The 230,686-nt window shown below is 41.2% G+C and carries 202 protein-coding genes, 1 tRNA gene, 2 riboswitches and 2 other annotated features (1 of these 207 cut by a window edge); of the genes, 48 read left to right on the plus strand and 155 right to left on the minus strand.

The window, feature by feature from the left end; translation table 11 throughout:
- Window positions 1-390 precede the first annotated feature (390 nt).
- Genes IGI88_RS00005 through recQ form a run of 3 tightly spaced genes read right to left on the minus strand, consistent with a single transcriptional unit; the run spans window position 391 to window position 3,431 of the window.
- Window positions 391-1,131, minus strand: coding sequence for a MurR/RpiR family transcriptional regulator (locus tag IGI88_RS00005; RefSeq protein ID WP_429960069.1), 741 nt, complete (start codon window positions 1,129-1,131; stop codon window positions 391-393).
- A gap of 57 nt (window positions 1,132-1,188) precedes the next feature.
- A complete protein-coding gene (locus tag IGI88_RS00010) occupies window positions 1,189-1,608 on the minus strand; it encodes a GNAT family N-acetyltransferase (RefSeq protein WP_005236549.1) in 420 nt (139 codons plus the stop codon).
- Between the two features lie 56 nt (window positions 1,609-1,664).
- The gene (recQ, locus tag IGI88_RS00015) at window positions 1,665-3,431 is read right to left on the minus strand and encodes a DNA helicase RecQ (RefSeq protein ID WP_429960070.1); all 1,767 of its coding nucleotides are present in this window, start codon (window positions 3,429-3,431) and stop codon (window positions 1,665-1,667) included.
- Between the two features lie 118 nt (window positions 3,432-3,549).
- Here recQ and IGI88_RS00020 point away from each other — a divergent pair, with 118 nt between their 5' ends.
- Window positions 3,550-4,665: an NAD(P)/FAD-dependent oxidoreductase gene (locus IGI88_RS00020; protein ID WP_429960071.1), complete on the plus strand. Its 1,116-nt coding sequence runs from the start codon at window positions 3,550-3,552 to the stop codon at window positions 4,663-4,665.
- A 93-nt stretch (window positions 4,666-4,758) separates the two neighbouring features.
- Here IGI88_RS00020 and IGI88_RS00025 read toward each other — a convergent pair whose 3' ends face one another.
- On the minus strand, window positions 4,759-5,769 hold the full coding sequence (locus IGI88_RS00025) for a plasmid pRiA4b ORF-3 family protein (protein WP_008381564.1): 1,011 nt from the start codon (window positions 5,767-5,769) through the stop codon (window positions 4,759-4,761).
- 65 nt (window positions 5,770-5,834) lie between these two features.
- Window positions 5,835-7,379, minus strand: a complete 1,545-nt coding sequence (locus IGI88_RS00030) for a zinc ABC transporter substrate-binding protein AdcA (protein WP_008381566.1) — start codon at window positions 7,377-7,379, stop codon at window positions 5,835-5,837.
- A gap of 323 nt (window positions 7,380-7,702) precedes the next feature.
- Window positions 7,703-7,802, plus strand: a riboswitch (TPP riboswitch).
- A 94-nt stretch (window positions 7,803-7,896) separates the two neighbouring features.
- Here IGI88_RS00030 and IGI88_RS00035 point away from each other — a divergent pair.
- From IGI88_RS00035 to IGI88_RS00050, 4 genes are read left to right on the plus strand one after another with little or no spacing between them, the layout of a single operon-like run.
- Window positions 7,897-8,520: a YkoF family thiamine/hydroxymethylpyrimidine-binding protein gene (locus tag IGI88_RS00035; RefSeq protein WP_005236559.1), complete on the plus strand. Its 624-nt coding sequence runs from the start codon at window positions 7,897-7,899 to the stop codon at window positions 8,518-8,520.
- A complete protein-coding gene (locus IGI88_RS00040; RefSeq protein WP_005236560.1) occupies window positions 8,513-9,115 on the plus strand; it encodes an ECF transporter S component in 603 nt (200 codons plus the stop codon). The genes IGI88_RS00035 and IGI88_RS00040 overlap by 8 nt, the downstream gene beginning before the upstream one ends.
- Window positions 9,112-10,524 (plus strand): ABC transporter ATP-binding protein, encoded by a 1,413-nt coding sequence (locus IGI88_RS00045; protein WP_429960072.1) that lies wholly within the window; start codon window positions 9,112-9,114, stop codon window positions 10,522-10,524. The genes IGI88_RS00040 and IGI88_RS00045 overlap by 4 nt, the downstream gene beginning before the upstream one ends.
- A complete protein-coding gene (locus IGI88_RS00050; RefSeq protein ID WP_052533188.1) occupies window positions 10,451-11,131 on the plus strand; it encodes an energy-coupling factor transporter transmembrane component T family protein in 681 nt (226 codons plus the stop codon). The genes IGI88_RS00045 and IGI88_RS00050 overlap by 74 nt, the downstream gene beginning before the upstream one ends.
- A gap of 62 nt (window positions 11,132-11,193) precedes the next feature.
- On the opposite strand, the gene IGI88_RS00055 is transcribed toward IGI88_RS00050, so the two are convergent.
- Window positions 11,194-11,712 carry a signal peptidase I gene (locus tag IGI88_RS00055; protein ID WP_016613282.1) on the minus strand — a complete coding sequence of 173 codons (519 nt, stop codon included), beginning with the start codon at window positions 11,710-11,712 and terminating at the stop codon, window positions 11,194-11,196.
- A 178-nt stretch (window positions 11,713-11,890) separates the two neighbouring features.
- Here IGI88_RS00055 and IGI88_RS00060 point away from each other — a divergent pair, with 178 nt between their 5' ends.
- Both IGI88_RS00060 and proS read left to right on the plus strand, forming a co-directional pair.
- The gene (locus IGI88_RS00060) at window positions 11,891-13,732 is read left to right on the plus strand and encodes a hypothetical protein (protein WP_429960073.1); all 1,842 of its coding nucleotides are present in this window, start codon (window positions 11,891-11,893) and stop codon (window positions 13,730-13,732) included.
- A gap of 96 nt (window positions 13,733-13,828) precedes the next feature.
- Window positions 13,829-14,033, plus strand: a binding site (T-box leader).
- A gap of 41 nt (window positions 14,034-14,074) precedes the next feature.
- Window positions 14,075-15,508 (plus strand): proline--tRNA ligase, encoded by a 1,434-nt coding sequence (gene proS / locus IGI88_RS00065; RefSeq protein WP_005236573.1) that lies wholly within the window; start codon window positions 14,075-14,077, stop codon window positions 15,506-15,508.
- 47 nt (window positions 15,509-15,555) lie between these two features.
- On the opposite strand, the gene IGI88_RS00070 is transcribed toward proS, so the two are convergent.
- The 6 genes from IGI88_RS00070 to IGI88_RS00095 form a co-directional block, all read right to left on the minus strand.
- The gene (locus tag IGI88_RS00070) at window positions 15,556-16,560 is read right to left on the minus strand and encodes a lipoate--protein ligase (protein ID WP_005236575.1); all 1,005 of its coding nucleotides are present in this window, start codon (window positions 16,558-16,560) and stop codon (window positions 15,556-15,558) included.
- Between the two features lie 18 nt (window positions 16,561-16,578).
- Entirely contained in the window at window positions 16,579-17,319 is a 741-nt protein-coding gene (locus IGI88_RS00075) for an MBL fold metallo-hydrolase (protein WP_429960074.1), read from the minus strand.
- A gap of 207 nt (window positions 17,320-17,526) precedes the next feature.
- Window positions 17,527-18,312, minus strand: a complete 786-nt coding sequence (locus IGI88_RS00080; RefSeq protein WP_242693811.1) for a DUF975 family protein — start codon at window positions 18,310-18,312, stop codon at window positions 17,527-17,529.
- A gap of 9 nt (window positions 18,313-18,321) precedes the next feature.
- Window positions 18,322-19,404, minus strand: a complete 1,083-nt coding sequence (locus IGI88_RS00085) for a M42 family metallopeptidase (protein WP_005236602.1) — start codon at window positions 19,402-19,404, stop codon at window positions 18,322-18,324.
- Between the two features lie 135 nt (window positions 19,405-19,539).
- Window positions 19,540-21,594, minus strand: coding sequence for an FtsX-like permease family protein (locus IGI88_RS00090; RefSeq protein WP_429960075.1), 2,055 nt, complete (start codon window positions 21,592-21,594; stop codon window positions 19,540-19,542).
- Window positions 21,584-22,348, minus strand: coding sequence for an ABC transporter ATP-binding protein (locus IGI88_RS00095; protein ID WP_005236606.1), 765 nt, complete (start codon window positions 22,346-22,348; stop codon window positions 21,584-21,586). The genes IGI88_RS00090 and IGI88_RS00095 overlap by 11 nt, the downstream gene beginning before the upstream one ends.
- Window positions 22,349-22,634: 286 nt before the next feature.
- Between IGI88_RS00095 and nrdD the strand changes: the two genes are divergently transcribed.
- Together nrdD and nrdG are read left to right on the plus strand one after the other, a co-directional pair.
- Window positions 22,635-24,830 (plus strand): anaerobic ribonucleoside-triphosphate reductase, encoded by a 2,196-nt coding sequence (nrdD, locus tag IGI88_RS00100; RefSeq protein ID WP_005236607.1) that lies wholly within the window; start codon window positions 22,635-22,637, stop codon window positions 24,828-24,830.
- A gap of 80 nt (window positions 24,831-24,910) precedes the next feature.
- Window positions 24,911-25,507 (plus strand): anaerobic ribonucleoside-triphosphate reductase activating protein, encoded by a 597-nt coding sequence (gene nrdG, locus IGI88_RS00105; RefSeq protein ID WP_005236608.1) that lies wholly within the window; start codon window positions 24,911-24,913, stop codon window positions 25,505-25,507.
- A gap of 134 nt (window positions 25,508-25,641) precedes the next feature.
- On the opposite strand, the gene IGI88_RS00110 is transcribed toward nrdG, so the two are convergent.
- From IGI88_RS00110 to dnaX, 13 genes are all read right to left on the minus strand, one after another.
- Window positions 25,642-26,298 (minus strand): DNA alkylation repair protein, encoded by a 657-nt coding sequence (locus IGI88_RS00110; RefSeq protein WP_005236609.1) that lies wholly within the window; start codon window positions 26,296-26,298, stop codon window positions 25,642-25,644.
- Between the two features lie 20 nt (window positions 26,299-26,318).
- The gene (dinB, locus tag IGI88_RS00115; RefSeq protein WP_005236610.1) at window positions 26,319-27,443 is read right to left on the minus strand and encodes a DNA polymerase IV; all 1,125 of its coding nucleotides are present in this window, start codon (window positions 27,441-27,443) and stop codon (window positions 26,319-26,321) included.
- A 150-nt stretch (window positions 27,444-27,593) separates the two neighbouring features.
- On the minus strand, window positions 27,594-27,935 hold the full coding sequence (locus IGI88_RS00120; protein ID WP_005229830.1) for a P-II family nitrogen regulator: 342 nt from the start codon (window positions 27,933-27,935) through the stop codon (window positions 27,594-27,596).
- Between the two features lie 16 nt (window positions 27,936-27,951).
- A complete protein-coding gene (locus IGI88_RS00125; RefSeq protein WP_005236611.1) occupies window positions 27,952-29,169 on the minus strand; it encodes an ammonium transporter in 1,218 nt (405 codons plus the stop codon).
- A 172-nt stretch (window positions 29,170-29,341) separates the two neighbouring features.
- Window positions 29,342-30,202 carry a 16S rRNA (cytidine(1402)-2'-O)-methyltransferase gene (rsmI, locus tag IGI88_RS00130; RefSeq protein WP_005236618.1) on the minus strand — a complete coding sequence of 287 codons (861 nt, stop codon included), beginning with the start codon at window positions 30,200-30,202 and terminating at the stop codon, window positions 29,342-29,344.
- Between the two features lie 74 nt (window positions 30,203-30,276).
- A complete protein-coding gene (locus IGI88_RS00135) occupies window positions 30,277-30,624 on the minus strand; it encodes a DNA replication initiation control protein YabA (protein WP_077452675.1) in 348 nt (115 codons plus the stop codon).
- A 19-nt stretch (window positions 30,625-30,643) separates the two neighbouring features.
- Window positions 30,644-31,444, minus strand: coding sequence for a PSP1 domain-containing protein (locus IGI88_RS00140; RefSeq protein WP_005236620.1), 801 nt, complete (start codon window positions 31,442-31,444; stop codon window positions 30,644-30,646).
- Between the two features lie 29 nt (window positions 31,445-31,473).
- Complete coding sequence (gene holB / locus IGI88_RS00145) at window positions 31,474-32,406, minus strand: DNA polymerase III subunit delta' (RefSeq protein WP_005236622.1); 933 nt, start codon at window positions 32,404-32,406, stop codon at window positions 31,474-31,476.
- 14 nt (window positions 32,407-32,420) lie between these two features.
- Window positions 32,421-32,750 carry a cyclic-di-AMP receptor gene (locus tag IGI88_RS00150; RefSeq protein ID WP_005229817.1) on the minus strand — a complete coding sequence of 110 codons (330 nt, stop codon included), beginning with the start codon at window positions 32,748-32,750 and terminating at the stop codon, window positions 32,421-32,423.
- Window positions 32,751-32,782: 32 nt separating this feature from the next.
- A complete protein-coding gene (gene tmk / locus IGI88_RS00155; RefSeq protein ID WP_005229815.1) occupies window positions 32,783-33,430 on the minus strand; it encodes a dTMP kinase in 648 nt (215 codons plus the stop codon).
- Window positions 33,431-33,450: 20 nt separating this feature from the next.
- Complete coding sequence (gene recR, locus IGI88_RS00160) at window positions 33,451-34,047, minus strand: recombination mediator RecR (RefSeq protein WP_005229813.1); 597 nt, start codon at window positions 34,045-34,047, stop codon at window positions 33,451-33,453.
- Between the two features lie 14 nt (window positions 34,048-34,061).
- Complete coding sequence (locus IGI88_RS00165) at window positions 34,062-34,376, minus strand: YbaB/EbfC family nucleoid-associated protein (protein WP_005236633.1); 315 nt, start codon at window positions 34,374-34,376, stop codon at window positions 34,062-34,064.
- Between the two features lie 20 nt (window positions 34,377-34,396).
- Window positions 34,397-36,118: a DNA polymerase III subunit gamma/tau gene (gene dnaX / locus IGI88_RS00170; protein WP_429960076.1), complete on the minus strand. Its 1,722-nt coding sequence runs from the start codon at window positions 36,116-36,118 to the stop codon at window positions 34,397-34,399.
- 283 nt (window positions 36,119-36,401) lie between these two features.
- Here dnaX and IGI88_RS00175 point away from each other — a divergent pair, with 283 nt between their 5' ends.
- The 5 genes from IGI88_RS00175 (at window position 36,402) to IGI88_RS00195 (ending at window position 41,678) form a co-directional block, all read left to right on the plus strand.
- Window positions 36,402-37,628 carry an SPFH domain-containing protein gene (locus IGI88_RS00175; protein ID WP_429960077.1) on the plus strand — a complete coding sequence of 409 codons (1,227 nt, stop codon included), beginning with the start codon at window positions 36,402-36,404 and terminating at the stop codon, window positions 37,626-37,628.
- A gap of 16 nt (window positions 37,629-37,644) precedes the next feature.
- On the plus strand, window positions 37,645-38,766 hold the full coding sequence (locus IGI88_RS00180; protein WP_008381609.1) for a hypothetical protein: 1,122 nt from the start codon (window positions 37,645-37,647) through the stop codon (window positions 38,764-38,766).
- Complete coding sequence (locus tag IGI88_RS00185) at window positions 38,763-39,584, plus strand: TPM domain-containing protein (protein ID WP_005236637.1); 822 nt, start codon at window positions 38,763-38,765, stop codon at window positions 39,582-39,584. Before IGI88_RS00180 ends, IGI88_RS00185 begins: the two co-directional genes overlap by 4 nt.
- Window positions 39,585-39,740: 156 nt before the next feature.
- Window positions 39,741-41,231, plus strand: a complete 1,491-nt coding sequence (locus tag IGI88_RS00190) for an ATP-binding cassette domain-containing protein (RefSeq protein ID WP_429960078.1) — start codon at window positions 39,741-39,743, stop codon at window positions 41,229-41,231.
- A 9-nt stretch (window positions 41,232-41,240) separates the two neighbouring features.
- Window positions 41,241-41,678 (plus strand): helix-turn-helix domain-containing protein, encoded by a 438-nt coding sequence (locus tag IGI88_RS00195; protein WP_005236643.1) that lies wholly within the window; start codon window positions 41,241-41,243, stop codon window positions 41,676-41,678.
- A gap of 95 nt (window positions 41,679-41,773) precedes the next feature.
- Here IGI88_RS00195 and IGI88_RS00200 read toward each other — a convergent pair whose 3' ends face one another.
- The gene (locus IGI88_RS00200; RefSeq protein ID WP_005236650.1) at window positions 41,774-42,742 is read right to left on the minus strand and encodes a pyridoxal-phosphate dependent enzyme; all 969 of its coding nucleotides are present in this window, start codon (window positions 42,740-42,742) and stop codon (window positions 41,774-41,776) included.
- Window positions 42,743-42,952: 210 nt separating this feature from the next.
- On the opposite strand from IGI88_RS00200, the gene IGI88_RS00205 reads away from it, so the two are divergent.
- Both IGI88_RS00205 and IGI88_RS00210 read left to right on the plus strand, forming a co-directional pair.
- Window positions 42,953-43,972 carry a branched-chain amino acid aminotransferase gene (locus IGI88_RS00205; protein ID WP_008381617.1) on the plus strand — a complete coding sequence of 340 codons (1,020 nt, stop codon included), beginning with the start codon at window positions 42,953-42,955 and terminating at the stop codon, window positions 43,970-43,972.
- Window positions 43,973-44,121: 149 nt separating this feature from the next.
- Window positions 44,122-44,295 (plus strand): hypothetical protein, encoded by a 174-nt coding sequence (locus IGI88_RS00210; RefSeq protein WP_005236653.1) that lies wholly within the window; start codon window positions 44,122-44,124, stop codon window positions 44,293-44,295.
- Between the two features lie 119 nt (window positions 44,296-44,414).
- On the opposite strand, the gene rplL is transcribed toward IGI88_RS00210, so the two are convergent.
- The 4 genes from rplL to rplK all read right to left on the minus strand — a co-directional run bounded on the left by rplL (window position 44,415) and on the right by rplK (window position 46,815).
- On the minus strand, window positions 44,415-44,786 hold the full coding sequence (gene rplL, locus IGI88_RS00215) for a 50S ribosomal protein L7/L12 (protein WP_003127081.1): 372 nt from the start codon (window positions 44,784-44,786) through the stop codon (window positions 44,415-44,417).
- 60 nt (window positions 44,787-44,846) lie between these two features.
- Window positions 44,847-45,347: a 50S ribosomal protein L10 gene (rplJ, locus tag IGI88_RS00220; protein WP_005236672.1), complete on the minus strand. Its 501-nt coding sequence runs from the start codon at window positions 45,345-45,347 to the stop codon at window positions 44,847-44,849.
- Between the two features lie 65 nt (window positions 45,348-45,412).
- Window positions 45,413-45,539, minus strand: a sequence feature (ribosomal protein L10 leader region).
- Window positions 45,540-45,602: 63 nt separating this feature from the next.
- The gene (gene rplA / locus IGI88_RS00225; RefSeq protein WP_005229790.1) at window positions 45,603-46,292 is read right to left on the minus strand and encodes a 50S ribosomal protein L1; all 690 of its coding nucleotides are present in this window, start codon (window positions 46,290-46,292) and stop codon (window positions 45,603-45,605) included.
- A gap of 100 nt (window positions 46,293-46,392) precedes the next feature.
- Entirely contained in the window at window positions 46,393-46,815 is a 423-nt protein-coding gene (gene rplK / locus IGI88_RS00230) for a 50S ribosomal protein L11 (protein WP_005229787.1), read from the minus strand.
- A gap of 318 nt (window positions 46,816-47,133) precedes the next feature.
- Here rplK and sdaAB point away from each other — a divergent pair, with 318 nt between their 5' ends.
- Window positions 47,134-47,799, plus strand: a complete 666-nt coding sequence (gene sdaAB / locus IGI88_RS00235; RefSeq protein WP_429960079.1) for an L-serine ammonia-lyase, iron-sulfur-dependent subunit beta — start codon at window positions 47,134-47,136, stop codon at window positions 47,797-47,799.
- Between the two features lie 13 nt (window positions 47,800-47,812).
- Complete coding sequence (gene sdaAA / locus IGI88_RS00240; protein WP_008381622.1) at window positions 47,813-48,685, plus strand: L-serine ammonia-lyase, iron-sulfur-dependent, subunit alpha; 873 nt, start codon at window positions 47,813-47,815, stop codon at window positions 48,683-48,685.
- Window positions 48,686-48,839: 154 nt separating this feature from the next.
- Here sdaAA and IGI88_RS00245 read toward each other — a convergent pair whose 3' ends face one another.
- From IGI88_RS00245 to rpmG, 4 genes are all read right to left on the minus strand, one after another.
- Window positions 48,840-50,330 (minus strand): DUF1576 domain-containing protein, encoded by a 1,491-nt coding sequence (locus tag IGI88_RS00245; protein WP_429960080.1) that lies wholly within the window; start codon window positions 50,328-50,330, stop codon window positions 48,840-48,842.
- Between the two features lie 128 nt (window positions 50,331-50,458).
- On the minus strand, window positions 50,459-51,001 hold the full coding sequence (nusG, locus tag IGI88_RS00250) for a transcription termination/antitermination protein NusG (RefSeq protein ID WP_005229769.1): 543 nt from the start codon (window positions 50,999-51,001) through the stop codon (window positions 50,459-50,461).
- A gap of 119 nt (window positions 51,002-51,120) precedes the next feature.
- A complete protein-coding gene (gene secE, locus IGI88_RS00255; RefSeq protein ID WP_005229766.1) occupies window positions 51,121-51,291 on the minus strand; it encodes a preprotein translocase subunit SecE in 171 nt (56 codons plus the stop codon).
- Between the two features lie 12 nt (window positions 51,292-51,303).
- The gene (gene rpmG / locus IGI88_RS00260) at window positions 51,304-51,456 is read right to left on the minus strand and encodes a 50S ribosomal protein L33 (protein WP_005229764.1); all 153 of its coding nucleotides are present in this window, start codon (window positions 51,454-51,456) and stop codon (window positions 51,304-51,306) included.
- A 155-nt stretch (window positions 51,457-51,611) separates the two neighbouring features.
- Between rpmG and cbpA the strand changes: the two genes are divergently transcribed.
- Window positions 51,612-52,250: a cyclic di-AMP binding protein CbpA gene (gene cbpA / locus IGI88_RS00265; RefSeq protein ID WP_008379786.1), complete on the plus strand. Its 639-nt coding sequence runs from the start codon at window positions 51,612-51,614 to the stop codon at window positions 52,248-52,250.
- A gap of 83 nt (window positions 52,251-52,333) precedes the next feature.
- Here cbpA and IGI88_RS00270 read toward each other — a convergent pair whose 3' ends face one another.
- The gene (locus IGI88_RS00270; RefSeq protein WP_008379785.1) at window positions 52,334-52,843 is read right to left on the minus strand and encodes a QueT transporter family protein; all 510 of its coding nucleotides are present in this window, start codon (window positions 52,841-52,843) and stop codon (window positions 52,334-52,336) included.
- Window positions 52,844-53,471: 628 nt separating this feature from the next.
- Window positions 53,472-54,170 (minus strand): Ig domain-containing protein, encoded by a 699-nt coding sequence (locus IGI88_RS00275; RefSeq protein WP_005236686.1) that lies wholly within the window; start codon window positions 54,168-54,170, stop codon window positions 53,472-53,474.
- Window positions 54,171-54,537: 367 nt separating this feature from the next.
- On the opposite strand from IGI88_RS00275, the gene IGI88_RS00280 reads away from it, so the two are divergent.
- Window positions 54,538-55,065 (plus strand): FUSC family protein, encoded by a 528-nt coding sequence (locus tag IGI88_RS00280; RefSeq protein WP_016621330.1) that lies wholly within the window; start codon window positions 54,538-54,540, stop codon window positions 55,063-55,065.
- Between the two features lie 58 nt (window positions 55,066-55,123).
- Here the strand turns inward: IGI88_RS00280 and bsh are convergent, their stop codons facing one another.
- The gene (gene bsh / locus IGI88_RS00285; protein WP_005236690.1) at window positions 55,124-56,098 is read right to left on the minus strand and encodes a choloylglycine hydrolase; all 975 of its coding nucleotides are present in this window, start codon (window positions 56,096-56,098) and stop codon (window positions 55,124-55,126) included.
- A 656-nt stretch (window positions 56,099-56,754) separates the two neighbouring features.
- On the opposite strand from bsh, the gene IGI88_RS00290 reads away from it, so the two are divergent.
- Window positions 56,755-57,726, plus strand: a complete 972-nt coding sequence (locus tag IGI88_RS00290) for a diacylglycerol/lipid kinase family protein (RefSeq protein ID WP_429960081.1) — start codon at window positions 56,755-56,757, stop codon at window positions 57,724-57,726.
- 52 nt (window positions 57,727-57,778) lie between these two features.
- Here the strand turns inward: IGI88_RS00290 and IGI88_RS00295 are convergent, their stop codons facing one another.
- From IGI88_RS00295 to IGI88_RS00305, 3 genes are read right to left on the minus strand one after another with little or no spacing between them, the layout of a single operon-like run.
- Window positions 57,779-58,951 carry an ABC transporter permease gene (locus IGI88_RS00295; RefSeq protein WP_194188019.1) on the minus strand — a complete coding sequence of 391 codons (1,173 nt, stop codon included), beginning with the start codon at window positions 58,949-58,951 and terminating at the stop codon, window positions 57,779-57,781.
- The gene (locus IGI88_RS00300) at window positions 58,938-60,083 is read right to left on the minus strand and encodes an ABC transporter permease (protein ID WP_034878640.1); all 1,146 of its coding nucleotides are present in this window, start codon (window positions 60,081-60,083) and stop codon (window positions 58,938-58,940) included. The genes IGI88_RS00295 and IGI88_RS00300 overlap by 14 nt, the downstream gene beginning before the upstream one ends.
- A 13-nt stretch (window positions 60,084-60,096) precedes the next feature.
- Window positions 60,097-61,029 carry an ABC transporter ATP-binding protein gene (locus IGI88_RS00305; RefSeq protein WP_005236700.1) on the minus strand — a complete coding sequence of 311 codons (933 nt, stop codon included), beginning with the start codon at window positions 61,027-61,029 and terminating at the stop codon, window positions 60,097-60,099.
- An 86-nt stretch (window positions 61,030-61,115) separates the two neighbouring features.
- Between IGI88_RS00305 and IGI88_RS00310 the strand changes: the two genes are divergently transcribed.
- Together IGI88_RS00310 and IGI88_RS00315 are read left to right on the plus strand one after the other, a co-directional pair.
- The gene (locus tag IGI88_RS00310) at window positions 61,116-62,225 is read left to right on the plus strand and encodes a sensor histidine kinase (RefSeq protein ID WP_005236702.1); all 1,110 of its coding nucleotides are present in this window, start codon (window positions 61,116-61,118) and stop codon (window positions 62,223-62,225) included.
- The gene (locus tag IGI88_RS00315; protein WP_008379771.1) at window positions 62,222-62,845 is read left to right on the plus strand and encodes a response regulator transcription factor; all 624 of its coding nucleotides are present in this window, start codon (window positions 62,222-62,224) and stop codon (window positions 62,843-62,845) included. The genes IGI88_RS00310 and IGI88_RS00315 overlap by 4 nt, the downstream gene beginning before the upstream one ends.
- 99 nt (window positions 62,846-62,944) lie before the next feature.
- On the opposite strand, the gene IGI88_RS00320 is transcribed toward IGI88_RS00315, so the two are convergent.
- From IGI88_RS00320 to IGI88_RS00340, 5 genes are all read right to left on the minus strand, one after another.
- Entirely contained in the window at window positions 62,945-63,172 is a 228-nt protein-coding gene (locus IGI88_RS00320) for a hypothetical protein (protein ID WP_005236708.1), read from the minus strand.
- 96 nt (window positions 63,173-63,268) lie between these two features.
- Window positions 63,269-65,929, minus strand: coding sequence for an SF1B family DNA helicase RecD2 (gene recD2, locus IGI88_RS00325; protein WP_061053976.1), 2,661 nt, complete (start codon window positions 65,927-65,929; stop codon window positions 63,269-63,271).
- Between the two features lie 20 nt (window positions 65,930-65,949).
- A complete protein-coding gene (locus tag IGI88_RS00330; RefSeq protein ID WP_016621323.1) occupies window positions 65,950-66,603 on the minus strand; it encodes a histidine phosphatase family protein in 654 nt (217 codons plus the stop codon).
- A gap of 17 nt (window positions 66,604-66,620) precedes the next feature.
- The gene (gene trmL, locus IGI88_RS00335; protein ID WP_008379765.1) at window positions 66,621-67,124 is read right to left on the minus strand and encodes a tRNA (uridine(34)/cytosine(34)/5-carboxymethylaminomethyluridine(34)-2'-O)-methyltransferase TrmL; all 504 of its coding nucleotides are present in this window, start codon (window positions 67,122-67,124) and stop codon (window positions 66,621-66,623) included.
- A gap of 353 nt (window positions 67,125-67,477) precedes the next feature.
- A complete protein-coding gene (locus tag IGI88_RS00340) occupies window positions 67,478-68,320 on the minus strand; it encodes a methyltransferase domain-containing protein (RefSeq protein WP_016613256.1) in 843 nt (280 codons plus the stop codon).
- Window positions 68,321-68,422: 102 nt separating this feature from the next.
- Between IGI88_RS00340 and IGI88_RS00345 the strand changes: the two genes are divergently transcribed.
- Window positions 68,423-69,064: a copper homeostasis protein CutC gene (locus IGI88_RS00345; RefSeq protein WP_086332246.1), complete on the plus strand. Its 642-nt coding sequence runs from the start codon at window positions 68,423-68,425 to the stop codon at window positions 69,062-69,064.
- 75 nt (window positions 69,065-69,139) lie between these two features.
- On the opposite strand, the gene IGI88_RS00350 is transcribed toward IGI88_RS00345, so the two are convergent.
- On the minus strand, window positions 69,140-70,921 hold the full coding sequence (locus IGI88_RS00350) for an ABC transporter ATP-binding protein (RefSeq protein WP_429960082.1): 1,782 nt from the start codon (window positions 70,919-70,921) through the stop codon (window positions 69,140-69,142).
- A complete protein-coding gene (locus IGI88_RS00355) occupies window positions 70,908-72,659 on the minus strand; it encodes an ABC transporter ATP-binding protein (RefSeq protein WP_429960083.1) in 1,752 nt (583 codons plus the stop codon). The genes IGI88_RS00350 and IGI88_RS00355 overlap by 14 nt, the downstream gene beginning before the upstream one ends.
- A 144-nt stretch (window positions 72,660-72,803) precedes the next feature.
- Between IGI88_RS00355 and IGI88_RS00360 the strand changes: the two genes are divergently transcribed.
- Window positions 72,804-73,640, plus strand: coding sequence for an AraC family transcriptional regulator (locus IGI88_RS00360; RefSeq protein ID WP_005236722.1), 837 nt, complete (start codon window positions 72,804-72,806; stop codon window positions 73,638-73,640).
- Window positions 73,641-73,699: 59 nt separating this feature from the next.
- Here the strand turns inward: IGI88_RS00360 and mgtE are convergent, their stop codons facing one another.
- The 4 genes from mgtE to IGI88_RS00380 are packed head-to-tail and all read right to left on the minus strand — an operon-like array spanning window position 73,700 to window position 77,457.
- A complete protein-coding gene (mgtE, locus tag IGI88_RS00365; protein WP_005229714.1) occupies window positions 73,700-75,064 on the minus strand; it encodes a magnesium transporter in 1,365 nt (454 codons plus the stop codon).
- Window positions 75,065-75,081: 17 nt separating this feature from the next.
- Complete coding sequence (locus IGI88_RS00370; protein WP_429960084.1) at window positions 75,082-75,981, minus strand: RluA family pseudouridine synthase; 900 nt, start codon at window positions 75,979-75,981, stop codon at window positions 75,082-75,084.
- Window positions 75,982-75,985: 4 nt separating this feature from the next.
- A complete protein-coding gene (locus IGI88_RS00375; protein ID WP_301280263.1) occupies window positions 75,986-76,783 on the minus strand; it encodes an NAD kinase in 798 nt (265 codons plus the stop codon).
- 5 nt (window positions 76,784-76,788) lie between these two features.
- Complete coding sequence (locus IGI88_RS00380) at window positions 76,789-77,457, minus strand: GTP pyrophosphokinase (protein ID WP_005236729.1); 669 nt, start codon at window positions 77,455-77,457, stop codon at window positions 76,789-76,791.
- Window positions 77,458-77,653: 196 nt separating this feature from the next.
- Here IGI88_RS00380 and IGI88_RS00385 point away from each other — a divergent pair, with 196 nt between their 5' ends.
- Together IGI88_RS00385 and IGI88_RS00390 are read left to right on the plus strand one after the other, a co-directional pair.
- Window positions 77,654-78,232: a CYTH domain-containing protein gene (locus tag IGI88_RS00385; RefSeq protein WP_429960085.1), complete on the plus strand. Its 579-nt coding sequence runs from the start codon at window positions 77,654-77,656 to the stop codon at window positions 78,230-78,232.
- Window positions 78,233-78,337: 105 nt separating this feature from the next.
- Entirely contained in the window at window positions 78,338-78,994 is a 657-nt protein-coding gene (locus IGI88_RS00390; protein WP_008379746.1) for a DsbA family protein, read from the plus strand.
- 135 nt (window positions 78,995-79,129) lie between these two features.
- Here the strand turns inward: IGI88_RS00390 and pepF are convergent, their stop codons facing one another.
- The 5 genes from pepF to IGI88_RS00415 all read right to left on the minus strand — a co-directional run bounded on the left by pepF (window position 79,130) and on the right by IGI88_RS00415 (window position 85,751).
- Window positions 79,130-80,947, minus strand: a complete 1,818-nt coding sequence (gene pepF / locus IGI88_RS00395) for an oligoendopeptidase F (RefSeq protein ID WP_400450048.1) — start codon at window positions 80,945-80,947, stop codon at window positions 79,130-79,132.
- Window positions 80,948-81,007: 60 nt separating this feature from the next.
- Window positions 81,008-82,006, minus strand: a complete 999-nt coding sequence (locus tag IGI88_RS00400) for a competence protein CoiA (RefSeq protein WP_429960086.1) — start codon at window positions 82,004-82,006, stop codon at window positions 81,008-81,010.
- A 101-nt stretch (window positions 82,007-82,107) separates the two neighbouring features.
- Window positions 82,108-82,758, minus strand: coding sequence for an adaptor protein MecA (locus IGI88_RS00405; protein ID WP_400450045.1), 651 nt, complete (start codon window positions 82,756-82,758; stop codon window positions 82,108-82,110).
- 152 nt (window positions 82,759-82,910) lie between these two features.
- Complete coding sequence (gene spxA, locus IGI88_RS00410; protein ID WP_003127030.1) at window positions 82,911-83,309, minus strand: transcriptional regulator SpxA; 399 nt, start codon at window positions 83,307-83,309, stop codon at window positions 82,911-82,913.
- 705 nt (window positions 83,310-84,014) lie between these two features.
- On the minus strand, window positions 84,015-85,751 hold the full coding sequence (locus tag IGI88_RS00415) for an ABC transporter ATP-binding protein (protein WP_429960087.1): 1,737 nt from the start codon (window positions 85,749-85,751) through the stop codon (window positions 84,015-84,017).
- A gap of 244 nt (window positions 85,752-85,995) precedes the next feature.
- On the opposite strand from IGI88_RS00415, the gene IGI88_RS00420 reads away from it, so the two are divergent.
- Window positions 85,996-86,730 carry an HAD family hydrolase gene (locus IGI88_RS00420; RefSeq protein WP_429960088.1) on the plus strand — a complete coding sequence of 245 codons (735 nt, stop codon included), beginning with the start codon at window positions 85,996-85,998 and terminating at the stop codon, window positions 86,728-86,730.
- A gap of 46 nt (window positions 86,731-86,776) precedes the next feature.
- Here IGI88_RS00420 and IGI88_RS00425 read toward each other — a convergent pair whose 3' ends face one another.
- Genes IGI88_RS00425 through IGI88_RS00435 form a run of 3 tightly spaced genes read right to left on the minus strand, consistent with a single transcriptional unit; the run spans window position 86,777 to window position 94,210 of the window.
- Window positions 86,777-89,941, minus strand: coding sequence for an SNF2 helicase associated domain-containing protein (locus tag IGI88_RS00425; protein WP_429960089.1), 3,165 nt, complete (start codon window positions 89,939-89,941; stop codon window positions 86,777-86,779).
- Between the two features lie 16 nt (window positions 89,942-89,957).
- Window positions 89,958-93,086 (minus strand): AAA family ATPase, encoded by a 3,129-nt coding sequence (locus IGI88_RS00430; RefSeq protein ID WP_429960090.1) that lies wholly within the window; start codon window positions 93,084-93,086, stop codon window positions 89,958-89,960.
- A gap of 2 nt (window positions 93,087-93,088) precedes the next feature.
- Window positions 93,089-94,210 (minus strand): exonuclease SbcCD subunit D, encoded by a 1,122-nt coding sequence (locus IGI88_RS00435; protein WP_005236763.1) that lies wholly within the window; start codon window positions 94,208-94,210, stop codon window positions 93,089-93,091.
- A 254-nt stretch (window positions 94,211-94,464) separates the two neighbouring features.
- Here IGI88_RS00435 and anmK point away from each other — a divergent pair, with 254 nt between their 5' ends.
- The 3 genes from anmK (at window position 94,465) to IGI88_RS00450 (ending at window position 98,152) form a co-directional block, all read left to right on the plus strand.
- Window positions 94,465-95,625, plus strand: a complete 1,161-nt coding sequence (anmK, locus tag IGI88_RS00440) for an anhydro-N-acetylmuramic acid kinase AnmK (RefSeq protein ID WP_144330973.1) — start codon at window positions 94,465-94,467, stop codon at window positions 95,623-95,625.
- 21 nt (window positions 95,626-95,646) lie between these two features.
- Window positions 95,647-96,942 (plus strand): PTS sugar transporter subunit IIC, encoded by a 1,296-nt coding sequence (locus IGI88_RS00445; RefSeq protein ID WP_429969514.1) that lies wholly within the window; start codon window positions 95,647-95,649, stop codon window positions 96,940-96,942.
- Window positions 96,943-97,060: 118 nt separating this feature from the next.
- On the plus strand, window positions 97,061-98,152 hold the full coding sequence (locus IGI88_RS00450; RefSeq protein ID WP_087664321.1) for a DUF871 domain-containing protein: 1,092 nt from the start codon (window positions 97,061-97,063) through the stop codon (window positions 98,150-98,152).
- 53 nt (window positions 98,153-98,205) lie between these two features.
- Here the strand turns inward: IGI88_RS00450 and IGI88_RS00455 are convergent, their stop codons facing one another.
- Entirely contained in the window at window positions 98,206-98,841 is a 636-nt protein-coding gene (locus IGI88_RS00455) for a lysophospholipid acyltransferase family protein (protein ID WP_005229679.1), read from the minus strand.
- Between the two features lie 137 nt (window positions 98,842-98,978).
- On the opposite strand from IGI88_RS00455, the gene IGI88_RS00460 reads away from it, so the two are divergent.
- Both IGI88_RS00460 and IGI88_RS00465 read left to right on the plus strand, forming a co-directional pair.
- The gene (locus tag IGI88_RS00460) at window positions 98,979-99,713 is read left to right on the plus strand and encodes a tRNA1(Val) (adenine(37)-N6)-methyltransferase (RefSeq protein ID WP_005236774.1); all 735 of its coding nucleotides are present in this window, start codon (window positions 98,979-98,981) and stop codon (window positions 99,711-99,713) included.
- Window positions 99,703-99,981: a GIY-YIG nuclease family protein gene (locus tag IGI88_RS00465; protein ID WP_005236776.1), complete on the plus strand. Its 279-nt coding sequence runs from the start codon at window positions 99,703-99,705 to the stop codon at window positions 99,979-99,981. The genes IGI88_RS00460 and IGI88_RS00465 overlap by 11 nt, the downstream gene beginning before the upstream one ends.
- Before the next feature lie 83 nt (window positions 99,982-100,064).
- Here IGI88_RS00465 and IGI88_RS00470 read toward each other — a convergent pair whose 3' ends face one another.
- Window positions 100,065-100,757: a hypothetical protein gene (locus tag IGI88_RS00470; protein WP_429960091.1), complete on the minus strand. Its 693-nt coding sequence runs from the start codon at window positions 100,755-100,757 to the stop codon at window positions 100,065-100,067.
- Window positions 100,758-100,988: 231 nt separating this feature from the next.
- Window positions 100,989-101,061, plus strand: a riboswitch (Fluoride riboswitch).
- 94 nt (window positions 101,062-101,155) lie between these two features.
- On the opposite strand from IGI88_RS00470, the gene IGI88_RS00475 reads away from it, so the two are divergent.
- A complete protein-coding gene (locus IGI88_RS00475; protein WP_086299712.1) occupies window positions 101,156-102,367 on the plus strand; it encodes a chloride channel protein in 1,212 nt (403 codons plus the stop codon).
- Between the two features lie 62 nt (window positions 102,368-102,429).
- On the opposite strand, the gene efp is transcribed toward IGI88_RS00475, so the two are convergent.
- From efp to parE, 18 genes are all read right to left on the minus strand, one after another.
- Entirely contained in the window at window positions 102,430-102,990 is a 561-nt protein-coding gene (efp, locus tag IGI88_RS00480) for an elongation factor P (RefSeq protein ID WP_005229668.1), read from the minus strand.
- 74 nt (window positions 102,991-103,064) lie between these two features.
- On the minus strand, window positions 103,065-104,003 hold the full coding sequence (locus IGI88_RS00485) for a cation diffusion facilitator family transporter (RefSeq protein WP_034872243.1): 939 nt from the start codon (window positions 104,001-104,003) through the stop codon (window positions 103,065-103,067).
- Window positions 104,004-104,106: 103 nt separating this feature from the next.
- Window positions 104,107-104,676: a DUF2179 domain-containing protein gene (locus tag IGI88_RS00490; protein WP_005236782.1), complete on the minus strand. Its 570-nt coding sequence runs from the start codon at window positions 104,674-104,676 to the stop codon at window positions 104,107-104,109.
- Window positions 104,677-105,038: 362 nt separating this feature from the next.
- Window positions 105,039-108,038, minus strand: coding sequence for a WxL domain-containing protein (locus IGI88_RS00495; RefSeq protein ID WP_429960092.1), 3,000 nt, complete (start codon window positions 108,036-108,038; stop codon window positions 105,039-105,041).
- Window positions 108,039-108,447: 409 nt separating this feature from the next.
- A complete protein-coding gene (locus IGI88_RS00500) occupies window positions 108,448-109,209 on the minus strand; it encodes a hypothetical protein (RefSeq protein ID WP_400450025.1) in 762 nt (253 codons plus the stop codon).
- Window positions 109,210-109,290: 81 nt separating this feature from the next.
- Window positions 109,291-111,744 carry a glycogen/starch/alpha-glucan phosphorylase gene (locus IGI88_RS00505; protein ID WP_087664323.1) on the minus strand — a complete coding sequence of 818 codons (2,454 nt, stop codon included), beginning with the start codon at window positions 111,742-111,744 and terminating at the stop codon, window positions 109,291-109,293.
- 117 nt (window positions 111,745-111,861) lie between these two features.
- Window positions 111,862-113,295 carry a glycogen synthase GlgA gene (gene glgA / locus IGI88_RS00510; protein WP_429960093.1) on the minus strand — a complete coding sequence of 478 codons (1,434 nt, stop codon included), beginning with the start codon at window positions 113,293-113,295 and terminating at the stop codon, window positions 111,862-111,864.
- On the minus strand, window positions 113,292-114,443 hold the full coding sequence (glgD, locus tag IGI88_RS00515) for a glucose-1-phosphate adenylyltransferase subunit GlgD (protein ID WP_016613233.1): 1,152 nt from the start codon (window positions 114,441-114,443) through the stop codon (window positions 113,292-113,294). Before glgD ends, glgA begins: the two co-directional genes overlap by 4 nt.
- Window positions 114,433-115,575 carry a glucose-1-phosphate adenylyltransferase gene (locus IGI88_RS00520; RefSeq protein WP_016613232.1) on the minus strand — a complete coding sequence of 381 codons (1,143 nt, stop codon included), beginning with the start codon at window positions 115,573-115,575 and terminating at the stop codon, window positions 114,433-114,435. The genes glgD and IGI88_RS00520 overlap by 11 nt, the downstream gene beginning before the upstream one ends.
- Before the next feature lie 42 nt (window positions 115,576-115,617).
- Window positions 115,618-117,552, minus strand: coding sequence for a 1,4-alpha-glucan branching protein GlgB (glgB, locus tag IGI88_RS00525; protein WP_429960094.1), 1,935 nt, complete (start codon window positions 117,550-117,552; stop codon window positions 115,618-115,620).
- 174 nt (window positions 117,553-117,726) lie between these two features.
- Entirely contained in the window at window positions 117,727-118,134 is a 408-nt protein-coding gene (locus IGI88_RS00530; protein WP_008379690.1) for a hypothetical protein, read from the minus strand.
- Window positions 118,135-118,228: 94 nt separating this feature from the next.
- Window positions 118,229-118,675 (minus strand): hypothetical protein, encoded by a 447-nt coding sequence (locus IGI88_RS00535; RefSeq protein ID WP_005236794.1) that lies wholly within the window; start codon window positions 118,673-118,675, stop codon window positions 118,229-118,231.
- Between the two features lie 197 nt (window positions 118,676-118,872).
- A complete protein-coding gene (locus IGI88_RS00540; protein ID WP_196044361.1) occupies window positions 118,873-119,682 on the minus strand; it encodes a DUF1803 domain-containing protein in 810 nt (269 codons plus the stop codon).
- An 88-nt stretch (window positions 119,683-119,770) separates the two neighbouring features.
- Window positions 119,771-120,700: a manganese-dependent inorganic pyrophosphatase gene (locus IGI88_RS00545; RefSeq protein WP_005236800.1), complete on the minus strand. Its 930-nt coding sequence runs from the start codon at window positions 120,698-120,700 to the stop codon at window positions 119,771-119,773.
- 94 nt (window positions 120,701-120,794) lie between these two features.
- Window positions 120,795-121,550 carry a pyruvate formate-lyase-activating protein gene (pflA, locus tag IGI88_RS00550; protein WP_005229643.1) on the minus strand — a complete coding sequence of 252 codons (756 nt, stop codon included), beginning with the start codon at window positions 121,548-121,550 and terminating at the stop codon, window positions 120,795-120,797.
- A 104-nt stretch (window positions 121,551-121,654) separates the two neighbouring features.
- A complete protein-coding gene (pflB, locus tag IGI88_RS00555) occupies window positions 121,655-123,883 on the minus strand; it encodes a formate C-acetyltransferase (protein ID WP_008379680.1) in 2,229 nt (742 codons plus the stop codon).
- 270 nt (window positions 123,884-124,153) lie between these two features.
- Window positions 124,154-126,616: a DNA topoisomerase IV subunit A gene (gene parC / locus IGI88_RS00560; RefSeq protein WP_005236805.1), complete on the minus strand. Its 2,463-nt coding sequence runs from the start codon at window positions 126,614-126,616 to the stop codon at window positions 124,154-124,156.
- Window positions 126,617-126,627: 11 nt separating this feature from the next.
- Window positions 126,628-128,655, minus strand: coding sequence for a DNA topoisomerase IV subunit B (parE, locus tag IGI88_RS00565; protein WP_034872209.1), 2,028 nt, complete (start codon window positions 128,653-128,655; stop codon window positions 126,628-126,630).
- Window positions 128,656-128,939: 284 nt separating this feature from the next.
- Here parE and plsY point away from each other — a divergent pair, with 284 nt between their 5' ends.
- Window positions 128,940-129,578 carry a glycerol-3-phosphate 1-O-acyltransferase PlsY gene (plsY, locus tag IGI88_RS00570; RefSeq protein ID WP_008379676.1) on the plus strand — a complete coding sequence of 213 codons (639 nt, stop codon included), beginning with the start codon at window positions 128,940-128,942 and terminating at the stop codon, window positions 129,576-129,578.
- A gap of 52 nt (window positions 129,579-129,630) precedes the next feature.
- Here the strand turns inward: plsY and IGI88_RS00575 are convergent, their stop codons facing one another.
- The 15 genes from IGI88_RS00575 to IGI88_RS00645 form a co-directional block, all read right to left on the minus strand.
- Window positions 129,631-130,506 carry an aldose 1-epimerase family protein gene (locus IGI88_RS00575; RefSeq protein ID WP_008379674.1) on the minus strand — a complete coding sequence of 292 codons (876 nt, stop codon included), beginning with the start codon at window positions 130,504-130,506 and terminating at the stop codon, window positions 129,631-129,633.
- A gap of 11 nt (window positions 130,507-130,517) precedes the next feature.
- Window positions 130,518-131,309, minus strand: coding sequence for a GTP-sensing pleiotropic transcriptional regulator CodY (gene codY, locus IGI88_RS00580; RefSeq protein ID WP_005236817.1), 792 nt, complete (start codon window positions 131,307-131,309; stop codon window positions 130,518-130,520).
- A gap of 13 nt (window positions 131,310-131,322) precedes the next feature.
- Window positions 131,323-132,720 (minus strand): ATP-dependent protease ATPase subunit HslU, encoded by a 1,398-nt coding sequence (gene hslU / locus IGI88_RS00585; RefSeq protein ID WP_005236820.1) that lies wholly within the window; start codon window positions 132,718-132,720, stop codon window positions 131,323-131,325.
- A gap of 14 nt (window positions 132,721-132,734) precedes the next feature.
- Window positions 132,735-133,277 carry an ATP-dependent protease subunit HslV gene (gene hslV / locus IGI88_RS00590; RefSeq protein ID WP_005229630.1) on the minus strand — a complete coding sequence of 181 codons (543 nt, stop codon included), beginning with the start codon at window positions 133,275-133,277 and terminating at the stop codon, window positions 132,735-132,737.
- Between the two features lie 22 nt (window positions 133,278-133,299).
- A complete protein-coding gene (gene xerC, locus IGI88_RS00595; protein ID WP_005236822.1) occupies window positions 133,300-134,238 on the minus strand; it encodes a tyrosine recombinase XerC in 939 nt (312 codons plus the stop codon).
- 196 nt (window positions 134,239-134,434) lie between these two features.
- Complete coding sequence (locus IGI88_RS00600; protein WP_005236824.1) at window positions 134,435-135,871, minus strand: flotillin family protein; 1,437 nt, start codon at window positions 135,869-135,871, stop codon at window positions 134,435-134,437.
- A 13-nt stretch (window positions 135,872-135,884) separates the two neighbouring features.
- On the minus strand, window positions 135,885-136,310 hold the full coding sequence (locus tag IGI88_RS00605) for a hypothetical protein (RefSeq protein WP_005236826.1): 426 nt from the start codon (window positions 136,308-136,310) through the stop codon (window positions 135,885-135,887).
- Between the two features lie 119 nt (window positions 136,311-136,429).
- Complete coding sequence (gene trmFO, locus IGI88_RS00610; protein WP_429960095.1) at window positions 136,430-137,731, minus strand: FADH(2)-oxidizing methylenetetrahydrofolate--tRNA-(uracil(54)-C(5))-methyltransferase TrmFO; 1,302 nt, start codon at window positions 137,729-137,731, stop codon at window positions 136,430-136,432.
- Window positions 137,732-137,883: 152 nt separating this feature from the next.
- Complete coding sequence (topA, locus tag IGI88_RS00615; RefSeq protein WP_008379664.1) at window positions 137,884-139,962, minus strand: type I DNA topoisomerase; 2,079 nt, start codon at window positions 139,960-139,962, stop codon at window positions 137,884-137,886.
- 142 nt (window positions 139,963-140,104) lie between these two features.
- Window positions 140,105-140,983, minus strand: a complete 879-nt coding sequence (gene dprA / locus IGI88_RS00620; RefSeq protein WP_016621296.1) for a DNA-processing protein DprA — start codon at window positions 140,981-140,983, stop codon at window positions 140,105-140,107.
- 68 nt (window positions 140,984-141,051) lie between these two features.
- Complete coding sequence (locus IGI88_RS00625; protein WP_005236834.1) at window positions 141,052-141,816, minus strand: ribonuclease HII; 765 nt, start codon at window positions 141,814-141,816, stop codon at window positions 141,052-141,054.
- Window positions 141,800-142,666: a ribosome biogenesis GTPase YlqF gene (gene ylqF, locus IGI88_RS00630; RefSeq protein WP_005229614.1), complete on the minus strand. Its 867-nt coding sequence runs from the start codon at window positions 142,664-142,666 to the stop codon at window positions 141,800-141,802. The genes IGI88_RS00625 and ylqF overlap by 17 nt, the downstream gene beginning before the upstream one ends.
- 423 nt (window positions 142,667-143,089) lie before the next feature.
- Window positions 143,090-143,995: a class C sortase gene (locus IGI88_RS00635; RefSeq protein WP_016613220.1), complete on the minus strand. Its 906-nt coding sequence runs from the start codon at window positions 143,993-143,995 to the stop codon at window positions 143,090-143,092.
- Window positions 143,996-144,017: 22 nt separating this feature from the next.
- Entirely contained in the window at window positions 144,018-145,889 is a 1,872-nt protein-coding gene (locus tag IGI88_RS00640) for a SpaH/EbpB family LPXTG-anchored major pilin (protein WP_429960096.1), read from the minus strand.
- Window positions 145,890-145,942: 53 nt separating this feature from the next.
- Window positions 145,943-149,518, minus strand: a complete 3,576-nt coding sequence (locus IGI88_RS00645; RefSeq protein WP_429960097.1) for a SpaA isopeptide-forming pilin-related protein — start codon at window positions 149,516-149,518, stop codon at window positions 145,943-145,945.
- 343 nt (window positions 149,519-149,861) lie between these two features.
- Here IGI88_RS00645 and IGI88_RS00650 point away from each other — a divergent pair, with 343 nt between their 5' ends.
- Window positions 149,862-151,355, plus strand: a complete 1,494-nt coding sequence (locus IGI88_RS00650) for a helix-turn-helix domain-containing protein (protein WP_086372724.1) — start codon at window positions 149,862-149,864, stop codon at window positions 151,353-151,355.
- A 133-nt stretch (window positions 151,356-151,488) separates the two neighbouring features.
- Here IGI88_RS00650 and lepB read toward each other — a convergent pair whose 3' ends face one another.
- From lepB to IGI88_RS00685, 7 genes are all read right to left on the minus strand, one after another.
- Window positions 151,489-152,037 (minus strand): signal peptidase I, encoded by a 549-nt coding sequence (gene lepB / locus IGI88_RS00655; RefSeq protein ID WP_008379649.1) that lies wholly within the window; start codon window positions 152,035-152,037, stop codon window positions 151,489-151,491.
- A gap of 32 nt (window positions 152,038-152,069) precedes the next feature.
- A complete protein-coding gene (locus IGI88_RS00660) occupies window positions 152,070-153,500 on the minus strand; it encodes a S41 family peptidase (RefSeq protein ID WP_086299603.1) in 1,431 nt (476 codons plus the stop codon).
- Between the two features lie 76 nt (window positions 153,501-153,576).
- The gene (locus tag IGI88_RS00665) at window positions 153,577-153,798 is read right to left on the minus strand and encodes a YozE family protein (RefSeq protein WP_005236867.1); all 222 of its coding nucleotides are present in this window, start codon (window positions 153,796-153,798) and stop codon (window positions 153,577-153,579) included.
- The gene (gene msrA / locus IGI88_RS00670; protein ID WP_429960098.1) at window positions 153,791-154,312 is read right to left on the minus strand and encodes a peptide-methionine (S)-S-oxide reductase MsrA; all 522 of its coding nucleotides are present in this window, start codon (window positions 154,310-154,312) and stop codon (window positions 153,791-153,793) included. The genes IGI88_RS00665 and msrA overlap by 8 nt, the downstream gene beginning before the upstream one ends.
- Complete coding sequence (locus IGI88_RS00675; protein WP_005236869.1) at window positions 154,312-154,962, minus strand: YpmS family protein; 651 nt, start codon at window positions 154,960-154,962, stop codon at window positions 154,312-154,314. The genes msrA and IGI88_RS00675 overlap by 1 nt, the downstream gene beginning before the upstream one ends.
- Window positions 154,959-155,945 carry an SGNH/GDSL hydrolase family protein gene (locus IGI88_RS00680; RefSeq protein ID WP_086317054.1) on the minus strand — a complete coding sequence of 329 codons (987 nt, stop codon included), beginning with the start codon at window positions 155,943-155,945 and terminating at the stop codon, window positions 154,959-154,961. Before IGI88_RS00680 ends, IGI88_RS00675 begins: the two co-directional genes overlap by 4 nt.
- A gap of 214 nt (window positions 155,946-156,159) precedes the next feature.
- Window positions 156,160-157,002, minus strand: coding sequence for a DegV family protein (locus tag IGI88_RS00685; protein ID WP_429960835.1), 843 nt, complete (start codon window positions 157,000-157,002; stop codon window positions 156,160-156,162).
- A gap of 126 nt (window positions 157,003-157,128) precedes the next feature.
- On the opposite strand from IGI88_RS00685, the gene trhA reads away from it, so the two are divergent.
- Window positions 157,129-157,782 (plus strand): PAQR family membrane homeostasis protein TrhA, encoded by a 654-nt coding sequence (gene trhA / locus IGI88_RS00690; protein ID WP_005236874.1) that lies wholly within the window; start codon window positions 157,129-157,131, stop codon window positions 157,780-157,782.
- Window positions 157,783-157,845: 63 nt separating this feature from the next.
- Here trhA and IGI88_RS00695 read toward each other — a convergent pair whose 3' ends face one another.
- From IGI88_RS00695 to IGI88_RS00760, 14 genes are all read right to left on the minus strand, one after another.
- A complete protein-coding gene (locus IGI88_RS00695; RefSeq protein ID WP_086299606.1) occupies window positions 157,846-158,334 on the minus strand; it encodes a dihydrofolate reductase in 489 nt (162 codons plus the stop codon).
- A gap of 5 nt (window positions 158,335-158,339) precedes the next feature.
- Complete coding sequence (locus IGI88_RS00700) at window positions 158,340-159,086, minus strand: hypothetical protein (protein ID WP_008379634.1); 747 nt, start codon at window positions 159,084-159,086, stop codon at window positions 158,340-158,342.
- 43 nt (window positions 159,087-159,129) lie between these two features.
- Window positions 159,130-160,077, minus strand: coding sequence for a thymidylate synthase (locus tag IGI88_RS00705; RefSeq protein ID WP_005236877.1), 948 nt, complete (start codon window positions 160,075-160,077; stop codon window positions 159,130-159,132).
- A 16-nt stretch (window positions 160,078-160,093) separates the two neighbouring features.
- The gene (locus tag IGI88_RS00710; protein ID WP_086332222.1) at window positions 160,094-162,001 is read right to left on the minus strand and encodes an ABC-F family ATP-binding cassette domain-containing protein; all 1,908 of its coding nucleotides are present in this window, start codon (window positions 161,999-162,001) and stop codon (window positions 160,094-160,096) included.
- 204 nt (window positions 162,002-162,205) lie between these two features.
- A complete protein-coding gene (locus IGI88_RS00715) occupies window positions 162,206-164,242 on the minus strand; it encodes a cation:proton antiporter (protein ID WP_086317044.1) in 2,037 nt (678 codons plus the stop codon).
- 3 nt (window positions 164,243-164,245) lie between these two features.
- On the minus strand, window positions 164,246-164,527 hold the full coding sequence (locus tag IGI88_RS00720) for a hypothetical protein (protein WP_008379625.1): 282 nt from the start codon (window positions 164,525-164,527) through the stop codon (window positions 164,246-164,248).
- Window positions 164,528-164,717: 190 nt separating this feature from the next.
- Complete coding sequence (locus IGI88_RS00725) at window positions 164,718-166,838, minus strand: peptidoglycan D,D-transpeptidase FtsI family protein (RefSeq protein WP_429960099.1); 2,121 nt, start codon at window positions 166,836-166,838, stop codon at window positions 164,718-164,720.
- A 311-nt stretch (window positions 166,839-167,149) separates the two neighbouring features.
- The gene (locus tag IGI88_RS00730) at window positions 167,150-168,178 is read right to left on the minus strand and encodes an LCP family protein (RefSeq protein ID WP_034872205.1); all 1,029 of its coding nucleotides are present in this window, start codon (window positions 168,176-168,178) and stop codon (window positions 167,150-167,152) included.
- A gap of 173 nt (window positions 168,179-168,351) precedes the next feature.
- Window positions 168,352-169,161, minus strand: a complete 810-nt coding sequence (locus tag IGI88_RS00735; RefSeq protein ID WP_086299611.1) for an ABC transporter permease — start codon at window positions 169,159-169,161, stop codon at window positions 168,352-168,354.
- A 45-nt stretch (window positions 169,162-169,206) separates the two neighbouring features.
- A complete protein-coding gene (locus tag IGI88_RS00740; RefSeq protein WP_086317042.1) occupies window positions 169,207-170,262 on the minus strand; it encodes an ABC transporter ATP-binding protein in 1,056 nt (351 codons plus the stop codon).
- 167 nt (window positions 170,263-170,429) lie between these two features.
- The gene (gene tagD, locus IGI88_RS00745) at window positions 170,430-170,831 is read right to left on the minus strand and encodes a glycerol-3-phosphate cytidylyltransferase (RefSeq protein WP_086317041.1); all 402 of its coding nucleotides are present in this window, start codon (window positions 170,829-170,831) and stop codon (window positions 170,430-170,432) included.
- A 109-nt stretch (window positions 170,832-170,940) separates the two neighbouring features.
- Entirely contained in the window at window positions 170,941-171,141 is a 201-nt protein-coding gene (locus tag IGI88_RS00750; protein ID WP_005229578.1) for a cold-shock protein, read from the minus strand.
- A gap of 144 nt (window positions 171,142-171,285) precedes the next feature.
- Window positions 171,286-171,891: a superoxide dismutase gene (locus tag IGI88_RS00755; protein ID WP_005229576.1), complete on the minus strand. Its 606-nt coding sequence runs from the start codon at window positions 171,889-171,891 to the stop codon at window positions 171,286-171,288.
- Between the two features lie 76 nt (window positions 171,892-171,967).
- Window positions 171,968-172,411 (minus strand): GtrA family protein, encoded by a 444-nt coding sequence (locus tag IGI88_RS00760; protein WP_034872204.1) that lies wholly within the window; start codon window positions 172,409-172,411, stop codon window positions 171,968-171,970.
- A gap of 132 nt (window positions 172,412-172,543) precedes the next feature.
- Between IGI88_RS00760 and IGI88_RS00765 the strand changes: the two genes are divergently transcribed.
- Entirely contained in the window at window positions 172,544-173,353 is an 810-nt protein-coding gene (locus IGI88_RS00765) for a DUF1189 domain-containing protein (protein WP_005236906.1), read from the plus strand.
- A 26-nt stretch (window positions 173,354-173,379) separates the two neighbouring features.
- Window positions 173,380-174,375: a phosphoglycerate dehydrogenase gene (locus IGI88_RS00770; RefSeq protein WP_016613204.1), complete on the plus strand. Its 996-nt coding sequence runs from the start codon at window positions 173,380-173,382 to the stop codon at window positions 174,373-174,375.
- A 64-nt stretch (window positions 174,376-174,439) separates the two neighbouring features.
- Here IGI88_RS00770 and IGI88_RS00775 read toward each other — a convergent pair whose 3' ends face one another.
- The 20 genes from IGI88_RS00775 to IGI88_RS00870 all read right to left on the minus strand — a co-directional run bounded on the left by IGI88_RS00775 (window position 174,440) and on the right by IGI88_RS00870 (window position 202,889).
- Window positions 174,440-175,384: a glycosyltransferase family 2 protein gene (locus IGI88_RS00775; RefSeq protein WP_176273488.1), complete on the minus strand. Its 945-nt coding sequence runs from the start codon at window positions 175,382-175,384 to the stop codon at window positions 174,440-174,442.
- Window positions 175,385-175,441: 57 nt separating this feature from the next.
- Window positions 175,442-175,741: a HesB/YadR/YfhF family protein gene (locus tag IGI88_RS00780; RefSeq protein WP_008379609.1), complete on the minus strand. Its 300-nt coding sequence runs from the start codon at window positions 175,739-175,741 to the stop codon at window positions 175,442-175,444.
- Window positions 175,742-175,752: 11 nt separating this feature from the next.
- Complete coding sequence (locus IGI88_RS00785; protein WP_005229566.1) at window positions 175,753-176,418, minus strand: potassium channel family protein; 666 nt, start codon at window positions 176,416-176,418, stop codon at window positions 175,753-175,755.
- 87 nt (window positions 176,419-176,505) lie between these two features.
- On the minus strand, window positions 176,506-177,135 hold the full coding sequence (locus tag IGI88_RS00790; RefSeq protein ID WP_005236913.1) for a response regulator transcription factor: 630 nt from the start codon (window positions 177,133-177,135) through the stop codon (window positions 176,506-176,508).
- A 3-nt stretch (window positions 177,136-177,138) separates the two neighbouring features.
- Window positions 177,139-178,206, minus strand: coding sequence for a sensor histidine kinase (locus IGI88_RS00795; RefSeq protein WP_008379604.1), 1,068 nt, complete (start codon window positions 178,204-178,206; stop codon window positions 177,139-177,141).
- Entirely contained in the window at window positions 178,203-178,934 is a 732-nt protein-coding gene (gene liaF / locus IGI88_RS00800) for a cell wall-active antibiotics response protein LiaF (protein ID WP_010749367.1), read from the minus strand. The genes IGI88_RS00795 and liaF overlap by 4 nt, the downstream gene beginning before the upstream one ends.
- A 152-nt stretch (window positions 178,935-179,086) precedes the next feature.
- Window positions 179,087-179,566: a transcription elongation factor GreA gene (gene greA / locus IGI88_RS00805; RefSeq protein ID WP_005229556.1), complete on the minus strand. Its 480-nt coding sequence runs from the start codon at window positions 179,564-179,566 to the stop codon at window positions 179,087-179,089.
- 115 nt (window positions 179,567-179,681) lie between these two features.
- Window positions 179,682-181,025, minus strand: a complete 1,344-nt coding sequence (mltG, locus tag IGI88_RS00810; protein ID WP_429960100.1) for an endolytic transglycosylase MltG — start codon at window positions 181,023-181,025, stop codon at window positions 179,682-179,684.
- Between the two features lie 114 nt (window positions 181,026-181,139).
- Window positions 181,140-183,851, minus strand: coding sequence for a GW dipeptide domain-containing protein (locus IGI88_RS00815; protein ID WP_429960101.1), 2,712 nt, complete (start codon window positions 183,849-183,851; stop codon window positions 181,140-181,142).
- A gap of 15 nt (window positions 183,852-183,866) precedes the next feature.
- Window positions 183,867-184,709: a DUF6270 domain-containing protein gene (locus IGI88_RS00820; RefSeq protein ID WP_429960102.1), complete on the minus strand. Its 843-nt coding sequence runs from the start codon at window positions 184,707-184,709 to the stop codon at window positions 183,867-183,869.
- 149 nt (window positions 184,710-184,858) lie between these two features.
- Window positions 184,859-187,885, minus strand: coding sequence for a CDP-glycerol glycerophosphotransferase family protein (locus tag IGI88_RS00825; RefSeq protein ID WP_144330986.1), 3,027 nt, complete (start codon window positions 187,883-187,885; stop codon window positions 184,859-184,861).
- A gap of 90 nt (window positions 187,886-187,975) precedes the next feature.
- The gene (locus tag IGI88_RS00830) at window positions 187,976-191,461 is read right to left on the minus strand and encodes a bifunctional glycosyltransferase/CDP-glycerol:glycerophosphate glycerophosphotransferase (protein WP_429960103.1); all 3,486 of its coding nucleotides are present in this window, start codon (window positions 191,459-191,461) and stop codon (window positions 187,976-187,978) included.
- A 9-nt stretch (window positions 191,462-191,470) separates the two neighbouring features.
- The gene (locus IGI88_RS00835; RefSeq protein ID WP_144330988.1) at window positions 191,471-192,679 is read right to left on the minus strand and encodes a CDP-glycerol glycerophosphotransferase family protein; all 1,209 of its coding nucleotides are present in this window, start codon (window positions 192,677-192,679) and stop codon (window positions 191,471-191,473) included.
- Entirely contained in the window at window positions 192,660-193,406 is a 747-nt protein-coding gene (locus IGI88_RS00840) for a WecB/TagA/CpsF family glycosyltransferase (protein ID WP_185953784.1), read from the minus strand. The genes IGI88_RS00835 and IGI88_RS00840 overlap by 20 nt, the downstream gene beginning before the upstream one ends.
- The gene (locus tag IGI88_RS00845; RefSeq protein WP_429960104.1) at window positions 193,396-194,550 is read right to left on the minus strand and encodes a CDP-glycerol glycerophosphotransferase family protein; all 1,155 of its coding nucleotides are present in this window, start codon (window positions 194,548-194,550) and stop codon (window positions 193,396-193,398) included. Before IGI88_RS00845 ends, IGI88_RS00840 begins: the two co-directional genes overlap by 11 nt.
- Window positions 194,551-194,695: 145 nt before the next feature.
- Complete coding sequence (locus IGI88_RS00850; RefSeq protein ID WP_429960105.1) at window positions 194,696-196,420, minus strand: hypothetical protein; 1,725 nt, start codon at window positions 196,418-196,420, stop codon at window positions 194,696-194,698.
- A 577-nt stretch (window positions 196,421-196,997) separates the two neighbouring features.
- Window positions 196,998-198,296 (minus strand): asparagine--tRNA ligase, encoded by a 1,299-nt coding sequence (gene asnS, locus IGI88_RS00855; protein ID WP_005236932.1) that lies wholly within the window; start codon window positions 198,294-198,296, stop codon window positions 196,998-197,000.
- 43 nt (window positions 198,297-198,339) lie between these two features.
- On the minus strand, window positions 198,340-199,533 hold the full coding sequence (locus IGI88_RS00860) for a pyridoxal phosphate-dependent aminotransferase (RefSeq protein WP_086317033.1): 1,194 nt from the start codon (window positions 199,531-199,533) through the stop codon (window positions 198,340-198,342).
- Window positions 199,534-199,583: 50 nt separating this feature from the next.
- Window positions 199,584-200,084, minus strand: a complete 501-nt coding sequence (locus tag IGI88_RS00865) for a DUF5590 domain-containing protein (protein WP_429960106.1) — start codon at window positions 200,082-200,084, stop codon at window positions 199,584-199,586.
- A 48-nt stretch (window positions 200,085-200,132) separates the two neighbouring features.
- Entirely contained in the window at window positions 200,133-202,889 is a 2,757-nt protein-coding gene (locus IGI88_RS00870) for a helicase C-terminal domain-containing protein (protein WP_429960107.1), read from the minus strand.
- A gap of 212 nt (window positions 202,890-203,101) precedes the next feature.
- On the opposite strand from IGI88_RS00870, the gene IGI88_RS00875 reads away from it, so the two are divergent.
- The gene (locus IGI88_RS00875; RefSeq protein WP_429960108.1) at window positions 203,102-203,872 is read left to right on the plus strand and encodes an SDR family oxidoreductase; all 771 of its coding nucleotides are present in this window, start codon (window positions 203,102-203,104) and stop codon (window positions 203,870-203,872) included.
- 98 nt (window positions 203,873-203,970) lie between these two features.
- Here the strand turns inward: IGI88_RS00875 and IGI88_RS00880 are convergent, their stop codons facing one another.
- From IGI88_RS00880 to IGI88_RS00900, 5 genes are all read right to left on the minus strand, one after another.
- Window positions 203,971-204,603, minus strand: coding sequence for a YfbR-like 5'-deoxynucleotidase (locus tag IGI88_RS00880; protein WP_429960109.1), 633 nt, complete (start codon window positions 204,601-204,603; stop codon window positions 203,971-203,973).
- 106 nt (window positions 204,604-204,709) lie between these two features.
- Complete coding sequence (locus tag IGI88_RS00885; RefSeq protein ID WP_003126918.1) at window positions 204,710-204,910, minus strand: cold-shock protein; 201 nt, start codon at window positions 204,908-204,910, stop codon at window positions 204,710-204,712.
- A 278-nt stretch (window positions 204,911-205,188) separates the two neighbouring features.
- Window positions 205,189-206,313: a hypothetical protein gene (locus IGI88_RS00890; RefSeq protein ID WP_005236938.1), complete on the minus strand. Its 1,125-nt coding sequence runs from the start codon at window positions 206,311-206,313 to the stop codon at window positions 205,189-205,191.
- Between the two features lie 83 nt (window positions 206,314-206,396).
- Window positions 206,397-207,116, minus strand: coding sequence for a ThuA domain-containing protein (locus IGI88_RS00895; protein WP_429960110.1), 720 nt, complete (start codon window positions 207,114-207,116; stop codon window positions 206,397-206,399).
- 96 nt (window positions 207,117-207,212) lie between these two features.
- Complete coding sequence (locus IGI88_RS00900; protein ID WP_429960111.1) at window positions 207,213-208,145, minus strand: haloacid dehalogenase-like hydrolase; 933 nt, start codon at window positions 208,143-208,145, stop codon at window positions 207,213-207,215.
- 69 nt (window positions 208,146-208,214) lie between these two features.
- On the opposite strand from IGI88_RS00900, the gene IGI88_RS00905 reads away from it, so the two are divergent.
- Window positions 208,215-208,286: transfer RNA gene (locus tag IGI88_RS00905), tRNA-Arg, on the plus strand.
- Between the two features lie 77 nt (window positions 208,287-208,363).
- On the opposite strand, the gene IGI88_RS00910 is transcribed toward IGI88_RS00905, so the two are convergent.
- From IGI88_RS00910 to sfsA, 11 genes are all read right to left on the minus strand, one after another.
- Window positions 208,364-209,545, minus strand: coding sequence for a GNAT family N-acetyltransferase (locus tag IGI88_RS00910; RefSeq protein WP_429960112.1), 1,182 nt, complete (start codon window positions 209,543-209,545; stop codon window positions 208,364-208,366).
- A gap of 60 nt (window positions 209,546-209,605) precedes the next feature.
- The gene (locus IGI88_RS00915; RefSeq protein ID WP_008381141.1) at window positions 209,606-210,019 is read right to left on the minus strand and encodes a DUF3284 domain-containing protein; all 414 of its coding nucleotides are present in this window, start codon (window positions 210,017-210,019) and stop codon (window positions 209,606-209,608) included.
- Window positions 210,006-210,200, minus strand: a complete 195-nt coding sequence (locus IGI88_RS00920; protein ID WP_005236946.1) for a hypothetical protein — start codon at window positions 210,198-210,200, stop codon at window positions 210,006-210,008. The genes IGI88_RS00915 and IGI88_RS00920 overlap by 14 nt, the downstream gene beginning before the upstream one ends.
- 12 nt (window positions 210,201-210,212) lie before the next feature.
- Window positions 210,213-210,434 carry a hypothetical protein gene (locus IGI88_RS00925; protein WP_005236947.1) on the minus strand — a complete coding sequence of 74 codons (222 nt, stop codon included), beginning with the start codon at window positions 210,432-210,434 and terminating at the stop codon, window positions 210,213-210,215.
- Window positions 210,435-210,493: 59 nt separating this feature from the next.
- Entirely contained in the window at window positions 210,494-211,891 is a 1,398-nt protein-coding gene (locus tag IGI88_RS00930) for a PTS sugar transporter subunit IIC (protein ID WP_429969515.1), read from the minus strand.
- A gap of 81 nt (window positions 211,892-211,972) precedes the next feature.
- Window positions 211,973-212,290 (minus strand): PTS lactose/cellobiose transporter subunit IIA, encoded by a 318-nt coding sequence (locus IGI88_RS00935; protein WP_005236949.1) that lies wholly within the window; start codon window positions 212,288-212,290, stop codon window positions 211,973-211,975.
- A gap of 38 nt (window positions 212,291-212,328) precedes the next feature.
- Window positions 212,329-212,646, minus strand: a complete 318-nt coding sequence (locus tag IGI88_RS00940) for a PTS sugar transporter subunit IIB (protein WP_005229471.1) — start codon at window positions 212,644-212,646, stop codon at window positions 212,329-212,331.
- A 134-nt stretch (window positions 212,647-212,780) separates the two neighbouring features.
- The gene (locus IGI88_RS00945; RefSeq protein WP_301389321.1) at window positions 212,781-215,495 is read right to left on the minus strand and encodes a sigma 54-interacting transcriptional regulator; all 2,715 of its coding nucleotides are present in this window, start codon (window positions 215,493-215,495) and stop codon (window positions 212,781-212,783) included.
- Between the two features lie 66 nt (window positions 215,496-215,561).
- Window positions 215,562-216,836 carry a DEAD/DEAH box helicase gene (locus tag IGI88_RS00950; protein ID WP_008381137.1) on the minus strand — a complete coding sequence of 425 codons (1,275 nt, stop codon included), beginning with the start codon at window positions 216,834-216,836 and terminating at the stop codon, window positions 215,562-215,564.
- Between the two features lie 14 nt (window positions 216,837-216,850).
- On the minus strand, window positions 216,851-217,852 hold the full coding sequence (locus IGI88_RS00955; protein WP_061053924.1) for a Gfo/Idh/MocA family protein: 1,002 nt from the start codon (window positions 217,850-217,852) through the stop codon (window positions 216,851-216,853).
- An 18-nt stretch (window positions 217,853-217,870) separates the two neighbouring features.
- Complete coding sequence (gene sfsA, locus IGI88_RS00960; protein ID WP_005236955.1) at window positions 217,871-218,596, minus strand: DNA/RNA nuclease SfsA; 726 nt, start codon at window positions 218,594-218,596, stop codon at window positions 217,871-217,873.
- 182 nt (window positions 218,597-218,778) lie between these two features.
- Between sfsA and IGI88_RS00965 the strand changes: the two genes are divergently transcribed.
- The 3 genes from IGI88_RS00965 to IGI88_RS00975 all read left to right on the plus strand — a co-directional run bounded on the left by IGI88_RS00965 (window position 218,779) and on the right by IGI88_RS00975 (window position 221,078).
- Window positions 218,779-219,123, plus strand: coding sequence for a DUF4828 domain-containing protein (locus IGI88_RS00965; RefSeq protein ID WP_008381130.1), 345 nt, complete (start codon window positions 218,779-218,781; stop codon window positions 219,121-219,123).
- Between the two features lie 214 nt (window positions 219,124-219,337).
- On the plus strand, window positions 219,338-219,502 hold the full coding sequence (locus IGI88_RS00970) for a hypothetical protein (protein ID WP_008381128.1): 165 nt from the start codon (window positions 219,338-219,340) through the stop codon (window positions 219,500-219,502).
- A 241-nt stretch (window positions 219,503-219,743) separates the two neighbouring features.
- On the plus strand, window positions 219,744-221,078 hold the full coding sequence (locus IGI88_RS00975; RefSeq protein WP_016621251.1) for a serine hydrolase: 1,335 nt from the start codon (window positions 219,744-219,746) through the stop codon (window positions 221,076-221,078).
- Window positions 221,079-221,135: 57 nt separating this feature from the next.
- On the opposite strand, the gene IGI88_RS00980 is transcribed toward IGI88_RS00975, so the two are convergent.
- Complete coding sequence (locus IGI88_RS00980) at window positions 221,136-221,648, minus strand: GyrI-like domain-containing protein (RefSeq protein ID WP_086317016.1); 513 nt, start codon at window positions 221,646-221,648, stop codon at window positions 221,136-221,138.
- Window positions 221,649-221,772: 124 nt separating this feature from the next.
- On the opposite strand from IGI88_RS00980, the gene IGI88_RS00985 reads away from it, so the two are divergent.
- Window positions 221,773-222,972, plus strand: coding sequence for a YdcF family protein (locus tag IGI88_RS00985; protein ID WP_016621250.1), 1,200 nt, complete (start codon window positions 221,773-221,775; stop codon window positions 222,970-222,972).
- 48 nt (window positions 222,973-223,020) lie between these two features.
- Here IGI88_RS00985 and IGI88_RS00990 read toward each other — a convergent pair whose 3' ends face one another.
- Complete coding sequence (locus tag IGI88_RS00990) at window positions 223,021-223,530, minus strand: HD domain-containing protein (RefSeq protein ID WP_005236965.1); 510 nt, start codon at window positions 223,528-223,530, stop codon at window positions 223,021-223,023.
- Window positions 223,531-223,654: 124 nt separating this feature from the next.
- The gene (locus IGI88_RS00995; RefSeq protein WP_429960113.1) at window positions 223,655-224,416 is read right to left on the minus strand and encodes a TrmH family RNA methyltransferase; all 762 of its coding nucleotides are present in this window, start codon (window positions 224,414-224,416) and stop codon (window positions 223,655-223,657) included.
- A 95-nt stretch (window positions 224,417-224,511) separates the two neighbouring features.
- Here IGI88_RS00995 and IGI88_RS01000 point away from each other — a divergent pair, with 95 nt between their 5' ends.
- The 3 genes from IGI88_RS01000 (at window position 224,512) to IGI88_RS01010 (ending at window position 226,892) form a co-directional block, all read left to right on the plus strand.
- Window positions 224,512-224,790 (plus strand): acylphosphatase, encoded by a 279-nt coding sequence (locus tag IGI88_RS01000; RefSeq protein WP_005236969.1) that lies wholly within the window; start codon window positions 224,512-224,514, stop codon window positions 224,788-224,790.
- A gap of 124 nt (window positions 224,791-224,914) precedes the next feature.
- Window positions 224,915-225,841: a membrane protein insertase YidC gene (gene yidC, locus IGI88_RS01005; RefSeq protein WP_086299625.1), complete on the plus strand. Its 927-nt coding sequence runs from the start codon at window positions 224,915-224,917 to the stop codon at window positions 225,839-225,841.
- A gap of 109 nt (window positions 225,842-225,950) precedes the next feature.
- Window positions 225,951-226,892, plus strand: a complete 942-nt coding sequence (locus IGI88_RS01010) for an AEC family transporter (RefSeq protein ID WP_034872197.1) — start codon at window positions 225,951-225,953, stop codon at window positions 226,890-226,892.
- 284 nt (window positions 226,893-227,176) lie between these two features.
- Here the strand turns inward: IGI88_RS01010 and IGI88_RS01015 are convergent, their stop codons facing one another.
- Window positions 227,177-230,686, minus strand: the 3' portion of a protein-coding gene (locus IGI88_RS01015; RefSeq protein ID WP_301389315.1) for a PolC-type DNA polymerase III. 840 nt of this gene lie beyond the right edge of the window; the window shows 3,510 of its 4,350 coding nt (coding positions 841-4,350); the start codon falls outside the window, past its right edge; its stop codon occupies window positions 227,177-227,179.

Raw genomic sequence — 230,686 nt, forward strand, 5'->3', positions numbered from 1 at the left:
ATGGTTTTCAAACATGTCATACTAATTATATCGATGTTCTACTTAGAATAAAATTCACGATATTCCTCGATCGATGAATATCCTGCATGAAGTTAAAAAAAACATACGTTTCATTCATATGTTATTGTTGCAACTATTTTAGAAACTTGCCATCTCCCTTTTATACAACAAAAAGCTCAATGATCTTAGATTACGTTATTCCTTTAATCCTCGACACCTTGAATCGACGCTTCATGTCAGGCGTCCCTCTCATTTTCTATCAACAAGACTGAACCGTAATTAGCTTGCTAAAATGCAAAAAAACAAACAGGTCCAAAAGTCATCAAAAGAAAAGTCTCTTGATCCATTAAACCTGTTTGTTTTTTTCATTTATTTAAGGAAAAATGTAGCTTATTCCCCTGCGGACAAAGAAAACTGACGAACCGTCTCCGACAACGCTTCGACTAAGAAAAGGCAAGGAATTTGCGTCGTCAAATCTTCATACTTGTTGATGCGTTTCACATCAACTGAATAGTCTAAGACATAATCGGACATTCGCCCCAGTGTGCTGTTGGCGTCACTGGTGATTGCTACAGTGGTGAAGTCAGGATTATTACGAAAGCCATTGACCACTTCAATGATCTCGGTGGTCGTTCCGGTGATTGAAAGGACCACGATCATATTGTCTGACGTATGCTTCAGCTTCGCAAAGATTGGATAGGTATTATCCACCAAAGCATAACTGTTAAATCCGATCGTGGCAAAACGGCGGGCAGCATATTCACACATTGAACCTGACGCACCGATGCCATAAAAAATAATATTCTCACATTCCAGCATTCGTTCAGCGATTCGCCGGATTTTTCCTTCGATGTCTCGCGGGAAGCGTTCCGGATCCAAAACGGTCATACTGCTAAAAAAACTGACAGCATCTAACTCAGGTGCTTTGAACTGGGTACGAAATTCTGTAAAGCTCTCATACCCTAATTTACGGATAAAGCGCATAACAGAAGAAGATGAGGTGTGGGATTCAAGCGCGATCTCACGGACCCGCATATAGGGAATCTTATCACTTTGGCTCGACATATAATGATAAATCGCACGATCGGTCTCTGATAACTCATTGAAATCGATTTTTCCAAAAAAAGACATAGTAAACGCTCCTATTTTCTCATTCTCCTATCAATGTACCACAAGCTAGCAAAAACATCACAACTGTTTGATAAGAAATAATTCCATCGGCTGTTCAAATCCAGGACTTGTCAAAAGTAACCCACCGGCATCTTGGTAACCAAGGTTGCGATAGAAATGCTGTGCCTGCTCGTCGACTTGCGTGGAAGTCAAACAAAGAGCATGGCCGGCTGCTTTTTGCTGTTGTTCCCAATAAGTAACCAACCGTTTCCCAAGTCCCTTGCCTTGATGCGCTTCTGCGATCACTAACATGGTACAAAAAGGAATCGTGTCCCAGAAAAAATTGTAGCGCAGTAACCCTACTGGCTGTTCGTCTGCAACTATCACATAAGCAGTTTTTTCCATTATCTTTTTGGCGAAGACTTCCTTTGGTAAGTGAGTATCCAAAGAAAACCAAAACGCTTGATCTGCAGCTATTGCCGGTCGAATCGTAATCACTGATTTTTCGTCCCTTCCTGCTGTTTTTTGTCTTATCGTAGAGAAAATGGTCTTTTTTAATCACTTTCCGTCTTTTCGTATTCAGAAAGCAATGCTAAAAAGGCATCGCCATACTTATCCAATTTGTTTTGGCCAACCCCTTTGATCTGTAAAAAATCGATCGGCGTTTTTGGCTGAACTTCCGCCAATTCTCGCAGTGTTTTATCAGAAAAAACGACATACGGCGGCAAATTTTGTTCTTGTGCGAGATTCAATCGTAAGGTGCGCAGTTGATCGAACAGTTCATCATCAACCACTAACTGTTTGACTTTGGTTTGTTTTCTATAAACTTTTGCTTTTCCAAGCAACACATCAATCCCCACATTGGTCACACTTAACAAAGGGTATTGCCCTTCAGACGGCAAAAGATACCCTGATGCTGTTAAATAATCGATCAGCTGATTGACTTCCTTTTGGGACCAATCTTTCATTAATCCATAAGTTGGTAACTTTTCAAAGCCCCACTGTTTGACTTTTTGGTCGCCAGAGCCCGTTAGCACTTTCCCCACCAAGGCTTTCCCGAAGCGTTCGCCCATTCGTTTCACACATGACAACACTTTTTGTGTATCCACTGTGATATCCACTTGTTCTCTTTCATCAAGGCAATTGCTGCAACGACCGCAATCGGGTCCATCTTCTCCAAAATAACGCAAAATATAGCGCTGTAAGCACAGTTGGGTATGTCCGTATTGGCTCATCTCCCGCAATTTCAAGTATTCGTTTTGGCGATAAAGAATATCTGATTCGGATTGATCGATAAAAAATTGCTGAATCTGCATGTCTTGTGGAGCATAAAGTAAGATCGCATCACTGGGTTCGCCGTCTCGTCCGGCACGCCCGGCTTCCTGATAATAAGACTCCAAATTTCCAGGTATCTGGGCATGGATCACGAAACGGACATTGCTTTTGTTGATTCCCATCCCGAATGCATTGGTCGCTACCATCACTTGCAGGCGGTCATAAAGAAATTCTTCTTGGAAAAATGAGCGCTCTTCTTCTGAAAGTCCGCCATGGTAATACCCGACGGACACGCGTTCATGTTTCAACAGGTGATAGATCCGTTCCACTTCCTTGCGGGTACTGGCGTAAATGATACCTGATTGTCCTTGGTTCATTTTCAAATACGTTGTGATGTAGGTATCTTTTTGATCCTTGACGACTTGAAAAGCCAAATTTTCCCGAGCAAACCCGGTTTTGACTTGATTTTCTGCCGGAATTGAAAGTAAGTTTTCGATGTCTTCGGCAACTTTGGGTGTAGCTGTCGCGGTAAGGGCAACGATCGTTGGCTTCTGCTCCCAGTTTTCGATCGTTTCGGCGAGTCGCAGATAGCTCGGGCGAAAATCATGTCCCCATTGGGAAATACAGTGGGCTTCATCAACGGCCAATAAAGCGATCGGCATCTTCCGCAATGAGTAGCGGAAAGATTCTGAGTCTAAGCGTTCTGGCGAAACATACAGCAGTTTGATTCGCCCTTGGCGTGCTTCTTGCAAGCGTTGATTGATCTGTGCTCCTGTCAAGGAAGAATTGATATACGCTGCTGGGATCCCCATATCAACGAGGCTATCTACTTGGTCTTTCATTAATGAAATCAAAGGGGAGATGACCAAGGTCACTCCATCCAGCAAGAGCGCTGGCAATTGATAACAAATGGATTTCCCTCCACCTGTGGGCATGATTCCCAAAACATTTTGTTGTGTTAAAATAGATTGAATAATCGTTTCTTGACCTTCACGAAACTGTGAATAGCCAAAATGTTCTTTTAAGACTGTTTGAATAGTTTGCATAATACCCTCTTTTCCATTTCCTTATTATACGCAATTAAGTACGCAAAGAAAACGGCATTAAGAGAACTTTCGCTTTTTATTCGCTTTTCAATGAAATCAAACAAAGGAGTCTTCTACTATGAAAAAAGTTATGATTATCGGCGGTGGGATCATCGGTTTGACCCTCGCCAATTATCTTGATAAAACCAAATTTGACGTGACTGTCATTGATTCCCTCATCGGTCAAGCAACATCTGCCAGCGCTGGCATCATTTCCCCTTGGCTATCCAAACGCCGCAATAAAAAATGGTACCAGTTAGCACAAGAGGGAGCCGCTTTCTTCCCGAAATTGGTACGGGATTTTGCTTTAGATGAATCCATCTATGCCCCATGTGGCACTTTGGTAGTGCGACCAGAAAACGCGCTTCAAGAACTGGCAGAATTAGCTGAAAATCGACGTAAGGCGGCACCAGGAATCGGCGAAATCGACTTACTGACGGGCTCACAAACCAAAGAGGTATTGCCATTACTAAAAGAAATGCCCTCTTTACGAATCACAGGCGGTGGCCGCTTAGATGGTCAGGCTTATCTTGCCCACTTAAAAGCAAACGCTCAGCAGCAGCAAGTGACTTTTATTGAAGAAAAAGCTGAGATCGTCAGAAACGGCCACCATTGGCAAATCAAAACCAAGGATCACTTTCTTGAGACCGAGATTCTTTGCCTGACAGCTGGACCGGGATTACTAGACTTGTTATCACCTTTAGGGTATCAGGTTGATATCCGTCCGCAAAAAGGCCAGTTGCTCTCTTTTGCCACCAACCTGCCGACAAACAGTTGGCCGGTCGCCATGCTAGAAGGCGAAGGCGACTTGATTCCCTTCTCTAATGGTCAAATTTTATTAGGCGCTACTCATGAAAATGATGCTGGTTGGGATTTGACACCTACTGAAGCAGCTCAACAGCAATTGATGACAGGAATCGGTGCTTTTCTTGAAGACCCCGAAGCACTCTTTGCTGCCCCAATGACTATGCGAGTCGGCACACGCGCTTATACCTCTGATTTTGCGCCTTTCTTTGGGGAAGTGCCTGATGAAACGAATTTGTTCGCCGCCAGCGGGCTAGGTTCTTCCGGTTTAACGACGGGACCTTACATCGGTTATCTTCTAGCAAATCGGATCAATGAGGTACATGCGCAACCAACAGACTTCTCGTCCTACACCAAACCGATGACAGAGTATATCAAAAAGCGCCTTTGATAGGAAACCACTAAAAAACCACCAGAACCGTTACGGCCTGGTGGTTGTGCTGTTTGATTCTTGTAAAATTACGGACAATTTCCTAACTACTAGTTAAACATATTCTCCTGTTTCCCAATAATCGAGTAAAACTTCATTGATGATCTCACGATCCAGTGGTTCACGGATATCATCATCAAAGGCATCTTCGATCGGGACATCGCCCACAGCTTTGATACAAACCGGGACGACCGGATTCGGATGATCCTCTGCTGTCAACACTTTTTCAATCTTGATCTTATGTGTCCAATCTGCCCCCATATCATAAATATAGGTCATGGACTTACAATACTGAAAATCTTGGTCAATAGCGGACGCATCCGTTGGAACGGAATTGCCTAAGCCGATCGATTTCGAGCCGGCAATAAACAAATACAAATGTTGATTCATCCACTCAAAGGCAATCTGGATCAAAATATGTAGCTGTTCATAGGTCAGCCCTGCAGGAATAATCAAACGACGCCAAATTGGCGGACGGTATCCTTCTAAATCAATACGGACCTGATAGGCGACCGGCGTATCTGCTGCGTCATCAAAGGCCGTATGTTTTGTTGGAAATGGGACGATTTTTGGCGAGATTGCAGCAATCCGTGGGTCATCAACGGGCAATAGATCATGTTCTTCGGGATCGGTGTCTTTAATCATTGCTAACATCGCTTCTTTCTTTTCAGCTGACCAAAACTGTGGTTTGGACATCCGAGCGAAAAAGATAGGTTGTTTTTCAGCCAATACAAAGGCAATTTCTAGGTATTGCGATTTGGTAATATGCTTTTCTTTATACATGCAGTAATAAAAGTCTTCAATGGCTGTTTTGGCAAACGGAAGAAAATTTAGACTGTACGGTACTTCTTGAGGCAGCATTTCAGTATATACCCATTCAACAAAGACTTTGTCTTTTAGTTTGGTCATGCCGCCATCTGTTTCCGCGCAAAAGATCAAGTAAAAAACAGGATCTAAGTAATGCTCAAGATCGTCGTCACTAACCACACTGGGTCCGCCATACAAATCAACGTGATCCATCATCCGGTCAATCACTTTCGCTAATTTCTTCAATGTTTTTTCCAAAAAAATCTCGCTCCTTCCTATCAAGTTTACTTTGACGAAAAGAGCGAGGATTGTCAATCTTTTTTTTAATGGGAGAGCATTTCCTGTGCAATTTCTAATCCGCTCATCCCCGTTGGGTAATAGGTCGGCCAATGCTCCATTTCCTCTAGTAACGCTTCATGACTCTCGTTGCCAAAGTAGATATGGAAATGATGTGAAGCACCTGGTGCGATCATATGGTCGCTAAATTGGATATATTTGAACGCCGCATCTTCATCGGTGCTTTCAAATAAGAAGCGTACGCCACGATTACCAGCAGAGTAGTTCAAAACCTCTTTGCCAGTATACACATACTTAGCTTCTTTCTCTGTACCATCATCAAAAATAAATGTCATTGTATTGTCTGTGATCTTGATCTGAGCAACATCCGTTTGATACCCTGTCGTATAATACTCTTTGTATTCGTCAGCCGTCATTTTCTTGTCCATTTTTGCTTTATAATCAAACACTTGATCCAATGTTCCGTCTTGTAAAAATGGGTAAACGGATTGCCAGTCTCCTGCCCAGTCAGATAAAGGACGGTCTTGTACATCGGCATCCTCAAAGTAGCCGTTATAAACTGTTTTTTCTTTTTCGGCTTCAGCCATTTCTTTGTCATTTGCTACATCGGTGGTTTTTCTCAAGGCATCGCGGTTTTGCTCCATAATTGAAATGTAGTCTTCCCCGTTATCCATCTGCTCTTGGGTCAAGCCTTCTAATGGATTCAAAACAGCCAGTTCGACTCCTGCTTCTGACGCTAACGTCCGGGCAATGCTGTCTTTGGCATTTTCTTCAAAATAGATCGTCTGAATGCCTGTTTCTTGAACGAACTCTTTTAGTTCTGCGATCCGTGAAGCGGAAGGCTCTTCACTTGGTGAAAGACCGGAGATCGGAACTTGGGTCAATCCGTATTCTAAAGCTAAATAACCAAAAGCGGCGTGCTGCGTTACAAAATGATTTTGCGCCGGATTGCTAAATGCTTCTTCATACGATTCATGAAGATCTTGTAACTGTGCTAAATAATTTGCAGCATTTTCAGCAAAGGCTGTCGCTTTCGCTGGATAAGCCTCACTCAGCTGGTCACGGATCGCCTCTACTTGTTTCATGGCTAAGCTTGGGGCTAACCAGACATGGGGATCTAATTCATGAGAATGACCATCATCGCCGTGGTCATGATCGTGATCGTGGTCGTGGTCATCGTCACCGGGCAACAGGACCATTCCTTCTGTGGCTTTAACCACTGTCACATCCCCGTCATTTAACGTGGCTTCAATCGAAGGAACCCACATTTCCATGTTCTCATTGTTGTAGACGAAAACATCCGCATCTTGGATCTTTGCCATATCTTTTGCAGAAGGTTCATAATCGTGGGAATCAGTGCCTGCGGGCATCAATAATTCAACCTCCCCTTCATCCCCTACAACTTGACGAGCAAAATCATACATCGGATAAAACGTAGCCATGACCTGGATTTGTTCATTATCAGAAGCAGCGTTGCCTGATTGTTCAGTTGCATCAGAGCCTCCTTGTCCACAGGCCGCCAAAGCTAGGGCTACTGTTGATAACATCGTTATTTTAAAAAACTTCTTCATTTTCAAAATACACTCCTTTTTATTTTTCCATATTTCCTTTTCCTCGGCAAAACACTGATAAATCAATTACGATTTACAAAAACAAAACGTAACGTTTACGTTTTACCATCGGTTTTCTACTTTACACAACTATTTACTCCTTGTCAACAGCTTTTCAAGATGTTTTTTTATATGTAAAAACTTTCATATGTACCACTGCTGATATCATTATTAACTTACTGAATGGATCGGTTGATTCGGCAACAATCGGCAAATGACGAAAATCGCTATCTATTGTCCTTTGTCGCCTCCTGTGCTACACTCGAGGGGTAATTGAATACAAGATTATCCACTAGGGGCGCTTTATGCTGAGATAGACGTATGTCTGGTCCCTTAGAACCTGATTTGGTTAGTACCAACGTAGGGAAGTGGCAGCGCATGATTTTTCGCGTTCCCATTTTTTCTGTCTACGTGTGGATAGAAAAAGGAGGAACGCTTTTTTTGTAGACAGAAAAACCATCGAGAGGAGAAGAGAAAAATGACAAATGAACCAATCGCCTGTGCGGCAGATGGGATCGATATCACGGGGTGCCGAGTTAGCTTGTACCCAATGAAAGACCATTTCGCGCAACAAATTTTAACAAGTATCGAAAAAACGAATACGAGCGCTGTTTGGCAGCAGACCGATCTGTTCAGTACCCTTTTTCGAGGGGAAGCGCCTAGTGTCATAGACGCAGCAGAGGCGCTATTTATCAACGCCTACGAATCAAAGACACACCTCGTGGGTGAGTTTACTTTTTCCAAAGGCTGTCCCGGAGACACTGCGGGTGACACATTCTTGAATGGCGAACAGGCGCAACCCAATAAAGGAAAGAACCTTGCGAATGGTGACTTTTTGGTTGATTGCAAATATTCGTTTTACGTATTTGGCGAAAATCATTATATGGAAGAAATCGCCACGATCGTCCAGCTGGCAGAGACTCATGGCTTGAGCCCTCGTTCCGCTCACTATGTGACGATGCTGACCGGATCAGCAAGCCAACTCTTTGCGTATTTTGAAGCCGCATTAGCCTATGCCCATGACCATCTCCCCCACTATGTTCTGGAAGCGACTGTTTCGGTCAATAGCCCTTCAAAAAAGGAGGCGATGCCACATGACTAAGTGGGCTTTGAAAGATGTCATCATGGTAGGAATTGCTTCGTTGATTTTTGGCGTGATCTATCTTGGGGCTGTCCATTTCGGATTGTTGTTAGGTACGCTTCTAACGCCCTTTGGATTATCTGTCTTAGCCAATGAGTTTATCTTTGGTGTTTGGTTCATGGCGGCAGCTTTTGCCGGATATGTGCTACGTAAGCCGGGAGCAGCTACGATCACTGAAATGATTGCGGCTCTTTTAGAAGTGTTTATGGGAAATTTTTATGGACCTATCATTTTTATTAGCGGTTTTGTACAGGGGATCGGAACAGAAGCCGGCTTTGCATTAGGCCGCTACCGACGCTACGGGTGGTTCCCTTTAGTTACTGGAGCCGTGGGCGCCACGATCACGAGTTTTCTTTGGGGAATCATTCGGTCAAATTTCATTAACCTACAATGGCAGTTGCTGTTGGCGATCTTTCTTATTCGCTTGCTTTCTTCGTTATTCTTTTCAGCCTTTTTAGTGAAGATCGTCTGTGACCACTTGACACGGATGGGGGTCCTCAACAGTTACCCCATTGCTGAAGATCAAACGGTCATCGTCAAACGGAAAACCGCATGAGCCTGTCGGTAAAAAACGGCAGTTTTTTGGTGGATCAAAAGCGACTTGAATTGACTCTGTCTTTGGCCCCTGGTGAAACAAAAGGGATTTATGGTGCTTCAGGAACAGGAAAAAGCACCCTTTTCCATCTCTTAGCGGGACTAAATGAGAAGGGGTTTGATGGAGGGACGTATACGATTGACGGCCAAACGATGAACCAGCTTTCCATCCGGGAAAGAAGCACGTCCGTCAGCTTATTGTTTCAAAATCCTGATATGCAATTTTGCATGGCAACACCGCGAGAAGAGTTGCTTTTCTGTTTAGAGAATCAATGTATTTCCCAAAAAGACATGCCAAACAAAGTGGCTGAAGCTTTGGCATTTTGCGAGATTACCCACCTTGCTGATCAACCTTTCACGACCTTGTCTGGTGGTGAAAAACAGCTAACCGCATTGGCTTGTTGTCTGATATTAAAAAGTCGTTACTTGCTTTTGGACGAACCCTTTGCCAATTTGGATTCGGACACAAGTCAAAAAATCATACGAAAACTGCAGCAAATCCAACACAAAAATGCTCTTGGTATTTTATTGATCGATCATCAAATCAAAGAGACCGCTAACTGGGTCGATGAGTGGCTGCTGATTGAAGAGGAATTCAGAACGATCAATCAAGCAGCGCTCCGCCAACTTGATCAGCACCTACGCAAGTCGCTGCCGCTTGTGAACATTAAATCGACTTCTAACGAAAAACGGCTTTCATTTCAAAATTTCCGATTACCCATCCGAAACCATGAAATTATTTTCCCAGATCTTGCCTTTGATAAGGGCTCACTGATTGGAATCACTGGACGTAGCGGCAGCGGCAAGTCTTCGTTTTTAAAAGCTATTTTACAGCAGCAGGCCTATAAAGGGGATATTCTTTTGGCAGGTAAACCAATCAAGAAGTATCCGTCACCTTTTCGCTCCATCAGTTGGATCATGCAAAATCCGCAAGACCAATTTTTGGCAGCTACCGTTGCGCAAGAGCTTAGCCAAGGAAGCGCCCCGACCGAGAGCGACAAACTACTCGAAAAATTGCGTCTGCAAAACAAGAGTGCCCAGTCGCCTTTTCTACTGAGTCAAGGACAGCAACGGCGCTTGGCTGTTGCCTCCTTACTGCAGCGCCCGGTCGACCTACTGCTAGTAGACGAGCCGACATATGGTCAAGATGTCACACAAGCTTGGCAGATCATGGAGCTATTAGCTGCTAAAGCAACCACTGGCACGTTAGTTTTGATCGTTAGTCACGATGTCTTATTGTTGCAACAGTTTTGCTCGCAAATCATTGATTTCAATTGCTATCAAAAGGAGGTCGCAGATGCGTACACTCAATCCCACAGTCAAGTTATTCGCCATTTTAGGACTCGCCTTAGTGGTTTCTTTTCAAAATAATTTCAGATTGAATTTATTGCTCTCTGTCCTATTCTTCGTTATTACTGTAAAAGAGCGCTCCTTGAAAAAAAGTCTTTTGCTCTTTTCTGCATTGACATTGGCAGCTGTAGGGGTCTTTTTCACTGGTCTCCTTTACTATCAAGACCATCAAGGCGACCCCTCCTCAACGGCAGCTATTCACTATGGGTTTGACATGGCGAGCCGTATCTACTGCTTCGGTATTCTGGGCAGTTCCTTCAGTGTGACGACCACGATCAATGAATTGATTTATTCGCTGCAGCAACAGCTGCATCTACCTGCCGTTTTTGCGTACGGTCTGCTCGCTGCGTTTCAAATTGCTCCGATCATTCCAGCAGAGTATCAAAACATCCGCAATAGCATGCGTTCCAGAGGAATCTCAGTCAATTCGTTTTCTTTCAAAATGTTGATTCCTTTACTCGTCAAATCCATTCGCTGGTCCGAACTTTTGGCGACGGCAATGCTTTCAAGAGGTTTCGACGGTGAAGGAAAGCGAACTTATGCCAAGACATTTCGAATCACTTTTATGGATACGCTGTTTTTATCCTTATGTTTGATGGTGGGACTTGGCGGAACACTCATCCTATAAAGGGGAAAGAGACAAAAAGACAAAGAAACGTAAGGGTTTCTTTGTCTTTTTTCATTGATTTATTAAGAAGTGATCGTCTTTTTTACTGAACCAGATTTGATTTGGTAAAACGTAACAAACATCGTCGTTGCTAATATATACAAGGCGAAAAGAAGATACATGTTTTTAAACAGCTGGATCGTCGTTTGGTTCAACCAGGCCCCTACTTTGGGAATATAAAATATCGGCTGGCCAATCAATTGACTTTTTTGAATTTCGTTTGGTTCCATCTGATTTTGATTGTCGCCAATGGTGTAGAGCACCGATTGATTTTCCCCAACCGCAACGATTCGCCGCGTCCGCATCTGTCTACCTTGATCAACATAATACGTTACTTCGTTGCCAACCACTAAATTATCTTCAGAAGCTTTTTTTACAAAAAGGAGTGTCCCTTCAGAATATGTCGGTTCCATTGCATCACTAGCAACAATAGCCATTGTGAAACCAAACGCATGTGGGATCACCACAATTAGTACAGACAGCAGCATGAACATCAGTACAAAAAGTGAGAGCATGATACTTTGTTTTGGAAAAAGCTTCATTTTCTATTCTCCTTCTAAACCTCAGTTTCTTTTATGATTCTATAACATAACTCTATTTTTTTCAAATATTTAAAAACGTTTCATTGAATTTTTATACGAAGATTACTCGATTATTATTTGACTTTATTTAATTATTTATATTATGCTAAAGGCGATTAAAAAACAGAGGAGAAAAAGTATGCCTTTTTTAAATAACAAGTTTTTTTTAAAGCGTTGGATTCCCTTCATCCTTCTGGTCCTATTTTTACTGGGAAGTATTGTCTTTTTTCTCGTTCTTTTTTTATTCCCAACTTCTGATATCCATGCAGTGGAGAAAAAGGAAGACTGGATTTTCTATGCTGAGGACAATCCCGAATCTACTTTTATTAGCCGTTATGTGAAACATTTACCTAGTGTAAAAGCCAATGATCGTTTTGTGATGAAGCGAAAAATGACCAACGATTATAAATACCCTACAATGTTACTAATTGGCGATCATCAACACATGACTGTCTATCTCGATGATCAAGAAATTTACACCAACGATGAGCCCAATGATCCACTGACTCTCAATCATCCAGGCAAAACATTGTCTTTTATCACCTTGCCTGAGGATTATGTTGGTAAAACCTTGAAAATATACGTGACTAGTCCTTTTGACACCTATTCTGGCTTCCCAGCAGAAGTCTTTTTTGGCCCTGCAAATGCACTGATCGGCTATGTCTTCAGTCTGTCAATTTTAAATATTTACATTCTTTTATTTACTGGTTTTATTTGTATCATCAATTTATTTTATGTCTTAGTTTCTTTTATCAATCAACGAAGGCTGAAAATATCTTCTCTCTTATTCAGCGGCTTTGCCTTAACAGCAGGCTTGGAAGCGGGCTTCAGCGATATGCTTGGTGGACTACTGTTTCCCCCAATCGTCAACTCTGTAATGTTAAATATTCTTTCTATTATTACACCAATGTTTTTGATCGGCTTTTACTGCACGAATATGCATTTTATTCGCAAGTACTACCAGAAATGGTTATACTTCCACTATTCATTCGGTCTGTTAGCGATACTTTTCGCACTTTTCCAAGCACAAAGTTTGCCCGTCATCATGAATTATATGTTCTTGTTGAATATTACCAGTACCTTCGTTACTTCTTTTGCAGCAATCTATGAAGCATTGAAAAAAAATCCTTTTTATGTCATTTGTGCGCCTTGGATCGTGATTGCGGCTATTGGTCATTGTTTCTTGTATATTCAGGATATTTTAGTTTTGCCACAATCTGATATCAATTGGCGTTCGATCATCTTTTTCTTATTAATTATCATTTTTACTTGCTACGGCTTCCTTGAACTCTTTTTTGCCAGCGAGGGTAAAAATAAGCAGATCGATACGGCAGACATCAAAGTGCGTTTATATGAGAACCAACAAGCGATCAGCCCTGAACAAACGCTAAAATGGCAGCAAGTTTTACGGACCATCAAACAAAGAACCCATACGGTCAAGGATATGTTAGAAGATCAGCAGTTGGCAGCGGCCTATGAAGGCCTTAGTGAGATTGAAGAACAGATCAAGCAGCAGTTAACGAGTCCTTCCGTTGAAAAAGATTCACTCACGACGATGCTGCTTGCTAATTATAAACACACAGCTGCTCAAAAAAGGATCACCTTTGCCTGTGATGGCATCATAGAACCACTGGAACAATTGGCGGAAAATGATCGTCTATCCTTGATTGCTCATTGCCTAGAGTACGCCATCCGATACACTTGTGCGGTCACTGATCCTCAAAAGCGAAGACTCGCGTTGAGGGTGAATGACACGAATGGCCAATTGTATATCGACTGCCAAATGCCGCTTCTCTCAAATGAAGAAGCAGAAAAACTACAGAACAATGAAACCAAACGACAGGCGATGCAGGCTGACATGCAAATGCTAGAACAACTTTGTTTAGCCTACCAAGGAAGTATCCGGATTGAAGAAACTGACGGGCTTCACCTCTTGCATTTGACACTTAGGGCGAAAATAGATCCGCTGTCTTTCGACTGACCGTCTTGTTACATTAGTTTTAAAGGAGCGATTTTAAGAAAAAGCGAAAAAACTCTTGCTTTTTTCGCTTTTTCGCTTTAGCATGATAAAGAACAGCAACAAGCATTGGAATAGTAGTTTTATGATGGTCTTAGAGAGTCGATGGCAGCTGAAAAATCGACACCCACTGATAAAATGAACCTACCCAATGGCAATGACCGCAAAACGGTCGGTGGAAAGGCCTTATCCTTTATGAGTTGGATTATCCCGATAGATAATCAACAAAGGTGGTACCGCGAAATCCAAGCATTTCGTCCTTTTTTAGGACGAGATGCTTTTTTATTTTTTTAAGGAGGAAAAAGAATGACACAAAAAAATGATTTTACAGAATGGTATATCCAAACGATCCAAAAAGCCGAATTGATGGCTTACTCCCCAGTGAAAGGCTCCATTATTTTCCGTCCTGACGGCTTCGAACTTTGGGAGCATATCCAAGAAGAGTTCAATCGATTCTTGAAAAAAGAGGGCATTCGCAATGCGTACTTCCCAATGCTGATTCCGCAAAATTTCTTTATGAAAGAAGCCGATCATATTGAAGGTTTTGCGCCTGAATTGCCATGGGTCACAGAAGTCGGCAATGAAAAATTGGAAGAACCTTTGGCCTTGCGTCCAACCTCAGAAACCATGATTGGCTCTGCCTTTTCTGATTGGATCAACTCCTACCGTGACCTGCCTTATGAAATCAATCAATGGGCAAACGTCTTTCGTTGGGAAAAGAAAACATTGCCTTTCTTGCGTACCTCAGAGTTTTTATGGCAAGAAGGCCATACCGCTCATGAAAACGAAGAAGATGCACGTCAACGCACCATGAAAATCTTGGATGAATATGCCCGCCTTTGCGAAGAATTCCTAGCGATCCCTGTTTATCGCGGACAAAAAACCCCTTCTGAGCGTTTTGCTGGAGCAGTTGATACTTATTCGATCGAAGCGATGATGAAAGACGGCAAAGCAGTCCAAGCAGGAACCAGCCACTACATGGGGACAAAATTTGCTGAAGCATTTGATATTACGTATTTAACGAAAGAAAACAAGCATGTCCATGCCCACACAACCTCTTGGGGTGTCTCTACCCGCTTGTTGGGGGCCTTGATCATGACCCATGGCGATGAAAATGGGTTAGTTTTCCCACCAACCATTGCACCAACCCAAGTTGTGTTGTTACCAGTCGGTCCATGGAAAAAGAATCCAGCCATCTTAGAAAAATTAGAAGAACTGTATGCCAACTTTAAAGCCAAGGGCATTCGTGTTCGATTGGATGATTCTGATAACTCACCTGGCTATAAGTTCAATGAATGGGAACTAAAAGGCGCTTGCTTGCGAATCGAATGTGGCCCAAGAGATTTAGAAGCTGGCAAAGTGATGGTCAAAGTCCGCGACTTGGCTGACAAGCAAACAGTCGCCCTTGAGGACTTGGAAGCCTTCGTTGATCAAGAACTGCAAGCAATGACCCCACGCTTATTGGCAGCTGCGAAGGAACGTAACAAAGATAATGAGTACACCAACATCGATACATTGGATGAACTAAAAGCCCATATCGAAACGTGCAAACAAGAAGACAAAGTGACTGGCTTTGTTTTGATCGGTTGGGACGGCTCGGAAGAAACGGAAGCGAAAATCAAAGAAGAAACCGGCTTTACTACCCGAAACATTCCGTTTGAAGCACCAATGGAAAAAACAGTCGATATCGTCAGTGGCAAACCTGCCAAGCATACCGTTTGGATCGCCCGCGCATACTAATAGAAAAAACGAAGCAGCCAGATTGAAAAGGCTGCTTCGTTTTTTGATTAATAAATCAATGAAAGAAAATCTTCAGGCGTGATGTTGCCAAAATATTTTTTAACATCAATGTTGGCGATGACTTGTGCCAAATCTTCCTTGGCATAACGAGTTCCGATCAGGGCTTGTTCGACATCTGCAATGTCCCCTAGTCCGAAAAAGTCGCCAAAGATTTTGGCATCCGTGATTTTTCCTTCTGCCACATTCAAACGAACTTCGATGGAGCCGATTGGGAAGCGATGACGGCGTTCAATATCAAAAGCTGGAGATTTACCGTAATTCCAATCCCAGTTGCGATAATACTTATCGGAAATCTCATTGATCTTGACCCAATCCTCTTCAGTCAGTTCATAGGTTTTGACTTCTTCCACGGAATCGACACCAAAAATCTTCAATAAGATTTCTTGACGGAACTCTTCAGTCGTCATGTCTTGCTTCTCTTTTGGCAAGAATGGTTTGATGTTGGTCACTCTTGAGCGGATCGATTTGATGCCTTTTGATTCGATTTTGTCTTTGCGGACTTTCAAGGCGTTGACCACTTCATTGATGTCACTGTCAAACATGATCGTCCCATGAGCAAACATCCGACCATTCGTTGCGTACATCGCATTCCCAGAAAACTTCATGTCGTTGATCACAAGGTCGTTGCGCCCTTTTAGTTGCGCCCCTTCAACCCCCATCTCATGCAAGGCTTGGACGATTGGTTTGGTCAGTTTTTCAAAATCTCTGAAAGAATTGCCATCGTCAGGCATAATAAAGCTGAAATTCAAGTTTCCGAAATCATGATAGACTGCACCGCCGCCGCTGAAACGACGAACGACATGAATCCCATGTTCATCCACATATTCCTTATTGATCTCTTCGATCGTATTTTGATTGCGTCCAATGATAATCGATGGTTCATTAATGTAAAAAAGTAAGATTGGTTCATCCACTTTCATTTCTTGAAGAAGAAAAATCTCGATGGCTAAATTGATGCGTGGGTCGTTCAGTTCATTCGGTACAAAAAGCATACTATTCGTTCCTCCTAATTAGATGATTTCTACTATTTTTTGAACAGCCGCCAACTCAACAGGGATTCCATTGGCAGCTAGTGCAGCCTCTTCTCGTAACTGTTCTAAGTCACCGTGTTGCGGCAAATGCGTCAACATTAATTTTTTCACCTGCGCTGCATGGGCGATCTCCCCTGCTTCTTTTGAAGTAAAATGAGCCTTGTGCCGCTCATTTCCTGCAAAAAGATAGGTATCTGCCAAGAATAAGTCAGCCCCTTCAGCAAACGGAACGAAAGATTCTAAATAGCCAGAGTCTCCAGTAAAAACAAAGACCTTGCCCGTACTTTTCTCAACAAATCGCATGGCATAGCAAGTGACTGGATGGATCGTTTTCATAAAGGTAATCGTGAACGGGCCCAATTCCAACGACTCAGACTGAAGGTAATCAAATCCTTGGGTCACTCCCGGCATCGTCAGACTTTCAAAATGAACCCTGTCCTCCCCATGACCGTAGATCGGCAAAACCTGCCGTTCTTCGTTTTCGGGATATAATTGCCAATAGTATTGTAATACCCCCAGATCCGCAATATGATCTTGATGGTAATGTGTCAAAATCACTGCATCTAAGTCTAAGGGATCAAGGATCTTTTCTAATTGGACCAAGGTGGTACTTCCCGCATCAAGCAGCAAATGAAAGCCATCTGACTCTACTAAATAGCCAGTAGTCCCTTCACCATTATACGGATAGGCACCTAAACAACCTAAGACAGTTATTTTCACATGTGTTTCCTCCTCTTTGGCTCCAGCTGATTTTCTACTTCTTTTATGCTATCACATCTCAGCTGATTTGACTAAAATCCGACCATTTTTTTTGCTAAAAAGGATCAAGAAAATGAGAAAAAAACGACGTCTATTGATGAATCCCTTGAATGAGTGTTCTACTCTATCCTTAAGGAACCATTCCAATGGTACGTCGTCTTTTTTTGCTTATCTGATCAGCGCTCGTTGTTCATTGATCAATTCTTCATAGAATGCTGCGTTGACCGCATACGCATAGGCGTTTGCCCACAACATCCCGATCAAAAGCGCCAAGAAACCCAGAATAAACCAACCAATCAGTGATAACTGCAGCCAAATGTATTGCCCCAGATGCGGCCGTAAGAGAGCAAAGGCTACTTTGATAGACTGAAGAACCCCTAATTCCGGTTGATCATAGCGCAGATAGATTGCTAATTGGATCACACCAGTAACGACTTGTGACAAAAAGAAGAACAAAATGATGGAGAGAAAGGTCCCAATCACAAAAGCGACCGAACCATTAAACATAGCCACATCAACAGAGATTCCCCGATTAAAATTTAATACCAAGTCCAAATACTGATTGAGTCCTGATAAGACAAACTGCGGCAAGAAAATCGCAAAACTCAAAAGATAATTTAAAAGCGCGCTCACTAAGTTTAATAGCAAAAACGGTACATACAGACGCTTATCAAAGACGAGAAAAATATCCGCCACCTGGATTCCTCTGCCACGAACCAGATAGAGTGCCATAATACTCAATGCTACTGAAAAAGCAAAGAAGACAAAATTGTCCAAGATCAGATCGATCCAGCTCTCTGCATTGTTTGCACCAAAAGAAGTCCCAATACTACTAAAAAGCGAGCTGACCACCGCTTGTACCGCAACCGTTGCTAAAATACTTAAGACGAACGTTCCCCAGAATCCGCGCAAGGAGTTTTTAGCCGTCTCTCGAATCATTGTATTTGATCTCATAGACTCACCTTAATAACTGCGCAATGCTTTAACGGTCTTATCGTCTAAGCGGCGAACCACTTCCGTTACAAGCTTGACTGTATTGAAGTAGTCATCCTCATGAATGACAGAAGTATGAGAATGCAGGTAACGAACTGGCACAGTAATAGCGATCGAAGGAACCCCATCACGAGTCAAATGCATTTGACCAGCATCGGTTCCCCCACCAGTGATCACGGTATATTGGAAAGGAATTTCCATCTCTTCGGCGACATCGATCACAAAATCCAATAATTTCTTGTGAGGAATCATGGAAGCATCGAAAATCAAGACTTGTGGGCCTTTGCCTAACACAGAATCCGCTTCTTTTGGTGTCATTCCAGGTGTGTCCCCAGCGGTACCAGTATCTAGGGCGATAGCGATATCAGGATTCACTAAGTGAGTGCTTGTTCGCGCACCTCGTAGTCCAACTTCTTCCATCACGTCACTGCCGGCAAACAAGCAGTTTGGATGTCCTTCGGCTGCCAAGGTTTCTAATACCCGTAGTGATACCGCCGTACCGATTCGATTGTCCCATGCTTTGGCTAGCAAAAATTTGCTGTCGTTCATCCGTTTGTATTGGATATAGGGGGTGATCATGTCTCCAGGACGGATGCCCCAGCCTTTGGCTTCCTCTTCGCTTGACGCGCCGATATCGATGAACATATCTTTGATATCGTAAGGTTTGTTTCGAGTCTCTGGACTCAACACATGGGGTGGTTTTGAGCCGACGACACCGTGGATCAATTTGCCATCATTGGTTTTGATCTCCACTTGCTGTGCCAGCATCACTTGCCCCCACCAGCCACCAAGGGTTTGAAATTCGATAAAGCCTTTTTCCGTAATTTTCGTTACCATAAAGCCGACTTCATCCATATGTCCCGAAATAAAAATTTTCGGACCGCCGCCATCACCAACATGTTTGGCAATGACACTTCCTAAACCATCAAAAAAGATATCTTCAGCAAAGTCTTTGGCATATTCTTTAAAGACTTCACGCACTTCCTCCTCATTCCCAGGAACCCCACGTGCAGTCGTTAGGTCTATTAAAAGCTGTTCTTCTTTTTTCTCCATCTTGCTTCCTCCTTTGTCTCATTGATTATGATTATACCATTCTCTTAATCTGGTGCCAGAGGGAAATACAAAAAGATTGGTTAAACGAAAAAAAACGATCCTAGTTTCCTAGAATCGTTTTATCGTATAAATAGATCAAGTTTCAATAATCCGCAGACACAGCTTGACGGTAATCAAATAGGCAAACAGATAGACGACTGCTGCCACTGCTGCAAACAAATGAGCAACCCAATACCCGGGACTATCGATGATCTGTGTGAAAGTATTGATGGCAAATACCGCATGCAAAATCGCCAATAAGGTGCCAGGCATAAAAATCCAAATGTTTTGCCAGTACACCAACTTGCGCACTTCATTACGGGTGTAGCCTAATTTTGTCAATAGTCGGTAATTGTACTTTTCCCGCTCCGTGTTAGAAAATTGCCGAACGATCAAACTACTAGACGTGGTGATCAAAACGATCACCCCAACAAATAGCGATACGAACAAAATGATTCCTGCTTGTCGTCGCACCCCGCGCATTGTTGTAAAGCGATTGGCTAACGTTAGCCGATATGCGGTCGTCTGACCACTATCACTACTTGAATCCCGAGCGGTCTCTGGATAAAAGCGTACGTTTTTTTGGTCGTCGCTAAATTCATAGGTCATTGGATGCGCCCACTCGATTGGCAGCTCTTCATCCAACAACTGTGTCAGCGCGTCTGTTTGCACCTTTTCGGTCTGTAAATAAGCAATGGTATAGGTGAATCCTTTGATTTGTTGGTACGCCTCATCTTGAATGACAAGGACATTGGGTAAAGAATAGCGTAAAGCACTATCACCAAAATAATCTTGTTCGGCTTGAATGAGTTTAAAATTATGCTGACTGCCGACTTTGACTTCATCGCGATATGTGATAAATGAACGAGTTACGTCGTATTGACTGTCAAAAAGTACAGCTTGCTTATCAGTACTCAGTCGAATCTCAGGAGCACCCGGAACCAGTTTTCGCAGACGCTGATAATCCGAAAGTGCCACCAGATTCACCATCATATTTTCGACACTTTCATCTTGTAACTCTCCTAGGTAGCGTGTCTGCACCGTCATATTGGTCATTTTGTAGGGAATTGCTTGTTCCGCTGTTATTGGCACATCCGACTTTTCTAAAAGGGTACGCAAGGCCCCTGCCTGCTCTCCTGACACCTGAAAGGAAGTTGGATAGATACGGTTCGTTGCTTGGTAATTCAAAGAGATGACCCCCATTGTTCCCCCGATCAATGAAATCGCGATTGCAGTGATGATCGTCAAAAGGGCGTAGCTTTTCCACGTCCTTTGCAAGTAAGCACGCACGTTATTGTAAGCAATCAGTTTCGCCCCTTTGATAAGACGTTTTTTCGGCTTACTCAAAAAATACAATAGTGCTGGCAAGGAACAATCAAAAAAGAGATAGGTTGCCGTTATACAGCAAAATAGAATCAGTAAAGGGATCCATAGAATCGCTGAAAAATCTTGCGTATACGTGATATAGTTGGTCCATGTTTCCCTTAGGGTCAATGACAGATAATACCCTACCCCAAGTAAAATCAGACCTAGGACCCCCATCAATGTACGAAACGGAGTCATTTTCATTTTTTTGATCGGTAAGCGGTATTCGGTCTTGATCAATTCACTCATTGGGGTACGCCAAACAAAAAGGATCACTTGAATACTCAATATAATCATTGCGGCGATAAAGACAAAGACCGTCGAAAAAATCGATTGCGGTGAATTAAAGAAATGACTGGTCAAATTTAGGCCCATCGCCCGAATCAAAATCATTGAGAAGAATTTTGAAAAAATAATTCCCATAAAGATACCGGTCACTAGAGAGAAAAAATTTAGTAAAAACGTTTCCCGTAGCAACAGCCAAGCAAGACGACCTTGTCGCAACCCCAAAAGCTGGTAAACACTGATTTCTTTTTGTCGCTGACTAAGAAAAAAATGATTGGCACTCAGCATAAAAAACAAGACAACAAATGCGACCACACTGCTGCCAAATCCTAAAACCCCTTCAATGCGGATGTCTTGCTGGACCCGTTGATTCAAGAGGCGATCGTTCATCAAGGCATTAAATGAATAGAAAATCATCACAGCGGTCATCATACAAATAAAATACACCATATAATTGCGAAACTGCCGCAAAAAACTCCGCCAGCCGATTTTAAACAACATGGCGCGGACCGCCTCCAATCGTAGCCTGCATATCGATGATTTTTTCGAAAAATTCCTGACGGCTGCCTTTTTTGACAACTTCCGCAAAGAAGACACCATCGCGAATGAACAGAATCCGATTGCAGTAGCTGGCGGTAAAAGGATCGTGGGTGACCATCAAGATCGTCGTTTTTTCTTGTTGATTGATCTGCGCTAAATACCGTAACAATTCTGTTGCCGCTTTTGAATCAAGGGCTCCCGTGGGTTCATCAGCAAAAAGGACCGCCGGACGACTGATGATCGCCCGAGCAGCAGCGACCCTTTGTTTTTGCCCTACAGACAATTCTTCTGGGTAGCGATCCAACAAGTGTTCGATCCCTAACAAATTGGCCGTCTCCTCGATACGTACTTGAGTTTCCTTCACGGGCAAGCGATCAATCGCTAAAGGAAGCAAAATATTGTCTCTGGCTGTCAATGTCTCTAAAAGATTAAAATCTTGAAAGATGAAGCCAATCTGCTGACGGCGAAAATCGCTGAGGGCTTTTTCCGACATTCGGGTAATGTCTTTGCCATCGATATAGATCGAGCCTAAGCTAGGTCGCATGATTGAAGACAAAAGATTCATCAAGGTCGTTTTCCCAGCACCGCTGGGCCCCATGACCCCAACAAATTCTCCTTGATCCACTGCAAAAGAAAGGTTATCTAATACTTTGGTTTGATTGAAACGGGTGCCGTAACTTTTTGTCAGATGCTTCACATCGATCATATTTTTCACACAGAACCCTCCTTTAAAAAAATTCTCTCCTTATGGTAGCATACTTTCTCATTGAATACTTCTGCTTCAAAACAGAGAAAAAATAAATTTAAAAAAGTTTTTATTCATTATGTGAAACATGGAACAACCAAATCCTTAATCTTATCAAGTTTTCTCGAAAACACCTCAATGAATATACACCATATATTGTGTATATCCAAAACACAAACCCTTTTCGACTACTATATATAGTTGCTCATTTCTACAATTTGTTTTATTATATTGTGGAAGATAAGGAGTGGTAGAAATGATGAACATTAAGAGAAATCCTGAGCAAGGGTTGGAAAGACAGTCCGCTTTGCGTCAGTTAAAAATCGTAAAACGTGATGGACGGCTTGTCGATTTTGATGATCAAAAAATTTACGATGCGTTAGTGAAAGCCCTAAGAAAAATCAATGGCGAGCTTTCTCCCATCGACCACGAAAAAATCACCGAGATCGTTGACAGTGTCGATCACGAGATCGCGGAACGTTTTCGTACGAATGTAAAAATCTATGAGATCCAAAATATCGTCGAGCATATCTTATTAGCAAAAAACGAGTATGCCTTGGCTGAAGAATATATCAACTATCGGACCCATCGTGATTTCGAGCGCAGCAAAGCCACAGACATCAACTTTACGATCAATAAATTGATGAATAAAGATCAATCGGTCGTCAATGAAAATGCCAATAAGGATAGTAACGTGTTCAACACACAACGTGATTTGACCGCTGGGATCGTAGGAAAATCGATTGGTTTGAAAATGCTGCCTCCTCACGTGGCAAATGCCCACCAAAAAGGCGACATTCATTACCATGACTTGGATTATCATCCATATACCCCAATGACCAACTGCTGCCTAATCGATTTTAAAGGCATGCTAAATAATGGGTTTAAAATTGGGAACGCCGAAGTGGAATCGCCAAAATCGATCCAAACGGCCACCGCTCAAATCTCACAAATCATTGCAAATGTAGCATCGAGTCAATATGGTGGCTGTTCTGCTGATCGAACAGATGAATTATTGGCTCCTTTTGCTGAGTTGAATTACCAAAAACATTTAAAAGATGCCGAAGAATGGATTGAGACACCCGAACGTCGGGAAGCTTACGCGAAGAGCAAAACCCGCAAAGATATCTACGATGCAATGCAAAGTCTAGAATACGAAATCAATACGTTATTCACCTCTAACGGACAAACGCCGTTTACTTCCCTTGGCTTTGGTTTAGGAACCAACTGGTTCGAACGGGAAATTCAACGAGCGATTCTCCAAATTCGCATCAACGGGTTAGGCAGTGAAAAGCGTACCGCTATTTTCCCAAAATTGATTTTTAGTATTCGCCGTGGGGTCAACTTGGCACCTACCGATCCGAACTATGATATTAAAGAACTGGCTTTAGAATGTGCCACTAAACGGATGTACCCGGATATTTTGAATTATGATAAATTGGTTGAATTGACTGGGAGCTTTAAAGTGCCGATGGGCTGTCGTTCTTTCTTGCAAGGCTGGAAAAACGAACGTGGTGAAGAAATCAATGTCGGTCGGATGAATCTAGGTGTCGTGACATTGAATATTCCACGGATCGCCTTAGAAGCAAATGGCGATCAAGAAAAATTCTGGTCACTGCTGGAGGACCGTCTGCAAATCGTTAAAGATGCCCTTGTCTATCGAGTGGAACGCTGTAAAGAAGCGAGTCCCGCCAATGCGCCGATCCTTTATATGTATGGGGCTTTCGGTGAACGTTTGGATCGCAAAGACAATGTCAACGAATTATTCAAAAACAAACGTGCCACTGTTTCGCTTGGTTACATTGGTTTATACGAAGCTGCTTCGGCTTTTTATGGTGGAACTTGGGAACAAGACCCAGAAGCAAAGGCCTTTACGATGGCGATCGTGAAAGAATTGAAAGCTCATGCCGATGCCTGGGGCGATGAATACGGCTATCATTTCAGTGTGTACTCGACCCCTAGTGAAAGCTTGACCGATCGTTTCTGTCGCTTAGATACCGAAAAATTCGGTGAAGTTGAAAATATTACCGACAAAGAATATTATACCAATAGCTTCCACTATGATGTGCGGAAAAATCCGACACCATTTGAGAAACTTGATTTTGAAAAGGACTATCCAAAATACTGTTCTGGTGGCTTTATTCATTACTGTGAATATCCAGTCTTGCAGCAAAATCCAAAAGCGTTAGAAGCAGTTTGGGATTACGCATATGATCGGGTCGCTTATCTTGGAACAAATACCCCTATCGATCACTGTTACGAGTGCGGATATGAAGGAGACTTTAATCCAACCGAACGAGGCTTTGAATGTCCACAATGTGGCAATCACGATCCAAAAAGTTGTGATGTTGTCAAAAGAACCTGCGGGTATCTTGGAAATCCTCAAGCTCGCCCGATGGTCAATGGTCGTCACAAAGAAATCTCTGCTCGGGTCAAACATTTGCAAGAATAATCATAAAAGGAGTGTTAGATTTCTTCTATACTCCTTTTATCCAACAACCCCTGTAATTCACAATAGAAAGAAGTTTTCTTATGAGAAATCCTAAGCCCCAAGAATGGAAAGCAAACGAGTACAGTCAAAATTATATCGCTGATTACAAAGCCTTCAACTTTGTGGACGGTGAAGGCATCCGAAATAGTTTATATGTGAGCGGCTGCCTGTTTGCTTGTGAAGGCTGTTTCAACAAAGCCGTCCAAAACTTTCGCTACGGCACACCTTTTACCCAAGAGCTAGAGGATCGAATCATTGAGGATCTGCGACATGACTATGTTCAAGGACTGACCCTCCTAGGCGGCGAACCTTTCTTGAACACGACGGTCTGTCTGAAAGTTGTTGATCGCGTTCGCGCCGAATTTGGTCATAGCAAGGACATTTGGAGCTGGTCAGGCTACACTTACGAAGAACTGCTCTTGGAGACCCCTGACAAACTAGAACTTTTATCCAAAATTGATATTTTGGTGGACGGCCGTTTTGAACTCAGCAAGCGAAACCTTAACTTGCAGTTTCGTGGTAGCAGCAATCAACGAATCATTGATCTTGCTGCATCTCGAGAACAAGGAAAAGCGGTTATCTGGGCAAAGTGCAAAGATGCTGAAGCAAGTTACGAACAAATCAAAAAACAAATTTAACGACTCAAAACACCGTGCATCTTGAGATGACCCCAAAAGTTAGACCAAAAAATCGAACTTTTGGGGTCACCACATCTTCCTTCAAAGATGATGCACGGTGTTTTTTTGTTATATAAAAATCAGTGACCAAGCTTTTAAAGGTACTTACTTGCTTCACGAACCGTCAAAGGCGCCAGACTTTTTTGATGGCGTAGAAGAAAATCTTGGACCCACTGAGGATTCGTCTTGGCATAGTCTCGCAAGCTCCAGCCAATGGCTTTGTTGATAAAGAATTCAGAACTCCCCAAATTGTTGACAAGGATCTCTTCAAGTAATGGTCGATCCATCTGTTCTTTTTGCAACAATTGGTGAAGAATCGCCACTCGCCGTAGCCAAAGATTATCCTCAAGACTCCAACGAAGCATCTCAGCCTTTAACGCTGGCAGTCGGCGAACAAGCTTTCTGACGACCTCACTTAGTGCGTCCACGCTATCCCACCAAGATTTCGTTATGACTAACTGTTCAATTTTTCCTAGATCAACGGCTGATAAAAAGGGCTCCAGCGCCACTAAATAATCAATCGCAAGGTACTGGTGTTCCCGATAGCTGCTTTGCCAACATTGATCGATAAATTCCCAATCGATTCGTTTCATTTGTTTTGCTACTTTAAAGGCTGCTTTTTCCTGCTGACGGCGCAACGGTGTAGGGATGCCTAAAAACTCAAACTGATGCCGCATATAGGCGGCCATTTTTTCCCTTCGTTCTTCATCAGCCAAAGCAATCATCGTTTCATATACTTGATAGATCGTCATATTGGTCCTCCTTTTTAGGTCTACTGATCGTCAGATGTTTGCCATAAAGGCAGTACGATATTTTCATAGGTCAGAGGATCGAGATTTGTGACGGTGATTCCCAAAAGACGAATGCCTTTTTCAAGACCTAAAATCTCTTCCCAAATGAGACTGGCTTCTGAAAATAACTGTTCTTTTTTATGAACGTAAATCGGCAAAGTCACTCGTTTAGTGATCGTAGAGTAATCACTGTAACGGACTTTCAACACGACTGTTTTGCCATGTTTCTGTGTGCGCTTTAGTGATCTCTCAACTTCTTCTGCGATGGCGCGTAATTGACTTAAGACTTGTTCTTCACTCGTTAATGGATTGCCGTATGTATGCTCCTTACCGACTGATTTTCGTTCTCTGGTCACACTGACTGGTGAATCATGGATTCCTCTAACTTTGCGATACAAAGAATACCCCATTTTGCCAAATTCGCGGATCAACGCCATCTCACTCCAAGCGTATAGATCTGCTCCTGTAAAAATGCCTAACTCATGCATCCTGGGGACAGTTTTCTTCCCGATCCCATGAAATTTATCGATGGGTAGTTGTTGCAAAAAGGCCACTGCCTCATCCGGCATCACCACTGTTAACCCTCGTGGTTTATGATAATCCGAGGACAATTTTGCCAAAAACTTGTTGTAACTGACGCCTGCCGAACAAGTCAAATGGGTCTCATGCCAGATGTCTCGCTGAATCAGACGAGCGATCTTAATTGCTGAAGGACAGTTGATTTTGTTCACTGTGACGTCCAGATACGCTTCATCAATTGAAACTGGTTCGATGATGTCGGTGTATCGGTGAAAAATTTCTCTGACTTGCTGGGACACTTCACGATACTTTTGATGATTCCCCGGTTTAAAAATCGCTTGCGGACAAAGCTCGTAGGCTTTTTGTGCGCTCATTGCCGAATGGATGCCATATTGTCGCGCCAGATAATTCGCTGTCGTGACCACTCCTCGGCCGCCGGTATCACTTGGGTGACGGGCAATGACAAGGGGATGCTTGGCCAGCTCAGGATCATCCCGTTCTTCCACCGAAGCAAAAAAAGCATCCATATCAATATGAATAATTTTGCGGCTCGTATCATTTTTTAAGGGAAATTGCAGTTCCGACATCGTTGCTCACCTCGCTTCTTATTATAAACGAACAGAAGTTCCCTATCAAGCAAGGAATCAAGACAAAGACGCAAAAAGGACCAATTTTCATTGGCCCTTCCCTATACGTTCGCTACTTTTGCTGCACGGTTCATGACCCAAGAAGTTCTGCTATAAGGCAGCTTCTCCTCGTTCATTGGTGCGAATCCGAATCGCTTCTTCCAAAGGGTAGACGAATATTTTGCCATCACCGACTTCATCTGTCCGACAGATCGATACAATCAGCTCAATCACGGCATCGACTTTTTCATCTGCCAAAACAAAGCGGACATTTACTTTCGGTAAAAGAGTCGTGATCACTTCTTGGCCACGAATAAACTCTTTTAACCCTTTTTGATTGCCACACCCGAGAACTTGACTGACCGTCATCCCACTGATCAGATCCGATTGATCCAAAGCGGCTTTTAGCTCCTCTAATTTTTCTTGGCGAATAATCGCTTCAACTTTTTTCATGACTGCTCCTCCACTCTTAAGAATCTAACCCCATAAAGGTAGGATAGGCCGTTTCATCATGTTCGATCCGATCCATCCCCACCGCTTCTTCTTGCTGAGATACGCGAATCGGCATCACCCATTTAATCAAGGTAATTATGACAAAGGATAGGATACCAGCGAACAAAATCGTAAATACGATACTTTCGGCTTGTGCGATAAAAAGATCAACACCGCCATAAAGCAATCCTGAATGTCCACCAACAGCGGGATCGGCAAAGATCCCGGTCATCAAACCACCGAAGATTCCGCCTACCCCGTGACAACCAAAGGCATCCAATGCATCATCTAACCCTAATCGATGTTTGATGACGGAAATAAAGAAGTAACAAAACGGACTGACTAAAGCGCCAATGATAAAGGAAGACCAAAGGGAGACAAACCCCGCCCCTGGTGTGATGGCAACTAAGCCCACAACTGCACCTGTACAAGCACCGACGATTGTCGGTTTTCCCACGACGATTTTTTCGATCAGCATCCAAGAAAGCATCGCACTGGCTGCTGCTGTATTCGTGGTCATTAGGGCGTGGATCGCTAGACCATCAGCTGCTAACGCAGAGCCAGCATTAAAGCCAAACCAGCCAAACCATAAAAGACCGGCACCTAGTACAACAAAGGGAATATTATGAGGACGATATTCGGTTTGATGAAATTCTCGTCGCTTACCGACAACGATCGCTAAGACTAGCCCACTGATTCCCGAACTGATGTGAACGACATTGCCTCCTGCAAAGTCGATCGAGCCGATCGCATCTAAGAAGCCACCGCCCCACACCATATGCGCCATTGGAAAATACACGAAAACCAGCCAGAAGCCAATAAATAGAAAAATAGCAGAGAACCGCATTCTTCCAACGACTGATCCAGTGATAATCGCCGTTGTGATCAAAGCAAACATCATTTGAAAGGCAGCAAACAACCCTTCTGGAATTCCCTCTCCTTCTGACATCGAAACATGATTGAAAAAGACTTTGTCTAAATTGCCAATAAATGATCCTGTCCCGCTAAAGGATAATGTATACCCTAGAGCGACCCAGAGGACGGACGCCAAGCCCATCGTACAAATCACCATCATCATGGTATTGAGGATGTTTTTGCGTCGTTCCAATCCTCCATAAAAAAATGCCAATGCTGGAGTCATTAGAAAAACCATACCGCTACAAATTAAAATAAATGCAATATTCCCTGTATCCATTTTACACGCCTCCCTTTCTATATGTTAGCTATCCTAACACCATATTTTCGAATAATCTAGATTTTTCTGAGAAAAACATGAATTTTCTGAAAATAGCTGACTTTATATGTTAGGTAATATCACATAAGTGAGCGTGTGGCACAAAAAAATACCGAGAGAAGTCTCGGTATGATTACTCTTCTATTTGGTGATACGCTTGATAGACAAGCTGTTTCTTTACTTGATTACGTTTAGCCACTTCTTTGATTGCTTCTTTTGAGGACATTTCGGCCTCTTCCATCAAGGCAGCTACTTGTTCTGCGTAACTTCCTTCATAAACAATTTCATGTATTTCAGAAGAGCCTTCCACCAACAGACAGCATTCTCCTTTGATTGGCTGCTGCTCTAAATAGTCGATCAATTCAGAAAAGGTCCCTCGCAAGTATTCTTCATGGATTTTTGTCAATTCTCGGCAAATGACTGCCTGACGTTCACCAAATACCTCTAGCATTGTTTCAATCGTCGCTGCGATTCGATAGGGTGACTCATAAAAAATCATCGTTGCTTTCTGGGTCGCTAATTCACTCAAGGCTTGTTTTTGTTCTTTTTTCTTACGAGGTAAAAAGCCATAAAAAAGATTTGGTTGCGGCGATAAGCCTGAAGCAATCAACGCTGTCAAACCTGCCGTAGGTCCCGGAAGCGCAATCACCGCGATTCCTTCAGCTAGACAGGCCTTGACTAATTCATGCCCCGGATCACTGATGGAGGGCATACCAGCATCGCTGCATTGGGCAATGGTCTTGCCCATCTGCAGCTGTTCTACCAAATGCGGAACTCGCTCTTTATAATTGTGTTCATGTAAGCTTTTTTGCGGTGTCGAGATCTCAAAATGATTCAACAATTTCTGGGTATTGCGAGTATCTTCACTTGCAATCAGGTCCGCTTCTTTTAAAATTTTGACACAACGGACCGTCATATCTTCCAAGTTCCCGATCGGTGTCGGAACAAGATACAGTTTTCCAGTGTCTTGTTTATAACTTTGTTGCTTTTGCATGTACTGCTCCTTTCGAAAAAAAGACCAGTGGAAACTGATCTTTTTTCTAACGAACCTATTAGACTGTCAGTCAGTTATTTGCCGCTTTCACGATAGATCACTTCTAGACAAAATGCACAAGGTTCATCATGTTCTCTGCGAGAACCGTATAAGTCATAACAAACATGAAATCCTTCTTCGTAAATCTTTTCTAAATTCATTCGTGATTTAGAAAGTTCTTGTTTGACCGATTCAGCGGGTGCATCTGCCACTTGGTTCAACTCACGAATGTGTTCACGTAAGCGTTGATTTTCCAATTCTAATGTCGTATTTTTTTCGACGATTTCTTGCAAAGACTGCTTCATTTCCGCTAGATTATTTAAGGAATTTTGCAACTCCGATTCTAACTGATTCAATCCGTCATATATTGATCGTTTGTCCATGCTCATTATGGTCACCTACTTATTTTGTCACTAGTTCTTCATAATCATATTCGATTGGTGTTTGCCGATCATGCAAACGGACTTTGATCACTCGGCTCAACAGATCCAGCCCAACCACACGTCCTTTGCCATCTGGCGTTTCAACTTCCTTGCCGCGATCCGGCAATTCTTTTTTCGCCCGCTCATATTCTTCACTTTCATACTTAAGACAGCACATCAAACGACCGCATAATCCTGAGATTTTCGCAGGATTCAAGGAAAGTCCTTGATCTTTAGCCATCTTGATGGATACAGGGATAAAATCCCCTAAAAACGTCGCACAGCATAGTTTGCGACCACAGGGCCCAACTCCGCCTAGTGCCTTCGCTTCATCCCTGACACCGATTTGGCGCAGTTCAATCCGGGTATGAAATTCACTTGCCAAGTCTTTGACTAATTCGCGAAAGTCAACACGGCTTTCTGCAGTAAACGAAAAAATCAGTTTTGTCCGCTCAAAGGTATAGGCTACTCGAATCAGTTTCATTGGCAACTGATGTGCGCGGATTTTTTCTTTTCCAATTTTTAACGCTTCATCTGCCGCCTTTTGATTGGCTGCTGCCTGTTCCAAATCTTTCTTCGTCGCCCGACGTAAGATAGGTTTGACTACCTGAGGCAAATCGCTCTCATTCATTTCTCTGCTTTTGGTGACGACTGTGGCAAGACATTTAGCATCTTGTGATTCCACGATGACTTGGTCATTTATAGTATAGGTCTGTTTTTTCGGTGTGTAAAAATAAATCTGGCCTACGTCATGATAACGCACTCCGACAACTTCGATCATCTCTGGTCTCCTTTTCCGGCTGCTGCGTTTTATCCATAGATGATTTTCACGGAAAATTGTTCTGCCACACCTTGGAAAGACACATTGGCTTGCAACTTTTTTTGTGCTTGCAATGCGGCTTCAATGGCACGATTGATCTCTTTTCCCCATAAACCTTGCCCCAACAATCGATCCCGCTCCTCTTGAAAGTAAAATAACAAGAGCAAAAAGATTTCTGATTGCTGATTTTTTTCTTTTGCTAGACCCAATAATTTTTTCTGAACAAAAATAAATGCTTGCGGGTCTTTCTTCAAAAGGTAATTCACCCAACGCTTAACAGCATCCTTAGTTTCATTAAACCATTCATCTTGCGAGATTTCAACTGCTTTATGATAACTATTGGTCAAGTGGCTTAGAAGTCGGCTTGTCTCTTTAGAAAGTCCCTCTTCTTGTAACTTTTCTTGCAGTTTTTCTTTTGACAAAGGAGAGAAATGAATGATCTGACAGCGAGACTGGATGGTTGGCAAAATACGACCAAGGCTCTCCGTTTCTAAGATCGCCAGAAAGTTTCCCACTGGTTCTTCTAAAAACTTTAGTAAACTGTTGGCAGCGCTGTTGTTCATTTTGTCAGCTTGAGACAAAATAAAGATTTTCAAACGGCTTTCAAAGCCGCTTTTTGAGAACTCCTCTTGCAGTTGTCGAATCTGGTCGACTTTGATCATCTGCCCATCAGGTTCAATTTGGATAACGTCAGGATGCTCTCCTTGGGCGATCCGTAGACAATTGCTGCATGCACCACATGGCGCTTCTTCTTGTACATTGGCACAAAAAAGGCGTTTTGCGAGCCATAGACTTAGTTCATGCTTGCCAGTCCCCTTGTCCCCTTCAAAAAGATAAGCATGAGCAATGCGCCCATGCTTGATACTTTTTTTTAGTTGGGCAAAAACAAGAGGCTGGTATTCTTGTAGAAATAACTCCTCCATGAAATGCTCCTTTTTTAATATTGATGGAATCCGTCAACTGGCAGCACGAATACGGTGGCGCCACCGACTTCGACTTCGACTGGATAAGGAACTTGACCATCTAAGGATATATCTAGTGACATCGGTGTCGAGACATATTGCTTTCTTGATTGACAGGTTTTTTTAATCAATTCTAACGCATCTTGCACACGGTCATCTTCAATACCAATGATAAACGTACTATTACCAGCCTTTAAAAAACCACCCGTTGATGACAATTTTGTAGCACGGATATTGGCATCAATAAACTCATTTGCCAAACGATTACTGTCTTTGTCTTGTACGATTGCCATAATTAATTTCATGGGACCATCTCCTTTGTGTTATCCAACCTACCCTAGATTGATTTGAAGTAAGCAGGATACGATTCAACGATTGCTGAATAGCTGGATTCAACAACTTCTTGTAACCCCATTCTAGCATCAATCTTATGAATGCGTACAGGATTTTCTTCCGCTAGCTTTAGATACGCATGACGAACCCGTTGATGAAACTCCAATCCTTCCGAATCTAGTCGGTCATATTGATGTGCACGATTTTCTTGGATGCGACGCAAGCCAGTATCAGAGTCAACATCTAGATACAAGGTAAAATCAGGGGTCGTTCCTTCCGTCGCAAACTCGTTGATCCGTGCGATCTCAGGAATCCCGATGCGACGTCCAGCTCCTTGATAGGCAAGCGAACTGTCAACAAAGCGGTCACAGATCACGATGTGTCCGGCGTTCAATGCCGGCAGGACAACCTCAATCAAGTGTTGGCGGCGTGCCGCTGCATAAAGTAAGGCTTCGGTCCGCTCATCCATTTCTTCATTTCGCGGATCTAAAATAATTTTACGAATTTTTTCAGCGATTTTAACTCCGCCAGGTTCTCTTGTTTTAACGATTTTTCTTGTTGCTTCAAGCTGTAACCGAGGATACAATTCTTCGATCACACTGGTTTTTCCAGCACCATCCGGTCCTTCGATGGTTATAAACAATCCATTCACCCTAATTGCCTCCAATATCTTTATAATTCTCGGCGACCTTCTACTGCTTTTAGCAAGGTCACTTCATCCGCGTATTCAATATCGCTGCCCACAGATAAGCCATGAGCCAAACGCGTGACTTTAATACCGGCAGGCTTGATCAAACGCGACATATACATCGCCGTCGCTTCGCCTTCCGTGGTCGCATTGGTCGCAATGATCACTTCTTTGACCTGATCATCATGCAGCCGCTGTATCAGGGATGCAATGTTGATATCTTCTGGACCTGTCCCTTCCATCGGGGATAACACGCCATGCAGCACATGATAAAGTCCATGATACTCGCGGACTTTTTCTAATGCCATGACATCTTTAGGCTCTTCAACTACTAAAATCGTTTCTTTGTCTCTTGTGGGATCACTGCAGATTTCACAAGGATCTTCTTCCGTTATATTTCCGCAAATACTGCAAAAGTGCAAATCTCGTTTAACACTAAGCAACGATTTAGCAAACTCATTGACGACTTCTTCTTTCATATCAATCGTATAAAATGCCAAACGTGTTGCGGTTTTTTGTCCAATTCCCGGCAGTTTCATGTAACTGTCGATCAATCGGGCGATCGGTTCAGGATATTGCACCGTCATTTCTCCTTTTATAGACCCGGAATGTTTCTTGTATATTTGCCCATTGTTTGTTCCGATTCTTTTTCAATTTTCTTTAATCCGTCATTGATGGCTAAAATGATCATATCTTGCAGCATTTCCACATCGTCAGCATCAACGATTGCTTCATTGATAGCAATGTCTTGTAACGTCTTATCGCCAGTAAAGGTCGCTTTGACATAGCCATTTGTCGATTCGCCGATAAATTCTTTGCTGTTTAGTGCTTCTTGTTCTTTCATCATTTCTTTTTGCATTTTTTGCATTTGTTTCATCATGCCTTGCATATTTCCCATGCCTCGCATCATTATTCATCACTCCATATTCATTAATTTTCTTCAATGCTGGTTAATTCACCAAATAACTCTTGCGCTTTTGTTACTAAGTCGTCATTTTCTGGTTCGACAGGAGCGGCTTCGGTCTCTTCTTGCTCTACTTCAATTTCTGACTCTTCCGTTGCTTGACCGCCAGCCAAAAACTCTTGTCGTAGCGTCGGCCAACTTTCTTTTGTAATAAAGACAGCCTGTGGGGCGTAGTCTTTGATCATACGGGACAATTGATTATGGATCATCAATTGAAACTCTTGGTCGTTACTTGCTCGCTGACATAAGATCTCATAGTCAAAAGCGATCACGACGCCCGATTCGCTGGCAGCTTTTGCTTCACTGGAGTGCAGCATAGCTCTTTGCGTCACGGAAAGAGACATCAAAAGATCGTCCCAAACATTACGAACATTTGCCAAGTCTTTCTTCGTTGCACTTTTCAGCACTTGGAACACGCGTTCCTTTGGTAAACGGAACGTAGTGGTCGCCTTGGTTTTCTTCACTGGCGCGGTGGTTTCAGCAACGGCACCTGTCGGTCGATTCTCTTGCAGTCGTTGCACCTCTGCCTGAAGTTTTTGCAGTGCTTGACGTAACTGCGCCACTTCTTGACTATTGTCAGCTGAATTGCTGGCAACAGCAGCACTTTCTGGATCATTGGCTAATTTGACCACAGCCACTTCCAAATAGATCGTAGGATTGTTCGTAAATCGCACTTCATTTTGCGTATCGTTTAAGACCGTGATCCAGTGATAGATTTTTGCTGGCGGGGTAATTTTTGCCAGTGTTTGAAACGCTTCAGTCAACTGCAGAGACTTTTCAGATAGCAGCTGCGGCGCTTGTTGATACATCAGCAAGTCTCGACAATAAACCAACAAGTTTTCCAATAAACGGCGGGCTTCTTTACCAGAGGCTAATAACTCCCGCAAGGTCGCTAACGCATCGGCAACTTCTTTTTCCCCACAAGCCTGCATCAGACGGTCCATCATTTCATAGGACAAGCTGCCCGTCACTTCTAAAGCATCTTGGGTCGTTACGGTTCCATCACTAAAAGCGATCGCCTGGTCGGTGATACTCAAGGCATCCCGCATACCGCCTTCTGCGGCTCGCGCAATGATCTGTAAAGCTTCTGCCTCGTATTTGATCTCGCTAGTAGTAAGGACCGTTTCCAAATGACCCACGATGTCTTGCGTATTGATCCGTTTGAAATCAAATCGTTGGGTTCGGGAAATAATCGTTGCTGGAATCTTATGGGGCTCTGTTGTTGCCAAAATAAAGACAACATTTTTCCGTGGTTCTTCCAATGTTTTTAGTAATGCATTAAATGCGCCTGTTGACAGCATGTGCACTTCATCAATGATATAAACTTTGTATTCTGCTTGGGTCGGTGCATAGTTCGCACGATCACGAATAAAGCGAATTTCTTCTACACCGTTGTTACTTGCCGCATCGATTTCGATCACGTCTTCTTGCGTTCCTGCTGTGATTGAGCGACACATGTCACACTCATTGCAAGGCTCGCCATTGACTTGGTTCGGACAATTGATGGCTTTGGCAAAAATTTTCGCTGCACTTGTTTTCCCGGTTCCTCGAGGGCCCGTAAACAAGTAAGCATGCGAGATTTGATTTTGATCGATTGCATTTTTTAAGGTTTGGGTAATTGCTTTTTGTCCGACAACATCATCAAAACGCTGAGAACGCCAAACACGATATAATGCTTGATAGGCCATAGTTTTCCACACTCATTTCAAAATTCGCTACCTTCTATTATACGTAATATCAGCTAAAAAAACCACCGTTTGCGTGGTGGAATCTTAAAAGAAATGGAAATTTAATTCGAAGAGCCATTCCGCGCGCTTTCACTCACTATATCCTTTTATTCCTCCCTATTTTCAAGAAAAAAGACCATTCCTCTTCTCCAACTTTAGACTGATAACGTAAATCTCACCTCCTATGGTATAATGAATCTACGTTCATCTATTGTGATGAAAACAATTTAAAGGAGGACTGAAAATGGGTATTATCAAAGCGGCAACAAGCGCAATTGGCGGCGGATTAGCAGATCAATGGCTAGAGGTGATCGAGCCTGACAATATGAGCGATTCGACAGTAATGACAAAAGGTGTCAAAGTGCGGCGTAATGACAAACGCGGTTCTAACAGAAAAGGCACGGAAGATGTCATCACTGATGGGTCAGTGATCCATGTCTATCCGAATATGATGATGTTATTGGTTGATGGCGGGCGAATCATCGATTATACCGCTGAAGAAGGCTACTATACCGTCAAAAATGAATTAGCGCCTTCGATGTTGAACGGTTCATTGAAAGATGCGATTTCTGAAACCTTCGACCGCTTTAAGTTTGGCGGCGTTACACCACAAAAACAACAAGTTTTTTATATCAATCTTCAAGAAATCAAAGGAATTCGCTTCGGTACTTCATCGCCTTTGAACTATTTTGACAACTTTTATAACGCAGAACTATTCTTACGGGCGCACGGAAACTATTCCTTACGAATTACCGATCCAATTTTGTTCTATACGAATGCGATCCCAAAAAACAAAAGTCAAGTCGATATCAACGACATCAATGAGCAGTACTTAGCTGAATTTTTGACCGCCCTACAAACAGCGATCAACAAAATGTCCGCTGATGGCGAACGAATTTCTTACGTTCCATCTAAGAGCATGGAATTAAGCAAATATATGGGAACGGTTCTTGATGACAGCTGGCGAGAACTCCGCGGCATGGAAATCGTTTCTGTTGCCGTCGCAAGCATCTCTTATACGGATGATTCCGTAAAACTGATCAACATGCGGAACCAAGGGGCAATGTTAGGCGACCCTTCGATTCGTGAAGGCTATGTTCAAGGTTCGGTTGCTCGTGGTATGGAATCTGCCGGTAGCAATGCCGCTGGGGCTACGACTGGGTTTGTTGGCATGGGCATGGGGATGAACGCTGGTGGCGGTTATTTGAACCAAGCGTCACAAAACAACCAACAGCAAATGCAGCAACAGGCTTCTGCACAAAACAACGCAGATCATTGGGACTGTCCACAATGCGGCACCTCTAATACTGGTAAATTCTGCAGCAATTGCGGGACGCCAAAACCAACGAGCGATGGACCAAGCCTGAAAATGAAATGCAACGATTGTGGTGAAGTGATCGATTTAGCCAACGGCATTCCAAAATTCTGTCCGAATTGCGGCAAACCTTTCAAAGGTGTCCCAGTAGACTAATTGAGGAGGATTGCTGATGGATGTTATCACACATAAGTGCCCCAATTGTGGGGGCGCTTTAACCTTTGAACCTGGTGATCAAAAATTTCATTGTCCATTTTGTCTGAGTATTTTTACTGAAGACGAAGTCACTGCCTTCGAAGAAAAGCAAAAAGAAGCGCAGATGGCCGATACTCCTGTCTCAGATCCTTCTGCAGCGACCGAGACTGAACCGTCCCTTCAAGAAGAAGTTAGAGAGCAAGCCGATGCACAAGCGGGGCAGATGGACCTTTTCACCTGCCCCAGCTGCGGTGCTGAAATCGTGACGGATGCGACTACAGCCGCAACCTATTGCTACTTTTGCCATAACCCGGTCGTTTTGTCGGGACGGCTTTCAGGAGAATTTTTACCTAACAAAGTCCTCCCTTTTGCCATCGAAAAGGAAGAAGCAACTGCGAAATTCTTAGAATGGGCGCAAAAGAAAAAATTTGTGCCACGGGATTTCTTCGATCAAGCACAAGTAGAGAAATTGACTGGTGTGTACTTCCCTTATTGGGTCGTCGATGCTGAGATGAATGGCTCGCTTTCAGGTATGGGTACCTCTTTGCGTATTTGGCGCGTTGGTGATATTGAATATACTGAGCACAAACAATACGATGTCTTGCGACGAGGAAAAATCAAGGTGAATGAATTGCTCAAGCATGCGCTGTCAAAAAACGTTCAGCAAAAAATGGTGACTGGCGTTCAGCCGTTTCCCCTTGAAAAAGCTGTTAATTTTCGCAGTCAATATTTAGCCGGCTTCCAAGCAGAAAAAAGAGACATTGAATACATTGATCTTTCTGACGAAGTCAAAAACGAATTATCGGGTTATGCTGAAAATCTGCTAGCAGGTACCGTCAATGGCTATACTAGTTTTAAACGCAACAATCGTTCCATCAATCTAACAAAAGAAGAAAACAACTACGTTTTGCTTCCTGTATGGCTAGTGACCTATCGAGCCGATGATGAAAACAAGAGTGCCTTTTATTATGCGATGAATGGGCAAACCGGAAAAGTCAGCGGTGTTTTACCGATTAGTTACAAGCGCTTGGGAATCGTCAGTGGCGCAATTTTCGCGGCAACGACCATCCTCGCATTGATTGGAGCGTATTTCTTATGAAAAAACTATCTTATTTGTTGTTACTGCTGGTTGGCTTTTTCTTAACCGCCCTGCCCGCCTTCGCAGCCGAAGAGACAGTCGCAGACCACGCTGGACTCTTTACCGAACAAGAGATCCAGAAGTTGAACGAAGAAGCAGAAGCGCTGAATGCAAAGATCAAAGGCGAAGTTTTTATTCAAACAACAAACAGCAATACGGGAGATATCGAGTTGTACACTGATCGATATCTTTCAAGACGGATCGGCAACGACAACAACGGTTCGGCATTGGTGATCGATATGGCGCAACGGAAATTTCACGTTTCGACTTCCGGAAATATGATCGATTATCTTACCGATTCACGTCTAGATAAGCTACTTGATGCGGTATTTGACCAGATGGCAGAGGGAAATTATTATCAAGCTGCATTGGTCTATCTGCAAAAAGCAGAGGGTTTTGTGGAAGCAGGTGTTCCTGCCGATCATTATCGTATCGATCGTGATACCGGAAAAATTACTTATTACAAAGTGATAACGCCACTAGAAATTGCTATTTGCTTAGCGATCGCGGCAGTGATCAGTATCGCTTTTTTCATCATTGTTAAATCCCGTTACCAATTAAAAATGGGCGGCTACAAATTTAACTATCTAGAAAAATCAAGTATTGATCTGACCCAAAAAGAAGATCGCTTAGTCAATTCCTTTGTCACAACCAGACGCATCCCCCGTCCTTCGAATAATGGTGGAGGCGGTGGTGGCGGTTTTTCTGGCGGCGGCGGTGGCAGTACGACCCACTCTTCTGGTGGCGGAACATTCGGCGGCGGCGGACGCAGCTTTTGATTTTTCAAGAGTTCCTTTAATCAGGAACTCTTTTTTTGTTGACATTTTTCATAAAAACATCTACCATTTAGGAAAATATAGGAAATGAGTTGATTTTATGTTTGAAATTATTAGAAACAATAAACTTTTTATCAGTTTGAGTAGTTTGCTAGTTTTTTGACTGTCCTGACAAACCTCGCTTTCCCTTTGCTTCTACAAGAAGATCACGCACTGCGCTTTGATCATCTTGTCGGCTTATTAGCGTTCATATTAAGTATCACTTATTGCGCGCAATTCTTATTGATTTTGATGAAAGAGCGCTATGCAGCTTCGATGAATGTTCGCCATCTCTTAGAATTGTTAAAAAAAATGAAAAGGAAGAGTTATGTAGAACTCTCTGAAAAGGAGCCCACTTATCTATTAAACCGCATCTTTGGCGTTGTTGATTCCTTATACTTGTTTATTTGCGGTAGTTTTAGCGAATCCATTCGCTGCTTTTTCTTATTGCTGATCCCACTTTTTTTGTGTTTCCAATTGCATTATTTACTGGGTTTCATTTTACTATCGCTATTTCCCATCAATGTTTTTGGGTTTCGATGGATCAATCAACAGTTGAGTATTAAGATGAAAAATATGCAAGAAGCATTTGCTCTTAGCAATAAGGAAATGTTAACAACATTGTCCCATATTGATACAATGAAGCAATGGAGTGACGCTGTTCTTGAGCAGCTGTTTTCCTCTCAATTGACATCGATGTATCAAACATTAGCAAACACCAATACTTTTGCCCAAACGACTAGTTTAGTCCTTAATGCGATCAATCAGATCGCCCAGATCGGCGTCTATTTGTTTATGATTCAAGGAATATTACAAGATGAACTGCCAACCTCTGCGTTGATTTTGATTGGCGTGCTATTACCCATTTACTTTTCTGCATTAAGTGGTTTAACGAAAATCAATCTTGATACAGCTACTCTGAGGACCAATCAACGTTTTGTTAACGAAGAATTGGCTGCTCCCGATGACCGCTGGAACCAAACGTGTGAAGCTACTCTGAGTCTTACTTTCGACCACCCTGTCGTATCCATTGGCAACCACAGCTTTTCCTTTCCCATTGAAGAAACCTTGAAACCTGGTGAACATATTTACTTGGCTGGCGCTTCAGCAAAAGGAAAATCAACGTTTTTAAAGGCAATTGCTGGCCTTTATCCATCAGAAGGAATTTCGCTTTCAACGAAGAGTAAACGCATCAAGCCAAGAAACCCTGAAACAGATAAAACCCTCTACCTTGCTCAAGACCCTACGATTCTCTCTCGGACAATTGAAGAAAATCTTGTATGGGGAAGAAAAATGACGAGAGAAGAAAAAATAATTATCGAAACCTCTGGTATTTTAGCGCCCATTTTTCAACAGCGCTCATGGACTAGCAGGCTTACGGAAAATGGTGCCGACTTGTCTGGAGGAGAAAAGCAAAGAATCGCTCTAGCTCGCATATTATTAAGTGATGCCGAAATCATTCTTTTAGACGAAGCTACCAGCAGCCTTGATGATGAAGCTGCCGAAAAGATTATGAAGTATTTAAAAAAACATGCAGAAAAACGCATGATCATCTATACTAGTCATAAGAAAGAGGAGCAACGCTTTTGTGATCGTACAATCGCTTTGTAGGAGGAACCGATGAAAGATTATTATACCGTTGAAGAAGTCGCTGAAAAACTGGGCGTAACGACTCGAACCATCCGAAATTATCAAAAGACCAACCAACTTAAAGGGACAAAAATTGGCGGGCAGTGGCGCTTTTCTTACAAAGATGTGGCTTCGTTGATGGGCGAACCATTTGAAGATCCCCTGCTTTCTTTTGCTTCAATACGTTCAGAAAAACAGATACCCGAAAGCTTACTTGCCATTGATTTCTTTATTGAATCAGAGGAATTGCTACAACAGCAAAAAAAAATCGTTATTGATGAGTTCAATGCACTTTACTCAGGGGAAAGTCGGCGTTTTTACTTTGAAAAAATCAACCCAACGATGGCACGATTTACATTGATCGGACCGTTGAAATATGTAACAACCTTTGGACAGTGGATCGAAACAATACTTTCTCTCCCAAAGTAATCATCTGAGCGCCTGCTTTGAATTTAAAAGAAGAGACCCAATTAGGAGAATGTCTAATCAGGTCTCTTCTTTCTTTTTTGGAAGGCTTGTTGCACTCAGATGATTTCCTTAAACACAGAGAAATCAATATTGCCGCCGGAGACCAATGCCACAGTTTTCTTTCCTCGAAGCAAATGATCGATCTGTCCGCTTAAAATCGCCGCCGTACTTAATGCACCAGCCCCTTCTGCGATGACTTTTTCCCTCAATGCTAAGTAATGGATCGCTTGTTCGATATCGGATTCTTCAACTAAGACCGTTTCATCGATACGGGTCTTTAAAACATCATAGGTCAGTTCCCCTGCCAAAGCAACATCACAGCCATCGGCGATCGTTCTACTGCGGCGATTGGCTACTAGCTTTTGCTGCCAAAGTGAGGCGATCATGCCATAAACGCCATAGGATTGAACGCCGATGATTTTGACTTCTGGACGAAGTTCTTTTAAGGCTAAAGCAATCCCAGCAATCAACCCACCACCGCCGATGGGAATAATGACATTATCAACATCTGGAAGATCCTCCAACAGTTCGATCGCAATCGTTCCTTGCCCCTCCATTACTGCACGATCATCAAAGGGAGAGACAAATACTTCGCCACTATCTTTCATGGCGTCTAGTGTCAGTTGTTTGGTTTCATCAAACGTCTCTCCTGCTAAAACGACTTGTGCGCCATAACTTCTTGTCGCCTCTATTTTTGTTTTGGCAGCCGTTAATGGCATAAAGATTCGGACATTGATCCCCAGTAACGATCCGGCGAGAGCAACACCTTGCGCATGATTTCCTGCAGAACAGGCAATGACACCGCGAAGTTTTTCTGCATCAGTCAATGACGCGAGTTTGTTATACGCCCCCCGCGCTTTAAAGGAGCCGGTACGCTGTAGATTTTCTAATTTCAAAAATATCGTGCCCTCTTTTTCTTTGCCTAAAATATTACTTGGTGCAAGTGGTGTATGGATCATGATTGGTTTCAATCGTCGATACGCAGCAGCGATCCCCAGACTGTCCGTCAACACTTCCTCAATCACAAACGTTCCCCCTTTTTTGTTTTTTTATACTCTCATTGAAGCACAGAACTTGTAGAAAAACAATCTGGGGAACTCGTACAAGCAAAGATCGGTTCCCCTTTCTTTACACGTCACTGTCACCAAATATTCTTACAGAATAATTTTCAGAAAATAATGACATTTCTTTTCTGAAGTGCTATACTTAGAAAAATTAAAAAAGGGTGTGAACGAATGACAATCGATTGGTCAAATTTAGGGTTTTCTTATATCAAAACGCCATGGCGTTTTTTGGCAACATGGAAAGACGGTTCTTGGAATGAAGGCGAACTTACCGAGGATAATTATCTGCATATCCACGAGGGATCAACCGCTCTTCATTATGGACAGCAATGTTTTGAAGGACTAAAAGCCTACCGAAGAAAAGATGGCGGCATCAATTTGTTCCGTCCAGACGAAAATAGCAAACGGATGAACCGCAGTGCCTATCGCCTGCGTATGCCAGAGGTTCCTGAGGCCTTTTTCTTAGATGCGGTAAAACAAGTAGTAAAAGCAAATCAGGAATATGTTCCGCCTTATGGCAGCGGCGCCACCTTGTATATTCGTCCTCTATTGATTGGCGTCGGAGAAAATATCGGTGTAAGCCCAGCACCAGAGTATATTTTTACGGTTTTTTGTATGCCGGTCGGACCTTACTTTAAGGGCGGATTGACACCAACCAATTTCATTGTTTCTGATTATGATCGCGCGGCACCAAATGGTACTGGCGCAGCCAAAGTTGGTGGAAATTATGCGGCGAGTTTGTTACCTGGATACGAAGCCCATCAACGGAAATTTTCCGATTGCATCTACCTTGATCCAGAAACGCATACCAAAATCGAAGAAGTCGGTTCTGCCAACTTTTTCGGGATCACGGCTGCTAATGAATTTGTGACACCAAAATCTCCTTCTATTTTACCAAGTATCACAAAATATTCATTGCTGCATCTAGCGCAACATTCATTAGGATTGACCCCTGTGGAAGGTGATGTTTATCTCAATGAGCTGGATCGTTTTGTCGAAGCGGGTGCCTGCGGAACAGCTGCTGTTATTTCCCCGATCGGCGGGATCCAAAACGGCGAGGATTTCCATGTGTTCTATAGCGAAACGGAAGTTGGTCCACAAACAAAAGCATTGTATCACCAATTGACCGGCATTCAATTCGGCGATATTTCGGCACCAACCGGTTGGATCTTTGATGTTCCATTGGATTAAGCGAACCGGGCTACATCCTCTTCAACCGAACGATCACTACGGACCGTTCGGTTTTTCTCTTTCTATCGATCAATTTATCATCACTGCATCAGAATTGATTGCCACAACTCTTTTGACTTGTTACAATCATAGCAAAGGGAGGCGTAATGATGGGCAAACGATTCGGCTATTCTTTGCTAGCAACAGCCTTGTATTTGGTGGTTTCCAATATTGGTAATCTCGTTTTTGGTATTAACCGCAGCTTTAGTTGGACCACAACGTTGTGGGAAGCATTTTTCTTTTTTATTTTCGTGTTCTTATTCCAACAATTTCGAAAAAAATAAGCAGCGATCCTCGCTCATAAAAAAACGAGGATCGCTGCTTATTACTTTTTAGGAATCTCAGCCTCTAACAAAAAAAGCGCCAAACCCCTTCATACGAAAAGATTTGACACTAAGAAAAATTATTTAACTGTTACTGAAGCGCCAACTTCTTCTAAAGCTGCTTTCAATGCTTCAGCTTCGTCTTTAGAGATGCCTTCTTTAACTGCTGAAGGAGCTCCGTCAACGACTGCTTTCGCTTCTTTCAAGCCTAAGCCAGTTGCTTCACGAACTGCTTTGATAACTTTAACTTTTTGATCGCCAGCTGCAGTCAATTCTACAGTGAATTCAGTTTGTTCTTCAGCAGCACCAGCATCGCCAGCTCCACCAGCTACAGCTACAGGAGCTGCAGCAGATACGCCAAATTCTTCTTCGATAGCTTTAATTAAATCGTTTAATTCTAAGATTGTCGCGCCTTTTAGCTCTTCGACAATGTTTTCAATGTTCAATGCCATTTTGTTTTCCTCCATTTAAGTAAGTAGTTTAGTTTTTAATACTGAAAAATTATGCGGCAATTATGCTGCATCTTCTTCTTTTTCTGCCACTGCTTTGACAGCGTAAGCCACGTTGCGGATAGGTGCTTGTAGCACAGATAGCAACATAGAAAGAAGTCCTTCGCGGTTTGGCAATTTCGCCAATGCAGTAATTTCTTCCAATGAAGAAACTTTGCCTTCGATGATACCGCCTTTGATTTCTAAAGCTTTTGCGTCTTTTGCGAAATCGTTAATGATTTTTGCAGGTGCAACAACGTCTTCGTTACTGAATGCTACGGCAGTAGGGCCAGTGAATACTTCACCTAAACCTTCTAGACCAGCTTTTTCAGCAGCACGAGAAAGAATTGAGTTTTTGATAACTTTCATCTCAACGTTTGCATCACGCAATTGTTTACGTAAGCGAGTTACTTCATCAACAGTTAGTCCACGGTAGTCAACAACGACTACAGATGCGGCTGCAGAGAATTTTGCACTCACTTCATCAACGATCGCGGATTTTTTAGCGATAGCTGCTTCACTCATTTATATTTCACCTCCTGATTTTGATGGAAGAGTTTCTTCGAAACAAACTGTTCCTTTGTCCTATAAAGGACAATAAAAAAACTCTATGCCACCGTAGACATAGAGGGACTATTGAAGATTCTCAATAAACGTCCTCGGTAGGAAATTAAGGCAAATGCCACCTACTGTCTTCGGTACAGTTAAACTTTTAACCTTGACTACCTTACCATAGATAAGGTAGTCAAGTCAATAAAAGTTTTGAATTTTTGTATTAAATTAGAAAGAAGCTTGTTCTACATGGATCCCAGGACCAAATGTTGTTGTAACTGAGATATTTTTCATGTATTGACCTTTTGCTGCTGAAGGCTTAGCTTTCAACAATGTTTCATGGATCGTTTTGAAGTTTTCAATCAATTTGTCATCTTCAAAAGAAACTTTTCCGATTGGTACGTGGATGTTCCCAGCTTTGTCAACACGGTAAGTAACTTTACCAGCTTTTACTTCGTTAACTGCTTTTGTTACGTCCATTGTTACTGTACCAGTTTTAGGGTTAGGCATCAAACCTTTAGGGCCTAATACACGACCTAATTTACCAACAGTAGCCATCATGTCAGGCGTTGCAACAACAACGTCAAAATCAAACCAGCCACCTTGGATTTTTTGAACCATATCGTCGTCACCAACGAAATCAGCACCAGCTGCTTCTGCTTCTTTGGCTTTATCGCCTTTAGCAAAAACTAAAACTGTTTGTGTTTTACCAGTACCGTTTGGTAATACAACCGCGCCACGGATTTGTTGATCCGCTTTTTTAGGGTCTACGTTTAATTTGTAAGCAACTTCAACCGTTGCGTCGAATTTTGCAATATTTGTTTCTTTTGCCAAAGCTACTGCTTCTTCAACTGAATAAGCTTTTGTAGCATCAACTTTTTTCAATGCTTCTTGCATTTTTTTGCTTTTTTTAGCCATTTTGTTTCCTCCTTGATGTGGTTATAACGGTAGAACCTCCCACGTGTCCCATATTTTTCAATATGAAGCCGACTGAGAAGCTACTTCCTTAGGGCTGTAATTATTCTACAGTGATCCCCATGCTTCGTGCAGTTCCTTCAACCATGCGCATTGCTGCTTCAACGTCAGCTGCGTTTAGGTCTTCCATTTTCAATTCAGCGATTTCTTTTACTTGATCGCGTGAAACTTTTGCAACTTTTGTTTTGTTTGGTTCGCCTGAACCTTTTTCAACGTTTGCTGCTTTTTTCAACAATACTGCTGCTGGTGGTGTTTTTGTAACGAAAGTAAATGAACGGTCTTCGTATACAGAGATCACTACTGGAATGATCAAACCTGCTTGATCAGCTGTACGAGCATTGAATTCTTTAGTGAATCCCATGATGTTGATACCCGCTTGACCTAGCGCAGGACCTACCGGCGGAGCTGGTGTTGCTTTACCTGCAGGAATTTGCAATTTAACGATTTTTTCTACTTTTTTTGCCACGAGACATACCTCCTTGAGTCCGTGATGTGGTTAATTGGAGATCCAAATTTCTCCTCCCACTTTGGTGATTCATGTGCACACACAAAAAACGTGTGACGAAAGCACACTGGAATATTATAGCATCTTTATGGAATAATTCAAGGTTTTTCAGCTGATTTTTTTGAAAAAATGCTCACCAGCGCTTTTCGTTAGTCCATCGCTAAAAAAAGAAATAAAAATCACTTGCTTTTGGTCTGCTTTTTTCATTCTCTCATTTTTTTATGCTACACTACTACTGGAATTCTTCCCTATTCGTTTACTACTATCGAGGTGAAAAAAATGGAACAATTAAAATACCGCAGTGTATTTGACATAATCGGACCCATCATGGTGGGTCCCAGCAGTTCTCATACCGCCGGTGCTGCCCGGATCGGAAAAATCGTTCGCAGTATTTTTGGCGAACAGCCAGACAGTGTAGATATCCTGTTGTATGAATCGTTTGCTAAAACCTATCGCGGTCATGGAACCGATATTGCGTTAGTTGGCGGTCTCTTAGGCATGGAGCCAGATGATGCTCGCCTAGCGGACTCTTTAAAAATCGCTTATGAGAAAGGGATCGAAGTCTTATTCGTCCCTAAAAAAGAAAAAGCGGAACATCCGAATATGGTCAAGATGATTTTGACAAAAGATAGCCACAAACTATCTGTCACTGGCATCTCGATCGGTGGTGGCAACATTCAAATCTCAGAGCTTAACGGCTTCAAAATTTCTCTGACACTGGGTACCCCTACTTATGTGATCGTCCATCAAGACGTTCCGGGAATGATTGCGAAAGTAACCAATTTACTATCAGAGGCTCAAATCAATATCGGTACGATGACCGTTACGAGAGAAGCTGTCGGTGATAAAGCAATCATGATCATCGAAGTCGATCAGCGCAATGATCAGCTGGCGCAACAAATCAAAGTTTTGCCGCACGTTTACAGCGCTGCGTATTTTGATTAAAGGAGATAAGCACATGTTCTATACAATAGAAGAGTTAGTAATAGAAAGTAAAAATTATCCTTCCGTTGCAGAGATGATGATTGCGATCGAAGCAGAAAATACTGGTCGTAGTCGCGAACAGATCCTTGCAATCATGGAAAAGAATTTAGTTGTTATGGAACAATCAGTCGCTGAAGGTGTCGCTGGTGTAAAATCGGTGACGGGATTGACCGGCGGCGATGCGACTCGCATGAACGACTACCTTGCTGCCGGTGATTTTTTAAGCGGAGAAACCATTCTACAAGCGGTCCAAAATGCCATTGCAGTCAACGAAGTCAATGCGAAAATGGGCTTGATCTGTGCAACACCGACTGCCGGTAGTGCGGGTGTTGTTTCTGGTGTATTAATGGCCGTACGTGAGCGTTTGGCACTGACTCGAGCGCAACAAGTCGACTTTTTGTTTACAGCCGGCGCCTTTGGTCTGGTGATTGCCAACAATGCCTCGATTTCCGGTGCCGAAGGCGGTTGTCAAGCAGAGATCGGTTCTGCTAGCGCAATGGCAGCGGCGGCTTTGGTTTGTGCAAAAGGTGGCACCCCCCACCAAGCGGCTCAAGCGGTGGCGATCACCCTCAAGAATATGATGGGCTTGATTTGTGACCCTGTCGCGGGCTTAGTCGAGGTCCCCTGCGTGAAGCGCAATGCCCTGGGATCTTCCCAGGCCTTTATCTCTGCCGACATGGCATTAGCAGGAATCGAAAGTGTCATCCCACCTGATGAAGTGGTCTTAGCGATGTATCAAGTAGGACGACAAATGCCTAGCATTTTCAAGGAAACGGCTGAAGGTGGTCTAGCCATGACGCCGACTGCCCAACGCCTACAGGCAGAAATCTTAGAAGCCAATCGTTGATGTTTTTTTAGAAATGAACACGAATAAAAACCAACCAAGAACAACCAATCGTTGCTTGTTCTTGGTTGGTTTTCATTTTCCCATTATTTCCAACGACGAAAAGGCAAGCACTCCCTACTTGTTAAACAAGTAACAAATGACATTGGCGGTTTTTCTACTCCCACTCGCCTACCCTATAGTGTTTCTTTTGGGCAACGGGTTTTAATACCTTCACAGGCTCGGAAAATTTAGGTTTTCCTTCTGTTTGATTCAATGGGACCAATGGCTGCTCGCTTTCTTGTGCTTTCAAGTCCATTTGTGGTTTTTCATCCTTGGTAGCTTGCGCCTGATCGGCTGATTTTTGCCAAAGCTGTTTGCTGAGATCCAATAAGGGAATGATCATCATGGCGACTAGCCCGCCAGAAAAACCATTGTTATACAGATTCAAACCTCCATGTAAGAAATCAATATTCAGTACCATTGAGGCGTGCACAAAACCGACCACCAAGCCGCCTTTCCAGCCATAGGCATTTGTTACTGCACAGAGCATCATCGCAAAAATCGCTGACGTGACTGTAACCGTCTCGTTGATGGTGTATACGCTCAATAGATTGGCAATCGTCACCCCTGCCAATAAAGGCAGCGAGTTAAAGACATGAGAGCCACAAGCAGAAAAGCCGATGACGCAAAAGATCGCACCGATAACTGGTCCATTTAAAACCGCACCAATACTGACGACATATGCCACAAGCAAAAACGTCATCAATCCCATGTTGATCATCGTATTATAAACGCCGGTATCACGTAAGATATCTCGTTCGATTTTGCCACTATGAGACCAAATCGCTCGCATATTCAATCGTTTTTTCTTGATTGCCATCAGCGACCCATAGCCTACGAACACACTTCCTAAAACCAGCATCATGAGAATCAAACGCGGCTGCTGTTCTTGCGACACCAATGTTCTTAGCTCAATCGTTAGGCCAAACATCCGACAGATAGCGGCGACTAATGTACACAACATTCCTGAAGTGAATCCAGCACTGTATAAACTGACGCTTTGAAAAAGTCCTTGAAAATATAAGGCCATGGGAACCATCAAAAAACCGGTAAAAATTCCAATACCGTACCCCATCACCAAGCTAAAATAAGGCGGTAGTGAGTCATTGAATGCAAAATAGCTGACGATTGGAGAAACCGACGATCCATACAAGGCGATCAACAGAAATTTTTTCAATGGTTCATTCATAAAATACGAATACAGACGGACGCCTAAAAATATCGGGATAAAATTTAGTAGATTTTTCCCAAAAAAACCATACCCAGTCACCATAAAGATAGCAGACACCGCGCCTCCTGTGATCGGCACCCGATAATGATAGCAAATCGAGATCGCTACAAACGTCATCAAACTGCTGTTTAATAAAGCCGACCCTACAGAAGTCATAGCAATATAATCTGTCACAAGATGACTTTCCGAAAATAAAATCAACTTGAGCTCTTCGACTGCCACCCTTGGATCGAAAAACAACATGGCAAAGAAAAACAGCAGCAAATTAAAAAGAAACAACAAGCTATACCCATTATGTACAGAGATCATCCCTTTAGTATGGGGATGAAAATCATTGTGAAACTTTACTCTAAAAAAAGCAAATAATTTTGACATAAGACCCCTTCCTCTTATAAAGCGCTTACTCATTTTGAGAAAAAAAGTGGGCCAACGAATTGGTCCACTTTATTCTCATTACTGTTATTTTACCGTAAATGAGCCGTTCATGCTAGTCTATCCAGCAGTTAAATTTTATCTACTTGCTCAAAATCAAGTTCTGTACTGGTTTCACGACCGAACATATCGATGTTCACTTTTAGTTTTTGTTTTTCTTCATCGATTTCTGCTACTTGTCCTTCTAGACCAGAAAACGCACCTTCGATGATTTTGACGGTTTCGCCAATTTCGACTTCCAGTTCAACTGTCCGAGTACTCATACCGATCGAACGTAAAATTGAATTGATTTCTTCTTGTAATAAAGGCGCTGGCTTGCTTCCTGCACCATGAGAGCCAACGAAACCTGTTACCCCAGGAGTATTACGTACAACGTACCAAGATTCATCCGTCATGACCATTTCAACTAATACATAGCCAGGAAATGTTTTATGAACGATTTCTTTGGTTTTGCCGTTTTTTTCTTCTGTTTCTACTTCTTCGGGAACGACGACACGGAAAATATAATCACCCATCCCCATGCTTTGTGCACGTGACTCTAGGTTCGCTTTTACTTTGTTTTCATAGCCAGAATACGTATGCAGTACATACCAATTTTTTTCAAAAGATTCCATTTTTTTCGGACTCCCCATCTTTTTTGTAAAATAAAAAAACCTCAGCTGCACCGAAGTTTTTCCTCAAAGCGATTATAGCACGATTTGTGATAAATGACTAGCGCTATCAGTAAGAAGTGTTACTTTAGGATCCAATTGAAGACCGTTTGAATCAGTGTGTCCATCACAAAGAACATCAATGCAAAAATAATGGTTGTTTGAATCACCACAAATGTATCTTTGCGTAATTGTTTTTTTGATGGCCAAGAAACGTTTTTCATTTCTTCAACAACATTTTTCAAAAATTTCATTCGATTCCCTCCTTACTTCGTTTCACGATGCAACGTATATTGATTGCAATACTTGCAAAATTTGTTGATTTCAAGGCGTTCGCCTTTTTTACCTTCACTGACTGATTTTGAATAGTTGCGGGATCCGCAGACAGAACAAGCCAAAGCAGCTTTTTTCGTTGCCATCTTAGTGTCCTCCCCCTTTTTATAAAGTTTTCCAACACTAAAAATACCATTTATTTAAGATTGTGTCAATTTTTGATTTTCTGTCGTATAAATATAGTTTCTGCTGATTTTGTGGTATGATAATGGTGTTAAATGGGTATTTGGGAGGGAAAATTATGTTATTAAAAACAATGGTTTACAAAAAACGCGATTTAACAACGGTAAAGGAAACAGCTACCTTAGAAGAAGCGCTGGCAATTTTAGAAGAGTCTGGTTATCGTTGTGTGCCTATCCTAGATGAATCAGGAAAGATTTTTAGAGGAAATATTTATAAAATGCACATCTATCGCCATAAAGCAAATGGCGGTGACATGACTTTACCCGTCACCTATCTGCTAAAAAATGCGACGAAGTTCATTTATGTCAACTCTTCATTTTTTAAGGTTTTCTTTACAATCAAAGAATTGCCTTATATTGCGGTACTAGATGAAAACAATCAATTTTACGGCATCTTGACTCATAGTTCCTTATTGAATATGTTGTCACAATCATGGAGCGTCGAACAAGGAAGCTATGTGTTGACGATCGCATCAACAGGTCAACAAGGCGACTTAGCGGTTATCTCAAAAATAATCGCAAAATACAGCAGTATCGCTAGCTGTATCACTCTCGACATCGGTAAAGACGAATTTATTCGTCGTACGATGATCACTTTACCAGCAAACACATCAAAAGAATTATGCGACAAGATCGTTGCGCAACTAGAAGCGAAAAACTTCAAAGTTGTGGAGATCGAAGACTTAAAAGCAGAATAAAATAAAAGATCATTCCTTCATTTCTTAGGAATGATCTTTTTTCTTGTTTTTTGAGAACCATCAAAGCAAAAAACAAGCTTTTTTTACACGCGCTTATCGAAGCGAACGGCACGATTGATGATATACATCACCGGTGCCGTAATCGTCATTACAATAAATTCACTCAATGCCGTTGTTGCAAATGTTGGCCAGAAAGGCAATGCTAAGGTGATATTTAGCATAATCGCAATCAGGAACATACTTAATGAAAAAACAATGGTATTAAATGCCAGTCTTACGAAAACATTTGGAATCTTCTTATATACCAATGCAGTTGCTCCTAAAGCCAAGAAGCTTCCGAAACCGCCGAATACGACATCCAAGATCCCCATTCCAAAGAACATGTTATACACTACAACCCCGCCAACGACACCCCACATCAATTTTCTGTTGAAAACGACCAAGTGATTCAATCCTTCAGATATCCTAAATTGAATCGCTCCTGAGGCAACGGGTGAGACTAGAACCGTTACAGCAACATAAAGTGCCATAATGATCCCATTGGCTGCGACGACACGCAAACGTTGATTGGTTAGATTTGTTGATTTTTCCATTTGATCCCTACTTTCTCCGAGTTTTGATTACGCGGGATGGTTGATGAACCGCGGTGCGCTTCGCACAAGTACTTATTATACACATTAATAGCCATATATCAATGTTAAACCGGCCATTTAATCATCAAATCATCTAGAATTCACCTGACAAAACTTTATGCAGATGGAATTGCTTCCTCTATTCCTTCATCCGTTGATTTAAAGAAACACTTCGCAGCTTTCATTTTCTAGCCCTATTCGACTATCAATGAATCATCCATCGTCAGATTTCCTAATGGCTTGTGATTCAATCTTTACCCTTGAAAGAGATGGGAAAAATATTATTTTTACGCCTACCGAAGAAATGAACGATGAAGATGGTGGCTTTGTGTTGAAACCTCGCTAAATCAAGGCGCATCTCGTGATGAAAGGTTAAGTGCTGAATTACTTTAAGATTCGTCGGATCTACGCACAGAAATCATCTTGAATACGTAAAACATCCCTTTTCGCTAACGGAAAGGGATGTTTAGAATGAATCAGACGATTCAGTTACTTTTTGATCAAAAATAGCTTTCTTCTCGTTGCCTCGTTACCTTTTTGGTAAAGCAATTTCTCATAGATGTTTACTCAGCGAATGCCTGCCACACCTCTATTTAGCTGGTCGAAAGCCCGCTTTGTAGGCTTCCACCTCTGTCTTGAACATCCGAATTGGACTGGTCGTTTTATTATAATATTGACTCCCCGGTATATGATAAATCTTTTGTTTGGAGCCTTTGATCAGCCCTTTGCCCCGTTTGTCTACATATTTTTTCAGTCCATCTCTAAATGCATCATTCGTCGTTCCAGGTGCTTTCCCACCTTTTTTCACCAGTTTGACCTGGATTGCTTCCAGTTGAAAACCAAAGCCAGACGTTCCTGAAGACTGTCCGTTTTTCGCCCACCCCATCCAGCCAAATTGTTGTGCATTGACTCGATAATAGACATCGTAATACTTAGCGATCTCACCGGTGAGTTTGATTTGGATCGCCTCCAACCGTTGTCCTTTTCCACTTGTACCAGACAGAGTCCCATTTTTTCTAAACGATTTTTCCCAGCCTTGTTTCTGAATGGAGGTTTTATATTCAATATTCCCTTTGTATTTTTCGTTAGTAATTTTTATCTTGATTGCTTCAAGTCGCTTGGCTTTCCCTGTGGTCCCTGACGTCTGACCGTTTGTTTTCCATGATTGCCACCCTTGAGACTGGATATTTGTTTGATAGCTCACACTTGGTGAAGATGCAGCAAAAACTGTCATCGGAAAAACAACAAAGCCAAGTAAAAGAACAAATAGTATGGACACTTTTTTCATTTTAAACCCTCCTTATTTTGATTATCTCAATATAATATCTAAAAAACAAACTTTTTATGAACAATAAATATTTTTTTATCAAAACACTTATTTAAACGTTGAACAGACTGAGAAATAAAAAAAGGAGTCTTAAGCGATGGCAACGAAAGTCAATTCATTTAGGGTTGGGGTCACTTATTGTATTCCTTTCAACACTCAAAGTTGAAAATTGCATGGTATCAAGCTAGCTTCTCGACGACTGATAAAATTTGCCTGTCAACGTACGATGAAAGAATCGTTGTTCATTTTTCTGAAAATCTAAGCAATTGACCGTCTGCAATGTGGTATAATCGACTTCGTTGAAATTTATTTTGAGAGGATGGCATGATTGAACTTATTTGGATTGACCTTTGGCTTAAGAAATGTAAAAACTGGAATCAGTGTATTCCTCTGTATTTTGGTTAGTGTTCTTTTGAATCGTGAAACCTACGTCGTATCAACGATCACAGCTGTTTTCACATTAAGAGAAGATCATGAGAATACCGTCAAATACGGGAAACATCGGATTGCCGGTAACAGCTTCGGCGCAATCGCTTCTGTATTTTGTATTGCGATATTTAACTTTTTCGGACATTCGTCCTTTATTCAAATGATTGCAATCCCTTTAGTGATCATGTTAATGATCGCTTTATTGGTCAAATTTGATTACTCCGAGGGAACAGTTGGTGCTTGTGCCACACTATTGACGATTTTATTTATGATTCCTCAAACTGAATCTTACTTGTATGCTTTTAATCGGATTGTTGATAGTTTTATCGGCATGACGATTGCAATATTGGTGAACCGCTTTTTTCCATTTCCGAATAAAAGTACCGCAGGGACGAAGACGACAACAAATGAGAGTGATTCATTTTAAAAATGAAAAAGAAAAAAACCATCTCAAAACAGCTTTGAGATGGTTTTTTAAGAATGGATCAGTTACTGAAAAGAACTTGTTGGTCTTCAATTAATGGATAAGAAATCGGTACATTACCTTCCAAATCTTCTTTATTCATATCAACTGCAACGATTTGACTATTTTCATACGTACGATAGTAATAGATTCCTTTATCTGTATTGCAGCAAGAAGAATAAATCGTGTACTCATAGCGCTCATTGCCTATGTCACAAAGTCCTTTTTGTTGCTCAACCGAACCTAAAATATGGAAGAACTGACTAATGCTTTCGGATTCAGATTCTCCAGAAACGGAATTCAATCGAGTAAAAGCTACTTTGACAAAGCGAGACATCGAAGAAAGATCTCCTGGCAGACCTAAGCCGCCCATTCCACGACTATATTCATCAAAATCCACCTTGTCAGAAAAATGGGTTTCCGGAGTTTTCGATGATAACACACGGTAATTATTCAAATTGAACAATTGATAGTCAAATGGTGGATTATTTGTCAAAACTCCCACCGGATTTTCATGAATATGAAGGCCATCACTCATACTTTCCACAACGATGGCACTTTTTTTATCAGCAATCATCCAATGCAAAGGCGATAGAGGCAAATCTTCACTAAAATTGATCCGAACGAGATTGACATTGGCTAATAGCCCTTTTACTTCTTCGACAGTAGCGCATTGTCCTAAGAGCCATGGGATGAACTCAAAAGGCGTAACATTCTCTTTTCCTTCTTGAAATTCATTGTAGACAGCATTTTCTGGAAAATTCAATCCAGCGATACCTAAACCTTTTTCATTGACCGCATCATAATACAGTGGATACTCAGCGACACCAGCAGCAATCCCAATCATTGCGTAATGGTGATCTATTTCACTTACTTTGCGAAATTTGAATGGATAATTTCTCGGAGTAATGGTCACTACTTCTTTATAAGAAACATCATAATCAAAATTTCTGCCAAAATAATGATCTTTCGTTACATAAGTTAACGCAGTACACATAATACTTCCTCCTAAAATAAGTTTTTTACACTTCTAATTTACTCCTATCGCTTTTTTTTAACAAGGAAAAAGCAATAAATAATAATAAAAATACAATTAAATGATTTAAAATCATTTTAATGTACTACATAAAGAAAGATGAATCTAGTTGGACTTTCCATGGCTATCCTACCTTCCCACAGATTCATTTTGTTTACAACTCCTTCAGAAGAGCTTATCATGATCGGCGATGATCAAAATTTTCTCCTTTCTCCTTTACCTTTCATTTAAACTATTTAAATTTATCTAAAAGACAACAACCAAATCATGTAAGCGATTGCTAAAAGAGAAAAATGTGCTATACTATAAGTGTAAGGAGCAAGGATTCCCAGTAAAGCAGACGAAGCAGGTTCTGCAAGAAAAGAATTGTTGTCAACTTAGAATAAAAGACAAAGGATGTGGGAATTTGAGTTACTCCTTACTAATTGAATAGGATTCGGCGATGGGCATCATTACCTGAGGATCAAAGTGGACATAAGAACCTTTGAAAACCCAGAAAGCACAATCGTCGAATCTATTTTTTTGCTCTTTTTTCAGGCATCGTCTCCCCGCCTTCTGTCGAAACATGCTATAATTAACCGCATTGAACGAAAAAACGATATGGAGTTATTCATAAAATGAACTATTATTATCACTTCCTCGTAAACCCTGCTTCAGGTAGTGGACGAGGAAAAAAAGCGGCGGAACGTGTGCAAAGAATCGTAAAAAAACATCGTTTCCCCCATCAAATCTATCTAACCAAATTACCCGGTGACGAACGGAACATTACCAGAAAACTCTTAAAAGAACGCCTTTTGCCTTGGGATGATGTCTATTTAGAAAATGGCGAGATGCTTTATCCATTATTGGTGGTTATCGGCGGTGATGGAACGCTGCACCAAGTAGTATCAGAGTTACAACTGGAACAACAACAAATTCCCGTTGCTTACATCCCCGCTGGCTCGGGAAACGATTTTGCGCGAAGTATCGATCTGCCACGAGAGCCGGAAAAAGCGTTTTGGAAAATTGCCGGTACTACTAAGCCCCAAGAATTGGCCATTATCCGCTATGAAGAGCAGATCCAAGAGGAAAACGGCATCGCTCTTAATAATGTGGGTATTGGTCTTGATGCGGCAATCGTCTATACCACCAATCACTCTGTGGCAAAAAGCAGTCTTAATAAGTTCAACCTCGGCTCCTTTTCCTATATCGCTGCAATTATCCGCGTTTTGTTTCTTCAAAGAGGTTTTCCGATCTTAGTCGAGTGTAATGGGCAACAATTCAGTTATAAAAAAGCTTTTTTGTGCACCACGACCAATCATCCTTACTTTGGCGGCGGTGTTGCAATCGCCCCAACCGCTTCAGTCAGAGAGAAAAAGTTTGATTTCGTACTCGTTGAGCGTGTGTCGATTTTCAAGATTTTCTGGCTGATCGGTTTACTGATGCGTAAGAAACACATGAATTCACGCTACTTTCATCATCTCTCCACGTCGAAGCTGAGAATTATCTCTACCGTGCCCCAACATGGACAAGAAGATGGCGAAGAAATGGGCCAACGTCCCTTTGATATTACCTTTACTACTGCCAATCAATTATTTTGGTGCCCATAAAGAAAACGATACAAATCAGCAACGATTTGTATCGTTTTTTTCTGTGTACCTGTTAGTTTTTCGCTGAGTTGTACTGCCAACGAGGACTTCTTTCTTTTCCCAAAACAAATTGGATCATTGAAAATACTGCTGCAAATGCAACCAAGACAAAGCCATTGAACCAAAACGATTCAGTAAACCCTTGATTGTACGTGAGGGTCTCGCTAATCAAGGTATTGTTTTGAACAAACCAATACGTTGGTGTAAACGCCGCGATTTTATTGACAATATCTGGCAGGAAATTAGCTGATACAAAGACACCACCGATAAAACAGCTGCCGGTTATAAAGATATTGCTGATCCCGCCGATTGCTTCTGAATTTTTCACCAGGGAAGTGACACACGCCGAGAAGCTGATGACTGGTAATAAAAACAAGAACGTGTTCAAAATGTGGTACCAAGCTGCTGTATCCCAAGACGTGCGGATCACTAATAACACCATCAGTAATAAAAAGCCGAAAGTTAAGAGCAGCGAATAACTGATCAAGCTTAACAGGATTTTCCGCTGTAAGACACGTTTAGCAAGAGGGGCGCTCTGGTTTCGCTTGCTGATTGCTTTGCGATTAAAGGCCATATTGATCACGCCAAACCCGCTAAATATTGATAGAAAGAGACCATATGACAATAAGTTAAAGGTCATGCCTGTTAACATTTTTTTCATTCGTTGACTATATTCTGTACTGAGTTCAACTTGCCCAGTGACGGCTAGCGCTGTTTGTGCTTGTTCTATCGCCTCACTAACTGTTTTACCTTCTTCTTTAAAAAGCAAAAGCGTCTGTAAGTACGTGTTCACTTGCTGGGTGACAATGGTTTTAGAGAAAGCATCTGGCCGGCTTTGAATCTCGATTGCTGGCATCTGGCCGGCCTCCACCTGTTCCGTGAAATCTACTGGTAAATGCAAGACGATGTTTATGCGATTAAAATAAAGGGCATCATCAATTTCTTTTTGTGAGGTACCCTCCAAAGTGACCAAGGTCTGCTTCTCCTTCAAGTAGTCCCGAAGACCGTCAACGACTGGCGACTCCTCTTCACTGATCAAAGCAATGTTGGCTTCTTGTAAAGAGGTGTTTTCGACGTCGATGCTTTGTGCATAAAAGAATGTAACTCCCACAGTGATCAGTACTCCAATTAGTAAATTCGACTTATTGGCCTTCAGTAAAGTCCAAATCGTTTTATAAAGCGTCATAGCGCACCCCTCTTTCGATCCAAGTATTTCCAATTGCGAAAAGGACGATAAAGCCAGTCAACCATAAAAGATTGGTATAAAAGCTAGCCAGATCTGTATAGTAGTATAATTGATAGAGACTTTCACTGATCAAATTGACGAGATTTATTTGCCCCAGTATCGGCACATGTAGATCAAGCCAATACTTGATTTGTTCCGAGCCCATCATCCCGGCAAAAAAGCTCATCGCCATCGTCACGGAAATCAAAATGCCATCCTTTTGCACCAGATTCATTTTTGGCGTCAGATTTCCAATCAATGTTCCTAGCAAAATCGCACACAATGATCCCAACGCGGCAACCAGTAGTAGCCACTGCCATCGTTCACCAAAGTCTACTTGATAGACAAAACGAAAAACCGCTAAAATAATGTAGACTTCTACTAACACAATCGTAAAACTCGCCGCTAAATTCGCACTTGAAACCAATGTGCGTTTTCTTGGTATCAAGGAAAGCCGAATCCCATTCGCGGATTGATTGGCTTGCTGATCCTGAACATTGCGAACACCCCACATCGTCCCATAGAGGATCGCCATCCCAATCAAAGTAAAGAAATAAAAACTTTTAACACTCATGTCACGATCAGCATTCACTTCTTGAAAAGTCGCTTCCTGTTCAAACGCGGCCATAATTGGTGCAAGATCAAGCGTTTCAAGTTCTGCTGCTTTACTAGAAATAATCGCTGTACGTTGTAAAAATTGATCCATTACATTTTTCATCAACGTCTGACTCATGCCCGCTTGCCCCACATGGAGTGAAATCGTTTCGTCAGCTATCAGATAAAACCCAGCTAAATCACCCGCATTCAGCTCTTCAACTGCCTCTGCTTCTGATAGTTCCTTAAGATCAAATAATGGTTTTTCATTGATTTCCACTTGTTCAAGGACCGCGGAAAAATTTTCCGAAAGCGCTGATTGATCCCCGTTTTTTACGATTCCCGTCGTGATTGTCTCTAAATTTCCTGCTTGATCGATCTCCCCAAAGGCCGCCATAAACATTAGGCCTAAGAGAATGGGAAACGCCAACGTCCAAAACAGCATGGATTTATTTCGCAACAGCACTTTTGTGCGATATTTGTAAAAATGCCAAAACATGTTTTCCCCTCCTTTAGTCTCTCAATTCCTTGCCCGTGATCTCTAAAAAGACATCATTTAAGGTCGCTTCTTTGGTTGCAATTTTTCCGTAACTGATTTTCTCTGCTTGTAAGAGCGTCAAAATGGGGAGCAAGACCGTATTGAGTTCCGTCGTTGTTACTTGGAGCTGTCCCTCTTTATAAACGATCCCGTCAGCAGTAATGGTGGTTTGAATTGTAGCCAATACATGGTCTGGCAGTAAGGGGATGTCGATGGTCAAACGATCTGCCGTGCGTACCATGTCTTTCAGAGATTCCTTGGTCCCTTTGGCAATCACCTGTCCCTGATCCATAATCACGATCTGGTCACAAAGAATTTCCACTTCTTCCATGTAATGGGTCGTATAAACGATCGTTGCTCCTTGGCGATTCAGCTCTTTGATGCTTTCCAAAATTTTATTACGACTTTGGGGATCGACGGCGACTGTTGGTTCATCTAAAAAAATCAAGCGTGGCTTATGAGCGATCCCACAGGCAATATTCAACCGTCGTTTCAAGCCACCACTCAGCTCACCTGGATGGAAAGTCACGAAATTTTCCAATCCCACTAATTGTATGACTTCTTCGATCAATGCTTGCCGTTTCTCTTTGTCAGCAACATATAAACCACAAAAATAATCGATATTTTCTTGTACACTTAGTTCTTCAAAGACGGCAACATCTTGAGGAACGACGCCGATCATTGCTTTAACGGCATAGTTTTCAGGGGTCATGGTTGATCCAAACAGTTTAATGGTGCCTTTGTCATAATTTAGCAAAGAGAGCATACAATTGATAGCAGTCGATTTCCCACTACCGTTTGGTCCCAATAATCCTAAAACTTCCCCTTCTTGTACTTGCAGATCAAAATGATTCAATGCCACAAAATCACCATAGCGTTTAACTAATTTATCAATTTCAATAATCATGATGAAAAACTCCTTCCAAATTTCTTGTTAATCTGACTATAATAAAGTTTAAGAAAAGAAACTAGTGACGATTGACCAAATCAACTATGACATTTGTCACAATGAAGGAGTCTGCCATGTCCAAATCTCGACTACTCAGCGAAGCTGGCTTTCTACTCGCAATCTCGTTGCTTCTATTGGTAAATCAAGGATTTGTTGCCGTACAAGTCATTTTTTTGCTGATCGCTATTTTCTTCACTGGTGTCAGTTATTTATTGCCTAGGAAAGCAAGCTGGTTTTTTCAAGTTATTCTATTGCTTCTATGTACTTTTTGGCCAGAGCTTGCCCTCTTTCTGCCTGCAATGATGCGGGTGATCGCTCCTGAAGAAAGAAAAGATGACATTCTATCTTTATTAGGATTTTTATTGATCGCGACAGTTGGCAATCAATCCCCCTCCAAGATCGCCTTTGTCATCCTTTTGTTGCTTTTTGCTTTTTACTTACGTAAAAAAGAACAGCGAATGTCTGCTCTTGAGAAAAAGTACATCGCTTCAAAAGATACTCATTGGGAAAAACAGCAGCAATTATCGCAGCAAAACAAAGTACTAGCCTTATCACAAGAAACAAAATTGGCCTTACAAATTGCCGAAGAACGAAATCGAATCGCGCGAGATATCCATGACAATGTTGGCCATCTGCTGTCGAGTGCCATTTTGCAGATTGGCGCACTTGAAATGATCAATCAAGAACCAAAACTGAATGAGCCCTTAGCAAATTTGAGTGCTACGGTTCACACTGGGATGGATCGTATCCGCCAAAGCGTTCATGATCTCCATGAGACATCGATTACTTTCCAACAGTCCTTAGAGTTTCTGATTGCTGATTTTCCATCTTCAGTCACGATTGAAGGAACCTTATTTGAAGGATTGAACGAAGCCCAGCAAAATTGTTTCTTAATGGTGATCAAAGAAGCCTTGACCAACAGCATCAAACACAGTCATGCCAAAACCGTTGTCTTGCATTTTCGGACACTGCCTGCTTTTTTCCGCTTGCAAATCACCAATGATGGGGTCCGCGGATCTCAAATTGCTAAAACTGGAATCGGTCTGAAAACGATGCGTCAACGGGTCCAAGAACAACAAGGACAAGTTCATATCTTACAAGAAAACCAACGCTTTCAGTTGACGATCATTTTACCAAAGGAGGAACACCAATGATTACTGTAGTTATTATTGACGATGATCCGTTTGTGACGACCTCGTTGCAAACCATTTTAGAAAGCACAGAAGAAATTCGTGTATTAGGCATCGGTCATTGTGCCAAAGACGCCATTGACCTCTATGAAACTCATCGTCCTGACGTTTTGCTGACGGACATCCGCATGCCGGAACAAACTGGGATCGATGCTGCCAAAGAAATACTGGCTAAATTTCCCCACGCGATCCTTTTGCTATTGACTACCTTCAAAGATGAAGAATACATTCGAGAAGCCTTTTCCATCGGTGTGAAAGGTTATTTGATCAAACAGAATTTACAGGCAATCATCCCTTCTGTCAAAGCCTCTTATAATGGCCAAGTTGTCTTTGGGAATGAAATCGTTGAGACCTTCACACAGCTAATGAAGAACGAACCATCAATTGACAATCAAGCTTCCTTTAGCGAACGTGAATTTGCGATCATCAAAGAAGTAGCAGCGGGTAAAAACAATAAAGAAATCGCCGATGCCTTGTATTTGAGTGATGGAACCGTTCGTAATTACATCAGCCAATTACTAGAAAAGCTGGGGTTACGGGATCGCACGCAATTAGCAATCTATTTTTATCAGCATTTACAGTGAGTCTCGTTAGACACAAAAAACCTGAAGAAATGCGCCTTTGCATTCTTCAGGTTTCTTTCTATTCGATTATTCAACAGTTGGTTTCTTCTTGGTATAAAATCATGGATTTCCAGGACTGCCAGGATTCGTTGGGTTATTTGGTGTGTTAGGCGGGAAAATCGGCGCCTTATCTAACGTTTTTTCTAATCCTGATTCTTCCCGTTCGCCTCGTTCTGCATCAGGGCTTTCATCTAATTTAAATTCTTTTTCCATCTCATCCAATTTCTTAAAGTCGTTGCCAGATTCTTTTGCGAGTTTTGCTAATTTGTCTTCGGTTTCTTTCGCCATAATGTAACGCCTCCTTTTGATTTCAGCTTAGCATAAGAAGCTGAAAAACCAAAAGAAAGCGCTCACTAACAACCCATTTTTAGCATTTTCTCATCGTTATAATCCCTCGTTTTTTACGGGCATAAAGTCGTACGGAGAACAGTCCTTCATCCCAATCATTGGATCTACTAAATGCTTTTTGACCATCGTTAAGGTCAGCACACCATCGTTTTGCGTTTCTTCGATGAGTGCTTCTTCCCCCGTAGTCCCTTCACTTAGGACCTTATCCCCTGACAGAGGCTTGGCCGTTTCTGTCTGATTTGGTGCCGACGGCTCAGGCTCGGCAAAAGCAAACAAGTCCAACCCACTATCTGGTGACTTTTCTGTCGCTTGCTGGTTAGCAGCAGCTTCAGTGCTGGGATTTTCCTTTGGCTTCGAAGCTACCATTTTTGCCTTCGTGTTCTCAGAGGAATCATTATAAAACGGATCATCGGCTTCCTCAAACTGAGCCAATTTCGCCCGTTGCAGCGGCGTCATTTCTTCCGTGCCATTGATACGTTCTTTTAATGTCGTTAAGCGAGTGGCAGATTCGTGACTGACACAGGTTTGGTAGGCTTGCGGTTCACCAAGTAAAATCAGCATCTCTTTGCTGCGAGTCACAGCGGTATATAGCAAATTGCGCTGCAGCATACGCTGGTATTGATGAACCATCGGCAAAATAACCATTTGAAATTCACTACCTTGGGATTTATGGATCGAACAACAGTAGGATAATGTGATCTTGTTCCATTCATTACGCTTATAGGTCACTTCATTGGCATCAAATTGAATGACCAGTTCGTCAACCTTGTCTTCCGACTGTTTGGCTAGAGTGATCCCAACGATTTGGCCCATATCGCCATTAAACACGTTATCTTCAGGAGAGTTTACCAACTGCAAGACCTTATCGCCGATACGATACACCGTATCATTGAAGGTGACCTCTTTTTTGGTTCCATCGTTGGGGTTAAAAATCTCTTGCATCATTTTATTCAGAGCATCGATCCCAGCTGCCCCACGATACATCGGCGCCAACACTTGAATATCTTGCGGCGTATAACCTTTGTCTTTCGCCCGTTTCACGATCTGAGCGATCAACGGTTCGATCTTGTACGCATCACAAGCAAAGAAAGAACGATCTTTTTGGTTTTGTGTAAAATCAGCAGGCAGCTGCCCGTTTTTGATGGCGTGGGCCAGTGGAATAATACTTGATCCATCTCCTTGACGATAGATTTCCGTCAATTCTTGTTTCGGGATCGCATCGATCGCTAGCAAATCATGAAGGACTTGTCCTGGTCCCACAGAAGGAAGCTGATCTTTATCCCCCACAAAAATCACTTGCATGTTTGTAGGGATCGACTTAAAGAGCGTATTCGCCAACCACGTATCGACCATTGACATCTCATCGACGATCAGTAAACCGCCTTCTAACTCTTTGGGACTAATCGATGGTGCTTTTTCACGGCCATTCAATCCTAACAAACGATGGATCGTACCACTTGGCAAACCAGTCGTTTCGTTCATCCGTTTGGCGGCTCGACCAGTCGGTGCTGCCAAGAGAATCGGAAAGGTTTCGTCGCTGTATTTTGATGGTTCTAAGTCCAAATCGTTCAACTCAGCAAATAATTGTACGATCCCATTGATCACTGTTGTTTTCCCAGTACCTGGGCCACCTGTCAAAATAAACAATGGCGATCGGATTGCTTCTTTGATCGCTTCTTCTTGCGAGGAACCATAGGTGATGCCTAAGTGCTTTTCTATTTTACGTAACGTTTTACTGATTTTTTTCTCAGGATAGACGATTTCTTTTTTGCGGGAAAGCAAGCGTTCGATGGAACTGGCAATTCCCCATTCAGAAAAGTACAAACTATTTTCATATAAACGGGTTTCTTCTTGTTGGATCTTTCCTTCTTCCACTAGATGAATGATCGTTGATGCCAAATCGTCAGGCGCAATCTCAATGGGGCGGCTCGTTTCTAATAGGCGCAGTGTCTGCTCTAACAAATCTTGGGCGTGGATAAAGGTATTGCCCGTCTGCAAGGACTGGGCGAAGATTTGATGCAAGACCGCCGCTCGAAACCGTTGCGGTGACGAAGCTTCGATCCCCAGCTGTTCAGCGATGCCATCTGCGCGTTTAAAGCCAATGCCTTCAATGTCTTCCACCAGCTGATATGGATTCTCCTCAATAATGGATAGCGCCTCATTTTTGTAGGCTTGATAGATAGCAAAAGATAGCTGGCTACCAAAGCCATAGCGACTCAAGCCAACGATTACTTGATCCATCCCATGGTTTTGCCGAACGGTATCTAAAATCATTTTTTGCTTACTTTCATTTAACCCTGGAATCTGCTCCAACAATGCCGGTTCTTCCAGCATCCGGTCGATCGCTTCTTCTCCTAAAAGATCAACGATTTTTTCAGCGGTCTTCTTGCCGATCCCAGGAAATTTTTCTCCAGAAAGGTAGGCGATCAACCCTTGTTCAGAGGTCGGTTGTTCTTGTTGGTAGCTTTCGGCCTTCAACTGGACGCCATACTTGGGATGATTGACCAGCTCACCAAAAAACCGATACTTTTCCTCTTCTTGGATTTCGCCGAAACTACCAGTAACGACGATCTCCGAGTCTTTGTAGTCGGCATTATTCTCAGTGACTTTAACTAATAGTACTTTATAAAAATTGCTGGGATTCTGGAAAAAGATGGCGGCAACATGGCCGACAAAAAACGTTCTTTCTGGAATCATGGTGCCGCTCCTTTCATGGTTTACAATAAAGCGTCTAATCCTGCCTGATTGCTTAAAAAGCTTGCTTCATTCCAAACTTTTAGTTCAAAAGGCAATACTTTTTGTTCATTCGTCTCTAATAAGCTAACGCTGTTATTGACTAATCCACCTTGCTCTCTTAATTCGGCTAATGGTTTGCCTGCAAGCCACTGGATAGCAGCCGTAAAGGATGCCCCATGACCGACGAACAATAATGGGCCTTCATGCTGCATCACCGCATCCATGACGACGGTCTCGATCCGGCTCAATGTTTCTTGGATCGGCTCTCCCTTAAAGGCACTGGGATCGTAGCGATCAAGATGATTACGCAGATCAGTCAATTGTTGAGGATACTTCTCATGCATTTCATCGATAGAACGTCCTTCTAATTCACCAAGTCCGATCTCACGCAGGTTCTCATTATAAATAATTTCAACAGGGTGATGGAGCCTTGTTTGGATCTCTTGGGCAGTTACTTTTGCTCGTAAAGACGTGCTTGAATAAATCTTCTCAAAAGGAATAGCAGCCAGATGATCACCGAGCAGTTTGATCTCTTCATGACTTTCCGGCAATAACGGTGAATCCCCTAGCATCCCTTGAAAGCGGCGCGCTTGGTTCCACTCTGTTTTTCCGTGACGGGTAAAGTATAATTGCATCGAACAAGCCTCGTTTCTTAATCTAGTTTGTCGTTCTCATAATGGTGTGTCAATTCCAGCTGTGGGAAGCCTTGCTGCCGCAAAACTTCATAAATGATCAAAGCAGCCGTATTTGATAGATTTAGGGAACGAACATGCTCATCATTCATCGGAATGCGTAGGCATTTTTCGGCATGCTCACGCATAAAGCTTTCCGGAAGCCCCGTCGTTTCTTTCCCAAAAATAAAGAACTGATCATCATCCGCGGTATAATCGACGTCAGAATACACGCGATTGGCAAATTTCGAGATCAGGTACAACGGACGCTCTCCTAAAAAGTCCATAAAAGTAGCCAAATCTTTGTGATAGGTGATATTGACATCATGCCAATAATCAAGTCCTGCCCGCTTCAATTGCTTGTCATCCGTTGAAAAGCCTAGTGGCTCTATTAAGTGTAAATGAGTATTTGTTGCTGCACAAGTACGTGCAATGTTCCCCGTATTGGCCGGGATCTGAGGTTCAAAAAGAACGATGTGATTCATAGATAAAAACTCCTTTCGATCGGATATTGCCGATCGGTTCTCGCATTGATTTGTGTCTCTGTATCTTGCGTTTTACAATTGATTCTCAATAGCTTCTTCAATAACTTCTATAGTACCATATTTTGGCACGCTTGTTTTTTGAAAAAGACATTTTTTAAGTTGAATTTTGGGCATAAAAAAAAACGTACCAACTCGGTGTCGATCACTGCGAGTCGTTACGTTAGTGAAGCTCTTTTCACTAACTTTTATCAGAACAGGAACCTGATAAAAACCAATGAAAAATGACTTGAGAACAATATATCACTCCCATGGCATGATTGCAAGAGTAAATAACAAAAAAGTTCAAAATATTTTCAGGAAATTTTCGCAATCAACACCTCAACATCAACAGTTATCTGTGCCAAAGGGGTTTGACGCAGCTTTTCTTTCCTTTCCTCCGAAGCCCCCCACTCTAACGGCGACATGGCAAGTAAATCTTGCCGATTTTCTTCAGGAATCGCAAAAACATGCGTTACTCTTTGACGGGATGCGGTGGGATAGTGTTCAAAAAATTTGCTAACGACCCGTTCATTCGAATACTGCTGTTTTGTTTCGTCATCAGGATAAAAAGCGGCTCGTAGTTCTTTTAAATAATCCGCTGCTGGGACGACTTTGATCAACTGGCCACCCTTTTTTAGAATGCGGTTGAACTCCCCGTAATTTGACGGTGAAAACAGATTGAAAATCGTATCAAAGCTCGCTTCAGCAAACGGTAACTTAGTCAGATCCGCCACACACCAAAAAGCGGGTACGTTTTGATTGGTAGCTAGATAGACCCCGTCTTTGGCTATATCAAAACCGACAGCCGCTTGGGTCTTTTCATTGACCATCTGTGCAAGGAAACTGCCTTCACCGCAACCGACATCTAAAAGATACTCAGCATCCCCCAAAGCTGCTTTGATGGTCTCAAGGACTGGTGCATACATGCCGCTAGCGATCATACGTTGACGCGGCAAAAACAGTGCTTGATCATAATCTGCTTTAACTTGATGATCCAAAAAGAAAAGTGTGCCTTTCTTTGATAAGTCAAATCGATGACGATTTGGACAAACCAAGCCATTTTCGGTCGGGAAAAATGCTTGGCGGCACAACGGACATTCAAATAAGTGATAATGGGCGTTTAAAAAAAGGCGCCCGCGATCGATTTTTTTTAACATTCAACTTCCCTCATCTCTGCTCTACTTTAGCATATTCTTGTGGTAGAATGCTAGTGGATAGAATAACAAATCAATTGAACACCCATCTATTGGAGGTAAATCATGTTAAAAGAATTTTGTGCAGAAAATTATACCAATATTCCCTTAGCAATCGCCCGAGGTGCCCAACGCATCGAACTCTGTGATAATTTAGCAGTCGGCGGAACAACACCAAGTACCGGCGTGCAAGAAGAAGTCCTGCAATATGCTGGCGAAAAAGGAATACCCGTTATGACGATCATTCGACCTCGGGGCGGTGATTTTGTTTACAATGATACAGAATTGAAAATCATGCATACCGACTTGATCGAAGCAAAAAAATTAGGAACAGACGGCGTTGTTCTAGGTTGCTTAACTCCTAGCGGCTGGTTAGACGAAGAAGCATTGGAGCTATTGTTAGAAACCGCAGAAGGCTTGCAGGTTACTTTTCACATGGCCTTCGACGCGATTCCTGCAGCGCGCCAATTTAAAGCGATCGATTGGTTAGCTGAGCATGGCGTACAGCGGATTTTGACCCATGGTGGTGCTGCAGGGACTCCGATTGAAGACAACTTCGATCATCTGAAAGAATTGATCGCCTATGCTGGTGAGCGTTTAACGATTTTACCTGGCGGTGGCATTTCCTTTGAAAATGCCCAACAAGTTGCTGATACATTAGGTGTAAAAGAAGTTCATGGAACCAGAATCGTCGACTTTAATGATTGAGCTTGCGTGACACAAAAGAATCACGCAAAGAAATCCCCACAAACGATGAGAACGCATCGTTTGTGGGGATTCTTTTTAGATGGCTTGCAGTAAGTCGTATTGTGATTGATACAAATGGTGGTACAAGCCTTTTTGTGCCATTAGCTGATCATGGTTACCCGATTCAGCGATCGTGCCCCCTGCCACGTAAAAGATTCGATCAGAATTTTTGATCGTGGACAGCCGGTGAGCAATGATAAAAGAGGTTCTGCCTTCTAACAGCTTCAACAATCCTTCTTGCAGCAATTCTTCTGTCTTCGTATCGATACTTGAGGTCGCTTCATCTAAGATCAAAATTTTTGGATCAGCCAACAACGCTCGGGCAAAGGAAATCAGTTGCCGTTGCCCTGAAGATAAAGTGCTTCCTCGTTCTTCGACGACGGTTTGATAGCCGTCTTTCAACTCCGTGATAAAGTCGTGAGCACGGACGATTTTCGCTGCTTCGATGATCTCTTCTTCTGTCGCATCTAATTTTCCATAGCGAATATTCTCTATAATCGTTCCTGAGAAAATAAAGGTATCTTGCAGCATGACCCCCATTTGTGAACGCAGCGATTCCAGCGTCACGTCACGAACGTCCATCCCATCTACTTTAACACTGCCTTCATTGACATCATAAAAGCGGCTCAGCAAATTGATGATCGTGGTTTTCCCAGCACCAGTAGGGCCAACCAAGGCAATGCTTTCCCCGGGTTCGATGTGGAAGTTGACATCAGAAAGAATGTTTTTGCCTTCTTCGTATCGGAAGGTCACGTGTTCAAAATCAACGGTTCCTTTCATCGTCGGCAATACTTTTGCATCTGGTTTGTCTTCGATATCTGGCACTTCATCCATCGTTTCAAAAATCCGTTCAAGATAGGCTGTTGCTGTAATCAAAGAATTATAAAAATTCCCGATATTGATGACTGGATTCCAAAAATTATTGATATAACTGATAAAAGCGATCAACGTACCTGTGCTGACATCGACACCGATTTGGCGAATGCCGACAAAATAAATCAAGCAAGTCGTAATGACTGAAATGTTTTGCACCCCAGGCCACATGAGAAACTGAATTTTGACAGCTTTCATCCAGGAAGTCCGATAATCATTGCTGACTTCTTGGAAAATCTCTGCATTTTCTTCTTCCCGTGCGAAGGATTGGGTAATCTTGATGCCGGCAATACTTTCATGAATGTAAGCATTTAAATTGGACTGTTTATTACTCAACTCCTGATAGGCTTTGCGCTGGTTATTTTTGATTACCATCACCATGATGAACAAAATTGGCAGCAACGCAAGGGAATATAGGGTCAATTTGAAGTCGATCGCAAACATAAAGATCAAGGTGATGATGACGTTGAAAACATCGGAAATCAAATTGATCAGGCCATTACTCAACAGGTCACTCAGTGTATTGATGTAGTTTACGATGCGGATCAAGATCTTGCCATGGGGCCTTGTATCAAAATAAGAAAACGGCAGCCGCTGCAGATGTTCAAAAATATCAAAGCGCATATCCTTCAAAACATCTTGCCCAATATTCGTGATATGGTAAATACGATAACGCATGCAGACGCCAATAACGATCAAGGTCACTAAAAAGGCAGCTCCTAAAAGCAGCAATTGATTGACATTTTTTTCAGGAATCGATGAGTCGATGGCGATCTTCGTGAAAACGGGCGCCAGCATTCCTGCTAAGTTTGCCAGGATGATCGTAAATAGTACTTTTCCAATACTTTTTTTATACGGTACGACGTATTGGGACAAACGCTTGAAATCCTTCCAGCTAAATTCCTGGTCTAATTCCTCATCGACATCAAATTTATTTCTCGCCATCGTCTTCACCTCCTGACAAGCCTAATTGTTTTTGATACACTTCATAGTATTTTCCTCGCAGTTTGACGAGTTCTTCGTGGGTGCCTTGTTCAACGACCCGACCTTTTTCCATCATCAAAATCTGATCGGCTTCTCGAACAGAGGAGATCCGATGGGCAATGATGAACGTCGTTTTCTCTCCTGTTAATTTTGTCAGCTCTTGTTGGATCTTCGATTCTGTCTCCATATCGACGGCAGACGTCGTGTCATCCAAAATCAAGATCGATGGATCTTTGGCTAAGGCCCGCGCAAGAGAGATCCGTTGTTTTTGTCCGCCAGAAAGTCCGACGCCTCGTTCACCGACAATCGTCTCGTAGCCTTGAGGCATTCGAGAAATAAAGGTATCTGCATCGGCGACTACCGCCATTTGGCGAATAAAGCCTTCATCTGCTAAAGGATTTCCAAAGGCAATATTGTCAGAGATGGTATTAGAAAACAAGAAGACATCTTGCATCACCATTGAAATGTTTTCCCGCATTTGGCGCACAGGATACTCTTTGGCATTTTTTCCATCAATCAATACTTCCCCTTCAGTCGGGTCATAAAAACGTCCGACTAAATTCACCAAGGTCGTTTTTCCTGAGCCGGTTTCGCCTAAAATCCCTAACGTTTGTCCTGGCCCGATGGTGAAGTTGATGTTTTCCAGTACATTTTGCTCTGGATCATCTGAAAAGTGGAACGAAACATCTTTAAATTCCACAAATCCTTTGATCGGTTCTAATTTTTCTTGTTGGTGAACCGGTATTTTCGATTCTTGTGCCAGCATTTGTCGAATTTTGATACAGGCCGCAGAAAATCGCTGAACATCGTTGATCAACCAGCCGCTCATACGCATGGGGTTGTTCAACATCCATAGATAGCCATTAAACGCAACAAGATCTCCTAAGGTCATGTCCCCATTGATTACGAAAATTCCGCCTAAGACTAAGGCAATGACTGACAAACTTCCTGCTAAGCCATCAAGCCAGGGCAGATAAGTGCGGGAAACTTTGGCAGATGCCATGTTGCGGGTCTTAAAATCTTCGTTGTAGGAGCGAAATTTTTCGATCTCAAAATTTTCACGAGCAAAAGCTTTCACCACCCGATTGCCGCCAATATTTTCTTCTACCATTGAATTCAAGCGCGAAAAGCTCTCACGAATGTCAAAAAACAGTGGGTGTGCTTTTTTAGACATGCGGTTGGTCAACAGAAAAATGATCGGTGTGACAGCCACCAGTGCCAGCATCAATTTCCAATCAATAAAGCTCATCACAACCACCGCTGAAAAGAACCATAAGATACATTCAGCGATATTATAGGTCACCCAAGAAACAAAGTGGCGAATAGCATCGGTATCCCCGGTCATTCGTGCCATAATATCTCCCACACGAGTGTGATTGAAAAAGTCAAAATCCAATTCCTGCAGTTTCTGATACAAGTCTTCCCGTAAATCGTATAGCGTATTTTGTCCGACCCGTTCAAATAAAATTTGATAACTATAGCGGACAATGGTGCGAATGACGGTCGTTGCGATCATGATCAACAGTAATGGAATCAATAAGTGCGTTTTTTGCTGATTGATGACATCATCGATCACCATTCCTCCCAAGTACGGATTAACAATGATCAGCGCTGCATTGATCACTAAAAACAGGATCGCCAATATGATTTTTCCGCGGTTCTTTTTGGCATAGCGCCAGATCCATTGTGTATTACTCATCTAATTCCCCCTCTCGTTGTTAAGCTTAGCGTTTTGAAAAGCGATTTGAATGGTTTTTCTTACTCATTTTGATGTAAAATATTAGTAAGAAGCACCATTCCCTTTTTTTATCGGAGATGGGCACCCAATTGGAGTGAATCAGCCATGAATTTAGTTAACCCTCGGACCTTCAATCCCGAAATCATCTATCTCTTTGACCCATGGACGCAAGCAGAAAGTCATGGAGAAATGCATCATCATGACTTTTTAGAAATCAGCGTCTTGTTAGAAGGAGAAAGTACGTATTATTTTGAAAAAGAACCAGCGAAGAAAATTCGTGCTGGCAGTGTCATGCTTTTTAATCCTGGTGTCGACCACTGCGAATTACAGCCTAAAGGCACTCGCTCCCACCAGTTGCATATTGGACTGAAGAATATTTCCTTGGAAGGATTCAAGCGAAATTTTTTCCCCAACAAACACCCATTGTTAGAATTAGGCAAATACCATCATCAAGTTTTGGAAAAAGCGTGGCAGTTGGTGCGAGAAAGCAGTGAAGAGCGGGATGAGTTTCAGTTGATGCAAAAAGCTGTCTTGATGGAGATGCTCGTCTATATTTTACGCGGACTAAATGAAGACCACATCAATGTCGTTCCTTACCTTTCCAAAAGCCAAAGAAGACAACAACAAATCGTCAACTATACCGTCTATTATTTGGAAAATCATTATAAAGAAGAAATCACCTTGGAAAAACTGGCACAAGATCAATTTCTCAGTCCGACGTACCTTTCCAAGATTTTTAAAGAAGCGACAGGGGTCAGCCCCATTAACTATTTGATAGAAATCCGCCTAAAACGTGCCAAAGACATGCTAAAAAATGACAACCTCACGATCAAGGAAGTCGCCTCTGCAGTTGGCTATCAAGATGCCTATCACTTTAGCAAGTCTTTTAAAAAACTTTATGGCGTCTCTCCTTCTGGGGTGTTGCCAAAACCAAAAAATTAAAAAGCAAGCCAATGATTCTTCACTCGAAGAAAAATCATCGGCTTGCTTTTATTTTTTATTCATTGAATAAAATAGTTCATAAAAAGACTGGCAATATTGAAATAGATCAAAACACTGGTCAAATCACTGAGGGTCGTAATAAACGGACCGCTCGCCACTGCCGGATCAAACCCAAGCTTATCCATTAGCATCGGAATCAAACTTCCCGCTAAGTTGGCTACTGTGATGGCACACATCATAGCCATCCCGATCACAAACCCTAGAATCGGATTTTGTTTCCAGACAGCCACAATAGCAAAAATCGTCAATCCGGTAATAGCTCCTGTGAAAAGTCCTGTAAGCACCTCACCGACCACTGTTTTCATAAAGCTATTTTCTTTATCATCATTGATCGCCAAGCGGCGTACGGCTACCGCTAAAGATTGGGTACCGGCATTGCCGGCAGTTCCGGTGATCAGTGAGATAAAGACGGCGAGAATACTTGCTTCACTAACTAACTCTTCATAATGGCTGATTAAACTGGCGGTTGCCATTCCGAGAAAGAGTAAGGTGATGAGCCAAGGTAACCTTCTCGAAGAAGCTTTGATCGGGTTTTCACTGACTTCTTCTACATTGACCCCTGCCAAACCCGAGTAATCACTGGCTGCTTCATCATCGATAACGTCGATGATATCATCGACGGTCACGATCCCTAATAGGTGATCGTCATAATCGGTGACTGGCAATGCGAGAAAGTCATAATCCCGGAAGGTCTGAGCGACATCCTCTTGGTCATCTCCAACATGAACCGACATCACCCGCTCGTTCAAAATATCAGCAATCATGGTATCTTCATCATTGATGATCAAGTCTCTTAAAGAAATAACGCCCACAAGTTTGTTGTCGGTATCCACGACGTAAATATAATAAATCGTCTCAGCAACATCTGCGGCATTTTTTAAGACATACATCGCTGAACGAACCGTTTGGTTGGCAACAATGGAAACAAACTCGGTTGTCATCAATGATCCAGCTGTTTCATCTTCATAATGCAATAGTTCTTTGATCTCGCTAGCGGCTTCAGCAGTCATCAGACTCAAATATTTGGCCGTTTGTTTCTTGTCCAATGTATTCAGTAGATCGACAGCATTATCGGTATACATCTCTGCTAACATCGTTGCAGCATATGCCGGCCGCATTTCTGAAAGATAGTCCACCATGTTTTCATCGTCTTCTTCAATGACGTCAAACATGTCTGCCAATTCTTTCGGCGATAGATACGTATAGACGATTTGTCGATCGTCTGCTTCTAGAGATTGGTAGAATTGACCCTGCTCGTAGATATGCAGATCCAAGAATGCCTCACGAAATCCCTGGATATCATTGTCTTTTAGTGCTTGATTCAGTTGATCAAATCGTTCGGTTAATTCTTGATTTTCATCCAATCTCTTCACCTCATTTGTTATTGCTTATCGATAGCTGAACAAACAGCGGCCATGTCTGCAGGTAAAGGCAGTTCAAAAGCCAACGGTTCATTCGTAAAGGGATGCTGGAATTGCAGCTGACAGCAATGAAGTGCCTGTCGTCTGATCCCAAAAGCCATTGGTCCCCCATACATCTCGTCTCCTAGTAAGGGACAACCGATTGCAGAAAAATGGACCCTTATTTGATGTGTCCGGCCTGTGTGTAGTTGAATGTCGACTAATGCGCAATCTGAATTGCGCTGTTTTAGCCAATACTCCGTACGTGCCTCTTTTCCTTCTTCACTGACCTTGCGTTTCAAAAGCGAGGTCAGGTCCCTAGCGATAGGCAAATCGATCTCGCTATGGGCGGATAATGCGGAAAGATCTCCCACAACGAGGGCTTGATATTTTTTAACAACTTGCTTCTTCCGTAACTGGCTATCCAGCTTCGCATGGGCAAAGCCGTGTTTTGCAAAAAGCATCAATCCTGATGTGTCACGGTCTAAGCGAGTCACTACATGGATCACTTGATCTTCATAGTGTTGCGCTTGATAGTAGGCCTTGACTCGATTGGCCATCGTGCCAGTCGGATGATATTGCGCAGGAATCGATGAGATGCCAGCCGGCTTATTCACGATTAACAGATGGGCATCTTCATACACAATCTCAATAGGTGTCGGATCAGCCAGCATCGTTTCATGTTCCCCTTCAGGAGGAATTACAATAGTTACCCTATCATTTTGCGCCAAAGAAAACAAGACGTTTTGCTCGTGGTCGTTCACAAATATCTTTCCGCCTTGAAATTTTATTTTCGCTAGCAGACCTTTGGATACTCCTTGTTCCTTCAAAAAATATTTGACTTGCTGCCCTTGTCCGGTATATTGATACGTAAATTCCATGAGTTTATTCTTCTCCAATAAAGGAATCTTTGACACGATTCCAAAAATGCATATGCCGATAAGACGCAAAATGAATCCGTTCATCGGCAATCCGGTAATAGATTGCGTCGATTTCTTCTTGCTCGATGGTAAATTGATCAATCGTCACTAAATAGTCGGTACTTTGTTGCAGTTGCACTTTGACCCACTCGTGATGACCCACGACGATCGGTGATCCAAGTGTCCGAAAGACGCGATTGTTCAAAGAAGCAATCTCTGCTAATTGAAACGCATTGATACTTGGGTGCAATACTGCCCCACCAACACTTTTGTTATAGGCAGTTGAGCCGGTTGGCGTTGAGATCGAGAGGCCATCCCCGCGAAACTTTTCAAAGAGGTCTTCTTTAATAGAAATATCGGCAACCATGGTGCGATTGCCGCGTTTGATCGTTGATTCGTTCAATGCCAGGAAATGCTTGTCTGGTTTGCCATTTGCATAAGTGATTCGGACATCCAATAAAGGATAACTGACACTCTTTTGATGGTCATTGCATAAAGACTCTACCAATTCATCCAATTCATAGTCACGCCAATCTGTATAAAAGCCGAGGTGTCCCGTATGGACCCCTAAAAATTGTACTTGGTCTAACTTATGGTTGAACAAGTGAAAAGCAGAAAGAAGCGTACCATCTCCACCAACAGAGATCACTAATTCAGGGTTCTCTTGATCGATCTTGTTTTCAGACTGCTCCAGGAGGACAGTTAAACGCTTCGTCACTTCTACTGACTTGCTTTCTTGATTATGGACGATTGCCACGCGGATGCCTTTCATTCTGATTCCTCCTTCGGCAACTTGGGCGTGTCATGTCCGCCGCGTTTGCCTTTCCCATGAGAAAACAACCGCTGTGCCTCTTGGATCTCTTCACGAATATTAGACATCTCTTCATCTAGCTGGTAGGCTGCTTCTGCCGAACGTCGTAGTCGCTCGCTAATTTCATCGGGAAATTCCCCTTGGTATTTGTAGTTCAATGAATGTTCAATCGTTGCCCAAAAGTTCATCGCCAGTGTACGAATTTGTACCTCTGCTAAGATAATTTTTTCTCCATCGATCAATTGAACTGGATACTCGATCACCAGATGATACGAGCGGTAACCACTGACTTTTTTATTGGTAATATAGTCACGTTCAATAATGACTTTCATGTCTTTACGTGTCCGCAACAGTTCAACGACTTGGTGAATGTCTTCCACAAACTGACACATGATTCGCAAACCGGCGATGTCAGACATTTCTTCTTCAAGACGATCCAGTGCGATTCCTCGTAATTTGCTTTTTGTTAAAATGCTATCTACTGGCTTGACACGCCCCGTGACAAATTCAATGGGAACATGTTTGTTTTGTTCCCGATATTGTTTTCTTATGCCTCTTAATTTTACTTTTAATTCTGAAACCGCCTGTTCATAAGGCGCTAAGAATTCTTCCCAATCTCGAATCATTCTTCTCCCTCGATTCTGTTCATAACATACCTCTTATTCTACCATACTCTTGGAATAAAACTGAATGGACAGAAGTGCAGAAACAAAAGATTTTTTTGTCTGCCCCAATCGTTTCCGCTTTTCTTTGTTTAGTTTCTTTGACGGAATAGCTGAAACAGCGTACACTATGTTTGCAATAGAAAGAGAGTGAAAATCAATGGTCGAACAAGTAGAGATTGAATATAAAACAATGTTGACGGAAAAAGAATACCACCAGTTGCTTGCTTATTACAAATTGTCAGAAAAAGCCTTCAAGACGCAAACCAATTATTACTTTGATACGCAAGACTTTAAACTGCGAGAAAAGCATTTTGGCTTACGCATTCGCACGACTCCTACCAATGCAGAATTAACGCTAAAGACCCCCATTGAACACGGTCTGTTAGAAACGACTGATCCTTTGACAATCGAAACCGCAGCGTCATTGATCGCGTCAGAAAAAATTTTAAAAACAGGTGTGGTTGCTCAACGCTTAAAAGCAGCGAATATCGAACCTGATTCATTACACATGATCGTAGCATTAAAAACGAAACGGGCGGAATTTCCGATCAATGAAGGATTACTTGCTTTGGATGAAAGCTGGTATGGTCAACAGCATGATTATGAGTTAGAGCTAGAAGTCAGTGAGCCAATTCAAGGAGAACTTGCCTTTCAATCGTTATTGCATTCTTTTGGTGTTCCTTACCGACCAGCAAAAAACAAGATCATTCGAGCCGTTGAAGAAAAATCATTGTAGGATGCCCTTTTGCTTACTTTTTTCGCGTTTTTTTGCTATATTTAATAAAACATACTTATTTTGTTTTTCAAGTTACTCAAGAATCTTAATTGGGGAGAGATTCAAATGATCGAACTTTTTTTATTTATTAATCCGATTGGGCCTATTTGTTATGATATCGAAAAGGAGATTCTCAACAAATTAAACACGAGCCGCAAAAAAATCCATTTGCAGATCCTGCCTTTCGTTAACTTGTTTTCCGTAGGTGTTTCAATGGACTATTTGTCCATGAATAAGGCGGATTTGGTCTTGCGAAATGAACAGACCAACCAAATCTATGCTGCGTCATTGGATTATAAAGCAGCCCAGTTGCAAGGAAAAAAAATTGCTCGGGATTTCTTATTGAAATTGCAACAACGGATAGGGATCGAAAAACAGGAATATTGTGACACCTTAGTGAAAGATCTATTTTCAGAAACGAATGGTGATTTAGAGATGTTCCTAGAAGATCGTACATCTGAGTTAGTGAAAAAGAACTTTGCCACCGATCAGAGGGTAGCGAAAGACATGGGCATCACGATCACACCTTCTGCTGTGGTGTATGATTTTTCAAGTGAAGAAGAATATGGGGTCCTTTTAGAAGGATCAGAGGAACTGAGAAGTCTTCCTCTCGTCTGTGGTACAGCAACAGAACTCGATACATTTATGCAAAAAGCTCAGTCTTTGAAAGCACCAAAACTTTCCACTATTCATGAAATTGATCGAGGGTTGATTCTTTTATGAAACCCTATTCAATAGCGACGCTGCGCAGCGAGCCAAACGATGATCTTGTGTTTGGCTCGCTGCGCAGCGTTTTTCATTGCGGGAGGAACAAAAAAACAAACCAATCCTTTTCGGACTGGTTTGTACTCTTTTCAATTATGCTTCGATTTCTTTTACGAGTTCTTCCAATTCATTCAAGCGTTGCTCAAATACTTTCATTGCATCTTCAATATAATCTGCTTTCGTCATATCTACGCCTGCTTTTTTCATGACTTCGATTGGATAATCACTACGTCCGGCTTTCAAATAGTTCAAATAGTTAGTTAAGGCATCAGGTTCGCCAACTAAGATTTTCTTCGCCAAAGCAGAAGCTGCCGAAAAACCAGTTGAATATTGATAAACATAGTAATTGTAATAGAAATGCGGAATGCGTGACCACTCAAGACGAATCTCCGGATCTTTTTCAACTGATGGTCCGTAGTATTTTGCATTTAACTCGGCATAGTTCTCGCTTAAGAATTCACTGGTCAACGGCGTTCCTTTCGCATCTTCCACGTGCATGAAGTGTTCAAACTCGGCAAATTGCGTTTGACGGAAAATCGTTCCTTTGAATCCATCAAGAAAATGATTCAAGACATAGGCTTTGACCCGCGGATCAGTCTCAGTCTGAAGCATGTATTCCGTTAAAATATTTTCATTCGTGGTTGAAGCGATTTCTGCTAAGAAGATCGAGTAATCCCCATAGGCATAAGGCTGGTTACTCCGTGTGAAGTAACTATGCACACTGTGTCCCATTTCATGAACGAGGGTAAAGAGTTGATCCAATCGATCATTCCAGTTCATTAAGATATAAGGCAGTGTGTCATAAGCACCTGAAGAATAGGCACCACTGCGTTTGCCTTTGTTTTCAACGACATCGATCCACCGATTGCTGAAGGCTTCTTCAACTACAGCTAGATACTCTTCCCCTAATGGTTTTAACGCTTCTTTCGCTTTTTCGACTGCTTCTTCATAGGTATAGCGAATCGGTGCTTCCCCTAAAATCGGCGTGTACACATCATACATATGAAGCGTGTCGACAGCCAACAGGCGTTTTCTTAATGCCATATATCGGTGTAATAATGGCAAATGCTGATTAACGACGTCCACTAAGGTATCATAGACACTTTCAGGAATATGATTGGCACTCAAAGCGGCTTGGCGTGCCGAGTCGTATTTACGGGCTTTGGCTTTAAAGTTATGGGCTTTGATATTCGTACTTAAGGTTTGGGCAAAGGTATTGCGGAATTGTTCATAGACGCCATAGAGACCTTTAAAGGCCGCTTCCCGAACAGACCGATCCGTGCTTTCCATCAACTCACCGTATACACCATGAGATAGCTGTACTTTTTCCCCGTTTTCGTCTTCAACTACTGGAAAATCCAAATCAGCATTGTTTAAAACAGAAAAAATGTTGCCGGATGCTCCAAAAATTTCGCCTGCTCCAGCCAATAGCGCTTCTTGATCGGCAGGCAAAACATGGGGCCGCTCGTTAATAGTTTTTTCGATCATATGACGATAAACAGCTAGTTTCGGTTCTTGATCGAAATAGCCCCAAATCGTTTCATCGGACATCGTCAATAATTCGGGATCAAACCAAGCAACGGCTTCACTTACTTGCGCAACTAAACTGCTGGCTTTCGCATATAAGCCTTGATAAGTCGTATTAGCGGTATCTTGATCATTTTTTAAATGACTGTAAACATACAGTTTCTCTAAACGGCGAGAAAGATCTAAGACAAATTCTAAAGCGGATAGGAAGGCTTGTGGCCCATCTGCTAAAGTGCCTTGGTAACTGCTAGCTTCTTTGAGCTGTGCTTGGATTTCTTGAAATTCTATGTCAAAAGCCGCATCATCGGCATAGATTTTCGTTAAGTCCCACGTTTTTTCGACTGGAATCGATTCACGTGCTGGTAATTGTTTTGTTTCTGACATTCCCTTCACTCCTTGTTCATTGGTTAAAAATATCTTATCACACTTTTCAACGAAACCAAATCATTGGCTTGAAAAAGAAACCGAATTTTCTAAATATTGGCATTCTTGAAAGATTTCTCTCAATATTTCTCTTTGATCAAGCAAAGGAAAGCACCATTGCCAATGCAGCTTCCTCAACTGAATCAACCACTGTTCAAAACTAATGGGACATTCACTTAAATAGAGAAAGCGAAAAATCAGTATGTGGTGTTCAAATAAAAAGCCAAACCGACTTTCACAATAGCACCAAAGAGGCAACTGTGAGACATTCCCATTCAACGGGTATACTATTTCTTGAATCTCTCTGATTTTAGGCAGTCTGTTTCGCAGTTTTCGAATCACCCACAAACGATAATCGACCGCTACCCATTCAATAGAATGGTGGGTATCTGATTCATCTGCTTCGTACAAAGGTCGAAGTGTCTCTTTCTTGTAAGGCTCCCCTTTTTGTATAGCGCTTCGTCGACTGATTACCCCTTCTTGATAGTGCCATTTGATTTGGTGCAGCCGCACCAATGCCTGATTTCGCGTATCAATGAGCCACAAGCAAAAGCCAGTAGACTGATAAGTACAGCAAGCTTTTGCCAAAAGCGACCATTGGCGTTTCGGATACATTTTGGTCCCTAGGATCCACCAAGGCTGATAACCATTTGCTAAATAAGTGCTGGTTCGTTCCAGAAATCGTGAAAACTTGAGTGAAGAACACTGGACTTCAACGGCAATATTTTTGTAACAGAGATCAGGTCGCTGCTGAAGTTGCGGCAAGTAGGCTTCAAGTTCAATATCCATCTCTTGATACCATTCAAACAAAAGTTGTTTTGCTTCCAAGTGCTCCTTCGTCTCCCCTTCACTGTATGTCTGACAATCAGTGGTGGCTTGATGGGCAAAGTGGGATTGTCGCTTAAGTCCTTGCCTCAAAATCACTTCTTTCTGACAGCCTGGGCAATAAAAAGGGCCCGAGGATTTCTTTGCCCCTTTCGCTAGGATGACTTCTTTTCTTTGGTTCAACGCTTTCAACATCTGGCTCACCTCAATAAGAGGTACGCCAGATTCGTCAAACACAATTAAAAAAAGCCAAAAACATTGTCAAAATGTCCTTGGCTGGAAATGAATTTCATTCATTAATCATTCTTGAAGTAGAAACGAGTCAATTCAAGTGCATCGTTTTCCATGATCAACTGACCATATTCAGATAAAACCTCTGGCGTCACTGATGTCCGTTGGGCAAATTCCATCAAATAAGAAAGTGCATTTTCCACTTCAATATCAGTAACCTCTGCATCCATGAATCGAATTTCAATATAATAATGGTTACCCATTTGGTAAAGATTGGTTGCAACGGAATCCAAATATACTTCGGATGCCAATTGAATCATATCTTCGAATCGCAACAACTCGAATACAAAACGATTGCCGATTTCTTCTGCTTGCTCTGACTCTTGTAATTGAGCCGCCACATGTTTTTTCAACATATCGGTAATGTCTTCATTCGCTTCATCGTTCATCTCATCAAAATTTTCCATTCCTTCTGGTGGAAGATTTTTGCTAATAAACAATTCTAACCCATCGCCTTTAGGCAAGACTTGGAAAGTTACAGCTTCACTGCCTTTAAATTCTTCGTCAATATCAACTTCTTCAAGAATACTGTAAAAGAAGTTTTCAATTTCATTGTGATTTCCTAGAAGGTCAAGAAAAGTGATGCCTCTCGCAGCTAAGTCTTCACTTTTGATCAATACACGAATGGTGTTCTCATTGATATGTTCCATTTCCATATTAGCTACACCTCACTTTTGCTACTCACTATAGGTTCATTGTATCGAAACCTGATAAAAAGTAAAGAGAAAACGAATATCCTCTTAAGAAAAACGTAAAAACTCAAAAAAAGACTCACTTTCTACGAGAAAGCGAGTCGATGAAGTCAAATTTATAAGCCTGCCATTAATTGCGCTTGTCTTAGTTCCAGTTGGCGAACATCCCTAGGTAAGAACCGACGAATTTCATCTTCGTTAAACCCAACTTGCAATCGTTTTTCATCGATCATAATTGGCCGACGCAATAATCCTGGATTTTCTTGAACAAGTGTCAATAAATCTTTTAGGGGCAGGTCATCTAGATCCATATTCAACTTTTGGAATACTTTGGATCTGGTGGAAATAATTTCTTCTGTGCCATCTTCTGTCATTTGTAGAATTGCCTTAAGCTCAGAAATATTTAACGGTTCTGAAAAAATATTTCTTTCAACAAAAGGGATTTCGTGCTCTTGTAACCACGCACGAGCTTTGCGACAAGATGTGCAACTTGGGGAAGTGTATAGTGTCAACAACGTGCATCTCTCCTTTTTAATTTTCAATCAAGCAAGTCCTGTTCCCTCGCTTGATTTCAATTATACAGGTTTAACTAAAAAAAATCTAGTCTAAATCTCATATTTTTTAATAAAACTCGAAAGTTATATTAAAAGCGAAACCTTTTAGGCAAAAGGTTTCACTCAAAAAGTTTATTTTTAAATGAGAAAAATCAAATTTTTTTTTAATATTACTTCTTTTATACAACAGTGTGTCAAAGGTGTATCAAAAAGATGTCAGAATATTAAAATACTCTTTTAGTTGAATCCCGCGTTTTTTAATTTCCCCTCTGTAATTACATGTGTAATCAAAAAAATGGAGAAAAAAACCAAGTCCATGGCTCAATCGTTTTCAAAGGAAAAATTTCACGATCCCTTGTTGCCTTGGAAACGACAGGGCTACAATAAAAATATATGTTATTTTTTCCAGAGAAGATTCTCAACCAATGTCTTCATTCTTGATTCCATTGTATCACATTCCTTTTTAATCAGAAAACCATACAAGCATTTCTGTCATAATCGACAATAAAACAGTAGGAGAAATGAATATCTGCTTATAAATGAAAAGGGTTTCTCACAAAAATTTAGTGAAAAACGATCAACCTAAGAAACCCGTCTTTTATGCTTTTTCCTGACAAAGTATAAAAAGACTAGTGCTTTCTTGGATTGATCGTTCATTTCTTTCTTCTAAGGGAGAGAAGGTTCTCCATCACGAGCGAATTGCGCATCATGCAATGCGCGATAATGTCCCTTTTTCGCCATCAAATCTTCATGGGTCCCCTCTTCTAAGATGCCTTTATCACTAACGACAATGATGCGTGTCGCATGTTTGATCGTTGCGAGGCGATGGGCAATGATCAAGGTTGTACGGCCATCTGCCAAAGAATTCAATGACTCTTGAATCACTTGCTCGGTTTCCGTATCCAACGCTGATGTTGCTTCATCCAATATCAAAATCGGCGGGTTTTTTAAGAACATCCGAGCAATCGCTACCCGCTGCTTTTGACCACCGGATAATTTGACTCCTCGTTCACCGATGACCGTATCTAACCCATCCGTCATTTGATCGATGACCTTTTCTAAGTGTGCTAATTTGACTGCCTTTAAAATCTCTTCTTCTGTTGCATCAAGTTTGCCATAAGCAATATTTTCTCGAATCGTTCCCGGGAAAAGAAAGACATCTTGCTGCACAGTCCCAATCTGCTGACGTAAAGAAGCCAGGGTCATCTCCTGAATATTGATGCCGTCAATCGTAATGGCGCCTTCAGTGACTTCATAAAAACGCGGCAACAAGTTGCATAACGTGGTTTTCCCTGAGCCACTTTGCCCGACGAAGGCGATCGTCTCGCCAGCTTTGATCGATAAATCGATGTGATTCAAGACTTTCGTCGCATCCGCATAGGAAAAAGAAACATCTTGGTAGACGATATCCCCTTTTAATGATTGAACAACCCGTGCCCCTGGTTTGTCTTTGATCGTCGGTTCTTTATCCAATTCTTCGGTCAATCGTTTGAAGCCAGCGATGCCTTTCGGATAGCTTTCAATCATCGTATTGACCTTCTCAATTGGTCTAACAAAGACATTCGATAATAAAATAAACCCTACAAACTGGCCATTCGTCAGTTCACCACGAATCACGTAGTAAGCACCAAAAATCAGAGCAAACAAGTTGATCAAGCGAATCAGAAAGTAATTATACGCTGAGCTGATCGCCATTACCTTATAAAAAAGGATCTTCGATTGCCGATAGATTTCGCTCAATCCATCAAAGCGTTTATGTTCGAACGTTTCATTAGCAAACGATTGGGTCACTCGAATGCCGCTAACAGATGCTTCCACTCCGGCGTTGAACTCACCGAGGTTGTCATAGATCTGTGTATTGACTTTGGTCATTTTCTTATTGAAAAAAACCAAGGCAATCGTAATCAATGGAATCAACGCAAATGTCGCTACCGCTAATTGAACGTGCATATTCAACATCAATAGGAATGCCCCCACCAAAGTCATAATGGTAATAAAAACATCTTCTGGCCCATGGTGAGCGACTTCAGAGATTTCAAAGAGATCCGTGGTCAAGCGACTGATCAGCTTGCCGGTCTTTTGATTGTCATAATATTCAAAAGATTGGGTCTGCAGATGTCGAAACAGTTCTTGACGCATATCTGTCTCAATATTGACCCCAAGTTTATGACCATAAAAAACCACGATATATTGCAACACAGTATTGATCACATAAAACAAGAACAAGCCTAAGCAAGCCAATAGTATCAAGCGAAAGTTGTTCTGGGGCATGATCTTATCGATTACTTGGTTGACGGCAACGGGAAAGGCCAGTTCTAATAAACCAGCAAATACCGCACAAGTAAAATCTAGCATAAATAGTGACCGATACGGTCGATAATAACGAAAAAACCTTTTTAACACATTTCCCCCTCCTCAATAGCTATCATTATAAGCAACTCTCAGTAGAAATGCAAAATGAGAAACATGTGAAAATGGGTAAAATTCACTATAATTTTGAAAACCTATAAAGACGCGGATTTCTAAAAACAGTAAATAAAACCTTTATTTTACAGGAATTTCCCTCTTTTTTTTACAGGAATAATGGCTTATGATTGATTCGAAAACAAACTGAAAATTTTCACTAATTCTGAAAGGCGTGTCTTTTTTGATCACTAGTATTCTTTTTGATGTCGATGATACCTTATATGACCAGCAACAACCATTTCACAATGCCGTAACCTCATGTTTCCCAAAAATAGCCCACAAAGATTTAACTGCTCTTTACTTACGGTTTCGGGTGCACAGTGATGAGCAGTTTGGACGGGTATTGGCAAATGAATGGACGCTAGATCATTTTCGTTATTTTCGACTGACCCATTCATTAACGGATTTAGGGTACTTACCTATTACAATAGAAGAAAGCTGTAAGTTTCAGCTGTGTTATGAACAAGAACTAGATGCTATCACGCTACATCCAAAAGTTGAGTCAACCTTGAGTTATTTGTCCAAATTGCCAATCAAATTAGGAATTATTACTAACGGTCCCACCGACCACCAACAAAAGAAGTTGAATCAGTTGCAACTGACTCGATGGATCAAACCAGAGCATATGATCATTTCACAAGCAACCGGTTATCAGAAACCAGAGCTAGAAATTTTCCAATTGGCAGAAACCGCCTTTGCTCTTGATCCAGAAACAACACTGTACGTAGGTGACAACTTTGATAATGATGTAGTGGGCTGCAAAAAAGCCGGTTGGCAAGCCTTGTGGTTCAATCATCGTCTTCGTCAGGCGCCTAATGGATTGGAAGATTTGCCCGATGTGTCGATCACTGCTTTCTCGCAGCTCCAAGAAAGTATTGACGCCCTCTTGCAGCTTCCTGCATACGCCTATAACTAAAAAACATGGACCTTCGCTTCAAGCGGGTCCATGTTTTTTTGAATGCTTAATGTTCTTCGCCGATACTCAAAATTAAGCGAATATCTTCTTCGGTCATTTGTTGAAGCTGGGTTTCATTGCCTTGAATCACTTTTTGGAAAAGCTCACGTTTTTCTTGTTGCAATGCATCCATTCGTTCTTCAATGGTTCCTTCGGCGATCATTCGCCAGACTTCGACTACATTTTTTTGACCAATCCGATGGGCTCGTCCAGCGGCTTGTTCTTCCACTGCTGGGTTCCACCATAAATCGTATAAAATCACTGTATCTGCACCAGTCAGATTTAGTCCAGTTCCTCCTGCTTTTAATGAGATCAAGAAGACATCTTTTTCGCCACTATTAAAAGCATTGACCATCGTCAAACGATCTTGCGGCGGTGTGCTGCCACGCAAATAGAAGGATTCAAACCCTTCCTGGGCTAATTCTTCTTCAATAATCGAAAGCATACTGGTGAACTGAGAAAATAGCAGGACACGACGGCCATTTTCTTTGGCTGCTAAGAGTAAATCTTTGACCTGCTCAAGTTTCCCAGAAGACCCTTCGTAGTCCTCCACGAATAATCGAGGGTCACAGCAGATTTGCCGTAGACGAGTCAAGCCAGCTAAAATACTGATCCGATTTTTGCGGAAAGACGTAGAATCCATTTGCGCGATTTCTTCTCGCATTTGTCGCAAATACGCCAAATAAATTTTCTTTTGTTCCTCTGTTAGGACACTGTAATAATTTGTTTCCAGCTTTTGCGGTAAATCATGTAACACAGATTTTTTATCTCTTCGCAAAATGAAGGGTTTGATCATTTTTGCAATTTCCTGTGTAGATAGTTCCTTAAATTTCTGCTTGTTGGGGAAAAAGCCTGGCATAATCATTTGGAACAAGGACCACAATTCTTCTAAATTGTTCTCGATCGGTGTGCCACTGAGGGCGAACCGCTGCGGAACTTCCAAGGATCGCAATGCCTGTGCCGTTTTGGTCGCGCTGTTTTTGACCATCTGTGCTTCATCTAAAATCAAACACGATAGCTCTAGTGCTTGATAGGCATCAATGTCCTGACGCAAGCTTGCATACGAAGTAATTCGGACGTCCGCTGATTGCGCCATCTGCGCTTCTCGCTCTTCTTTCGTTCCACTGATGACAGTCGCTGAAATTGAAGGTGCGAACCGTTTGATTTCTTGCTGCCAGTTGAATGTTAGACTGGCTGGCGCCACGATCAACGCATTCAATTTTTGATGCTCTTGTTTCTCAGAAAGCAAATAGCTAATGGTTTGGACGGTCTTCCCTAACCCCATTTCATCAGCAAGAATGCCGCCAAATTGATAATGGCTCAACATTTTTAGCCAACGAAAGCCAACTTCTTGGTACTGCCGCAACTCAGCATGCAAGTTGTCTGGCAACTGTGCCTCAAAGTTTTCTGGATGGATCAAATCTTTCGTCATTTGCTGAAAGCCTGTGCTAAAACTCGCTTGATCGGCAAACTGTTCTTGCAGTAATAGCCCTTGATTCAATGGGACTTGGATTGCCCCGTTTTTCGTATCTAACGAGAGCCGCAATTTTTTGAGGGCAGCACTTGCTTCTTGAAACTCTTCCGACTCCAGCGAAAGAACTTGCCCATTTTCTGTGGTATAAAATTGCGCAGATTGCAACAGACTCCGCAAAACATCGTTGATCTCTGATTCTTGAATGCCGCTAACATCAAACTTGATATCCAACCAAGAACCATTCTCTTCAATCACGATTTCTGGTCGATGATGCTGGGCATCAAGGTAGAGTTCCCGCAGCTTCTTGCCGATCCGCACTTCCCCTAATTGTCTCAAGACCGGGATCTCTCTCGTAAAAAAGGTATAGAGTTGCTCACCTAGTGGTAGATTTTTTTGCCAATTTTTGCTGCTGGCTTGATAGCCAAAGGTTTCAATAATGGCTTCGATCCGTGCTTCTTGTTGGAAATCACGTAAAATCTCTGGATGATTTTCTGGCATGTATTGATGTTTTTCATCACTTGAAAAAACGACTTCTCCATAAGTAAAATCAACTTGTAGATCTACTTGACCTTTGATTTTCCGCAAGGAGAAAACTGCTTTCAATTCAGATTCTTCGATGTCATTTTGAACCTCAGGAGCCACTTGGACACGCCCAATTTTTCGCAAATAAGGCAAAACTTTCATAAAGAGATTCGCCAGCTCTTCTTTTGGATAATCAATGATTGGCTGTTCAAAACGTTTAAACAGCTGCTGCATCGTGACATAGATCTCCTTTTGCTCGACAGTCAATTCATAAAATGTTCCGTCCAACAGCCCCCAGTTATAATAACTAAGTAAGTGGTCGAAGTCTTTTACGAACAGCAGCGGAAAATGATCCGCTTCTTTTGTAACTGAAAACGTCAATGGTTCCCCCGATTGGAAGTCTACTTGGCTGACCTTGGTTTCACCAATGGTGATTTGCGTGTAGACATCATTGAATTGCAATAGCAGTTCCTTGCCGAATTCAACGGGCAGCAGCAAGTATTTTTTGTCAAGTTTGCCATTGATTTGAATGCCCGCTTGCCCCATTAATTGTTGGGTTTGCGCGATTCCTGTCAATCGATTCAATAAAGCTCGATTTTTCTCATCAAAAGCATCCGCAGAAAGCAAAAAGGTCTGTTGCTTATTGGCCGCATAGTGCTTGTTCTCTTGATACATCTGTAAAAATTTGTAAATGTTTTTGACGACATAGGTCCTGGCCGTGCCGCGATGCCCGACCTTCAAAGAGACCCCTAAAATATCCATCTCTTGGTGATAAGGATTTGTCGCAATCGTATCTACCCGAAATTCAATCTGTAATGGTTTACTCGCTTCTTTTTCGCTGTCTAAGCGGGCAAAACCATTGGAAAACATCTCTGAAGCAGAAAAGGCTTTTTTGATGGGGGTTTGTTCATTGATTTTTCGTGTTTTTCCTTGTTGGCGTAAATAGAGTTCGACGGCCACCGTATGTTTGCAATAATGATGTTCTTCCCAATAGGGACATTGGCAATAATCCACTTCTTTGGCAGTAGCATCCAAAGTAACTAAATACAATTCTGTTCCGAGTACTTCTGCATGCCACACATTTTTCTCTTTATCCGGGGTGACAGACAAGACACGGCCTTCATTAAGATACGTTCTCCCCCGCTCGATTACTTTTTCTGGAATACTCCACTTCATAAGAGCCCTCCTCTCCTTATTCTTTTATTCGGATCCGGCTTTGCCCGCTGCCGTTGGTTTCTACGAAAACTTGCTGCAGGATCCTTGCCCGCAGTTCTCGAACATGACTGATGATCCCAATCATGCGCCCTTCATTTTCGATCATTTCTAATGCTTCCATCGCCATTTCCAATGATTCTTCATCAAGCGAGCCAAACCCTTCATCGATGAAAAGTGCTTCGATCTCAATCCCGCCAGCTCGTTGCTGGATCACATCTGCTAAAGAGATTGCTAACGCTAAGGCTGCAATAAAGCTTTCACCGCCTGACAGTGTATGTGCTCTTCTGACTTGACCGGCATTATCGTCATAGATGTCAATTTCTAAGCCTGTTGAGCTTCGATAGCTCCCAACTTTATCCGCTAATTCAAATTGATAGCGGCCACGGGTCAAACGGGACAAGCGTTCATTGGCGACTTCTAAGATCTCCGTCAAAAATTGTTGCAACACATACCGTTCCAAGCTGGTTTTCTTCGTGTTTTCGCCATTGATGGTTTCTGCCAACTGTTGGAGTTGGCCTAATTGGGCAAGTTCTTCGACATTTTTCTGATAAATGGCTTGCAACTCGTCAAATAACCGTTGATTGCTGTTGACCTTCTCCTGTTTGCGAACCGTTTCTTGCTGTAATTCCTCCATCACAGTCTGCAACTGAAGGTAGGTCGTTTCCAATTGGATTAAATCCATTGCCGCCTGCTCTTTTAATTGGGTATCTAGCAATATCAGACGCTGTTGAACAAACGCCGTTTCTTGCTCATAGGTTTTGATTTCTTCTGTCAGAAGGGTTGTTTGAGGAGCTTGGGCAATCAATTCCCGCATTGCTTCTTCAGTCATCGCTGCTTCTTGCAATCGTTGCATCAGCCGTTGTTCTGCTTTCGCCTTGGCGGCTTGCTTTTCTTCGAAAAATTGTTGTACATTCTTCAACTTCTCTGAAAGGATCGCTTGCTGCTCTTTGATCTGTGCTTCTTGCCGTGCATCCGCCTCGATTTGTTGCGTATATTCCCTTAGTAAAAGATGAATTGACGTTAAATCGGCTTGTAGTTGTTGGTAAGTAGCACCAGCAAGTTGTTCTTGCAAAGAGGCCAATTTTCCTGCCGCAAGTTGGCGCGCTTCCTCGGCCTTTTTTGCTTGCTCACTGACTTGCTGATAGGATTCATCTAACTTTGTCAATTGCCCCTTTACTGCCTGATATGTTTTTTGCGCTGCTTCGTAAGAGGAGGCTTTTTGCTGATTGATAGATTGTCGTTTTTTTAATTCCTGTGCAATCGTTTCTTCAGTAAGCTTCTCTTGCGTTTCGAAAGGCTGTAACCTAGCGTATGCCTGCTGAACGTCGTTCCAAGCAGCAGCCGCTTGCTTTTCCGCCGAAACGCTTGTCGCTTGCCATTCATTGATCCGCAATAACGCTTGTTCTTGAAGCGTTTGATTTGCCGATACCTGCTGTTGGACTATCGTCAATTTTTCTTGCATTTGCTCAAGTCTTTGCTCACTCGCAAGAATGTCCTCAATGGGATAGGTCGTATGCTCCTGTGCATTCGGATGATCCAAGGATCCGCAAACCGGACAGGGTTCATTTTCTTCCAGTAAAAGGCGAAGCCGCGCAATTTGCATTCGAGCATTTTGACTGGTTTCTTGTTTTAGCGTTTTTTGCAGCTCCAGCAAGGATGCTGTCAATTGCTGTTGTTCAAGGACTAACTCCGAATGAATTTGTTGCTGTTCCCCTGCTTTTTGTTCTGCTTCACGAACCAGTGCCTTTGCTTGTTGCCATTTTTCAATTAGCAATTGTGTTTCAGCTAGTTTTAATGCTTCTGTTTGAAATGTTCTTAACGTTTCAATTTTTTCTACCAGTTGCTGCTCTTGTGTTTTGGTGTTAGCAAGCACTTGAGTAATTTTGGTCAATTTGCCCGTTTGCTGCTGTGCTGCTTTTTCCTGCTGTGCCACTTCTTCTCGCTGCTTTTCTGTGCGTTGCGCCAATGGAATCTGCTGCTGGATCTGTTGGCTTCTTTGATTGGCAGCTTCATGCTTTTTCTTAGTCTCTTCGATCAACGGTCTTTGTTCTTTCCAGCTTACTTGTTGCCGCTGAACATCTTGCAACAGCTGCTTCGTTTCGTCGATTTGCTGTGCTGCTTGCTGCGCTTCATTTACGCGTTCTTCTTTTTGCTGCATGATTTCTTGATGTTCAAGCGCCCACACAAGTTGGGTCAATCGTGCTTTTTTTTGATCGATCTCGTTTTTTTGGGCATTCAACAGTTGTGCTTTTTCTTGTAGTTCTTGCCATTCGATCCGAGCATTTTCGATTTCTTTTGCACGGTAAAAGGCATCTTGCGCAGCTTTCATTTCTTGCGTTGCCTTGTCTTTTCTCTGCAATAACTTTTGAAGTTGAATCTGTTGTTTCTCTAAATCTTGCGCCCATAAAGTCAGACATTCCGCAACCGTTAAAACTTCTTGCACTTCTTCCCATTCAAAACGCTCCATGATCTGCGAAGCGACTAGTTGCTGATGTTCAAGCTTTCTACTTTGTGCTTTGACTTGCTCTTTTAGCCATTCATTAAATTGCTGGTACATTTCTGTACCAAATAGATTTCGTAAAACCCGTTCTTTCTCGTTACTACTGGCAATCAGAAAATTACGAAATTCTCCTTGCGGCAACATCATGATTTGAAAAAACTGTTTTGCATCCAGCTGCAGCAGATCCTTGATAAACGCATCAACTTCTGTCCGTTTACTGATCTGCTTTTTCTCTTTGCCATCGGCGTCAAAAATCGTCAATTGAACTTTTGCCGTTTGGTTAGTGACACCGTCACCACGTTTTTTTGCTAACGTCTGTTCCGGTTTCCGTTGGATCTGGTAGGTAAAACGCTGATGTTCAAAAGTAAACGTGACGCTGGTCTCTTCGGTTGGTGAAGCAAACATCGATCGCATTTCTTTGCCTGAGCGCAGATTCCCCGATGTTTCACCGAACAAGGCAAACGTCATTCCATCGAAAATAGTCGTTTTTCCTGCACCAGTTTTGCCGCTGATCAAAAACAACCCGCCAGCTTGCAGCTGACTAAAATCCAATTTTTCATCAATGAATGGACCAAAATTTTTCATTTGTAAAGACTTCGGTTGCATGACTATTCCCTCTTTTCCACGACAAATGCTTCATTTAATCCTTGTTCGATCCATTTGGTTTGTGAATCGAGCAATGAATCACCCGTCATTTCTTGAAAAAAATGACTGATCAAGGTCTGCGGATCGGTTTCTCGTGTCGTTAGCTGTCTTTTTTTCGTCTGTTCTCGTCCATTCAACCGTTCGACAGACAAAATAAATGGATAGATTTTTCGCAACTGATTCATCATATTTGGAATCACAGCACGATCCGTCAGCAGAAAATGCCAAAACGCCTCACGATCCAGATCACGGTAAAAAACCGGATCGATCAACTCCTCAAAGGACGCCGTCAGCTGCTGGATATCCCTTTTTGGTGTCAGTGGAATAAATTCATTGGTATCTTTTACGGTATCAATAAGATAGATCCCTTTTTGGTTCGTCCGTTCAGAAAGGGAAAATTTCAGTGGTGAGCCGCTGTACCCGATCTTTGGGTGTTTGAGAGCCGTATTGGCATGTAAATGGCCTAAAACAACCCGATCAAAAGGCGCAAAAGCGGTGGTCGGTACGCTGTCCAATCCGCCAACTTGAATTTTTGTTTCTGAATCTGTTTGGCTAGAACCCGCCACAAAAAAATGGGTCACTAGCACTTGCTTTTTGGACGAGTCAAAGTTCTTGGTCATCTCCTCAATGACTCTTTGGACACTATCAGAAATCTTCATTAATGGTTCATCAAAAAACAAGCGGGCCTCGATGGGTTCGAAATACGGTAGTAAAAAGAATTGTGTATCGTCAAACTCAACCGGGTGCAAACTTTGTTCGATGCTGGTGGACAGGTAAAAGCGTGTTTGTTGAAACCACTGACTGCCGGTTTCTAAACGAGTTGGACTATCATGATTTCCTGAGATAGCCAATAATGGCAGTTCATTCGTTAAATTGATTTCAGCGATTTTTTCATTTAGTAATTTGACTGCATCAACAGCAGGAACCGAACGATCATAAAGGTCCCCCGCAATGACGATGGCATCGACCTTTTCTGCTCTTGCTAGCGCTATGATTTGATCAATGATTGCTCGTTGGTCTTCCAGCAGATCATAGCCATGTAGTTTTTTTCCGATGTGCCAATCAGCTGTATGTATAAAGCGCATTTCTTCACCTTCTTAAAAAATATCCTTCCAATCATTATACCACTTTCCCTGATCGTTAGACATCTCTCTTCCAGCGAAATTTCATTTACCACCCATTTTTGATAAAAATAGCGAACACCTAACATCATTATGTTGAAATGTTTTTTCAATTATAAATTTATATCTTGAAATATAATTACACTTCATTTACAATGAGTGTGAAATCGAATTCAACAATCGCTTTCATCACTATTCTAAAAGAAAGGAGAAACGATATGCTTGCAATAGGACTCATGTCAGGAACCAGTTTGGATGGAATCGACGCTGCTTTAGTAAAAATCAACGGCTGCGGTACCGAAACTGACGTCCAGCTGATGGAAATGCTCACACTGCCCATTGGTGAAGAATTGAAGGAACGAATAAAAACTGCTTGTGATCCGGTGGAATCAAATGTTCCCCTCATCTGCCAATTAAATACTGAATTAGGGTATCAATTTTTGAAAGCGTGTCAAATCCTCTGCCAAAAAGCCGGTATTGAAGAAAAAAGCATTGATTTTGTTGCCAGCCACGGACAAACGATCTGGCACTCCCCCGATGCTGATCCATCGAAAAACAGCACCTTGCAAATTGGCGAACCTTCGATTATTGCTTATGGCTTACAAACGAAAGTCGTCGCCGATTTCCGAGTGATGGATATGGCTGCTGGCGGGCAAGGAGCGCCCCTTGTACCTTATACGGACTATCTGCTTTATCAATCAGGCGATAAAAATCGCTTATTGCAAAATATTGGCGGCATCGGCAACGTTACGGTTCTGCCTAAAAATGGTGGCTTAAGCGAATTATATGCTTTTGATACAGGTCCAGGAAACATGGTCATCGATGAACTAATGGTTCAGCTATTCGGTCAGCCTTATGATGCGTTTGGTGAAACAGCCCGAGCGGGAGCAATTATACCCACCTTGCAAAAGGAATTAAGAACTCATTTTTATTTGTCCCAGCAACCGCCGAAAAGCACTGGACGTGAACAATTTGGCAAACATTTTGTGCAGCAGCTAATGACCGAATATCCCCAAGTAGCATCGGAAGACTTGGTGAGAACTTTAACCGATTTCACCGCATTTTCCATTGCTGACAGTTACCAAAGGTTCATTTTCCCTCAGTTGGGAACAAATGATATTGAAGTGATTCTTTCAGGTGGTGGCGCCCATAACCATCTGCTGATTGAGATGATCAAAGGCTATTTACCCGAAACAGTAGCCGTTGTAACACAAGATGACATTGGCGGTTCGAACGATGCCAAAGAAGCGGTGGCTTTCGCCATCTTAGGAAATGAAACCCTTCACAGCCGTGTCAACAATGCCCCTGCAGCAACCGGGGCAGCCCAAGGCGTGATTTTAGGAAAAATCATTCCGAATCCATGGGAAACAAAAATGTAAAACATCTTAGGAGGATAAACCATGTTAGATAAATTCACTCAGTTCATCGAACGCCATCTGGCAGGACCGATGGAAAAACTTGGCAGCCAGAGTCATTTGCGAGCGGTTCGTGACGGGATCGTTTCAACATTGCCATTGATTATCGTCAGTTCGTTCTTTATGATTTTAGCCTTTCCACCGCTGCCTCAAAGTTGGGGCATCTATCAATTCTTGTCTAGCAATGCCACAACCATCTTATTGCCTTATCGAATGACGATGTACATTATGAGCTTGTATGCTGCATTCGGGATCGGATACAGTCTTTCTCGCTCTTATAAGCTTGATGGTCTTTCAGGCGGGATCTTAGCAACGACCGCCTTCTTACTGACCTTCACCCCGGTCAATATCCCAGCAGAAGCGTTGGATGCAGCTGGAACGGTCGGTTTTGTCTTGCCAATGGCCAATTTAGGGAGTGCTGGTATGTTCGTGGCGATCATCACCTCGATTCTTGCCGTTGAAATCTATCGGTTAACGGACAAATCGAAATTCAAAATCACGATGCCAGAACAAGTCCCACCTGCAGTTGCTCGCTCTTTTGAAGCCTTGACTCCCACTTTAGTGATCATTTTAGGAATGGGCGCGATCACTTACTATATCGGTTTTGACTGGCACACGATCGTGGCAAAAGTCGTCGATCCTTTAGTCAGTGCCGCAGATACCTTGCCAAGTGTGCTTTTGATCACCTTCTTGACGACCTTCTTCTGGTCATTCGGGATCCATGGTGCTTCTATCGTTGGTTCACTGGCTCGTCCATTATGGTTACAGTTGTTAGAAGGAAATACAACAGCGCTTGCATCGGGAGATATGATTCCCAATATTGCAGCCGAACCATTTTATCAATGGTTCATCTGGATTGGTGGGGCTGGTTCAACGATTGGTTTGGCTATTTTGTTAGCTTTTCGCACAAAATCGGAATTCGGTTCAAAACTAGGAAAAACAGCCTTAATTCCAGCTATTTTCAACATCAACGAACCACTGATTTTCGGTACACCGATCGTCTTGAATCCAATCTTGATCCCACCATTCATCATTGCGCCTTTAATCAATGGTGTCATTGCATGGGTCGCCACCTCAGCAGGTTTAGTCAATGCCGTCACGGTCAATGCCCCTTGGACATTGCCTGGACCAATTGGTGCTTTCTTAGCGACTGGCGGCGATTGGCGTGCGATCGTGCTGAATGTTCTTTTGATTCTTTTATCGATTCTGATCTATTACCCATTCGTAAAAATCTATGACAAAAACGAATTGGAAAAAGAAAATCAACCAGTCACACAATAATTTGTTGATAAAGGTCGGACGAAGCACCCATCAAGACCATCGGAAGAAGCGCTCCTCAGCAGCATTTTTCGATACTAAGAGGTGCTTCGTACGATTTTTTTAGAAAGAGGGAAAACCATTGAAACGAGAAATTGGCCTTTCGATTTACCCCGACCATAGCGATCCTTTACTGGATCAAGACTATTTAAAAAAAGCTGCTGCCCTTGGTTACTCTCGCTTATTTATGAGTATGCTAGAAGTCAGTGAAGGCAAAGAGACCGTCAGAAAAAAATTCTCTTCGATTATCGGGTTTGCCAAGAACCTTGGATTTGAAACGATTTTAGATATTTCCCCAGCTGTTTTTAGTGATCTGGCGATCTCTTATGACGATCTAAGCTTCTTTGCAGAATTAGGTGCGGACGGTATCCGCTTGGATCAAGGGTTTGATGGCAGCAAAGAAGCCCAACTGACCTTCAATCCATTCGGCTTGGCGATTGAATTGAATATGAGTAATGATGTGAACTATTTAGAAAATATCCTTTCTTATCAAGCCAATGAACCTTTTTTATATGGCTGCCACAATTTTTACCCCCAACGAGGCACAGGCTTAACGGAGGCTTTTTTCCGCAACTGCAGTCAACGTTTTAAAAAATATGGGTTGAAAACAGCCGCCTTCATCACTAGCCAATCAGCCAAAATTGGCCCTTGGGAAGTCAATGATGGCCTGCCAACCTTAGAATCTTGTCGCGATTTACCATTGGCGCTACAAGGAAAGCTGCTTTTTGCTTCTGGGTTGATCGATACGGTGATTATTGGCAATGCCTATGCGTCGGATGCAGAACTGAAAGCTCTGGCAACGATCGATCGCTACAAACTGACCTTTGGCGTTTCCGTAGAAGCAGAAGCCAGCGAAATCGAACGGAGGATATTAGCTGAAACCAATCATTTTCGTCGCGGTGACAGTAATGCGTTAGTCGCTCGGTCCACACAATCACGGGTGAAATACCGTCCCATCGAAAACCTCCCTCATACAAACCAAGAACCGTTTGCTTATGGGGACATCGTTATCGGCAATGATACCTTTGGTCAGTACAAAAACGAATTGCAGATCGTTTTGACCCCTCACCAAGACGCCCGAAAAAACAAAGTCGGTGCTATCCCAAAAGATGAGTTGCCTTTGTTGGAATATTTGAAACCATGGACCAAATTTGCTTTCGAATTGTTGGATTAAATCATTAGAAAAAAGCCGCTGATCACAAAAGGATCAACGGCTTTTCTTAGGTATTAATCTTCTCTTTTGGACTCATCGATTTGATAAACAAATGACGGATCGATCGCTTGATCCAGTGTGTCAAATGCACCTTGGATGCGCCGTTCCACTTCCGCCAAGCCCTCTTTGTCCATCTTTTTGATGTCACTGATATCGATTGGCTCCCCAAAACGGACAGTCACTCGCTTGCGTTTAAATAAATCCTTTAATGTCAGCGGTCCTTGATAAACAGAGGGAACGATCTTGACTTTGGCCATTTTCGCGATCAACGCCATGCCACCTTTTAAGGCCGTTGCATGTCTCGTACCACTTGGGAACATGATCAAGCTAAGATCGGTTTCCTTCAAGATTTTGACTGGCGTCTTTACCGCGCTCGGTCCTGGTTTGTCCCGTTTGACTGGAAAAGCATTGGCATGAATCAAAATGAACCGTAAAATCGGGTTTTTGAACAGCTCTTCTTTCGCCATAAAACTGAATTTCTTTGGCCGAGCAGCCACTGCTAGGTACAATGGATCCCACCAGGTTCGGTGAGGAGCCACTAAAATATAGTTTTCATTTTTAGGTAAAACCTCTTTGTTTTGATAACGAGCATTGCCGTTGATCAAAAATAATACTACGCGAACCACACCGCGCATAAAGCGAAAAAACATACTCATTTTCCTTTCTATTTCTCTCCTATTCAAGTATGCAAAAAAACGGTTTAAATGACAAGCCTTTTTTAGCGTTTCCCATTATTCTTAATCGTAGTATAATACATTGAAATGAATTTAGAACAGGAGTATGCTTCATGTTGCAACCGAACGAACGCATTGACCAATTGTATGCCGATGACATCAAGATTATTCAGAGTTCCGAAGTTTTTTCTTTTTCATTAGATGCTGTCTTATTAGCCAATTACGCTAGAGTACCAAAAAGAGGTGTGATCGTTGACCTTTGTGCAGGGAATGGCGCAGTCGGTTTATTTATCAGCAGAAAAACGACTGCTCATATTTATCAGGTCGAATTGCAGGAACGCTTAGCGGATATGGCGCAGCGCAGTATCGAATTAAATGACTTGCAAGAACAGCTGACGGTCTATCCTATGGATTTGAAGAATCTCTTTCAAAAAATCAAACCTGATTCCGTCGATCTTTTGGTCTGCAATCCGCCTTACTTTAAAAATATACCGACGGCGATCAAAAACCCGAATCCCTATTTAGCGATCGCCCGGCACGAGATCACCACAAATTTAGATGAAGTGATCCAAACCGCCAGTAAAGCGTTAAAAATGAATGGAAGGTTTGCGATGGTTCATCGCCCGGATCGCTTTCTCGATATTTTGGACCATATGCGCACCCATCGAATCGCGCCAAAACGAGTCCGCTTCGTCTATCCGAAAGTAGGCAAAGAGGCCAATATTTTATTGATTGAAGGAATCAAGGATGGTAAGGCGGAAGGGTTTAAAATTGATTCTCCTCTCATTACCTATGATGAAACGGGCTCTTATAGTCCAGAAGTGAAGGCGATGCTCTATGGCTGCTGACAACCATTACTTTTATGTCTTACGTTGCAACGACCAATCCTTTTACGGCGGCTATACTACCGATTTGAGTCGCCGCTTATTAGAGCATAACAAAGGGATCGGGGCAAAATATACCCGTCCCGCTAGTCGCAGACCCTTGCAAATGATCCATGCGGAAAGCTTTTCCACTCGTAGTAAAGCCACTCAAGCAGAAGCCGCCTTCAAAAAATTGCCTCGCAAAAAGAAAGAGGACTACCTGATCAGTCATAGGAAAAGCAATGTTCTCTGACCAAGCATGCAAAAAACTACCTGCGCACGGAAGTTTCCTTCTTGAGGGAGCTTTCTTTCGTGACTTAGGTAGTTTTTTTATCGTTATTCATTCCTATTCGGTAACGCCCATTGGGTTTGACTTTTCCCAAGTTCTTTCGGGATCACAGAATCAACGGATTGATATTCGAGGGTTTCTTGGGACTTTGGAATCGTGATTGCCGTTAAATAGTTGTTGGTTTCGGAATAGAAACCAATTGTTTCAAAGGAAGGATCAGTCAAATGATATTGAACCCCCTGCAGTTTAGCAGTTGTTTCCTCATCCACAAAAGTCGGTTGATAGCGAGCATAGTAAACCTGGGCGCCCATTTTAAAATATACGGAGTTATGAGCAGAACCAAGAAATTCAATCTCCCGTTCCACCGGTATTGCTTGATAGATTCCTAAAGTTTCAATCGCTTCATTGCTTTGGATGCGCTGATAAATTGCTGTAGTATCAGATTCGTAATATTTATAGCCTAGAAACATCTTTTCGCGATCTCGGATATTCGGTGTGATCAGCGCATTATACGTTTTGAATTCACCATACACTTGATCCCCAATAAAAAAACCTAATAGACACGTAACGACTATGCCGCCAAGCAATAGCGTCACTTTTGGGTTGCGGTTTTCTCGATAAAGCAGAACCATCAGGAACCCTAATAACGCAATCAGACCAACTACCATGAGAATTGGTAGGATCACATAATAAAAACGCTCACTTTGCAGCCATTTTTCGCTCGTCATAAATGCAACCATTTTTTATTCCTCTTCGATTCCTCACTACTCACTGTCTTACCCTTGGTCAAACAGTAGAAGGATCGTCCTTTCATCCCTTTTCATGCCAATTATCCTCAAGGCGCTCAATTCCCATATAAGTTCTTATGAGATTAATTTTACCATAACTATGTAGAAAAGATAAGTGTTAGATGAATTGCTTTTCACAACAAACATCCATTGACAAAAGGAGGGTTTTATCAGATAATATTGATGCTAATCGGGAATGAATGTCTCCCTCAGTTCTTACTGAAACCGCAATTTTGCTAATGACTTCTACCACTTTTTTTAGTGTGTAGCAGTCATTTTTTTATTTTCACTAGGTCGTCGTATTTGCAGGAGCATTGTTCCTATATTCTTTTTAAAGGATCGTGATAGAAATGATGAAACAAAAAACAACTAATTGGGAACTGACTGCTTTAGGTGTGGTCAGTCTGGTTATTGGCGTATTCGCTGGAGCCGTCGACACCTTCTTTGGGAAGATCCTACTTTCCTTAAGCGCCTTTCGTGATAGTCATTTTTTGCCCTTGATTCTCTTTTTACCCATTATCGGCATTTGTTTTACTTACCTGTTCCAAAAGTACGGTGACCGAAGTCCTCAGGGAATGAATTTAGTGTTTTTAGTCGGACATGAAGAAGAAAAAGACATTCCGTTGCGCTTGATTCCTTTTGTAATGGTGGGAACCTGGCTGACGCATTTATTTGGAGGAAGCGCTGGCAGAGAAGGGGTTGCGGTTCAGTTAGGTGCCACCATCGCCAATCGCTTAGGAAAATGGCTGCGACTAGAAAAGTACGCCAGCACCCTGATCATGATTGGGATGGCTGCGGGATTTGCTGGTTTATTTGAAACCCCGATCGCTGCGACGTTCTTCGCACTGGAGGTACTTGTCATCGGTAAATTCAGTCATCATGCACTCTTACCAACTTTGCTGGCTGCTTTCACCGCTAGTACGACTTCTCAATTGTTAGGATTAGAAAAATTTAGTTTTGCTTTGTCACCGTCCCCCGATTTGACTTTGGCTGTTTTTCTGAAATTACTTTTGATTGGCTTAATATTTGGTATTGTTGGTGGCAGCTTTGCGGGATTATTAGAAACGATGAAACGGATCATGAAACGACGCTTTCCTCATCCTCTCTGGCGCATTGGCATCGGTTCACTCGTGCTAGTCTTACTTTTTGTCCTTTTGTATCATGGTCGTTATTCAGGTTTAGGAACGAATTTGATCAGCGCTAGTTTCACGAATCAACCAATCTATTCTTATGACTGGCTGCTTAAGATGGTGTTAACTGTACTGACTATCAGTATTGGTTTTTTGGGCGGAGAAGTCACCCCTTTGTTTGCGATCGGCGCCTCTTTGGGCGTCGTGCTGGCACCGCTCTTCGGACTGCCTATCGAACTGGTGGCAGCCCTAGGCTATGCCAGTGTCTTTGGCAGTGCTACTAGCACTTTATTTGCACCGATCTTTATCGGTGGGGAAGTCTTTGGCTTTGAAAATCTGCCCTTGTTTGTGATCGTCTGCTCCGTCGCCTACTTTATCAGTAAACCCTATAGTATTTATCCCTTACAAAAATCATTGGCAGACGGGAAATGATTCACTTTTGATCCCTCCTCCAGAGCAAAAGAAAAAACCGCGAACAAGTCGCGGTTTTTTTCTTATTTCGCACGTTTTAAGTAGGTACCTTCAGCTGTATTGATTTCTAGCATTTCGCCTTCTTCAACAAAGTCAGGAACATTGACAACTAAGCCAGTTTCCATCGTTGCTGGCTTGCCTGAACCAGTCACAGTCGCCCCTTTGATCGACGGCTGTGTTTCAACAACCTTTAAGATTACGCTTGATGGTAGTTGAACGCCGATTACTTCGCTGCCGAAGAATTGGATTTTTACTTCCATGTTTTCAAGAATAAATTTCATTTCTTCTTCTACCACTTCAACTGGAATTTCATATTGTTCATACGTTTCCAGATCCATGAAGAATGCTGTATCATCCATTGTGTATAGATATTGTACAGCTTTCGTATCAATATGCGCTTTTTCAAATTTTTCTTCTGGACGGAAGGTTGTATCATAAGTCGAACCAGTCCGAACGTCCCGTAATTTCATACGCATAACCGTATTTCCCTTACCTGGTTTGTGATGGCTAGCATCTAATACTTTGATAAGTTTGCCGTCTTGAACGAATGTCATTCCAGCTCTTAAGTCACTTGCATTGATCATAATTTTGAAATCTCCTTCACTATGTGATAATCCTTGTCTATTGTATCAAAAAAAGCTGCTTTATTCTAGCTAAATCAGTGGGAAGGTCGCACAAGTTTACGGCGTTTCTCCATATAGTGAGGGTCATACTCATCTGTCTCAATATAAATATAGACTTTTTTATCTGCCATCTGGTGTCGAATCTCGGCTTCAATCTCATTAATGATCTCATAGCCGACCTCTTCTTGTTTCGAGGCAATATCAACTTTTGCCGCAATCAAAATTTCTGATGGTCCTAAATGCACCGTTTTAACATCAATCAAGCGATCAACATCTGGCCGTTCAAATGCTCTTTTGATCACTGCTAGATCCCGTTTTGTGACACTTTCGCCAATCAGTAGACTGTAAAATTCGCGGGCTAAGAAAATGGCTGCTACCATCAATAAAAGACCAATCAACAAACCACTGAAGGCATCAAAAAATGCGTTACCCGTAATCATGGTTAAAATCGTACCAAATAGTGCGATCATTAGGCCGATCATTGCACAAAAGTCTTCTGTGAAAATGATCAGAATCTCACTATGCCGACTTTCTTTCAAAAAACGATAGATTGGTTGACGTTCCACATTCAGTTCGCGGATCTCCTTGATCGCGATCCACAACGAACTTCCTTCAACGATCATCCCGAAAATCAAAATAGCGATCACCAACCAAGCGTTACCAACTTCATGGGCAGGATGCAGCAGCTTTTCTACCGCTTCCATCACACCGAGTGCGCCCCCACCAAAGAAGAGCATCATCGCAACGATCGTGCTAAAAAAATATTTCGCCCGACCTTCTCCAAACTGATGCAGTTCACTTTGGCCCTTTGTTGCCCGTTTATCCCCGATCAATAAAAAGATTTGATTGCTACAATCCACGACACTATGAATGCTTTCATTCAACATGGCTGCACTGCCACTTAGTGCATAACCGACAAACTTACTAATAGCCACCAAAATATTTGAGATCAGGGCAGCGATGACCGCCATCATACCATTTGCTTTCTTTTCCACACCTTACGCTTCCTCTCATCAATAAACTCCCTGCTTATTATGCAACTATTCTTCACGAATGGATCAAGCTGCCTCTAGTTCCTCAATCAACAGGTGCTTGCTTTTTCAACTTCGCCTCTCTACGGCTGATTTTTTTGGTCCAAAAACCGCCCGAAATATACTTGGGTTCATAGCTGATGATAAACGCTCGTTCTTCCACCGCTTTGATGGTTTGATAGAGCTTTTTCTCACTTTTTCTTTGGGAAAGAATCTCTAAAATCAGTCGTGGCCCTTCTAAGCCTTCTCCATAACTTTGTGTAACTCCGTAGCCTTCTTGTCGTAAGATCTTAGGCAAACTTTTTTCCTCATCCGTATTACTAGGTAGGATCACTGTGACCATTGTATAGCCCAGAGCCAGCTTATCTTCGATTTTGATACCAATACTGACTCCTGCAGCATAACCTAATGCATAGAATAAGAGATTCAGCGGGTTATCCAAACGATCCAATACCATAGATAAGCCTAAAATATAGATCGTGATTTCGATCATACTCACTAATGGGGCAATCACGCGATACCCTTTCATTGTCAATAAAAATCGCAGTGTGTTCAATGTGACATAGGCGAGATTGATAAAGAAAATCATCGCCAGCATTTGTAGATCAACTTCCATCTTTGATTCCCCCTTGTTCTTAGCATATCAAAAGGCAAGAGAAAATTAAAATATTTGAGCAGGATTTAATTACTAAAATAGCTAAATAAAATTTATACTGGGGAAGATATAGTGCTTAAGTGATTTCATTGATCACTACCATGTCATGATTTTGCTCATTGGTCCATTGCCTGTGGTTTCACTCTCTTCTATTGATCGAAAAGCATATCCACCAAAGTGGGAAAAGCAGTTTAAACCACCGCTCGTCTGTTTCAGACAAAAAAGAAGTCCAATGGCAACTGGACTTCTTTTTGTCTGAGCAACTTTTACAGTGTTCGATCATATTCACGATTGCAGAACATGCTTACTTGTTTTCCAAGGGGTTATTCGTCAGCACCAGGTACGAAACTCAGCTCCCAACGAAGGGTTCCTTGATAACTTGTTGCTTGCGGCCTCGCGCCAATAGGGATTTCCAGCTCGACACTTTTTTGCATGGTATGCTCGTTTCCATAGCGTTGAATCCAAGTACCCGTCCCTTGATTTTCATTGGCACGTGCAATCACTTGGTTCTGCGGTCCTAGCTCAATTGCTTCAACGTAGTCTGGTGCTTCAGAGCGATTTTCTTTAGAGGTGACCATTTCAATATTATTCAAATGCACACTCGCTCCTTTTAAATAGTGCTTAAACGCATCCGTGCTTACGAACCCTTCCTCAGATAATCGGGCACTCAAGGTCCAGCCATTTGGGAGAAATCGACGATCGGAAACCTGAATATAGTTTGGTCGTTCGGTTGATTCATGATCATCCACTGAAGAAATTCGTTGCGGACGCGCCGGATAGCGGCTTGTCGACGAGCGAATCGGTACTGTACCAAAATCGAATTGTGAAACAAAGTCTATACTGATAAACCCGCGATTTTCTGGTATCAATGGTGGATTTTCAGGTAGAATCGGTTGATCAGGATCAAGGGGATCTTTTGGGTCAACGTCACCAATGGGTTCCACAGTGGTTGATGCTTCTGCCCATTTACCATCAAGAAATGCCTGAGCGGTGACCACCTCACCTTGTGTAAAATACTGGAAAGGTTCTAAATCAGATAGATCAAGTAAATAGTGCCCATTTTCACCCGCTTGTGTGTGAAAGTACTCGCTATTGCCGGCACTATCGACTGGCGTTTCAAGCGTCGGTTCTGGCATCAGCCCCTCTCTTTGAAATCGAAGGTAGCTACCAGGATTGGCGGTTCCCGAAATCGTATAGGCATTAGGTAAGGTTCTATCTTCTGTCAAAGGATCGATGGTCACCGTGATGTCTGGGATTCTCTCAAATAATAGACGTTGTGAACGAGAAGCAAACTGCGAGGCAAACCCTCGACTTGTTTCCTCATTCAGTGAAGATACATTGGTCACATTGGTGTTGGTTCCGGAAATCGCCGCAGTCATGGACAGAATCGGTTGCCACTGAAAATCAGATGGATCTCCTGTATTTCCATGCCGCCACTGGCGAATCGCCTGATTCTTTGCAGTGATTCCTCCCCCTTCAATTAGACCATTTGTGGTGGTCGTTATGGCGCGGGTTCTTTGCAAATTGACACGCTTGGCATCGTCGATCGTCAATCTTGCGGGATTGTTGGCACCGGTAAAGAAAAGTAGCCGTTGGACAGCTTGTGGGCTGTCCGAACGAATATCTAAGGTAGCATCTTTGCCCACGTTGAGATTGCCAGTCGTGCCAGAGAAGTGGAAGATATTTGCGGTTGTATTTTGATTTGTTGCTTCAACCTCTAAGGTGCTGCTGTCTTCTAAGGTGACATGCGTATTGGCACTTAACCAGAAAATATGACTGTACAACGTTCGGTTTGTAGCAGTAACTGACAAGCGACTTTTTTCCATTAAGCGAATATCATGGGGCGTGCCTGATGTGATGACTGCCGGACTGTTGTTTTGTGTATTTAATGCCAATTCCGCACCTTTTCCTAACTCAATGCGTCCATTGCCAGCGACAAAGCGAATATTGGCACCGCCTGCTTCGCCAGCTGAACCGTTGGCATTTAATGATAGTCGGGCATTATTCCCTAGTATGAGACGCGCATTCGTATTATAAAAATCAAGATTTCCTGAGCTGATCGTCGACATTTCGACGTTTGCTCCCTCACGAAGCTCGATTTGGTTGATTTCAAAATTCGCTTGGGTGTTCGAGTGAATCATCCAAGAAGCATTGAAGTCTGATGTATATCTAGGCGTTTGGTGTGAAACCGAATGTCCAGAAAAGCTGGCTCGAGAGTGCAAACCGTAAAACAACTGATTGCCAGTATGGTTGAGATTGTGGTACCGAATGATTGAACGCTGCTGATTTGACATGTTCAAATCATGATATTCAATTGCCCCCCAAAAGTTTCCATGGTAAAGTTCCAAATTTTGCAAGGTAATGTCCCATGGGGAATCAGGATTGACACTCGAATCGCGAAAACAGATCGCTACGGCTCTAAGATCCATCTGAAAGGTGTCGAGACCATCGATGATTAACGTTCTTGAAACTCTCGAGGCATTGATATAAACATAGGCTAATCCGCCATTAGGATTGGCGCTGCTGCTCCAGCCGTCAATTCCCGTAATGCCTAAACGAGGATTATCGTTCGTTTGAAAACTGGCTGTCAAATAAATATAATTGACCGTCGGATCGACCATTGCAGCCATAAATTCGACCCAGTTAGCAACCCCTCTCTTTTTTACGTCGTCGCCTAACAGATACAGATTACCAGGATCTGACTCTGATTCGTCAGGAATCTGGCTTTCTATTTCCTTCTCTTTTGGTAATTGATCCTCTTTGTCCTCTTGATCTAATTGATCAGTGGAGTCACTCGAATCGGTTAGCGCATCCTCTTGTGTATCCGTAGGGTTTGTCTCCCGTGCTTCCTTTATTTCAAGTCTTATCATTGATTCTGCTACTTCAAATGGAAACGCCCCTGCTGTATCAACTACCAATGGAACCAAAAAATCACTTCTAGGGATATCAGTCGTTAGTTTCCAACCATTCTCTTCAGTGGTTGACGTAATTTTGACTCCCTTTGGCAACTCCTCTTCAACAAAAACCGCAGATTGCGGCAACCGGATCGCTATTTCACTAATGGGACGGCCCGTATGAAACGCAACTAGTAACATGTCTCCTACAGTCCCGGCTTTCGTTGATTCATCAAAATAAATGGCAACTTTTCCCTCAGCCTCTTTCTCTCGTATCGGTTCGAATGGGTCACTCGCAACCGTTTCTTCCTCCAGCTGTGCAGCAAAGAAAATGTTTGAAGAAAACACACTCATGGTTGAAAAAAAGTAGAGTCCTCCAAGTAAGCCAATAATGATGGTGAAATATACCATTCTCTTTTTCTTGTTCATTTGTTGATGCCCCACCTTTCAGCGTATCTTTCCCTTGAAATCGATCATGGATCAGTCCTTCCCAAAGAGCAGCTATAACCATCAGGACGCTTGCTTCCTTTTTTCAATTACGGCTGATCAGAAAACCACAATCCTGCCATCGATTTTAAATGACAAAAGAAATCGCCAATTAAAATAACAAACATTATAAATAACGATGGTTTTGATCGTTTCACTTTATTCTATAGCCCACGCTATTGCTTAGTAAAATCAGAATATTCCTCAGTCGGTGAAAAATGTAATTCGACTAAGTATTTTGTGAAATCGGCAGTTTCAGCACACAAAAAAAACAGCTAGATGTTCGCCATCTAGCTGAAATCATTCATCGTTATGCTCAAAGGACTACTTCTATTAAAAGTAACTGTCTCTGCTATTTAGAACGAAAATAGCCATTTGAAGATTCTGCTTGTTGATCGTCTTCAATCATTCCTTTTAATGATCGATCTAAAACGGACCGTTTTTTCTCACCATTTTTTTTATTGTTGGCTCGAAACTCGCTGCGTGTCATCCCAACAGAGGGGTGGCGATTGAATTTTTTGACGGTTGGATCGCTTTCTTCTTTGACTTGATAAGCTGCTGGTTCAGTGTCAAATAACAAATAACTTTCTTGTTTTTTTGCCATTGCATCCATCAAATCGTTCGGCGTAATTTCAGGTTTTTGCTCATCTGGAATAATTGATGCAGGAATATATTTAGGCACGAAGTAAGAGCGTCCCGAATATTCTTTTTTTGAAGAAACAGGAACCTCAGCTTTTTCCTTCTTACTAGTCACTTGATAAGAAGAATGGTTCGCTTCTTTGCCAAAAAAATTGGTTTTTCCTGTCGGCATCTGCTCTTTCACCGGACGTTTTCCGTACTGAGGCAAGTTGGCACGGTGATTGGCAAGCTCTTCTTTTTGACGAACATTGTGCCCTCGATCGCGTTGGCTGGACTGCACTTTACGCTGCAAAGATTGACTTTCTTCCTTGTGAGAATGACTCACGGGATCTTTGATTTCGGTTAAAATCCAATCATCTGCTTTACTGAATGCGGGGCGATGCTCGGATTGAAGCTTCACACCGTCTGTATCATCATAAGCAGGAAAACGGAAGTGTTTTCGTTTCACATCTAAATAATTTGCCACTGTACTCATCCTCTTACATGCATTTTTTTCATCATACCACAAATAAAAGAGAATTTCACGAAAGACTGCGCCATTTCAACCGAAGTCGCTTCAATTGTCTCCCCTTGGAGGCACTGACTCCGTCAAACTTGCCGCATTTGGTTCTTTGATATGGGCAAATAATGGATCGATCTGCCAAATATCTGCTGCATAATTTCGCACCGTTTCATCCGCCGAAAACTTCCCAGCATTCGCAATATTCATTAGACTGATTTTTTGCCAGCGATGAGTATCTTGATAAGCAATATCCACCCGATGCTGTGCATCACAATAGGCGTGGAAATCTCTTAATAAAAAGTACTCATCATTGTATTTCAAAAGTGAATCAAAAATCTCGCGGCCTTCTACTTGAATATTGGGGATTGTCCCGTCAATAAAGGCATTGACTACACGTTGCAATAGTGGATCTGACTCATAATACGCATAGGCAGAATAATTACGCTGGGCGTAATACTGATACACTTCTTCTTCGGTTAGCCCAAAGATCGCGATGTTTTCATCACCGATTGCATCTCGAATCTCAATATTGGCACCATCTAAAGTGGCGATCGTTACTGCCCCATTTAGCATCAACTTCATATTGCTTGTCCCAGAAGCTTCTTTGGAGGCCAATGATATTTGTTCACTGACATCCGCTGCTGGGATAATTTTTTCTGCTAAAGAAACGTTGTAATTTTCTAAAAAAACAACCTTGATTTTATCATTGATGGTTTCATCATAATTGATCAGATTCGCCACTTCATTGATGACTTTAATGATCGATTTTGCGTAGTGATAGCTTGGTGCGGCTTTGGCACCAAAGAGAAAGACTCTTGGATGAAACGCAGCAGTTGGATCGTCTTTGACCTCAAAGTAGAGCTTTAGAATATGCATAAGATTTAGTAATTGTCGTTTGTATGCATGCAGACGCTTGATCTGCACATCAAATATTGCCGTCGGATCTACTGTGATGCCCGTTGCTTTTTGAATGTACTGTGCTAGTGCACGCTTGTTACTCATTTTTGCGTCGGCAATTTGTTGGAGAACAGTTTCGTCCTCATAATAGTTTTTGAGTAGTTGCAGGTCTAATGGATCATTGCGCCAGCTTGTACCGATGGACTGATCCAATACTTTGGCTAACGGTTGATTGGCTAGCTGAAGCCAACGCCGTTGCGCGATGCCGTTGGTCTTATTGTTGAAACGGGCAGGATAAATAAGGTAAAAGTCATGGAGTACCACTGATTTTAGTAAATCAGAATGGAGCTTGGCTACGCCATTGACACTGTGGCTGCCGATGATCGCGAGATGTGCCATATGGACTTGATCATCAATAATGATTCGTGTCCGTTCCAGTAAGGCTTGCGGATGGACCCCTTGCATCGTTTCCACAAAACGGCGATCAATTTCTTTGATGATCTGATCCATTCTCGGCAAAACTTCTTCAATCATGCGCACGGGCCATTTTTCTAAGGCTTCCGCCATGATCGTATGGTTCGTATAACTCATGACTTTCACGGTGATCGACCACGCTTGTTCCCAAGCAAGACCTTCTTCATCAACTAAAATGCGCATCAGTTCTGGGACGCAAAGGGCTGGGTGCGTATCATTGATGTGGATCGCTACTCGTTCACTCATCATGGCCAAAGGTAAATTCAATTTTTTATAATAACGGACGATACTTTGGATCCCTGCAGACACAAAAAAGTATTCTTGCATCAGCCGGGTCCGTTTGCCTGTCTCATTGGAATCATCGGGATACAAGACCGCTGTCAGATTTTCCAATGCTTGCCGCGATTCTAGTGTCGCGTAGTGCGCCTCATCTTCGGCAGGAACCTCAACACTCCATAAACGCAAGGTATTGAGATGGTGATTTTGGTAGCCAACCATTGCTGTATCATAAGGAACCGCCCGCCAGGTAAAGCCACCTTCATAAACTGGGGCTAATTTCCCGTCCTCTCCGTTAACGAGATAGACATGGCCCCCGAAACGAATAGGCACCGCCTTGCTTTCTTTGCGGACTTCCCAAACATTCCCCGAACGCAACCAGTCATCGGGCAACTCTACTTGATGACCGTCAATAAATTTTTGTTTAAATAATCCGTAGCGATAGCGGATCCCATTGCCATTTCCCGGCAAACCTAAAGAAGCCAATGAATCCATAAAACAAGACGCTAAGCGACCGAGTCCCCCGTTGCCTAAAGCCATGTCTTTTTCCGTCTCTGCAACATCGTCAAGTGAAACCCCTAACTCTTCAAAAACGGCTTCCGCTTGCTCCAACAGCTGCATATTTAACAGATTACTCTTTAACATTTTGCCGGGTAAAAATTCGATTGAAAAATAATACGCTTGTTTCTGGTCCTCCAACAAGAGATTTTTTCTGGTCTGGCGCCAGTCTTCTGAATACATTTGCTTCACGACATTGGCTAGCGCCTGAAACAATTCCTGCGGTGATGCTTCATCGATCTCTATCGCAAACAGTTCGTGCACGTTGGTTTCTAACAGATCACGCAATCGTTCTTTTGTCATAGGGTTACACTCCTTTATGCTAACCGTTTATAAAAAAGAAGAATTCTTGCCGCCAGAATGGCTAGTCATACAACTAGCCGCTCTGTTGCAGACAAGGATTCTTCTGTCTTAAAACAATCAAACTTTGATATTATTATACAACTCAACATAAAGATCTGAGCTTTGATTCCAGCTAAAATCTTTTTTCATTGCTTGCTTGACTAATGCCGTCCATGTTGTCGGATCCGATTCATATAATTCAATCCCCTGTTTTAAGGCATTCATCAAGTAAAAAGGTGAAAACTCTTGGAAGCCAAAGCCGGTTCCTTGTTTCGTGATCGGATTATAGGAATCCACCGTATCTTTCAAGCCACCGATTTCATGAACGATCGGTAATGTACCATAACGCATCGCGATCATCTGCGATAGTCCACATGGTTCAAAAGCCGAAGGCATCAAGAAGAGATCCGCTGCTGCGTATAACTTTTGCGCCAATGCAATATCAAAAGAAATCGCGGCAGCACATTTGTCAGGATATTTCTGCGCAAAGTAGCGAAAGCCTTCTTCAAAATCATGTTCGCCAGTCCCTAGTAAGATGAACTGAACATCAAACTGCAAGAGGTTTTCCATTTCTTCAAGAACTAAATGGAACCCCTTTTGAGTGGTCAAACGACTAACAACGGAAATCAGCGGAACCTCTTTACGAGTTGGCAAGCCAAACTGTTCTTGTAGCGCTCGCTTGTTTTTAGCTTTTCCTGATAAATCCTCGACACTGAAAGGATAGTCCAAATGAGGATCGGTTTCTGGATCATTCATTTCATAATCAATTCCATTCAAGATACCGCTTAGCTTGCCACTTTCCATGCGTAAAATGATTTCAAGACCACAACCAAACTCAGCTGTTTTGATTTCTTCACTATAGGAAGGACTGACGGTCGTGATGCGGTCCGCATACAAGATTCCTGCTTTCATAAAGTTCAAGCAATCGTTTAAACGCAAGGTTCCATCATCATATCTTTCCGTACCCATCCCAAAAAGATCCGGTAAAATATCGCGACTATACCACCCTTGAAACCCAATGTTATGGATCGTCAAAACGGTGCGTATGTTTTGATACGCTTGGATCCAATGATATTTTTCTTTGATCAAGAACGGAATCATCGCCGTATGGTAATCATTGACATGTACGATGTCTGGAATAAATTCAATGCGTTCCATCATTTCGATCACGGCTAATTGGAAGAAAGCAAAGCGTTCCCCATCATCATAAAAATCATAGAGCCGTTCGCGACCAAAATAGTAGAGATTGTCTATGAAATAATAAGTCACAGCGCCTAGAACTAATTTTTTGATCCCACAATATTGCTTGCGCCAGCCGACCGCCACTTCAAAGGAAAAACATTCTTCCATTTGGTCTTGGTATTCGGCAGGCATTTTCGTGAAATAAGGTAAGACGACAACTGTCTCGACGCCTTTTTTGACCAACTCTTTTGGCAATGCACCTGCAACATCCCCTAACCCGCCTGTTTTAAAAAACGGAGCGCACTCTGCTGCTGTAAACAAAACCTTCATGCGCTTGCTCCTCCGATTACATCTTCTGTCACATGAGAATTCTTCTTAATGACAATCGGGGTTTCTTTGGTTCCCTGCACTTTTACACCTTCTGCGATGGTTACATTTTTATCTAAGATCGCATAAGAGACTTCGGCACCTGCTTTGATTTCGTTATTTCCGAAAATGATCGCGCCTTTGACTTTTGCCTCAGGATGGATTTTCGTACGGCGAGCAACCAGTGACTGCTCGACAGAGCCTTCAACGATGCAACCAGAAGCAAAGTGGCTATTTTTCACCTCAGACGTTTCCGAGTAATAGGTTGGTACTTCATTCTTCAATTTGGTATAGATTTTTTGATTCGAATAAAGCAATGAGGTGAATTTATGCACATCTAGCATGTCCATATTTGTTTGATAATAAGAAGAGATATCATAAATGTTACTTAAGTAACCAGTGTACTCATATAGGCCAGTGTTCTCCACAGAGATCATCTCTCGTAAAAATTGACCGAGATCTGCCGTTGCGCCAACTTTTTGCCCTTCTTTAAGAGCCGCGATCAGACGATCCGTTTGAATGATAAAAATATCCGTACACAAGTTGACTAGGGAGCCAACTTCCCCTTTTTTCGCTTGGATCGCTTCTTCTAAGTGTCCTTCACTGTCAACATTAAACAACAAGTCACTTTCAGAAACATTGTCACTGCCGATGCGTTTATACACCACAGTCATTTCATTGCCTTGTAGTTGATGAATTTTCAGCAAAGCACGCAAATCGATGTTGCATAAGATTTTGCTGCCCATAAATACAGTGTGATCTGATTTTGATTTTTCCAAATAGTCAATGACGTTATAGTAGTACTCTTGCCCTTCGGCTTGCTTTTTCAATGAGTCTTGGAATAAGTGGATAAAGAACCGGTTTTGAACACCGTCCAAGTTCCACTCTTTTCCACCACCGATATGATCAAAAACTGACTGGGTCTCTCCTTCATTGAAAATCATGTAGACTTGTTTGATGTTGGCATTTTCAATACTTGAAAGATTGAAATCCAACAAGCGATATTTGCAGTCAAACAACAAGGTCGACAGCGGACGATTCTCCGTTAATGGCATCAAGTCTTGGTATCGCTGTAGGTTCCCTAAAATTGCACACATTTTATTAGTTCTCATCAATCGTCACCCCTAAAATTTCAGAATAGCCGACTACGGCAATTTCGTCTGTTCCATCGATCTCTGCGTCGTCACCAATCACTGCATTTTCCCCAACGATCACTCGATTTAATTTGACATTTCTGCCAATCACCGCTCCAGGCATGATTACGCTATCTTTGATAGTCGAGCCTTCTTTCACTTGCACGTTCTCTGATAAAATACTGTGCTCGATCTCCCCAGCAACATAGCAGCCGTCCATCACAAGCGAATTTTTAGCAGCACCGGTTTCAGTTACAAAGTGCGGTGGTGCGATTGGGTTTTTGGAGAACACTTGCCAGCTTTTATCCCGGATATTCAACTCCATAGCTGGATCAATAAATTCCATGTTGGCTTCCCACAATGAATCGATCGTTCCTACGTCTTTCCAATAACCAGAGAAGCGATAGGCAAAAACGTTGTCGCCGCTTTCTAGATAAGAAGGAATCACATGTTTCCCAAAATCGACCATTTCGCCGTCTTTTGTGTAGTTACTCAATAGCATACTGCGTAGACGACTCCAATCAAATATATAGATCCCCATCGAAGCAAGATTGCTTTTTGGTTCGGCTGGTTTTTCATCAAATTCGATGATGCGGTCATTTTTATCAGTATTCATGATCCCGAAACGAGAAGCATCTTTCATCGGAACTTCGAGAACTGCAACCGTCAATGAAGCATCATTTTCTTTGTGTTTTTCCAGCATTTCTTCGTAATCCATTTTGTAGATATGGTCGCCGGACAAAATCAAGACGTATTGCGGGTCCATCTCATCGATATAGGCGATGTTTTGATAGATGGCATGGGCAGTTCCCTCAAACCATTTTTCGCCTTCTGAATTTGAATATGGCTGTAAAATCGTCACACCGGTACTGATTCCATCCAATCCCCAACTGGCGCCATTGCCGATATGGTTGTTCAGTGCTAAAGGTTGGTACTGCGTGACTACACCCACATTTTTGATTCCAGAATTGACACAATTACTCAACGTGAAATCGATGATCCGATACCTGCCGCCAAACGGAACTGCTGGCTTGGCAATATTTTTTGTTAGTTTCCCTAAACGAGTCCCTTGTCCTCCTGCGAGGATCATTGCTAACATTTCTGTTTTCATTTTGTTTGGTGATCTACTCACCGTTCCCCCTCTACTCTTTTTTTATGCTTTCTTTACTTCTTTTTTACGAGTCATTTTGATTTTTTCTGGTTTGATAATCAAAGCCCCAAGTGCAGGCAAAATTGTTTTGATTTGATAGTCGTATTGTTTAAAAGGGGCATTACTGGTCTGGCAGTCTTGGTTATTAGCCACCCAAGTTCCACCAAATACATCCCGTTCAGTGTTTAAAATCTCTCGATACATTCCTTCGTATGGCACGCCGATCGCAAAATCGTGACGCTCCACTGGTGTCAGATTGACAACAACGATCAAGAAATCTTTTTTCGTTTTTCCTTGTCGTAAGAAAGTCAATGTCGTTTCATCTAAGTTGTCTGCATCGATCACCATCAATGAATCTTCTTGATCATCCAATTCCCAAAGGGCTCGTTCTTCTTTGTATAGTTCATTCAAGGTCTGGGTGAAGAACTGCATTTTTGCATTTAATGTGTCGTTTAAATCGACCCATTCAAGCCCATGATCATATTTCCATTCTAAAAACTGTCCCCATTCACTACCCATGAATAACAATTTTTTCCCTGGATGCATCATCATGTACGTATAGAGATTTCGTAGTTGTGAAAACTGTTTGTAGCGGTCCCCCCACATTTTATGCATCAAACTTTTTTTACCATGAACGACTTCATCATGAGAAAGTGGCAAGATATAATTTTCTTGCATCCGATACATGAAAGAGAAAGAAAGCAGATTTAAATGATCTTTACGGAAAATCGGGTCCATTTCATAAAAACGCAGGACATCGTTCATCCAGCCCATATTCCATTTATAATCAAATCCTAACGCGCCTTCTTCGACCATTCCTGTTATTTTGGTTTCAGACGTACTTTCTTCTGCAATCATGACCACTGCTGGATGGGCTAACTTGATAACAGAATTAAGCTTCTGTAAAAAGTAATAGCCTTCAAAGTTGCGATTGCCCCCTTCGTGATTTGGTTCCCATGGACCTTCATCATAATCGCGATAGATCATGTTGGAAACGGCATCTACCCGAATACCATCAATATGATAAAATTCGATCCAGAACAAGGCACTTGAGATCAGAAAGCTTTGGACTTGTGGTTTGCCGAGATCAAAGTTGATCGCACCCCAGCGAACATTTTTGGCACGGTTTTCATCCATGTATTCAAATGTCGGCGTGCCGTCATAATAAGCTAAGCTGTCATCATTGACACAAAAATGTCCTGGTACCCAATCAACAAAGACACCAATATTTTCTAAATGGCATGCCTCTACAAAGTCTTGAAATTCTTCTGGTGTCCCATAATAGGAACTGAGCGCAAAATAACCTGTCAGCTGATAGCCCCACGAGGTACCTAATGGATGTTCCATCAAAGGCATAAATTCAATATGGGTATAACCCATTTTTTTCACATAAGGAATAAGTTCATCTTTTAATTCAGAGAAGCGATAAGGGGTGCCGTCTTCGTGGTGCTTCCACGAGCTGGCATGAACTTCATAAATATTTAGAGGTCGATTAAATGTTTTCTGTCTTTTTTTGCGGCCTTGCCATAGTCCATCCCGCCATTTTTTTTGTGGGATCGAATGCAACACGGCAGCAGTTCCTGGTCGAGCTTCGAAATGGACAGCAAAAGGATCAATCTTCAATACTTCTCGTCCATTTGCTTGTTTGACTTTGTATTTGTAAAGCTGTCCTTCTTTTACTTGGTTGGTCTCAATCTCCCAGACCCCAGATTCTGCCCTTTTATTCATTGGCAAAGTGTCTGTCCATTGGTTGAAATCACCAACCAGCCAAACTTGTTGAGCGTTTGGTGCCCAAACACGAAACACATAGCCGTCATCCGCTTGATAGGCTCCTAAGAAATGTTGGACATAAAAATTTTCACCGCTCAGAAAGTCCTTTTCTGCAGTCAGTACCTGTTGTTTGGTAACCACTCTCTCATCAGTCCTCCTTCGACTCATCTTGATCGCTTATTCTTTAACGATCGATCATTGTCCCATTTTTTAATAGAGAAGCATTTGCAATCAAACGATCTCTACTGTTAGCATAGCATAAAATAAAATTCTAGTAACCTAATAACCCTATGATACGAACGAATTATTCAGGACAGAAAAAAACAGCTTGAACGTATCTGTTCAACCTGTTTCAGCTCTACTTTTTAGCTTTTGGAAAATGAAGTATGTGACTACACTTAACTGAAACAAACTTGCCAAAACCAGGATGAAAACAATCATCACCGGAAGTGTCTCAGTTAATTCAACATATGCCAGCAGTGTCCCAAATGCAGAAGAGGCGGAGCAAAAACACCAGAATCGAAACCCGTAAAAACTCGTCACTACGGTATAAAGACTAATAATCCCCAATAAGAAAAGCTGAGTAAATCGGTCAAATACCGTATCGGTATAATAAATTTCACCTAACATGACTTGGATCGTACCAAAACTAGTTGGTACTTTATAAAGCGTCAGCAATGCACCGATCAAACTGAATGCACCAATCAAAAGATGACTGCCAGCTAAGCTGATTCGAATGTTTAGTTTCACGCGTCCTTCACAACCTTCAATCTTCGATCCTTTTACGAAAACAACTGTTTCTACAGCCGTTTTCCTTCTTCGCTAGAGCCGAAATCACCTTCAATTATTTTGCTTGCCAAAGCTCTTTTACTTGCCCATCGGTGTAAACTTTATAGGCTTTATTTACTGCCAAGGACTTGTCTGCGTGACCAATTAAGTAATAATTGCCATCACAGTCAAACTCTCCCTCACTCAATAATTTATAACTCGTTAATGGACCATCTGCCATTTTTTTTGCCAAATAACGAAGGGCATTCGCGGGATTCACTAAATAGTTTTGATTCACTAGCCAATCAATAACCACTGAAACGATCGTATTTGCCCCAAATCGTTCCTTTTGCTTTAATGCGAGAATGAGATCTCCATCAGAAAAACGCGTTTCATCGATCCCCGCATTTGTAATTGCTTGCCGTGCCGCTTCTATCTCTGACATTGATACGAATGTAATCATTTCTGCTTTCGTTTTATTCCGTTCCAACTGTTCAAAATCAACCGTTTTATATCCTTCCATTTTTATATCCCCTTTCAACGTTCTAAAATCATCATATCATCAAGAAATCAAATCTCCAAACAAAACGATCGTTATATTTTAATTTTTATTCATCAAATTATCATTTTAGTGAACAAGAAAAAAAGCTATTAGAATAACATCTAACAGCTTTGTAATATTCAGAAAATTTAAAACAAATAACATAATTATTAGAAATCTCAATTATCATTGAAAAAAAAAGTGTTGTATGAACCTACTTTTTTCGCTAAGTGAGCGAGCACTGATCGTTGCAAAAAAATATCCTTTTCAGCAGATGGATAACGGCCGTTTTTTAGATTATCACAATTTATTTCTTCCAGCAAGAAATCTAGCTCGGAACTAACGATTTTCAACTGTTGAAGCGATTCTAGAAAAATACTCGGACGCACTTTTTTGTTTTTACGGATACGTTCAAAGATGACACTTACTTGATCTAAGTAATAGACCGGATCGACATCGCCGATCAAATCCATTAGATCGTCATAAACCGATAGATTTTGCAGCTGGCGATTTGCTTCAAAAAAAGCCGGCAGCGTTGGTGGCCATGGCGCTTCTGCGTATGAGATCATCTGAAAACTTTCATGGGCCAAGGAATAAACAATCCCCTGCTCCACCTCCTGCAAACAACCATAGAAGTATTTATTTTCATTACTTAATGTCGCAAAGTTTTTGAGAAAACCAGCGATTTCTTGTGTTGACCAATCAAGGGCATCTTGATAAAAACCGTCACTTTCTTGCAGCTGCTTTTGATCTTCTTCAGTATAAACAGGAAAACCTAAAAAATAGCGTCGATTTTGGCGGATGATCAAAGCTGATGCGATCAGACGGTCAAGGGTTTTATCAAATGACACCTCTGGAAACTTCGCTTTTAGCTCTCGTAGTGTCGGCGGTTCTTGACAGCTTAAAAGCACATGAACCAAATCATGGAATTCAGAAGATGCCACTATCGGTTGCAACGAACGATAATGGGGACTATAAAAAAATTTCACTGTGTGTACTCCTTATTAAAAAAATCATGAAAAATGCTGGCTTGATCTACCAAAACAGATCTCACCAGCACTCTGACATTTATCCTAATTATCCTTCGAAAACCGCTGTTAATTGAGGAACGATTTGTTTTTTACGAGAAACAACGCCAGGTAAAAAGGCACGATGGTTCGTTAATGTCGTTTCAAACGCTGCTTCTACTGGGGCAATTGGTTCACCAACAACTAATAGCTCAGAATTACTGTCTAAGATATCAGTAGCAACTAGCAAGAACAAATCATAGCCATTTGCTGACATTGATTCTTTCATGGCAGCTTCCAATTCTGCTTGACGGTCAAAGACCTCTTTTAGGTCGACTGTATTGACTTGTCCGATACGGATGTTTTTCCCGCCCATTGGGAAGCTTTTTGCATCAAGATCCAGCAATTCTGCGGCTGATTTCGTCCCAAGATTCGTGCCGGCTTTCAACATATCCAATCCGTATGCTTCCAGTTCAACACCTGCTAAAACCGCTAATTCTTTTGCTGCCGCTACATCTTCATCGGTACATGTTGGCGATTTGAACAACAATGTATCGGAGATGATCGCTGAAAGCATGATTCCTGCGATCGCTTTTGGAATTTCCACTTGATTTTCTTTGTATAACTTCAATACGATCGTACTGGTACAACCAACAGGTTCTGCACGATAATACAACGGATTGGCTGTCTCAAAGTTAGCAATACGGTGATGATCAACCACTGCTAATACAGTAACATCCGCAATATCTGCTGCACTTTGTTGAAATTCGTTATGATCCACTAACATTACTTCTTGGGTTTCCTTTGCCACTGAATCGATCACACGAGGAGCAGCCAGGCTAAAGGTGTCTAGTGCAAATTGTGTTTCTTCATTTGGTGTACCTAGCGCTACTGCTTCACAGTCTTTCCCAAGTTGATTTTGTAAGTTCGCAAAGGCAATCGCTGCACCAATGGCATCGGTATCAGGATTTTGATGACCAAATACTAATATTTTCGACATTTCTTCATCGCTCCTATTTCAATTGATATTCACTTTCTAATCATAGTAAAAAAACAGGAAAGAAGCAATAGCAATCTCTTCTTTCCTGTTTTGATCAACGGGTTAAGTAGCCTTTATAGTCATCTACATGGAGCAAACGTTTGGCATTTTTCACCCGATCTTCGGTTGGTGGTTCGATTCCTTCAAGGGGATATTTCAAGCCTAGCTCATCCCACTTGTATTTCCCCATCGTGTGATAAGGTAAGATCTCAACTTTATCGACATTCTTCAACGTCTTGATAAATTCATCCAAACGGATCAAGAAGTCATCATAATCGCTTCTAAAAGGAACCAGCACATGACGAATCCAGACGGGCTGATTGATCTCTGAAAGATAATTTGCCATATCCAAAATATTATCATTGGATTGGGTGGTCAGCTCTTTATGGGCTTTGTTATCGATATGTTTGATATCAAACAACAGCAAATCGGTCACAGTCATCAACTCTTGAAACTTACTGAAAAAAGGCTCTTCTCGTGTAAATGGTTTTCCGCAAGTATCCAATGTTGTGCTGACCCCTTCTGCTTTGGCTTTACGAAACAGATCGATCAGAAAGTCCATTTGAAGTAACGGTTCCCCGCCACTAACGGTGATCCCACCTTTTTGTCCCCAGAATTCGCGATATTTCAACGCCTCTTCTAAGACGTCATCGGTCGTTCGTTCGACACCCGTGCCAATCTTCCAAGTATCTGGATTATGACAAAACTGGCAACGCATGCGGCATCCTTGCATGAATACAATAAAACGGATACCTGGTCCATCTACTGATCCAAAACTTTCTGTTGAATGTACTTGTCCTGTTACTGCCATAATGCTCTTCCTTTCTTCGAAACGACGGATAACCATGCTCCGTCTGATACTCTCAAAACAAGAGGCGGCGGATTTTCCCGTCCGCCGCCTGAAGTTGTTGCTTATTACATTGCTTCGTGCATTGTACGAGCAATGACATCATCTTGTTGTTCTTTGGTTAATTTAATGAAATTAACCGCATAACCAGAAACCCGAATCGTTAATTGTGGGTATTTTTCTGGGTGAGCTTGCGCATCAAGTAATGTATCACGGTTAAATACGTTGATATTTAAGTGGTGACCACCTTTTGCTGCATAGCCATCTAGCATTGTTGCTAGGTTTTCTTGTTGTGTCTCATCGTCACGACCTAATGCTTTAGGTACGATTGAGAAGGTGTTTGAAATACCATCTAATGAGTAATCATATGGTAATTTCGCAACTGACGAAAGACTTGCTAATGCACCATGCGTATCGCGGCCATGCATTGGGTTTGCACCTGGAGCAAATGGTGCACCTGCACGACGTCCATCAGGCGTGTTCCCTGTTTTCTTCCCATAAACCACATTAGAAGTGATTGTAAGGATCGAAGTTGTATGTTTTGCATCACGATATGTTTTTGTGCGTTTTACTTTCTTCATGAAAGCTTTCAACAAGTTGACTGCGATATCATCTACACGGTCATCATTGTTTCCGTATTTAGGATAATCGCCTTCGATTTCGTAATCTTCAACAATGCCGTTTTCATCACGAATCGTACGAACTTTGGCATATTTAATCGCTGATAATGAATCAACTGCAACAGAGAAACCAGCGATACCAGTAGCCATCGTACGTAGAATATCTGTATCTTGGAGCGCCATTTCAATGCGTTCATAAGAATATTTGTCATGCATGTAATGAATGATGTTCAATGTGTTCACATACAGATCACAAATCCAGTCCATCATTGTGTCATATTTTTCCATTACTTCGTTGTAATCCAAGTATTCAGAAGTAATTGGTTGGAATTTTGGTCCAACTTGTGCTTTTGATTTTTCATCGACCCCACCGTTGATTGCATACAACAATGTTTTTGCTAAGTTGGCACGAGCACCAAAGAATTGCATTTGTTTCCCGATGCGCATTGCGGATACACAACAAGCGATTCCGTAATCATCGCCCCAATGTCCACGCATCACATCATCGTTTTCATATTGAATCGCTGATGTTTGGATCGACATTTTCGCACAGAATGTTTTGAAGTTATGAGGCAAACGTGTTGACCATAAAACAGTCAAGTTTGGTTCTGGTGCTGGACCTAAGTTTGCTAGAGTGTGTAAGAAACGGAAGCTGTTTTTTGTTACCATGTGGCGTCCATCTTCACCCATACCAGCGATTGACTCAGTTACCCAAGTTGGGTCACCAGAGAACAATGCGTTGTAATCAGGCGTCCGAGCAAATTTCACAAGACGTAGTTTCATGACAAAATGGTCAACGATTTCTTGTGCTTCTTCTTCAGTGATCACGCCATTTTTTAAATCGCGTTCAACATAAATATCAAGGAAAGTTGACGTACGTCCCAATGACATTGCCGCACCATTTTGCTCTTTGATGGCTGCTAAGTAACCAAGATATAACCATTGGAATGCTTCTTTCGCCGTTTGAGCTGGTTTAGAAATATCAAATCCGTAAATGTTTCCTAATTCTTTCAATTCGCTTAAAGCGCGAATTTGTTCACTTAATTCTTCACGTTGGCGGATAATGTCTTCAGACATGGTTCCGTTTCCGCAATACAATAGGTCTTGTTGTTTTTCTTTGATCAAGAAATCCACTCCGTATAATGCAACACGACGGTAGTCACCAATGATCCGGCCACGGCCGTATGCATCAGGAAGACCTGTGATTACACCAGAACGACGAGCTGCTCTGATTTCAGGTGTATAGGCATCAAATACCCCTTGGTTATGTGTTTTACGGTAGTCGCGGAAAATGTGAGAAACTTCCGCATCGATTTCATAGCCGTAAGATTCTGCTGCTTGTTCTGACATGCGGATGCCGCCAAATGGTTGCAAGCTGCGTTTAAATGGTTTTTCCGTTTGGAAACCAACAACTGTTTCTAAGTTTTTGTCTAAGTAGCCAGGTCCATGAGAAGTAATCGTTGAAACGACTTTTGTATCCATATCCAATACGCCGCCAGCTTCACGCTCTTGCTTGTTCAGTTCCATGACTTGATCCCATAGCTTCGTCGTTGCTTCAGTAGCATCTGCTAGGAATTCATCTGTTCCGTCATAAGGTGTGTAGTTTTCTTGGATGAAGTCGCGTACGTTTACTTCTTCTTTCCAAGTTTTTCCTTTAAATCCATTCCATTGTTCCATCTGATGGACCTCCTTAAATTTTCTGTTCACTAATGTAACAGCTTTACGTGAACAGTATAACACACACCCTAATGATTGCAAGTGTTTTCAAGAATTATTTTGAACAATTTAGTTTTTTTTAAGATTTTTATTATTAAAAACGTTGATTTATAAGCATTTATCAAATGTGAATCTTTTATTAAAGTGCGTTTTTTATTAATGTGAAAGATTAATTAAGAGGCAAAAAAGCAACCATTCTGTACTGGTACAGAATGGTTGCTTTGTTATAATTTATAGTACAGAATCCTCTGCGATTGCAGGACTGATTTGTGTTTTCACTTCGTAGATTTGCCCCCCTGTTTTCTCATCCATGATAAATGAGCCGTTGGAGGTCCGATCATTGATCGGGATTTGATTCGTGATGACTTCAAAGGCTTGTCCTTTTTGGTTGGTTACCAGTAGCTGCTGGTTCTCTCCATTCCCCATATAGACTACGCGATGAGGGTTTTTCTTCAATTCCCGTAAGACCATCAATCCACGCTTCGCCCGTCCTAATTGGGTGATCTCTTGGGCTAGCATGCGTTTTGCTGCGCCACGTTGGGTAATCAGAACGATCGGTGTATCCCCTTCTGAATAAACTAACAACCCATTGATAAGATAATCATCCGCTTTAAGGTTCATCGCTTTGACCCCAGCTGCTTTTGGTCCCACAACGGGCACTTCATTAAGCGAATACCGTAAGCCAAAGGCAAGATGACTGACTAAAAAGACATCCATTTCTTCTGTTTGATCAGTCAAAAAGACATTGACTAATTCATCTGATTCATCTTTCAGCTTCATGATCGTCATTGGCCGTGTCTTATAGGTGCGCCAAGGTTCAAATTCCGTCATTCGTGTTTGTTTAATCATGCCGTTTTTACTGATCAGCACAAAGTTTTTCAACGGATCGATCTCTTTGTAGGCAAAGACCCCAATGATCATTTCATCTTGCGCCAGTGTCATAACCGTTTGCGAAATATGTTCGCCTAGATCTTTCCATTTTAAATCAGGCAATTCATGAACCGGACGATAGATCGTGTTTCCTTTATTGGTTACCAATAACAGATGATCCAACGTATTCATTTGGTTGCTGTAAAGTAAAGAGTCGCCTTCTTTCATGCCGATCTCTTCTGGTTTTGAGGCACCGTAAGAACGCAAACTGCTGCGTTTGACATAACCGTCTCTTGTGACTGTCACGACGACTTCTTCTTGCGCGACTAAAACTTGTGTTTCGATCTTGATTTCTTGAATTTCGGCTTCGATCTCAGTCAATCGCGGTGTCGAATATTTTTTCTTGATCTCCCGCAATTCCTTTTTGATCACTTTCAGTAATTCACTTTCCTCATTTAAAATCGTTGTCAATTCAGCGATCGTTTCAGCAAGTTCTTTCGCCTCTGCTTGCAATTGTGTGATATCCGTATTGGTCAAGCGGTACAACTGTAAGTTCACAATGGCTTCTGCTTGCTCTTCCGTAAAACCGTGCTGAACAACCAGATTGTTTTTGGCATCTTTTTTGTCTTTACTGCCGCGAATGGTGGCGATCACTTCATCAAGAATCGATAAAGCTTTGATTAACCCATCGACGATATGCTGTCTCTTTTGGGCTTTTTGCAGTTCAAAACGACTGCGTTTTTCGATCACTTCACGCCGATGCTTGATGTAGCTTTCTAAAATCCGTTTCAAACCGACTTGTTGGGGGCGCATATTGTCGATAGCCACCATGTTGAAGTTGTAGTTGATCTGCAATTCGGTATTTTTAAATAAATAATTTAAAATTCCTTGTGCATTTGCTTCTTTTTTCAGCTCGACAACGATCTGCAAACCAGTACGGTCAGTTTCATCACGCACTTCAGCAATCCCGTCGATCCGTTTATTCAAACGAATCTCATCCATTTTTTTGACTAGATTGGCTTTATTGACCTCATAGGGAATCTCATTGATAACGATTTGCTGCTTGCCACCTTTGATGTCTTCGATCTTGGTTTTCGAACGCAGGATCACTTTGCCTTTGCCTGTTTCATAGGCTTTTTTGATTTCTTCTTTCCCTTGTAAAATCCCTCCTGTTGGAAAATCAGGGCCGGGAATATACTTCATCAGCTGATCCAAAGAAGCTTGCGGATGGTCGATCAAATAGACCGTTCCATCAATGATTTCCCCTAAATTATGGGTGGGAATTTCCGTTGCATACCCAGCTGAGATCCCAGTTGAGCCATTGACTAACAGATTTGGGTATTTTGCTGGTAAGACCGTTGGTTCTTTTTCGGTATCATCAAAATTCCACACCAATTCGACGGTGTTTTTTTCGATATCTTTTAACAGCTCACCACTTAATTCTGAAAGTCGTGCTTCGGTATAACGCATGGCAGCTGGCGGATCACCATCCATACTCCCGTTGTTTCCGTGCATTTCAATCAAAATCTGACGCAATTTCCAGTCTTGGCTCATGCGGACCATTGCTTCATAAATACTCGAGTCACCATGGGGATGAAAGTTCCCCATGATATTCCCGACTGATTTCGCTGATTTGCGGAAGCCTTTGTCATACGTATTGCCGTCTTGGTTCATGGCGAACAAGATGCGCCGCTGAACCGGTTTTAACCCATCACGAATATCTGGCAATGCCCGTTCTTGAATAATGTATTTGGAATATCGACCGAAGCGATCTCCCATCACTTCTTCCAATGTCAATTCTTGTATATTGCTTCTGTGTTCCAAGAGACCACCTCCTATTCCTTAACTAAATGTTTGCTTTCTGCTTGTTCGGTATCCATTAACTTTTCATCAACTAATTCCGGTACCGTATCTTCTTTTTTATCCAAAATACTGCCATCTTCTTCTAAACTGAATTGAACATGGCTTTCGATCCACTTCCGACGAGGTTCTACCTTGTCCCCCATCAAAGTGGTGACGCGACGTTCTGCTTGAGCCGCATCATCGATTCTTACCCGAATCAGCGTCCGCGTTTCTGGGTCCATCGTCGTTTCCCACAATTGATCGGCATTCATTTCCCCCAACCCTTTGTAGCGCTGAAGCATATAGCCTTTACCGATTTTTTGGGTCAGTTTGCTTAGTTCATCATCCGTCCAAGCATATTCGACTACTGCCTTTTTCCCTAACCCTTTAGACACTTTATACAAAGGTGGCAAAGCAATGTATACTTTTCCCGCTTCGATCAAAGGTTTCATATACCGGTAGAAAAACGTTAAAAGCAGCACTTGGATGTGCGCCCCATCGGTATCCGCATCGGTCATGATAATGACTTTGTCATAATTGCAGTCTTCAATCGAAAACTCTGGGCCAACACCGGCACCGATAGTATAGATCATGGTATTGATCTCTTCATTTTTCAAAATATCCTGCATCTTGGCTTTTTCTGTATTGATAACTTTGCCTCGTAACGGTAAAATCGCTTGGAACTTGCGGTCACGGCCTTGCTTTGCTGACCCGCCGGCTGAGTCCCCCTCCACCAAATACAATTCATTTTTCTTAGGATTACGAGACTGAGCAGGCGTTAATTTTCCAGAAAGCAGTGACTCACCTTTTTTGCGTTTCTTTCCAGTGCGGCTTTCTTCTCTCGCCTTTCTGGCAGCTTCACGGGCCTCTCTTGCTTTGATCGCTTTACGAACCAGCATTTGACTCATTTCACTGTTTTCTTGCAAGTAATAGCCTAGTTGCTCGCCAATCACATTGTCTACAGCATTTCTTGCTAAGGGTGTTCCTAATTTCCCTTTGGTCTGTCCTTCAAATTGCAAAAGATTTTCTGGAACACGGATCGACAACACGGCCGCTAAGCCTTCACGAAAATCACTACCTTCAAGGTTCTTATCTTTTTCCTTCAACAAATTGACCTTGCGGGCATATTCATTGAAAGCTTTCGTCATTGATGTTTTCATCCCAACTTCATGGGTACCACCATCTTTGGTACGTACATTGTTGACAAAGGACAAGACATTTTCCGAATAGCCATCATTGTATTGAAAGGCAAGTTCTACCTCGATTGCTTCTTTGGTACCGGAAAAATAAACCACCTGGGTCAAGGTATCTTTTTCTTCATTTAAATAATCAACGAATTCTTTGATGCCTTCTTCATATAAAAAAACTTCATGAATTGGTTCTTCCCCACGTTCATCCGTCAGGGAGATTTTGACCCCTTTTAGCAAGAAAGCCGATTCTCTTAAACGTTCTGCGAGAATTTCATAGGAGAATTTGGTTGTTGAAAAGATCGTGTCGTCAGGTTTAAAGGTGACTGTGGTTCCAGTTGGTTTACGAGTTTTGCCGATTTTTTTCAAAGTACCCGCTGGTTTCCCACCGTCTTTGAAGCTCTGTTTGTATTCGATGCCATCACGAACGATGACTACTTCCAGCCAGCTGGATAGAGCATTTACAACACTGGCACCAACCCCATGAAGGCCGCCAGAAGTTTTGTAGCCTCCTTGGCCAAACTTCCCGCCGGCATGTAGCACTGTGAAGATCACTTCAACAGTAGGGATTCCCGATGCATGTGTCCCGACCGGCATTCCTCGCCCATTGTCTCGAACACTGATACTATTGTCTTTGTGGATCGTAACATCGATTTCATTGCCGTATCCAGAGAGTGCCTCATCAACCGCATTATCGACGATTTCATACACTAAGTGATGTAAGCCGCGGCTATCGGTCGAGCCGATATACATTCCTGGCCGTTTTCTTACTGCTTCTAGGCCCTCTAAGACCTGAATGGAAGCATCATTATATTCTGTGGTTTTCTTTGCCAAACCCACCGCTCCTTTAATCTTGATCAGTCCTTTTTTACTGCTGAAAGGACTGCAAAAAAAATCTTAACACAAAATACGCTTTTTTCAAGCGAACATTTTTCTAAACTATCTTATCCTTTTTCCTTTGTTTGCACAAGCTAGAGTCACAAAATGGCTTGTTTGTGTTTCACAGCTCCGAGGAAAGCTGTTTTTCTTCTTTCCCTGACTAGCGAAAGATTTTCTTATTGTTGGAAAGGCGTTTTCATGCTAAAATTGCCCTAGCCTTGCAAAGAAAGTTGGTTATTATGAATACGATTCTTTTATTTATTGTTGCTTACCTTTTAGGTTCGATCCCCTCGGGTGTTTGGATTGGCCAATTGTTTTTCAAAAAAGATATTCGCCAATTCGGCAGCGGCAATACGGGAACGACCAATACATTTCGCGTTTTAGGAAAGAAAGCCGGGATCGTTGTTTTATTGATGGATATCTTAAAAGGAACTTTGGCAACCAGTTTGCCTGTCCTCTTTGGTCTCCATACCGTCAATCCGCTCTGGTTTGGGGTCTGCGCGATCTTAGGTCATACCTTTCCGATCTTTGCCAAGTTTAAAGGCGGCAAAGCGGTGGCGACAAGTGCTGGGATGCTCTTAGGATACAATCCGCTCTTTTTCATTTATTCTTCATTGATTTTTGTTATCTGTCTTTATGTGACAAGTATGGTAAGCCTGACCAGTATGATCGCGGCGTGTTTGATCACCTTATCGACGGTCGTTTTGCCTTTTATCGCCCCTGCGATATTGCCTGAGCAAAACTGGTTGCTGACCTTCATCGCGATCGGCGTAACGATTTTTATCTTTATTCGCCATCGCGAAAATATTTCACGTATTAAAGACGGGACTGAAAGTCGGGTACCGTTTGGTCTGAATAAGCGTCAAGCGAACAAATAAGCAGAAGCTGAGAAAAGTGCAATGACTTTTCTCAGCTTCTTTTTGCCTGCTTTTATTTGACTGTGATCGAGTACTTTGTTTCAAATAACTCCTCAGGCGAAAGTGCTTGAATACCCAATTTTTCTGAAAGCTCACCGGAAGCTTCCAGTGTATCTGCGATACCGCACCATGGTTCTATACATAGAAACGGCGATTTTACGGGATACGTGGACCAAAAACCGACATACGGCATATTATTGTAGCTTAACGTAACACTATGAGGCGATTTCTCACTGCGAATCGAGTAGGAATGTAATCCTTTCGTTTCATAAACCAGCGCATCATTTGCAAACATATCGTGGGTCAAGCGCAAATCCGTATTCGTTTGACCGAGTGTGCGTTGTTCATAATCAATATAATTGCCTTTTAATGGCAATTTCACTCGTGATTTTTTTGGAGAAAAAGAAAGGTAGTAGTCTTCAAATGTCAGCCCTTTTTCAAGTGGGACGTTGAATGCAGGGTGTCCTCCAATGGAGAAGAATAGTTCTTTTTGACCGCTATTCTTTACTTGGTATTTGACGACTAAGCCATCACCGCCTAATTCGTAACTGACATACAGCTGAAAATCAAACGGATACTTCACTTTGGTTTCAGTTGAACTTTCTAATAGAAACAAGGCATAGTCTGTACGTTTTTCAACGACAGTAAACACCATGTCTCTGGCAAACCCATGACGGGGCAAATGATAACTTTTGCCCTCATGCTGATAGGTGTCCTCTTTTAAGGCGCCAACAATCGGAAATAAGATTGGCGCATGCTTTCCCCAGTGGTTTGGATCAGCTTGCCAAATATATTCAAGGTCATTGCTTGTATCAACTAAGCTTTGTAGCTCAGCCCCTTTTTCTGCAATTTTTGCTTGCAGATGACCCGCCGTGATGGTAACTGTCATGGTCTCATCTCCTAATATTGATGTTTCGTCAATTCCTCTTTAAAGCGGCTGTTAAGCACTTTTAAATAGGTGCCTTTCATCCCCAAAGAGCGGGATTCTATAATGCCGGCAGACTCTAGTTTACGCAAAGCATTTACGATCACCGACCGTGTAATTCCAATGCGATCAGCGATACTTGACGCGGTCAGACGACCTTCGTCGCCTTCTAATGCCTCAAAGATCGCTTGAACAGCTTTCAACTCACTATAAGAAAGGGTGTTGATTGCCATTTGAACAGCTGTGGTACTGCGAACATCTTCTTCGATACTGCGGGATTTTTGGTACAAGAATTGCATACCAACAACTGTCGCACTGTATTCCGCTAATACCAAATCGTCGTCATCAAAGGACTTATCGATTCTGGAAAGAATGATCGTACCTAAACGTTCTCCTGCACCGTAAATCGGTACGATGGTCGTTAGTCCGTTGGGATACAACTCACGGCCTTCTACAGGAAAAGCGGTCATATCATCACTGATTGGCACATTAGCTTCTGTGGAAGTCAGGTGATCGACTAAATCTGTATAATTTTTAGGAAACTGTTTTTCAACAAACATTTTTTTGATGCGTTCATTATTGACATCATGGTTCTCAACAAAACCTAACACGCTACCGTCAATGCTAATAATATACGCATTGCTGTCTAGGATGTTTCCTAAAATGACAGCCATCTTGTCGTAAGGCAAATCAGAAGCTAAATTAAAGGTGTTTTTTTGCTGCAATAATTCGTTGATTTGTCTTGTCTTTTCTAATAATGTTTTCATTGGTCCGCTCCCTTTATAAAATATACCGGCTTAAGTCTTCATCTTTTGCGATGGACGCAAGTTTTTCTTCCACATACGCTTCTGTGATGGTGATTTCACCCATTTGCATCTCAGATGCTTCAAATAATAAGTCTTCAAGTAGTTTCTCTAGAATCGTATGCAAACGACGAGCACCAATATTGTCGGTATCGCGATTCACTTGATAAGCAATTTCGGCAATTTTCTCGATAGCTTCCATCGTAAAGACTACTTTGACATTTTCGGTTCCTAACAAGGCAATGTATTGCTTGACTAAGGCATTGTTGGGCTCCGTTAAAATTTTAACAAAGTCTTCTTTTGTCAAATCATCTAGTTCCACACGAATCGGGAAACGCCCTTGCAATTCAGGGATCAGATCGCTTGGTTTCGACAGGTGGAATGCCCCAGAAGCAATAAAAAGGATATGGTCTGTTTGTAGGGTTCCGTATTTCGTATTGACTTGTGATCCTTCAACGATCGGCAAGATATCTCTTTGCACCCCTTCACGAGAAACTTCTCCTGACTGCTGTGATTTCGAAGATACTTTGTCGATTTCATCTAGAAAAATGATGCCACTAGATTCTGCTAAACGTAATGCTTCACTATGAATATCCGCGTCGTTGACCAGTTTTGAGGATTCTTCTTGAATCAGCAATTCTCGTGCTTCTTTTACGGTTACTGTGCGTTCAATTTTCTTTTGCGGTTTCAATGCTCCTAAGGTTTCATTCAAATCGATCCCCATTTGTTCTAAGCCATTGTTCATCATCGGTGCTTGATTTTTCGGCTCATCGACTTGGATCGTCACTTCCCGGTTGTCTAAAAGGCCCTTTTCTAATTGCTCAAAAATGGCTTGACGGTTGCTGCGAATCTCATCCGTCAATTCTTCTTTTGGCTCTTCTGGTTGTTGTGCGGCGTTGAACATATTCATCATTTGTTCATAAGGATTGGTATTCTTTTTCTGTTCCTTTTTAATACCAGGAACTAAGACTTTTACTAAACGACGGTTGGCTTTTTTCTCTGCTTGGATCCGCACGTTTTTATATTGTTCTTTTTTCACGATTTGGATCGCATTCTCAACGAGGTCACGTACCATCGATTCTACGTCTCGACCGACATAGCCGACTTCCGTGAATTTCGTCGCTTCTAACTTAACGAAAGGTGCATCAACGATCTTTGCTAAGCGTCGCGCAATTTCCGTTTTACCAACCCCTGTTGGTCCGATCATCAAAATATTTTTTGGTGTGACATCTTGTTGCATCTTTTCATCTAATTGCAGCCGGCGGTAGCGATTTCTCAAAGCAACAGCCACTGATTTTTTGGCGTTGGTTTGTCCAACGATGTATTCATCTAACTCTTTCACGATTTCTCGTGGTGATTTGTTTTGGTTTGTCATATCGTCATCCCTCTTTAAAACTCTTCTACAATGATATTGTGATTCGTAAAGACACAAATGTCTGCGGCAATATTCAAGGCACCTTCAGCAATTTCTTTGGCAGATAGTTCACCGCCATAACGTTTCATCGCACGGGCTGCTGCCAAGGCATAGTTTCCACCTGAACCGATGGCTAAGATCCCTTCATCTGGCGAAATGACTTCGCCTGTCCCAGAGACCAAAAGCATCTCCTTATCATTCATGACGATCAGCATCGCCTCTAATTTTTGCATCGACTGCTGAGTCCGCCATTCTTGTGCCAATTCTACTGCAGCTCGTTGCAAATTTCCGTTGTATTCATTTAGTTTTCCTTCAAATTTTTCTTCCAAGGTAAAGGCATCTGCCACACTGCCGGCAAAACCAACGATCACTTCACCGTTGTAAATTCGACGGACTTTCCGAGCGGTTCCTTTCATAACGACCTGTTCTCCCATCGTTACTTGTCCGTCACCGGCCATGGCAAATTTTCCATCTTTTTCAACCGCACAGATGGTAGTTGAATGAAATTCTGACTTCATTTATGTTCCTCCTGTACCAATTTTACGCGCGTGGATGAAATTGGCGATAATTTTTTTGTAAACTGTCTTTGGTGACATGCGCATAAATCTGTGTCGTCGATAGATTGGCATGCCCCAACAGTTCTTGAACGGTCCGCATATCGGCGCCATTGTTTAATAAATGGGTTGCAAACGTATGCCGAAGCATATGAGGATGGATTTTACTGTCTAAACTGCTTTTTCGAATGATTTGATTCAAAACATATTCGATCCCAGTTGCAGTGATCCCGTCACCAAGATGATTCACGAAAAGGATCTCGTGTTCCTTGTTCTGCTTTTCCATCAGCTGTTTGCGTCCTGAGGAAAGATAGCGTTTGACTGCTGCTTGTGCGTAACTACCGAAAGGAACATAGCGATCCTTATTCCCCTTCCCATGGATCAGTAATACGCCGCTTTCCCAATCGATTGCCCCCAGTGTGAGACTGCTGCACTCACTGACCCGCAAACCTGAACCATAAAGGACTTCTAACAATGCTTGATTGCGCTGTTGTAGTGGCTCATCGCCAGCAACACTTTGAAAGAGAGCATCCATTTCCTTCTCATAAAAAAAACGCGGCAATTTGGCGTTTTTCTTTTTTAAATGAATGTAGGCGAAAGGATTCTCTTTGACGATCTCATGCTTGGTTAGAAACTGATAAAAAGATCGCAAACTAGCCATTTTACGACTGATGGAATTACGGCTGTACTCTCGTTCCGTCAAATAGCTTAAATAGACGCGAACATCGCGGTATTCCACTGCTAATGGGTCTTCATTGCCAGACTCTTTTAAGAAGTGAAAAAAATCGCCCATATCTTCTTGATACGCTTTTTTTGTCTTTTCCGAATACCCTCTTTCAACAATAAGATAACGAAAAAACTCTTCTTGAAACTGATCTGTTTGCAAATTAACCCCCCTTTTCATGATTCGAAATAACTTTAGCATAGACCACAAAAAAAAACAAATGAATTGTCAGAATTTAATCAATATTTCAAAGTTTAGACATAATTGTGAAAACTTTCTAAGAATCTACGTAAGATTCTTATCTTTGTTCAGAAAGATCCGTTAAATGCGCCAGAAAAACGTACCAGTCCCTCTCCTCAAAAGAAAGAGGGACTGATACGTTTCCACTTATTTGCTTTTATTCGATTGGATCAGTTGTTGGCTGATGCGAACCAGTGCTTTCAGATACAGCCTGAACTAGCTCTTTGTTTCCTTGTTTTGTGGACATCGTGTCATTGATTAACCCAACTAAGTCTAATCCGGTTGTCTCTTTGATCGTATCAAAGGTTCGCGCTAAACCAGCTTCCCCCATTGATTGAAGACCATCATTGCCGCCAAAGCTAACCACTTTATCAATATTGCTCAGTGGCGCATTGACCTCTTTCGCGATTTCAGGCAGCACTTTGATGAACTCCATCAAAATACCAGCTTCGTTCAGTTTGGTCAAAGCAATCGCCATCTTTTCACGGCTTTCCGCTTCGGCTTGACCGACTTTTGCGATCCGTTCCGCGTCGGCACTACCTAGTTTTTCAATTCGTTCGGCTTCTGCTTGGGCAGCTAATTTGACTTTTTCCGCTTCCGCTTGTGCTCGTGCGATTTCTCTTGCTTTGTCTGCTAAAGCGTTTTGTTCAACCACATATTTATCCGCTTCGGCTTTTTTACGGACAGTTGCATTCAATTCTTTTTCCGTCAATTCCGCTTGTTTTTCTTGAATCTCGATATTTTTTTCTTGTTCGATCAATTGAACTTTCATTTGTTCGCCGACCGCGATCTGTTCCGCTTTCGCATCCGCAACTTCGCGTTCTTGTTTGTATTGTGCTTGTTTCAATGCCATATCTTTTGTCGCTTCTGCAATTTCTGTTTGGCGACGGATCTCTTCATGCTGTGCCAATTGCTCATTCTCAGCTTGCTTGATTCGAGTTTCTCTTAAGGCATTGGATTCCGCTACTTCGGCATTTTTTTTCACTTCAGCAATCTGAGGGCGTCCTAACGCATCCAAGTAGCCATTGCTGTCGCTGACATCTTTGATCGTAAACGAAACGATCTCCAACCCCATTTTCTTCAAGTCCGTAGAGGCAACTTCTTGCACTTGTTCCGCAAAATCATCGCGGTTTTTATAGATGGCTTCTACCGTCATCGTTCCTAGAATCGCCCGTAAGTGACCTTCTAAGACTTCTTGGGCTTCATCTTCCAATTCACCTGTGGATTTGCCTAAGTATTGCTCAGCAGCTGTCTTGATCGACTCGGTACTATTGCCGACCTTCACAAGTACCGTCGCACTGGCTTTGATCGGTACGCCTTGTTCCGTATAAACTTCTGGTGTCCCAATCTCTAACTTGTGGGTCAATAAACTTAATTTATGGGCTTTTTGAACAATAGGAATCACAAACGTCCCACTGTTTTTTAAGATTTTGATGCCTTCTTTTCCTAAAAATGACCCCGTAACGATCAATGCTTCATCGGGTTTCCCAATGCGATAGCGTATCATCAAAAAAGCGATCAATAAAACAACGAGGACAACACCCCATAAAATCGGATTACTTAAAAAATCTACTGCTGATCCTGTATCCACCATAACGTAACACTTCCTATTCTATAAAATTTTTACTTTCCACCACCAACGCGATCCCTTTTTTATCAAAATCGACAATGATGACTTTGGTTCCGACTGGCAATCGAACATTGTTTTCACGATCTTGCTCCCGAAAAAAACGTGCAGGATAAACAGAACGTGCACCTTGACTCCCTATCTCCATGACTTCGCCGATTGTATCTCCGACAATCTTTTCCGTCAGTTCACCGATCACAAAATCATTGCGACTAATGACATTGCTGCGGTTTTTGTCTGTGATGCGATTGTAAAGCCACATAATGGGACCTAACAGCAAACTAAATAAAACAAAGACAACGAAAATGACCCCGACCAACAGGATCAGCCATCCTAAAAATTGAATTACTGTAGGAAAACGCTGTAAATAGTTTTGAATCAAATGAATCCATTCTCCAATCACCATCTTCACCACCTTCTGTCATTGTTACTGTCTATCATAAGTCACCTTGATTAAAGTTTCAAGACAAATTAAAAAAAAACCTTCTTACCATTTATTAGTAAGAAGGTGATGACTCATCGCTCTTATAGTTGTTCTTTGGCTTCTTCTAAGGCAGCTAATGCCCGGTTTGCCAATGCTTCATAACGAGATTTTTTATCTCTGATTCGTTCTGGAAGTTCTGGCAGCAAACCAAAGTTGGCATTCATCGGTTGGAAGTGTTTGCCTTCTGCATGAGTGATATAATACGCCATACTGCCAATTGTCGTTTCTTGTGGCATGATGATCGGCGCTTCCCCTTTTGCAAGTTTGGCAGCGTTGATCCCGGCCATCAATCCACTGGCTGCACTTTCAACATACCCTTCAACGCCTGTCATCTGACCAGCAAAAAAGAGGTCTTCACGTTTTTTCGATTGGTACGTTTGTTGTAACAACTCTGGTGAATTCATAAAACTATTCCGATGCATCACGCCGTAGCGCACAAATTCTGCCTCTTCCAAACCAGGGATCATCCGGAATACCCGCTTTTGCTCGCCCCATTTCAAATGTGTTTGAAAACCAACGATGTTGTACAGAGAAGCAGCTGCATTATCTTGCCGCAGCTGAATCACTGCATAAGGACGCTTGCCGGTTTTCGGATCTTCCAAACCAACGGGTTTCATCGGACCAAACAACATAGTTTTCGGTCCACGGCCAGCCATAACTTCGATTGGCATACATCCTTCAAAGAATTTTTCTTTTTCGAATTCTTTCAAAGGGGCCACTTCCGCATTGACTAAAGCTTCACGAAACGCATAAAACTCCTCTTCGTTCATCGGACAGTTTAGATAGGCTGCTTCGCCTTTGTCGTAGCGTGATTTCAAATAAACTTTATCCATATTGATGGTGGATTTATCGACGATCGGTGCTGCTGCGTCATAGAAATAAAATCCTTCTGATCCGTTAAAAGCTTGGATCGCTTTGGATAAAGGTTCAGAAGTCAAAGGTCCAGTTGCAATCACGGTGATCCCATCTGGAATTTCAGTGATCTCCTCTTCGATGACAGTGACTAAAGGATGTTTTTTGACACGTTTGGTGACTAACTCTGAAAAATCATCACGATCCACAGCTAAAGCACCACCTGCTGGAACCGCTGTTTTGTCTGCAGAGGTAATAATCACTGAATCTAAGCGACGCATCTCTTCTTTCAAAACACCGACCGCATTTGTTAAATTGTTGCCTCGTAGTGAATTCGTACAAACAAGCTCGGCAAAATTATTTGTATGATGGGCTTCTGTCGATTTCTTAGGACGCATTTCATAAAGCTTTACTGCGACACCTGCTTGCGCTGCTTGCCAAGCAGCTTCGCTTCCGGCTAAACCGGCACCAATAACATTGATTTCTTTCATAGTGCTCTCCTTTTATTTCAAAAGCTCGCCTCTTCTCATAAGAAACTGCTTGTATTAATCAAAAGGACCGGCACTTTCTTTTGTCAGCCAACATCAAGGCTGACCGTTCAAAAGAATGCGCCGATTCTTTTTTTAACAGGGAATCCTGCTAGTTATTTTTGCACATTTTCTTCATAGTCGCCATTGATACACACGACTTGCTTGCCGCCTTTAACTTTCTTCTCGACTAAGTAATTATCACATTTCGGACAATTACGGCCTACAGGTTTGTCCCAAGAAGTAAAGTCACAGTCCGGATAGCGGGTACATCCATAAAACAACCGATTTTTTTTCGATTTGCGTTCAACAACTTGGCCTTGATGACAGACCGGGCACTCAACGCCGATTTCTTTGACGATTGGTTTCGTGTTGCGACAGTCAGGGAAATTGCTGCAGGCATAAAATTTTCCGTAGCGACCTAATTTGATCACCATTGGATGGCCACAAAGGTCACAGTCAAAGCCTGCAGGTTCGTCTTTGATTTGAATTTTTTCGATACTTTCTTCTGCAGTCGTCAATTCTTTTTCAAATGGACGGTAGAATTGATCGACGACTTTGACCCATTCTTCTTTCCCAGCTTCAATGCTATCCAAGCTATTTTCCATTTCAGCAGTAAAATGCATATCAACGATTTGCGGGAAGAATTCCTCGATCAATGAATTGACGATCTCACCAAGTTCAGTTGGCTCAAAACGTTTTTGTGTCAATTTCACATAATAACGTCGTTGGATTGTTTCCAACGTTGGTGCATAAGTTGAAGGACGACCCACACCGTTCTCTTCAAGGGTTTTGATCAAGGTGGCCTCACTGTAGCGGGCAGGTGGTTGAGTGAAATGCTGTTTTGGTTCGATCGATACGGATTGGACCACATCTCCTTCAACTAACTCTGGCAAAATGTTCTCTTTGTCTTCTTTGCCATCATCGCGCCCTTCCACATAGACCTGCATAAACCCTTTAAATTTGATCTTTGAACCATTGGCAATAAAGATGACACCATTTTGATCCAAGGTAACTTTCATTGTATCCAAAATCGCCGGCGTCATTTGACTAGCCACAAAGCGAGACCAGATCAAGCGATACAGTTTCAGTTGGTCTTTGTCTAAGAATTTCTCCATGGCTTCTGGCGTACGCATCACACTTGTTGGTCTTACCGCTTCATGGGCATCTTGTGCCCCTTGTGCATTCGCGCGTTTTTTACCACCGTGCGCCGAGAACTCTGAACCATAAGTACTTTCAATAAATTCTGCCGCTTCGCCTTTGGCTGTGTCTGCGATTCGGGTCGAATCGGTACGCATATAGGTGATCAAACCAACGGTTCCTTGTTTACCAAGAGCGATCCCTTCATAGAGCTGCTGTGCGACCATCATGGTTTTCCGCGTTCGAAAGTTCAGTTTACGGGCTGCTTCTTGTTGCAAGCTACTGGTGGTAAACGGTGCCGCCGGGTTGCGTTTGCGTTCTTTCTTTTCAACCTTCGTCACTTGAAACTCTTTACTAGAAAGACGATCGGTGATTTCTTTTATGCTTTCAGCATTCGGTAATTTTTTCTTTTTGCCATCTAGGCCCCAAAAATTGGCTTTGAATTTTTTCGTGGCTTTTTTAAAGTTTCCATCAATGCTCCAATATTCTTCAGGAACAAACTCACGGATCTCTTTTTCACGATCAATAATAATCTTAAGCGCCACCGATTGAACACGGCCAGCACTCAATCCTTTTTTCACTTTACGCCAAAGGATCGGGCTCAATGAATACCCGACTAATCGGTCTAAAATCCGGCGCGCTTGTTGAGCGTCAACAAGATCTACATCGATCGTTCTTGGCTCTTTGAAGGCTGCTTTGACCGCATCTTTAGTGATCTCATTAAAGACGACTCGGTTTTTATCTTTTAAATCTAACCCTAGTAGAAAAGCTAAATGCCACGCAATAGCTTCTCCTTCTCTATCCGGGTCACTTGCGAGGTAGACTTTTTCGGCTTTTTTCGCAGCTGAGCGGAGACTTTTGATCACATCGCCCTTGCCACGGATCGAAATGTAATGCGGTTCGTAGTCATTTTCGACATCAATTCCCATTTTACTTTTAGGAAGATCACGAATATGACCGACACTTGCGACGACTTTGTAATTTCGTCCAAGGTATTTTTCAATGGTTTTCGCCTTTGCCGGCGATTCCACGATTACTAAATATTTATATGCCATATAAAGAATGGCTCCTTCCTGAATTTTTCCTACTATTATATTCTATCAATCAGTGAACCTATCGTATGCAGATGAAACATACAAATCGTAGCTTATCATAGCTTTCAAGAAAAGGTTTGTCAAGGAAGGTTGATTGGAAAAATCAAAAAAAGGCTAACTCCTGTAAAATATCTGACACACTAATCGTACATTTTGCGCCATCTTGAATCAAGTGGTGACAACCTTTTGACTGATCGGAAATCATTTCACCAGGCACTGCAAAAACTTCTCGGCCATTTTCCATTGCTAATTGTGCCGTAATCAAAGAACCGCTTCTTTCTTTAGCTTCAATCACACAGATCGCTTTTGAAATACCGGCAATGATGCGATTGCGTAAGGGGAAGTGATGTCTTTGCGGTTTGGTGTCGTGAGAATATTCACTCAGTACTAGATGTTCTTGACGAATCTGCTGGAACAACGGATACGCAGAAGTAGGATAACAATGTTCCAAACCAGAAGCAATCACGGCAATGGTTTGTCCCCGATTTCTAATGGCTGATTCATGAGCAAAACTGTCGACGCCATTTGCTAATCCACTGACGATCGTATAGTTTTCTGTCACTAAAGGCGGGATCAGCTTTTCGCAAACTTTACGCGCGTAGCGAGAAGCTGTTCTTGCGCCGACAAATCCAATCATGGGCGTTTGCAACAATTGCAGATTTCCTTCGTAAAATAGTAATAATGGTGGGTCCGCAATTTGTCTTAAAAGCATCGGATACTCCGCTGAAAAGAAGGTGAGGTAGTTTTGTCCCCCCATCTTTTGTGTGATGTGCTCTTCTGTCATTTGCTCCCACGATCGGCGAAAAACCGTCCTATGCTGTGGAAGGATGCCGATGGCAATCATCTCTTCCAACGAACAACGCATTTCTTTTGTTTCCAGCCAATGCCAAATAATCTTCCAGCAACCTTGCAGACCGATTCCCTGACAGTAGTACAGTTTTATCAACTGTTTTTCAAAATCTGTTGCTTGTTGATACTTCATAAACAAAACCCTCTTTTCTTAGTGATCTTACTTATAAGATTCGCTAAAAAAAGAGGGATGGATGAAATTTATAAGTATTGTTTAACTGGGGCAAAGGTTTTACGATGAATAGGGCAAATTCCATGGGCAGCTAACCCTTCTAAATGAACTTTGGTCCCATACCCAGCATTTTGATCAAACCCATAAAAAGGATACACATCATGAAAATCTTTCATTAAATTGTCACGATAGACTTTGGCAATGATACTTGCTGCGGCAATCGAAATGGAGCGGGCATCACCTTTGATCAGGCTTTGTTGAGGAATGTCGGTCTCGATGGTCATCGCATCAATGAGCAAATGTTCCGGCTTGACCGCTAAGTCGATCAAAGCTTCTTTCATCGCCAGGCGGCTCGCTTGATAGATATTTATCCGATCGATTTCTTCAGGACTAACCACACCGATACCGACAGCCACGGCTTTATTTTGAATTTCGATAAACAGTTCTTCTCTTTTCTTCGCAGAAAGCTGTTTTGAATCATTCAGACCTAAGATCTGACATTCTTTAGGCAGAATGACCGCAGCTGACACCACGGGTCCTGCTAATGGTCCACGCCCCACTTCATCTAAACCGGCGATAAAACGGGCACCTTGTTGAAATGCTTCGTTTTCAAAACGCATCATTTCTTCGTATTTCTCCTGCAAAAGCTGCTGTTTAACTAATTGTTTCTCATATTGTTGCAGTAGCTTTTGGACCCCCGCGCGTTCATCTGCCTGCAATTCCTGTAAAAATGCCAGGTCATTAAATGTTGGATCAAATAATCGCTCTTTGATTGACTTAATCGGTTGTTTCATCTTGGCTTTCCATTTCCTCCACTCGATCTAGTGTATAACGGCCTAATTTTCCTTGCCGAATGTCAAAGACAACAAGCTCGCTTCCTCGATCATAGTTATCTTTATACCCACGTTTTTCAGTGATTTTCATCAACAGGTCTGGCGCTAACAACGCCTCTTCCTCCGCCTTTAGTTGGTAACGATTGGCGATTCTTTCAGGATAATAGCGGGCAAAAAAATCAAGTCCATACAATGCGATATCATCCAAATGGATCAGCTGATCTTTAATAGCCCCCGTCAATGCCAATTTTTTACCAATCTCAGGATCTTCAAATTTTGGCCATAAGATCCCAGGCGTATCTAGCAGCTCTAGATCAGTCCCAAAACGCAGCCATTGCTGTCCTTTGGTCACGCCGGGTTTATTACCCGTCTGAGCAATTTTCTTCCCTACTAAACGGTTCATCAAGGTTGATTTTCCAACATTCGGAATGCCAATCACCATCGCTCGAATCGCACGGGGCTTCAATCCTCTGGCTTTGTCACGAGCGATTTTTTCCTTCAAGACTTGCTTAGCCGTCGGGACAATGGCTTTGACGCCTTGATTGTCTTGGGCGTTGATCGCCAAGGCTAAATAGCCTTGTGCTTGGAAATAATGCTCCCATTTTTTGGTTTGAACGGGATCTGCTAAATCCGCTTTATTGATCAAGATCAATCGTGGTTTTTGCTGTAATAATTGGTCCAGCATGGGGTTGCGGGATGAGATCGGCAAGCGTGCGTCCACGAGTTCAAAAACGATATCCACGAATTTTAATTTTTCACTTACTTCACGTCTGGCTTTCGCCATATGGCCTGGAAACCATTGAATGGTCATTTGAACGTTTTCCTCCTTGGTACTTCTTCGAATTGGTAAAAAGACAGTAGTGTCTAAATCCATGCAGTATATACCTGACAAGAACGAGGACTATTTGCTCTAAAACCATCAGAGAAACTAGTCACACTGGGCATTTTGCTAAAATTGCTTTAGGACAATGTTCTTGTTCCAACCTCGTGCATAGGTAAAGCTTTCAGCGCGATTCTCATGCGTCATACGCGCTTTCTCGCTTTTTAATTTTGGGGAAGTGGTTGGAAAAAGCTTGTCTACCCACTCATTCTTCCTTTTTTCTGACACCTTTACCATTAGACCGACTGTTTTTTACTACCTTTTATCTTCGTTATTGTACCATATTTCACACGACATGTTTCGTTCTGAGTAAGGTTAACAAGTCATTTTCTAGTGGATCTAGAGGAAATCCTGCTATCTTTGCTTCTTATCACTGGGAGTGATCAAATCATGCTGTTTTTTTCTTTTGATTCTGCTAATCACCAGCAGGAGTAGTAATAGTGTGGTGCTTACAACTAGCAGCACCCACAAATCCTGCTGGTTTGCTTTTTTTGCGGCATTTGTTTCATTTTCTTCATTGTAAGGAACCCTTTTGCCGCGAACCAATAAACGATGGCTATTGACCATATAGGGTGTGCAGGTTAGTAAGGTGACATAATCACTGCCTTTGACAATTTTTAGTGCTTCGGTATCATCAGGGGCGACCGTTTTAATCTGATCTATTTGATACGCCAACGTATCATCAAACGTTTCGATATAAAACTCATCGCCGATCTGCAGCTTAGGCAGATCCGTAAAGAGGGTTGCACTCGTTAACCCACGGTGTCCGCACAGAACTGCATGGGTATCTTCACCACCTATTGGATACGAAGCGCCCTCCAATAATGTTGCTCCTCTTTTTAACAACGTATCGGTGGTTTGATCAAAAATCGGGAGAGCGACACCAATCACGGGGATCTTTAAAACGCCGATCGTATGTCGTTCATAGTAATCAGGTGTATCGCCTGATTCTGAGTCCCTTGTTTCTGATAAATCTTGCGTTTCTTTGATTCCAGGATTGCTGGGATGCTGTGCCAGCTCTTGATTTACTCGTTCCAACTGGTTCCTTTTTTGTTGTTTTTCTATTTCACTCATTTTTTTAGCTTGGCTTTGGTAGTAGCTGATCAACTGTTGATCCAAAAAGGTGTTGAGCTGATTACTTACAAAAGGATAACTGATGATCAGAACACCTAGCAGCAGCAGAATACCCATTAGAACATCCAACAAAGTCACTTTTTGAGTAGGTACTTTCGTGCCATTTCTTTTCCTTTTGATTGTCATCGTGCATTTTCATCTCATTTACTTACCCTTTTTTCCGTTTAACAAAATAACACCCAGCTAAACCAACGATCACCACTCCGATGGCGCCCATTAAATACGTGCCGGCACCACCAGTTGCCGGTAAGGTTCCTTTGCGGTGGTTAGGGACTTTTTCTGGATCTCCCAATTGCTCTTTCGTTCCATAAGACGTTTCATGTACTTCAAAAGCGATGCGATTTGTTAGCAGTACATAATTTTTTGGTGCTTTTACTTCTTCCAAATAGTAGGTGCCAAATTTTAACCCGATGATATCAACTAATCCATCTGTCCCTGTGGTAAATTTCGTCGCTTCATCCGCTGTTTGCACCCAAGATACCTGTTTGGTTCCTTCTTCGATTTTCAGGTAGTTGGCATCATCACGGTCTTGATCCCGTACAACAAAAACTGCATCTGCCAATGCTTCGGTAGCGGTCACAGCCCCATCGACTTTTAAGAACCGTTTGCCCCCTGTCAAAACTTCCACGCTTGGAGGCGTTTGATCCGTCATGAAATCCGTTTCTACATTTGCTTCATTCGTAAAGCCATTGATAGGCATAGCCTGTTCATTTAAATACATATAATACACAAAGCGCAATTGATTTCCCGGCGTTAATTGCGGCACGAATTCTGGATTGATAGTTACCGTAAAGCCATGCTCTTTTTCCGTTACTTGGTAATTCGTCGCATCGATTTTCTGCTCTCCATCATACAACGCATAGCCCGTTTCTCCTTCAGCTGTATTTTCAAAAGTTAATGCTGGATCATGGGCATCGATCAATTGAAAATGTTTGTATTTGTTTTCTGATCCTACTTTATCTTGAATACCTGATGGGATATTGACCGTTAGGTGATATTGGATTCTTTCGCCGATCTCTACGTCTTTGCCGTCTAATTGTGGTGTTGTTTTTGTAACATTTGTTGTGTCATTCTTGATTGTTAGCTCAACAGTAACGTTACTTCCTGAATCAATCGAGAAATCCTTGATTCTTTCTTCCTCGATTAAGGCGGCTTGACTTGGGGCTTTCGTTTCCTCTAATTGATAGGCGCCTGTTTCTAGTTGCGCAATCTTTAGCTGTCCTTTTTGGTTCTCACTCACATCGATACAAGCGTCTCCAGCAGCATATTGTTTGCCTGTCAAAAAACGGTACGCTGCCTGTTTGTCAGTTGTCCATGTATAAAGTCCATCGGCTGCACTTAAAATGTATTTCTTGGTATTTTCGCGTCCTTCTTGCTTTGAAACAACAAATTCCGCATCATTCAGTGGTTCGTTTTCCCCCGTTCCTCGCTTATTCACAAGGAGCGTTCCTTCATTTGTGACGATATTTTTCGGATAAAGATGGATCGTGTCTAGCTCTTCTTCTCCATAAACATATGAGCCATCAGCTTGTTGGATCATTTCATATACGGGAAAGGCGATCACCATATTCTCAGCAGTTGTAACGCCGTCTTTAGGGGCTTCTACAATGGTGTAAACTGCATCCCGATCTGCTTGTTTTTTCGGCAATTCAAAAACCAAATCACCGGCTGCATCTGTTTTCCCGCTAGCTATAGGGGAACCAGACGTCAAGGTTTGAACTTGACGCTTGGCTTCTTCAACGGATGCCCCTGCAGATCGTTTTTCATAAAATGCTGCTGTCACATCATAGACAGAAAAAGTGACATCGGCTAAGCCTTGGTATTGATCAAACTCTTCCATCTCAGTCCCACTATTTTGAATCAATGAACCTGGCAGATTGACCATTTTCTTTTTATGGAGATGGATCTGTGCCAAATTGCTCTCTGCAGACACTTGCTGATTTTTTGTTCCAAAAAAGACAAATGGCAAAAGTAAAAATAGGAGACAAACCATTTTCGTATGATTAAAAATCTTTTTCATTGTTCTTTCCTCTCTTCTAAATTTTTTTCGTTTTTCATTCGCTAATGGAAAAATTACTTTAATGAAGGCTTATCTTTGCGCTTAACGTGCAAATAGCTACCAGCTAAAAGGACTAGCAGACTTGCTGAAAGAATGACCATCCATCCATGCCAATTCCCTCCGGTTTCAGGAAGAGACACTTTCACTTGATTGGTTACGATCAATTCTATTTGATTGTTCTTTTCTCCAGAAACAAGAAGATTCGGTAGTCGTTCTTCATCGATAAAGACCTGACCATCCTCTTCAATCTTGATTTGGACAGGTGCTGTTAAACCTGCATAGCCTGCGGGTGTACCAGTTTCTTCCAAGGTATAGCTGCCGGGTGTGAGATCTTGGAAGTGAAATACCGCTAGTGCTTCTCCGTTTTCAGGCAGTTCGACGGTCCGTCCGTTTCCACTTAGCCGGAATTTTGCCCCCTCAAGTGCTTGTCCCAGTTCATCCTGTTTATTGACCACCAAATCAAAAGGTTTTAACTGATTGCCATGGGTAAGGGTCCAACAGTTGGCATCCCCGTCGACATTTTCCCCTTGATACTGGATTTTTCCGTCTGTACCAACGACAAATTCATAGTCACCGGCAACCGTATCATATCCGAGCGGACCGGCTGTTTCTGAGATACGATAAGCGCCAGGCTCAAGGATCGTAAATTCAGCCATCCCAACATCATCCGACGTTTCTGAGGCGATTTCTTGATAATCCCCTCCTGCTGTTTTTTGTTGAAGAGAAAAGACAGCGCCTGCTAACAATACTTGCTGCTCATTTTGCAACGTATATTTTCGAATAGCGACTGGAATTTCTGTAAACGGATTGGTAATCTCCAGGATAATCGTATGCTCGACCAGTGTGACAGGTTGTCCATCAATCGTCGCATGCCCTTGCTCATCAATATGGATCAGCCACTCTGTTTGCTTAGCCAAATGATGTCCCGCCGGTGCAGTGACTTCCTTTAAACGATACGTCTGACTTTTTTGCAACGTAGTATCTGCTGGCAGCCCGTACGTTCCATCCCCTTGATCCACAAGGGTTACTGTCTTTCCAGCGCCCGTCAATTCAAAAACAGCACCTGTCAGCTTCACCTCTCCTACAGCGGATTTTTTGATCAGATTTAATGCGAGGGGCACAAACGTCTTTGTGTTTTTCCATGTAGAAACATCCACTCTTGTCGACTCGTAGCCTGATACTGCCAGTTCATTTGTGACTTGATAATTAAACGTTTCTCCTTGATTGTTATAAAGCGGCAGTAGACGGGTTTCTTCGTAATCCGTTCCATCCTTTTCAGAAACCGCGGAAACCTTGCTTCGTTCCCAACTTGTCTGATCTTGTGCATCGGTCTCAGTAAGTTTGAGATATCCTGTTTGCCAGCTCTCCTTGCTAGTAACTGGGCTTCTGCTTATTTCAAAATAGACAGATTCTGGGCGACTTGACGTATCGCCATCGTATTCCTCCCAGACTTTTTTGATCGTCAACTCTTTCCCAGGTGCTTTGGCAGAAGGCACACCAAACAATGCCTTTTGATCGGACTGATGATTCGGATAAAACACCGTTTCTCCATTCATTTGATACCAAGTATCTGGTTTAAAATCCGCTGCTTCCGTTTGAATCCGCACTTGATAATGAATTTGCAGTTCCTGTCCTTCGCCTAAATAAAGACCAGAAGCATTGAGTGTATTGTCAGATATCGTGACCTCAGGCTGCACCGTTAGAGCAGCAGAACCGACACTTTTGATGGACAAGCTATTTTCTTCGTATAAAAATGGCTGCGAAATGGGGTCAGTAATCTCTCCATCAGTGACTGTCGCCGAAATATGAAGGGCTTTTTTCTCGAGATAGTCGGCAATATCCGCTGCTTCATTGGCTGACTCATAATAAAGATGCCCCTCTTCATCAGCAGAAACCAACTGTCTCATTTTGTTCCCAACATCGGCCTTTGTATACCCAGCTGTTTGATCCCCTTGCAGTTGAATCCCCAATCCGTGAATCTCAATCCCGCGCTCTTTTAACGCCATCGCCTCACCGATCGTGGCGACAAACGTATTGTTGATCCATTTAGAGTTACCGTACTGATCAGATGCAAAATACCCGTTGTAGAGATGTGAAGTATTCATCGGCTGGTCTTGAGAAAGAGAAAAGGCGGTTCCATAATAACTACCATCTGCTTGTGTATGCACTTTGGACACATGATAACTGTAGGTCGGCACGCCATCTGTTAGCAAAACGATGACTTTCTTATGTCCATTTTGCGTTGATAGCATATCCCCAGCTTGGCGCAGCCCTCTTTGGGTAAAGGTCCCCCCAGCTGCTGTTTCTGGCGTCATCGTTCGGATCGTCTCTTTGACTTCAGAAAATTTTCCTAACTGGCAGGTTTTGTTTTGGTAATTGTTACCATCACTGGAATAACCGACATAGCCCATGTAGACACTGTCTTGAATGCCGCTTCCTTCAATTTGATTCAAAAAGCGATCCACACCTTTTTTTACCTCAGTGATGCGTCCCATCTCATTCATACTCCCTGACCAATCCACTACCAACACAACATCGATCGGATCAATTTGGCGTTGAACATTCCCTCGTACATTTAGGTAGACATCAAACAGTCCTGGAGTATTCGTCTCTTTTGCAAATTTCCGTAAAGCAAAATCCGCTTCATCTCCCACACCACCATACTCAATATACGAGTTGGTCAAATTTTCTGGATCACCATTCCATGTAGTTACGCCATCCCAGGTTTCGCCTGCATCTTTGTTCCCCTGATGATTTAAGACATTGCTCTTTTCATCAATTGTCCAATTAGCCGAAGGATACGTCCCGCTTTGGTCTGTCGTATAATCTGGTTCAATCGAAGCAAAAGCCTGTGAAACGGTCGTTTTTTGATAAAGATGTTCTTGTTTAAACGGTTCAATGAGTGTTTCGTCTTCAGAAGAACTTGTCGTTGTTCCTGTTTCCTTTGTCTCTTCCTGCGTTTCTTCATTCGAAACACCTTTTGAGTCTTCATTCGACACTTGTTCCGAAGTTGACTCCGTGCCGGTTTCTGCAGCTTGTGAATCAGTTGAGCTGACTTCCACCCTATCTGAGGAAGCAGATTCTGTCGCAAGCGGAATGTCAACTATCAATTCATCCAAAGACGCCAATTTGTGCGATTCTTGATTTTCGTGATCATATTCTTCAATCTGAATCGCCAACTTCAGTTTTTTTGTTTCATTAGGTAGTTGAAACGTTACTTCTTGTTCACAGGGTGTTTTCAAGAAGTCTTGTGTTGTTAGCCAAGACTGCGCGGATTCATCCTCAATAAAAACCACCTCTTTGTTGTTCGTTTTCGTTAGCGGTTGTTCTTTTGTTTCATCAAGTGCATATAATTGCAGCCAGATGCGTTGCTGTTTGTTTTTTTGTGATAGCTGATATCGTAAAGTAAATTGATTGCCCTCCCGTTGACCTGTCAACTTGATCTGCTCCGTTTCGGTAATAGCGATCGTATTTTCTTCTTGTGCACTTGCTATCCCATTTGTTTGCAAACTCGAATAAATGAAAAATAATATCCCCCCTAACATACAGAAAATGAAAGAGAACCAGTGGTGTCTCTTTGTCAAAAACATAAAAAGACCTCCTTTCAAAGAATCAAAAATTACAAGCTGATGATACAAGAAAGAAGCGAAAGACACCTCTTTTTTTTATTTTCTGAAAAACAGGAAAAATTTACGCATCTGTAGTTATTCATAAATAAAAAAGTTTTTTTATTTCAAAGCGGAACCAATTAACCAACGTTATTTAATAACTAAAAAAAACTAGCGTTTTTCACATGCGATTTCTATTTTTGTTCTTTATGAGACAGCTCTGGCAAAAATTTGTCTCAGTTTTTCTAAAAAAAAGCAAAAGTTTTGAGACGTGTCTTTACACAGTAATATAAATAAGTTATTAATAAAATAAGAAGGTGATCATTTGATTGAAAAAATACTCTTAGATACCCGAGCATTAGACAAAATCGGACTCTACGGAAAACTACTATCAATTGCTCCGGGTGAATACAACATAGAGTTCGTGAAAAATCTGACCCATTTAAGTGCAACGAGATTGAAAAGTTTACTTTCCTCGATCCAAGAGGACCTGCAAAACCTCTCCCCAGTAAATCTTTCATTACATAAAAACACCCTTAGTCTCCCTAAAAATTTGATTGAATACAATCAATATCAGCAGTTTTTAGCCCAAGAAAGTATTTCTTATAAAATGTTGTTAAGTATCTTGACCAATCAAGATGAAAGTTTGCTGGCATTTTGCCAAAGAAACTATATCAGTCGTTCGACTTGTTTCCGACAAACTAAAAAGCTTCAGGATCATTTAAAGGAATTCAACGTAACCTTAAATCAATCCGCCATGACGCTTATCGGTTCAGAGATGGTGATTCGCATCTTATTGTTTAATTTTATCTGGCACATTTCTTTAGGGGATAGTTTGGTGAAGGCCTTTGACCAAGAGATCGAAGAGCTTTTTGTTACCTATGAAGGAACGAAATACAAAAGCAAGTATGAAATTGGCAAAAAAGAAGCCTTACTTCATTGCAAGATTTGTCTGTTTCGTTTAAAGGATGGTCACAAGACAAATCTTTATCAGTTAACGAACCGATCATTTATCCCCAGTGGTGAAAAGCTTGATTTCTTCTCTGCTTTCTTTATGATCATTGATTCAGCAATAGACATTCTTGAGATCAATTCTTTGTTCTTTCTTTTTTATTACTGGCCGATGCTGACTTCTGCCAAAGATGTGCGTCTTCCGATTGTAACGGATTGTTACAATCACGAAAAGCTAGAATTAAAAGAGCTGATGACTGAGTTTGAAGAACATTGCCAAAAATTTCTCTGTGATTTTGACTTCGACCATCAGTCGTTCCTTTATATGAATACATATCTTACGTTGTTGAAGTTCTGTATATTTAAGCAAAAAGTCCCCCTTTCGAATTTTTTCGAAGCAAATGTCATTAAGGATAAATACCCATTACATACGATTTTGACAAATACCATTCAAAGTTTTTGGCGTAAAATAGCAAATCGTAAAGGTTATGAGTGGTTAAAAACCTGTTATACCGATCTTGCTTTTTATCAAGCCTGTTTGCTTTATCCCATTTACATTGAAAAGGAACAAAAATATAAACTTAAAGTTGCTTTTGTCTATGTATCTAACTACTTGGTTTCCATGGAAGTTTTTAATATATGTGAACGGTTGCCCTACGTTGAAATTGAACGGATCACGCTGCCAACTGAAGAACCTTTTGACTTTTATATTTTGAGCTCACCACAGCTTTTACCCCCTTTTACAACCGAAGAAAACTCGGCAATCATTGATTTTTGTCGCTATCGTGATTTTGAAACGAATTTATGTCAGAAACTATCGAATGCTTTTAATGAAAAAATAAAAAAATTAACAGCAATTAGTGACTAAACAAACGCTTCTTTCGATGCTAACCATTTCCCTTTGGAAAAAGAATAAAAAGCTAGACAAAATCCCCCCTTGGAATCAACGGATAATTCCAAGGGGGGATTCATTATTTAATTATTTATTGATTTTACACAGACTAAATCAATCGAATATGAGTCAATGGATAATAAACAAAACGAGCATTGCCTAAAATGGCCTCTCCTGATATTGGTCCAAAGGAACGGCTATCTTTGGAGGCACGTCTATTGTCTCCAATGACAAAGTAACTATCTTTCCCTAACTTCTCAACACCTAATAAAGATTCCAAATCAAAGTCATTGGTGTAAGAGACAGACTCGTGATCATTGCTGCGGTTCTTCACTAGAAAATCTTCATCTACCGGTTCATCATCAATGTAAAGCTGATCATTGACATATTTCACTGACTCACCCGGTAAGCCAATCACCCGCTTGATATAGGTCGAACCATCCGGCAACTGGAAAACAACGACATCAAAACGTTGGATTGGCGAAATCTTCTCAATGACCACCATGTCTCCTTGTTTTAAGGTTCCTTCCATCGAATTTCCTTCAACAGGAACTGGGATCAACAAGAATGCCCGAATCAAGAATGCTGTTGCAAAAGCGATCAACGCATATTTCACTACTAGCCAAAAACGATCAACCCAGAGTTTTTTCGCCTCCACACGTCTGCCTCCTCTCCAATTTTTCACTTAGTTTATTCTTCAGAAAGCAAGGACAGTGCTTTTAAATATGCTGGGTCCTCTGCTTTGAGTTTCTCCGTTACTTCTTTTTCGATCGCTTGGGCAGTGTCTGCATCGACTTCCCCAGTCACTTTTAAATCATGAGCCTCTTGGAAAGTCTTCACTGCTGCTGTCGTCTCATCATTGAAGGTATCACCACTAGTGGCATACCCTAAAGCTTTAAGAAATTGATTTAGGTTATTGACTGCCGTTGATGATTGTCCAGCTTTTAAGGCATTGTCCCGTGGTAATGGCGGGAAATACGCATACTCTGGATAGTCCTCTTCATAATCCGGCATCACACCTTGATCATTGACCCAATTTTCATCCGGTGTCAGCCATTTCATGACCGTCATTTTTAATTCACTATTATCCCCCAGATCCTTCACGTTCTGAACGGTTCCCTTGCCGAAGGTTTCTGTACCAACAACTGGGATATCCGCTGATTCTTGCAAGGCTGCGGCAAAAATCTCCGATGCAGAGGCACTGCCGCCGTCGACTAAAACAACGACCGGTTCTGTGACTTTGAATCCTTCATCCAATGCTTCGCTCGCTTTGGTCTCACTGACCACCCCTTGATTGTTGGCAAACTTCACGATCGTTTGGCCGTTTTCTAAAAACATACTTGCCATGATCTGTACTTGGTCCAGCAGTCCGCCAGGATTTTGTCTTAAATCCAAGACAAACGACTTTGCGCCGGCTTCTCGCAGTTCGGTGATGGTTTCTTTCAACTCAGCTGCTGTGTTTTCACCAAAGGAAGTAATATCGATACGACCGATTGTGTCATTATTTTCAGCAATTTCTCCATGGACCGTTTCGATTGGGATCACATCACGAGTGATCTCCACATCAAAGGTGTCCTGATCACGTTGAATCGTTAAGGTGACTTTCGTCCCTTTTTCACCACGAATCTTACCCACAACTTCAGATAATTCCTGTCCCTGCGTATCTTCACCGTCTACCTTAACGATTCGGTCATTGATCCGCAGACCACTTTTTTCAGCAGGCGTATTTTTTATCGGTGCTTGTGCGACTTCTGGATAGTCTTCAACGATCGACAAGGTAGCACCAATCCCTTCAAAACTTCCAGAAAGTGATTGTTCTAAGTTATCCGCATCTGATTGGTTCAAATACGTCGTATAAGGATCATCTAGCGCATCAGTCATCCCTTGAAGGGCACCTTCTATCAAGGCATCCTCATCAACTTCTTGGTAATAATTCGCAAGGATTTGGTCATATAGCGACTGGATTTTCTCCATTCCGCTGGCTTCTGTGGTCGTTTCTGTCACCGGTTGCGTCGTCTGCTGATTTTGCTGAGCCGTTTGCCATAAATAGACACCGCCTCCTGACAAAATTGCGACACAAACGAGAGAAACGATATATCGGCTCGTCGTTAAACCTTTCATTCACAACACCTCTCTGAGAAAAAACAGCTCCGTTCTGCGGATTTTATGCAACCATACAAAACGAAGGATAGTTTTTTTATTTGTTATTTTCGAGATACTCTGCCCAGATACGATCAAAAATATCCATGGATGGCAAATAATCAACATTTAGTTCCAGATAAGAAGAGACTTCATCATAGTCATCGCTGTGCTTCGGAAACTGGATATCATGACTTGCATGAGTAGCAAAGATCTGGGCCTCATCTGTATGACTCGGTCCTTTGACTGCCATTAAATAGGTATAAAAACTTTTACGCATGTTCTTGCTCCCAATGATTTTCTAAAAAGGCTGATCTACGGGCATGATTGCGAGCAAAATTCTCAGGATTCTTTTTGTAATACTCTTGGTGCTCTTCTTCCGCTAAATAAAAAGGTTGGGCTGGTTCGATCGTGGTCACGATCGGATCGGTAAATCGACCGGAAGCCTGAAGCGCCTCTTTGCTGGCTTCGGCTTTTTTCCGCTGCTCTTCATTAAAATAGAAGATAGCCGGACGATAATTGTCGCCGCGATCTTCAAATTGACCAAAAGCATCTGTCGGATCCGTTTGCTGCCAATAGATCGTCAAAAGGTCTTCATAACTGATTTTTTCAGGATCAAAAATGATTTCCACTGCTTCAGTATGCCCTGTTTGATGGCTTTTGACTTCTTCATAGGTTGGATTTCCGGTATGTCCTGCGGTATAGCCGGAAAAAATTGAATGCACCCCTTCTAATTCATCAAAGGGTTGGATCATACACCAAAAGCACCCACCGGCAAAAATTGCTCGTTCCATTATTCATCCTCCGTTTCAGCTGGTAAATATAAACTCATTTGAATTTCATCATCCACAAGATTGATTTTGTTGGCTTTGATAAACAAGCCATTTTGCATACGGAATTGATCCAAACGTATCAAAATGATTTGTTCATCGGCATTGACATCGATCCAGTCAGGAAATTTAAAACTACGTTTGATCATTTTCATTACTTCACTGGTGGGCAGATCCAAGGTGCCAATTGATAAGCTTTTGGCTTTCAATTGAACGTTACCTTCTTCGGTCACGTAAGGATCAAAATAGAGATAGAAGGTGATAGGAAATCCTAATACTTGAAACTCTCCCGTCAACAATGCCTCATTTCTTAGCTCAAAATTATACTTGACCTCTTGATCTTTTTGAAAATCTGACAGATAAAAATCAATCAATTGGTTGACCTGGCTCTTGTTGCTGTTAACGGTCAGAACAGGACTGCCCTCCCGTTGAACAAGTTCAGCACTTTCATTTAAGCCGGTTTCTCGCTGTTGAAAAATTCTTGAAGCAAAGAAAACCGTTGTGCCTAAAAGGATACCGACCAACACTAGAAAAGCAATTTTCCAGTAGTTGATCGATTTTTTTTTCGTTGCAGCTGTTTTTTCCGGCTGCTTCGTTGATTCGCTTGGTTTCATTTTGCTTCCTCCTCTAGCAACCAATAATTTTGCGTTTTGATCACTTCATCGCGAACGGCATTCGCCATCAGTTGATACCCAAGATTATTGGGATGGAAGCGATCGCCTTCATACAAAACATTGTTTGTGATATTATTCCCGACAGTTTGCGATGAGTCAGTTGTCGTTGAAGTACTGCTTTGTGATTCATCCGAAGCTGTCGTCGATGAATCAGATAAGCGTTCTGTGTCCGATGATTCGGCAGTTTTCTCTGATTCTCCTTCTTCTGTATCAGCAATACCGACCTCATCACTTAACCCTTTATAGAGCAAATCGTTGATAGGAATAAAAAAGGCATTGTCTTGCTGATTGACGAACGTTTCCGTTTGTTTATTCCAGTTATCAATGATCGTCTGCATATCCGTGATTTCTGGGAAATTCAGATAAAATGGATTGTAGATGCCCAAGACATAGATTGGTGCATCACTATTCAAATCGCGGATTTGAGCAAACAAGTCTTTTAAACGTTCCTGGTAATCTTCCATCGGTTCCGTAAACGTCTCAATGCTCAAGCCGAAGAAATTGCTCTGAATCACTTTTAGTACGTCGTTACCGCCGACAGTCAAGGTAATCAAATCCGCTTGACTAAGATCTTGGCGTAAGTCTTCATCGTTTTTCACTCGCTTTAAAATCTGATCGCTTCTTTCACCAGCGACCCCATAATTTTTAGTTACCAAATTGCTCAAATCATAGCGATCCTCTAGATCCCCAGCCAAAATTGGCACAAAGCCACCACGAGCTGTTTCATCACCAACCCCTTCTGTCAAGGAATCCCCAAGAGCGAGATATTCAATGGCGGATTTTTTCGAATCATTGGCTGCTAGCTTGTCCACAGGGGTCAGCAATGGTTGGGCTTTGGGAACAGTAAAATGAAACAGTAAGCCAGTTCCAATAGCTATCAATCCCACAACGAGTAGATAAGTTACTAATTTCTTCCATTTCACAGGTATTCAAACTCCTTTGTAATCTTTGCTATTTTAACAAAATTCTCATAAAATTCCTAGTCGCAATCCTTCAAACTTAAGAAAGAAAACAGCTACCTGCCAAAGAGTCGACAAGCAACAGCAGCTTCTTTTTTTGTTTTTTCTTCCCGACAGCTTGTCATACGCCAAAAAGCGATTCGTCATTAAACGAATCGCTGAAAGAAAACATGCTTTTTTATTCCGTACTATAAGTAATCGCAAAGGCACCTTTACCTGTGTGAGTGGCGATGATCGGTGTCGTGTGCAACAAGGGGATATCCAACTCGGGGAATAGTTCCGCTAATTCCTTTTGGAAACGTTCTGTGATTTCTAACCCTTCAGCATGAGAAATACCAATTTTCGTCACTTTAGGCATACTCTTCAGTTCAGCTTTTAACTCTTCAAACCATTTATTGAAGGTCTTGACACCACGTCCTTTGACGACTGGAATCAGTTCTGAATGATCAAAATCCATAATCACTTTCATGTTCAGCAAACTCGATAAAAGACCTTTGGCACGACTGATACGACCGCCTTTTACTAAGTTTTCTAACGTTGAAACGCCGATAAATAATTTCGTATGCTCACGCACCAAATCCACCTCTGGTATAACTTCTTCTAGTGTCTTACCGGCTTTAGCCAATTCTGCTGCCCGAATCACTTGAAAAGCCAACGCTTGGTCTGTCGTGTCACTATCGATCACGGTGACTTTGGCTTTTGATAAATGACTGGCTTGACGAGCCGCTTCCACGGTTCCGCTAAGCCCTTTGGTCATATGAATCGATAGTATTTCACTGCCATCTTTGCCTAATTCATCATATAGTTCTACAAAATGACCGATTGGCGGCTGGCTAGTTTTAGGTAATTCTTTGGCTTGCGCCATCATTTGCATAAATTTTTCTCCCGGCAGCGTTTCATCATCTGGATAAACGACACCATCGATCATTACAGATAAAGGCACGACATGGATAGCCAAAGCATCACGGACACTTGGTTCCATCGTACTGGAAGAATCTGTCACAATTTTAAGATTTGCCATCATATATTCACTCTCTCTTTAAATCAAGTCTTTTTTCGTGGTAAAATAACCACAGACCATTTATACTAAGTATAACAGAGAGAAAATTTTTTTTCATCTAATTTCGATTCGAAAGGACGGTGCCGAATGCAGCACATGAAGTTTAGTCGCAGATATTTGATCGTCAATGAAGTATTAAATGCAGTAACCCACGGGATCGGATTAGGACTGAGTATCGCAGGACTGGTCATCCTCTTAATCAAGGGGGCAAATCTAGGGTCACCTATCCATATCGTTTCCTATGCCATTTATGGGTCGATGATGATTTTGCTCTTCCTCTTTTCTACCTTATTTCACAGTTTGATTTTTACCAAAGCAAAAAAGGTCTTCCAAGTCTTTGATCATGCCTCCATTTTCTTGCTGATCGCCGGAAGCTATACACCTTTTTGCTTGCTTAGTATCCAAGGCTGGCTTGGCTGGTCACTCTTTGTCTTGATTTGGCTACTAGCAATTAGCGGCATCGTTTATAAGTCACTGACTCTTCATAAAAAAGAGACTGTCTCAAAAATCTCCACCCTGATCTACATCATCATGGGCTGGCTATGTGTCGTCGCCTTCAAACCTCTGATCGAACATTTAGGCTACTGGGGAACATTTTTACTAGCAAGCGGTGGTGTTTCTTATACTGTAGGTGCGCTATTCTATAGTTTAAAATCCGTTCGATTCATGCATGTGGTTTGGCACTTATTCGTTATGTTAGGTGCTGGACTGATGTACTTCTCCGTCTTGTTGTATACCTAAAAATGAAGCATTGCTTACAAACAAAGAACAGGAAACTTTCGCTGCAGAAAGCTTCCTGTTCTTTTATTTTCTATGATAAAATTCAAATTGATGGGGGTAACGGTTCTTTTCATCGACGATCCCATCGATCACATGATCAAGTTTCCATTGCGTCCAATCAATCTCTGGGAAATACACATCTCCGTTAAATTCCGCATCGATCACTGTACGGTACAATTGATCGCAATCGTCAATCATCGCTTCAAAAACACCCGCTCCACCAGTTAAAAAAACGGGATGCTCTTGTTGCTTCACATACGCTAAGATTTCCTCTCGGTCATGCATCACTAACGCGCCGTTGGCTTGATAGTGTGGATCACTTGTCAAAACGATCGTCGTACGCTGCGGCAGTAATCTTTTTCCCATTCCTTCAAAGGTTTTGCGCCCCATTATAATCGTATTATTGATGGTTTGCTCTTTAAAAAATTTCAAATCATTTGGCAAATGCCACGGCAACGTGCCATCCGCTCCGATCAAACCCTTTTGATCTTGTGCCCAAAGTGCGATCAACATAAAAATTACATCCCTTCTGTATAAAATGATTCCGAAATAGTAGCAGCAACCTGCAGCCGCTGCATCAGCTGAAAAGCTGATTCATGCTCAAATGAATCTTTGTTGCGCTCATCAAAGCGCAAGCCATCACAGGCTTGGTAAACAATTGTGCCGCCGCTTCTTTGGACATTTCTCGGCCATTCCCCATCGTTTAAACGCGCGTTGTTGTTTTTCAGTAAAGTCGGTATCAGGGAGATAGGAAAGAGAGCACTACCAGCTGCGACATCAATTTCTTGTATTTGAAAAAAGTCAGCTGCGATCTCGTTGATCAAGCGCTCCGTTCTTTGCCACGTTTGCGGATGACTCGCAAACGCCCTTGCAGTTCGCCCTAGGATACAATACGTATTCTCTGGTAACGGCTGTTTGCTTATTGCCACAAGTTCTTCTGGATACGTCTCGATCCAAGTCACTACGCGATCAAAATCACAAATATGCAATGAATCCAGCATTGGTAAATTATGCTGTGCAGCAAAAACAAGTCTTCTGCGGGCATCCGCCGCCCCTTTTGCTGGTATAAAAATGGCAGTGCACTGCTGATTTGATCGAATGGCTTCTTTTAGCTCCGGCACTGTTTCCTCGGATACGGATAGCCAAACTCCATCATAGTGCTGATGCAAGAAATCAATGCATTGATCAATGAGCAATGCATGAATCGATCCAGCATGTCTCTGATGAAAGGTCGCCGCAAAGCCTCGTTTGTGGGTATTTTCCATTACGCCTCATTCCTTTCTTTATGAAATGAAACCAAACAACCACTTAAACTGCGATCGGTGCTTTGATTGTTGGATGCGGATCATACCCTGCCAGGGTAATATCTTCCATTTCAAAATCAAAGATTGACTGTTTTTCAGGATTTAACTGTAAGCTTGGCGCCGGACGTACTGAACGAGTCAACTGTTCCTTCATCTGTTCTATATGATTACTGTACAGATGAGCATCACCTAATGTATGGATAAAATCTCCGACTTCTAGTCCAGTTTCATGAGCAATCAGGTGCGTTAATAGCGCATAACTAGCAATATTAAAGGGAACGCCTAAAAAGACATCGGCACTGCGTTGATATAACTGACAGCTTAAGCGACCATCATGAACATAAAATTGAAACATCGTGTGACAAGGGGGCAACGCCATCGTCGGTACATCTTCTGGATTCCAAGCAGAGACGATCAAACGACGAGAGTCTGGCGTTGTTTTGATCATCTCGATCACTTCTTTGATTTGATCGATAAACCCACCCGTACTTTTTTCCCAATGGCGCCATTGGTACCCATAAACATGACCCAAATCGCCGAAGGTTTCAGCGAATGTATCATCAGATAAGATTTTTTCACAAAACTGTTTCAACTCATGTTGGTACTGTTCATTGAAAGCTTCATCCACTAGGGAACGACGGCCAAAGTCCGTCATGTCAGGACCTGTGTAAGCATCACTTTTAATATAGCGCTCAAACGCCCATTCATCCCAAATGTGGTTATTATGTTCTAGGAGATAACGAATGTTGGTATCTCCTTTTAGAAACCACAATAATTCGCTTTTGATCAAGCCAAAAGGAACTCTCTTGGTTGTCAACAATGGAAAGCCTTGGGACAGATCAAAACGCATTTGGTGACCAAAGACACTGCGTGTTCCCGTTCCTGTACGATCACTTTTATCATTGCCTTCTGCTAATATTTTTCTTCCTAGATCTAAATATGCTTGTTCCATCGTTCTCTCCTTTACTCTACACAAACTCGCTCAAATATTCCCAACGATCCATTTTTTCTGCAAGTTGCGTTTCAACCTCGCTGATTTCTTGCTGTAATTTTTGGAGCTTGGTAAAGTCAGCTCCTTGATGATTCATCTCTTCAGTCAAAGCGGCAGCTTTTTCTTCTAACGCCGCGATATCATCTTCAATTGTCGCCCACTCTTTTTGTTCCATATAACTCAGTTTCTTTTTGACAGGCGCTGCAGCAGACTCCTCACTATCAGGAGAAAGTGAATCGTTTTTTGATTCTTTTGGCTCTAGTACACTTGAACTAGCTTTATTGGTATTGGCTGCTAGGTACTCATTAATGGAACCAAAGTAGGACTTAATCCTGCCGTCTCCTTCGAAGATCAGCAATTTTTGGGCAACTTTATCTAAAAAGTAGCGGTCATGGGAAACAGTGATTACTGCACCTGGGAATGTTTCCAAATAATTTTCCAAAATCGTCAGGGTATCAATATCCAAATCGTTGGTCGGTTCATCTAACAAGAGAACATTTGGCTGCCCAATCAATAGCTTGAGCAAAAATAGGCGTCGTTTTTCCCCGCCAGACAGCTTGCCGATCTTAGTGCCGTGCATGGATCGCGGAAACAAAAACTGTTCCAGCATTTCTGCGACACTGACTTGTGAGCCATCCACTTTTTGCACTTCCTCGGCTGCTTCTTGCAAATAAGCAATCATTCGCTGATCAGGGTTCATCGCTTCAATCGTTTGCGTATAATAAGCCATTTTCACAGTCACGCCAATCGTCCGCTCCCCTTCTTCTAAAGGCAGGCGACCAGCTAAAATATTGAGCAACGTAGATTTGCCCGCACCGTTTTCTCCTGTGATCCCTAAGCGTTCTCTTGATTGAATCAACAGATCAAAGTGAGACAAAATCGTTTTGTTTTCAATCTGGAAACTCGCATCTTTTAGCGCTAAGACTTGTTTGCCTAAGCGTGTCGTAGCAACATCAATGGCCACTTCGCCGTTCCGTTTTACTTGATGTAGGTTTTCTTTTAAATCATCGAAACGATCGATCCGTGCCTGTTGTTTCGTTGTACGGGCCTTCGCTCCGGTGCGAATCCAAGCCAACTCATGTTTGTATAACTGCTTGCGCTTGTCTTCTTGCGTCTCCTCCACTCGTTCTCGTTCTGCTCGAGCATGAAGATACGTCTCGTAATTGCCTTGATATTCATGCAGCTTGCCAAAGGACAATTCAAAGATCCGGTTAACGACTCGATCCAAAAAGTAGCGATCGTGGGTCACCATCAATAACGCACCCCGATAATTTTTTAGATAGCCTTCCAACCATTGGATCGCATCATAATCTAAGTGGTTAGTCGGTTCATCCAATAACAACAGGTCTGGTTCATCGATCAATACTTGAGCCATAGCCACTCGTTTCTTTTGACCTCCAGATAACTCACTGACCTTTTTCTTTAAATCACTGATCCCAAGTTTTTGGAGGATAATTTTGGCTGTTGTATCTGTGTTCCAAGCATCCGCTTTATTCATCGCTTCTTCTGCCAATTGATAATTGCGCTGCGTTTGTTGATCCATACCATTATTTTCTAAAGCAATCAGCGCTTTTTCATAGTCGCGAACAACGCGGATCAGCGGACTGGTCCCTTGAAAAACAGCATCTACAACGGATAATTCTTCTTGTAGCTGATTGTCTTGCGCTAAAAAGCCAATTCGATAATCTTGACTAGCAAAAACAGTTTGGCGATCACCATCTCCACGATCCAAACCTGCTAAGATTCGCAGCAAACTTGATTTCCCCGTGCCATTGACACCGATCAAACCGATCCGATCTTTTTCATGTATCAGAAAAGAAAGCTGATCAAACAGTGTTTTTTCACCGTAAGTTTTGGTTAATTCACTTACTTTTAATTCTTTCACAGAATCCCTCCTGAGTTTTTTCTTCGCTCATTGTACCACATTTCATCCGAGGAAACGATGAGAGAAAGGAGCAGTTTTTGCAATAAAAAAGAATGCCTTCGTCAGTTTATTCCCTCTGATCATCGATGTTGATCATCTTTTAGGAATAACCTGACGGAGACACTCCATAAAACGTGCATCAAGTTGCGCGCCTTTTGAGACATATTATCGGCGGAACATCCGCTGTTTCGGTTGTTCTTCCGCTCGAGACATCGCATACGATTCTAACAGATTGACATTGCGTCGGTACTCATTTGCAGAAATCGTTGAAATTTTCTCAGCCACTTCATATTCATCGATCGTCTTGCGCTCAAGATAATAGCCCCAAAGGACTTTCTTAACAAAAATCGGGTCTTGCTCAATCATGATCGTTTCAATGAAATTGCTATGTTCAAACCGTTTGATGCTCATTTCTCGTTGACGAATAAAGAAATTGATCAGCGAGGAATCATAAACATCTTCTAAATTGCTCAAACTGTGAAAAATGTATTCGCTGTTTTTTAAGTAGATTTTTTGTACTTCAGAAATGTCTCGTTGTTTCAAGGCATCTTTCAGTTGCTGCTGCCGCTGTAAAAACAAACGTGGATGGATCAGTACACGAATAAAACGCTGAATAAAGAAGAGCCAAAAACTAAAGAATGAGAGAATTTGTTTTGCGAGGGAATGCTGCTGCTGAGAAATAAAGCGTGAATAAAAACGATAGCCATTTAGGCTGACTTTCCCATTTCGATAAGCTTCATCCAAGCCGTCTTGTTCGATCGATAAAATCAATCCTTGAATTTCTTGGATTTCTTGTTTTTCTGAATCAGTCAAACTATTGCGATACAATTCCCAACGACGATTTTCATAGGAATTGATGACAGCATCGATCGCTAAGCGACCTTTATCAGAAAGCTCTTGTTTTTCTTCTGCTTCCAATTGTTCGATGACGTCTTCTAAGATCAGCAAGTGATTGAAGTCGACACTTTCGGCAGCTTCACCATCTGCCAAATAAGGTAAGACCATCACGCTGATGATCAATGTCAGCAAAATTACACAGGCGGTCAAAAACAGGAGCAAGCTCCGTTCCTGAAACGGTGTATCATGCACCATCACCGGTAAAATGAAGATGGCTGCCAAACTGACTGTTCCCTTGACGCCACCAAAGGTCAACAAGGCGACTTGATTCATGGATACTTGTTTTTTTGACTGTAAGAACCAATAATAAAATAGCAAAAAGATAAAACGTACGAGGAAAATCACCGCTGTGACGACTAAAATCGTGATGACTAGATGCCAGTTTGCATAGTTTTTGCTTTCCCAGATCGGTGAAAAGACTTGTGACAACTCGATCCCTAGAAAGAGAAACACTAATGCGTTCAATGTAAAGACAATGGTCGACCATGTGCTTTCCGAAATGTTCGCTAATTCTGCATCAAACAACGAGATCCGGCGTTTTCTTTGGGCTTGGGCTACACCTGCCACAACTGCTGCGATAATCCCTGAGACGCCAATCATTTCTGCCAGCAAATAGGCAGCAAATGGCAAGAGCAGTTCAATCAATAAGTATACTGTGACATCTTGTGCCGAGATTTTTTCAATAAAACGTAAAATCCGGCGTTTCAGCCATACTATCAAGTAACCGACAAGCCCGCCACCGATACTAGAGAAAAGAAGTTGGAAGCCTGCGTTGGCTGCTGAAAAACTCCCGGTAGTCAAAGCCACGATAGCAAACTGTAATGCGGTAACCCCCGAAGCATCGTTCAGTAAGCCCTCGCCTTCAAGAATATGCATAATGTTTTTGGAAATTTTCAAACGCTTTGCTAATGAGGAGACTGCCACCGCATCAGTTGGTCCTAACGCAGCCCCGAAAGCGAAGCAAGCAGCCAGAGGTATCGTCGGCATCAACCAATGGAGGGTTCCGCCGACCGCAAACAGCGTCATTAAAACGCCACCAAAAGCCAAAAACAGCACGATCTTGCTGTTTTTTAGGATCTCAGGTACATCTGCTCGTTCCCCTTCTCGAAATAGCAATGGACCAATGATCATTACTAAAAACATTTCCGGTTCAAAGGCGATCTCTTGACCCATTTCTGTAAGACCTAATAAAATTCCTAAGATGATTTGAATAAAAAAGATCGGTACTGAGGGCAATATTTTGCTCGCCACATTTGATAATGTGACAAGAATTGCAATGATAATGACGAGTTCAATAAATTCCATCCATTACCCTCTTTTCTTTCGAATGGCTAATAACAGCTCAAGAAAATCTTCTTTTTTTAAAAGGATCTTGTCGTTTAGAAGACCTAACTCCTTTTCGTTATTTTCAATCTCGCATTGGACACGCCGTGATTCCAAGCGATATAAATCGTGTTTCATTCGTTCAAATTTTCGGAAAAGCAATGGATTTTTCCGTTGCAAATAATCCCGAATCTCCTTTTTTTCAGCTGGTGTAAATTGTCCCAACTGCTTCATTAGTTCTTGCTTACTTAAACATTCCTTGTTCATAATTACGTTTTTTACCCCTTTTATCATCAGTTTATCTTTTTATTTAACGTGCAAATCAAAATTATCTCTTGACCGCTAGTATTCTAAGCCAATCATTCAAAAATAGCAAGTCTTTCTCACTAAATGTTGGTTTTCTATCAGTTTTCTTATAAAACAAAAAAACCGCAGTCTTCACTGCGATTTTTTATGCTTATTTCATATATAAGTCGTAGTAAGCATCCATGATCTCTTTGGCGATTTGAATATTTGGATGGGTATCTGTGTCGCCTTTTAATTGAGGCATTACGATCGCAATCGCAATATCCGCATCACTGCTTGGCCCGTAGGCAACGATGTTTAGGTTAACTAAGCTGATGGTATTGCCATTACTATCCACAATTGGTGTTTCGGCAGTACCTGTTTTGGCAGAGACCTCCATTTTCGCAGAAGCCAAGCCTTTGGCAGTTGCCCAAGCATCCGTTCCATGAACTGCATCATAAAATCCATTTTGAACAATTTGCATTTGAGCATCTGTTAAACCAACTTCATTCAATACCGTTGGTTCGATCTCTTCAATCAGTGAGCCAAGACCGCCAGTTTCATCATTGCCGTAAATACCGTCGACGATATGAGGCTGCAATCTTTTGCCACCATTAGCAACGGTTGCTGCATATTGTGCCAGCTGCAACGTGGTATAGGTATCAAACTGACCAAAAGCCAAGTCAAGGATCTTCCCACCATCACTGACGGGGTCCATATTATCGATCGATGTGCTGATACCAGTCGCTTCTCCCGGTAAATCGATCCCAGTTTCAGTTCCCATACCAAAAGACGCAAAAGATGAACGTAGTTTTTCATAGACATCCCCTTGACGATCCACTGTTGGAATCGAGATACCTGACTGATAATTGATGCCCATCAAACGTAAAGCGACTTGCATCATATAGGAGTTAGAAGAAACTTCCAACGCCTGCTCCGCAGAAAGGTTACGATTATTTGCCCCAGTTGGATTGAAAATTGAGGCTTTTACATCGGAGCCAATTCTGATTGGTTGATCCAATAACACTTCATTGCCATTTAAGACCCCATTTTCCCAGCCAGCAGCCAAAGTCCCTGCTTTGACAACGGACCCTGGTACAAAGGAATTAATGAAGGTACCAATGGCATTTTCCTGCAATTCATTTGAACCTGTGTCATGATGATAGCCGGACATTGACAAAACGCCGCCGGTTTTTGGATTTAACGCCACTGCGTAAACCCCTGGAGAATATTCTGCTGCCCCAGAATCAATCAGTTTTTGGAAATTGTCTTGCAAGATTTTATCAACTCTCGCTTGAAACTCAGCATCTAATGTTAATACAAGGTTATCCCCTTTTGCCCCAGCAAAGGTTTCTTTTTGACTTTCAATATTATTATTGTTATCAAGGGAAATCTCAGAAATGGATTTTGTGCCTTGTAAGACTTCTTCATACTGCTGCTCTAAATAACTACGTCCAACTCGATCATTACGAGCATAGCCTTTTTCTAAAAATTCATCCAAAACTTCTTCCGGAATTCCTTGTTCTTCACTGGTCACCGTTCCGATCAAACTAGCCAGAGAACTTCCTTCAACGATGTTTCTCGTCCAATCGGTACCGGTGGAGATTCCCGGTAAATCGACCATGTTTTCAGCAACAATAGCTAATTCACGGTCAGACACATCCGACGTCTTAATAAAGACCGTACTCAAAGATTGGGCGCTATTCATCCGCTTAAAAATCGTGGCTGCTTCTAATTCTGCATCAGAGAAATTGATTTCATCTTCTGTCACTTTATCAACGGTTGCCGCATATTGTTCAGAAGTACCTATAGAACGCTCTTCATCACTCAATCGGTCAGTTGCTGCTTCAAGATTTTCTTCATCGGCCAACCAAAAGTCCTTAAGATCACGATCAGACAAGTTTTTGTCCACAGGTACTTCGATCAACTCGCTCAATTTTTTGGCCGTTTCTAACAAATCTTGAGCGGTCATTTTGTTTCCGCGGGTAAATGTGATTGCTGCATTGGCTTGATTTTCCACCAGCGCTTTTCCAGAAGCGTCATAGATCATTCCCCGAGGGGCGCTTCCTTTGACTTCCACTACAGATGAAGCTTTCAACTGCTGCTCAATATTGTCGCCATTGACGATCTGTAGATAGCCTAATTGAACGATCAAGGACACAAACAAAGCAAAAATAATAAAAAACAAAAAGTTCAATCGAAATGGAACATGAGATTTGCGATACGATTTAGCCTTTGGTTCTTCTGGCCCCTTGCGTATCCCTTGGACAACTTTATCTTTCAAATTCTTCATCTCATCTATCCTTCCAATCTATAATGACTACTGTCCTATTTTACCAAAAAATTCGATTCGAAACAGAAAAAACAAAAAATATCCATTAATCCTTAGAAAAAACTATAAAAATTAGCGTGAATCCGAGTAAATGTTTCACAGTTTGAATGTTTCATTTTCATTCTTTCATGAAAAAATTGTTTTTTTAAGCTTTCTTATGTTTTTTCATTTGATGGTTTCGTGAAACAAGATTTCCGTTGGTGCTTTTGTGGAAAACTAAAAAGCAGGAGGACTTTCGGTCATCCTACTTTTTAGGCTTCTAAAGAAACTAGCTACTCTCCAGTTGTTGAGTTTTCTTCTGAAAAGGTCAGACTGTCGTCGTATAACTGATAATTAGGCGATCCGTTAGTAAATTCGTCGCCTTGGGTCAAACCCTCGTTCGTCGGAAGCTGCAACTGCTCCTTTAATAAATTTTGCGTATGCAACAACTGATTCGTCCCCAATAACTGATAATATACTCCACCAATCAGTTGCCCTTCTCCTTGGAGTTGCTCTTGCTTGATGGTCGTAAAAGCAGGAATATAATTGGTACCGATGTCCATCATATCATTCCACGTAAGATCCGTCTTCGAATTCTTTTCAACCGCCTTAAGAATCTTTTGGTAATTACTGATACCATCCAGACTCATAACTTTTTGAAGAATTTTCGTAACCACTTCTCTTTGCCGTCTTTGGCGACCGATATCCCCTTCCGGATCTTGTTTTCGCATTCTTGCATAAGCCAGACCTGTCTTACCATCTAAAGTAATTCGCCCTTCAGGGACATGAACACCTTCTAAAGTAAAATCGATATCATTTGTCACCTCGATGCCCCCAACTGCATCGATCAGATCCCGCATACCCTGCATATTGATCGTCACATAGTGATCGATAGGAATGTCCAAGAGATTTTCAACAGAGTCCATGGCCATGGCCTCCCCACCAAAAGCATAAGCATGATTCAGCTTATCGATCGTATTGTACCCAACGATTTGTGTGTAAATATCACGGTCAAGGCTAATGATCGTTGACTGTTTTTTTTCTGGATTGACCGTCACCACCATCATACTATCCGAACGACCTTGTTCGGTTCGCCCTAAAGCCCCAGTGTCGATTCCCATTAGCAAAATGGAAAACGGATCTCGATCTTCAATGCTGATCGCTTCCTCTCGTTTGTCTGTTTTCCGATCAACAGCGTGAGAGATTTGATTAAAAGTGGCATTCGTCTCTTGATAAACCTGCATCCCGTAGATCGTTACTCCAATGATTCCAACCACTAACACGACTAAAATACCTAAAATTACCTTTTGATATCTCCGCATCTTACACCTCACCAGTAAAAATTTACTCATCAAATAAATTTTCCCACAAAACGCATCTTTCAGCAATCGCTATCATGCATCAACTTCATATTTAATCCTTCCGTAACTTCTTTGAAATAAACAAAAATAAAGTGTCCCCTCTAAGTTAGAGGGGACACCGCAAATAGTCTTTTTTAAATATAATCCACAAAACGAGCGCGGAACTTCATATGCAAATGACTTCCTAGAATAAGAAGCATCAAAGTTAAACACCAGAAGATAAGTGTATAAGTTGTTTTTTCCCAAACCCATGCACGAGAAAGGAAAGCATCACGAAATCCTTCGATTAAATAGTAAAATGGATTCAAGCGAAGAATCTTGATTAACCAAACAGGCATATTTCGGTTATTAATATCCCAAATCGGACCAGAAACATAAAATAATAATCTCAAAACAGACTGTAGAAAAATATGATAGTCACGTATCAGTACTGTTATGGTCGCATTCAATAGACCAAAAGCAAATAGGAATATGACCATCGCAAGAAAGTAATAAATAAATTGTAACCAATAGATGCTTGGTGTCACACCTGCTATGAATAACGAACCTACGACGATTGCCACCATAGGAATGTAGGATGACAAATTACTTATAATATTGATCGATGGTAAAATGCTTACTGGGAACTTCATTTTTGCTACCATTCCAACTTGTCGGTGAATACTATTAGAAGCGCCTAGTACAGATGCATTAATATAAAACCAAGCAGTGATCCCAATCAGCATCCAGATAATAAAAGGAACGCCATCAATTTTTCTATTCCCGTTCACTCCTAACCCGAAAACCAAATAATAAATACCGATTTGAATCGCAGGATTTAATATTTGCCAAGCTAATCCCAAATAATGGCTCTGATAAGTAGCCTTATCCTCATATCGAGACATCCGGAATATAATTCCCGCATGCTTAAATTGTTCTTTTATAACTGCAGCAATCTCTTTCACAAACTTCTTCCTTTTCTATATGAACTAAACAAAGAAACATCTTCTTTATTTGAAAACTTGACTGATCGTTTCAACGGGATTCTTAATTGCGTAAGTAATCGAACGCCCACTAAAAGAAACCAGCGAACAAAATATCGTTGCGGCTACTACCAAACCTAGGATTCCTTTGGTTGGCCAGCTCATTTTTTCCCCTAAAGGTGTACGTTTCAAGTTTTTTTGGATCATTTGGTCCGAAAGATTTTGTTGTTGCAAGAAGTGATCTTCACGGCTTTTTTCTGCTAATTTCTCCAAATTAAAGGCTTTCTGGTCTTCTTTATAATTGTCTTGATACGCTTTTTGCTCTTTCTTTGGCTGCTTTTTGAACCAATCAATGAATTTGCGATATTCAGCCATTACTTCTTCAGTAGGACCAAACATCCGTAAATCACCATAGTGCATCCAAATCGTTCGGTCGCAAAGTTTTTCTACCTGTCCTAAAGCATGACTGACAAAAAAGATGGTTTTTCCGGCTGCTTTAAATTCCATGATTTTATCCACACATTTTTGATAAAAAGTTTCATCACCGACAGACAAAGCTTCATCAATAACTAAAATATCTGGATCATTATGAACAGCAATAGCAAAGCCTAACCGTGATTTCATCCCACTGGAATAGCTTTTAACCGGTTGATTGATAAAGTCACCCAAATCAGCAAAGGCCACGATCTCAGGCATTTTTTCATCAATTTCTTTATTAGTCATTCCAGACATCAATGCTTTGAGTCGAATATTTTCTAACCCAGTCAGCTGATATTTTAACCCCGCACCGATTGCGATAATCGAGGTGTCACCATTTACTTCCATCGTACCAGATGTCGGTGGGATAATCCCACTGATCACGTTGGATAAAGTTGATTTCCCAGAACCATTGATTCCAATGATCCCTACTGATTCGCCGGCTTTCACATCGAAGCTGACCCCTTTTAAGGCCCAAAATCGAGGAACATTGCGATGATAGAACTTGAATAGTGCTTTTACTTTATCCGCTTTCTTTTTATATAAGTCGTATTCTTTCGTCACTAAAGTTGCACGGACTTTGATTTCTTTTTCCACTTTCTTCATCCATTCTCATAGAATTTCTAATTGATCGAGTCAACTCACAAAACATCATACCATATTTTGTGTTCTGAACAAATAATCAATGAAAAACTAGTAATAAAATCTTAATTTCTTGAAGTTGGGCTCAATAAAAAAAACATCTGTAAAAGATGCTTTTTTATAATAGTCTTTTAATTGTTAAGTTTCAAATCTTTTTTGATTTGAGTAGTTGATATTTCCGGAGTCCGTGCTAGATAGATCACTTCAGCATCTGTCTCTTCTTGAATAAAATCAAATTTGCCAGCCCAATCGTCTCCCATAACAAAGGTATCCACATGATATTCTTTGACATCGGAAACTTTTTGGCCCCAGCCTTCTTCAGGAATCACTAGATCCACATACCGAATCGCTTCTAATAACTGCTTTCTTTTCTCATAAGAAAAGTAGCATTTTTTTTGTTTTTCGTTCCAATTAAATTCATCCGTTGATAGTGCTACGATCAAATAATCGCCTTGCTCTTTTGCACGACGCAAAAGATTGATATGTCCATAATGCAATAAATCAAATGTTCCGTAAGTAATTACTCGTTTCATTCTTATCCCTCTTCGCTTCCTAGTCTTACTAATGTATTGAAGATACCAAATATGGCGAGAAATAGCAAATTAAAAAAGCTGAGGGCTTACTCAGCTTTTCCGTTCTGTTTTAGACTTTGGTCACTTCCGCTGCTTGAGGTCCGCGGGCACCTTCAACGATCGTAAATTCAACTTCTTGACCTTCTTCAAGTGACTTAAAACCGTCTCCTTGAATGGCAGAAAAGTGAACAAATACATCATCGCCACCGTCAACTGTAATAAAACCAAATCCTTTTTCGTTGTTGAACCATTTTACTTTCCCATGTTCCATAGTGTGTAAAGCCTCCAATAATTATAATCCGACGATTCCGTCGCCTTTATTATAGCGGATTATGTAAGCGTTAGCAATATCAAAACGATTCTTTCTATCCACAAAAAAAGAAGCCTTTTAGCAGGCTTCTTTCTAGTAAATTGTTTAAGCTTTTGCGAAATATTCGTTTACTTTGTCCCAGTTAACAACACTCCAGAAAGCATTGATGTAATCTGGACGAACATTTTTGTATTTCAAGTAATACGCATGTTCCCAAACATCTAAACCTAAGACAGGTGTTTGGCCATCCATCAATGGTGAATCTTGATTCGCTGTTGAGGTGATTGCTAATTTGCCATCTTTAACGACTAACCATGCCCAACCTGAACCAAAACGTCCGGTTGCAGCAGTTTTAAATTCTTCTTTAAAGTCTTCAAAGCTGCCAAAAGTTTCTTCAATTGCCTCTTTGATGGCTCCAGTAGGTTCGCCACCAGCATTTGGGCCTAAGATTTCCCAGAAGAACGTGTGGTTGGCATGGCCGCCACCATTGTTACGAACTGCTGTTTGAATATCTTCTGGTACAGAAGAAAAGTCAGCTAATAATTCTTCAACTGTTTTTTCACCTAATTCAGGATGTTTTTCAATCGCTGCGTTTAAGTTTGTTACATAAGTGTTATGGTGTTTATCATGATGCAAATGCATCGTTTCTTCATCAATGTATGGTTCTAATGCATCGTATGCGTAAGGTAAATCTGGTAATGTGTAAGTCATAAAAAAATTCCTCCTCAATGATAATGTTTACATAAGTAACATTATCAGACTATCAGACTTTGTTCAAAAAATATGCTTACTTTTTCTCACTTTTTTTCGTATTGAAAATCAAAAATTTACTAAACACATAGTTTGCCAAAACAACAACAACTTGGGTGACCAGCTTGGCAACTAGATCGCCGGTTGCCAAAATTGAAATAAATAGATACATACAAAGCATATCTAAGCCTAATGATAAGACGCGAAAGAAAATGAACTTCCCAAATGCCGCCCATGACTCTTGCTTTGTCTCGGTTTTTGCTTCAAAGACCCATAACTTATTTGTAAAGTAGGCGAACAAAACAGAAGCAATCCAGGAAATCACATTCGCTGTCTGGTAATAAAGACCAAATCCTTCACGAAAAATGAGATAGACGACAATGTTGACTACAGTCGTTAATCCACCAAAAAATAAATACGTAATCGGCTCCCACAACTTTTTTTGCTGCAAGAACTGCTTGTATTCGTTGTACTTTTGCATTCTTTTGCCTACTTTCATTTCTTTATTTATTCATTCATTCGATTATTGGTTCTTTTTTTGTGAATTCCTTGTAATTCAAAGAACCCTTCGTTACAATTACTCTAGTTATACCACAAAGGAGTTCATCAGCAAATGACTATCGTCCAACTATTTAAAATTGCTTTTTTCCGAATACCTGATTTAAAATTTGTCAAAAAAGCAGAATTTTCCAAAGTAATCGTTTTTCTATTAAGCGCCTCCGTGCTTATCGCGGTACCGATGACCATCAATGTATTAGGTGTCTTTCGCGATGTGCAAGCAGACGGACAAAAAATTGGAGAATCGATTCCAGATTTTACGATCGAAAATGGGCAGCTTGCTACAGCGCCGGATACGCAAGGTTTCATTTATCAAACCGATTCGATCATCTTTACTTTCGATCCAGATGGCAACCGTACGCCAGCAGATATTGCATCTGATGTTACTGGCTCTGTCATCGCTGTTGGCTTGTTAAAAGATCAGCTGGTCATCCGTATCCCCTCTTCTGGCTTATCGACGTCAATGTTAGATTCTAATCAATTAGAATTTGATTACAGTGAGCCTGCGCTGCGCAATCTTAACGGTCAGGCGATTCGAGAAGCGCTATCAAACCAAGCAATTCCATGGCTAATCAAACTCATTGTCTTTTTTGTTGCATTGTATCCATCATTTGTCAGCTTGCTGATCACCTTAGTGATGGGGACCTTTATTGCAACGATCTATACAAGATTAAAACGATTCTCCTATACTTTCTTTGAAAATTTAAAGATTCTGATCGTAAGTGCTGCATTGCCTACGCTTATTAGTGTAATCGTACAACTACTATTGCCTTCCTTCGATGCAACCACCTTTATTTTGTTTGGTTCTTTATTCTTATTCACACAAGGGGTCAAACATTCTCCAAAAATTCAGTTTAAAACCTAATCTAGGCCATGTTCAATTCCTTGAACATGGTTTTTTTCTCATTCTTTGCTACACTTAAGTTAAAAGGAGGCTTGGCAATGAAAAAAATAATCTTAGCCACTCGAGAGTTTCGCGACACATATGTGAAACAAATCGAAAAAGACTATCAATTTCTTGTGTACACAAAGGACCAAGCAATTGATTGGTCACAAGTAGAAATCACCATTGGTTGGAAGTCGGAATGGAAGGACTACCTGCTAACGGAGAAAACAAATTTGAAATGGGTCCAAGCGATTTCAGCTGGCGTAGACACCTTACCATTAAAAGAGTTTGCGAAATACAATATTCGCTTATCTAATGGCAGCGGCATCCATGCCGAATCGATCACAGACCATTTGTTGGCTCTACTATTTATGGAAAACCGCGGGATTTTCCAAGCAATTCAGCAACAGAGAAAACAGCAATGGTCACCGAATACAATTCACTATACAAAATTGTCGGACCAAGAGATTTTGATCGTTGGTACAGGACAAATTGGCCAAAAGTTAGCTCAAGCATTGACCTTTTTTGGTGTAAGTCCCATTGGTATCAATACTAGCGGGCATGACGTGACAGGTTTTGAAAAAACGTTTGCGTTATCTGACTTACACGCTTGCGCAAAAACCGCCGATTGCGTCATCAACATCCTTCCTCTGACGGAAGAAACCACTCACTTGTATGATGCAGCTTTTTTTGCCCAAATGAAACCTAGTGCTTCCTTTTATAATGTCGGCCGTGGGCCTAGTGTGGATACCGATGCATTAGCAAAAGCCCTAGAAAAAAAGCAGATAGCATTTGCCGCTCTGGATGTTTTTGAAGAAGAGCCATTGCCCGAGAATGATCCGTTATGGCTCATCGAGAACCTTTTGATAACCCCCCATATCTCAGGGCATACGCCCCATTTTCAAAAGGCATTTATGGCCATTTTCTTAGCGAATTTCCAACAATTTTTGGCGAAACAAGAACTTGAAAAAAATGAGATAAACTTGGATAAAGGCTACTAACAAATTCTTTCCGCAAAAAAAGTGTACAGTTGGAGGCGAAACCTTCAGATTGTACACTTTTAATTTATCGTTGTTTTTCTTGGTCTTTTTCAGTTTCTTTCAAGAAATATAAGGGTCTATTTTTGGTTTCTAAGAAAATTTTCCCAATATATTTCCCGATGATTCCCAAACAAAGCAATTGCAAGCCGCCCACAAATAAGAAAATGCTAACCATCGATGGCCAACCAGTTGTTGGATCACCAAAGATAAAGGTTCTGATCACAATAAATATCAACGCAATCAGAGAGCCAAAACAGGAAAGCGCCCCAATAAACGAAGCAATGTTCAGCGGCGTATCCGAAAAGTTGACAATCCCATCGATCGAATATTGGAATAGTTTCCAAAATGACCACGAAGTCTCGCCAGCGACTCGTTCCCGGTTCTCATAGGCGATGTATTCTGTATCAAAGCCTACCCAACTGAAGATCCCTTTTGAAAAGCGATTGTACTCTGATAGCTGTAAAACGGCATCTACCATATTACGGCGCATCAAGCGAAAATCTCGGGCACCATTTACCATTTCGGTATCGGCAATCTTGTTGATAATATTATAGAAGGCATCTGAGAAAAAACTACGAATTTTCGGTTCTCCTTTGCGATCCGCTCGTCTGGTCCCAACACAATCAAGCTCTGGTTTTGCTTCTAGCATCGCAAACATTTCCGGCAGTAGAGTCGGGGGATCTTGCAGGTCTGCGTCCATCACAGTGACAAAATCGCCTTTCGCCGCTTGTAAGCCTGCATAAAGTGCCGCTTCTTTGCCAAAGTTTCTCGAAAAAGATAAATAGCGAACACTGTCGGGGTGGGCACGATATAACGCTCTTAAAACAGGTAGTGTTTGATCTGAAGAGCCATCATTGACAAAAATATATTCAAAGGGCATATTTAATTGTCTCTTCACTTTTTCTGTTTCCTCAAAGAATATCGGCAAGCTCGCCTCTTCATTAAAACAAGGTACAACAATTGATAACATCGGTTTCATCTCCTAGAGCCAATCGTGGGAAGCCGGTCAGCTATGACCGAATCCACATTATTTTTTATCTTCACTAAAATCGTACTTCGGTTCATCCAACGTTTGATCATAATCAACTGTCAGATTATAGCCTTTGAAAAACCACTCATCCGCTTCATCAATAAAAAAAAGCAATCCGTCAATGGTTTGTTCAACGATCGGACGTTCTGGTTTGTCTACTGACATCCCCACGGAAAATCCGTCATGCACTTGTGTCTTTCCATAAATTTTTCCAAAAAAACGAATCCCGCTTCCTTGGTCTACCACCAACTCTTTTTTGAACCATTGCATTGCTTCAGGACTTATTGTTAAGTTCATTTTCTTCACTCCTAATCATTCATATGTTCATCGAGTATATCTACATCATCTGTATTGCCGATCACGAGTAAATTGTCATTTTCACGCACGATTGCCTCTGCATCAGGCGAAACGATCACTTGTCCTGGTCCACGACGAATCGCAACGACTGTCAGACCATACTTTTGTCGAAAATTCAGCTCAATCAGGGATTTATTGAAAAAGCGTGGATTGGACACGCGAATCTCTGCTAAAGAAAATTCGTCAGATAGTTCAATATAATCTAAGATATTTTTGGAAACTAGATTATGGGCGATGCGAATCCCCATATCACGTTCAGGATGGACGACACGGTCTGCGCCGAGTTTTTCCAGTACACGGGCATGGTATTCGTTTTGGGCTTTGGCTAAGATATTAGGAACACCCATTTCTTTAACCATCAGTGTGACCAATATACTGGCTTGAATATCTTCACCTATCGCAACAATGACATGGTCAAAGTTACGGATACCCAATGAACGCAACGTCATCTCATCTTGTGCGTTCCCGACCACCGCATGGGTGGCGATATTCATGTATTCATTGACACGATCTTCGTTGCTATCGATTGCCAACACTTCTTGACCTGATTCAATCAACGTACGACAAATACTTCCACCGAAACGACCTAATCCAATAATTGCATAATTTTGCTTCACCACAAACGCTCCTTTGTTTGCCAGATCATTATTTAGTATAACAAAAACCTCCCCTGCTTGCCATGAGGAGGTATGATTATTAAGATTTTATTTTATCAAGCCATGTTTAAAAGCATATATCGTAGCTTGTGTACGATCTTCTACTTCTAATTTTGATAAGATGTTTGACACATGTGTCTTCACTGTTTTCAGCGTAATGAAGAGTGAATCCGCAATCTCTTGGTTGCTCTTTCCTTCAGCGATCAACAGTAACACTTCTTGTTCCCGATTGGTCAAATCTTCATGTAGGATTGGTGTCCGATTCGTCAAACGATCCATCATTTTCGTGGTGACTTCGGGTTCTAAGACCCGCTCTCCTCGCTGGGTTGCACGAATGGCTTCCGCAATCTCATGAGCAGTAGACGTCTTTAACAGGTAACCGGCCGCACCCGCTTCAATTGCAGGATAGACTTTCTCGTCATCAATAAAACTAGTGACAATGATGATTTTTGCTTCTGGCCAATCATTTAAAATCAATTTCGTAGATTCGATCCCATCCATTTCATCCATAACCAAATCCATCAAAATCACATCTGGACGTAATTCCAATGCCTTTTCATACCCGACTCGACCATTTTCCGCTTCCCCAATTACTTCTATATCGTCTTGAATTGATAGATAAGAAGAGACCCCTAGACGAACCATTTCATGGTCATCAACTAACAACACTTTAATCATACGTTATGCCTCCTTCAACAGTGGAACTTTGATTTCAATACTGGTTCCTTGATTTTTAAAACTAATAATTTTCAACGTTCCGCCAACAGCACTTACACGTTCTCGGATATTCATCAAGCCATAGCTGCCGGCCTTTTGATCTTGGGGATCAAAGCCAACTCCGTCATCGATCACCCGCAATAACACGTTATTATCGATGCGATGCAAGTATACTTCTAACTCATCAGCTTTCGCGTGACGCAGTGTATTAGACAAGAGTTCTTGGATCACGCGAAAGAGTTGATCTTCAATCGAACTAGGCATCGTAAAGTCTTCAATATCCCAAGTCAATAGAATTTTGATTTTGGTCTCTAATTCCTTTAACAATTGCTCGATTCCTTGCTTTAGACTCTTCCCTTCCAAAGTTACAGGTCGTAGATGAAGCAAGAGCGCCCGCATTTCAGATTGCGAAGCATTGATAATGTCTGTGACCATAGCTAACTGTTTCTTTTGGCTTTCTGGAGCATCTGTTCGAATCGCTTGCTCATTCAGTGCAGACATCATCATCATGGCGGCAAACAGCTGTTGAGAAACAGAGTCGTGCAGTTCACGAGCCAGACGCTGCCTTTCTGCTTCTAAAATCTCTTCTTTCGTCTGACCATCAACAAACTGCGGTTTCGCATTCAATTGCTGTAATTCCATCGACATCTGTTTCATCTTCGATTGGATACTGGCAATATCACGATCCACATTCGCAATCAAATGGTTTTCAGACGCATGTGGGATCTTTGTTTCCAATAAAGGGCTATCGATATAGCCGCTGGCTAACAGTCTTAGCTTTTCTTCCACCGGACCGTATTGACGGTTGCGAAAAAAAGAAATCAGTAAAAAGACAGCTAAAGCAATCAATGCAGATATTACAAGTAAGTGAAAGACGATTGGGATAAAAAAGAGTTTGATTTGAAAGACTTCTATCAGCCAATTATTTTTCCCACTGGCATACAAATAGGAAAACAGCATCAATATCATGGTGAAAAAACTTGCTAATCCTGCGTAAAAAGCGATCATGCCTCTTGAAAATTTCCCAATCATACCCGAATCACCTCAACATCACCAACAAGGGTATTCGTTAAGATTTTCAAACGCCGACTATTTTCGCCATAATCCGGGCTGTAAATCGTTACTTTTTCATTTTTCAAGCTCGTTTCTTCACCTTCAAAGATAACAGAGCCAATAAAAGTACTGTGCTCTAATTTGATCGCTATGCCAGCAGGCACTAAAATACGAGTTCTACCAAAGCCTTTTCGTACGATCACGACGTTTTCTTTCTTAGGCAATAAAGTGTTGCCTAGATCGATGAAAGTGTCTCCCGTCAAGATATCTAAATTGATATCGTCCCATTCATAGACTTGACTGCCGATCCGTTCATTGCCTAACCATTGCTGCTTTTGTTTCAGCGGATGATCAGCTTTGGGTTCTTCAGTTTCAACGATAATCATTTGTTTTTTGCGCCAGAACGAATTTTTAGTTAAGTCGATTCCGGTAATCTCGACGCCTTTTAAACCAATAAATAAAATCGCAAAAATCAGCATCAGCCACAGTGCTGGACTATTTAACAAACTGATCAAAATAGCAATGGAACTTGAGACCATCAAGAAATTTTTAAAATTGCTCTTGCGCTCACTTCGGTTCACAAGGACCAAGCACGTCACACCAAGTATTAATAAAAATAATAATGGCGGATTAGATAAAATTTGCCATACCGCAAAAAGCAGTAAGAGCGCTTCAACAATAAAGAAAAAACGCCAAGGACTTTTCATTCAAGCTCCTCCTCCTAGTAATTCTACTTTATCATACCTGAAAAAAATGGTTTGTCCATCCGTCGCTGGTCCGAAAAAAGACCCTGTTTGATCAATTTCCCTAAAGGAGAATGAACAACAGGGTCACCTAAATCTACCTAGTGATTAAGCGACTAGCTTTTCTTTACTTCTGTGATTCTTACTTGCATATCTCCGCCTGGCGTTGAGATCGTCACTTCATCATTGACTTTTTTCCCAATCAAGGCACGAGCGATTGGTGAATCATTGGAAATTTTACCAGAAAACGGATCTGCTTCAGCACTACCAACGATCATGTACTCTTCTTCGTCACCATCAGGCAACTCAACAAAAATCACAGTTTTTCCGATGGAAACTTCATCAGAGTCTACACCCTCATTATCAATGATCTCTGCAAAACGAATCATATTTTCTAAAGTAGTGATTCGGCCTTCGACAAACGCTTGTTCATCTTTTGCAGACTCATACTCGGAGTTTTCGGATAAATCGCCAAAACTGCGGGCTACCTTGATACGTTCAATGATTTCCCCGCGTTTTACCGTTTTCAATTCTTCTAATTCTTGTTCTAGCTTTTCTTTTCCTTCAAGTGTCATTGGGTAAACTTTTTCTACCATAGTTCTTTTCTCCTTTTAGTAACTTCTAATAAATCGCAAAAGGTAATCTTTTGCGATGAGTCCACAAAAGATTACCATGCTTTTTTTTAAATGTAAACTATAAACCTATGAAAATTTAATTTGAGGTATTGTTTACATATTGTTCCACTAATTGCATATGCTGTTCATAGGTTTCCGCAAAGTAAACTTCTTGGGTTTGAATGTCAGCAACGAAATAATAGTAGTTGTTCGGTGTTGGATCTAAGACAGCTTGGATCGCTGCTTCGCTTGGATTGTTGAATGGTCCAGGTCCGTAGCCAGTATGCACATAGAGATTATAAGGAGAGTCAACTTGAGTGTCCTCATAAGTGACTAGCTCTTTGTGCTCACCTAACGCGTATAGAATCGAAATATCCGATTGCAGCGGCATATCAATCGCTAAACGATTGAAGAATACCTGTGCGATATTTTTACGATCTTCGAGCTTACTGCCCTCTTTTTCAACAAGTGATGCCAAAGTAAGGACTTCTTGAACCGTCATTTCTTTTTGAGCGATTTGATCGAAATATTTTGACAAGACTGAATTTGATTTATCCACCATTTGGGTAACGACTTCTTCTAGGGTATTCCCTGTATAGTAGTCGTAAGTTGCTGGGAACAAGTATCCTTCAAGTCGGTAACGCACACCTTGCGCATCGCCGGCACTTGCTAAAAGCTCAGGATAGGTGTCTTTCATTTTTTCAAAGAACTCGTCACTTTCCATCAAAGCTAAGAAATCGTCTTTCGAGATATTCGTTGCTTCCGCTAGAGCATCACCGATTTGGTCAACATCAAATCCTTCTGGAATCGTCACTTTTGCATCAGAGGTGACCGAGCCTTCACCATTTTGCAGCATCTTTGAGATTTGATCCAATGTCATACTAGGAGAAAAATGATAATTTCCTGCTTGAAATCCAGTTAAATTATTGAATTTCGTATAATAGTTAAAGATCATACCACTTTTAATGATATTATCATCTTCCAATATTTCTCCAATTGCTTTGTTGGACGATCCACTAGGAATCTCAACTGCCACCGTTTCTGTATCTTCTGGATTCAACGGCTGCAATCCTGATGTTACATAACGATACATTGAAAATCCTAAAACACCACCGATGACGAGCAGAGCAAGGACTACGATCAAAACGATCCGATTGACAATCCGATCTTCTTTTTTGCGTTGCTGCTTGCGCAATTGCGTTTCCCCACCTTCAGCTATGGGCACTTCTTCCGCTGCTGCCCTACGACTTGTAGCAGCTTGCTTTGCTTGTTTATTTTTGGTCTTTCCACTTGCAGTTCGCGAACCCACCTCTTCTTGAGGTTGTTGAATAGGACGCTCGTTCAAACCATCGCTTTCCTGGGTTTGATCTGATTGAGGTTGCTTTAAAGCTCCTAATACTTCGTCTTTAAAGGACTTATCCTCTGGATGTTGTTTACTCAAAACAACTCCTCCTAACTTTCGTAATACTGGCTTGTACCATTATACACGAAAGTTAGGAGGAGTGGAATGATTTTTAGAAACCTAAAATATTTTTAGTAAGATGAAGCGAAGAACTCAACGTATGACCATCATTTGACGCTGTTTGGAAGTAAGGTAACTATTTAAATGTGTTTTTGATACCCAACGAATAGCTCCACTAGAGTTCGCAGAGTCAAAGCCTACATCTTGAATCAAGAACGATTCTCCATATGATGTCTTTTCATATCCACGTATAATCAAAACATGTGTTGGAACCATATTTATCCCTGCATAACCCATGTTCCATTTACCCCAGAATAAGACTGGATTCCCTAACATAATTTCTCTTTGAACAGCATCAATTGAAGAATTAGAAAAATTAGCTGCTGTTGAAGTATATCTTTGGGCATAGTTCGTTAAACCAATCGGGGTAATTACTGCTTTAAAAGTTGCAGCGCCTCCCCAAGGCGAGCCAATTTGTCCTAAATTGGGGTTGGAACTGTGAAGTGGCATGTTATTGATCATTTGTGTCAAACTGACATTCCCCGCATATCCCTTCATTCTTAGTGCAGTAAACAGCGAAACTGCCGCACAACCTGACCAAGCTCCAATGGTTGTTTGACTATAATAAGCACTGTCAAGAATATACTTATTTGTAGAAGACAATCCATCCTTATTTATCCAACCTAACTCTTTTCCTTGATAAACGATCAAAATATAGGTTCCATAATTGGTCACAGCTTCTTTTTTGACAACAACATTTTTATTTAAATACGAAGTAGAATTATTCTTTTGTTTCGCACCAGTAACATAAGGTTTATCCCATATTGTCCAGTTACTTTTCGTAACTACCCTCATATTTTCATTTAGATTTCTCTGCGAAATAATGCGATCTCCATATGATGTTCCATTCGCATTAATCCAACCTCTTATTTCAAAGTTGCCATTGTTGTTTCTTGACCAAATACGTAAATACAAAGTATTTCCAACTTTTGCTTCTCTGGTTACTAATAAAGTTTGATTATTAAAGTTTTGAGATTTTGCAACACTTTTGACGCCAGTAGTAAAAGGCTGCTCCCAAACGTCCCAATTGTTTTTGGTAATTGTCACATATGCATTCGGAACGACTTTCTCATCATAAGTTACCAGTCCATTTTCATTCAGCCAGCCTAAATCTTTGAAAGAGCCAGAGCTGTCTCTCGCCCAAATTTTTACATATGTTCCATATGAAGTAGTTGCTCTTCTCGTCAGCAAAATAGTTTGTGCTCTGAAATTATTAGTATTGCCGACTGATTTAGCTCTTCTTGAATAAGGCGTGTCCCATATTGTCCAATTAGCTTTGCTTATTCGTTTATACTCATTAGGAATAACTCTATACTCTGCTGATTGAACTGCTGTATCTCTCACCCAGCCAATGGCTTGGAACCCTGAGCCGTTATCAGACCAAATTCGATAGTAAGAACCAGTATTTGTCTTTGCAGATCTTGTGACCAAAAGTATTTCGCCTGTATTATACTCAGTAGTTTTGGCAACAGATTTTGATTGATTCGTATAAGGGCTATCCCAAATATCCCAGTTGTTTACTTTTAATGTTACATAAGTATTATCGATGACTTTTTCGGTGAGTTCCGATAATCCATTTGTATTTACCCATCCATAATCTTCATAATTATTGGTACTCTTATTAAATAACCAAACATTACTATATCTTCCAAATCTAGTTTGAGCAATTTTCTTGACTAATAGCTTCTCAGACATAAGATTGGTTGTTTTTCCTATAGACTTAGATCTAGTAGAATATGGTGTATTCCAAATATCCCAGTTGGTCTTACTGAATTGTTGATAAGTTTCTTTTGTATCTTCATAAATGGTTGCAGTCAATCCATTTTCATTTACCCAACCAAGTTCTTTAAAACCATTGCCGTCATTTACTTGAATCAATGCGTAGGTGCCATGTTGCGTTTGTTCTCTTCGAGCGATTTTTACGATTTCCCCGCTATTGAAGTAAACATCCGTTTTATCAATAGAGGAAACGCCAGAAACAAATGGTTTTTCCCAAATATCCCATCCATTCCGAGAAACAATTGCATATTCATATTGAAGATCCAATGTCGTCTGCAATGAGGCTTTACCAGAATCTTGAGCAACAGTGTTGTCAGTTGTTTGCTCTGCTCCCTCAACATCAGCAGATTCTTCTGAAGAAGTTGATTCCTGTCCTTCCGAGTCTTCAGTTGTTTCCTCTTGTGCTTGAACTACTTCAACATCTTCTGCATTTACCCATCCCTCTTCTAGATTTTTATCAAATATTTGATAAAATTCACCTTCAGAGGTTTCTACTTTCAAAACGGTATTATAAGTATTCTCTCCAATATCAAATTGCTTATTCTCTTCCAACTGATCCTTTTCTGGTTTTTCATAAACAACGACATCATTATTTATAAATGTAATCTCTGTATCAATATCCTCTTCATTTAAAATTGCTGTGAAGTTAGAAGCTTCTGACCATCCCCAGTTGTTTTCAACAGAAACATAGTAATAATCAATACCTGCCACCGTTTGTTTTTCAAAAACACTTACCTCTGTTTCTTCTTGTATAGAGAGTTCAATGGGGGTGAAATCAGTTAGATTCACAAACAACTCAGGATTTTCTAATTTACTTCGAACGATAATCTTTTCTTCTTGCTCAGCACTATATTCGGATTCTGTTGTCGCTAAAGCGACTGTTGATATTGTTTCCGAAAAAGAACCTAACATCATAGATGCTAATAAGCCAACAACCAGTAACTTTTTCTTTTTCATCTTTCTCATACAACTCCCTTATTATTAATAATCTTTTAGAAGATTTTTTAATTTTATCAAAGTATCTGAATAAAACTCTTGATTATAGTGAACGTAAAACCAGCCCCATGCATGGTTTGATGGACAATAGTATTTATCTCTATCAAAATCAATCTTTTTAAGATTGTATTTGTAGATGGCGTAAGTGTCTAATAAGTTCCATAAAATGTTAAATCTGTCAATATGAAACTTTTCCCACTTATCATTCAATTCTTCACTTAATGTGACCATCTTTCCATTATGTCTTCCAATATTAACAAATTTTGTTTTATTAATAACTATTTGACAATGAGGGATATTTTTTTTTACATAGTTGTAAAATTCATCAAAATTTGCCATCCACATACTAATAAAATCATCACTATTATTGTATATTGAATATTCATCATTAATTGAAAAATTTTTAAAATGAGAAAGTTTTTGATACTGCCACTTTTTATTTGTAATAAAACTTTTATCATTCACTTTTATAGCGCCATAGAAAACGTCTGTGTAAAAATCTAAAATCAATACTTCTGGCTGGCTAGCTTTCAAACGTTTTAAGAAATCTTTTTGTAAATCCTGTCTGTACACTTTTTTATAAAATTCTGTTACGTTTCCCTCTATCTTTTTATCTTTTATTTCAATAGGCGTGGCCATAACAGATAGTAAACTCATATGCTGCTGATCAGCAACAATTTGAAAATATTTTTTATAGTCAGAATTAAATTTAGAATTAAAAACATCTCGGGTGGTACAACTCCCCAATAATGCCACTCTAGTAGGTTCTGTTTTTCGTATCTCATGTAGCGATTGCTTACGAAGCAATGAACTTAATTTTCTTAGCATTTTGAAATTTTTTTCTCCTATCAATAGAAGTTCTTTAGGATTATATTAACACAGAAAATTAAAATCGAATACAAATCAGATCCGATAAATACGTAAAATAAGTTAAAATAACACCATTTATTGTTTGGGTGTGACCAAAAACCCGTTAATTATTTTATGTTATTATAAAAATCCTTTAAAACTTCATAATTATAAGCAACAGCATCAAATTTTTGAGGCGCTAAAGGAAAACCTTTACTAATTTGATTTATTAATGAGGATGCGATTTCACTTTCACTCGTACCTTTGATGTAAAAACCAAATTTATCTTTCAGAACAGATTGATTTGCTGGGATATCGGAAGCTAAAACAGTTGTACCTAATGTCAAACATTCAAGTAACACCATTGGCTGTCCTTCATAATACGATGGCAAAACGAAAAGATCGCATTGTTTTATTATTTTAAATGGATTCTCTCTATGACCAAGCAAAAGAATATTATCTGAAAGTCCTATTTTTTTTATTAAGAAATCCAGTTCGCTCTTTAAAGGTCCCTCTCCTAATAAGTAAAGTCTACTATTCGGAAAAGATTTTAACACTTTTGAGAAAGCTCGAATCAAAGTGGCTTGGTTTTTCTCGGGTGAAAGTCTACCCATTGTAACAAAATTATTAAATTTTGGATCTATTGTAACTACTTTCCCATCTAATTCTGACGATAAAGCTTTAGAGGATCCGCTATTTTCATCGTGCTTGTTTTTTAATAGAAATAGCCATTTAAGAAAAGAAAAATACTTAATGTCATGAATATTGGTCACATCTGATGACTTTATCCAACCCAACTCGCCCTTACCATTCTCTGCCAGATAATACGCATCCTCTTGTAGGACAGCTTTTTGAGATAAGTAAATATATGTTTTGTTGATTGAGAAAGCCTTCTCGATTTTTTTTGTTTCTATCTCTGAATAAAACACAGGTTCACTTGCAGCATTTATAGTTCCTATTAACTTTACTTTGTTGTACTTTATGTTTTTTATCATGCTCTTTTTAACGAACTTGCTATCTATCCAGCCTTGATAGATATTGTTTACCAATATTTTAAAATAAGTCTCGTTCTGATATTTATATATAGCTACACTTTTAATTCGATCCGCTTTACTGAGATAAATCTCTCTATATTTTTCATGGGAGATATTGCTAACCTGCGAGTATACTTTAAAAAAACCTTCCAGTTTAACTGATACTGTATTTTTTTCGCGCAAAATGATATTAAGCTGATTTTGTTTTTGCTTTTTTTGATCATAGTTAATGATTTGATTTATATTTAAACTATTTCTAACGACACCTACTTGATTAGGATCAATGTATTTAGCTAATTTTCTCTGATTTATGATTTTTGTTTCTTCTGAAACACTTAGTATTCGATCAAAAAGAAAATAAATCGTAAATAAACTTTTTAGATTGGTTCTATGAGGCTGCTTTCCTCCTACATTTCTTAAAGAGTCACTTAAAAGATCATTATGCTGAAAAACTAGTTTCTTTTTACTTGGAACTGCGGCAATGAATTTACCCCAAAAATAACTATACCCACTAAAATCTATAGCAGCATCAAAAAACGAAATTCCTAATAATCTTCTCATCTCTCTCTTGTAGGCATTCATAGGATAAAATTTTCGAAAGAGAGGTTTTACTCCAAATGACTCAAAATAATAGTCAGTTATAGTTTCTCTAAATGTAAACGCATGTTTTCCTGGACGAAAAATCAAGCGACATTCATCTGGGATCAGTTTCATATTTTTTTGTTCTTCTTTTGTTAATGGATTCGCAATAATTACAGATACATCAAAGTTAGTATGATCAATATTATTCACCAAATTCAAGAAGCTGCTTGTTATCCCATTATTTTTCATTCTTCCCGGAAAGAACAGCAATTTTTTCTTCTCAGTTTTCGGAGAAATGACATTTAAGTTTTTCGATTCTTGATTAAAGAAAATATAGTCGATATACCGCTCTGATGAAAAGCCGTCTTCATAGCACACAGTTTTTTGTCTAAGTTTTTCATATTTTGCTTTAAATTTTTGCTTCACCAAATTGATAGTCTCAACTGAAACAATCAACTCATCTGTAGTATACACAACTGGACCAGGAAGTTCATCTACCTTTAAAGATAGCCCCCGCTCTTGTTCATAAATGTCACTATCCCAGACATAAAAAATAATAGGTTTATTCGTCACTAGATAATCAAAAAATATACTAGAATAATCAGTAATCAAAATATCGATGTCGGCCAAACATTTATTCGCATCATAAGAATCGGGAATTAGAAAAGAACTTACTCGTTTATCTATACTGATTTTATTATAAATAAACGGATGGACTTTAAGGAAAAAATTATAATCTCCTGAAAATTTTTCTTTTAGTAAAAGGCTCTCCTGAATAATTTGTTCCATATCATCTGATGTCTTAGTGATTTGTTTTCCTTTCCAAGTGGGGCAATACAAGATCGATGCTAATTTTTCATCGAATTTTAAACCTAAACTTCTAAGATCTTGATAAACAGCTTCTTTAGGATAGTTTATCGTCCAATCTATTCGTGGAGAACCAGCTTCCAAGATTTCTCCACTGTACAGATTCTTTAGTTTGTAATCCTCTAAATACATGTTAGTCATTATTGAATTGGATGCCAACAGAAAATCTGTCATTAAGAAATTCCGAACGACATTTTGAGAAACTGACAAATCATCAGAAATACGATAACCCATAGATTTTAGTGGCGTACCATGCCACGTATTGACATAGATTTGACCTTCTTTTTTTACAAAGAAGCTAGGAAAAGTCGAACTATTAATTAAATATTTTGCAGTCGCTAACCAATAGAAATATTTTTTAGAATTTCTAACCACGATCTCTACATTAGCCCTCTGCTGATCAATAGTATTAAAAGCAGGATTATCTAAATTATCGATAACCCAAATATGATAAAAATGATCAAATCTTTCATCTTTAGATATCTTTTCATAAAGAGCAAACGGAGAATCGACAATTGTTTGTCCATCTCTAACTTCATATAAAATCGTTTTTACTTTTATACTATTTTTTTCATATTTTTTCATATAGTATTGATTCTTTTTTTCTTGATCTGAAAGCAATTGAGCAATGGTTTTACGTATACATCGAATTAAAAATCTTTTAATCTCCATAAATATTCCTCATCTTTCCTTAACATATATACACTGCAAATAGAATAATCAAAATAAAGGGTGCGAGAGATGACCTCACACCCTCCGTAGTTATTTTTTTATTACACTCTCCACTGCCAACTCGCTTGCACGTCCATGCTCAAAAGTATTGAATTTTTCTCTAAAAGCTTTTTGCCGTGGTAGATATGTTTCATAAAGAGAATCAATGTTAATGATATAGTCAACGATCGATTCAGTCGTTTTTACGAGCGGACCAGGCGCTTCACTTTCAAAATCGATATACATTCCGCGCAAAGTATCGCGATAAAATTCTAAATCATAAGTGAAAAATATCATTGGCCGTTCTAATAAATTAAAATCAAACATAACAGATGAATAATCTGTAATTAGAATATCCGTAATTAGATAAAGATCTTGAATATCCGGATACCAAGCCACATTCCAAGCAAATCCTTCGAAATCTGACAAATCAAGTGATTGTGCAACGAAGTAATGCAATCGAAGCAAGACAATATAGTCATCACCTAATTTCTCATGAAGTAATTCTAAATCTAGTTTTAAATCAAAATTGGTTTTTGTTCGATAAGTTGGAGCATACATGATTATTTTTTTGTTTTGAGGAATTGAAAGCTTTACTTTCAATTCCTCAATTTTGTTAGACGATAACGCTTCTTTCTGATTGACAAGTATATCATTGCGTGGAAATCCATTTTCCAGCATAGTTCCATTAAATTCAAATACTCTCTTGGCAATATCAGTCATAAATGGACTTGGAGATATAAGATAATCCCATCTTCCATGCCTTCTACGGAAACCTTCTAATTTTTTTACTGTATCAACTTCATCGGAAACATCTAACCCCATCGTCTTTAAAAAAGTTCCATGTAACGTTTGAATTTCAACACTATTTTCACGTTTTTTATAGTGATCTGGCCAGTTAACGTTATTATAAAAATAGGTTGACCGTGCCAAATAATAGAAATATTTCCAGCTGAAACGTCTTACCTTAATTGCATTACCTGGAATTTGTTCATTTTCATTGTTTAAACTCCAAATACAAATGAGTTCCGGATGTTTTTCTTGAATATACTCATAAATAGCTTTAGGATTACAAGAATAGCTTTTCCCCCAATAAGCTTCAAACATTACATAATTGCTCTTTTGGGGTAACATTCTAAAATAAGAATACAGCTTGTCCTGTAATAAAAGTTTTCGCCTAGGTCCTTTATCAAAATAACTTTTCTTCAACCTTGTTGTTAGCATCAAGTTTCGAAACCGGCTGTGTTTAAAAGCAAACTCTGTGTTTTTTAACAAATGAAACTTATTTCCGTTCGGAAGCTTTAAAGCTAATATCGCATAAGCGTCATGAGCAAGATCGTCTTTTAGCCTAAAGAACCAACTTGAATTTCCGAATAGATGTAGCTCCTGTTCTGATATGCTAATTTCGTAGGTATAGAGACGTGTTTTGTTCTGATCTTCTTGCTTTATTGCTTTAAAATTTCGTTTTTCTCCCTTACTGTCATTTCCAAACACCAAAATAGGATTCTGACAATAAATGCTCGTACGAATAATGACTCGCATAAATAGTTTTTTATTCACCTCTATAAATAAATCTTCTACTTGCGCTTTATGATAATCGAATGAAGATATTTTCAACTTACCACTTCTCGTTTTTTCTAAAATCAAACTATCTTTTTCATGGTAAATAATGGAAGATTCGAATTTTCCTTCTTCAAAATGAAGATCTTCCCTTTCTTTATTGTCATTTAAACCATCTAAAAATAACACGCCATCTTCTGTTACTTCAATTAAATTCCTTACTGAAAAAACGACTTGTCCAGAATTGATAGGCTTGATTATCTCCTCTTGAGTTTTTGGATTAGTTAATACAACTTTTGAAATTCGAGGTGATAATTGAGAAAATTTCAAATAAATTGATTGTCCCTCTTTCGTTATCTCTGAAATATAGCCATAAACATCTTTTTTCTCTATCTGAAGCTGCCATTTTGAATTGTAGCGAACAGTAAATAACTGATCCCCTATTTTTTTAGGTTTTGGTCGGGGTTTTCCACCTTTTATAGGATTAGCCAATGGTAGCTCACTTATGATATATTCAGTTTCTAAGACGATTTTTACTGCTAATTTCTCACATCTTGATTTAAGCATATTTCTACTTTTCAAATTTATTTCGATTAGAAATCCAGACCAGTCATAATTATGATAACGTTTAAATAAAAACTCTTGATTCCCTCCCCCATGCATATGTGTTGCTTGCTTATTTTTTTTGATCTTGACATTCAAAGGTATATCCATTTCTTTTCCATCTGGATCAAATAAAAATGCTTCTATCTTAATAGCGTTCTTGTTCTTTAAATTTATATATTTATGAAAAGCATAACCCTCTATAAAAATTTTATCCTCTTCAAACGATACCCTTTGAATTTTAGTAATCGGTTGATGATCATTCTTTACATCAAATAAAGTGATGGGCAAACGGCTTAAATCAACTTCAAAGCTTGAAGTATCAAATATTTGCATGTTTTGAACTTTTTTTGTAGGCAATCGTAAATAGCTTCCTTGATACTCCACAAAATTCTTCAATAGAGAGAATTTCCCCTCTTCTAACAGAAAGTATTTTATACGATCTCTAGATGTCAGTTTATCTTCAATTGCATTCGACTTTAGTTGCGCTTTGTATTCTAAAAACTCCTTTTGAAAAAACTCGCTATATCCTTCTGGAGCATCTTTCAAGTGATCCATATATAACGGAAAATCGAGTGTTAATTCTTTAAACTCTTTACTGGCAATAAAATCAGCATCGTCTATGTTCAGTTTTGCCACGATCTCACTAAATAGCTTAATAGCAGTAATGCGATCTTCTAAATTTTTAAATTCAAATCGGGATTGAGTAATCGACTTGTCATTCCCATCTCTTAAGCGCCATCGATAGACCTTGTCCGTGATTATATTAGTACAAGTGGAACGTAAATGTGCCTCCATATTAAATGGGATATCTTCATATAATATATTCTCAGGAAAAAGAATTTGATATTTCTTCAAAAATTCTGTCCTAAACAATTTATTCCATGAAGTTGTATCGTATAGCAACGAATGATTGTTAATTATATGAGTATTGTTTAAATCATTATCAAAGATTTTACGATGCAATCCACTTACAAAGTGATTGGATGAACTATTAAAACGGTCAACATTGCCGACCACTATATCCGCACTATTACTCATTGCTGACTGATATAGTTTCAAATAAGCATCAGGATAAAGGATATCATCCCCATCTAAAAATGCAATGAAATCTCCTGTTGCAACTTTCATTCCTTTGTTTCTAGCTGCCCCAGGTCCTTCGTTGTCCTGCTTTATTATGATAATTTCACCAGGAAACTTTTCTTTCAATTGTTCGACCACATCAATGGTCCCATCTGTTGAGCCGTCATCGATCACAATTAACTCTAAATCGAACAAAGAATTTTCTTGAGCTGCTACTGAGTTCACAGCTTCATCAATATATCCCTGTACATTAAAAGTCGGCATAACCGTACTTATTTTAAACTTCTCCATTTACACACCTTATCTTTCGTTTTGATGATTTTTTTCATTAAGAATTAGTTCTACAACTGATTTGCTACCTGTAGAGCTTTCTTTACAAAATTTATGAAAGAAAAAATTGTATTTTTCCTTATATTGTTCATTTATTTTAACCGATTGAACTAAACTAGAAAAAGCTTCATAAAAATCAACTTCAGTTATTACGATTGGACCTGGAAGATCAGTATTATAGTTGAAGTAAAAGCCTCTTAGCTCCTCTTTGTAATAATCGAAATCATACGCATAAAATAGCATTGGTCGTTTTAAATGAGCATAGTCAAACATCACTGATGAATAGTCGGTAATCATTGCATCACTGATCAAATACAATTCATCTATATCTTCATTGATACATACACGAATTTTATCACCATAGTTGGAAACATCAATAGAATCACCAACAAGGTAGTGAGGACGAATAATCAATATATCTTCCTCACCTAGGATAGAAACTATTTTATTTAATTTAAATGGCATAAAAAATTTATACTTACCTTTAGATATATAGTAATCATCTCTCCATGTAGGAGCATACAAGAAAACTTTCCCTGATTCTTTTCCAATTATTTTATGCTTCAATCGTTTCTTGAAATCTTCATCGTTTTTCCTTGCATTCAAACAATCATTCCTTGGATAACCTATTTCTAAAAAACTATTTTTAAATGAGAACGCACGCTTGAAAATTTCTTTAGAATAATTATTAGGCGCAATTAAATAATCCCATCTTCTGCTTTCATAAATAAATGCGTCATGATATTTTTTTGTATCTGTTCCAGGAATTGCCACTTTCTTTATATCAGAGCCTAATTTTTTTAAAGGTGTCCCATGCCAGGTTTGAATATAAATCGTGCCTTTGTTTTTTTTCAACCAAATCGGCATCCTTGAATTAAAAACCCAATAGTTTGCTCGAGCTGTTAGCAGAAGCCATTTCAAAGAAAACCGTACAATAAAATTATAGTCTGGATATATTTCCTTCGCCTTAACCACATATTGCTTTTTTATTCCCCAGTAGAGTTTCCAAGAATTAGCTTCATCTTCTTTGACAAGTTCCTGATAGATCGCTAGCGGATTGTCAGATGGGAGCTTCCCGTTAAAAGATTCGAAAATAATTGTTTTCTTCCTGACAGAAAAAAAAGAAGCTAAAATATTAAAAAGGATTCGAAAGATGTAACTAATTATTTTGTTTATCACGTCTATGGCGCACCTTCCACTTTAGACTTTTTACTAAAAAAACTGGTAATTGAAGAATTCTTCCGGCTCTCAAAGGATTGCTCAGCGAACGATAAAGCCATTCTAAATGGAAATTAATAAAGACTTGGGGCGCTCGTTTTACATGTCCGCTTAACACATCAAAACTTCCTCCAACATCCTGAAAAACTTTGACATGCAACTTATCTATATTTCTTGCCAACCATTGTTCTTGCTTGGGAAAACCTAATGCAACAAACAAAAAATCAGGTTTTTTATGATTAATCGCAGTAACAACTTCTTTTTCTTTTAATGAAGTATACCCGTCAACGGCCCCTTTAATCTCTACATTTGGATAATGCAATTCGATATTTCTAAGGGTATCCTTCAGAACAGCTGGTTTTGCACCATATAAGAATATACTACATTTGTTTTTATCAGCATACGAGAGAATTTTTAACATGAGATCATATCCAGCGACACGTTGTTCAATTACTCCGTTTGTTAATTTAGAAACGAGTACAATACCAATTCCATCAGGTATACGATGAGTACTTGAATGGATTAATGAGACAATTTCCGGAAATTTTTTTGACTCTATAACAATTTGAGGATTGATACTGAGAATCGACATTTTCTTACCGTTCTCAATATATTCAGGAATATCACTTATAACAGTTGCGTAAGTAAGTTTATCTACTGGAATCCCCATAATCAACTCAGTTTTCATAATGTTTATCAATCCATTCTATTAATTGGTTCACAGAATTTCCTTTAGCAAAAGTATTCCAACAGTCATTAAATGCTTTAAAGTCTATCTGTTCCTTTTCCGTAAGCAGTGAAATGAGGTCAGTTATCGTTGTAACACGATCAGGAGCAGACCACTTTATAAAATCTTCTTGTATCCCAACTGTACTATCATATTCTTGGAGATCATAACAATAATAAATGATCTTACCTTGTTTTCTTGATAACGTATATTCAAAAGGGATTGATGAATAGTCAGTGATTATACAGTCAACTTGATTAAAAAGATTTGTAATAGCTACTTCTTCTGGCATATGTACAATTTCTTGTAACTCAACTAATTGTTGTTTCAAACTATTATCATGAGGATGCGGACGAACGACAAGTTGCCAATCCTTAGGGAATCTATGGGACAGTTCTTTCAAATTCATTTGTTTACCATTCTTGTTTTCTCGATAGGTAGGTGCATATAAAGCAATTTTTTTTCTAGTATCTATATCAAACATTTTATAAAAAGAAATACGGTTGCTATTATTTTGAAAATATACATCCGTAAGCGGATAACCAAACGGTAAAACTTTATATTCGTTTAAATAGCTTTTACAAAAAATTTCAGCCATTTTTTTTGAACTAACTACTATATGTGTATATTGATCATACACTTTTTGATAGCGCCGTTGATCTGTCTTCATCGCTTGTTTGGCGTATAGTGCCTCCGCACCGAATTTCTTTACTGCCCCGTTGGCATGCCATAGCTGTACGACATTTACATCTTTATCAAACTTAAAGCCAGCCAAGATTGCAAAATAATTATCACACAGGATTACCTTCGTACTAGCTAAAGCTGGGATAATATTTGTATACAAATCAATGAACGAATTGATTGAAAATACCTTTATCTTTCTTTTCTTGTAAGTCTCAGCCAATGATTTTGCTTCCTTTGTATAACATACAATCAAGCGATCTTTGTATTTAATTGATAACTCATCAATTATATACTCGCTTGTACTGGGAAAGCTGAGCAAAAATACGATATTTTCATTTCTTTTTCTTTTTAATGATGCCAATACACGGATAGGCACTAAATAACCTGATTTTAGGAATGCCTTAATATATTTTTTTATCATAATTCGCCTCTTTTTCACACTAACTTATATTTTACCCGATAAAAGATAAAAAGAAAATATTTGTAACAAAACCGTCATATAAGTTCTCATAAAAAAAATCTCAGTCAACAAAGACTGAGATTTTTTGCAAATCCATTGGGTAGGGTTAATTAGTATTTTGAAGCAGAACTTTTGTCATTCTTAAAAAGAATTTTCGGAAGTACCTAACGATAATAAGAGACCAAAGGAGCAAAGGAATCAACAATGTATAAATAAAAAACCATGGAGTATTATATGAAACTATCAGCTCATTTTCACCATTCTTTTGCTTTACACTTAAAACACCAATCGTGCTGACTTTAGAATTTTCTTTTGTCACTCGATCTCCATTCAAATTCAATTCTGTTCGCTCGTATTTTATTATAGGAACATTTACTAACCTTTCTGAATCTCCATTCCAATAAACATGAAGTTGATTATTAACAATTTTTTTTGTAAAATCCTGATTTCTTATGATTATATCATTTCCGTAGGCGTCGTACTTACTAGAAGTATCATTTTTGTATAATGGCAAATAGTCAGGAGCAGATTTTTGAAAACTATTCAAAATTTCTTTTTTATTTCGAGAAAAAAGTTGATCTTGCATTTTTTTCTCATCATCAATAAAAACGTAAGAATGAACTCTTCTATTTACAGCTGTTTCGCTGCGATGCCAATCTAGCATTTTCGAAGTATTTTCATAAACCGTTTGCGAGAGCGCAATGATAAGCAAAAGAATCAAGTAAAACGGCTTAGACACTCTGATATTCTTTATAGATGAAACAATAATTGCCAAAGAAATCAACAAAAGAACTATTGGAAAAACAATAAATCGAAATGGAAATTGCAATAATCCCAAAATTGGATTTTGAAGGTTTGATAGAAGCTTCCACGGAATAAAATTTGATGCTATTATGGTAAAGCTGATAATGATAAAACCGGATATTTTCACAAAATAAGGAAGCACGTTTCTTTTATTTAATAACAAACAGAAAAACAATGCAAATAAAATCGGCAGAAATATTGGATATTTTATCCAATATGAGCTATTTGCTGTTATTGTGTTGTTTTCCATATGATTATTTAAGAACGGAGGAACAAGTTCATTGTATCGATAAATATCAAGCATATTAGCCCATACATTCATAGTCAATAATAAAAACAGCAAAACTGCTAAAAATAAATTTTTTATTAGTTCTTTCTTATTATCCGATTTAAAAAATATAATAATAAAAAATATGAAATAGATTAGAACCAAAAAAAGTGTTGATAAAACATGAATTTGGAACATGATACTTATAGCAATTCCAGTTCCCAAAATACTCAACTCTTTATTTTCAACAAGTTTGATCAATGGAATTAAACATAATGGTAGTATAGCTGAGGTCCAAGCTGATAGTCCCTGCTGATCAACCCAATATTGAATGGGATATGTGGTCATAAAAAAGATTCCTATACCAGCTGATAACCAGCCATTGAGAGAAAACTTTCTTAATAAAACAAACATTGAGATACCTGATATCATAAAAATTATATAATTGGAAATAATTTGATATTGAAACCAAGAATTTGATAATAACACAAGTATCCCTTGAAAATAAGCAAACATTGGTCCATACAATGCATTAACGATCCTGCCAGATTGTTGGAACCCATACATCGTGATAAAGTATTGAAAATTTCCATTTTTGATTTGCTCACTTGCATCATAAAAACGATTAAAGTGAAACATTGCATCAGAGCCGATGACGACTCCCCTTAGATAAACTTGCGGGTATATCATTAGCACACTTGCCGCTAAGATTAGTACTATCTGAAAAAAATACTGATGTTTCTTAAAAAAATTCTTCATAACTAGTCTCCTAATGTATTCAATCAATGAAAGTCTAAAAAAATCCGAAACGAACCTTCCACTAACCATATATTTAAAACGAACATTTTTAATATATATTTAATTCATTAAAAATTCAACTGTATAGGTCACTTTCCATTAATTTTTAACTATAAGGCTTTAAAAATACAACACAGGAGTCATTATGAAAAATAATGTTTTTTATACTTTACAATTTATGGTTCTTTTAAATTCAGTATGGATTCATTAACAATATTTCTATTTTTGATAAAAATATCATTCTCTAGATTGATTAATCCACAAAAAGCAAACAATTAAGAGATTGATACGCTATGTGAATGATTCCAAAAAAAAAACTGAAATTAGTATAGAAAGTTTCACTGCACGGAAATTTCATGCAAGCCTTAGTATATTGCTGAAGAATCTGAATAATCATTTTTCACCTAAGTAGTGATAGTTGATTATTCATATAGTTAAGAATAATCAGTAAAAAATCTGGGACAAAAGAAGGTTTCTTCTGTCCCAGATTTGATTTGCGTAACTCGTTAGTCCATGTTGACCGTAAGTCTCTCTTTACCTACGGATAAATCCGATTCAACAACCGTGGAAACGGAATGGATTCTCTTACGTGCTCGATTCCTGATAACCAGGTAACGGTCCGTTCTAGTCCAAGTCCAAAGCCGGTATGAGGAACTGAGCCGTACTTGCGTAGGTCTAAATACCATGAGTATTCGTTTTCGTCCAAGCCATGGGCGCGGATTTGCTCTAGGAGGTATTCATGATCGATGGCACGTTCAGAACCACCTATGATCTCGCCATAGCCTTCTGGTGCGATCATATCGGCACAGATCACGACATCTTCTCTCGTTGGATGTGGCTTCATATAGAAAGGTTTGATGGCTTTTGGATAGTTTAAGATAAAGACGGGCTGATCGAATGAATTGGCAATAAAAGTCTCATGTGGTGAGCCAAAGTCATCGCCCCATTGAATATCATCAAAGCCGTTCTTTTGTAATAATTCCACTGCATCATCGTAAGAGATTCGTGGGAATGGTAATTTGGTGTATTTTTTCAAGACTTCACGGTCACGACCTAAGACGTCTAACGCATAGTCACAGTTATCGAGCACATTTTGCACTAAGAATGCCACGTATTGCTCTTGGACTTCTAAACTTTCTTCTTGGTGCATAAAGGCCATTTCTGGTTCAATCATCCAAAATTCAATCAAGTGACGACGTGTCTTTGATTTTTCGGCACGGAAGGTTGGTCCAAAAGAAAAGACTTTGCCAAACGCCATAGCGGCAGCTTCCATGTACAATTGACCGGACTGAGATAGATATGCTTTTTGATCGAAATAGTTGGTTTCAAATAAATCGGTCGTTCCTTCTGGTGCTGATCCGGTTAGGATCGGTGGATCGATTTTGATGAAGCCATTCTTGTTGAAGAATTCATACGTTGCCCGGATGATTTCGTTTCTGATTTGCATGATGGCGTGTTGTTTTGAGGAACGCAACCATAAATGACGATGGTCCATCAAGAAATCTGTTCCGTGTTCTTTTGGTGTGATTGGGTAATCATGGCTTTCCCCAACAACTTCTAAACCAGAAATGCCAATTTCATAGCCAAATTTTGAGCGGCTGTCTTCCCTGATTTCCCCCGTGACCAGTACGGCAGTTTCCTGATTTAAATTTTTCGCTAATTGGAAAACTTCCTCACCTACTTCACTTTTCACAACGATTCCTTGGAAATACGCTGTTCCGTCGCGAAGTTGTAAGAAGGCGATCTTGCCGCTGGAACGTTTGTTAGCAACCCATGCTCCGATTTGAACGGTTTCGCCAACGTGTTTTTTTGCATCTAAAATTTGAATAGATTCCACTTGATTCTCTCCTATCTAATTAATAAAGGCACCATAGAGCATTTTAAGCTTTTTGGCGCTTCTTTTCAACAAAATCATGGATTCGTTTGGTAGCTTCCGCTAACGTGTCCCAATCAGTTGCATAGCTGATCCGTAAATAATCCGGTGTGCCAAAACCAGCACCAGTCACTACTGCCACGTGGGCTTCCATTAGTAAAGCTTCTACGAAGGCATCAATGGTTTGATAGCCGCACATTGTCATGGCTTCTTTGACATTTGGGAACAAGTAAAAAGCGCCTTGGGGTTTCGTCACCTGAAAACCAGGAATAGCGGCAATTAGCGGATATAGTTTGTTCAAGCGTTCTTCGAAGGCCTGACGCATCACTTCGATCGATTCTTGATTACCAGTCAGTGCCTCAACTGCAGCGTATTGGCTAGCAGCCGGCGGGTTGCTGGTAGCTTGGGAAGCGATATCGACCATCGCTTTGATGATTTTTGCATCGCCGACAGCAAATCCGATCCGCCACCCAGTCATAGAATAGGTTTTAGAAACGCCGTTGATCACGATGGTTTGTTTGCGGATCTCTTCTGATAGACTAGCGATTGATGTAAAGGTATTGCCGTTATAAACCAAACGACCATAGATATCATCCGCTATGATCCAAATATTATTTTCCACTGCCCAGTTGCCGATTGCCGTTAATTCTTCTTTTGAGTATATCGCCCCTGTTGGGTTGGCAGGCGAGTTTAAAATGATGGCTTTCGTTTGCTCTGTACGAGCGGCTTCTAATTGAGCAACAGAAACTTTAAAATCTGCTGCTTGCTTAGCTTCAACAAACACAGGTGTCCCTTCTGCTAAACGGACTTGTTCCGCATAACTGACCCAGTAAGGAACTGGAATGAGTACTTCATCCTCTTCATCAAGAAGCGCTTGAAACAACGTATAAAGGGCAAATTTCGCGCCATCCGTCACAATCACTTGGTTTGAATCATAGTCAGCACCATAAAACTCTTTCATATAAGCAAGAATCGCCTGTTTTAACTCAGGAATCCCAGCAGTTGCTGTATAAAAACTAGCTTTGCCGCTCTCAATCGCTGCAATCGCTGCTTGGCGAATGTTCTTCGGGGTAATAAAGTCGGGCTCACCGACGGTTAGACTTAATACGTCTACACCTTGGTCTGCTAATGCTTTTGCCTTAGCAGATGCCGCTAACGTAGCGGAGGGTTCTAATTTTTCTGCTCTTTTTGAAAGTACCATATTTATCATCCTTCCTACGATCCAAATTTCTGTCTATCAAAAGCGCCTTTTTATAGGTCAGTGACCGCTTTGATTTCTTCTCCATCTTTGAAACCAATCAAATAATAGTTCAAGCGGCCTTGGTCGTCTTTGGTCATGACTTCCCAAACGGGCTCGCCTTTAAAAATACCCAATGCTGCTTTTTGGATTTCCTGCCCTTGATGGTTGTCGCGAACGAAGGCCTTGGCCTGTGCTTCCGTCAATCCATCCCCTTGATTAAAAACGGAAACCTTTTCGCCGCTTTTAGGAATGATCACGACGAGCTCATTGTTATTCGTATCTTTTCCAACAATGCTAAAAGATGTTTCCTCACGGGTGAACCAATAAAATTGTTCGACCTCTGCTAAATCGGTGTATCTTTCTGCTATTTCGATCGCTTCGTTTCTTGCTTGCCGCATTGGACGAGAAGAACGGAGATAGAAAATAGAAGCGAAGAGAATAACGACCAGTAAAACCGTGATCGCACTCAGCAAAATAATCACTCGCCGATGTTCTTTGTCTTTTGTTTTCACACTTCGTACTCCAATCTTAAATAAAACTCATTATATCAGATGTTCGACTCATTTTTCAAAATCAACCGCCGCTTTTTCCTCTTGCGCAAAAAAATGTTGAATATCTTCGGCAATTTCGGTTGGACTAGCTTCAATCAGAGGTAAGTTTTTAGGTAGACCTTTGACCATCCGTTTGCCATACTTCGTTGATAACAAGCGTCGATCAAGGACGACCATCACGCCTGTATCCTCTTCAGAACGGATCAAGCGCCCCAACGCTTGGCGTAGCCGTAGAATCGCTTTAGGTAAGGCATCTTCTTTGAAAGAATCGATGCCTTCTGCTTCCAAGAAGGCATGCCGTGCTTGGACCATTGGTTGCTTAGGATTCTCAAAAGGTAAGCGAGTCACCACAGCGATCTTCAAGGCCTGACCTGGTAGGTCGACCCCTTCCCAAAAACTGCTAGTCCCTAATAAGATGCCATTTTCCGCTAATAAAAATTTCTTTAAGATTTTCTCACGGGTTCCGCCAGTTCCTTGAGCAACGATTTCTCTGCCATAATGCAGGGCTTTTTTATTCAATCGATCATAGACATTTTTCAAAGTTTCGTGCGCCGTAAACAACACAAGCGCTGGTTGCGGATTGTCAAACAAAATTGGGACTAACGCTTCGACTAAATAATCCGCGTATTCGGCAGCTGATGCTTGTTGGATCGAGAGTCCTTTTTTAACTACATAGAGTCGAGTTTGTTTGCTGTAGTCATAAAAAGCGGGAATCGTTTTGACTGGCACATCGGTCAAGCCAATCAGATGGGCAAAATATTCTTTATTTCCTGGGATCTTCAATGTCCCCCCAAGATAAATGATGTGCTGATAGCGTTGATACCACGTGCTATCCACGATCGAATGCCCTTCTAAATCAGCTAATTCAATCACAGCATTTCCTGACTGGGGATGCTTTTTCAACCAATGAACGTAACGAGGATGCCACCAAGTCAACCATGCGGTCACCGTTTGTTCCTGGGTTTCCATTTGACCAAAGAAATCAAACAAACGAGCAATCACGATTCGTTGTCTTGCATACCACCGATCATTGGTCAACTCGAATCGCTGACGCAACTGTTGTTGGATCTCATTGATTTCTTGATAGTAAAGGCTCAATTTCTGATGAAGCTTGTCTTGTTCTAACGTGCCATCATAGAGGTCGTCATGGTGCACGACTTGTAGCTCTGGCGCATCGATCGACAAACTGCGAAAATACTGTTCTTGTGTTTCGACCAAGATCGACAACGCGTTTCGATACAACGAGAACATCCGTTGCAGAAAGTCATCCTCGGTAATGATTTGGGCAATTTCTTCAAATAGCCCTTCTTCATTTAGCTGTAAAAACTGCCGCTTGAAGTGAGCAGAGTCAAAGACATGTTGACTAAAGCCTTCTGCTTGTTGCGGCAACTGTTGGGCTTCATCAATCAATAAGTAATCACTCGTTGGCAACAGTGGCTGCGCTCGCCGGTTTTCCTGCATCAAAAAGGCATGGTTGACGATCAAAACATTGCTTTGCGCCATCCGCCGATATAAATGGCGGACAAAATCTTGTTCATAGAAGGGTTGATCTTTGGCTAAAAAAGCAACGCCGCGATGGCGGATGTCGGTAAATAAAGGATGATCAAGTCGAACCAAGTTCAATTCATCAAAATCCCCCGTTTCTGTTTTAGTTAGCCAAACTAAGATCCCCATTTGGTATTGCGCATATTGCTTTTGCTCTATCGGTTGATCAAGGGTCGCTTTAAAACGCTGCAAATCAATGTAATGACGATGACTTTTGACCAAAACTGCTTGCAAAGGTTGCTGCAGTACTTGGTTTACCAAAGGAATGTCTTTGTTGATGATTTGATTTTGCAATAGAATTGAAGAGGTACTAACGATCAACGGATTTTCTGGTGTCACTAAATAGGCGGCTGGAAACAAGTAACCAATGGTTTTCCCCATGCCTGTTTCTGCTTCAATGATCAGATTTTTCTCTGGCTGGGTGTAATGCGTATACACTGCATTCATCAAGCGTGCTTGTTGTTTCCGATAGACTAAGTGCTGGCCAAAGCGCTGTTCTTTTTCCGCTTTAACTTTCGGATACGTTTCTTGAAAATGCGTAGATTCAAAAAGCGGGACGGTCTTTTTCCGCAAGACGATACCGTCGATCACTTCGAAATCTTCTGCCAACTCTGGGCCTTTTTCTTTTAAGATTCCATGGATATAGTCACTCGTTTGCATGCCCATTTGACCGCTTAAAAGCGCAATTTGTTTCAGGGTCGTTCGGGGCAGTTCTCGCATGATCGCTTCGATATACAAAAATAAAGCTGCGGTCACTTCTGCATCACTATCAGCTTGATGCGGGTTATCATGACGAAAGCCGATGCTATCTGCCAGATCGCCTAAACGAAAGCTGCTTTCTGTTGGTAGAAACACTTGCGCCAATTCCACCGTATCGATTCCGGGAAGTGATAAAGGCGGTAGCCCGCAACGCACAAATTCATTGCTTAAAAAATGATAATCAAAATAAATATTATGCGCCACAAAAATCGTGTTGCTGAGTAAGTTATAGATCGTATCAGCTACGTCTTCGAAATATGGCGCTTTGCTTACTTGTTGGTTTGTGATGTGTGTCAATCGTTGAATTTGCTTAGAAATTCTGCGGTCAGGGTTGATATCTGCGGCAAAACGATTGATGATCTTGCCATCTTGGACTAAGACACAGCCAAATTGAATAATTCGATCAATCGTCGAATCGGTTCCTGTTGTTTCAAGATCCACCACAGCGTATATGGGTTTCATTGTATTCCTCCTTGCACACTGTCTGCATTATACTACAAAATCAATGGCGATTACATCTGTTTTCCCACTAGATAAGAGGGTTCTCGGGAGGTAAAATTAGAAAACCAACCATTGGCGTTTCCTAGCTGAAGAAGTTTGTTGCTGTTCGCTGATCGCTTTTTTCGACAAAAAAAGGGATCTTTTTTATAATTTACTGTAAGGAGGCGAAAAAAATGAATGATTTCAAAAACAAACGAGTGATTGTAACGGGGGCTGCTTCAGGGATTGGAAAAGCGGTGGCAGAACAATTTCTAGCACAGGGCGCACTTGTTGGGTTAATTGATCGCAACGAAGAAGAGCTGCAGGAGTTTCTTGCTGACTATCAAGCACAAGCCCATTATCGAGCTGTTGACGTCACTGAAGCGGATAAGCTGCAAGAAGCAATGAGTGGTCTTGTAGAAGAACTAGGCGGTCTCGATGTACTCCATGTCAATGCCGGCATCAACGGTACCTGGACACCGATCGAAGAGCTGACAGTGGCAGAATGGGATCAGACGATCAACACAAACTTACGTAGTACCTTTATTACCGTCAAAGCAGCCATTCCCTTTATGAAAACGAACGGTGGCAGCATTGTCATTACGAGTTCAGTCAATGGAAACCGCATCTTCAGCAATTTTGGTGCGACTGCTTACAGTACGTCTAAGGCAGGTCAAGTCGCCTTTACAAAAATGGCTGCGCTGGAACTTTCTGGTTATAATATTCGGGTCAATGCCATCTGCCCTGGGGCGATCGCGACGAATATCGATGCCAGCACAGAAATTGAAGAAGAGGTTGCTCGCGTTGAGATCCCCGTCAAATATCCAGAACGTTCTCGACCATTAAAGCAAGAAACAGGCGTGCCAGAACAAGTCGCCAACCTTGTGCTTTTTCTATCTTCAAAGGCTGCCGGCAATATTTCTGGAACGGAAGTCTATATTGATGGAGCGGAATCTTTACTTTAATCCAACAAAAAAACGAAAAATCAAACCTGATCCCCTCACTTGTTTCATTGAAGCCCTTGAGATGGATCATCTCTTGATTTTTCGTTTTTTCATTTGGGTTATTTTCCCACCAAAGCCGCGATTTCTTCTAGAAAAGCAGTCTTGCCATAAAAATCTGCATTTAGTAACTCTGGAAAAATGGCTTCAAAGAAATAAGTGACACACGGACGATGCTGAAACTCTTTGACGGTTAAAACGGCCTCTCGAAACATTTCTTTGTATACTTTATCTGGGTTGCTTTTTGAGATCTCTTCAAAAGATTCATACAAAAGATCGATCTTATCCGCAATTGCTAATAGCTGCCCTTCAAGGCTGTTGTCTTTGCCATCCGCTAAGCGTCTGCGATACGTTGCTTGAAAGCTTCCTGGAATTTCTTCTTCGATGAAGGCATCGGTCATTTTTTCTTCAACGGTTGATAACATTGCCCGCAAATCTTTGTTCGCATATTTGACCGGCGTTTTGATATCACCGATGAAACGTTCGGTGTAATCATGATTCAAGGCTTTTTCGTAGAGAATTTGCCAATTGACTTGATTCCCCGCCTTTTCTTCGATATCAGCTAAGGTCTGGGCAATCATCGTTACTCGAAATGAATGAGCAGCGACACTGTGCTCAGTAAACTTAAAAAAACCCGGTGCTCGTTGGATCTTCTCTAAATTAGCCAATCCGAGAATAAATTCATTCAATCCCATAAATGTGCCTCCTTTTTTTAAGAGTATAACAACTCCTTTGTCTGCAAGCAACTATCTCGCGCACAAAAAAAGAGCAGCTAAGCTGCTCTTAAAAGGCATTCACTAATTATGCTTTGTTAACGTTAGTCGCTTGAGGGCCACGTTGTCCGTCTTCGATATCGAAAGTCACTGCTTGACCTTCTTCTAAAGTTTTGAAGCCTTCGCCTTGGATAGCTGAGAAATGAACGAATACATCGTTACCGTTTTCTGCAGTGATGAATCCAAAACCTTTGTCTGAGTTAAACCATTTAACTGTACCTGTTTCCATAATAAAAATCCTCCTTGTGTTTATACACATATTTTGCAATTACTTGTATAAGGTGAAAATGTGGAAGATGTTTAAGATGAAACAAGCTACCATAATTTACCGTAACAAAAACTACACTTTGTATTATAGCACATTATCTTCATTATGACTAATAGAAAATCAAAAAAAATGAAAACGCCTTTATTTTTTTATAATTCGTAAAAAGACTGCTGCATTAAAGATCTGCAACAGCCTTCTCTTTTTTGGAAACGATTTATTGGCTAACGACGCAACTGCGTTTAGTAGCGCAAAATCGCCGTCAAACTTTTTTCTCCAGGGGCATCTTTTTGTTCCAAGATAGATACCTCACCGCCGTTCTCTAAAACATCGATTGCCAGTGTATTTAACACTTGCCGCCGATCGTACTCTGTATCAGGATCTTCTCCAAAACCATCGGCGAGATTTGAGGTAGCCACAAACAGATAGGCGATCCGGCCTTCTTTGGCTGCAGGCACGATATCAACCAATTGGTCAATAAATTTTCGATCCAACAGCTTGCCGTATTCCCCAACTTCTTTTTGTGTCAACTCTGCAATCAACTTATGCGTACACGTTTGGATCTCTTTCAAGGATAACGATGCTGGGGAAGAGGAAATACTTGGTTCTGCTTTGAAAAAGTTCGTTTTTGCCACTTTTTTAAACAGCGTTTGATTTTCTGGTAATGCAAACAGATACATTGGTAAATGCTCTTCATTTGAAAAATCATTCTTGAAAAATGCATCAACTGCTTGGTAGTAGTTGACGTGATCGATCTCGACTTCTTCATCTTTGGCACTAAAGCCGTGATAAGCAACGCCTTCTCCCCCTGAGTTAGGGCCACCTTGAGCACTGTAATTAAAGTTACCACCACCAGTGACTTCTTCCCCCAGCGCTTTTTCAATCGTCGTCGGTGCCTCTTCTGGCAACTCGACTTCACGCACTTGATTGTTTTCAACTTGATAGACTTGCATTGAATCGCGATTCAACGCTAAGAGATAAAATGGGTAATTAAATTGTGCATTTTTGATGACAGCTAATACATAAGGGGTTTCCCCTACGTAATATTGATCATCCACACGAATACTTAACCGATGGACCAGTACCTCTTCTGGGGTAATAATCACCGCCACACTTGTTGTACTGTTGCGCCAAAATGATTGATCTGCAAGCAGTTCATCAATTTTCGTTTGAAAAAGATCCCAAGAATGTTCTGGGTATTTCTTTTCAAAGCGGCGCTTCGCATCTTTGGCAAAGTTCTTAAATTTGATTTGATCCTTTTCGACATTCTGGTGGCCGACATGCGTATTGAGCATGATCGTGACAAATGGTCCTTTGATTCCGTCAGATATTACCTGCGATAAAAAACTTTTTCCAAATTTTCCCATTCCACATTACCTCCTGCTTAATCAAATACAAATAAAGTGTACCATGCTTATTTTCTTCCATAAAGTAAAACGATTGCACGACTTTATTTCCTCATTCGTTTTTCTGATGACTCACTATACCGACTATTCTTCAACGGATCTGTCAATGTGTTTCTGGTGGCCCATAGAAAGCCTCGCTTGGTCCAAGTCTGAATGGTCGGCTCTTTCAGCTCTTTTAGACTGTGTCCAACAGATTGGAAAAAGACTCGGCCCTTGCCCCATTTTTTGATCCACATCATTGGCAGTATGACTTCTTGGTTAGCTGCATTCGGATGATCTTTAGCGGCAAATGTTGAGGTAGCTAACACAGTGACGGCTGGATCAACCAGACAATAGTATTGCTCCGTCGTCAACTGAGGGATCGATTGCGTATTTGCCGTAATATAGTGATTTGTCGTAAGATCGATGCTATAGGTCGTTTCCAAGCCGCCAGGATGTGCCAAAAAACAGCCGCCAGTCAGAAACAACCAGCCTTTACTGGCTTGAAAAGCCGAAGCAAAGCCGCCATGAACTCCTGCTAATCCTACTCCTTCTGCTACAGCCTGAGTGACATTTTTCAGCGGCTCATCAGGTAATTCTCCACGCGTCCAATTAATGATCAACAGATCCAGCCTTTTTAATTCTTCTTTATGATAGAGAGGTTCAAAATCTGAGGCGAGTGTCACCTGATATCCTTCTGACTCCAGCAACGTTTGGTAAAACTGACTGGTTTCTTTTGGGGCGTGTCCTTCCCATCCTCCGTAAATGATCAATGCTTGTTTCATTTTGTGTTTCCTCCTTTCTTTCTAACTTAGCGAAAAAAACGCAAAAAGCGAAGCAGAACGATTCTTCGTTTTCCTTCGCTAGTAATTTTTTCTGATTTAACGATTAATTGAACGCCCGACACGATTGATCGTATGGCGCATGCCTCTAATTGCAACCGATGTTTCGAAAATATTTTCGGTCGGTGCCATGCCGCCATAGCCGGCATCACCGATATGCTGCAGATCGACCCCACAGGTTTTGTTGATAATGGCTAATTGCCGCAACGTTTCTGGACGTGCGCTTTCTTGACTCGTTCCGATCGCTGACATCGTCAATAAGTCATATTGTTTGGCAATTTTAACAGCTTCAATCAGATCCTTTTCTAGAAAGCCTTGAATCGAGCCAACGGAAGGCAGTAACAAAATATCTGCCCCAGCTTCAGCGTAAGAAATGATGGCTTCTCGATCAACCACAGGCTCATCTGAGCCGGCACTGTGCATTTTTCCAGCGATGATCAACCCAGAGAAATGTTCTTTTGCCAATTTTACTGCTTTAGCGATTTCTCGGTTGGTCACACCTGTTCCAGGATTGCCTGTAAAGCATAGAAAGTCCACCCCGAGTTCTTGGGCTTTTTTGATGGTGTCAACCGAACTTGTTCGGCCTTGACTGATGCTGATCTTTTCACTCATCATCTCCGTCGTAGCTGGGATCGGCTCAAGATTGATGCCGACAGGTCGTCCAATCAGTTGTTTTAGTTGAGGAATCGGGTTTTCAATCGGTTGTTTAGGATCAAGCAGCTGCTCCAATGTGATACTAGGCATCCCAAAAATAGCTGGGCGATAACAATCAAACCCATTCAACAAAATCAAGTCAGCCCCAAAAGCTGCCGCGACTTCTGCGTTGGTGATATCGCCAGCTTGCGGCATGGTTTGAACCACCGTTTCACAGACGATCACTCGTCCTTCGCTCGCTTTAATGGATTGCTTTAATTCTTGCGCCGACATTTCTTTGATTTCACTATAGTTTGCACTTATCAATCGTTTGACCATGTTTTTCTTCCTTTCTTTTCCTTCTCATCTTGCGAGAAACACGAATAACAGGTAAAATATAGCTATTGTGTTCCCTTAGTTAAATGGATATAACAAGTCCCTCCTAAGGATTAGTTGCTGGTTCGATTCCGGCAGGGAACGTTTTTTGAAGAAAAAGATTCCTTATTTTTAAGGAATCTTTTTTTTGTTGGAAAGTAAATACCTCTGCCTCGATTTGCTTAGAAATAATCTTCCAGAATCGGCTTTCCGTCTGGTAAGTTTTCCTGAATCATCACTGCAGCTTCCTTCTCCGTTTCCATTTGCTGGAAAAAGACCAGAGAATCGAGGGATTGTGCCTGCATGAACAGCTGCACAAAACGCTGAATCGACAAGGTTGCTTTTGGCAGCTTGGTAGCCGTCGTTTTCGTGACCTGATGCTGAGCGGTTTCGATTGTCACTTCATAACAGCCATTATTCCATGGGGCATATTCATCCCCTTGAATTTCTATGGCAAAACCGCCGGCTTTTTTCAATGTGAATGGATAACTTTTTAGAAACCCTTCCACATCGATGACGCGCGCCATCATGTCCGGGCGCACTTGGTAGTGAGCCAATGGTTTGGCCGCGTTTGCTTGTAGGACTTCCCCATCAAACCCTGGTCGATAGTTAATCTGTGCTACTGAATCTGCATGGGAGACGATAAACCGATTAAATCCTTGGTAAGCATTCGCAGTCAAATAGCCCCACTCTTGAATATCGAAACGTCCTCCCTCGATAAAGTAAATCAAGTAGCCTTCAGGGACCCCTGCTTCATTGCGATAAATCGCAAACGTATACGGTCGGCGCAAAGCAAACTTGATTTCTTCCCACCAGGGTTGGCGAATCAGTCCGCCCTTTTGATGGCGCGGCAATTGATGATAAATCTCGTGAATGATCGGCTGTGCTTCCTCCCAATTCATGCGTTGAATCGTTCCATTCACTTTCTTGCCATCGGGCCATTGATGCGCATCGACTTCATAAACCGTCCGTTCAAAAGTATACTCATACCCATATCTGCGATAAAAAGCAAAGGAGAAAGGTGCCAGATAGGAAAGAACGATTTTTTGTTCATAGCAGTCCTTAATGATTTGTTTCATGATCCGATCGATCCGACCTTGGCTGCGATACTCTGGATACGAAGCCACAAAACCGATCCCTGCCATCGGATAACTCGTTCCATGAAAGTTCACATCAAAAATCGTTGCCATGATTTGGCTCGCCAATTTTCCATTCCCATCGTAGGAACCATAATTCCAAGAATTTTCCGCAAGCTTGCGATAGCGCTTGATATTTGTTTCATTCAATTCCCACTGAAAGGCATAAGAAACCAAGTCCAGTACTTCTTGCGAACCAAATTCGGTCATTTTTTTGACATCTGTCATTCCTTCATCTCCTCTACTTGAAAACACGCAAGAAACGCAAAAAAGGCGTCAGTCGACCCCTTAATATGCTTCTTCCATCATACTCAACATTTTTTTAAATTGCTTGCGTTTGAAATATCCTAGAATCGTACCTAAGAGCATGTCATTTAATTGCTGAATCATGCCTTCAGAAGTCATTTTTTCTTCATAATGCAAGTTGCAGTGCGACTCGTCTATCGTTTCGATCTGATAGTGTACACGGAAGGTATTTTTTTTCGTCGCCGTTTGGAACGCATAGGCTTGATTCTTCTTGACCGTTTCGATTGTTATGGTGGCATTACTATCTTTATAAAACTGTTTAAGATAGCTGTATCCTTCTAATTGCTCTTCAGTAAGTGTTTGATCTGTCGCTTGTTTAATATCATGTAACACGGAATCGATGATCGTCTTATATAAAAAGTCAGCGGGTACATTCATTTTTTTAGTGATTTCCATCTTGCGCCTCCTTGTCTTTCTTGTTGCGTTTGTGTCCAATTGAAGCCATGATTCCTCCAATAGCCATTAGAATGACTGACGTGATGAGATTCACCCAGTGGTATTCACCTGACTGCGCGTTAGCGCTGTATATAAATAACATACTACCGATGCTTATAAAAAACAATCCATTTTTAAACATGATATCACCTCACTATTGACTAACGACGTTAAAGTATAGTACTCGACCCCAATCAGTATTTTTGATTGCGTCTTTGGCAAGTTTCGCTGCTTTTTCTTTGTCTTCTGCCGTTGTTTCAAAAATCAACTGAATCCCTTTTTTTTCTTTAAAGGTATACTTGATCTCACCTTCTGTCAAAGACTCAAGTAATGCTTTGATGTTGTCTTGTTGCATCGCGGAATTTACAATAATCATTTTTTCTCCTCCTAAAAAAGATAGCTAGATGGGTGAAGCCACCCATCTAGTTTATTTGATTAGTTCTCTTGGTCTGCTGGATTGATTTTGTTGGCAGCAATAATAAATGGTGCCCAGATCAATAAAGCTACAGCCAAATTAATAATTGTCAAGATGATCGCACGCCAGTCTCCACCGGTAGCTAAGAAGCCACTTAGGATCGTTGGCATTACCCAAATCACATTTACCACAACTGGTGCAACTAACCCTAAAGTTGTTGCAAAGTAAGCAATCGTTGCTGTAACTAACGGTTCAACAATAAATGGAATGATAAACAATGGGTTTAACACGATTGGTAGACCAAACATTACTGGTTCATTGATATTGAACAACCCAGGTCCAATCCCTAGTTTACCAACTGTCTTATAGTCGGCACGTTTAGAGAATAGCAAGATTGCGATCAAGAGCATTAAAGTCACACCTGCTCCACCAGGCCAAACAAATGCTTCGAATGAACCTGCTACCCATTTATAAGGAACAGCTTCCCCTAATTGATAAGCATTAGTATTTTCAACCATTGCCACACCGTAGATCGATTGTAGAACAGGTCCCATGATATTTGTTCCATGTAATCCAAAGAACCACAAGACATGGACAAGTAAAACAATGATAAATACGGCAAAGTACCCTTGAGAGAGACCCAATAATGGTTTTTGGATCGATTCGGAGATCCAGTCAATTATCGGCATACCGACAAAGCGTTCAAATAGATAGTAAATCAAACCTGAAGCATATAGTCCGGCAATCCCAGGGATAATCGCTGCAAAGGCACGGGAAACTGCTGGTGGCACTGAATCTGGCATTTTGATAATAATATTTTTTTGCATCAATTTTGCAAAGATAATAACTGAAACGAAACCAAAGATGATTGCCGTGAACAATCCAGAGCCACCCATATAGGCGCTAAATGGGAAGTAGCCCCAGCCTGCAGCGCTGATCGTTGAACCATCTGCTGCAAATCCTGATGTAGCACTTGTACTGTTGATCATGTCTACCACGTTTGCTGGTAGTGCTTCTTCTAACGCTAAAGAAAGAGAAGCAGATTGTGGAATACCCATAATAAATGCTGCTAAAGAGACCAACGCACCTGATAGTGCATCAACATTGTAAGCCTTCGCTAAATTATAACCGAATGAAGCTGAGAAAATAACCGCCATAATTGCTAAGGTACCTGTCCAAACTAAACCATTGACTGCGATCACTGGCGTGAAAAATTTCGTGATTGCATTGTCCGCACCAAGATAAGTGTTTGGAAAATCACGCATGAAGGCGTTCAATAATACTGCAATTGCCCCAGCCATCGTTGCTGGCATCATTCCGATAAAAGCATCCCGCAAGGCAACCAAATGCTTTTGCGCACCAATCTTAGCTGCAACCGGGAGAATGTGTCTCTCCATCCAACTTGTTAATCCATCCATTCTTAATTCCTCCTATAAGTTCTATTCGTCAAAGAAGATTTTTTGATTCATCGACAATAACTACTTCTATCCGTTCAAAGATTATTCGTTATTTAGACGTCGATAGACATCAATGATTTCTTTCGCTAAATCGGTAAATGCGATTGATGTCATTAGGTGATCTTGTGAATGCACGGTCAACAATGTCACGGTCATATGATTGCCTTGCGCTTCTTGTGTCAACAATCCTGTTTGCGAATGATGCGCTTCCACAAGAGATGCTTCAGCATCTTTGATTTTTTGGTCAGCTAATTCGAAGTTCCCTTCTTTTGCTGCCGCGATTGCTTCCATTGCGTCACTTTTTGCATTACCACCATACATGATCAATCCCATAATGGCTTCCAAATTTTGCTCATCCATCTTTAAAAATCCTCCTTACACTTCGATCCTAAAAAATCTTAGTTCATTAATGTTTCTGCTTGTTGCAATACTTTTTCGCCGTTCATCATGCCATAGTCTGCCATGTTGATCACGTCCAAAGGAATGCCTTTTGGTGCTAATTTTTGTTCAAATTGTGATTTCATGAAACGTACTTGGGGTCCTAACAATAGAACATCGACTGGTTTTGACTCCAAATGTTGGTCGGCTTCTGAAGCTGAAACAGCAAAGATATCTGCTTCCATTCCTTTAGCTTCGGCTGCTTTTTGCATTTTTGTCACCAATAGACTGGTACTCATTCCTGCTGAACAAACCAGCATAATCGTTTTTTTCGCCATCGCGCATCTGCTCCTTTCTGTTGTAAGTTACACTTTACTATAAAGCAAAAAGCGTGCCAAAAAAAAATAAGTTCAGACCTTTATTTATCAATGGTCTGAACCAATTTCTCGTTTACACACTCGCAGTTTTTTCATTACACACTAAAATTGTGTGCGGATTCATCATAATTTTTGATTTTGTTTTCTAAAAACATTTGGGTTAAATAGGCGATCTCATCTTCAGAAAATTTGATTTGATAATTTTTTTCAATTTGTAATAAATGGGTTCGTAAAACATCCATTTCAATTCGGTACCGTTTTTGAAAAGTAGCTAAGTTGACGAAAGTACGGGAAGGCTCCTTCTTCAATAAACTTTCTACCAAAAAGGCTAAATGAATGACTAATCCTGCATCGACGGTTGGTTCTACAATCACATGCAATTGATTTTGAATCTGATGAACGATTCGTTGCAGGCTTTCGATCAGATGATAGACGGACCCAACATGAGTTATCGTATTTTCCAATGAACGCACGATCTTTTCGATCGGCACTTCATCTGAAGCGATTCGTTTTAGCACATTCAAGCGATTGTCATCAAAAACATCATAGGCGGAGAAAAACGGAATGTTTTGATAATCGATCTCGACGGTGCCAGCAATAGCTTTGATCTCATATTCTTCTAGCAAGCCGTCAATATGTTTTTTGAAGGTTTCTTTTTCAATAAATTGCATTTGGATGATCTCGACTTTTGATTGATCGACGACGGGATAAATTCGTTGATAAAGTTTGGCAGCGACACCTTCCCCAGTAAAGCAAGTAACGATGACTGCCTTTTTATTTCCTTTTGCTTCACGAACCGTACGGAACTGTTCTTGTACGATGGTTTCAAAAGAACGCTGAATGTTTTGGTAGATATCTTCTAAACTGCGCCCACTCTCTGCCATCCGCAAAGCTTCTAAAACAATCATCGTGCTGACCATCGAAATAGCTTTCGTACGAATCCCCGTCTCTTCGGAAATCAAATTCGCAAATGAATTGAGGGAGCCCATATCGGTTAAAAGCAATAAGCCATTGCTCATCTTCTCTTTGTTTTCATCGATATAATTCAACAGCTGGTCATACATTTGCCCGACTTCCATATCCAAAGACATATTCATTGCCTTGCCATGGTCGGTCTCCAGCAGCTCTTGGGCTGTCTCCAACATACTGCTGGCAGTTGCCTTGCCATGCATCAAGACAATGATCTCGATTTTTTCAAGGGGCAATGGCGAAGGCTGTTTGACTTGAATCGCTAAAAACATACTGATAAAGCCGATTTCATCAAATGGGATCTCGACATGACGTTCCTCTTCAATGATCGTCGATAAATCCATTGCCACTTGAAATTCGGATTTTAAGTTTTTTCTAATCGTGTTCAAATCCGGATGAACGATCATATGTCCCTCTTTAACACGTTCCAGCGTACTTTGCAAATGCAACGCAAAGGCAAAACGGGCTTTTTCACTATAAGTTCGATCTAACCTCTGACCTGCCAAGTCATAAAGAACATTGGTCAGTTTCCAAATGTCTTCTGGAATCAACTCTTTATGAACAGGGTTTTGGATCAATTCTTCGACATATTTTTCAAAGTAGGCATCCACATCCTTAGAGATCAAGTTTTCTAAATCAACATTGGCTACACCGGTTTCAATCAGTGTGCTGACTTTTTCTTCGATCTCATTGTACACCTGCATATTCCGTTGCGGATCACGAGACCAGACAACATCTGGGTCGCCGGGTTCGAAACTCAGAAAGTCGCCTTTGCCATCTAAAAACCGATCCAAGCGTTCTGACATTTCTTTGATCTTCAACAGCCCTTTTTGAACTTGCAGTGAGCAATCGCCTTTTCGAATCAGGAGGTGTTTTTTCCCATAGGTCCGATAATGTAAGAATGCCTTCGCACAGACGAGTTTCAGGTCTCGCTTGATTTGACCGATGTTGCCTTCTGCATCATAGAGCATAAAGGCCAATATCGCATCTCGCTCGACATCGATCCGCTGATTTAGACGGGTCGCCTCTTGCTTGATAAACAAGGAAATGATTTCATACCGTTCATCTAGCGAACGACTTTCCACATTTGGCAAAGTAATAGCCATGGGAATTCGCCGATTGAAGGTCGTCAAAAAGGTTTCTGATGATTCAGTGGTGGCACCAATGATCTGCACGGCGGCTTCATGAACTTGGTTGCTTTCCCCTAATGGGCGGTAGATCCCTTTGTCAATGAAGGTAAAGAGCATTTCTTGGCCTTCTGGCGGCAGTCGATGGATCTCATCCAAGAACAATATGCCGCCATCGGCTTTTGCCATAAGTCCTGGACTATCTTCTGCAGCACCTGTGTAGGCCCCTTTTTTGATGCCAAAGATGTGACCAAACAACAACTGCGGATTTTGTGCATAATCCGCACAATTAAACGATACGAAAGGAGCATCTTTTTCTAACATATTTGATTCAACCGCAAAGTGATACATACATTCGGCAAATAAGGATTTACCGGTACCTGTCTCTCCAAAAATAATGGTATGGAGTCCTCTAGGCGGATATAAAATTGCTGCTTTGGCTTGCTGGATACTTACTTTTAAAGAAGCTTGAACCCCAACAAGACTTTCAAAACTCACTTCAGAGGAAACATCCACATGCACCGTTTCTTCTAATGGCTCATAAACGACCGGACGGCCGGAACGTTTGCCGATTTTCTTTTCTTTATAAAGCTCACTGAGATAACGGCTTGCATTGCTGCGATCGATTTGTAAGATTTTAGCGACGTCAACTGCGGTCAACCCTTGCTTATGCAGTTCGATCGTTTGAAAAATCTCTTCTTTTCGCGAATTCATTCGATAGCCTCCTCATTTTTTTACACACTAATAATAAACAACGTTAATGGTAACACAAAAAGACGCTCAATGGCGTCTTTTTCCTTTGTCTTTTTGCTTTTTCGTCTTTTTCTTGGTCTTTTTAACAGGAGTGTGTAATTTTTCAGATGTTTTCTTGGAAATTTTCTGCACACTTACTATTTTCGTTTCTTTCTTGCTTTCCTTTTCGATAACAGGTGCTTCTGTGTGTAATTGTCCCCCATGCAGATAGACTTCCTTGAGTTCTATGGACAATTGATTCGCGATTTTTTTCAAATCCTTCAACGAATGGTCTTGAACGATCGTGACGACGGTTCCTTCTTTGCCCATTCGTCCAACACGTCCTGCCCGGTGCAGATAGGATTCTTTTTCTAACGGGACTTCCGTATTGATGACATAAGGCAAATCCACCACATCTAAGCCGCGAGAGGCGACATCGGTCGTCAATAATTCTACTAGTTTTCCTTGACGGAAGCTCTCCAGTGCGCCTTTTCGGGCAAGTTTGTTTTGGTCAGATGCTAATGATGCCACCGGCAAGCCGTGAAACAGCAGTTTTTCTTCTGCATTTCCCATTGCGCTTAATTCATTGAAGAAAACCAAGGCTTGAAAGCTTGGTAAATGAGCAAAGCGCCTTAAAGCATCCACGATTCGTCGTTGCGGATAATTCAAATAGTAGTGATGGATCACGCCTTTGCTCTGATCTTCTTGGGTAACATCAATGATCAGCGGCTCTTTTGTCACCAATGGTCGAATCTCATCAATCACTTCGTTAGCGGTTGCTGAAAAGAAACTACGCTGGATTTGTTTTGGCAATGTTTGATTGATCTTGGCAGCCAGTGTGAAGGCCCCTTCTTTCAATAATTGGTCAACCTCATCTAATACCAACGATTGCAACTGCTGGGTCTTGATTTTTTTTGCTTTGATCAATTCTAACACTCGGCCTGGGGTGCCAATCAAGACCTCGGGCTTGTCTTTCAGTTTTTCCACTTGGCGTTTTGTACTTGCGCCACCAATTAGCGGCAGAACGGTCAAACCAATGGCTTGGGCCCATTCCCGGGCCACTTCTGTGACTTGCATCGCTAATTCTTGTGAAGAAGTCAAAATCAGCAACTGATTACCTTGCTTTGCCTCGACTTTTGTTAACAGTGGCAAGAGGTACGCCAAAGTTTTACCAGAACCGGTCGGTGAGACTCCAATGACAGACTCACCATCTTTTAAAGGGCCAAAGGTTTTCTCTTGGATCAAGGACGGTGCGTGATACCCTGCCGCCTGCCATTTTTCCTGCCAGATGTCTGGCAATTGTGTCAATTCAAATACTGTCATAAATGTTCCATTCCTTATTTTTTATCTGCATCAAAAATGATGCCTGCTTGTTTACGCATAAGAGCGATGGTTTCATTGACACTGCGAGCAAGTTCCACCCATTCCTCATACCGCTGTCCTTGTTGGGGATCATTTTTGTTTTCGATGATGTCTGCAAAGTCTTGTGCTTCTTCGATCATCGGGTTTTCTAAAGCACTTACTGCTAATGCCTGGGTTTGTTTTGTTTTTCGCTCATAAAACGCGGCTTCTTCGATGGCATTGACGGCATTTAGGTCTAATGTACCGTCTTCAAAATAGATTTCTGAACGCAACTCTGAATCAGCAATTTTTCCTGTTTGGATTGTGACATCAAAGTCAGCATAGCGCAACACTGCGGTCCCGATACCATCTACACCAGTCGGTAATTTACGAGCAAAATAATGAACATCTTGCGGTTTGCCAAACCAAGCGACCGCCGCATAAATCGGATAGACGCCCAAATCCGCTAAGGCACCGCCAGAAAAATGTGGAGAAAAAATATTTGGTTCCTCCCCAGCTAGTACAGCGTCATAACGAGACGAATATTTCATATAAGAAAAGGTCGCCCCAAGAATGGCACCGCGTGTCGGTAAGAATTCGGCTACAGTAGAAAAACTTGCTTCATGGATGTTGCGAGCTGCTTCAAAGAATAATACCTGTTGCTGATTTGCCAATTCGATGATCTCCGCCATTTCCTCAGGCGTTGAAAAGGCTGGCTTCTCCACAATGACATTTTTTCCTGCTAAAATACCTTGCTTGGCTTGTTCAAAGTGCAAACTATTCGGAGACGCGATGTAGACCGTGTCCATATGAGCTAAGCCAAAAAAAGTGTCCAGATCGGTCGCATACTCGATGTCCCCATATTTTTCTCCAAAACGTTGTGCCGTTGCTAACTTTCTTGAGTATACGGCAACCAATTGATAGCGTTTGGTTTCGTGGGCTGCTTGTACAAATTGATCGGTGATCCAATTTGTGCCGATAATTCCTAAATGAATCATGTTTTTTCCTTCTTTCTTCTATAGATTAGGGTCGTCAAAGACGACATTCAAATCAAAAGGGATTGGTTCTTTGACCGTGATCATCCCTTGGTTTACTTGGCAATTATAGGCAAACACTTCGACACCCTTGCTTTGCGCTTCAGCGATTTTAGTGGCCAGATCCGGTTGCATCTGTCGATGGATCGTGGCGATTTGCACCGCTTCAAATTGGATCATAAACAAAACCGCCGCATAATAGCCAGCTTCTTTGGCATGGATCAATTCATTGACGTGTTTCAAGCCACGAATGGTTGGTGCATCTGGAAAAGCACCGACTTGCTTGTTTTCAAGGGTCATTCCCTTGATTTCTAAAAAGCCTTTTTCTTGTTCATCTGTTTCAAAATAAAGGTCGAATTTTGATGTCCTATAGACAACTTCCCTTCGCAAAAGCGCGATTCTCCCTTTGATATTTGGCAACTGGATCGTGCCATCCAAGAGGCCTTCATAGCCTAAACGATTCGGTACTTGACTATCGATGTTGATCCATTGGTCTTGTTTCTTGACTGAGATCAAGTCGTAATTGGTTTTGCGTTTCGGATTGTCCCAATATTGCAGGGTAACAAGCGCACCTTTGTGCAAGAGCTCTTTTCCTCGTCCGGTATTTTTTACATGGACGATTACTTCTTGACCGTCAACGAGACATCGGGCAATGAACCGGTTGTCTCGCACGAGAAACGTGGCTAAAAGGGTATTCGGATAATTCATTTTCTCACCTGCTCTTTTGAATCATAGCATATTTTGATAAAAACTTCTAAACTTCAAACTAAAGTACCATGCTTTTTTACCTTCTCATGGTATACTTATGGCAATTATTTTCTAGTGCGAAAAAGTGGACACCTGTCCACAAGGCACAACTTGATGAATCGTAAATGATAGGACGTGTATAAATGAAGAAAAGGTCTATTTTGATTGGTTTATCTCTTGCAACGGGCGTGGTCAGCTCCTTGCTGTTGCGAAAAGAAAAACAAAAAAATGAGAATCGCCAGAATTTCATTGGTAATTGGCGTTTTACTTCCAAGACAAAAGAAGATGTCACGATAGAAATAGCCAATGATTATTCGTTGACCATCGAAGGCAAGCCTTTGACTGCTTCCATCGTTGAATTGACTCCGATGCGGTTAGTTTTACTGGACACATTTGGCTATCATTTAGTTCTTGAACAAAAAGGCTCCGTCATTACTTTATATGATGAAGCTGAAGATTGCCACTATTCTTTGACAAAAATCATCTAAAATCGCTGAGAAAGACAAGTTCATGTTTTCTTCACATTTTCTTCGGTCAATTCTCAGACTTTTTATCAGCATTTCTTGGCAATCCATGCTATCATTAACTTAACAAGTGGTTGAACAAGGTGTTCCGTTGAGTGATGTTTGATCGTTCATAGATTAAGGTGTAGGTTCGATTCCTACCTTCCACATTTATTTTAAATAGAAAGAAGGGATTTTTATGTTAACGACCTTTATTTCACTCTTTTCCATCTTTGCTTTAGCTGCATTGTTAGCTGGGACATTCTTTTTAGCAAAATTGGCTATGCAACAAGAAACGAAGGCGGTGAAAGTTCCCGTCAGAGTCCAAAACCAAAACCCGAGAATCCATTCCAATCGTCGCTAAGTGAATCAGTTTGACCCTAGGTCAATTCACAAAAACTTGCCTTCTATTTTATAGGAAGGTAAGTTTTTTTGTTAGCTATTATTTACAGTAAACAACCTTAGTCACGTAACGTCTCAGTTTGTCTACTGAGGGATCGGTCTTACGCAATTAAATGCTAAGTTTTCTCTTAGAGTATTGCAACGGTGGATACTCTTTGTTAAAATTTTTGCTTAGATACAACTTTAAAGGAGCTACTACATATATGCAGAAAATAACCAAGTTCGGGTATTCCATCGTTGCTGCTTTGGCAATCCTCTTTGCTGCTGCCGGCTTACCCGTCGTTTCGTATGCTGATGATACAGCTATGAGCGCCGAAGAGATCCAAGATTTTTCAGTCGATGCAAAAGCCGCTTACTCCATTGATTTTGACACAGGCAAAGTGTTGTATGATCAAGATGGTGAGACCGCCATGGGCATCGCCTCCATCACCAAGATCATCAGTCTCTACCTTGTAGCTGAGCAAGTAGAGCAAGGAACCATCGCTTGGGATGATCCTGTCCCTATTTCAGATTATGCCGCGAATCTCAGCGTGTCGCCAAACTTATCGAATGTCCCTTTGCATCAAGACGTTACCTATACAGTAAAAGATTTGTATGATGCCAGTTATATCCAATCTGCAAATGCTGCAATCGTAGCGCTCGCGGAGCTGATTGCTGGGTCTGAAAGTGCCTTTGTTGATCAAATGCAAGAAAAAGTGCAATCATGGGGCATTACCGATGCAAAGATCGTTAATGCTTCTGGCTTGAACAATACTTATTTAGGGGACAATATCTATCCCGGGTCAACTTCCACTGACGAAAACGAACTATCCGCAAAAGATGTCGCCCTGATTGCTCGCCATTTGCTGCAAGACTTTCCAGACGTTTTAGAAGTAACAAGTCTTTCCACCAAACAATTTGGCGAAGGTTCCTATTCGCCTGTCGAGATGGTCAATTGGAACTGGATGCTTCCAGGCTTTACGAATACTAAAGATGGGGTTGACGGTCTTAAGACTGGTACGACAGATATGGCAGGCGCCTGCTTTGTCGGAACCGCCGTCAAGGATGGTCAACGAATTATCACCGTCGTGCTAAACGTCAATGGTCATGCGGAAAATCCAAGCGTACGTTTTATCGAAACAGGTCGGTTGATGGACTACTCCTTCGATGCTTGGGAACAAGTAGAAATTCTACCAGAAAATGCACAGTTAGAAGATACACAGACGGTGGCAGTCAAAGATGGGAAAGAATTGAGTGTTCCCGTTGCCTTAAATCAAGGTTTGACCTTATGGGTACGTGGAGATATGGATGCAACAGCCTTTGAAACAACCATTGACTTTAATGAGCATTATCGTGATTCTGCCCTGCAAGCGCCATTGACTGAGGGCACAGAAGTCGGTACTGTAAGTGCTTCGATTCCAGCTGATACGCTTGGTTATATTGATGCTTCTGATCATGACGAAACTGCAGGATTGGTCACAACACAAACGGTAGAAAAAGCCAACATCTTTGTTCGTGCTTGGCGCGGTGTGTCTACCTTTTTCGAGAATCTTTTTTAATCCAAACCAAAGAAAAAATCTGTCCTGAGCAAAGATTGCTTCTCGGACAGATTTTTTTTATTCTACCGTTTCCACCGTTGCTGCTGCCAAAGGCTCAACAGGGAAAAACAATTCAACTTCCCCTTCTTTAAAATGAGGAAGATATCTTTCTTGGATCGCTGCTGACAAGTGGACGTTATTTTCTGGTAAAACTTCGATCAACATTTTTTCAGTCATCATGGTCAAGTTTTTTTCATCCGTTTTTACAACGAGATAGGTCATTGCGGGCATTTCCCAACGAACCCAACCGACGGGAGGAAAATTTTCTGTATGGACTTGAACGCCTGCCAAATAACGGCCGGTTTCTTGCCAAGGCTCTAACCAATTAGTGCCATCACTCATTAAGCCCCAAAATTCCAGTTCTTCTGCCTTTTGATCGCTCACTAGAAATTCGATCTCTTCAAAATCCTTTGTTGCAAGTTCCCATAGCGCTGGTACCCAAGAAGCTCCTTCTTCCGCTAATCCCTTGCCTTCTTTTCCGATCACATAAAAAGCGGGCCGTTCAACGCGAATCACTTCACCTAATTGCATGTTCCTTCCTCCTTCTTTTCTTCATTTTAGCGAATTGCAAGAAATTCAGCAACTTTGACCTTAGCAACAAGCAATTTTTGTCATTTTTCGGTATACTAGGTGTATCGTTAAAGGAGTGAAAAACATGGATTTTACGCAATTGCTGATTTTTGCCATCAGCTATTTGACGGGTGTGATCGTCGTTCAAAAGTGGCGCAAGAATAAAGATGAGCCAGATATTTTCTTTTTTGAGTGCTGTTGGACGATTTTAGCCCTGCTGATTTATTTAGCCGTCTCAGAATTACGGACAGGCAGTTTCTTTATTCTAATACCAGTCGCCTTCGCCGGCCTTTTTTTATTTTCTTATCGGCGCAACAAGCACCGACTCGTAAATGGCTTGCTCTTTAATTTGTTTGTCTTAGCATTTGGTGGCTACCTAGTCATTAATCTATACCGAACACAAGATATTCTTGTAGGTGGTCTATTGGCTGTTTTGCTAGCGATCTTCTTCGCTGTATTATTATTCGGCTTAGCCATTCTCGTGGTCTTTCTTTACTGGAATTCCATTATTGTTTTACGAAGAGAGTCGCGATCAATCGCCAATCTATTGACCCTGATCTTAGCAGTGGTTTTGACCGTTTTATTATTTTCAGATACCCTTTTGCACTTTTTCCCGGATTGGATCCGAACCTTATTCGGCGTTGTTCCCCTAAGTCTGATGTATCTATTTGTGGTCTTTTTGAACTTTTTATCGATTTCAGTCATTTATCAGTTCAATCATCCTCGTTACAATCAAGATTTTATCATCGTCTTAGGAGCAGGTCTTTTGAATGGCACCACGGTCTCCCCTTTATTGGCCAAGCGTATCAATAAAGCAATCTCGTTCTACGAAGCGCAATTTAAAGCGAAAAAAACCGCTCCTCGGTTACTGATGTCAGGCGGCCAAGGAAGCGATGAAAAGCTGCCAGAAGCTGTCGCGATGAAAGAATATGCAGTTGCGCAAGGAGTGCCCGAAGGAGAGATTTTAGTAGAAACAAATTCCACGACTACTTATGAAAACATGAAGTTTTCGAAAGAAATCATGGATTCCTTAAAGCCAAATGGCTACAAAGTTATTTTTTCCTCCAACAATTACCATATTTTTCGTGCCGGTCTCTATGCAGATCAAGCACAACTTAAAGCGGATGGTATCGGAGCACCCACCGCCTTTTACTATTTACCAAATGCCTTCTTACGAGAATTCGTAGCGATCCTTTTTATGCACAAAAGACGACACTTAACGGTATTGATCACCTTACTGATCCTTTATGTAGGCGCAGCGATCCTCCAACTTATTTTTGGCTAAGCAAACAAAAAAAGTTCTTTGAACCGGCTGGTTCGAAGAACTTTTTTCTTATTGAATCGTACGATGTTTCTTCCAGAAACGTTGTTGCCATTTTTCTTTCATACTTTCTGTAAGTGGTTCTGATGCTTCTTTGATCGCACAATATTTGTCAACCATTGTGACAATATAGCTTTCTTTATAACGTGGCGGCGCAATCGTTGCTCCCCACATATGTTTCAAGATGATATCTTTTTCTAGATCACTTAGTTCAGTGATTTTTTCAGCATTTTTTACTGCAATTCGTGGATGCATATACGCATGGGTACCTTCATCAAACTTTGTGGTACGCCAGTCATAGTAGAATAAATCATGAAGGAGTCCTGCACGAGCTGTTGCACGAGCATCGCCGCCCCATTTCTTGGCCAATTTGTAACTATAATAAGAGACGCTGATCGAATGTTCCAAACGTGTGGAGTTCATATGCTGCACAAAGTTGGCTAATTTTTTTACAGCTTCTGTTTCTAACAGGTCAGCCACGTAAGACATATATTCGCTATCTTCTTGCCATTTTTCTGTCATAAATTTTTGTCTGCCACCTTTTTTTGATCTGCTTGATTGTTACAAGACAAAGTATAGCACCTATTCATCGAAGATTCTAGGTGAGGTGCAATAGATTCAAATAGTTTAACAGTTCCTTAAAAATCTAACTGACAGAAAAATACATCAAAATTCCGGCTGCAATGGCGACGTTCAATGATTCCGCCTGACCATAGATGGGAATATACACATTTTTGTCAGTCAAAGCCAACAGTTCTGGGTGGACCCCTTGTCCCTCGTTACCTAAAATGAAGGCAGCTGTTTGTTCTTTAGGAAGCTCGGTATAAGGAACGGCTTTTTTATTTAATTCGGTGCCATAAATCGTCACGCCAGCTGAGCGTAGCTGCTTTAGAAATGGCGGGATCGCTCCTTCTAAAATCGGTAAATGATAGTTGCTTCCTTGCATGCTGCGCAAGACTTTTGTGCTGTAAAGATCTGCTGTTCCTTCGCCGAGAAACACCCCGCTAAATCCAGCAGCATCCGCTGTTCGAATCATGGTACCAACGTTCCCGGGATCTTGCACATTATCTAAAATCAACCAATTACCCGTCAGTGTCTGTAAGTTTTGCTCTTGCTTTTCCACCACGGCAAAAATTCCTTGTGGTGTTGGTAAATCAGAAAGCATCGCTGCGATCTCCTCTGTGATCAAATAGCTTTCTTCCTGATAATCATCGAGCTGCCCGTTGGCTTCGCTTAACCCTCGCGGTGTCACCAACAACGCTTTGATAGGTACTTTGGCCTGCAGCGCTTCTTGCACTAAATGCCAGCCATCGATCAAATACGTATTGGTCTGTGTACGGTGTTTTTTTTGTGTTAGTTTTTTGATTTCCTTGATAAAGGTATTTTTTTTCGATTGAATTTCTTTCATGTGGTCACCTCAATTTATTATAGCATGAGTCAATCGATCTAACTTGTTCTTTTACTGAAAAAACGCTATCATTATAAGCAGAGGAGGGATTGTCCATGAAGAAACTACGAATCCATGTTCAAGGGCGTGTCCAAGGTGTCGGCTTTCGTTATACCACGAAAATGCTTGCCGATCAGTTAGGGGTCACAGGATCTGTAAAAAATGAGGCAGATGGTTCTGTTTCGATTGAAGCGATGGGAGATGAAAAAATCATCGATGCCTTTGTTGCCGGAGTGAAAGATTCTCCTTCTCCCGCTGGAAAAGTGAACCAAATCGACATCCAACCAGATGATACCATTAAAGAACGTACTAGCTTTGACGTAGTCTATTATTGATAATTGAATGTTTTCTAAGTCGAAAGATTGATTTTTCAATGAATTTCTCTTTGTACATTGAAATAGTCGGTCTTTTTTAGTATAGTTATTTTTGTCTAAATTTATTGTGAAGAGGAAGAATAGAATGTCTAAAATGAATAAATGGCTGCTTTCATCAGGATTATTTGGCCTGTTATTAGCATTATCAGGCTGTGTCAGTACCAATGCTGATGGTACGCCGAAAGAAACAGGAATGATTTATCGCTTTTTGGTGAAACCTTTAGGTGATATGATCACGATGCTCGTTGAAAACTTCAACTGGTCTTACGGCTGGGCGATCATCGCCGTAACGATCGTTGTCCGCGTCATTATCTTACCATTAGGGATCCATCAGTCTCGAAAAACGATGATTCAAAGTGAAAAAATGCAGTTTCTGAAACCTCAAGTGGATATTGCGCAAGCCAATTTGAAGAAAGCAACCACTCGGGAAGAACAAATGCAAGCGCAAGCGGAGATGCAAAAAATCTATTCTGAAAACAACGTCAGTATGTTTGGCGGTATCGGTTGTTTGCCTTTACTGATTCAGATGCCGATCTTCTCTGCCCTCTACTTCACCGCCCGTTACACACAAGGAATCCAAAACTCTGAGTTCTTTGGCGTATCATTAGGTGACCCAAGCATCCTCTTTGTGGCGATTGCTGGTATTTCCTACCTGGCACAAGGATACATCTCAACCATTGGGATTCCGGAAGAACAGAAAAAAACGATGAAAACCATGTTGATCGTTTCTCCATTGATGATCGTTTTCATGTCAATGAGTGCACCAGCTGGTGTGACACTTTATTGGGTAGTCGGTGGGGTCTTCAGTTGTATCCAAACATTTATCACGAATGTCATCATGAAACCAAAAATTCGTGCCCAAGTCGAAGCAGAAATGAAAGCCAATCCGCCAAAAACGGTGGTTACGCCTCGCAAAGATGTAACTCCTGAAAAAACAGAAGCTGTCAAAAAAGCGTTGAACACGACAAAGCCTAGTGGAAAAGGTCGTAACGCAGGCAAGCAGCAACGTTAGTAATTCTTGACCAAATCGCTCAATGAGTGGTTTGGTTTTTTGTTGTTTTCAAATGGGAATCAGTTGCTTCTTCTTCTGCCTTTCGCTATAGTAAATGAGAGGTGAGCACATGTTTCAAGCATATATCAATATTTTTGTCATTTTCAGTCTCATGTTTATCGGTTATTGGTTGTCTTACAAACAATGGTTTTCTAATCGAACCGCCGATACGTTTTCAAAATTGGTATTAAATGTCTCATTACCAGCCAATATGTTTTTAACGATTATTAAAAACTTTACGAAAGATGAATTTCTTTCATTGGTTTCGGGGATGATCATCCCATTACTTTCCATGATGATCACTTACTTCGCTGGTTATTTATGGCGACGTTTCGCGCAAGTTGAAGCCAAACACCAAGGCGCATTTTCCGCCATGTTTACCTTTTCCAATACGATCTTCATCGGCTTACCGATCAATTTAGCTATTTTTGGTGAAAAAGCTGTTCCTTATGTGTTGTTGTACTATATTGTAAATACGACATTATTTTGGACCATCGGTATTTTTGAGTTAGCAAAAGACAATCCTGATTTTGGTGAAGCCCGGATTTCCTTTCATCCATTGGTCATGCTAAAAAAGATTTTTTCACCAGCCTTGATTGGTTTCATCATCGGTTTGATCTGGATGCTATTCACCTTACCGCTGCCCTCATTTGTTGATGGCCTTGGAAGCTATCTAGCAGATTTGACGACACCCTTATCAATGTTTATTATCGGAATCATCGTCTACTTTGGGGGACTCAAAAATTTGCGAATGACGAAAGACATTGTCGGTGTCTTGTTTGGTCGTTTCGTTCTTTCGCCCCTCGTTGTGTGGCTGTTAAGCAGAATCATCCCTGTTCCTGAATTGATGCTTTCTGTGTTTATTATTCAAGCCTCTATGCCCGTCCAAAACTCTGTCCCGATCCTTGTACGAAACTACCAAGGGGATGAAGAGTTTGCAACTTCATGTTTAGGCTATTCCGTCTTACTGTACATGGTGTATTTGCCTGTTTTGCTTTTTTTCTTTTTTTAGCTATTTAACGAACTTTGTCGAAAAATACTCGTTACCAAAGGCATTCACTTCTTTCGGTAACGAGTATTTTTCTCCTCTTTGTATGGTAAAGGTTCGATTGATTCGCTACCAAGGCTGGCCCCTATGATTTCCCACAATAGACCACGATCTTTCTGATTTTCGTCAGATTGTGGCTGCTTAGATCGATTTCACAAACAAGACAAAAAAGCACATCATGCAGAAACTAGCTATACTAGCCATTATGATGATGTGCTTTTTTTTATCTTAAGTGAACAGCCGGTGGTTTACAACATATCAAACAACGACAACTGATTTTCATCAGGTAAATCTTTTAGAACACCGTTATCCGTCATGTATTCAATCAAAGTCTTAGAAACTTTCCCGCGATTGGCGAGATCTTCTTTCGATAAGAAAGGACCATTTTTCCGTGCTTCCACGATTTGTTTCGCTACGTTTAGTCCCAAACTCGGCACTGCTCGAAATGGTGCGATCAATTTTTTTCCGTCGATCACGAAGTTTTCCGCATCCGATTTATACAGATCGATCATCCCAAATTCATAACCGCGCTCTAACATTTCATTGGCTAACTCCAGAACGGTTAACAGATTCTTTTCTTTCGTTGACGCATCCAATCCTTTGTCAGTGATTTCTTGCATCCGTTCTTTTACGGCGTCTTTTCCTTTTGACATGGCAATCAAATCAAAATCATCCGCCCGGACAGAGAAATAAGCACAGTAATAGAGAATTGGGAAGTACACTTTAAAGTAAGCCACCCGCAACGCCATCAAAACATACGCCGCCGCATGGGCTTTCGGGAACATGTACTTGATCTTCGAACAAGAATCGATATACCATTCAGGGACATTGTTCTCCCGCATCGCTTGCAAGTAAGTGTCCCGCAAGTCGTCAGGGATCTTGTTCCATTGCCCTTTACGAACCGTCTCCATGATTTTAAAGGCCATCCCGTCATCTAAGCCAGCATGGATCAAGTACACCATGATATCATCCCGACAGCCGATTACTTCTGCTAGACTGGCATCTCCGCGACGAATCAGTTCTTCGGCATTACCCAACCATACATCGGTACCATGGGAAAGACCAGAGATCTGCAAGAGCTCTGCAAACGTCGATGGATGGGTTTGATCCAACATCCCCCGCACAAATCGGGTCCCAAATTCTGGGATGCCTAATGTACCTGTTTTGGAGTAGATCTGCTCTTCAGTCACACCTAGCACGTCCGTACCACCAAAAATACGCATCACTTCCGGATCATCCGTGGGGATCGTTTTAGGATCGATTCCTGATAAATCCTGCAGCATCCGAATCACCGTTGGGTCATCGTGTCCCAGGATATCCAGTTTTAAAATATTGTCATGAATGGAATGGAAATCAAAGTGGGTCGTTTTCCATTCTGAATTTTGATCATCTGCTGGGTATTGAATCGGCGTGAAATCATAGACATCCATATAGTCTGGAATAACGATGATTCCCCCCGGATGCTGACCAGTTGTCCGTTTGACGCCAGTTGCACCCTTAGCCAATCGATCGACTTCAGCTGCTCGATAATGGAGATTATGATCGCGCTCAAAGCCTTTTACGAAACCGAAGGCTGTTTTATCGGCTACTGTACCGATCGTTCCGGCACGATAGACATATTCTTCGCCGAAGAGCACTTTCGTATAGTTATGGGCCTCTGGCTGATATTCCCCAGAGAAGTTCAAATCGATATCGGGGACTTTATCGCCATGGAAACCAAGGAAGGTTTCAAAAGGAATATCATGGCCATCTTTGTTCAGACGTGTGCCGCATTTTGGACATTTTTTCTCTGGCATATCATAACCAGAACCATACGAGCCGTCTTCGTAAAACTCAGAATACTGGCAATCGGGACAATAATAATGAGGGGCTAATGGATTGACCTCAGTGATCCCAGTCATCGTTGCTACGAAACTAGAACCGACTGATCCCCGTGACCCTACTAAGTAGCCGTCTTGATTGCTTTTATGAACCAGTTTTTGTGAGATCAAATAGATCACGGAAAACCCATTCCCAATGATCGAATCAAGCTCTTTTTTCAAACGTTTTTCCACAATTTCTGGTAATGGATCACCGTATAGCTCTTTGGCACGGTTGTAACTCAAGTCGGTGATCTCTTGTTCAGATCCGGGAATCTTTGGTGTATACAGATCATCTTTTACCGGAATGACTTTTTCACAGAGATCAGCGATTTTATTTGGGTTCGTCACCACAATTTCTTTCGCTACTTCCGGTCCTAAAAACTGAAAAGCGGTCAGCATCTCATCGGTTGTTCGGAAGTGTACATCCGGTAAACTATGTCGATTCAAGGGATTGGCGCCCCCCATCGAATTGATCAAGACCTTACGATAAATGGCATCTTCTTCGTTCAGGTAGTGGGCATTCCCAGTAGCAACAACGATTTTCCCTAACTCCTCACCCATTTGGATCAAATTCCGAATAATGTCTTCTAGGTCTTTTTCGCTTTTCACGAGCTCCGTTTCTAGGAGATGGGCATAAACTGCTTTGGGCATGACTTCGATATAGTCATAAAACTTAGCAAGTTCCCGCGCTGCATCAACCCCTTTTTGCATCATTGCGACAAAGACTTCCCCTTTATCACAAGCGGTTCCGACTAACAATCCTTCCCGCAATTTCACCAATTCTGAGCGCGGGATCCGCGGGACTTTATCATGGAAGTACTTCACATTCGACATCGAGATCAGCTTGAATAAATTCTTCAATCCCGCCTGTGTTCGGGCTAAGATCGTGGCATGGAAAGGCCGAGCTGCTTTATAGGAGTTCTCGCCCCCAACGTGTCGGTTCAAATCTTCGTGCAGCAGCATGTCATGTTTTTCCATCGCTTCTTTGACAAAGATCCACGCTAAATGACCGGTTGCCTCGGCATCGTAGATCGCTCGGTGATGTTGCTCCAAACTAACGCCGAATTTTTTGGAAAGGACACCTAAACCGAATCGCTTAAACTCTGGATACAAATAACGAGCGAGTTCCAATGTATCAATGACGGGATTTTCTGCTTCTGGAATACCGTATTTTCGATAACTTGTATTTAAGAAGCCCATATCAAATGACGCATTGTGGGCAACTAGAATGGCTCCTTCAGAAAACTCACGGAACAAACGTAAGACTTCTTCTTCCGATTTTGACCCCCGAACCATTTCATCGGTGATCCCCGTCAATTCTACGGTCGTTCGTGATAAAGGATGGCCAGGATCGATGAATTCATCAAAGGAGCCTTCCACGTTGCCTTTATGCATCCGCACAGCGGCCAATTCAATGATGGTGTCGTACACTGCAGACAATCCGGTGGTCTCCACGTCAAACACGATATAAGTGGCATCAGTCAGTGGGACAGGCTTCGGATTATAGGCAACCGCTACCCCGTCATCCACGATATTGGCTTCCACACCGTAAAGAATTTTTACCCCAGCTTTTTCTCCGGCGTGATGGGCATCAGGAAACCCTTGTGCGCCACCATGATCGGTGATCGCAATCGCCTTATGGCCCCACTTGCCAGCTTGAGCGACAAAGTCTGCCACATTGTTGGTTGCATCCATCGTACTCATATTGGAATGCAGGTGAAGTTCGACCCGTTTTTCGCCTTCAGGTGCATAATCTTTGCGGGCCTCGTGTTTGACTTCCAGCAAATCTTGCGCATTCATAACGAGATCTCGCATAAAAGTATCTTCTTGAACACTACCACGCACTTTGACCCAACTACCTTTAGCAATGGCATCAAAGACTTGTTCATCTTTTTC

It is taken from the genome of Enterococcus sp. AZ179, assembly GCF_050498885.1.
GTDB lineage: Bacteria > Bacillota > Bacilli > Lactobacillales > Enterococcaceae > Enterococcus_D > Enterococcus_D entomosocium.

Excerpts from the sequence above, each read along its gene's own strand:
- IGI88_RS00060 (WP_429960073.1), top strand. The coding sequence starts at position 11,891 with ATGCCTTTTTTAAATAACAAGTTTTTTTTAAAGCGTTGGATTCCCTTC.
- IGI88_RS00675 (WP_005236869.1), bottom strand. The coding sequence starts at position 154,962 with ATGAAACCAAGCGAATCAACGAAGCAGCCGGAAAAAACAGCTGCAACG.
- trmFO (WP_429960095.1), bottom strand. The coding sequence starts at position 137,731 with ATGAAAGAAATCAATGTTATTGGTGCCGGTTTAGCCGGAAGCGAAGCT.
- IGI88_RS00760 (WP_034872204.1), bottom strand. The coding sequence starts at position 172,411 with ATGCAAAAGTACAACGAATACAAGCAGTTCTTGCAGCAAAAAAAGTTG.
- IGI88_RS00460 (WP_005236774.1), top strand. The coding sequence starts at position 98,979 with ATGTTGCAACCGAACGAACGCATTGACCAATTGTATGCCGATGACATC.
- IGI88_RS00330 (WP_016621323.1), bottom strand. The coding sequence starts at position 66,603 with ATGCAATTATACTTTACCCGTCACGGAAAAACAGAGTGGAACCAAGCG.
- bsh (WP_005236690.1), bottom strand. The coding sequence starts at position 56,098 with ATGTGTACTGCGTTAACTTATGTAACGAAAGATCATTATTTTGGCAGA.
- IGI88_RS00795 (WP_008379604.1), bottom strand. The coding sequence starts at position 178,206 with ATGATTGGGAAATTTTCAAGAGGCATGATCGCTTTTTACGCAGGATTA.
- IGI88_RS00175 (WP_429960077.1), top strand. The coding sequence starts at position 36,402 with ATGGGTATTATCAAAGCGGCAACAAGCGCAATTGGCGGCGGATTAGCA.
- msrA (WP_429960098.1), bottom strand. The coding sequence starts at position 154,312 with ATGGAACGAGCAATTTTTGCCGGTGGGTGCTTTTGGTGTATGATCCAA.
- IGI88_RS00485 (WP_034872243.1), bottom strand. The coding sequence starts at position 104,003 with ATGATGGCGGTCATCGCTGCCCTGATCTCAAATATTTTGGTGGCTATT.
- anmK (WP_144330973.1), top strand. The coding sequence starts at position 94,465 with ATGCTTGCAATAGGACTCATGTCAGGAACCAGTTTGGATGGAATCGAC.
- xerC (WP_005236822.1), bottom strand. The coding sequence starts at position 134,238 with ATGCTAAAGTTATTTCGAATCATGAAAAGGGGGGTTAATTTGCAAACA.
- sfsA (WP_005236955.1), bottom strand. The coding sequence starts at position 218,596 with ATGAATTATCCGAATACCCTTTTAGCCACGTTTCTCGTGCGAGACAAC.
- IGI88_RS00080 (WP_242693811.1), bottom strand. The coding sequence starts at position 18,312 with ATGAGATCAAATACAATGATTCGAGAGACGGCTAAAAACTCCTTGCGC.
- IGI88_RS00645 (WP_429960097.1), bottom strand. The coding sequence starts at position 149,518 with ATGTTTTTGACAAAGAGACACCACTGGTTCTCTTTCATTTTCTGTATG.
- IGI88_RS00470 (WP_429960091.1), bottom strand. The coding sequence starts at position 100,757 with ATGGTTGCATTTATGACGAGCGAAAAATGGCTGCAAAGTGAGCGTTTT.
- IGI88_RS00370 (WP_429960084.1), bottom strand. The coding sequence starts at position 75,981 with ATGGAATTTACGTATCAATATACCGGACAAGGGCAGCAAGTCAAATAT.
- IGI88_RS00165 (WP_005236633.1), bottom strand. The coding sequence starts at position 34,376 with ATGATGCGAGGCATGGGAAATATGCAAGGCATGATGAAACAAATGCAA.
- efp (WP_005229668.1), bottom strand. The coding sequence starts at position 102,990 with ATGATCAATGCAAGTGACTTAAGAGCTGGAATGACATTCGTTCAAGAC.
- IGI88_RS00950 (WP_008381137.1), bottom strand. The coding sequence starts at position 216,836 with ATGACAGTATTTGAATTGACACAATTGCCAGACATCTGGCAGGAAAAA.
- IGI88_RS00290 (WP_429960081.1), top strand. The coding sequence starts at position 56,755 with ATGAACTATTATTATCACTTCCTCGTAAACCCTGCTTCAGGTAGTGGA.
- IGI88_RS00490 (WP_005236782.1), bottom strand. The coding sequence starts at position 104,676 with ATGGAAGTTGATCTACAAATGCTGGCGATGATTTTCTTTATCAATCTC.
- IGI88_RS00755 (WP_005229576.1), bottom strand. The coding sequence starts at position 171,891 with ATGACTTACACATTACCAGATTTACCTTACGCATACGATGCATTAGAA.
- trmL (WP_008379765.1), bottom strand. The coding sequence starts at position 67,124 with ATGAATCACATCGTTCTTTTTGAACCTCAGATCCCGGCCAATACGGGG.
- trhA (WP_005236874.1), top strand. The coding sequence starts at position 157,129 with ATGCAGCACATGAAGTTTAGTCGCAGATATTTGATCGTCAATGAAGTA.
- IGI88_RS00430 (WP_429960090.1), bottom strand. The coding sequence starts at position 93,086 with ATGCAACCGAAGTCTTTACAAATGAAAAATTTTGGTCCATTCATTGAT.
- IGI88_RS00695 (WP_086299606.1), bottom strand. The coding sequence starts at position 158,334 with ATGTTGATCGCACTTTGGGCACAAGATCAAAAGGGTTTGATCGGAGCG.
- IGI88_RS00520 (WP_016613232.1), bottom strand. The coding sequence starts at position 115,575 with ATGAAAACAGAAATGTTAGCAATGATCCTCGCAGGAGGACAAGGGACT.
- IGI88_RS01000 (WP_005236969.1), top strand. The coding sequence starts at position 224,512 with ATGAAGAAACTACGAATCCATGTTCAAGGGCGTGTCCAAGGTGTCGGC.
- IGI88_RS00825 (WP_144330986.1), bottom strand. The coding sequence starts at position 187,885 with ATGGAGATTAAAAGATTTTTAATTCGATGTATACGTAAAACCATTGCT.
- tagD (WP_086317041.1), bottom strand. The coding sequence starts at position 170,831 with ATGAAACGAGTAATTACTTACGGAACATTTGATTTATTGCATTATGGA.
- hslU (WP_005236820.1), bottom strand. The coding sequence starts at position 132,720 with ATGACAAACCAAAACAAATCACCACGAGAAATCGTGAAAGAGTTAGAT.
- IGI88_RS00040 (WP_005236560.1), top strand. The coding sequence starts at position 8,513 with ATGACTAAGTGGGCTTTGAAAGATGTCATCATGGTAGGAATTGCTTCG.
- holB (WP_005236622.1), bottom strand. The coding sequence starts at position 32,406 with ATGGAGGAGTTATTTCTACAAGAATACCAGCCTCTTGTTTTTGCCCAA.
- IGI88_RS00270 (WP_008379785.1), bottom strand. The coding sequence starts at position 52,843 with ATGGAAAAATCAACAAATCTAACCAATCAACGTTTGCGTGTCGTCGCA.
- IGI88_RS00900 (WP_429960111.1), bottom strand. The coding sequence starts at position 208,145 with ATGGTCAAACGATTGATAAGTGCAAACTATAGTGAAATCAAAGAAATG.
- yidC (WP_086299625.1), top strand. The coding sequence starts at position 224,915 with ATGTCTAAAATGAATAAATGGCTGCTTTCATCAGGATTATTTGGCCTG.
- IGI88_RS00720 (WP_008379625.1), bottom strand. The coding sequence starts at position 164,527 with ATGAACAAGGAATGTTTAAGTAAGCAAGAACTAATGAAGCAGTTGGGA.
- rplA (WP_005229790.1), bottom strand. The coding sequence starts at position 46,292 with ATGGCTAAAAAAAGCAAAAAAATGCAAGAAGCATTGAAAAAAGTTGAT.
- rplL (WP_003127081.1), bottom strand. The coding sequence starts at position 44,786 with ATGGCATTGAACATTGAAAACATTGTCGAAGAGCTAAAAGGCGCGACA.
- IGI88_RS00600 (WP_005236824.1), bottom strand. The coding sequence starts at position 135,871 with ATGGTGGATACAGGATCAGCAGTAGATTTTTTAAGTAATCCGATTTTA.
- IGI88_RS00035 (WP_005236559.1), top strand. The coding sequence starts at position 7,897 with ATGACAAATGAACCAATCGCCTGTGCGGCAGATGGGATCGATATCACG.
- IGI88_RS00965 (WP_008381130.1), top strand. The coding sequence starts at position 218,779 with ATGAAGAAAAGGTCTATTTTGATTGGTTTATCTCTTGCAACGGGCGTG.
- IGI88_RS00715 (WP_086317044.1), bottom strand. The coding sequence starts at position 164,242 with ATGGAATTTATTGAACTCGTCATTATCATTGCAATTCTTGTCACATTA.
- IGI88_RS01010 (WP_034872197.1), top strand. The coding sequence starts at position 225,951 with ATGTTTCAAGCATATATCAATATTTTTGTCATTTTCAGTCTCATGTTT.
- IGI88_RS00665 (WP_005236867.1), bottom strand. The coding sequence starts at position 153,798 with ATGCGTAAAAGTTTTTATACCTATTTAATGGCAGTCAAAGGACCGAGT.
- IGI88_RS00125 (WP_005236611.1), bottom strand. The coding sequence starts at position 29,169 with ATGGATACAGGGAATATTGCATTTATTTTAATTTGTAGCGGTATGGTT.
- IGI88_RS00910 (WP_429960112.1), bottom strand. The coding sequence starts at position 209,545 with ATGACAGATGTCAAAAAAATGACCGAATTTGGTTCGCAAGAAGTACTG.
- IGI88_RS00705 (WP_005236877.1), bottom strand. The coding sequence starts at position 160,077 with ATGGAACAAGCATATTTAGATCTAGGAAGAAAAATATTAGCAGAAGGC.
- IGI88_RS00985 (WP_016621250.1), top strand. The coding sequence starts at position 221,773 with ATGGATTTTACGCAATTGCTGATTTTTGCCATCAGCTATTTGACGGGT.
- IGI88_RS00210 (WP_005236653.1), top strand. The coding sequence starts at position 44,122 with ATGGGCAAACGATTCGGCTATTCTTTGCTAGCAACAGCCTTGTATTTG.
- IGI88_RS00935 (WP_005236949.1), bottom strand. The coding sequence starts at position 212,290 with ATGGATGAGCAAAATTTGGAAGCCATTATGGGATTGATCATGTATGGT.
- hslV (WP_005229630.1), bottom strand. The coding sequence starts at position 133,277 with ATGAAGTCAGAATTTCATTCAACTACCATCTGTGCGGTTGAAAAAGAT.
- IGI88_RS00870 (WP_429960107.1), bottom strand. The coding sequence starts at position 202,889 with ATGAAACCCATATACGCTGTGGTGGATCTTGAAACAACAGGAACCGAT.
- IGI88_RS00820 (WP_429960102.1), bottom strand. The coding sequence starts at position 184,709 with ATGCTAAGAAAATTAAGTTCATTGCTTCGTAAGCAATCGCTACATGAG.
- IGI88_RS00505 (WP_087664323.1), bottom strand. The coding sequence starts at position 111,744 with ATGACAAAAGAACGATTGCGTGATCTGTTAGAAACCAACGTGCACGAA.
- IGI88_RS00475 (WP_086299712.1), top strand. The coding sequence starts at position 101,156 with ATGATGAAACAAAAAACAACTAATTGGGAACTGACTGCTTTAGGTGTG.
- IGI88_RS00830 (WP_429960103.1), bottom strand. The coding sequence starts at position 191,461 with ATGGAGAAGTTTAAAATAAGTACGGTTATGCCGACTTTTAATGTACAG.
- IGI88_RS00030 (WP_008381566.1), bottom strand. The coding sequence starts at position 7,379 with ATGAAGAAGTTTTTTAAAATAACGATGTTATCAACAGTAGCCCTAGCT.
- IGI88_RS00880 (WP_429960109.1), bottom strand. The coding sequence starts at position 204,603 with ATGGGATTGAATGAATTTATTCTCGGATTGGCTAATTTAGAGAAGATC.
- recD2 (WP_061053976.1), bottom strand. The coding sequence starts at position 65,929 with ATGATTCCAGAAAGAACGTTTTTTGTCGGCCATGTTGCCGCCATCTTT.
- IGI88_RS00320 (WP_005236708.1), bottom strand. The coding sequence starts at position 63,172 with ATGGCGAAAGAAACCGAAGACAAATTAGCAAAACTCGCAAAAGAATCT.
- rsmI (WP_005236618.1), bottom strand. The coding sequence starts at position 30,202 with ATGCAAAAGCAACAAAGTTATAAACAAGACACTGGAAAACTGTATCTT.
- IGI88_RS00405 (WP_400450045.1), bottom strand. The coding sequence starts at position 82,758 with ATGGAAATGGAACATATCAATGAGAACACCATTCGTGTATTGATCAAA.
- IGI88_RS00465 (WP_005236776.1), top strand. The coding sequence starts at position 99,703 with ATGGCTGCTGACAACCATTACTTTTATGTCTTACGTTGCAACGACCAA.
- IGI88_RS00640 (WP_429960096.1), bottom strand. The coding sequence starts at position 145,889 with ATGAAAAAGATTTTTAATCATACGAAAATGGTTTGTCTCCTATTTTTA.
- IGI88_RS00920 (WP_005236946.1), bottom strand. The coding sequence starts at position 210,200 with ATGTTTAAAAATGGATTGTTTTTTATAAGCATCGGTAGTATGTTATTT.
- IGI88_RS00975 (WP_016621251.1), top strand. The coding sequence starts at position 219,744 with ATGCAGAAAATAACCAAGTTCGGGTATTCCATCGTTGCTGCTTTGGCA.
- IGI88_RS00315 (WP_008379771.1), top strand. The coding sequence starts at position 62,222 with ATGATTACTGTAGTTATTATTGACGATGATCCGTTTGTGACGACCTCG.
- pflA (WP_005229643.1), bottom strand. The coding sequence starts at position 121,550 with ATGGCAGTAACAGGACAAGTACATTCAACAGAAAGTTTTGGATCAGTA.
- IGI88_RS00150 (WP_005229817.1), bottom strand. The coding sequence starts at position 32,750 with ATGAAATTAATTATGGCAATCGTACAAGACAAAGACAGTAATCGTTTG.
- IGI88_RS00045 (WP_429960072.1), top strand. The coding sequence starts at position 9,112 with ATGAGCCTGTCGGTAAAAAACGGCAGTTTTTTGGTGGATCAAAAGCGA.
- IGI88_RS00055 (WP_016613282.1), bottom strand. The coding sequence starts at position 11,712 with ATGAAGCTTTTTCCAAAACAAAGTATCATGCTCTCACTTTTTGTACTG.
- glgA (WP_429960093.1), bottom strand. The coding sequence starts at position 113,295 with ATGAAGGTTTTGTTTACAGCAGCAGAGTGCGCTCCGTTTTTTAAAACA.
- IGI88_RS00385 (WP_429960085.1), top strand. The coding sequence starts at position 77,654 with ATGGTCGAACAAGTAGAGATTGAATATAAAACAATGTTGACGGAAAAA.
- IGI88_RS00350 (WP_429960082.1), bottom strand. The coding sequence starts at position 70,921 with ATGGCGAGAAATAAATTTGATGTCGATGAGGAATTAGACCAGGAATTT.
- IGI88_RS00790 (WP_005236913.1), bottom strand. The coding sequence starts at position 177,135 with ATGATTAAAGTGTTGTTAGTTGATGACCATGAAATGGTTCGTCTAGGG.
- glgD (WP_016613233.1), bottom strand. The coding sequence starts at position 114,443 with ATGAGAACTAATAAAATGTGTGCAATTTTAGGGAACCTACAGCGATAC.
- IGI88_RS00700 (WP_008379634.1), bottom strand. The coding sequence starts at position 159,086 with ATGGAAAATACCCACAAACGAGGCTTTGCGGCGACCTTTCATCAGAGA.
- IGI88_RS00245 (WP_429960080.1), bottom strand. The coding sequence starts at position 50,330 with ATGTCAAAATTATTTGCTTTTTTTAGAGTAAAGTTTCACAATGATTTT.
- IGI88_RS00455 (WP_005229679.1), bottom strand. The coding sequence starts at position 98,841 with ATGTTTTTTCGCTTTATGCGCGGTGTGGTTCGCGTAGTATTATTTTTG.
- IGI88_RS00605 (WP_005236826.1), bottom strand. The coding sequence starts at position 136,310 with ATGGTGATTGGAGAATGGATTCATTTGATTCAAAACTATTTACAGCGT.
- IGI88_RS00140 (WP_005236620.1), bottom strand. The coding sequence starts at position 31,444 with ATGATCGAAGTTGTCGGAGTGCGTTATCATGACGTAGGCCAGATTTAT.
- IGI88_RS00310 (WP_005236702.1), top strand. The coding sequence starts at position 61,116 with ATGACATTTGTCACAATGAAGGAGTCTGCCATGTCCAAATCTCGACTA.
- IGI88_RS00295 (WP_194188019.1), bottom strand. The coding sequence starts at position 58,951 with ATGACGCTTTATAAAACGATTTGGACTTTACTGAAGGCCAATAAGTCG.
- IGI88_RS00085 (WP_005236602.1), bottom strand. The coding sequence starts at position 19,404 with ATGGAGAAAAAAGAAGAACAGCTTTTAATAGACCTAACGACTGCACGT.
- IGI88_RS00305 (WP_005236700.1), bottom strand. The coding sequence starts at position 61,029 with ATGATTATTGAAATTGATAAATTAGTTAAACGCTATGGTGATTTTGTG.
- IGI88_RS00090 (WP_429960075.1), bottom strand. The coding sequence starts at position 21,594 with ATGTTGTTTAAAATCGGCTGGCGGAGTTTTTTGCGGCAGTTTCGCAAT.
- recQ (WP_429960070.1), bottom strand. The coding sequence starts at position 3,431 with ATGCAAACTATTCAAACAGTCTTAAAAGAACATTTTGGCTATTCACAG.
- IGI88_RS00185 (WP_005236637.1), top strand. The coding sequence starts at position 38,763 with ATGAAAAAACTATCTTATTTGTTGTTACTGCTGGTTGGCTTTTTCTTA.
- nrdD (WP_005236607.1), top strand. The coding sequence starts at position 22,635 with ATGATGAACATTAAGAGAAATCCTGAGCAAGGGTTGGAAAGACAGTCC.
- greA (WP_005229556.1), bottom strand. The coding sequence starts at position 179,566 with ATGGTAGAAAAAGTTTACCCAATGACACTTGAAGGAAAAGAAAAGCTA.
- IGI88_RS00740 (WP_086317042.1), bottom strand. The coding sequence starts at position 170,262 with ATGAAGAAAGTGGAAAAAGAAATCAAAGTCCGTGCAACTTTAGTGACG.
- IGI88_RS00915 (WP_008381141.1), bottom strand. The coding sequence starts at position 210,019 with ATGGAAATCACTAAAAAAATGAATGTACCCGCTGACTTTTTATATAAG.
- IGI88_RS00135 (WP_077452675.1), bottom strand. The coding sequence starts at position 30,624 with ATGGACAAACGATCAATATATGACGGATTGAATCAGTTAGAATCGGAG.
- IGI88_RS00535 (WP_005236794.1), bottom strand. The coding sequence starts at position 118,675 with ATGGAAGGATATAAAACGGTTGATTTTGAACAGTTGGAACGGAATAAA.
- glgB (WP_429960094.1), bottom strand. The coding sequence starts at position 117,552 with ATGAGTCGAAGGAGGACTGATGAGAGAGTGGTTACCAAACAACAGGTA.
- IGI88_RS00355 (WP_429960083.1), bottom strand. The coding sequence starts at position 72,659 with ATGAGTAATACACAATGGATCTGGCGCTATGCCAAAAAGAACCGCGGA.
- IGI88_RS00575 (WP_008379674.1), bottom strand. The coding sequence starts at position 130,506 with ATGACAGTTACCATCACGGCGGGTCATCTGCAAGCAAAAATTGCAGAA.
- IGI88_RS00050 (WP_052533188.1), top strand. The coding sequence starts at position 10,451 with ATGCGTACACTCAATCCCACAGTCAAGTTATTCGCCATTTTAGGACTC.
- IGI88_RS00895 (WP_429960110.1), bottom strand. The coding sequence starts at position 207,116 with ATGAAACAAGCATTGATCATTTACGGAGGATGGGAAGGACACGCCCCA.
- pepF (WP_400450048.1), bottom strand. The coding sequence starts at position 80,947 with ATGTCAGAAACAAAACAATTACCAGCACGTGAATCGATTCCAGTCGAA.
- IGI88_RS00275 (WP_005236686.1), bottom strand. The coding sequence starts at position 54,170 with ATGAAAAAAGTGTCCATACTATTTGTTCTTTTACTTGGCTTTGTTGTT.
- IGI88_RS00110 (WP_005236609.1), bottom strand. The coding sequence starts at position 26,298 with ATGACGATCTATCAAGTATATGAAACGATGATTGCTTTGGCTGATGAA.
- IGI88_RS00360 (WP_005236722.1), top strand. The coding sequence starts at position 72,804 with ATGAATTTAGTTAACCCTCGGACCTTCAATCCCGAAATCATCTATCTC.
- IGI88_RS00930 (WP_429969515.1), bottom strand. The coding sequence starts at position 211,891 with ATGGATGGATTAACAAGTTGGATGGAGAGACACATTCTCCCGGTTGCA.
- IGI88_RS00635 (WP_016613220.1), bottom strand. The coding sequence starts at position 143,995 with ATGACAATCAAAAGGAAAAGAAATGGCACGAAAGTACCTACTCAAAAA.
- IGI88_RS00765 (WP_005236906.1), top strand. The coding sequence starts at position 172,544 with ATGACTATCGTCCAACTATTTAAAATTGCTTTTTTCCGAATACCTGAT.
- IGI88_RS00500 (WP_400450025.1), bottom strand. The coding sequence starts at position 109,209 with ATGAGTACAGTGGCAAATTATTTAGATGTGAAACGAAAACACTTCCGT.
- IGI88_RS00890 (WP_005236938.1), bottom strand. The coding sequence starts at position 206,313 with ATGGGAAAATTTGGAAAAAGTTTTTTATCGCAGGTAATATCTGACGGA.
- topA (WP_008379664.1), bottom strand. The coding sequence starts at position 139,962 with ATGGCATATAAATATTTAGTAATCGTGGAATCGCCGGCAAAGGCGAAA.
- IGI88_RS00300 (WP_034878640.1), bottom strand. The coding sequence starts at position 60,083 with ATGTTTTGGCATTTTTACAAATATCGCACAAAAGTGCTGTTGCGAAAT.
- IGI88_RS00180 (WP_008381609.1), top strand. The coding sequence starts at position 37,645 with ATGGATGTTATCACACATAAGTGCCCCAATTGTGGGGGCGCTTTAACC.
- IGI88_RS00885 (WP_003126918.1), bottom strand. The coding sequence starts at position 204,910 with ATGGAAACAGGTACAGTTAAATGGTTTAACTCAGACAAAGGTTTTGGA.
- rpmG (WP_005229764.1), bottom strand. The coding sequence starts at position 51,456 with ATGGCAACGAAAAAAGCTGCTTTGGCTTGTTCTGTCTGCGGATCCCGC.
- IGI88_RS00775 (WP_176273488.1), bottom strand. The coding sequence starts at position 175,384 with ATGTTATCAATTGTTGTACCTTGTTTTAATGAAGAGGCGAGCTTGCCG.
- IGI88_RS00990 (WP_005236965.1), bottom strand. The coding sequence starts at position 223,530 with ATGACAGAAAAATGGCAAGAAGATAGCGAATATATGTCTTACGTGGCT.
- IGI88_RS00020 (WP_429960071.1), top strand. The coding sequence starts at position 3,550 with ATGAAAAAAGTTATGATTATCGGCGGTGGGATCATCGGTTTGACCCTC.
- IGI88_RS00840 (WP_185953784.1), bottom strand. The coding sequence starts at position 193,406 with ATGAAAACTGAGTTGATTATGGGGATTCCAGTAGATAAACTTACTTAC.
- IGI88_RS00390 (WP_008379746.1), top strand. The coding sequence starts at position 78,338 with ATGATCGAACTTTTTTTATTTATTAATCCGATTGGGCCTATTTGTTAT.
- IGI88_RS00860 (WP_086317033.1), bottom strand. The coding sequence starts at position 199,533 with ATGGTACTTTCAAAAAGAGCAGAAAAATTAGAACCCTCCGCTACGTTA.
- cbpA (WP_008379786.1), top strand. The coding sequence starts at position 51,612 with ATGTTATTAAAAACAATGGTTTACAAAAAACGCGATTTAACAACGGTA.
- IGI88_RS00070 (WP_005236575.1), bottom strand. The coding sequence starts at position 16,560 with ATGCTTTTTGTACCGAATGAACTGAACGACCCACGCATCAATTTAGCC.
- IGI88_RS00750 (WP_005229578.1), bottom strand. The coding sequence starts at position 171,141 with ATGGAACATGGGAAAGTAAAATGGTTCAACAACGAAAAAGGATTTGGT.
- sdaAA (WP_008381622.1), top strand. The coding sequence starts at position 47,813 with ATGTTCTATACAATAGAAGAGTTAGTAATAGAAAGTAAAAATTATCCT.
- IGI88_RS00625 (WP_005236834.1), bottom strand. The coding sequence starts at position 141,816 with ATGAAACAACCGATTAAGTCAATCAAAGAGCGATTATTTGATCCAACA.
- IGI88_RS00850 (WP_429960105.1), bottom strand. The coding sequence starts at position 196,420 with ATGAAGAATTTTTTTAAGAAACATCAGTATTTTTTTCAGATAGTACTA.
- IGI88_RS00120 (WP_005229830.1), bottom strand. The coding sequence starts at position 27,935 with ATGAAAAAAGTTGAAGCGATTATTCGCCAAGAAAAATTAGAGGAGCTA.
- IGI88_RS00730 (WP_034872205.1), bottom strand. The coding sequence starts at position 168,178 with ATGCGGAGATATCAAAAGGTAATTTTAGGTATTTTAGTCGTGTTAGTG.
- IGI88_RS00425 (WP_429960089.1), bottom strand. The coding sequence starts at position 89,941 with ATGAAGTGGAGTATTCCAGAAAAAGTAATCGAGCGGGGGAGAACGTAT.
- IGI88_RS00970 (WP_008381128.1), top strand. The coding sequence starts at position 219,338 with ATGTTAACGACCTTTATTTCACTCTTTTCCATCTTTGCTTTAGCTGCA.
- IGI88_RS00005 (WP_429960069.1), bottom strand. The coding sequence starts at position 1,131 with ATGTCTTTTTTTGGAAAAATCGATTTCAATGAGTTATCAGAGACCGAT.
- IGI88_RS00995 (WP_429960113.1), bottom strand. The coding sequence starts at position 224,416 with ATGAAAGAAATTCAATCGAAAAAAAATACCTTTATCAAGGAAATCAAA.
- IGI88_RS00955 (WP_061053924.1), bottom strand. The coding sequence starts at position 217,852 with ATGATTCATTTAGGAATTATCGGCACAAATTGGATCACCGATCAATTT.
- pflB (WP_008379680.1), bottom strand. The coding sequence starts at position 123,883 with ATGGAACAATGGAATGGATTTAAAGGAAAAACTTGGAAAGAAGAAGTA.
- IGI88_RS00980 (WP_086317016.1), bottom strand. The coding sequence starts at position 221,648 with ATGCAATTAGGTGAAGTGATTCGCGTTGAACGGCCCGCTTTTTATGTG.
- secE (WP_005229766.1), bottom strand. The coding sequence starts at position 51,291 with ATGAAATTTTTGAAAAATGTTGTTGAAGAAATGAAAAACGTTTCTTGG.
- dprA (WP_016621296.1), bottom strand. The coding sequence starts at position 140,983 with ATGAAGTATCAACAAGCAACAGATTTTGAAAAACAGTTGATAAAACTG.
- liaF (WP_010749367.1), bottom strand. The coding sequence starts at position 178,934 with ATGAAAAGTCCTTGGCGTTTTTTCTTTATTGTTGAAGCGCTCTTACTG.
- IGI88_RS00660 (WP_086299603.1), bottom strand. The coding sequence starts at position 153,500 with ATGAAAGGTTTAACGACGAGCCGATATATCGTTTCTCTCGTTTGTGTC.
- IGI88_RS00940 (WP_005229471.1), bottom strand. The coding sequence starts at position 212,646 with ATGGCGAAAAAAACGATTATGCTGGTTTGTTCAGCAGGAATGAGTACC.
- proS (WP_005236573.1), top strand. The coding sequence starts at position 14,075 with ATGACACAAAAAAATGATTTTACAGAATGGTATATCCAAACGATCCAA.
- IGI88_RS00925 (WP_005236947.1), bottom strand. The coding sequence starts at position 210,434 with ATGATTATTGTAAATTCCGCGATGCAACAAGACAACATCAAAGCATTA.
- IGI88_RS00340 (WP_016613256.1), bottom strand. The coding sequence starts at position 68,320 with ATGTTAAAAAAAATCGATCGCGGGCGCCTTTTTTTAAACGCCCATTAT.
- dnaX (WP_429960076.1), bottom strand. The coding sequence starts at position 36,118 with ATGGCCTATCAAGCATTATATCGTGTTTGGCGTTCTCAGCGTTTTGAT.
- sdaAB (WP_429960079.1), top strand. The coding sequence starts at position 47,134 with ATGGAACAATTAAAATACCGCAGTGTATTTGACATAATCGGACCCATC.
- codY (WP_005236817.1), bottom strand. The coding sequence starts at position 131,309 with ATGAAAACATTATTAGAAAAGACAAGACAAATCAACGAATTATTGCAG.
- nusG (WP_005229769.1), bottom strand. The coding sequence starts at position 51,001 with ATGGAATCTTTTGAAAAAAATTGGTATGTACTGCATACGTATTCTGGC.
- ylqF (WP_005229614.1), bottom strand. The coding sequence starts at position 142,666 with ATGACCATTCAATGGTTTCCAGGCCATATGGCGAAAGCCAGACGTGAA.
- plsY (WP_008379676.1), top strand. The coding sequence starts at position 128,940 with ATGAATACGATTCTTTTATTTATTGTTGCTTACCTTTTAGGTTCGATC.
- IGI88_RS00815 (WP_429960101.1), bottom strand. The coding sequence starts at position 183,851 with ATGAGAAAGATGAAAAAGAAAAAGTTACTGGTTGTTGGCTTATTAGCA.
- IGI88_RS00435 (WP_005236763.1), bottom strand. The coding sequence starts at position 94,210 with ATGCGCTTTATACATACAGCTGATTGGCACATCGGAAAAAAACTACAT.
- IGI88_RS00725 (WP_429960099.1), bottom strand. The coding sequence starts at position 166,838 with ATGAAGAATTTGAAAGATAAAGTTGTCCAAGGGATACGCAAGGGGCCA.
- IGI88_RS00445 (WP_429969514.1), top strand. The coding sequence starts at position 95,647 with ATGTTAGATAAATTCACTCAGTTCATCGAACGCCATCTGGCAGGACCG.
- IGI88_RS00345 (WP_086332246.1), top strand. The coding sequence starts at position 68,423 with ATGTTAAAAGAATTTTGTGCAGAAAATTATACCAATATTCCCTTAGCA.
- nrdG (WP_005236608.1), top strand. The coding sequence starts at position 24,911 with ATGAGAAATCCTAAGCCCCAAGAATGGAAAGCAAACGAGTACAGTCAA.
- IGI88_RS00945 (WP_301389321.1), bottom strand. The coding sequence starts at position 215,495 with ATGAATTCGCGAAAAGAAGAGATTTTTCAAACGATCGAACTGCATAAG.
- IGI88_RS00400 (WP_429960086.1), bottom strand. The coding sequence starts at position 82,006 with ATGTTGAAAGCGTTGAACCAAAGAAAAGAAGTCATCCTAGCGAAAGGG.
- dinB (WP_005236610.1), bottom strand. The coding sequence starts at position 27,443 with ATGTCGGAACTGCAATTTCCCTTAAAAAATGATACGAGCCGCAAAATT.
- IGI88_RS00195 (WP_005236643.1), top strand. The coding sequence starts at position 41,241 with ATGAAAGATTATTATACCGTTGAAGAAGTCGCTGAAAAACTGGGCGTA.
- IGI88_RS00495 (WP_429960092.1), bottom strand. The coding sequence starts at position 108,038 with ATGAACAAGAAAAAGAGAATGGTATATTTCACCATCATTATTGGCTTA.
- rplJ (WP_005236672.1), bottom strand. The coding sequence starts at position 45,347 with ATGAGTGAAGCAGCTATCGCTAAAAAATCCGCGATCGTTGATGAAGTG.
- IGI88_RS00685 (WP_429960835.1), bottom strand. The coding sequence starts at position 157,002 with ATGGCAAATCTTAAAATTGTGACAGATTCTTCCAGTACGATGGAACCA.
- IGI88_RS00545 (WP_005236800.1), bottom strand. The coding sequence starts at position 120,700 with ATGTCGAAAATATTAGTATTTGGTCATCAAAATCCTGATACCGATGCC.
- IGI88_RS00780 (WP_008379609.1), bottom strand. The coding sequence starts at position 175,741 with ATGAACTTAACAATAAGTCCTGAAGCAATGCAATGGTTCAAAAAAGAG.
- IGI88_RS00875 (WP_429960108.1), top strand. The coding sequence starts at position 203,102 with ATGAATGATTTCAAAAACAAACGAGTGATTGTAACGGGGGCTGCTTCA.
- IGI88_RS00380 (WP_005236729.1), bottom strand. The coding sequence starts at position 77,457 with ATGATTCGAGATTGGGAAGAATTCTTAGCGCCTTATGAACAGGCGGTT.
- IGI88_RS00205 (WP_008381617.1), top strand. The coding sequence starts at position 42,953 with ATGACAATCGATTGGTCAAATTTAGGGTTTTCTTATATCAAAACGCCA.
- IGI88_RS00845 (WP_429960104.1), bottom strand. The coding sequence starts at position 194,550 with ATGATAAAAAAATATATTAAGGCATTCCTAAAATCAGGTTATTTAGTG.
- IGI88_RS00770 (WP_016613204.1), top strand. The coding sequence starts at position 173,380 with ATGGTTTTTTTCTCATTCTTTGCTACACTTAAGTTAAAAGGAGGCTTG.